The organism is Gulosibacter molinativorax, from assembly GCF_003010915.2.
GTDB classification, from domain to species: domain Bacteria; phylum Actinomycetota; class Actinomycetes; order Actinomycetales; family Microbacteriaceae; genus Gulosibacter; species Gulosibacter molinativorax.
Genome location: NZ_CP028426.1, coordinates 3,031,706 through 3,262,391 on the forward strand (window position 1 = coordinate 3,031,706; position 230,686 = coordinate 3,262,391).

Genomic DNA, 230,686 nt, shown 5'->3' on the forward strand with positions numbered 1-230,686 from the left:
TGTACTGCTCGATGATCTCAAACCAGCGGTCGAGCGTCGGGAAGTCGTGGGCACCCTCGTACATGACCTGCGTGGCGCCGTTCGCGAGCGGGCCGTACGCGATGTAGCTGTGGCCAGTAACCCAGCCGACGTCGGCGGAGCACCAGAAGACGTCGTCGTCGCGCAGATCAAACGACGTGCGGAACGTGAAGGCCGTCTGCGTGAGGTAGCCACCCGAGGAGTGCCATAGGCCCTTCGGCGCGCCGGTGGTGCCCGAGGTGTGCAGGATGAACAGGGGATGCTCGGCGTCGAAGGCCTGGGGCTCGTGGGTCTCGGCTGCGGTCGCGATCGTGTCGTGCCACCAGAGATCCCGGCCCTCGATCATCTCGATGTCCTTCTCGGCACGCTTGATCACGATGACCTTTTCGATCGTGTGCCCCGGCTCTGCGAGCGCCTCGTCGACGGTCTCCTTGAGCGGGAACTGACGACCCTTGCGGAGCGAGCCGTCCGCGGTGATGATGAGGCGCGCATTTGCGTTGTCGACGCGCGAGCGAATCGCGCTCGCCGAGAACCCGCCGAAGATCACCGAGTGCGTCGCGCCGATGCGCGCACACGCGAGCATCGCGAAAATCGTCTCGGGCAGCATCGGCAGGTAGAGCGTGACGACGTCGCCAGCCTTGATGCCGAGATCCTCAAGCATGTTGGCGGCACGCTGCACCTCGGCGTAGAGGTCGTTGTACGTGATCGTGCGGGTATCGCCTGGCTCTCCGATCCAGTGGATCGCGACCTTGTCGCCGCGGCCGGCGTGCACGTGGCGGTCGACGCAGTTCACTGCGACGTTGAGCTTGCCATCCGCGAACCACTTCGCGAACGGCGGGTTTGACCAGTCCAGGACCTCCGTGAAGGGCGTCTCCCACTCGAGTTCGCGAGCCTGGTCAGCCCAAAACGCCAGCCGGTCTGCGGCCGCGCGCTCGCGAATATCTGCCGGAATCTTCGTCCCGTCGATGAACTCAGGGCTCGGCGGGTACGTCTCGATCGGGTTGATCAGTTTTTCGATCTTGTCGCCCTCGGGTGCTGACATCCTCGTCCTCACTTATCGTTGTAAATGCATCGTTGCGTCAGTCAGTGTATGCCTCTTGGCATGGACTGCAATCCACCCGAAAGTTGGTAGTGAGGGGTCCCGGTTCCTGTGCAGGATGAAAAACCCGCCGCTTCAATGGCGAAACGAGGTGCGGGGCGTCCGCGGCAAGCGGTTCTGAACCGCGCGCGCATCACCGACGCCGCGATCGCCTTACTCAAAGCGGGCGGTCTGCGGGCTCTGACGATGAGCGCGCTCGCCGCACGGCTCGGTGTTTCACCAAGTGCGCTCTATAACCACACCGACTCGCGCGCGACGGTGCTCGTGTGGGTGCAGGAGGCGATCGCGAACCAGCTAGATGCATCCGGTTTCGGCTCCGAGCCATGGCGCGCCGCGACCGAGAAGTGGGCCTGGAGCTACTACCGGCTGCTGCGTGAGAATCCCTGGTTCGTGGAAATCACAGCGACGGTGCCGCTGCGGAAAGCGGAGGCCTCGGCGCGGATGTATGAGCGCGTCGCATATGGATTGCGCGCTGAAGGCTGGCTGGTGCGGGATGTGCTGCACACCATCTCCGCGCTCGAGTCGTTCATCTTCGGGGCGGCGTTTGACGCGGCCGCGCCCAACGACATCTATTTCACGGGGGAGCACTCGAAGGCGGCACCCATCCTTACCGCGATCGTCGAGGCACACAACGAGGTGATTGCCGACCCCGAGTGGGACACCGGCGAGTACACGTTCAACCTCGGCCTACAGGCGATGCTGGACGGACTACACGCCCGCCACTCGAATCCGCGGATTGCGAACGAGTGACGGGCGTCTAGCGAGTGAGACGTCGCCCTACTCGGCGACCTTGCCTTCCTCAGCCATCTCGTTGCCGACCTCCTCGGCCTTGAAGGGCACCATCTCGGTCTCCTGCAGCACTGAGCCGCGCTCGATCTCCTCGCCGCGGAAGAACGCGCGGTTCTTGATCGACTGCAGCAGCATGAGGATCACGCCAACCCCCAGGATGAGCATCCCGGCGAAGAACACGACGCCGACGCCGCCTTCCTGCGTGCCATCCGGCAGCGTGGTGGCGAACACCGCGTTCCCTGAGCCATAGTCCGGATCCATCGAGTCGTAGAGCGTCTGGAAGAACATCAGCAGCAGTGCGACGCCACCAAGTAGCGGCAGCAAGAACCTGCGGAAGAAGTTCGCGGTGCTATCGAACCACGTGCCGCGGAAGTACCAGAACGCCGCGAGCCCGGTGATGCCGTAGTAGAAGCACACCATGATGCCCATTGCCGTGATGGTGTCCCACAGCGCATCCTCCGACACGATTCGCATGATCACGTAGAACACGACCGAGGCGGTGGCGGCCCAGAAGGTTGCGTGACCGGGCGTCTTGAACTTCGAAAGCTTCCCAAAGTCCTTCGGAGCGGCGCCGTAGTGCGACATGGCCTGCAGAGTGCGCGCGGGGGAGATGAGCGTGGACTGCAGCGACGCCGAGGAGCTCGCGAAGATCGCGATCGACATGATCAACGCGAACGGACCCATGATCTCCGGCGCGAGTGTCGCGAAGATCGACTCCTGGTTATCGGGGTTGCCCGCGCCGGGGCCGCTCTCGTTCAGACCGGCGTACGAGAGCACCGCGATGGTGGTGAGCAGGTACGTCACGACGATGATGCCGATCGTGAGGAGTGCCGCGCGACCAGGGGTGCGGCGCGGGTCCTTCGTCTCCTCATTCATGGTGAGGATGACGTCCCAGCCCCAGTACATGAAGATCGACAGCGACAACGCGGCGGCGAGCGTCGACAGACTGAAACCGCTGCTGTCGCCGAGGAGCGCCGGATTGAACCAGTCCCACGAGACGGGCGTGTAGTCGTACGCGTCGCCCTGGACGATCTTGACGGTCGCGGCAATCAGGAACCAGACGACCGCGATCGCCTGGAGCCCGACGAGCGTGTACTGCACGCGCTTCGTGTCTTCGGCACCGCGATACGCGATGTAGGCGGCCAGCGCGGTAAGGACGGCGACGATCGGGATGTTGATCAACAGGTTTCGCGTGAGGTCGGCGATCTCGGGGTTGTTGAAGATCTGCGAGAGCCCGATAAAGAGGAAGTCGACCGCCACGGCGGCGAGGTTCGAGAGCACGAGTGCCGTCGCGGCCACGAGGCCCCAGCCCGCCATCCAGCCGATCCACGGGCCGAACGCACGGGTGGACCATGTGAAGGTCGTGCCCGAGTCCGGCATTGAGGTGTTCAGCTCGCGGTAACCCATTAGCACGAACAGCATCGGGATGAACCCGATGAGGAGGACGACAGGCGCCTGGAAGCCAGCCTCGGCGATGGTCGGGCCGAGGCCCGAGGTCATCGTGTAGGCGGGTGCGATACAGGAGATGCCGATGATCGCGCCCGCGAAGGCACCGATCTTGCCCTTGGACAGGCCCTTGAGCGAGAGGCTCTTCGTCGCCGTCGACGGGCCCTTGGCAGTGTGCTGGGTCACGCTTCTACCGCCTCCGATGCAGGTGCCTGCTCGGGTGCCGATTCGGCCTCGAGGATGCGCTGGGCGGTGTCGCCGCCGATGCGCACCGCGCCGTCGACGTGCTGATACCCGATGCCCTGGATGTCCGAGCTCGCGAAGAAGATCGGGCCCACGGGCAGGTTCTGGGTCGCGCCCCAGCGGCTGAGGCCTCCGAGGTCGTAGCTGCACGCGTACGCACCGCGAGTCCACTCCTCGGCACCCCAGTCGGAAAGGTAGAACGCGACCGGATGCATGGCTTCCTCACCGAGGTAGTCCGCGAGCCCGCGCAGGATGGTCTGCTTGCGCTCTTCCTCGGGCAGCGCCCACATCGCCTCGGCGGTGACGTCGACGACGAACCCGACGAGCGTACCGCGCTCCTCGCCGTGGTTCGAGTTGTCGTACACCTCTTGCACGGTGTGACCCGGGCCAAAACCGGTGCCGGACAGGCCCTTGTCGCGCCAGAACGGGCGGTCGTAGGCGGCGTGGACCTTGATCACGAGGCCCATCGAGTGGTGCTGGTGCGCGATCTGCTGGGTGCGAGGCAGCGCGGGCACATACTGGATGCGCGAGTACAGGTTCGGGGGAATCGCGAGGATCGCGTGGCGCGCGTGGACCGCGACCGAGTCAGTCACCGCGGTGACCTGCGACGGGTTGCCGGGGCCCGCATCCGACCAGTGCAGGGTGCGGACGGGATTGTTGAGGAGCACGTCGTCGCCGAGTTCTTCGGCCATGCGGATCGACACGGACTGCATGCCGCCGATGACGCGCTTGTCGAGGATGAAGTCGTCGTCGAGCAGGTTGTCGAACGAGCCCGCGGAGGACGCCATGAGGAGGGCCTGGAGGAGCGAGAAGGTGTGCGCGGGCTTGGTGAGCATGCCGCCGGCGATGAACGTGGCGGTGGTGATGCGGCCGATGTCGGTGCCGGTGACCTCGCGCAGCCAGTCCTCGAACGAGATCTTGTCGAACTCGGCGGCGCGCGGGTGGTCCCACGGGGCAGCGGGGTCGACCTCGGCGGCGAGGCGGTTGAGTTCGGCGCGAGCGGCTTCCATCCCGGCCTGGGCCGAGTCTTCTACGGGGAGCTCGACGCCGGAGTATTCGGTGCGGGTGCCGTCCGGGGCGATGTAGACGGCGTCGCCCTCGCGGTAGCGGTCGAACAGCTCGAGGCCGAGTTCCTTCGCCATGCCGCTGATCGCGGTCTGGTCGGGGGAGATCCACTGGCCGCCGATTTCGAAGAAGGCACCGTCGATGGTGTCCGACCAGGTGCGGCCGCCAACGCGGTCGCGCGCCTCGAGAACGGCGACGGTCTTGCCGGCCTGGGTGAGTCGGCGTGCGGCGGTAAGGCCTGCGGGGCCGGCCCCGATAATGACGACGTCACGGGTGATTTCTTGCATGATTGCCTTCCTTGCCAAATGATGCGATGCGCTGAATTTAGGCCCGGATGGTCGCGGCGAGCTTCAAGAAACTGAGGGTTTTTCGGGTTCGTGATCGGGAACATTCATTTATTCCTCGGGAAGCCAACAGCGAAGCCGAAGGTTGCCGGATGCGGCGCTCATTTATTCGTCGAGGAAACCTGCTTTCTGGCGCAGGTTCTCGCTGTGAAAGGCGGCTTTTCCACAGCGGTATTGGTGCGCCGAGCGGTGAGTCTTGTGAGCGCATACGGTTGCCCGCATGTACACCGAAGAAGCATCGAGGACCGGGACCGGCACGCGTGAACGATTCGTCGTGCGGCCGACCAGCGAGCGTCCGGCGGCGGTCGACCTCGTGCCCATCCCGGGGCGGGATGACTCGCGTCGGCAGCGGCGCGAACTCACGCGGGGTGAGGCGGAGGCCTTCGGCCCGCTCGCGGGGTTCATCGCCGATGGCGAGGTGACCGATATTTTTGTGAATGGGATGGCGGGACTGTGGGTGGATCGCGGCAACGGGCTTGAGCAGGATCGGTCGTGGCGGGCGCCGGGGGAGCGCGCGCTGCGGGAACTCGCGGTGCGGATTATCGCGGCTGGCGGAAGACACATCGATGAGGCTTCGCCGGCGGTGGATGTGCGCATCGGTGACGGGATTCGGGCCCACGCCGTGCTGCCTCCGATCTCGACGAGTGGGACGCTGCTGTCGATTCGGGCGCCGCGAACGATGCGGATCACGTTCGAGGAACTCCGCACCGCGGGGTTCTTCTATCCCGGGGCCGACGAGGTCGTGCGCCGCGCACTTACGGATCGCGCCAACCTGCTCATCACCGGCGCGGGTGGATCGGGCAAGACCACGCTCCTCGGCGCGCTGCTCGGGGAGGCCGCGAGGGATGAGCGGCTCGTCGTCATCGAGGATGTCGCTGAGTTGCGGATCGCGCATCCGCACGTCGTCTCGCTCGAGGCGAGGCAGGCCAATGTCGAGGGCGCGGGCGAGGTGCCGCTGGCCCGGCTCGTGCGCGAGTCGCTGCGCATGCGGCCCGACCGGCTCGTGCTCGGGGAATGCCGTGGCGCCGAGCTGCGTGAGCTCCTCGCGGCGCTCAACACGGGACACGACGGCGGGGCGGGCACGCTCCACGCCAATTCATTGAACGACGTGCCTGCCCGGCTCGAAGCGCTCGGCGCGCTGGCCGATATGTCGGCGGGGGCCATCGCAAGGCAGACGGTCTCGGCGATCGACCTCGTGATGCACGTCGAGCGGCATAAAGGCGTGCGCCAACTCGTCGATATGGGAGAGTTTTGGCTCGATGACGCCGGGCGGCTGCGGATCACGAGCGTGCGCAGCGGAACGAAACTGGAACGCGCGTGAGCGCCCGCGACACCTATCCCGCCGAAGACGCCGCCGCGGTAGTGGAGCGGCTCGCCGCACTGCTCGCTGGCGGCGGGGCGCCGGGGAACGCATGGAATCAGCTCGCGGAATTTTCAACGGCCGATGGCGATGGCGATGGCAACCGGCCCAGTCGGGGCCCACGATCTTGGTTCCGGCGTCGACGACAATCGGCGCCCCCGGAGTCGGTGGAAACCCAGATCGCGCGCGAGGTCCGCGCAGGTGCCGATGCCGCCGAGCTGCTGCGCGTGCATCCGAACGCCGCATGGCGCGCGCTCGGGGCCACCTGGCGGCTCGCCGAGGCCACCGGTGCGCCGCTCGGGCCAGCCTTGCGCGAGCTCGCCGCGGGATTTCGCGATATCGGGCAGTCAGAGCGTGAGGTCGCCATCGCGCTCGCTGCTCCGCAGGCGACGAGTCGGGTCGTGCTTGCGCTGCCGCTCGTCGGCCTCATCCTCGGCGCGGTGCTGGGCTTCGATCCGCTCGGCGTCCTTTTCGGCGGACCAATCGGCTGGGCGCTGCTGGCGATCGGCGGCACGTTGCTCGCCGCGGGCTGGTGGTGGAACCGTCGCCTTGTGAAGTCGGCGACGTCGAGGCCTGCGACGCCAGGATTCGGGCTCGACCTCGTCGCGATGGGGATGCTTGGCGGGAGCCCAGCCAAGGGCGTGCGCGCGATGGTCGGCGATACGCTGCGCGGCTGGCGTCTCGAACCATCGGGCGTCGAACGCGCGGGTCCCGTCCTCGACCTCGCGATGCGGGCGGGGGTTCCTGCGGCCGACCTCCTTCGTTCCGAAGCAACCCTGGAGCGGCGTCGCGCGCGGACTCAGGCGGCCAAAGCCGCTGCCCAGCTTGAGGTAGGGCTCATGCTTCCGCTTGGGGTGTGCATCCTCCCCGCTTTTCTCGCGCTCGGGGTGGCCCCGATCGTAATTGCCGTGCTCGGACGAGTGCTCTTCTAGCTTCCGAGCCCACACAGCGTGCCGTGCGACCAACCCACGAAAGGACCAACTCATGGACCGAAACCCAGGAACCGTACTTGCCGGCATCCAATCCCGTGCACGCCGAATGATTAGCCGAATCACTCACGATGACGAGGGCGCCGAGACCGCCGAGTATGCGATCGTCATCATGGCGGCGGTGGCGCTTGCGGGCGTGCTCGTTGTGGTCGTGCAGTCGGGCGCGGTCAGCTCGATCATCGAAGACCTCGTCGTCGGCGCGTTCACCGTATGATCCCGCGGTGGGTATGGCGGGCGCGCTCTGAGCGCGGTGGAGCCGCCGCCGAGTTTGCGGTCGCCATCCCCGCCGTCGTGCTCGTGCTCACGCTGTGCGTCGGCGCGGTCGTGAGCGCGAGCGCGTACGTCCGGGTGCAGGATGCGGCCGGTGAGGCGGCGCGTCTGTCCGCCCGTGGGGATGCGCCGGACTCGGCGTTGTCGATCGCGGGCAGCGGTGCGAGTGTCGACACCTGGGACTCAGGGGAGTTTCGTTGCGCGCGGGTGAGCGCGCCGATCACGATCGCGGGGATCACCGTCTCGGTCAGCGCCGAGGGAACATCCTGCGCGCTGCGCGACACCCGCTAGCTCGGTGAGTAGCCGCGCAGCGGCGTATCGAAGCGGGCCCACGATACGGCCTTCGGCATACTCGGGAGCCGAAACTACTCGCAAGGAGACAAACATGGGCATCGCAAAAGCCCTCGCGAGGTTCAACAACGACGCCGGCAGCGGCTCGGTGCTCGCCCTCGCGATCATCGGCGCAACGGTGTCGATCGCGGTCGCCCTGCTCGCCGTCCTCGGCGCGTTCGCGGCGCACACTCAGGCCTCGGTGGCGGCGGATGCGGCGGCGCTCGCGGCCGCAGACACTGCGTCGTACCGAATTCCGGGTGACCCGTGCGCGCGGGCCGCGGAGGCGGCCGCACTCCATGGCGCAGCGCTCGGCAGCTGCGAGACAACCCGAACCGAGAGCCTCGTGACCGTCAGTACCGACCTTGGCTGGTTCGCGATCAGCGCATCCGCACTGGCAGGGTTGCCGCGATAGTGCGTGCGTCGCCGGGTGCGCGCCGGTTCGTAACCGAGGCGGGAAATGGCGGGAGAACAAACGTTAAACCAAGCCCCACAATTGGCCACTTCCCAGCAGCAGATCTGCGCATCGACCGACGAAAATCGTCCCGCCTCTCTGGAATCGTGTTGTATGGTGCCCAGGTACGCGCTGTCGCAATTCGTTCAGTGCTGAATCTCTGCCTCGTATCTTCCCCCGATATATAAAAGAGGTACCGCCACACCCACTTGAGGAACGCAATTTGTCGAACTCACTCGTAATCGTTGAGTCTCCCACCAAGGTCAAGAGCATCTCGAAATACCTTGGTGATGGCTACACCGTGATGGCTTCGGTCGGTCACGTCCGAGACCTCATCGAGCCGAAGAATCTTCCCGCCGAACAGAAGCACGGCTCGCTCGGGAAGTTCTCCGTCGACGTCGAAAACGGCTTCCAGCCGTATTACGCGGTCTCGGATGCGAAGAAAAAGACGGTCACCGATCTCAAGCGGGCGCTCAAAGACGCGGACGAACTCATCCTCGCAACCGATGAAGACCGCGAGGGAGAGGCCATTGCGTGGCACCTCATGGAGGTGCTGAAGCCCAAGGTGCCAGTCAAGCGCATGGTCTTCCACGAGATCACCCAGGAGGCGATCGAAGAGGCCAAGGGCAAGACCCGCGACCTCGACGAGCACCTCGTCGACGCCCAGGAGACCCGCCGCATCCTCGACCGCCTTTACGGCTACGAGATTTCGCCGGTGCTCTGGCGCAAGGTTGGCCCGGGCCTGTCTGCCGGCCGCGTGCAGTCTGCCGCGACCCGACTCATCGTCGACCGCGAGCGCGAGCGCCTCTCGTTCGTCGCCGCGACCTATTGGGGCGTGGATGCGGACCTCAGCGCCGCGGGTCAGGGCTTCGGGGTGCGCCTCACGAAGCTTGGCGGGCAGCGGATCGCGACCGGCCGGGACTTCGACGACAACGGCAAGCTGAAGAATGACGCGCTCGTGCTCCTCGAGCCTGCAGCGACGACGCTCGAGGATGCGCTCAAGACTGGCGAGGTCAAGGTCACCGTCGCTTCGGTCGAGTCGAAGCCGTATACGCGCCGCCCGGCGGCACCGTTCACGACCTCGACGCTGCAGCAGGAGGCCTCGCGCAAGCTGCACTTCTCGGCCCGTCAGACGATGTCGGTCGCGCAGTCCCTGTACGAGAACGGCCACATCACCTATATGCGTACCGACTCGTCGAACCTCTCGACGCAGGCGATTAGCGCCGCGCGCAAGCAGGCGAGCGAGCTGTACGGCGCCGACTCGATTCCCGACAAGCCGCGCTACTACGGCAAGAACGCGAAGAACGCGCAGGAGGCGCACGAGGCGATCCGCCCGGCGGGTAGCGAATTCACGCGTCCGCGTGACCTCGTCGGCGTTGGCGATCAGGAGCGCAAGCTTTACGACCTCATCTGGAAGCGCACGGTCGCATCCCAGATGGCGGACGCTAAGGGGCAGACCGCGACCGTGACCCTGAACGGCTCGGCCGTCGACCTGCCGGACAGTGCGGGCACGGTCAGCCCGACGACGAGCGAATACCAGGTCTCGGGTACCGTCATCACGTTCCGCGGGTTCCTCGCCGCCTACGAAGAGGGCCGCGACGAGACCCGCGAGGGCAACGCGGATGGCAAGGAAGCAAAGCTGCCTCCGCTCAAGGAAGGCGAGCTGGTCGCCGTCGAGGGAGCCGAGGCGAAGTCGCACGAGACGAGCCCGCCGCCGCGCTACACCGAGGCGAGCCTCGTGAAGGTGCTCGACGAACTCGGCATCGGCCGCCCGTCGACGTACGCATCCATCATCGCGACGATCATGGACCGCGGGTACGCGAAGAAGCGCGGCAACGCGCTCGTGCCGGGCTGGACGGCGTTCAGCGTCGTGCGGCTGCTCGAGGAGCACTTCCAGGAGCTCGTGGAGTATGACTTCACCGCACAGATGGAGTCGGACCTCGACCACATTGCGTCCGGCGAGCAGGACCGCACCGAGTGGCTCGGCGAGTTCTACTTCGGCAGCGACGATCACCCGGGCCTGCGGAAGGTCATCGACAACCTCGGCGAGATTGATGCGCGTGCGATCAACTCGACGAAGCTCACCGACACCGCGACCCTGCGCATTGGCCGCTACGGTCCGTACATCGAGGTCGTCGACCCGAATGCGGCGGAGGACGCAACCCCGCGCCGGATCAACATCCCGGAGGAACTCGCGCCGGACGAGCTCACGCCCGAGAAGGTGCAGGAGCTCATTGACGCGCCGGTCGTGACAGACCGCGTGTTGGGGCAGGACCCGGAGACCGGTCACGACATCGTCGTGAAGGACGGCCGGTTCGGACCGTACGTGTCCGAGGTGCTGCCGGAACCCGAACCGACGGGCGACGCGAAGCCGAAGCGCAAGGCCGCGGCACCCAAGCCGCGCACCGCATCCCTGTTCAAGTCGATGCTGCCTGAGACCGTCACGTTCGATGACGCGATGAAGCTTCTCTCGCTGCCCCGCGTCGTGGGCGTCGAGGAGGAGACGGGCAAGGAAGTCACCGCGCAGAACGGCCGCTACGGTCCCTACCTGAAGAAGGGTACTGAGACGCGCACTCTGCCGGACGAAGACTCGATCTTCACGATCGATATGCCGGGCGCGATTGAGTTGTTCTCCCAGCCGAAGTACCGCGGCCAGCAGTCGAAGAGCGTGTTGCTCGACTTCGGTGAGGCCGATCCGGTGTCGGAGAAGCCCGTCAAGCTTAAGGACGGCCGCTTCGGTCCGTACGTCACGGACGGCGAGACGAACGTCACCGTGCCGCGCGGGACCGACCCGATGACCATCACGTTCGCGCGTGCGGTGGAAATGATCGCGGAGAAGCGCGCGAAGGGCCCGGCGAAGAAGCGCACGACCACCGCCAAGAAGCCCGCAGCCAAGAAGCCCGCAGCGAAGAAGACAAGCACGGCGAAGACGACCACGGCGAAGAAGACCACCACGGCGGCCAAGAAACCGGCCGCGCGCACGACGGCGGCGAAGACCACGGCCGCGCGCACTACAGCCGCAAAGACCACCGCGGCCAACGCCGCAGAGACTGAGGAAAGCTAATCGGCACGGTGACCACACGCGGGCTATTCATCACGTTCGAGGGCGGTGACGGGGCGGGAAAATCCACCCAGGTCGCCCTCCTCACCGAATACCTGCGGGGTCGCGGCCTCGAGGTGCTGCACACGCGCGAGCCTGGCGGCACGGAGCTCGGCCTCGCGCTGCGGGAGGCCGTGCTGCACAGCAAGAACGAGATCGTTCCGCGCGCCGAGGCGCTTATCTACGCCGCCGATCGCGCCAACAACATCGCCACGCGGGTGCGCCCCGCGCTCGAGCGCGGTGAAATTGTGTTGCAGGACCGCTACCTTGACTCTTCGGTCGCGTATCAGGGTTCGGGTCGCGATCTCGGCGCCGACGAGATCCGCGACCTCTCGCTCTGGGCAACTGACGGGGTCCTCCCGGACATCACGGTGCTCCTCGACATCGATCCGGTGGAGGGCCGTGCGCGCGTGACGGCGCAGCGCGGCGGCCTCGATCGACTCGAGGCGGAGGGGCGCGAGTTCCACGAACGCGTGCGCGCGACATTCCTCGCGCTCGCCGAGGCTGAGCCGCAGCGCTTTCTCGTGGTGGATGCGACGCTCGCGCCCGAGGTCATCGCCGCGCAGGTGCGTGCCCGGGTCGATGCGGCGCTCGCGGCCGCGCATCCCGGACAGGCCAGCGCGTGAGCGTGTGGAATGAGGTCGTCGGCCAGCCGCAAGCGGTCGAAACGCTTCAGCGCGCCGTGCGCGGCTCCGTTCGGGGGAGTGAAGATCAGCAGGCTTTCACCAACTCTTGGCTAATCACAGGGCCTCCGGGTTCGGGCCGCTCGACGGCCGCCTACGCGTTTGCGGCCGCGTTGCTGTGCCCGAACGGGGGCTGTGGGACGTGCGATTCTTGCATCCAGGTGCGGCAGCGCTCGCACCCCGACCTCACGGCCGTGGTCACCGAGACGCTGATCATCACGATCGACACCGCGCGCGAACTCGTGGCCCGCGCATCGCGATCCCCGATGAACTCGAACTACCGAGTCATCGTGGTCGAAGACGCCGACCGCATGATGGAACGCACCTCCAACACCCTGCTTAAGGCAATCGAGGAGCCCGAACCGACCACGGTGTGGGTGCTGTGCGCCCCGAGCGTGACCGACCTCTTGCCAACGATTCGCTCGCGCGTGCGCACCATCGGCCTCCATAGTCCGGCGGTCGAGGACGTCGCGGCGCTGCTCGTGCGCCGACACGCTGTCACGGAAGAGGTCGCGCTGCGGGCCGCCGCCGAGTCGCAGAGCCACGTCGGGATGGCCGCTCGGCTTGTCACGACGCCGGCCGCGTGGGAGCGCCGCGACCGCGCGCTGAACGGCGTGCTCGGGCTCCGCACGGTGGGGGATGCGGTGCGCAAGGCCGCCGAGTGGGTCGCGATCGCGGACGAGGACGGGAAAGCAGCTGCCGAGGACCGCGACGAGAAGGAGCGGCAGGAGACCTTCCGCTCGCTCGGGCTGGATCCGAACCAGACCATCCCCCGACAGCTGCGCGGGGTGTTTCGCGAGCTCGAGGAGAACCAGAAGCGGCGCGCCAAGCGAGCCACGCTCGATGGCGTGGACCGCATCCTGACCGACGTGCAGTCGCTGTGGCGTGACACGCTCATGCTGCAGTTGGATGCCGGGGTACGCCTTGTGAACGAGACGCGGCGGCCTGAAATTGAATCTGCCGCCCGCTCAGGTCAGCCGTCGTCGACGATGGCTAGCATTGAGAGCATCAGCCTCGTGCGCGAACGGCTCGCCGCGAATGTCCCGCCAACCCTCGCGTTGGAGGGCCTGCTGGTTGGCTACGTCGCGAGACAAACACAGGCCTGAGGGCCGGATGGAGGACCCCGATGACCGTTCGTACCCGGCGAGGGCGTGCCCGAGTGCTGGCCGCAGGGGCGATGGCCACGGCGGCGATGATGGCACTCAGCGGCTGCGTCATGATCCAGGAGCTCAGCGCACCGACGAGCCCCGGGCAGAGTGATGCACCTCTCGGCGAGAACGAACGCGGGGAAGCACAGGGCGAGGGCAATCTGTATGACGGTGGCCTCGACCCGGCGCTTGTCGAGCTCTATGAACAATCCGTAGAGTGGGGGCCCTGCCCTGAGGATTACGGTGCGGGCGCCGACGTCGAATGCGCCACTGTTTTGGCACCAATGAACTGGGGTACGCCAGAAGCGCACGAGCCGATTGAACTCGCACTCGTTCGCCTCCCCGCGGAGGGCGAATCGAAGGGTTCGCTCTTCACGAACCCCGGCGGCCCGGGGGCGAGCGGCGTCGACTTCGTCGCGCTGTCCGGCAGCTACTTCTTCTCGGATGCGCTTCGCGAGAACTACGACATCGTCGGCTGGGATCCGCGCGGCGTTGGGCACTCGAGCGCGGTCGAATGCCGCGACGACGCGGGGATGGACGAGTACATCTACGGTGTGCCCGAGAACGCCGCGTCCATGAGCGAATCGGAATCCTTCGAGTGGTCGCGTCAGCAGGCCATCCAGTTCGGCGCCGACTGCCTCGAGAAGACCGGACCCCTGCTCGAGTACGTTGACACACAGTCGACGGTCAACGACCTCGACATGCTGCGCGCCATCGTAGGCGATTCGGCGCTGAACTACTTTGGGTTGTCCTACGGCACCGACATCGGGGCGCAATACATTGATCGCTTCCCCGACCGGGTCGGCCGAATCGTGCTGGACGGCGCGACCGACCCGACCGTGCCAGTGTTCGACGTGATCATCGACCAGCAAGAGAAGTTTGCGGATGCGACGCTCGCGTACCTCGAGGACTGCTTTACTTCGGAGGCGTGCCCGTTCGACCCGAACGCGGGTACTGAAGGCGCGATCGCGGACATCCAGGCGATGATGGATAACGTCGACGAGACGCTGCCGGTCGCCGCGGACGGACGGGTGCTGACGTCGGGCGTGATCAACTCCGCGATTACGGCGACGATGTACTCGGAGGACAGCTGGCCCTACCTCACCCAGGCGTTCTCCGCCTGGATGCAGGAACAAAATTCCGCGGTGTTCTTCGCACTCTCGGATTCTTACTACGGGCGCATGCCGGACGGCAGCTACGACTCGAACATGTTTGAGGCGTTCCCCGCGATCAACTGCCTCGACTACCCGCTCGTGACCGACGAGGCCACGATCCGCGACTTCAACCAGCGGCTCTCGGAGGTCACGCTCTTCGGGAGCGAATACAGTGAGCAAGAGATGCTGATCGGCGACCTGCAGTGCGAGAACTGGCCGTTCAAGTCCCGCGTCCAGGCCCAACAGCCTGTCCAGGGCGTGGGGGCGCCCCCGGTCCTCGTGGTCGCCACGACGAATGACCCGGCGACGCCGTTCAAGTGGGCCGTCGCCGTGGCCGACCAACTCGAATCGGCGGTGCTGATCGAGTTCGAGGGCGAGGGGCACATCGCCTATAGCCAGGGTGACTCGTGCGTCGTGACCGCGGTTGACCGCTACTTCATCGAAGGTGACGTGCCGCCGGGCGGCCTCAAGTGCTAGCCTCGCGGCCGGCGCTCGCCTTCGGGTAACCGATTTGGCACGAGCCCCCGGAAATGCGTTATAGTTGCGTGTCGCATGCTTCGCACGCGCAGGCCGCCTTAGCTCAGTCGGTAGAGCGATTCACTCGTAATGAATAGGTCACCAGTTCGATTCTGGTAGGCGGCTCCGACAAAAATGATCCGGCCCGGATGCTTTCAGAGCATCCGGGCCGGATCATTTGCATTGCTGCTTAGCCGCGGCCGCTAGCCGTACTCGGGCTCGGTCTTGGCATCCTGTTGCGGGATGACCACCTCGTTGATGATCAGCAGGATGGATGCGGTGACGGGGATCGCGACGAGCGCCCCGAGGAAGCCGAGGAGCGTGCCGCCGACGAGTGCGCCGATGACCACGAGCGAGCCGGGGACGGAGATCGCGCGGTTCATGACCCGCGGGGTTAGCACGTAGGCCTCGATCTGCATGTAGATCAGGTAGACGATCGCGAAGATGAGCGCTCCGGTGGGATCCGCGAACAGCGCGAGACCGGTGCCGATCACCCAGAAGGCGACGGTACCGATGAGGGGAATGATCGTGATGAAGAATGCGGCGACCGCCATGAGCGGCGGGAATGGCAGCCCAAGGACGGTGTACAGAATTGCGGTGATGACCGCGTTGAAGAACGCGAGGATCACCATGCCCTTGATGTAGGCGCCGACCGAGTCGGTAATGCGCTCGGTGAGGTCGGCCACGCGCTCGCGGCTATACGCGGGGGTGAGGCGCACGAAGCCGCGCTTCATCGCATCCAACGAGGCGGTGAAGTAGAGCGTCAGGACGAACACGATGATTGCGGTTGAGGCGCCGCCGATCACTCCTGCGCCAACCTGTAAGACGCCGCCACCGATCGTCGCGAGCGTGCCTGGATTGAGCACGAAATCCTGCACCTGCTGCACGAGCGACGTGATGCCGTCGCCGAGGTTCTCGGTGAGCCACGCGTAGGTTGGGGAGTTCATGAAGTCCGCGATGATTTTCGGCAGATCCCGGATGAACGACACGATCTGACCCGCGATCACCGGGGCGAGAAGACCGACGATGAGCAGGAAGACGAGCACTACGGTCGCCGACACGATGACAATGGCCCACTGTCGGGAGGCTCCCCAGCGCTGAATCATCTTCACGACGGGATCGAGGCCGAGCGCGATGAAGAGCGCGAGGGCCGTCGAGATCAGGATTGATGAGAGATCAGAAATGGCGAGAGCGAGCAGAATTGCGAGCAGGCCGCCAATGGTGAGGGCGAACCCGGCGGAGAGTGGCCGGGCTACGACCGTTGCGATGAAATTGGTGGGCTTGCGGCGTGGCAATGGCTCGCGCGACGCCTCGGACGCGGTACGCGTGCCTGCCTCGGCACCTCGTTCGTTGCCGTTGCGCGAATCGGCGGCTGCAGCGCCATTCAGATCGGTCATGGTCGCGATCCTACTGTGCGCGGCAGCCGCCGAGCCGGGGTTGGGTTAGCGGACGATTGCCGTCGGGAGCGAGATCTCCTGAAGCAGCTCGTGGCTCACCGAGCCGAGGAGGAGTCGGCGGAACGCGCCGCGACCGTGCGAACCGACGACGAGAAGCCGGCCCTTCTTCGCCTGGTCGGCCAGCGCATCCGCCGGACGACCCTCGACGATGACCTTCTGGATCTCCAGGTCGGGGTACTTCTTCTCGACGTCCTTGAGCGCCTCGGTCAGCTCATCCGCGCAGCTTTCCTGCATCGCCTTCTGGAAGTCGTCGACGTAGGCAAACGCGTAGCCGTAGCCGTATCCGTATGCGACGTCGCTCTGCCACGAGATCACCGCGATGAGCGGCTCGCCCGACGCGTGTGCCTCGGCCGCGGCGAAGTCGAGCGCCTTCGCCGAGATGTCGGAGCCGTCGGTGCCGACGACTACGCCACGGCGGTCGGTCACGTCCACGGCGGGAACCGCGACGACGGGCGCCTTGCTGACTGCGGCGATGCGAACACTGCCGGGGTTGCGCGAGCCCTTGCCCGAGCCGTCGGTGTCGCTACCGATGACGAGGAGGTCGGCGCTCTCCGAGATGAACTCGAAGCTCTCGGGGAGGCTGTGGCTGCGCTGGATCTCGGTTCGGAGCTCGAGGTCGGGCGCGATTTCGCGGGCGGCCTTGGCGTGGGTCGCGAGGAGGTCGTTTGCCCACGTCTCGACTTCTTCGACGTTGACACCACGGGGTGAGGGATCGATCACGCTGAAGATCAGGAGTGATCCACCTTCTCGTGCCGCGTACTTAGCGGCCCAGGCAACCGCACTTTCGTCCGCTTGGGAGCCATTGATTCCAACGATGATTCGACCGGCCATGAGGTCCTCCTCCGTGAGGTTCAGTGTGTGTCGCTACGCCGACGATATTGCCTGGTAGCGGCTTGTTATTTCAGCCTAATAACTCGAACTTGAAAGGTAATGTGCGTGAGCGCGCGCTGACGCTTGAACCGTCATCCGGCCAGCCGCGCGACCGATATGGTTAGCGACGTGACGGAATCGCAAGGACGCGGGAATGGTGTCGACCGCGGCGGCAGACTGACCTCATTGCAGGGAGCGGTGGCGCTCGCCGCTGCCATGGGCGTCGGCCGCTTTGTCTACACCCCGGCGCTCGGGGCCATGACGGCTCAGGGCGCAATCGAGGCGGAGACGGGAGCGCTGCTCGCCTCGGCCAACTATCTCGGTTACCTTCTCGGGGCCCTGATCATGCTCGTCGGGCGGCGCCTGCAGCAGCCCTGGCCGTTTCGCACGTCGTTCTTGCTGCTCGCGATCACGTTGGCGCTCATGACACTGCCGTCGACCGCCGTCTGGTTCGTGGCGCGCATCCTGGCCGGACTCGCGAGCGCGTTCATCTTCGTATCGGTGGCCCAGGCCGTCGCGTCGCGGCGCGACGAGGGCGTGGACCCGGGGGTTGTGTACGCGGGGCTCGGCGCGGGCGTGATGTTTACCGGGGTGGTCGGCGGCATCGCGGGCGAGCAGCCCTGGCAGACCCAGTGGTGGGTCGCGTTCGGCTTCCTCATCCTTGCGCTGGCTGCCACGTGGCGCTTCAATCCGGCGCCGAAGCCCGTCCTGCGCGTTGCCGAGCCCTCGACCGAAAGTGGCGGGCACGAGCTGGACACGTCGAGGCTCGAGCCGAAGCGCCCGCGGCTGCGCGCATCCTGGCTGCTCTTGCTCTGGAGCTACGGCCTGCTGGGAGCCGGGTACATCATCCTCGGCACCTTCCTCGTCGTGCAGGTGGATGAGGAGATCGGCGGGGGACTCGGGCCATGGTTCTGGGCGGTGACCGGGCTCGTCGCGGCTCCCTCAACGGTGATCTGGCGGAAGATCGCGGACCGCGTGACGCCCTCGCTCGCGTTCGGGCTCACCCTCGTGCTGCAGGTGCTCGCGGGCCTACTGCCGGTGCTCGTCGGCGGAATCGTTGCCACAGTGATCGCCGCGGCGCTGTTCGGCTTCACGTTTATCGCGGCGGTCATGCTCGCGACCGGGATGATCAACCTCGGCGTCAAGGGCGAGCCGGCCAAGCTCACGGCGCTCTACAGCGCACTGCAGCTCGCGGGCCCGCTTGCGGTGATGCCGATCATCGGCTCAGGATACTCGGGGGCGTTCCTCGTCTCGGCGGCCATCAACGGCGTCGCGATGCTGCTCGCATTCGGCCTCGCGTGGCTGCAGCGTGGCACCGGGCGCGCCGCCGCGAAGTGAGCTTGTCGGTGGCGAGACGTAAGCTTGGCGCCGTAAGAATTCTCGATTCGTGGGCGCTGCCCGGGGGAGTGTTGTGGGACGACGCGGGCGTGAGCGTGGCGGTGTCGACGGGCGGCAAGCGTCGCGAGACGCTGCGCCGACCTCGCGTCGCGCTGCGCGCCAGGCCGCTCGCGCGGGCCGCGGCGGCGTGGCCACCACGCTCCTCAGCATCCTGCTGACCCTCGTGCTGGCGGTCGCCGCTGGTGCCGGTGGCGCCGCGTTGGCAACCCACTGGTTCCCGCTTGCGTCGGCCGATGCGGCTCAGCCCCATTCGGCCCAGCTGCTGTCGGCGGCGACGCAGCCGCAGCAGGCGCTCAGCGCACCCGTGCGCACCTGCTCGATCCGCCCGGAGACCGAGGCCCCGGCGGCGCTCGACTTCCACGGCCTCATCGTGGATGCGCAGACCGGCGAAGTCCTGTTCGAAGAGAATCCGGAGGGCACGCATCCGACGGCCTCGGTCATGAAGCTCGTCACGAGTACGAGCGCGCTGGTTACGCTCGGGCCCGACTATCGCATCCCCACCCGCGTCTACCCGGGCAACGTGCCCGGGAGCGTCGTGATCGTGGGCGGCGGGGACGTCACGCTGAAGTCTTCCGCGACGAGCTATTACGAGGGCGCGACCGCGTCGCTGGCCGAGCTTGCCGCCGCGGTCGAGGCCGCGGGCGGGGCGACCTCGGTGGGCTACGACACCTCGGTGTTCGGCGGCGACCCGTGGCACCCAACATGGGAGCAGAAGGAACGCACGGACGGGTATATCTCGCCGATCACCGCGCTCATGACCGACGCCGGCCGCACCGACCCAAACAATATGTATTCGCCCCGCACGACCAGCCCGGCACAAGATGCTGCGGCCGATTTCGCGAGTGCGGTCGGCGCGCCGCTCGACGACGCGGTCTTCGTCGAGCCCGGCTCAGAACCGATCGCTGAGGTCTGGTCGCAGCCGGTTTCGGAGCTCGTCGAGTACGTGCTCGTCGATAGCGACAACGTCGTGGCCGAGGCACTCGCGCGCCTCGTGGCGATCGAACGCGGCACCGGCAACACGTTCGAGGCGGTGGATGCGGCGGCCGACGCCTCGCTCGAGGAACTCGGTTTGGACGCCTCGACCTTCGTGGGCGCCGACGGCTCGGGGATGTCGCGCGACAATCGCGCGAGCGCATCCCTCATCGTCTCGCTGGTGGAGGCGATACACACCGACACGGACGGGCTCGGCTTCCTCATCGACTTCCTGCCCGAGAACTCCCTTACCGGCACGCTCAAGGACCGTCTCGGGACGGTTCCCGCAGGCGCGATCAAGGCGAAGACAGGCTGGATCGACCAGGTCTTTGCCCTCGCCGGAACGATGACCGCCGAGGACGGTACCGAGTTGATCTTTGCCATCTTCGTGCCGGTCGAGAATCCGGATGGTTCGCAGATCACCGGGCTCGGCAACCGCAACGCGCTTGATGCGATTGCCGCGGCCACGTGGTCGTGCGGGGCGACGCTGTCGAATTACTGAGCCTCGTCATAGACAATGGGGAGATGGCACGAGCACTCCTGATTGTTGACGTACAGAATGATTTCACCGAAGGCGGCGCGCTCGGGACCGAGGGCGGTGCCCAGGTCGCGCGCGATATCACCACGCACCTTCGCGAGCACGCTGGCGAATACTCGGTTGTGCTCGCGTCCCGCGACTGGCACGACGCCGATAACGACAACGGCGGCCACTTCGCCGCTGAGCCCGACTACGTCGACACGTGGCCGCGGCACTGTATCGCTGGGACTCCTGGAGCCGACTTCCACCCCGACCTCGACACCTCGTTCATCGACGTCGAGGTGCGCAAGGGCCAAGGTGCGCCGCACTACTCGGCGTTCCAGGGCGTGACGGATGCGGGCCAGAACCTGATCGACGTGCTCGCGTCGCGCGATGTCGAGGACCTCGACATCGTCGGAATCGCGACCGACCACTGCGTGCGTGCGTCGGCGCTCGACGCGCTCGAGGCGGGCGTGCAGGTGCGCGTCCTCGACGGCCTCACCTCGGCGGTGGGCAAGGAATCACGTGCCGCGGCGCTCGCGGAAATTCGCGCCGCCGGTGGGGAAGTGGTCGACCGATGACCGTCCGCATCGCGGCGCTTTCCGAGCAGCCGCTCGACTTCGCGAGCCATGCCGCGGCCGTGAGCGGTGAGATGAACGGCGCCGTCGCATCCTTCACAGGGCTCGTGCGCAACCACGACCCCGGTGCGAGCGGCGAGGTAAACCAGCTCGACTACTCCGCGCATCCCGACGCCGAGGCGAAGCTGCGCGAGATCGCCGCGTCGCTGGATGCGCCGGGTCTCGAGATTGCGGTCAGCCACCGCACCGGGACGCTCGCGGTCGGAGATATCGCGATCGTCGCGTGCGTCGGCTCGGCCCACCGCGCGGAGGCGTTCGACGTGTGCCGCGAGCTCGTCGAGACGGTCAAGCGGGAGCTGCCCGTCTGGAAGCGGCAGCACACCGTCGACGGCGCGACGAACTGGGTCGGGATCGTCTAGCGCGCGGTTGGGCTGGTGGGTCGTGGCGCGCGGCTCGTACGTCGAGACTGTCTCGCTGCCGACTCGCCGTTGGCCAGCCAATCGCGCGTGCGCGGTCTAGACGCTCGGGCGCACGCCGCCGGCTAGCCGCCGATATATGACATCTCGATGTGCTTGCGCGTCGGCTTACCGCCATCGAGGAGCCCTGAGCGCAGCTCGGAGTAGCGGTCGTCTCGACGCTGCCAAACCCCGCAGAGCGCATCCTTCAGCTGTTCGTCGCTGGCGCCGTCACGGAGCAGCGCGCGGAGGTCGTAACCGGATTCCGCGAAGAGGCACGTGTAGAGCTTGCCCTCGGCGGAGATGCGCGCACGCGTGCACGTGCCGCAGAACGCGCGGGTGACGCTCGAGATGACGCCGATCTCGCCCTCGCCGTCCTCGTACGCCCAGCGCTGCGCGGTCTCGCCCATGCTGTTCGGTTCGAGCGGGCGAAGCGGATGCTCACGGCCGATGATGTCGACAACCTCGGCGGAGGGCACGACCTCGTCGAGCACCCAGCCGTTCGAGGCGCCGACGTCCATGTACTCGATGAAGCGGAGGATGTTGCCCGTGCCACGGAAGTGGCGGGCCAGCGGCAGGATCTCATCGACCGTGTCGCGCTTGACGACCGTGTTGATCTTGATCGGGCCGAGCCCCGCATCCTGTGCCGCGGCGATGCCGTCGAGGACGCGCGCCACGGGGAAGCGGACGTCGTTCATTGCCTGGAACTTTGCGTCGTCGAGCGAATCGAGGGAGACGGTGACGCGGTCGAGCCCGGCCTCCTTGAGCGCCTGGGCCTTGACAGGGAGGGCCGAGCCGTTCGTCGTGAGCGCGATGTCGGGCTTTCTGCCATCGAGCGCGCGGAGCTCGGCGAGCTGGGCGATGAGGTCCTCGATGCCGCGGCGCAACAGTGGCTCGCCGCCGGTGAGGCGCAGTTTCGTGACGCCGAAGCTGAGCGCGGTGCGTGCGACCTTCGTGATTTCCTCGAAAGTGAGCAGTTCGCTGCGCTCCATGAACTGATAGTCGCGGCCGAAGATTTCCTTCGGCATGCAGTACACGCAGCGGAAATTGCAGCGATCGGTGACCGAGATGCGGAGGTCTCGCAGCGCTCGACCGCGGCGGTCTTCGAGGCCGGTCGAGGGGAGTCGCTGCGCTGCGGTGGTGTTCGAGGCCGCTCCCCGTGTGGTGCTTGGGGTATTCATGGGAACCTTCCCTAGACCGCCCACCCTAGCAGTCGGGCGGCGATTCGCGGAGTTCTCCGACACCCGGTCCCGCTAAATTCCAATGAGTCGATTTGCAGCAAGTCGATTCAGCGATACGCGCTGTTCAGCTGCATCGATTGCCAGCTGTCGGTGCGCTTCCGGCGTGATTCTGACCATGAACTTGCCGGAATACGAACGATCAGCGATTGCCGCGGGCGGGGTCTCTCCGCTGGCAGTCATATCTGCCAAAACTTCGGCGGTGAGCTTGCGAATTCCTGCAAACGCATCTTCTTGGTTTTCGGCAAGCCACGAGAGCGAGGGAAGCTCAGCGACGGTGCCAACGAATTCTTGATCTTCGGCCGACCAGCGAACGCGGTACGTGTAGTGGTCGGCGGAGGGCGAGGTCATGACTGGTCTCCTTCCAGTTTCTCGAGCGCTGCCAGGACTTGGCGAACTTGGTAGGGCTTGGCCTTCCCGCGACTATCTTGAATGTTTACTCGAGGGTCACCGCTCCATGGCATCTTGTAGACACGGTGTGATGTTCCTCGTTGGCGGGGTTCACCAAAGTAGTAGTCGCAGACTTGGGCGAGGTCGTTGAAACGTACGCCATTCGAATTTTCGCGGATTCGTTTGAATAGTTTCTCGATACTCGCCAAAAGGAAGTAGTATCATTATTGATACTAAATTTAACAGTGCTTCGGTTGGAACGAAGGGATCAAACGGCTAGCCTCCCGCGAAGGGCGGGAGGATGTCGACGCGGCCCGCGGTGAGGGGGCCGGAGCTGATCTTCTTGCCGTCGGCGAGGAGCGAGCATTGGGCGAGGATGCGCTCGAACTCCGGGCCGAAGCGCATTGCGAGGTGCTCCCGGAGGCCCTCGACTGAGTCTGCCTCGACCTCGATCGACTCGACGCCAGCGGCGTCCGCGGCGGCGGCGAATAGCCTGACCTCACGCATCCAGGCCTCCTTCCGCATCCGCGCCACCGTCTGCATCCGCGCTGCCAGCCGCAATCGACTCACGCTCCGACGCCCACTCGCGTACGAGTTCGCGCAACCGCGCGTCACCTTCCTCGTTCGTCAGGAGTCCGCGACCGACCGCGAGCCCGAGCAGATAGGACGACACCGGCGCCGCCGGGCGGACGACGCCGTGGGCGACGATGCCGGTCATGCCGAGCAGGTCATTCAGCGGCACTTCGGCCGGGTCGAGGCCGAGCCGGGGCGCGGCGAACTCGACCCACTCGGACAGGCCCTCTGGCAGGCCGCGATCCTGTGCGGTCACAGTTAGTCCTCGACCGGGTCGTGCTGAATCACGGGGATGGCGCCGGTGAAGGGCGCGGTGTTGTCGCCGGGACGACGCCACATGCCGGACTTCCCTCCGGTCTTCTCGACGAGCTCGATGCGCTCGATCGACACACCCTTGTCGATGCCCTTGACCATGTCAACGATCGACAGCGCCGCGACCGAAACCGCGGTGAGCGCCTCCATCTCGACGCCGGTGCGGTCCGCGGTGCGGATGGTCGCGCGCAGTGAGACACCGTCATCGAGCAGCATGACATCGACCTGGGCGCCGTGCACGCCGATCACGTGCGCGAGGGGGAGCAGCTCGGGTGTCTTCTTGGCCGCCGCGATCCCCGCGATGCGCGCGGTCGCGAACACGTCGCCCTTGGGCACGCTCTGGTCTGCGAGCGCGCGGACGATCTCGGGGGAGCAGCGCACGAACCCGCGGGCGGTGGCGCTGCGAACGGTCGGGACCTTGTCGGTGACATCGACCATCCGGACTCGGCCGGCGCGATCGAGGTGCGTGAAATCGTTCATGGCAGGATCTCCCAGATGGTGAGGCGGTCGCCGGGTCGAACCTCTTCGGACTCGGCGGGGACTAGGGCGAGCGCTTCGGCTGCGGCCAGGCGGCTCACGAGGTGCGAGCCGGAGCCGCCAGCGGTGGCCCGAACTACCTCGCCCGATGTTAGAGATCGTACCGGCATGAACTGGGCGCGGCCCGGCGGGGTCCGCCATCCTTCGGCAGCGGTCGCGGTGGATGTGCGGCGCGCGAACTCTTCCCCCGCGAGGATGCGCAGGGTCGGCTTCACGAACGCCTCGAACGAGGTGAAGACGCTCACCGGGTTGCCGGGGAGCGCGAACACGAGCTGGCCGGATGCGAGTCGCCCGAAGCCCTGAGGCTTGCCGGGTTGCATCGCGACCTTATCGAAGGCGACGCCGGAGGGCTCGTCGTTGTCACCCGCGCCGCTCAGCACGAGCCGGACCACGTCGAATGCGCCGACGCTGACGCCGCCCGTCGTGACGATCACGTCGGCCTCGGCCTCGGCGGCGCGAGCCACCGCATCCGCGAACTCGGTGCCGCCGTCACCGACGTGCGTCTGCAGCGCGACCTCGGCGCCGCACTCGCGCACGAGCCCGGCCACGAGCGTCGTGTTCGAATCAAAAATCTGGCCGTGCGCGACCGTGCCGCCCGGGGCAACGACCTCGTCGCCGGTCGTGATGATAGCGACGCGCGGGGCGCGCACGACGGCGACCTCGGCGACGCCCGCCGCCGCGATCCCTGAGAGGATGCGCGCCCCGAGCCGTTCGCAAGCCTCGGCGATGAGCGCACCCGCCGGTGCGTCCTCGCCCGCGCGGCGGATGTTGGCCGCGGGTTTGGGCTCGATCGTCACCTCGACGGTCGGCGCCGCTTGTTCGGTGATCGCGACGCCCTGCACGGTGTGCTCGAACGGCACGACCGCGTCGGCGTCGGCGGGTACGGGGGAGCCGGTCATGATTCGGGCGCACTCACCGGGCTGCAGGCGCGGGTCGAGGCCCGAGCCTGCGGGGATGTCGGCGACGACCCGGAGGGTGACTGGCGCATCCGCCGAGGCCCCGAGGACGTCGTCGCGGCGGACCGCGAAACCATCCATCGCCGAGTTGTCGAAGCCCGGCAGCGGCACCGGGGTGTGGACGTCCTCGGCGAGCACGAGGCCGAGGGCGTCGTGCAACGGGACTCGCTGCGGCTGTGCGTCGGCCTCGGCGCGGACGGCGTAGGCGGCCTCGAGCACGCGGGCGAGCTGATCGGGGAAGGAAATCACGGCGGCTCCTGGCTAATTGCGGGTTTCGAGATCGACGAGGGCGGACAGGGCGGGGATACCGCCGGGGAGCGTGCGGACCGCGCGGGCGCCCGCCTCGGTGAGGAGCTCGGAGGCATAGCGCGCCCGGGGGCCCTGGGCGCACGCGACGACGAGCGGCTCGTCGAGTGGGAGGTCGTCGATCTCGCCCTGCGCGACTCGCTGTGCGATCGTCTCGAGCGGCAGGTGGAGGTAGCGGTGCGCGAGCTCGAGGTCGGGATGCGCGGCCGGGCGGACATCGACGATCAGCTCGTCGGGGCGGATGCTCGGGGCGGGGTTGGTGGACCGAGGTTCGGCGGTGGTGGTGCTGGACGTATCGGTCGGGTCGGCCGCGGCCAGCGGTATCTCGCGGACCCGACCGGTGCGGCCATTCGTCACCCGGACGGTTCCGGCGAGCGGAGACCCGGCTCCGGTCACGATGCGCAGCGCCTCGCCCGCCATCGCGGAGCCGAGCTCGGCGACGAGCGGGGCGAACACGCCCGCGGTGGCGCAGTTGGGGCCCTCGACGGTCAACTGCTGCTCGCGATCCACGAGGTCATCGAGCGTCGGATTTTCGGGGCCGGGGAGGAACACGGTGAGGAGCGCATCCCAGCCGAGCACGCTGCCCCACACGAGGGGGATGCGCGCGGCACGGCACGCATCCGCGACGGCGAAGCGGGTCGGCCAGTGGTCGGTCGTGTCGACGACGAGGTCGGCGCCGGCGAAGAGCTCGGCAGCGTTCTCGCGCTCGAGACGAACCTGGCACGGCTGAAAGGTGGTCTCCGGCCCGAGGCCCTTGAGCGCATCCACCGCCGCCACGACCTTGGGGCGGCCGATATCGCCCTCGCGGTACAGCGTCTGCCGCGCGAGATTCGAGCGCTCCACCTCGTCGTCGTCGATGAGCGTAAGGATGCCGATTCCGGAGGCCGCGAGGACCTGCAGCGCAGGGCAGCCGAGACCGCCCGCGCCGACCACCACGACGTGCGCCGCATTCGCGCGATGCACGCCGGGCTGGCCGTAACCGAGCAGGCGCACGTGGCGCGCCTGGCGCTCGAGGTGCTCGGCCCAGGGCCGGTAGGTGTGGAACGACATAGGTCCAAACTTATCGGACTCGGTCAGCCTTATCGGGCTCGGTCAGCGGCGCGCGAATCCGCGCTCGCAGATTGGCTATTGTGGGGAGGGCGCTCCGGCCGCGGTGGGCCGTTGATACGGAGGGGTTTCAATGATGAAGCGATTACGAACCGGACTGGTGTTGCTGGCTGGCGCTGCACTGCTCTTTGGCACCAGCGGCTGCGCCGCGAATGGCGGCGCGACGCCCGACGAGAGCGCGGGGGACGCCACCACCGCGAATGCCGAGCCACTGAACATCCTGGCCGCAGCATCCCTGACCCAAGCCTTCGAGACGATCATCGAGGATTTCTCGGCCGCGCATCCCGATATCGAAATCGCCCCGCTCGTGACGGGTGGCTCGCAGGACCTCGTGCAGCAGGTGATCGAGGGGGCGCCGGCGGATGTGCTCGCCCTCGCGAGCGAGCCGAGTGCGGAACCGCTCGCCGAGGCTGGCGTCGAAACCGACTTCAGCGTGTTTGCCGAGAACACGCTGGTTATCGCGGTGCAGCCGGGCAACCCGAAGGACATTCAGGGGCTCGACGACCTCGCGAACAACCCCGACCTGAAGATTGCGATCTGCGCGGTGGAGGTGCCGTGCGGTGCCGCGACCCAGAAGCTGCTCGAGCTCAACGGGCTCGAGATCACCGGTGCCACCGAGGAGACGAACGTCTCGGCCGTGCTCGCGAAGGCCGAGCTCGACGAGGTTGACGCGGCGATCGTCTACCAGTCGGACCTCGTGACCTCGAGCGCCGACCTCGAGGGCATCGAGCCCGAGCAGGCTGCCGAGGTCGTGAACCGCTACCCGATTACGACCCTTGGGGAGAACCCGAACGCTGCCGTGTTTGTTGAGTATGTGCGATCGGATGCCGGAAGCGCGGTGCTCGAAGAAGCGGGCCTCGTCATTCCGTGACCGTGACCGTAACCGCTGAGCCGACACGGGCGCGGATGCTGGGCCGGGGACACACTCCCTGGCCCATTACCGTGCTCGCAGCGCTCGGGCTGCTCGCGATCGTCGCGCCGCTCGTCGCGCTGCTGCTGCGCGTGGACTGGGTCGAGTTCCCGAGCGTGCTCCTGTCGTCGGATGTGCTCGCAGCGCTCGGGCTGTCGTTCGGCACGGCGCTGGTCGCGACCGCGGTGTGCATCGTGTTGGGCGTGCCGCTCGGGATCGCGATCGCGCGGGCCCGGCCGCGAGCCGCCAACGTCACGCGGGCGCTCGTGCTGGTGCCGCTGCTCATGCCGCCGTTGGTGGGTGGTCTCGCGCTGTTGTCGCTCTTGGGGCGGAACGGTCTGCTCGGTTCGTTGCTCGGGGCACTCGGCATTACGCTGCCCTTCACGACCCCGGCGGTGGTGATCGCGCAGGTGTTTGTCGCGCTGCCGTTCCTCGTGGTGTCGGTGGAGCAGGCCGTTCGCGCCGTCGACCCGCGGCTCGAGCCGGTCGCGCGCACGCTCGGCGCATCCAGGCAGGGCGTGCTCTGGCGCGTGACCCTGCCGATTATCCGGCCCGCGATCGTGGCCGGGGCGACGATGAGCTTCTCGAGGTCGCTGGCCGAGTTCGGCGCGACCGCTCTCTTCGCGGGCAACGTCGAGGGCGTCACGCGCACGATGCCGCTCGCGATCTACTCGGTCTTCAACGGTGCGACGGGCGGGCCTGAGCAGGCGTATGCGCTCGCGGTGATCCTCGTCGCCTCGGCGGTTGCGGTGTTGATCGCGGTGCGTGGTTGGCGGGTGAACGGGCTGTGAGCAGTGTTGCGGCGGGTGCTGCCGGGAGCGGTGCCGCGGGAGCTGACTCTGCGTCCGGTGGAGCCGGTCCCGACGAGCGCGCCGACTTGCCGCGCGCGGGCGACGGGGCTGGCGAGCGTGGCATAGCGTCCGGAGGTCCTCGGGATTCCGGTATTTCGGGACGGGTCGTGGTCCCGCGCGATCGCTTCACGCTCGACGCGTCGCTCGAGCTTCGGCCGGGCGAACGAGTCGCGATAATCGGCGCAAACGGCTCCGGCAAATCCACGCTGCTCGCCGGACTCGCGGGTTTGACGGAACTAGCCCGAGCTTCGACCGTCACGCTCGGCGGGCATCCCTGGCGGAGCATCCCCGTCGAAGCGCGCGGGATTGGTTTCATCGCCCAGGATGGCCTGCTCTTTCCGCACCTGAGCGTGCTCGACAACGTCGCGTTCGGCCCGCGCTCCGCCGGTCGCTCCCGGCGCGAGTCTCGCGAGATTGCGGCTCGGATGCTCGAGGAGGTTCGCGTGGACCACCTCGCTGGAGCAGCCGCATCCTCCGTATCGGGCGGAGAGCGGCAGCGGATTGCGCTCGCCCGGGCGCTCGCGACGGAGCCCTCGACGCTCTTGCTGGACGAGCCGTTCGCGGCACTCGACGTGGATGCGTCAGTCGAGGTGCGCGAGATCACCGCCGAGCAGGTGCGGGCCCGCGGGCTTTCGTTGTTGCTGGTCACGCACGACCTGGTCGATGCCGTCCGGCTCACCGACTGCGTGATCGTGCTCGAGAGCGGGAAAGTCGTCGAGCGACTGGAGACTCGAGATCTGCAGCGCGCCCCGGCGAGCGCATTTGCAGCGTCGTTCGCTGGGCTCGCCCGGGTGCCGGGCACGCTTGCGACGGATGCGCTGGTCACCGCGTCGGGGGCGCGCATCCCGCTGCGAGGGGTCGAGGTTGACCGGTCGCTTCGAGTCGGTGCCTCGGCGCTGTTACTCGCGGCGCCGGATCACGTGGAGCTTGTCGACTCTGGACGTGGTGCGGTCGGCGGCGATGGCGAGGCTGCTCGGACCGATGCGGGCGGCAACGTCGCGATGTCGGCGAGTTCATTTGCGGATGCAGTCGAGTCACTCGTCGGCGACGGCTCGGCGGTGCGTGCGCGCCTACGCAGCGGCCTGCTGGCGCGAGTCGACTCGGAGCGCCTGCCGCAGGCTGGCGCGATAGTGCGAGTGCGCATCCACCACGCCCGCCTGCGCCCCGCGCCCTGAGCGGGGAACCGCTGGGGGAGTGCATCCGGTGACGGGTTCACCGACCAGTCGCGGTAGCCTTCCCGCGCAGTGGCAACGCCAATGATGCCGCCGCCGATCACGGCGATGGATGCGGGAGCTGTCATCTCCGGTACGTGCTACGACATCTGCGGGGCGTCGACCCGCTCGAAGCGCACCGTGATCGCCTTGAAGCCAGGGGTATTCGACTCGCGCGCCACTAGCTCGCGGTGCACGAGCGCGTTGGCCTCGGGGAAGTAGGCGGCCGCGCATCCACGAGCCGTCGGGTACGCCACCAAACGGAACGCATTCGCACGACGCTCCTCGCCGCGGAAAACGCTCACGACGTCGACCATGTCGCGATCCTTGAAGCCGAGCGCGGCGAGGTCGTCGGGGTGCACGAGCACGACGCGACGGCCGTTCTTGATGCCGCGGTAGCGGTCATCGAGGCCGTAGAACGTCGTGTTGTACTGGTCGTGCGAGCGCATGGTCTGCAGGATCAGGTAACCCTCCGGCGCCTCGAGATACTCGAGCGGGCTCACCGTGAACTGCGCGCGCTCGGTCGGCGTCGCGAAGGTCCGGGTGTCGCGCGGGGGCGAGGGCAGCTGGAAGCCGTTGCGCTGGCGCACGCGGCGGTTGAAGTCCTCGAAGCCGGGCAGGGTGCGCGAGATGCGGTCGCGGATGACGTCGTAGTCGTCGCCCATCGCGCGCCAGTCGATGACGTGGTCGGGGCCGAAGGTTGCCTCGGCCATGCGTGCGATGATGACCGGCTCCGCGAGTAGGTGCTCCGATACCGGCTTCAGGCGGCCCTGGGTCGTGTGGACCATCGACATCGAGTCCTCGACGGAGAGCACCTGCACGCCGCCCGGGTGCTTGTCGTCGATGTCGGTACGGCCAAGCGTCGGCAAAATCAGCGAGGTCTTGCCGTGCACCACGTGCGAGCGGTTCGGCTTGGTCGACACGTGCACCGTCAGGCCGGCCCGCTGCATCCCGGCCTCGAGCCGTTCGGTCTCGGCGTTCGCGAGGGCGAAGTTGCCGCCCATCGAGACGAACACATCGATATCGTCGTTTTCGAAGGCCTCGATCGACTCGGTCGAGTCGTAACCGTGCTCGCGAGGCGACTCGATCCCGAACTCGCGATCAATCGCATCCAGCAGCCACGGGGCGGGCTTCTCCCAGATCCCCATCGTGCGGTCGCCCTGCACATTCGAGTGACCGCGCACCGGGCACGCGCCCGCGCCGGGCTTGCCGAAGTTGCCCTGCAGCAGCAGGATGTTCACGAACTCGCGCAGCGTGTCGACCGAGTGCGGTTGCTGCGTGACGCCGAGCGCCCAGCAGATGATCGTCGCATCCGAGTCGGCGAGCATCCGCGCGACCTTCGCGATCTCGTCGCGCGACAGGCCCGTGGCGCGCTCGGTCTCGTCCCAATCGATGTGCTTTCGGGCCTCGCGGTACGCCTCGAAATGCTCGGTGCGCGTCTCGACAAACTCCTGGTCGACGATCGTGCCGGGCGCCGCATCCTCGAACGAGAGGAGCAGGTGACCGAGCGCCTGGAACAGCGCGAGGTCGCCGCCGACCTTGATCTGCAGGAACTCGTCCGAGATCCGTACGCCCTTGCCGATCAGGCCCTGCGGGGTCTGCGGGTCCTTGAAGTTGAGGAGACCGGTCTCCGGCAGCGGGTTCACGGCGACGACCTTGCCGCCGTTCTTGCGGCACTCGTCGAGCGCCGACAGCATGCGGGGGTGGTTCGTACCCGGGTTCTGGCCGACGACGAACACGAGCTTCGCGTTGTGGATGTCCTCGAGCGAGACGGTGCCCTTACCGATACCGATCGTGGGATTGAGTGCGCTGCCGGAGGATTCGTGGCACATGTTCGAGCAGTCCGGCAGGTTGTTCGTGCCGAGCGAGCGCGCGAACAGCTGGTACATGAACGCGGTCTCGTTCGCGGTGCGGCCCGAGGTGTAGAAGACGGTGCGGTCCGGGGTCGTCGCGCGGATGCGCTCCCCAATGAGGTCAAACGCTTCCTGCCACGGAATGGGGGAGTAGTGGGTCTCGCCGGGGCGGATGATCATCGGCTCGGTGATACGGCCCTGCTGGCCGAGCCAGTATTCGGTCTTGCCGCTGAGCTCCTCGATGGAGTTCGCGGCCCAGAAGTCACGGTCGGCGCGACGGGTCGTGTTCTCCTCGGCGAAGGCCTTCGCGCCGTTCTCGCAGAACTCAGCGGGCTTGCGTTTGCCGAGGGGCTCCGGCCACGCGCATCCGGGGCAGTCGAAGCCCTTGTCCTGGTTCACCCGCAGCATCGAGCGCAGCGTGCGGGTGACGCCGCCCTGCTCGAGCCCGCGCTGGAAGGCGACCGAGACGCCCGTGAGGCCCGCGGCGGCGAGCTTCGGCTTCGAGACGACGAGGTCATCCTCGTTGATGTCTTCGACCGGCGACTTGTAGCTGTGCTTCGTCATGACGTGGATGCTCCTTCGGTCACGAAGTCTTCCACGACTTCGACGCGGTCTGGGTGGGTGTACAGCGTGATTCGGTCGCCGCGGCTGAACCCGGCGAGGGTGATGCCGACTTCGTCGGCGAGGTCGGCGGCAAGTGAGGACGGCGCGCTCACGGCGCTCATGATCGGGATGCCCGCGAGGTGGCATTTTTGCACGAGCTCGAAGGATGCGCGGCCCGAGACCTGCATGACGGTGCCGCGCAGCGGCAGTTTGCCTTCGCGCAGTGCCCAGCCGATGACCTTGTCGACCGCGTTGTGGCGGCCGACGTCTTCGCGCGCGCAAAGCAATTCGCCGTCGGTGGTGAAGAGGCCTGCGGCGTGGAGGCCGCCCGTGGTGTCGAAGAGTTTCTGCGCCTCGCGGAGCCGGTCGGGCAGGTCGAGCAGAATGTCGGCCTGGATGCGCGTGTCGGTAGGATGCGCGCCGAAGCGTGACTGCCTGGTCACTTCGTCGATCGACGTGGTGCCGCATACTCCGCACGCGCTCGTGGTGACGACGCGGCGTTCAGAGATGCTCGCCGGGTTGAGGCCGATCACGGCAGCGTCGATGACATTGAAGGTCTGCTCGCCTTCCTCGTTCTTACCGGCGCAGTAGCGCATCGTGGCGAGGTCCTGCTGGCCGCCGAGGAAGCCCTCGGATACGAGGTTGCCGGCGACGAGATCGAAGTCGTGGCCGGGAGTGCGCATCGTTACCGCGAGCGGCTTGCCGTTGACGCGAATCTCGAGCGGCTCCTCGCCTGCGAGGGTCTCGCGCTTGGGTTTCGAGCCCTCGCCCGCGCGCACGAGAACGGCCTTGCGGCGCGTCGTAACTCGCGACATAACCCAGCCTCCTTACTGCAGCACTCGATCTTCCAACTCTAGCCGCCGGATGCTCGCGATGCATGCCGCGCGCCACCCCCGCCATCAACCACTTCGCCCCTCCTCAGGCAGCTGCCGAGCCAGCACATCCGCGAGCTGCCGAGCGCTCTCGAGCGATAGCTCCAGGTACTCGCGCGGGCCTGCGCCGATGTAGACCCACGTGGTGTCAGATCCGTCGCGCCGGCTTAGCCCGACCTCGTATTCCTCCCCGGAGACGCGTTGGGCGAGGTTTGCGTCGGTCCGTCGGCTGAGCACCGCGAGGGCCTCGCCGACCGAGCGGTGCACTCGGTCTTCCGGATGGTCGCCCTCAGAGTGCCCGCGAGCGCACCACTCCGGGCACGGGTCCTGCTGCCAAGAAGGAATCATGCCTCAAGCCTTCGGTCGAAAAACTCGGTTCGCACGGCACGGAGACATTCGACCACGAGCCTCCGACATAGACCGACTGGGCGATGCCGTCCCGCTCGGCGTCGGGTCAAGTGAGTTGGCTACGCAATCTGGTACGCGGCATGGGCTAACGCCGCTCAGCGGCCGTTCGTAATGCCTGGCAGCGCTGGCGGCAGGAGTTCCGTGACCGGTACCTCGAGCACCTCGGCGAGCGCGACTAGTGTACGGAGCCGCGGATTCGCCGCCGTTCCGGGATTCGACTCGCCTTTTTCGAGTTTGCGGTACGTGAACACCGAGATCTCGGCCGCCGAGGCGACGCGTTCTTGGCTCATCGCCTTCTCGCTTCGTGCCCGCTGCAAATTCAGGCCGAGCGTACGGACGTACTCGTCCCACTTCTCGGCTCGCTGAGGCATAAGTCCACTGTGCCCCCATTGCTCCACTCACATGAGCATGTTTACATGCTCAATTTGAGGAGATGCGCACGGTGCGGGCCCGAGCCATCGCCCAAGCATTGCCGCTAGTGCTTGCCCAGGCCCGTGCACGAGCAAGGGTGAGCGCTACCTGCAATAGCTGTCGGTGCGATGCGGCGTCACCATTGCCGTTAGCGCTTGCTCGGGCCCGTGCACGAGCAAGGGTGAGTGCTACGGGCAATAGCTCTGTGGATGCGCGGTGGGGTCATCATTGCCGTTAGCGCTTGCCCGGGCCCGTGCACGAGCAAGGTTGAGTGCTACGGGCAATACCTGTGGATGCGCGGTGGGGTCATCATTGCCGTTAGCGCTTGCTCGGGCCCGTGCACAAGCAAGGTTGAGCGCTACCTGCAATAGCTGTCGGCGCGATGCGGTGTCATCATTGTCGCTAGCGCTCAGCCCTGCCCGTGCACAAGCAGGGGTGAGCGCTACTTGCAATGGTGACCGGCACGCGCGGCACCGGCACCGGCACCCCGGCAGCGCAACCAGCCCCACCCGCAGCGACAACAGCACCTACGCGAGCAGCTGGTGCTGCGCGAGGCGGCGGTAGAGCGGCGTCGTCTCGATGAGCTCCTCGTGCGTGCCGCGACCGACGACCCGGCCGTGGTCCAGCACGACGAGCTCATCCGCATCCACGACCGTCGAGAGCCGGTGCGCGATCATCACCATCGAGCGGCCTTCGGCGGCGCGGTCGAGCGCATCGCGGATGAGCGCCTCGTTTCGGCCATCCAACGCCGAGGTTGACTCATCCATCAGCAGGATGGGCGGGGCGGCCAGGAGCGTCCGGGCAATCGCCAGCCGCTGCTGCTCGCCTCCGGAAAGACGCACGCCCGCCTCGCCGACCTGCGCATCCAACCCATCGGGGGAGCGATCGAGGACGTCGCCGAGGTTGACGTCGCGGAGCACCTCGACGCACTCCTCGTCGGATGCGTCGGGCCGCCCGAGCAGGAGGTTGTCGCGGATCGTGCCCGCGAGGGTGGGGGAATTCTGCTGCACGTAGCCGAGCTGCGCGCGCATTTCCGAGCGGTCGATCGCGCGGAGGTCGACGCCGCCCATGCGGATGACGCCGCTCGACGGGTCATAGAAGCGCTCGATCAGAGCGAGGGTCGTGGACTTGCCTGCGCCAGACGGTCCAACCAAAGCGACCTTGTGGCCGCGGGGCACCGTGAACGAGACGTCATCGAGCACGAGGGGCGACTCGACCGCATCCGACTCATCGATCGTGAGCAGCTCCTCAGCCGCCTTTCGAGCCGCCCGACCCGTCTGCGTGACGAAGCGATCGAAGCGGCCCGATGCATCCGCCTTCGCGCGAGCCGCGCGCACGACGTTGTCGGGATACCGGAACGAGACCGCATCGAACTCGAGCGCTGGTGCGGAAGGCTGCGCACCCACGTTCGCCGGACCCTGCAGGGTCACGAGCGGCGCATCCGAACGATCGTCCGCATCCTCGTCGGGGAGCGCGCGAATCTCCTCGATGCGTCCGAGGGCGCCGAGCGCGGAGGCCACGGCCGAGACCGCGCCGAACATGAGGCCGAGCGGCGCGATCATCATAAAGAGGAACATGATGAACGAAATGAGCGAGGCGATCGAAGTCTCGCCCGCGGCGACGCGCACGCCGCCGACGCCGAGGACGGCGACGAGCGACAGCTGCAGCGCGAGCATCGAGACCGGCACCATCACGGCCGAGATCGCGGCGATGTCGAGGCCGCGGCGATAGGCGCCCTCGGCGTCCTCCATCACGCGAGCCTCTTCGCGCTCGGTCGCAACCGAAGCGCGCAGCGTGCGCATCGCCGAGATGGCGCGCTCGACCGACGCGGTCAGCTCGCCCACCTTCTCTTGCGCGGCGGCGGATGCGGTGGCCACCTTGCGTGCGAGGAAGACGACGATCACGAGCGAGACCACGATGCACGAGATAGTAATGAGGAACAGCACCCAGTCGAGCAGCAGCATCGCGATGACCGCGCCGACGAACGTGAGCGTGCCGCCGATTGCCTCGATCAGGCCCTGCGTGAGCACCGCGCGCAGCAAGGTGGTGTCGCTACCGACGCGCGAGACGAGGTCGCCGGTGCGGCGCGCATCGAACTCGGCGATCGGCAGGCGAAGAATCTTGCGCACGAGGTGGCGGCGTGCGTTCAGCACGATGCGCTCGCCGGTGCGCTGCAGGAGGAAGTGTTGCAACCCCGATAGCAGCGCAGCGACGAGCACGACCGCGATGAGCACCCACACGATCCACGACGTGAACTCGCCCGCCTCGACCCGCTGAATCAGCAGGCCCATCAGGATGGGCTGGGCGAGGTCGAACGCGCTCCCCACGATCGAGATCACGATGATGACCGCCATCATCTTCTTGTCCTCGAAGAGGTACGGCCACAGCTGCTTGAGCGACGCGCGTGGGGTGCCAGAGTGCGGCTGCTCGCGGTCTGGCTTACGGCGCGGTTTCGTGGGTGTGCTGGTGTCGCTCACGTGATCTTTCCGGGGGGTTGGGGGAGGGGGTTACTTCCAGAGAACGGCGATGACGATGTTGGCGAGCGTGAGCCCGCCGATCGCCCACATTACTCCCGAGTTCACGGACTCCTTCTTGCGGTTCATGAACACGAGGACCATCACGACGATCGCGATGATGAGCTTGACCAGGATTTTGATGCGGATGTCCATCGTGACCCCGCCGATGGCCTCGTTCACGCCGAACATTAGGATGCCCGAAATCAGCATGAGCCAACCGGAGTGCACCATGCCGGCCGGAATCACGGCCGTGCCCTTCGAGATCTTCGAGACTTGCATGAACCAGCCGCCGAAAAGTCCGGCGATACCGATGATGTGGAGAATGAGCAGAATATCCTTGAGAATTTCCATGCTCACGAGCCTATCGAGTCCCGGTGGCCCGGGATGCTGGGAGCGGCTAGGCGCTCGGCGGCACGAGGGGGTCGGGATGCCCGTTGTCGCTCGAGCCGCTATCGCTCAGCAGGTGCCCCATGCGCAGCGCCTTGGTGCGCATGTACGCGTCATTCACCGCGTTGCGTCCAACCTCGAGTGGCACGCGCTCGATTACCTCGACGCCGTGGGCGGTGAGCGCATTCGACTTCGCGGGGTTGTTCGTGAGCAGCCGCACGCTCGTGAGCCCCATGTCGATGAGGGCGGATGCGGCGGCCGCGTACTCGCGGGCGTCGGCGGGGAGTCCCAAGGCGAGGTTCGCATCCACGGTGTCGAGCCCGTCCTCCTGCAGCCGGTAAGCGCGCAGTTTGTTGAGCAGGCCGATGCCGCGCCCTTCGTGGCCGCGCAGGTACAAGACCACGCCGCCCTGCTCGTGGATCGCGGCGAGCGCCGCATCCAGCTGCGGGCCGCACTCGCACTTGAGTGAGCCGAACGCCTCACCGGTCAGGCATTCCGAGTGCAGGCGCACGAGTGCGCCGGGTTTCGGGTCGCCGCTAATGATCGCGAGGTGGAGGTCGCCCGTCACCGTGTCGGTGTAGGCGCGCACCCGGAACTCACCGTGCTCGGTGGGGAGGTGCGTTTCAACTTCAAAACGCGCACGAGATTCATCAGACATAGGACAGCTTTCGGCTCTTATTTACCGGTCAACCGGTACTCCAGACCGCGCGCGCGATAGCCGAGTCCCCAGGACCCGACGCGCCAGAAGGCCTCGATGATGATGCCGCGGGACATCTTGGACGTGCCGAACTCTCGCTCGGCAAACGTGATTGGTACTTCGACGACGCGCTTTCCGACGCGTTCGAACATCCAAGCCATCTCGATCTGGAAGCAGTAACCCGCCGATCTTACCGGCGCGAGATCAAACTTGCGAAGCTCGCTCGCGCGGAAGCCCCGGTACCCAGCCGTGATATCGCGGATGTCCGACTTCAGCGCGAAGCGACAGTACAGGCTTGCGGCGCGCGAGAGGAGCTTGCGGTTGAGCGGCCAATTCTCGGTCGCGCCGCCGGGCACCCAGCGCGAACCAATCACGAGATCGGCCCCGCCATCGAGCTCATCGATCAGTGCTGGCAGGCGGTCAGCAGGATGCGACCCATCGGCATCGAACTCGAAGAGGTAGCGATAGCCGCGCTCGTGACCGACGTCGAAGCCCTCGAGGTAGGCGCTCGCGAGGCCCTGCTTGCCGCTGCGGTGCAGCACGGTCACGCGCGAGGTCTGCGCTGCGATCGACTCGGCGATCTGGCCGGTGCCGTCGGGGGAGCCGTCGTCCACGATCAAGACATCGACGCGGGTGGATGCATCCAGCACCTGGCCGACGACCGTCTCGATATTCTCCCGCTCGTTATACGTCGGGACGATGACGAGGATGTCGCGCACTTGCGTTTCGGCGTCGTCGCGTGTGGGGATGGCGTGCTTCCCTGAATTCGGCATCGGCGCAGACTACCTAGAAACCCTTCGGGAAACCGATTCGCTCGTGCACGAGCGCGAGCGTCTTCTCGGCCCGCTCGTTGGCACGCTCGGCGCCCTTGCGCAGCAGGTTTTCGAGCTCGCCACGGTCGTTCAGCAGTTCATTCGTGCGCTCGCGGATGGGCGAGAACGTCGCCTCGACGGCCTCGGCAAGACCCTTCTTGAGGTCGCCGTAACCGTGGCCCGCGTACTCGTTCGCCACATCCTCGATCTCGCGTCCGGTCAGCACCGAGTAGATCGTGAGCAGGTTCGAAACGCCAGGCTTCTCGGCGGGGTCGTAGCGAATCTCGCCATCCGCATCCGTCACCGCGCGCATGATCTTCTTCTTCGTTACGTTCGCGGGGTCCAGGATGCGCAGGAGACCCGCATCCGAGTCTGCCGACTTCGACATCTTCGCGGTCGGGTCCTGCAGGTCATAGACCTTGGCGCTCGCCTTCGGGATGAAGCCCTCGGGGACGACGAACGTCTCACCGAAGCGCGAGTTGAAGCGGTTCGCGAGGTCGCGCGTGAGCTCGATGTGCTGGCGCTGGTCCTCGCCGACGGGCACAGAATTTGCCTGGTAGAGGAGGATATCGGCGGCCATGAGCACCGGGTAGGTGAACAGGCCCACGGTCGTGCCCTCGGTGCCGAAGCGCTGCGACTTGTCCTTGAACTGCGTCATGCGGCTGGCCTCGCCGAAGCCGGTGATCGTGCCGAGGATCCACCCGAGCTGCGCGTGCGCGGGCACGTGCGACTGCACGTACAGCGTCGACCGGTCGGGGTCGATGCCAGCGGCGATGTACTGCGCCGCGGTTGAGAGGGTGCGCTTGCGGAGATCCTCGGGGTCGGTCGCGACGGTGATCGCGTGCTCGTTCACGACGCAGAAGATCGCGTCGAAGTCATCCTGCATCTTCACCCAGTTCGTGAGGGCCCCGACGTAGTTCCCGAGGTGAAGGGAGTCGGACGAGGGCTGCATGCCCGAGAAGATGACCGGTTTCGACATAAAGATTTCCTGATTAGACGTGAGGTGTACGAAGTAATGCTAGACCCCGGCATAAAACCGGGGTCATTTGCGGCCGCGCGGACTAGATTTCGTAGTCGACGACGACCGGGGAGTGGTCGCTCCAGCGCTGGTCGTAGGCGGCCGCGCGGTCGACCGTGTAGTTGGATGCGCGAGCAGCCAGCTCCGGGGTCGCGACCTGGTAGTCGATGCGCCAGCCCGCATCCGTGTCGAAGGCCTTGCCGCGGTAGGACCACCACGTGTACGGGCCGGGGACATCGCCCGAGAGCTCGCGCCCCACATCCACCCAGCCGAGGCCGACGCCACCAGAGCCATCGACCGGCACGGCCGACTCGCCAAGCGGGGTGAACATCCGCGTGAAATAGCCGCGCTCGCGCGGCAGGAAGCCCGCCTTCTTGACGTTGCCCTTCCAATTCTTGATGTCGCGCTCGTCGTGGCCCACGTTGAGGTCACCGACGACCACCGCGAGCTCGCGCTCGGCGCGAAGCTCAGCCATGCGCTCGGCCATCGCGTCGAGGAACTTCCACTTCTCTTCCTGCTTCGGGGTGTCCGCCTCGCCCGAGTGGACGTAGCAGCTCACCACGGTGAGCGGCGTGCCGTTGACATCGAAGTCGACCTCGAGCCAGCGGCCCGCGGAGTCGAACTCATCGGGCCCCACGCGGCGGCGGACGTCGCCCAGCGGGGTGCGGCTCGCGATCGCGACGCCAGCGCGGCCGGGGCTGCTAGCTTCCTCGAGCTCGAGGTGCCAGCCGTCGTTGATGAGGTCGTCGACCTGCTTCCGGTTCGCGCGGACCTCCTGCATCGCGAGGATGTCGATCCCGCGGCCCTCAAGCCACTCGTGCATGCCCTTGCGGTAGGCGGCACGGATGCCGTTGACATTGACGGAGGCCAGGCGAATCGTTTGAGACATGAGCCCCAGTGTATCGGCGGCTTCCTTCGGTCGTTGGGTAGCGCGCAGCGACGGTCGCTCGTTGAGTAGCGCGCAGCGCGTATCGAAACGCGCCCCTAGATATGGCCTGCGGCCTACTCGGGGATCGAAACGAGCGTCCCCACCTACCGCCGAATCCTGACTTCCTCCGGTTCGATTCCCTCACGCTCAGCGACCGCCTCGCGCGGGTCGTAGCCCAATCGCCGGGCGAGTGCGTCATCCTCGAGCTGCCGCTGCTCGCGAACGATCCCCTCGTACTCACGCCGCAGCTTGCGCCGTTTCCCGCGAGGCGCCGTGTTGAGTTCCTCCGCGACCCTGATGCGGTCGGCCGCGAGCCGCTCCCGACGCGCCTTCAGCTCCGATTCCTTTGCGATCGCATCCGCCTCTTCGGCCGTGAGGAGCCTCGGGGCCTGGCCCACATCATCCATCGTGACCTTGACCCACGCCGCGGAGATCAGCAGCACCATGCAGAGGAAATTCATAAAGATGAGCACACCAAGCAGGGCCGCGAACGTCGCGAGCAGCGGGTTTGAGGATGCGCCGCCGAGCAGCATCGAACCGAGCTGCTTGAGGATCATGATTGCGACGCCGCCGAGGAGTGCGCCCTGCCAGAGCGTGTTGAGCGGGATGCGCACCTCGGACAGTACCCGCAGCATCGCGGCGACGACGAGGGCATCAAACAGGAGCGTGATCAGGACGGTCACGATCCGGATGACGACCGACGTGAACCCCGAAATTCCGAGCCCCAACACGTCGTTGAGGAGCCAGGTCGTGATGCCGGAGCTCGCGGCGGTGAGCACTGCGGAGATCGCGAGACCGAGCCCGAACATCACGAGCAGGCCGAGGTCGACGAGCTTCATCACGATGAAATTGCGGTTGATCTGTGTCGGCAGATCGAACATCGCCCGGATCGAGAGGCGCGCGCCGTTCAAGAAGTTGAGGGCGGTCCACAGCGCCGAGACGAGCGCGATGATACCGGCGACGGTGAAGGATGCGGTGCCGTTCAGGCCCAGGAGCGCTTCTTCGCTGACGACCCCGCCTTCCCCGATCAAGCCGGGTACCGCTTGCCCGATCGAGTCGATAATGCTCTGCAGGAGCTCCTTGTTATTCGCGAGCACAAGCCCCGCTACGGAGAAGAACACAAGCAACGCCGCGAACCCGGAGAAGAGTCCCGAGTAGGCCATGCCACCTGCGAGTGTGCCGCCGCGTCGCGCCGACCAGTGTTGGATGGCGCGCATCGGACGCGTTGCTTGGATCCATTTGGTGAACGCCTGCAGCTTGCCCGCTGCCCCCTTGTCCTCGTCGACGCTCGGGAAAGGCGGGATGATCGTGGCTTTTGTGGATGACAGTTCGTGTTCGCGATTCTCAGTCACCCAGCCAGCGTACGAGGTGAATCCATAGACTTCGTTTAGGTGCAATACCGTTCAGTTAGCAGCGACTGACGCTGATCGTCGTCTGCTTAGCAGGCTGGGGCCAGTCGGCGTGCTCGGCACGTTTGACGTGCCACTTCACGTACTTCCGTTTCACCACCCGGGGAGCAGAACGGCGTCGACGCACGGGATTGAGCCGCGCAAGGAGCCGGCGAAGGAACCCGAGCCAGCCGGGACCGTCGCGGTCATGCTGGTCAGGGGAAAAAAGCGCCCGGATGGGCGAGGGTTTGACGAGTGATCCGCAACGCAGCAACAAAACTCACCCGGTCCGGATCATGCCCTTGATGGGCGGCAGCCTCGCCCATCAAGGACCGGATCGCGAAGTGGCAGCACAAGTGTCCCCAGATCTCCTGCAACACCAGATCCGGAGACTTGGAACGCAGCACCGTACGCGGCCCTCGTTGGTGGGTCTTGAGCTCGTCGAAGGCCAGCTCGATCTCCCACCGCTGGGAATAACCGGCGGCCAGCTGCGTGGCAGACACCTCATCCGGATCAAGCAGGGTTGTGAACAGACGGTATCGCTCGGGATGTTCGCGGCCGTCATCGATCGTGTAGTCGATCACGCGCACGCGCATCGGCTCGGCCCGCCGGGCTGCGGCCGAGTGCGTCTGGCGCAGGTCAGCCAGCCACGACCCGTCGGGTAGATCCGCGACGTGGACCGGCTTCGGTGCGCTCTTGTCGGTGCGGATCCGCCACAACAAGTCCGCGCCGGTCGCGGTAGCCTTCCGCCACAGGGCGTAGGAGAAGAACCCGCGGTCGGCGGTGAGCACCATCCCCCGTTGCAGCTTCGGCACAAGCCGCGCAGCGAGGGTCGCTTCGGATTCGCGGTAGGGGCCGATCTCAGCAGCGAAGATGGCGTGGGTGCCACACTCCGCCAACGCCACGACCCGGGCTTGGGGGAACGCGGACTGCTCGCCCTTGCTGGTCGCAGGTCGACCGAAGTGCGCGTGGTTCACCGCAGTGTCGGCAACATCGAGGCACATTCCATCGATCGCGACCAGCCGACGGCCCGCCAACCAGACACCCGGCGTGCTCGCGTCACCGATCGGGTTCGCGACTCGCTCGAACAGCGCAGCCAACGGTTCGAACCCCAACCGGGCCCGAGCTTGGAAGATCGCAGACTTGCTCGGTGGTGTGTAGGTTTCGGTCCAGCCAGAGGCCCAGGACAGGCCATCGGTCAATTGCGACCAGATGTCCTCGTACGACCCCTCCGAGTACAGCGCCATTCCGATGGAGAAATACGCCATCACCCGCGCCGGTAGCGAGCGATGACGTTGCTCGGTACGACCTGTCTCGGCGATCACGTCATCGACCACGCCGGGCGGGAACACCCGCGTCAGCACACCGACCGACACCAAATCCGACAACCGACGTTCGGACTCCGACTTCTTCCACCCAGCTCTTGGCATACCACCAAACTACACCGCTGTAACCCTAACTGAACGGTATTGCGTTTAGGTGTTGTTAATCTGTGAGATCGCGAGGCAAAGATGAACCTCTCTGGTTTTGGTGTTGGAACCCGAGTCGCAATTGGTGAGGCGGTCCGGATGCCGGCGCCGTTACCGGAACCGAGAGACACACCGTTCACGGGTGACGTCGATGCCGAGCAGGCTCGAGCTGGTGCTTCGATCTCGACGGTTCAGGCTGATCTCGCGGCTCGCGCATCGACTGCCGAGGGGTCCGTGAAAGAGGTGCTGGATGCGCAGTCGATGATGGCTGCGGACCCGTCGATCGCGCAGATGGTGAACGACGCGATTGTCAATCGCAAGACCGCCGAGCGCGCCGTGTTTGAGTCGTTTGCGTCCTATGCCGAGACGCTCAAGTCCCTTGGCGGCTACATGGCGGAACGCGCGACCGACCTCAACGACATTTCCCAGCGCATCCGCGCCGATCTCTCGGGCGTGCCGGTGCCGGAAGTCCCGGTGCGAGACGAGCCGTTCATCCTCGTGGCCGTTGACCTTGCCCCCGCCGACACATCGAAACTCGACCTTGACAAGGTACTCGCGTTCGTGACGCGAGACGGCTCGCCCAAGGCTCACACCGGCATCATCGCGGCCGAGAAGGGCCTGCCCGCGGTTGTCGCGGTGGCCGGTGCCGATGACATCGCCGAGGGGCAGACGCTGATCGTGGATGCGGGGCAGGGGCTCGTGGTCGTCGACCCCACCGAGGCCGATATTGCCGTGGCGCGCGCCGAGCAGCAGCGTCAGGCTGAGATCGAGTCGGCCCCGCTTGAGCCGGGCGCGCTCGCGGACGGCACGCCCGTGGCGCTGCTTGCGAACGTCGGCAAGCCGGCGGATGCGCAGGTCGCCTTGGATCACGGCGCCGAGGGTGTCGGACTCTTCCGCACCGAGTTTCTGTTCCTGGACCGTGACGAGGCGCCTTCCGCCGAGCAGCAGGTTGCGGACTACACGGCGCTGCTCGCCCCGTTCGCGGGCAAGAAGGTGGTGGCGCGCGTGCTCGACGCGGGCGCCGACAAGCCGCTCTCGTTCCTGAACGACGCCGAAGAGGCGAACCCTGCCCTCGGGATGCGAGGCATCCGCATCCTGCGCGAAAAGGAGCCGCTGCTGCGTACCCAGCTCGAGGCGCTGCGGGATGCGCAGGCCGCCACGGGCGCGGAGCTCTGGGTCATGGCGCCGATGGTCGCCGATGCGGCGGACTCCGAGTACTTCACTGGGATCGCTCGTTCGGTCGGGCTGCCGGTTGTTGGCTCGATGGTGGAGCTGCCGAGCGCTGCGGTTGTGGCGGAGCAGGTGCTTCGGTCGAGCGATTTCGTGTCGATCGGTACGAATGACCTCACGCAGTATGCGCTCGGCGCTGACCGCGTGCTGGGGACCGTCGCGAACTACCAAGACCCGTGGCACCCCGCGGTGCTGCGCTTGATCTCGATGGTCGGTGCCGCCGGGCAGCAAACCGGCAAGCCCGTGGGCGTGTGCGGCGAGGCTGCAGCCGACCCGCGTCTGGCCGTGGTGCTGATCGGGTTGGGCGTAACTTCGCTGTCGATGGCGCCGCCCGCATTGGCTGGGGTGCGCGCATCCTTGAAGCAATACACGCTCGAGCAGGCCCGCGAGATCGCGCAGCGCGTGCTGCAGACCGCGTCGGCCGAGGAAGCCCGCGCCGCCTTCGCCGCGTAGGTTGTAGCGGCGGGCCGCGCGTCGTCGCTCGCGTCGTGGTACGGCTGCTCCGCCACGCCACCTTCCGCAAATCCGTCACTCGATGTATTCGCGGCGGCAGAGTGTGCATCCAGTGACGGGCCTGCGCCGGCCGCTGTGCAAGTTCGTCATTCGATGTATTCGCGGCGGCAGAGTGTGCATCCAGTGACGGGCCTACGCTGTCTCCTGCGTAGATCGGTCAGCCGATGCTTTCCTAGCAGCGTGATGTGCATCCGTTGACGGGCCTGCGCCAGCCTCCCTGCATCCCCGTCACTCGTCGCACTGACGAGGACGCGGCACGAGCTGGCGAGCCTAGGATCGACGCGAACGGATCCTGACGTGAACTCGGAATTACTCACAATCCGAGCCACGCCACCGCTTGCCCACAGAAAGTTCGTTGGTCCAGGTCGTTGGACGAGCTTCCGCGTACGGTGCCGTCCATGGGCGCACGACTTCAATTGCCAGAGCACCTTGAAACGGTCCCTTTTGCATATGCAGATGGTCTAGCCGCCGGGCTGACGCGCGGGCACTTACGATCGAAAACTCTTCACGCCCCGTTCGTGGGCGTAAGGTCGCTGGCCAAACCCGAGACCAGGCTGGAGCGTGCCCTTGCATTGGGGCAGAGGCTCAAAGAAGGCCAAGCCATTTCTGGACTGGCCGCCGCTGCGATGTGGGGAATGCGCGTTCCGAAAAGCACCGAGAAGAAGTCGCCTGACGCAGAAGTGCTCACTCGCGTATCGGATTCGCGGGTGCGTATAGATGGTGTAGCGAGTAGGTGCATTCGGGATGACCTATTCAAACGGGATTTCATTGACGGAGTGCCGGTTGTTTCCCCGGTCTTGGCGGTATTGACCTCCGCTTGGCACCTCGAGCAGGCCGACATTACTGTGATGCTCGATGCACTACTCTCGAGCTCGGATTCATACCCGGGTCTGCGGTTCAATAGGGATCCGCACCTCAAGCCGAACCAGTTCCCTGCGATGTTCGAGAAATTCAAACGCATGCGGGGCATCGGGAAAATGCGCGATGCTGCTGTTCTAGCTCGACCCGGGGTGGAATCGCCAATGGAATCAATACTTCGCCTGAAACTGATTGAAGAGGGACTCCCCGAACCGTCGATCCAGCCTGTCGTTGTATTGCCAAATGGTGAGACTTATCGGCCGGATCTCGGGTACGAAGATCTCGGCGTGTACTTCAACTACGACGGAGAAGTTCACTTCACCGATCAGGCGACGATCGATCGCGATGTACTGCGCGACAGGCACTTCCAAGACCAAAAGATGCAGCTCATCCACGTCGTTAAAACTGATCTGAACGGATCGCGGTGGCGAGACCTCGTCCTCTTAGTCAGACGGAAACTCCTCGGTGCTTGAGGCCTGTCTTGCCCCGCATCGAGTGACGGATTCACATGGAGGCCGGCGCAGGTTGGTCACTGGATGCACTGCATGGCTAAGGGAATGCATCGAGTGACGGGTCTGCACAGCCGCCTCGCTAGGCCCGTCGATGGATGCACTTTGCTCCACCGTAAATACATTGAGTGACGGATCCGCGGGGCGGCATGTTAGCGGCCATGGAAAACTGCCCATAGGCGGCCAGGGAATTGCCCGCTGACGGCCAACCGGACTGCCCACTGGTGGCCACAAGATCTGCCCACTTCGAATAGTGAATCCCCGCGGTGACGTAATCGCGGGGAGCCCCTTCCCGGGTTGGATGGCGATGTTGAAGTCGCATCACTGTTACCCGGGAAGAGGCTCGTATGAAGTCTGACGGAGAAATTATGGAAATGCTTGCTGCATATGATCTGACGGGATCGTTGCGTGCTGCCGCCGAGTTGGCGGGCTGTTCGCATCACACCGTCGCGCACCACGTCGCCGCGAGGGACGCTGGTCGTCCCGTGGGCGCGGTCGAACCGCGAGAACGCGTGACTGATCCATTCCTGCCGAAGATCGAGGAATGGGTCGAGGCGTCCCAGGGCAAGATCCGCGCCGATAAGGCCCACGCGAAACTGGTCGCGCTTGGCTATGCGGGATCGGAACGCTCGACCCGGCGCGCGGTCGCTGAGGTTCGTGCCGCGTATCGCGCGGGCCGCGTACGGGTGCATCGGCCGTGGATCACGGAACCCGGCATGTGGTTGCAGTACGACTTCGGCGATGGGCCGGTGATCGACAAGGTGAAGACGGTCTTGTTCGTGGCGTGGCTGGCGTGGAGCCGGTTCCGGATCGTGATCGCGTTGCGGGATCGTACCGCGTCGTCGGTGTTCGCGGCGTTGGATCGGACGTTTCGGATTCTGGGTGGCGCGCCGACGTATGTGCTGACGGATAACGAGAAAACAGTGACGGTGTCGCATATCGCGGGCGTGCCGGTCCGGAACGTGCAGACGGTGGAGTTCGCGCGGCATTACGGGGTCACGGTGTTGACGTGTCAGCCCGCGGATCCCGCGTCCAAGGGCGGGGTGGAAGCATCGGTGAAACTCGCGAAGGCCGATATCGTGCCGAAGGACACGAACCTGCTGCCCGAGTACGCGTCGTTCGGTGAGGTCGAAGCGGCCTGTGACCGGTTCATGGCCGAGGTCAATCAGCGCGAGCATCGAGCCACGCGTAGGCGGCCGGTGGACATGCTTGGTGAGGAACAGGCGCGGTTGCATCGGGTTCCGGATCGGGCGCACACGGTCGCGTTCGGGGTATCGCGCCGGGTGCCAGCGAACACGCCGATGATCACGTTCGAGAATGGTCAATACTCGGTGCCCGCGGGGTTACTGGGTGCGGAGGTGTTCGTCCGCAGCCATGGTGCCGGCGAGGGCGAGCAGGTCATCGTGGTGCATGTCAGTGACCGGGGACCTGTGGAAGTCGCTCGGCATGAGCGGGCCACGCCGGGCAGCCCGCGGGTTGATGATGCGCATTTCCCTGACCAGCCACAGAAAACGCCGGGTGACTACACGGTTCGGCCGCGTACTGCGGCTGAGGTCGAGTTCCTCGGGATCGGCGCGGGCGCGGAGGCGTGGCTGTTGGAAGCCGCCGCGGTGGGCACCTCCCGGATGCGGCAAAAGATGGCCGAGGCTGTGGCCCTCGCGAAGATCAGTGGGGTGGCCAGGGTTGATGAGGCGCTTGGCGAGGCGGCCACGTATGGCCGGTTCGCGACCGGGGATTTGGTGTCGTTTCTGGAGGCGGGTGTTTCTGGTCCCGCGCGGCGGGCAGACGAGTCGACCTCGCTGGCGCAGGGCACCGCGGGGTGGGCCGCGATCGGGCAGGCCAGCGCTGCCTTGACGGGTAGTGGCGAGAACGGTTCGGAGGATCGCGCATGAGCCCGGTGCAGTCCCAGCAGGCGCCCGCGTTGTCTGCCGAGGTTGAAGCGTTGATGCGGCAGTTGAAGATGCCGCATGCGAGGGCGGTCGCGCCGGAGTTGATCGCGACCGCGAAAGCGCAACGTTGGGAACCGTCCGAGGTGATCAAAGCGTTGTTCACGGAAGAAGTCGCTGGCCGTGCCCGTTCGATGCTCGCGACCCGTCGCAAAGCTGCCGGGTTCCCGACTGGGAAAACGTTCGCGAGTTGGGACGAGGGATTGTCCTCGATCCCGTTACCCACGCAGCAGGCGTTACGGACGCTGGAATGGGTCGACCGGCGGGAGAACGTGGTGGTGTGTGGCCCGTCGGGCACGGGGAAAACGTTCTTCCTTGAAGCGCTGGGCCAGCACGCGGTCGAGGAAGGCTTGCGGGTGGCGTGGTTCCGGTTAGAAGACCTTGGCGCGCTGGTGCGCGCGCATCGTGCGGACGATTCCGTGGGCAAGGTCGTCGCGCGGGTACTGCGGGCGGACATGATCGTGGTCGATGATATCGGGCTCCTTGAAGTTGGTGCCGATGCCGCCGAGGGGTTGTACCGGTTGGTGGATGCCGCGTACGAGAAACGATCGATCGCGATTTCGTCGAATCTGCATCCGGCTGGGTTTGACGAGCTGATGCCGAAAACGCTCGCGACCGCGACGGTAGATCGGTTGTTGCATCACGCGCATGTGTGTCAGACCACGGGCGACTCGATCCGGTTGACGCAGGCGCTGGCGGGGAAGGGAGTCATGTCAATGAGCTGACCTGTGTTCGGGTCATGGCCGGCGCCACCATCCCCTTTTGGTGGGCAGATCTGCTGGCCATGACTGGGCAGTTTTCGTGGCCACCAGTGGGTAGTTCTACTGGCCGCCCGCGGGCAGAAACAAATGACCATTGACAGCGGCAGGGACAGGCCGGTCACTGGATGCATTTCATGGCTCCGGGAATGCATCGAGTGACGGATCCAGATGGAGGTGGGCGCAAGCCCGTCGATGGATGCACACCACGCGACCGCGAATGCATCGAGTGACGGATTAGCGGGGTGAGGTGGACGGAGACGCCGCCGAAAATGCAGAAGGTTCCGGCAGCGTCAGGGGGCACGGCAACGCAGGGGGCCCGGCAACGCAGGGGGCCCGGCAACGCAGGCGGCACGGAGACGCAGAGCGCTCCGAAACGCAAAGGCCCCGGAAACGCAGAGGGTCCCGACACACAATGTGTCGGGACCCAAGGCTCGCGGCGCAAGGCCACAGCTCACAACCAATGCCCAAAGCCGAACAGCTCAGGGCAAGCGGCCGGACTACGCCTTGCCGCGGAGGATCGCCTGCTTCACCTCGGCGATGGCCTTCGTGACCTCGATGCCGCGGGGGCAGGCCTCGGTGCAGTTGAAGGTGGTGCGGCAGCGCCACACGCCTTCCTTGTCATTGAGGATGTCGAGGCGGGTCGACGCGTCTTCGTCACGCGAGTCGAAGATGAAGCGGTGCGCGTTCACGATCGCTGCGGGGCCGAAGTACTGGCCGTCCGTCCAGAACACGGGGCACGAGGTGGTGCAAGCTGCGCAGAGGATGCACTTGGTCGTGTCGTCGAAGATCGCACGGTCGGCGGCCGACTGGATGCGCTCCTTCTCGGGCTTGTCCGAAGCCACGAGGAAGGGGTGGATCTCCTTGTAGGAGTCGAAGAACGGCTCCATGTCGACGATGAGGTCGCGCTCCAGGGGGAGACCCTTGATCGCTTCGACGGTCACGGGCTTCGTGATGTCGAGGTCCTTCACCAGCGTCTTGCAGGCCAGGCGGTTGCGGCCGTTGATGCGCATCGCATCCGAGCCACACACGCCGTGCGCGCACGAGCGGCGGAAGGCGAGCGACGAGTCCTGGTCCCACTTGATCGAGTGCAGTGCGTCGAGGATGCGGTCGGTCGAGTACATGTCGACCTCGAAGGTCTCCCAGTACGGGTCCGCGCGGTTCTCGGGGTCGTAGCGGCGCACCTGAATCTGTACCTTGAAGGGCTTCTCCGGCTCTTCGGTCTTCCGCTCGGCGACAGCTGAGTCAGTAGTCATTGTGCAGTTTCTCCCTTCTTAGTACTTGCGTTCCTGTGGCACGTAGTGCGTCATGCGCACCGGCTTCTTGCCGAGGGTGATGTGGTCGGCGGGGTTCGCCGAGCGACGGTCACCGGTCAGGTACGCCATGGTGTGGTGCATCCAGTTCTCGTCGTCGCGCTTCGGGAAGTCGTCGCGCATGTGGCCGCCGCGCGATTCCTCGCGGTTCAGGGCGGTGAAGGTGACGACCTCGGCGAGGTCGAGCAGGAAGCCCAGCTCGATCGCCTCGAGCAGCTCCGTGTTGTACCGCAGGCCCTTGTCGCTGACGTGGATGTTCTGGTAGCGCTCGCGCAGCTCGTGGATGACCTTGGTCGCGACGTTGAGCGTGTCGGCGGTGCGGAACACCTGGACGTTCGTGTCCATGGTCTCCTGCAGCTCGCGGCGCAGGTCGGCGACCGACTCGGTGCCGGCCGAGTCGCGGAGGTTGCGCACGAGCGTGCGAACGAACTCGTCGGCGTCGTCGGGGAGCGGCGCGTACTCCGCAGTCTTGGCGTACTCGACCGCGTTGCGGCCGGCACGCTTGCCGAAGACGTTGATGTCCAGCAGCGAGTTGGTGCCGAGGCGGTTGGAGCCGTGCACCGAAACGCACGCGCACTCACCCGCGGCGAACAGGCCGGGAACGACGGTGTCGTTGTCGTCCGAGATGACCTGCGCGTCGTTGTTCGTCGGGATGCCGCCCATCGCGTAGTGCGCGGTGGGGTAGACCGGCACCGGCTCGGTGACGGGGTCGACTCCGAGGTAGGTGCGGGCGAACTCGGTGATGTCCGGGAGCTTCGTCTCGAGCACCTCGGCACCGAGGTGGGTGCAGTCGAGGTAGACGTAGTCCTTGTTCGGGCCGGCGCCGCGACCTTCGAGCACTTCCTGCACCATCGAGCGGGCGACGATGTCACGCGGCGCGAGGTCCTTAATGGTCGGTGCGTAGCGCTCCATGAAGCGCTCACCCGAGTCGTTACGCAGGATCGCACCCTCACCACGCGCACCCTCGGTGAGGAGGATGCCGAGGCCGGCGAGGCCGGTCGGGTGGAACTGGAAGAACTCCATGTCCTCGAGCGGCAGGTTGTTGCGCCAGATGATGCCGACGCCGTCACCGGTCAGGGTGTGAGCGTTCGATGTGGTCTTGAAGACCTTGCCGAAGCCACCGGTCGCGAAGACGATCGACTTGCCCTGGAAGACGTGCAGGTCGCCGGTCTTCAGCTCGTACGCGATGACCGCCGAAGGGGTCTTCACGCCGTCGACCATCGTGAAGGCGACGTCGAGCGCGTAGTACTCGTTGAAGAAGCGGATGTTGTGTTTGACGCAGTTCTGGTACAGCGTCTGCAGAATCATGTGGCCGGTACGGTCGGCTGCGTAGCACGCACGACGAACGGGAGCCTTACCGTGGTCGCGGGTGTGACCACCGAAGCGACGCTGGTCGATCTTGCCCTCGGGCGTACGGTTGAACGGCAGACCCATGTTCTCGAGGTCGAGGACCGCGTCGATCGCTTCCTTCGCGAGGATCTCAGCCGAGTCCTGGTCGACGAGGTAGTCGCCACCCTTGACGGTGTCGTAGGTGTGCCACTCCCAGTTGTCTTCCTCGACGTTGGCCAGCGCGGCGGCCATACCACCCTGCGCCGCACCGGTGTGCGAGCGGGTCGGGTAGAGCTTCGTGACAACGTCAACGACGGCACCGGTGCCCGCAGCCTCTGCGGCCTCAATCGCGGCACGCATGCCCGCGCCACCCGCACCAACGATGACAACCTCGTTGCGGTGGTAGTGAATCTTTACGCCGTCAACTTCCTTGACGGTGTCCTTGAGCTGTTCTGCAGCCATATGTCTGAATTCTCTTCCTTAGGGCGAATAAACCGGGACTACGAGCAGATGGATGCGGAACCCGGGCCCTGGACGCAGGGCTCAACGGCGAACACGATCAGCACGATCAGGCCGAGAACGATCTCGACGATGCAGGCAATCCAGAGGGTCGTGATGAGCGCCTTGCGGGGGCCAGGCTTGTACACGTAGTCGTTGACGATGGTGCGCATACCGTTCGTACCGTGGATGAGCGCGAGCACGAGCAGCAGCGCATCCCAGATCAGCCAGAACGGCACCGAGAACTTCTCGGCAACCACGAACTCGAACCCGATTTGGCTCACGCCGTCGCCGGCGACGAGGTTCGAGTAGAGGTGCACAAACACGAGGAAGATCAGCAGCACACCCGAGATGCGCATGAAGGACCAGCCGATGCGCTCCCAGTTCTTGCCACTCTGCTTGCGCTCAGAAAGCGGGGTACGCGGATATTCGACAGCTTCGATAGTCATTGTTCGTCTCCCTACTTTCTAGTGGCTGAATACGTTGGTTAGGTGCACGATGGCGAAGGGCACCATTACGACGACCCAGACGCCAACGACGATCCAGAACATGAGCTTCTGGTGGCGGGTTCCGCCAGGCATGAAGTCGACGAGGATGATGCGCAGACCGTTGAACGCGTGGTACACGATCGCGCCAACCAGGCCGAGCTCACCAATACCCATGAGCGGGGTCTTGTACGCGCCGATCACGGCGTCGTAGACCTCGGGGCTCACGAGCAGCAACGCGCTGTCGAGCACGTGCACGAGGAGGAAGAAGAAAATTGCGACACCGGTAATGCGGTGAAGTACCCACGACCACATGCCCTCGTTGCCGCGGTAAAGGCTCCCACCGAGAGCCTTTTTCTTACCGGACTGAGGGGCGGTCGGGGTGCCCGTCTGAACAGCTGACACGGAACTACCCTTCTGTGTTGATGAGGCCCGGCGGCAGTGGCGTCGCTCGGGGCGGAGGCCTACGCATACACGAATACGCACGCAACTGTATGCCCAACTGTACCGTTATTTCAGCGGGTCCGCGGCCAACGGTGGTAGGGCAGCAGGTCCTAGCGGATTTGGGTGGATGCGCTGATCGCGGGCGCGAGATCGCCGCGCTTTTGCGCGATTACAAACTTGTAATGACCGAGCAGTTCGTCGCAGATTCGTTCCCACGAGCGGCCGATCACGCGTCGGCGCCCCGCCTCACCCATCCGGGCTCGTAGTGCCGGATCGGATGCGAGGCGAGCGACGTAGCGGCGCATCGAGTCGGAGCCGCGCGAGACATCGGGATCGAAGAGGTATCCGTCGCCACCGTGGGTGACGAGATCGATCGGCCCACCCGCGAGCGGAGCGACGACTGGCGTGCCAGACGCGTGCGCTTCCTGCAAAGTTTGCCCGAACGTCTCCTCCGTACCCGTGTGCACGAATACGTCAAACGTGGCGTACGCCATCGCGAGCTCGCGCCCGCCCTTGCGGCCGAGGAAATGCACGGGGATGTGGCGCAGCTTCTCCTGAAGCACGTCAGACGAGGGCCCGTCGCCGACAACGGCGACCTGGATGTTCGGGATGCCGCGCAGTTGCGCGAGCCGCTCGACCTGCTTCTCCGGCGCAAGGCGACCGACGTAGCCAATGACCACCTCGTCGGGGCGAGCGATGGCTGCGCGCAGAGCCCGCGCATCCTCTTCGAGCCGGTTGTCGGGGTGGTAGGTGACGAGGTCGACGCCACGGCCCCAGCGCTCGACGCGTTCGATGCGCTGCCGGGCCAAGTCTCGAATGGATGCGGTGGAGGGTGCGAGCGTGAGGTCGGCCTGGTTGTGCACCATTCGGAACAGCGACCACGTCGCGTCGCGCATGAAGCCGAGCCCGTTGCGCTCGGAGTAGCCGGCGACGTCGGTCTGGAAGATCGCTACCGAGGGGATGCCGCGGCGGCGGGCCGCGGAGATCGCGTGGCCACCGAGGAAGGCGGGCGAGGCGGCGTGGAGCACGTCGGGCTTGAAATCGTCGAGGATGCGCTGCACCTGCGGGGTGGGTAGGCCTACGGGGAACTCGCGGTAGTTGAACGTGGCGACCTCATGCACCGGGAATCCCGCGTATTCGGTGGGGGCACCCGCGGCGGGACAGATCACGATCGCGTCGTGGCCACGCAGGGCGAGGTGATCGAGCACCTTCTTCACCGAATTCGTGACACCGTTGACTGTTGGCAGAAAACTTTCGGTAACAACGGCAACACGCATAACACCAGAGGGTAAAGCGAAATAGTTACTGAGGAGTAAACGCATGGAAACGAAGCCGCATTCTTTGCTGTGACCCGATACGCTCGAGCGCATGCTCGCTTCCAACCCCGATCATTTTTATGCCGTGATTCCTGCGGGAGGCGCAGGGTCTCGGTTATGGCCACTCAGTCGGGCCGGGCGTCCCAAGTTCCTGCGCGACATTGCGGGGACAGGCGCGACGCTGCTGCGCTCGACCTGGGATCGCCTCGTGCCGCTTACCGGCGAGGATCACATCATGGTGGTGACGGGCGACGCGCACGCGAACGAGGTGCGTGCGCAGCTGCCCGAGTTGGGCGAGCACAACATCGTGCTTGAGTCCGAGGGTCGTGACTCAACCGTCGCGATCGGGCTGGCCGCGGCCATCCTCGAGCGGCGTCACCCGGGCGCGGTTGTCGGTTCGTTTGCGGCCGACCACCTGATCAGCGCCGGCGGGCGCTTCCGCCGCGCCGTTCGCGAGGCCGTCAGGGCCGCTGACGAGGGCCATATCGTGACCATCGGCATCCAGCCGATCGCCCCGTCCACCGCGTTTGGCTATATCCGAGCGGGTGAGCCGCTCGAGATCCACGGAGCGCCGTCGGCGCGACTCGTGGACGAGTTCGTAGAGAAGCCGAACGAGGGAACCGCGCGGCGCTATGTCGCTTCGGGTGAGTACCTCTGGAACGCGGGCATGTTCATCGCGAAGACGCAGCGCTTACTTGATGAGCTCGCCGAGAACGCCCCCGAACTCGCGGCGGGAATTAACGAGATCGCGGATGCTTGGGATACGCCCGAGCGCGCCGACGTCGTTTCCCGCGTGTGGCCGGGCCTCGAGAAGATCGCAATCGACTACACGGTCGCGGAGCCCGCGGCGAAGAAGGGTGCGCTCGCGGTTATTCCCGGATTCTTCGGTTGGGATGACGTCGGCGACTTCGCGTCGGTCTCCCGTGTACACCAGGCGGCGAACGTCTGCGACCACGAGGTGCAGGTGATCGGCGAGCGCGAGCGCGTGGTGTCGACCGGGGCGACCGGCATCGTGATCTCGGAGACGGAGCGCGTCGTCGCGGTCGCCGGTGTGAATAACATCATCGTGGTCGATACGGAGGATGCGTTGTTGGTCACCGACCGCGCAAATGCCCAGCGGGTCAAAGAGATTGTCAACCTCCTCAAGGAATCGGCGCATCCCGAAGTGTTATAACGCGTCGACTTCAAAAAGGAATCGAAAAAGGCTGATCGCGAGCTAGAATCTGGGGCAATACCGTTTTTCGCTATGGAGCGGAAATAAACAGGAGGTTGTACCGTGCCCAAACGAAACAGATTGATTCCGTTCATCGGCATTGCTGCGGTCGGCGCACTCGCGCTTAGCGCGTGTGGCCAGGCCCCGGACTCGCCCGAATCGACCGGCGGCGCTGCCGGCGATGGCGCGACAGACGCCAGCGACTTCACGGCCTGCATGGTCTCGGATGAGGGTGGCTTCGACGACAAGTCGTTCAACCAGTTGGCACACAAGGGCCTCACCGACGCCGAAGAGAAGCTCGGGATCAACACGCTCGAAGCAGAGTCGACGAGCCCCGACGACTTCAACCCGAACCTCCAGACGATGGTGGACTCGGGCTGCAACATCATCATCCCCGTCGGCTTCATGCTCGCCGACGCAACCCAGGCCGCGGCGGACGCCAACCCGGACACGAACTTCGCGATCGTCGACGTTGACTACCTCCAGGGCGACAACCTCCTGCAGATCAACTACGACACCGCTCAGGCCGCGTTCCTCGCGGGCTACGCCGCAGCGGGCTACTCGGAGGCAGGCACCGTCGCGACATACGGTGGCGCGCAGATTCCTTCGGTGACGATCTTCATGGATGGCTTCGCGGACGGCGTCGCCTACCACAACGAGCAGAAGGGTACCGACGTCAAGGTCCTCGGCTGGAACGTCGAGTCGCAGACCGGTGAGTTCGTCGGAAACTTCACCGACAACACGAAGGCAAAGCAGATCACCGAGGGCTTCCTTGCCCAGGGTGCTGACGTAATCCTGCCGGTTGGTGGCCCGCTGTACCAGGGTGGTGCAGAGGCGATCCGTGCGGATGGCAACTCGGCTGTTCTGCTCGGTGTTGACAGCGACCTCACCGTGGGGGAGCCGGGCTACTCAGACATCATCTTCGTGTCGATCCTGAAGGGTCTCGACGTCACCGTCCTTGACGCCATCGAGACGGCAGTGAACGGTGAATTCGCCGGCGGTACGGTCTACACCGGCACGCTCGAGAACAACGGCGTTGGCCTCTCCGGATTCGGTGAGTTCGAGTCGAAGCTGCCCGACGGGATGCTCGAGGAACTCGACACCATCAAGGAAGGCATCATCTCCGGCGACATCGTCGTAGAGTCGCCGTCTTCGCCGAAGGCTGCTGAGTAACCATCCGACTACGACCCCGGCATCCTGGCAGCATGTTCCGCATCCTGCCGGGATGCCGGGGTCGGATCGCCCTAACAACTCAATCCTCGGCCGCTGACGGCCGAGACCCGGAGAAGAAGCGAGACGATGAAACTCGAGCTACGTGGGATTACGAAGCGCTTCGGTAGCTTCACCGCCAACGACAACATTGACCTCACCGTGGAATCTGGCGAGATCCACAGCCTGCTCGGCGAGAACGGTGCGGGTAAGTCCACCCTGATGAATGTGCTTTACGGCCTCTATGAGCCGGAAGAGGGGCAGATTCTGCTGGATGGGGTGGAACAGAAATTCTCCGGGCCCGGCGACGCGATTGACGCGGGAATCGGCATGGTGCACCAGCACTTCATGCTCGTCCCCGTGTTCACGGTCGCCGAGAACCTCATGCTCGGCCGCGAACCGACTCGCGGGCCGGGCATCCTGGATCTCAAGCAGTCGCGCGAGCGCGTGCGCGAGATCTCGGACCGATTCGGGTTCCACATCAACCCGGACGACAAGATCGAAGACCTGTCCGTCGGACAGCAGCAGCGAGTCGAGATCATTAAGGCGCTCTCGCAAGAGGCCAGTATTCTCGTGCTCGATGAGCCCACCGCCGTGCTCACGCCGCAGGAGACTGACGAGCTGATGTCGATCATGGACCAGCTACGCAAGCAAGGCACCTCGATTGTCTTTATCTCGCACAAGCTCCGCGAGGTCCGCCAGGTGAGCGACAAGATCTCGGTCATTCGCCGAGGGAAGATCGTCGGCGATGCCGATCCCAGCGCATCCAACGAGGAACTCGCGTCCCTCATGGTCGGCCGTGCGGTGGATCTCTCGGTAGACAAGGCGCCCGCGAAACCCGGCAACGCAGACTTCCAGGTCCGCGACCTCACCGTCTTTAACACGGCCGGTGCCGTGCAGATCGACAAGCTTTCATTCGACATCCACGGCGGCGAGATCCTTGTTGTCGCGGGTGTCCAGGGCAACGGTCAGACGGAGCTAGCGGAGGCGATCCTCGGCCTGAGCCCGAATACGCAGGGCTCGATCACGCTGCTTGGCAAGGAAATGCTCACGCAGTCGGTGCGCAAGAACCTCGACTCGGGCCTCGGGTTCGTACCGGAGGACCGCAACGAGGACGGCCTCGTGGGCGAGTTCACGATCGCCGAGAACGTCATCCTCGACCGTGTCGACCACCAACCGTTCTCGAAGTTCGGTGCGCTCCAGCTCGTCACGATCCGCGACTATGCCGCGAAAGCCGTCGAGGATTTCGACATTCGCACGCCCTCGATCGAGACGCATGCCGGTCGGCTCTCGGGCGGAAACCAGCAGAAGGTCGTGCTGGCGCGCGAACTCGGCCGCGAACTCAAGATGTTCGTCGCGTCGCAGCCGACGCGTGGTCTCGACGTCGGTTCGATCGAGTTCGTGCACAAGCAGATCGTCGCGGCGCGCGATTCGGGCATCCCCGTGCTGATCGTGTCGACCGAACTCGATGAGGTCGTGCAGCTCGCCGACCGAATCATGGTGATGTACGGCGGTCGGAGCATGGGCATCGTCCCGCCTACGACGACCCGCGAAGAGCTCGGCAAGATGATGGCAGGAGTCCCGCATGACAACCAGTAACGCGTCCCTCACTCCGCCGGAGCCGAACCCGCCCGTGGACAAGGGCTCGAGCGGGTCGACCAACGCGCTCGCCGACCAGCCTTGGCGTGGCGTCTGGCGCGACATCCTCGGCGGCAACGTCGTCCGCTCGATCGTCGCGATCATCCTCGCGCTGATTATCGGGATGCTCATTGCAGTGTTCACGAATAAGGATGTACAGGACACGCTCGGGTACTTCTTCTCGCGACCGGGCGACTTCTTCAACGCGGCGGGTTCGCTCATTGGTGATGCCGTTCGCGCAATGATCACCGGTGCGGTGTACAGCCCGACCCGCGGGTTCCAGCCGTTCCTGTCATCGTTGCAGTGGGCCACGCCGCTCGTCGCGGCCGGTCTCGGCCTCGGCGTCGCGTTCCGCGCGGGCCTGTTCAACATCGGTGGTCAAGGCCAGATGCTCGTCGGCGCGCTCTTTGCGAGCTACGTTGGGGCCAGCTGGAATCTGCCGCCCGTGCTGCACCTCATCGTTGCGATCCTCGCGGCGGTCCTCGGCGGCGCGATGTGGGCCGCGATCGTCGGCTTCCTCAAAGCACAGACCGGGGCTCACGAGGTCATCCTCACGATCATGTTCAACTGGATCGCGCACTGGGGAATCACCTACCTCCTGAAGCAGCCGCTGTTCCAGTCCGAGAACGCCCCGGGCTTCGCGAAGGGCAAGGCCGTGCAAGCCACGGCGGTGATGCCAGAGCTCTTCAATGGCTTCGGGCTCGGCTTCGTGCTCGTGTTGCTCGCGGCGGTGCTCTACTGGTGGATCATGGACCGATCCACCGTCGGCTTCAAGATTCGCGCCGTGGGTATCAACCCGAACGCCGCGAAGACCGCGGGTATCAACGTGAAGACCGTCACCGTCGTCACGATGGCGATTTCGGGCGCGTTCATTGGCCTCGCCGCCGCAACGCAGACGCTCGAAGTACACCCGACGGGCATCGAGCCGACGATCCACGCGGGCATCGGCTTCGACGCCATCACGGTCGCACTGCTGGGCGGCAACAGTCCCGTCGGCATCATCCTCGCCGCGCTCCTGTTCGGCCTGCTCAAGGCCGGCTCCGTCACGATGGAAATTCAGGCGGGAATTCCCCGAGACATCATCCCGGTGATCCAGGGCCTCATCGTGCTCTTCGTCGCCGCGCCGAGGTTCCTCGGCTTCCTCCCTCGGCCGACGGGCGTTAAAATCCGTGACCGCGTCGCTGCTGGAAAGGTGAAGAGCTAACATGACCACCACCGTCACGCCGAAGACTCCGGCGACTCCAGAATCGCCCGAGACCGCGCTCGCGCCACGAAAGTGGAAGACCCCGATCCTGCTGGGCGTGTTCGCCCTCGTTTCGCTCCTCATCTTCTCGCTGCGGCTCGACCCCTCGCTCACCACGAGGATCGACCTCAACAGCCGCACGGTGCCGATCGAGTTGCCGCCGCTCGTGCTGCCGTCGATGCTCACGAACCTGATCCTGAGCACCCTGATGATCGCGTTCGCGGCGTACACCGCGAAGCTCGCCTACGACCGCAAGAAGATCCCGATGTGGGGCATCGCGCTCTTCGCCGCCCTCTGGGTCATCGCGCTCATCGTGTGGGTTGGTGCGGGCGCGAACGTGCCGTTCGTCTGGCTCCTCACCGGTACCCTCGCGATATCGACCCCGCTCGTGTTCGGTTCGATGGCCGGTCTCGTCTCGGAACGGGCCGGCGTCGTGAACATTGCGATCGAGGGTCAGCTGCTCGCGGGTGCGTTCGCATCCGCCCTTGTGTCTTCGATGACGGGCAGCTGGGTCGCCGGCATTCTGGCCGCCCTCGTCGCGGGTGTGCTCGTCTCGGTCGTGCTCGCGCTGTTCTCGATCACGTACTGGGTAGAGCAAGTGGTCGTCGGTGTGGTCATCAACATGATCGTGATCGGCCTCACGAGCTATCTCTACTCGGGGCTTATGGCGTCGAACCGGGAGCTCTACAACAGCCCCGACACGTATGACGCGTGGCCGATCCCACTGCTGTCGAGCATCCCGATCATCGGCCCGGTGTTCTTCTCGCACTCGATCATCACGTACCTCATGTTCATCCTCGTGCCGCTTCTGACCTGGGCGCTGTTCAACACCCGGTGGGGCCTGCGCACCCGCTCGGTCGGCGAGCACCCGAAGGCCGCGGACACGGTCGGCATCAACGTGAATCGCAACCGCTGGTTCAACGTGCTGCTCTCCGGCGCGATCGCGGGCGTTGGTGGCTCTTTCTATACGCTCGGATCCGTGGGCGCGTTCAACCAGGAGGTCACGAGCGGCCAGGGTTATATCGCCCTCGCGGCGCTGATCTTCGGCCGCTGGCACCCCGTCTACGCGACGCTTGCCGCGCTGCTGTTTGGGTTCGCATCCAACTTCCGTACGCTCGCGACACAGGTCGGCGCCAACGTGCCTTCTGAGTTGCTGTCGATGGTGCCGTATATCGTGACGGTGCTCGCCGTGATCGGTTTCGTGGGGCAGTCCCGCGGGCCTGCCGCGAGCGGCGTGCCATATATCAAGTAGGGGAGCGCAATGGAAAACATTGAATGGGAGTCCCTGCGCGGGGCGGCCCGATCCGTGATGCAGCAGGCCTACGTGCCGTACTCGAACTACCCGGTCGGTGCCGCGGCGCTCACGGACGACGGCCGCATCGTGACCGGCTGCAATGTCGAAAACGCGAGCTACGGCGTGGGCCTGTGCGCCGAATGCGGGCTCGTCTCAGAACTCGCGCGCGGCGGTGGCGGCCGACTCGTCGCGTTCACGTGCTGCGACGGGCTCGGCGAGATTCTTATGCCGTGCGGGCGCTGTCGCCAGCTGCTCAACGAGTTCAAGACCGAAGACATGCTGGTCGACACGCCGAAGGGCATCCTGCCGTTCGACGCCATCCTGCCGCAGTCCTTCGGGCCAGCCCACCTCGGCCGCTAGACCAAGCCCGTGAGGAGCGAAGCGTCCCGAAGCTCGTTGCGTAGCGAAGCGTATCGAAGCGTCGCCACTCGCTTCGATACGGTGCTTCGCACCTACTCACCGACCGTTACTGAACCAAGGAGCCTAACTTGAACGAACCGTTTGCGGCCGTTGACCTCATCCGCACCAAGCGAGACCGCGGGACGCTGAGCACCGCCGAGATCGACTGGCTGATCGATCGGTACACCACGGGGTTCGTTGGCGATGAACAGATGGCCGCGATGACGATGGCGATCTTCCTCAACGGGATGGGCCGCCAGGAGATTCTGGACCTTACGAACGCGATGATCGCCTCGGGCGAGCGGCTCGACTTCTCGGAGCTCGGCCGCCCCACCGCGGACAAGCACTCCACCGGCGGCGTCGGCGACAAGATCACGCTCCCGCTGATGCCGCTCGTCGCATCCTTCGGTGTGGCAGTTCCGCAGCTGTCGGGCCGCGGCCTCGGCCACACCGGCGGCACGCTCGACAAGCTCGAGTCGATTCCGGGCTGGCGAGCGGAGCTCTCGAACGAGGAAATGTACGCGCAATTGCGCGAGCTCGGTGGCGTGATCTGCGCCGCGGGCGCGGAGCTCGCGCCGGCGGACAAAAAGCTGTATGCGCTACGCGATATCACGGCGACGGTCGAGGCGATCCCGCTCATCGCATCCTCGATCATGTCGAAGAAAATTGCGGAGGGAACCGGCGCACTCGTGCTCGACGTGAAATTCGGCTCCGGCGCGTTCATGAAGGACATCGATCGTGCCCGCGAGCTCGCGCGCACGATGGTCGAGCTCGGCACGGATGCGGGGCTCAACGTCTCAGCGCTGCTTACCAACATGAATGTGCCGCTCGGGCGCACGATCGGAAACGCGAACGAGGTGCGCGAATCGGTCGAGGTCCTCGCCGGTGGTGGGCCCGCCGATGTCGTGGAGCTCACGTGCGAACTCGCGCGCGAGATGCTCGCGCTCGCGGGCAAGCCCGACGTCGATGTCGAGGAGCACCTCCGCGGCGGGCAGGCAATGGATGTGTGGCGCCGGACGGTCGCGGCCCAGGGCGGTGACCCGGATGCGCCGCTGCCGACTCCCTCGGAGTCTCTCGAGGTGCGCGCCGATCGGGACGGCGTGCTCGTGCAGCAGGATGCGTACCAGTTCGGTGTGGCTGCGTGGCGGCTCGGCGCGGGCCGGGCGCGCAAGGAAGACCCGGTCGTGCACTCGGCTGGCATCGACCTGTCTGTGAAGCCGGGCGACGCGGTGAAGTCGGGCGACCTCCTCTGGACGTTGCACGCCGAGGATGCGGACCGCTTCTCCGCGGCACTCGCGGACCTGGAGGGCGCCTGGGAGATTGCAGAATCTGGGGCATCCAACACCGTTGCCCCGTTGATTGCGGAGCGAATCGCTACACAATAGAGTCCGGCCGCGCGCTGAATCATAAAGTTCAGAGCGGGATAGTTTTCCTGTCGCCTGCACGCGCTACGCTGACAACGTTATCCGACCGTAATTCAACGAGGAAGTGAAACCGCACGCCATGAACGAGGAAGACTTCATCCTGCCCGATGGGGTGGATGCACGTGCCCTCCCGAAGGTGTTGCTGCACGATCACCTCGACGGCGGCCTCCGGCCGAGCACGATCGTCGAGCTCGCGGCGGACGTCGATTTCGAATTGCCCGAGACCGATCCCGAGCTGCTCGCGAAGTGGTTTCGCGAGTCGGCCGACTCCGGCTCGTTGACGAGCTACCTCTCGACCTTCAGTGTGACCGTTGGCGTGATGCAGACGGTACAGGCGCTGCGACGCATCGCGCGCGAGGCCGTCGTGGACCTCGCCGCGGACGGCGTCGTGTATGCCGAGCTCCGGTGGGCGCCCGAGCAACACCTGAGCCGTGGGCTCACGCTCGACGAGGCCGTGGATGCGGTGGAACAGGGCATCGCGCAGGGCATCGACGACATTGAGTCGCGTGGCGGGTGGATTCGGGTGCAGCAGTTGCTGTGCGCGATGCGCCAGGGCCACAGGTCAGACGAGATCGCCGAGCTGACCGTGACGCGCTACGACTCGCACCTCGTGCCAGGCGGAGTGTGCGGGTTCGACCTCGCGGGCCCCGAAGCCGGATTCCCACCTTCCGCGCACGCCGAGGCCTTCGACTACTGCGCCGAGGAATTCGTTCCGGTGACCGTGCACGCTGGCGAAGCGGCCGGACTGGATTCGATCGAATCCGCGCTGCTCGATGCCGGCGCGCTGCGACTCGGCCACGGCATCCGTATCGCCGACGACATCGAGCTGCACGACGAGGACGATGAAGGCACGTTCGCCCAGCTCGGTGAGCTCGCCGAGTGGGTGAAGAACCGTCGCGTCGCACTCGAGATCGCCCCGACCTCGAACCTGCAGACGGGCGCCGCGCCGAGCCTGGCCGCGCATCCGTTCAACCTGCTTTACGAGCTAGGCTTCACGGTTACCGTCAATACCGATAACCGGCTCATGAGCTCAACGACCGCATCCCTCGAACTTGCGCGACTCGCGAACGAATTCGACTACGACCTCGACGATCTGGAACAGTTTCAGTTTGCGGCGTGCGAGGCGGCGTTCCTGCCGGTCGAGGATCGGGAGCGGCTGGCCGACCGGATTGCCGATGGATTTGACGCGGTGAGACAACCAGATGAAGCGAGACGATGAACACGGTGGAACACAAGCTGCACTTTGACGAGTCGATGGTGCGTCGCGGTGCGAAGGCTGCCAACTGGCGATCGGCTGTTGAGATCGCGGGCGAGCTGCTCGTCCGCGCCCGTTGCGTTCGTCCCGGCTACACGAAGAAGCTCATCGACGTGATTGACAAGTTCGGGCCGTACATCGTGATCGCCCCGGGCCTCGCGCTCGTGCACGCGCAGCCGAGCGCCGACTCGCTGCAGCGGGGGCTCGTCGCGGTGACGTTCCCCGACGGCGTCAACTTCGGCCACGCCCACTATGATCCGGTTGGCCTCGTCGTCGCAATCAGCACGATGAACCCGGCGCAGCACCTCGGCGTCGTCGCGGGCATCGCGAACGGGCTTGACGGCGACGCGACGCTCGTCTCGAAGGCGGTTCGCTCGGGCTCGGACGCGGAACTCGTCGAGCTGATTAAGAGCCATCTTCCCGACCTCAACTTCGACCTCGAGGCGGACTAGGGTCGGAGCCCACCGGCGCCGCTCCCGCTGGGTGAGTAGCCCGTAGGGCGTATCGAAGCCGGCCCTTTCGATACAGCGGGCTTCGCGCGCTTACTCAAGGACCTTGCCCGCTGGGCGAGTAGCCGCGAAGCGGCGTATCGAAGCCGGCAGACCCGCTTTATTGCGTGAGCATCGCGCGCATGGCCGAAGCCGCCGCATCCGCTCGGCTCGCCGCCGATGCCTTGCGCTCCGCAACGGTGCCCGAGATCGAGTTCGCGTCGATATACACCTTGATCTTCGGCTCGGTGCCGGAGGGGCGGATCATGATGCGGGTGTCGTCCGCGAGCTCGAGGCGGATGATATTCGCGGGTTGCGGGTCGGTCTCGAGATCGTGCGCCGTCGCCACGGCGACGTCGCCCACCTGCTCCGGAAACTTCGCGCGCAGGCCCGCCATGACCTTCGGCAGCACATCCACCGACTCGTAGCGCAGCGCGACCTGACGGGACTCGTAGGCCCCGAACTCCTCGGTGAACGCATTGTCGAGATCATCCAACGTGCGTCCCTTGGCGGCCTCGAGCATCGCGAGCTCGAGGATGGCAAGCGCGGCCGAGACGCCGTCCTTGTCGCGCACCGTGTCGGTATTCACGAGGTAGCCGAGGGCTTCCTCGTAGCCGTAGATGATCCCGGGCGCGCGGGAGATCCACTTGAAGCCGGTCTGCGTCTCGGCGTACCCGAGCCCGTAGCGCTCCGCGATCTTCGAGAGTGCGGGGGATGAGACGAGCGAGGTCGCGAGCGTGCCGTCGAGCTGGCCAGAGGCGGCCGCGGCCTTCGCTGCTCGCCAGCCGAGCATCCTCCCGATTTCGTTGCCGCCGAACAGCCGCCAGCCCTCGGCGACGCGCACCGCGACCGCGAGCCGGTCGGCGTCGGGGTCATGGGCCAAGATGAGCGACGCTCCGGTGGCATCGCCAGTCGCGTACGCGAGGTCGAGGGCGCCGGGCTCTTCCGGGTTCGGGAAATCTACGGTCGGGAAGGTGCCGTCCGGGTCGGCCTGCTCCTTGACGATTTCAGGCAGGGGGACGCCCGCCTTCTCGAGGACGGCGCGGAAGGTGTCACGGCCGACGCCGTGCAGCGGCGTGTACGCCACCTTGAGCGGCACGACCGGCGCCTGAAAGACCTTCGCGGTCTCGGTGATGTACGCAGCCACGAGCGACTCGGGTGCGGTCTCGTAGTCCTGCGAGCGCGGCAGATCGGGCACCTTCATGGTGTTCGCGACATTCGCAATCGCCGTAGCGATCTCCTTGTCGGCGGGCGGAACGATCTGCGAGCCCTGATCCTCGTCGCCGAGGTAGACCTTGTAGCCGTTGTCCCACTTCGGGTTGTGCGAGGCCGTCACCATGATGCCGGCGGAGGTGCCGAGCCAGCGCACCGCGAATGCGAGCACCGGGGTCGGGAGCGGGCGCGGCAGGAGCGTGGCCTTCACTCCAGCGGCCATCATGAGCTCCGCAGTGTCGCGAGCGTAGACGTCCGAGTTGATGCGCGCGTCGTAACCGATCACGACGCTGGGGGAGCCGCCTCGAGACACGAGGTAGTCCGCGAGGCCGCGAGCCGCTTGCGCGACCGTGACCCGGTTCATCCGGTTCGAGCCCGCGGCCTGCCGACCGCGGAGCCCGGCCGTCCCGAAGGAAAGCCGCGTGCCGAAGCGGTCGCGCAGCTCGCGCCAGGCCCGCGCCCCGGGCGAGTCATCCGCATCCTGCAGCGTGACGCCAGGCTTGTTGATGTCACCTGCCTGGGCGAGGAGCGACTCCAGCTCGGCCCGGGTTTCGGGATCCGGATCTTGCGCGAGCCAGCTCTCGGCCGCGTGGCGGAAAGCGACCTGCGATTCGCGGTTTAGCGGCAGCGCGTTCATGCGATCTCCTTGACGATGCGGGCGAGGAGGTCCGCGAGCCGCGTCTCTGCGGCGCGGCCGGCCTCGATGACCTCTTCGTGGTTCAGGGGAGTGGCGGAGATCCCTGCGGCCGGGTTGGTGATGAGCGAGAGGCCGAGAATCTCCATGCCGGCTTCGCGTGCTGCGATCGCCTCGAGTGCCGTGGACATCCCGACGATGTCACCGCCGATAATCCCCGCCATCTTGACCTCGGCAGGGGTCTCGTAGTGCGGCCCGCGGAACTGCACGTAGACGCCCTCGTCGAGCGGCTCGAGTTCCTGGACCGCGGTGCGCAGCCGCTGCGAGTAGAGGTCGGTGAGGTCGACAAACGTCGCGCCCTCGAGCGGGGATGCGGCGGTCAGGTTGATGTGGTCGCGGATGAGCACCGGGGTGCCCGGCTGCCAGTCCGGGTTGAGCCCGCCGGCGCCGTTCGTGAGCACCATGATCTTCGCGCCGGTCGCGGCCGCTGTGCGCACCGAGTGGACGACGCGGCGGACGCCATGGCCCTCATAGAAGTGAGTGCGCGCGCCGATGATGAGCGCGTGGCCGCCCGAAGCAAGACGAATCGACTTGATCATCCCGGTGTGGCCAGCCAGCGCGGGCTTCGAGAATCCGGGCACCTCGTGGGCCGGGAACTCGGTGACGAGCTCGCCGATCGATTCCGCAGCCTGGCCCCATCCTGAGCCGAGCGTGAGCGCGATGTCGTGCCTCGCGACGCCGGTCTTCTCGGCAATAACCTTCGCTGCCTCTTGAGCGATGGCACGCGGGTCCGCGCCGGGCGCGTCGAGCGGATGCACGGTATCAGTCAGATGCGTTTGTGACATGGTGACAGCGTAGGTGAGCCTGCCTCACAACGCGGTTATTCACGCGCGATCGCCAATCTTTGAAAGCCAAGTGTTGTGCGGCGGATGCACAGGCCAGGGCGGCGAGAAGAAACCTCCGCGTGGCAAGATTGTTGCCATGGCTGCACAGAATACGGATAAGCACCGCATCGTTGTGATCGGTGGCGGACCAGGCGGATATGAATCCGCGATCGCAGGCGCCCAGCTCGGCGCCGATGTCACCCTCATCGAACGCACCGGAGTCGGGGGTTCCGCGGTGCTGACCGACGTCGTCCCTTCCAAGGCGCTCATCGCATCCGCCGAGGCGGCCGTGTCGATTCAGGATGCGGACGAGCTCGGCATCCAGTTCTTCGTGCGGGATGACCGCGAAACCCCGCGTCGCCCCGAGGTGGCCGTAAACCTCGGCAAGCTCAACCAGCGGTTGCTGCGTCTCGCGCAGAACCAGTCCGACGACATCCGCCGGCAGCTCAAGGACTCGGGCGTTCGAATTATCGAGGGCCATGGCCGGATCTCTGCCGATGGGGAGGTCTCGGTGACCGCCGGCACCGCAGGCGAAGAATTCGATCGCGTCGAATACGACTCGCTGGTGATTTCGGTGGGCGCGAGCCCCCGCGAACTCGACACCGCGAAGCCCGACGGGGAGCGCATCCTCACCTGGAAGCAGCTCTATGACCTCGAGACTCTGCCCGAGCACCTCATCGTGGTCGGTTCGGGTGTGACCGGTGCCGAGTTCGCTTCGGCGTACAACGCGTTGGGGGCGGAGGTGACGCTGATTTCTTCGCGTGATCGCGTGCTGCCGGGCGAGGACACCGACGCCGCGGACGTGATCGAGGAGGTGTTCACGCGCAACGGCATGAACGTGCTCTCGAAGACGCGCGCCGAGTCGGTCGTGCGCGATGGGGATGGTGTGGTCGCCACACTCTCGGACGGCACCGAGGTGCGCGGCACGCACTGCCTCATGGCGGTCGGCTCGATTCCCAACACGGCCGACATCGGCCTCGAGAAGATCGGCGTGAAGACGACCGATTCCGGGCACATCATGGTGAATCGCGTGGCACGCACGTCGCTGCCGAACGTCTATGCCGCGGGGGACTGCAGCGACTTCCTGCCGCTGGCGTCGGTCGCCTCGACGCAGGGTCGCACCGCCGTATTCCACGCGCTTGGCGATATGGTGCAGCCGATCAGCCGCCGGAACGTGGCCTCGAACGTCTTCACGTACCCTGAGATCGCAACCGTGGGTTGGCAGGAGAAGGATGTGCGCGAGCAGATCCGCAGCGGCCGCGTGCACAAGCTCGACCTCGCGGGCAACCCCCGCGCGAAGATGCAGGGCTTCCGGGACGGTTTCGTGAAGCTCATTGCGGGCAACAACCTTGGGACGATCATCGGCGGCGTGATTGTGGCGCCGCGCGCATCCGAGCTGGTGCTCGCGCTGTCGATCGCGATTGAGCAGCGGTTGACCGTGGACGAGATTGCCGAGTCGTGGGCGGTATACCCGTCGCTTTCGGGCTCCATCGTGGACGCGGCCCGCGCCATGCACCGCCGCATCGAGTAGCTGCGGCGCGGCCGGCGGGGTGCGCGGCTTGCGGGGTGGGTACGCGTTGCGGGCGGCCACCATTGCGGCTATTCGTCGCGGTTGGCCGCCGCACCTCGCGTCAATCATTGCCGTTAGCGCTTGCCCTTGCTGGCACTTGGGCGGGGGTGAGCGTTACTGGCAATGGTGGCGTGGGAGAGCGGTGCTGTTTTGCGTGGCTAGTTCTGCGCCCATTGCCGCTAGCGCTTGCCCTTGCTGGCACTTGGGCGGGGGTGAGCGTTACCGGCAATGGCGGCGTGGGAGAGCGGTGCTGTTTTGTGCGGCTAGTTCTGCGCCCATTGCCGCTAGCGCTTGCCCTTGCTGGCACTTGGGCGGGGGTGAGCGTTACTGGCAATGGGGACCTGCGTGAGCGGCAATGTCGCGCGCTAGCCGCAATGCTGGCGTGGCCGACGACCGGCAGCCGGTGACCGACGACCGTCGAAAGCGAACGCCGCACATCAAGATATGTCGGCGATTACCCGATTGCAGCGTGATTCCACTGGAAGATATCCGTCCAGTTTGTGACCACGGGTTTCTTCATCGGCCTCAACTCAAGAGTGGCCGTTGGCGGCGGCAGTAGCGCGGCACGTTGCTTTGCGCTGTCCCAGCGGTTCAGAAACGTCTGCTGTGATCGCAGCACATCCCAATCCCAGCGTGTCAGCTCATGGTTCGTGTCACGCAAAGAGTTTTCACGACTTTTCTCGGCCATTACTGCATCCGCGGCCGATTGGCCTGGCTTCAAGAACTTGCCGTATTTGACCTTCCCGTCAAACTCGCCGAGCAGACCGTCTCTCGTGCCGAAGTCTGTGCGACCAATAAACGTGCCATCACGAGCGATCACGGATGGTTGCTGTAATGGAAGCTCTATGCCAGCGCAGATGAAGTGGTATCTGCTCCAAGTCTCGGCATAACTCTCCGATCGATCACTCGCGTGTTCGACGGCCCACCGTAAATGGCGACCGAAACGGTTGACGCTCACGAGCGGCTGGAGATCCACCTCCCGAGCTCGAGCTGCATCCGCCATAGCCAGTAGCTCGGGGAGGCTCAGCGTTCCGGCGAGATCCTGAATCGTACGAGTAATGCTCGTGCAGCGGATCCCCGCAACCTCGACAACCTCATCGGCGGCCAACTTCGCCTGGTGGGTGTGAGCCCACTCGCTCTTCGTAGATTTTGAGGCTCGCGTCACGTGTACGAGGTTCGGGATGCGTGAGTACAGCATTGGTAGACCGTGAAAGATCGCGGCACTGAGCCCGCTGATTACTGCGATCGGCGTGGATGCGGCTAGCCCTATGATTTTCGCTGCATGCCAAGATTCCTGGGAGACGTCATCAGGTTCGGTGCCCTGCAAGTCCAGATATGCGCCACGATGAATGCGTGTCCATTCGTGACGCTTTGCGGTGCGGTGCAATGGCGGCACCGGCGTGACCGATTTCGAGATGTCCCTAGCAAGGATGATATTCACGCAGCCAGTTGAGTACATTCGGCGAACTACTGCTTCGTGACGCAGTCAAATTGTGGACAACGTTCGCAACGGTGGCATTTGTGGACAACTCGGGCTGCATTTGCCGGCCGAACGCGACTTCTGTTCGGGTGCATCTACGCAACTCGCCCTCCTCGTGCATCCTTCCCTCAGCCGGTATGCCCCTGCCACGTCGTGCAGCAGGCTCGCCGGCGGCGCATCCATTGCCGGTAGCGCTTTGCCGGGCCTGAGGACGGGCAATGGTTGGCGTTAGGGGTAGGGGGTGGCGGTGCGGGCGTGGGGTTGGCGGCGCGTCCATTGCCGGTAGCGCTTTGCCGGGCCTGAGGACGGGCAATGGTTGGCGTTAGGGGTAGGGGGTGGCGGTGCGGGCGTGGGGTTGGCGGCGCGTCCATTGCCGGTAGCGCTTTGCCGGGCCTGAGGACAGGCAAGGGTGGGCGTTAGCGGTAGGGGTGGCGGTGCGTGCGTGGGGTTGGCGGCGCATCCATTGCAGGTAGCGCTCGCCCTTGCGCGCATACGAGCAAGGGCGAGTGCTTGCGGCAATGCCAGCAAAGCAAAAAGCGGGGTGGATGCGCGACCCAATGCGCGCATCCACCCCGCCACGAATGCGGGCCGGCGCCAGAGCCGCCGCTGGGTCGGCGACAGCCCCGCCGCCAGCGCCGGCGACAGCCCCGCACCCAGCCCCGCCGCGAGCCCCAGCGCCCTACGCGTCGACGATCTCGAGCAGCTGCGTGCCCGAGGAAATCGTCTCGCCGGGGGCACCCGCGAGACCAGCCACGACGCCGTCGCGGTGCGCGGCGATCGGCTGCTCCATCTTCATGGCCTCGAGGACGCAGACGAGGTCGCCCTTGACGACCTTCTGGCCCTCTTCAACCGCGAACTTCACGATCGTGGCCTGCATCGGCGCCTTGACGGCGAAACCGGACTCGGTCGCGATGGCGCCGTGCGAGCGGCGACGGGGCGCGTGGCCCGCCATATTGCGGCCGACCCCACCGTGCTCGAGGCCAGCGGAGATCACGAGACGCTCCGGCAGCGACACCTCGATGCGCTTGTCGTTGACCTCGACGACGACCTCGCGGCGCGAACCGGGGCCTTCGGCCGAACCGGCCTCGCCATCCCAGGGCTCGAGGTTGTTCTCGTACTCGGTCTCGATCCAGCGCGTGAACACGCCAAACTCGCCATTCTCGGCGGTGAAGGCCGGCTGATTCACGACGTCGCGGTGGAACGGGATCACCGTGGGCATCCCGGCGACCTCGAACTCCTCGAGCGCGCGACGCGAGCGCTCGAGCGCCTCTTCGCGGGTCGCGCCCGTGACGATGAGCTTCGCGAGCATCGAGTCGAACGCACCCGAGACGGTGTCGCCCTGGCGCACGCCGGAGTCGATCCGGATGCCGGGGCCGGTCGGGGTCTCGAACGACGTGATCTTGCCCGGGGCGGGGAGGAAGCCGCGGCCCGGGTCTTCGCCGTTGATGCGGAACTCGAAGGAGTGGCCCTCGGCGGTCGGATCGTCGTAGCCGAGCGCCTCGCCCTCGGCGATGCGGAACTGCTCGCGCACGAGGTCGATGCCCGTAACTTCTTCCGAGACAGGGTGCTCGACCTGCAGGCGCGTGTTCACCTCGAGGAACGCGACCGTGCCATCGACTGCGATGAGGAACTCGCAGGTGCCGGCGCCGACATAGCCAACCTCGCGCAGAATCGCCTTGGATGCGCGGTACATTTCGTCGCGCTGGGCGTCAGTAATAAAGGGGGCCGGGGCCTCCTCGACGAGCTTCTGGTTGCGGCGCTGCAGCGAGCAGTCGCGCGTCGAGACGACGACGACGTTGCCGTGCGCATCCGCGAGGCACTGCGTCTCGACGTGACGCGGGCGGTCGAGGAACTTCTCCACGAAGCACTCCCCACGACCGAATGCGGCGACGGCCTCTCGGGTAGCCGACTCAAACGCATCCTCAACCTCGGACTCCTCGCGCACGACCTTGAGGCCGCGCCCGCCACCGCCATAGGCCGCCTTGATCGCGACCGGGTAGCCGTGCTCGGCCGTGAACTCCAAGACTTCCGAGGCACCAGAGACCGGCTCGAGCGTTCCGGGAGCGAGGGGAGCGCCGACCTTCTCAGCGACGTGGCGCGCGGTGACCTTGTCACCCAACGCGTCGATCGCCTCGGGTGACGGGCCGATCCAGATGAGACCCGCAGCGACCACGGCGCGGGCGAAGTCAGAGTTCTCTGCGAGGAAACCGTATCCGGGGTGCACCGCGTTCGCGCCCGATCGGCGGGCGACCGAGAGCAGTTTGTCGATGACGAGATAGGTCTCGGCACTCGTGGTGCCACGCAATGCGTATGCCTCATCGGCCAAACGTGCGTGCGGTGCGTCGCGATCCTGGTCGGCGTACACGGCGACGGATGAGATCCCCGCATCGCGTGCTGCTCGGATAATTCGGACCGCAATTTCGCCGCGGTTGGCGATCAGTAGCTTTTCAATGCGAGGCATAATTCCCTAGCCTAAGGCGAAATCGTTACCTAAGGTTGGCGACTCCCGACAATCTTCGGCCACCTCTTGCTGTGGAATCCTCCTGGCCACCGCGATTGTGACCTAGCCACAACCGCGCATCCCAACACCTGTCCGTTAACTTCCGCGGATGAAATATCAACGCCATTCTGCGAGGATGGGACGTTGCTCAAAAGGCGAGCTTCGTAGCAGGAAGACTCAGAAGGACTTCGCTCATGCTTTGGAAATTACTCGTGCAGTATTTGCGCCCGAGTTGGCGCTTTGTCGTTGGGGTGCTGGTATTCCAGTTCCTGCAGGCGTTAGGCGCACTGTATCTTCCCACGCTCAACGCCGACATCATTAACAAAGGTGTGGCCGTCGGGGACGTCGGCTACATCTGGCGCACGGGCTCGTTCATGTTACTCGTCGCTTTCTTGCAGGTCGTGGCGAACATTATCGCGATCTGGTGCGGCGCGCGCGCCGCGATGCGCGCCGGTCAGCTGATGCGTCGAGACGTATTCGACCACGTCGGCTCGTTCTCGGAGCGCGAGATCAGCCAGTTCGGTGCAGGCTCGCTCATCACCCGCAACACGAACGACGTGCAGCAGGTGCAGATGCTCATCTTCATGACCTGCACGATGATGGTCTCCGCCCCGATGCTCGCGATCGGCGGCGTGATCATGGCGCTGCGGCAGGATGTTGGGCTCAGCTGGATCATCGCGGCCGCGGCACCGATTCTGTTGCTTTTCGTCGGGTTCATTGTGTGGCGCATGGTGCCGCTGTTCAGCCGCTACCAGGAGCGTCTCGACAACATCAACCGCGTGCTGCGCGAGCAGCTCTCGGGCATCCGGGTCATCCGCGCGTTCGTGCGCGAGGACATCGAGCGTGACCGCTTCAAGGATGCGAACGAGAAGATCATGGAGACGGGTCGCCGAGTCGGTAACCTCTTCGTCGTCGTCTTCCCCGGCGCATCCATGGTGATGAACCTCGCGATCGTCGCCGTGATCTGGTTCGGCGGGATGCAGGTGGACCAGGGCGACGTGCAGATCGGTTCGCTGTTCGCCTACATCTCGTACGTGATGCAGATCCTCATGGGCGTGATCATGGTGAGCTTCCTCACGATGATGATCCCGCGCGCGGCCGTGTGTGCCGACCGAATCGGCGAGGTGCTCGCAACCGACAGCTCGCTCAAGCTCGACGGCGCAGGCATCGCGACGCAGCCGCAGCCCGGCCTCGTCGAATTCGAGAGGGTCTCGTTCGCCTACCCCGGCGCCGAGCATCCCGTGCTCGAAGACGTTAACTTCCGCGCCGAGCCCGGCGAAACCGTCGCGGTGATCGGCTCGACCGGTTCCGGCAAAACGACGCTCGTTAACCTCGTCCCGCGGCTCTTCGACGCAACCTCGGGCGAGGTGCGCGTCGGCGGCGTGCCGGTGAAGGATGCGGAACCCGCGACCCTCTGGGGCTCAATCGGCCTCGTCCCGCAGCGACCTTTCCTCTTCTCGGGGACCGTCGCATCCAACCTCGAGTTTGGGCGCGAGGGTGCGACCGAGGAAGAAATGTGGGCTGCACTCGAGATCGCACAGGCGGCCGACTTCGTGCGCGAGATGCCGGGCGCGCTCGACGCGAAGATCGCACAGGGCGGCACGAACGTCTCCGGCGGCCAGCGGCAGCGACTGTCGATTGCCCGGGCGATCATTCACCAACCGAAACTGCTCGTCTTCGACGACTCGTTCTCGGCGCTCGACCTCACGACGGATGCGAAGCTTCGCGCCGCGCTCTGGCGCGAGTTGCCGGAGGTGACGAAGCTCGTTGTCGCGCAGCGCGTGTCCACGATCATCGACGCCGACCGCATCATCGTGCTCGACGACGGCCGCATCGTCGGCACCGGCACCCACGACGAGCTGCTCGAGTCGAACACCACGTACCAAGAAATCGTCGAGTCGCAGCTTTCCGCGGAGGCACAGGCATGAGCGAGAACAAATCACCGAAGAAGTCGAACGCACCGGTTGAGGAAGAGTTTGACGAGGAAGCGGCTGCGGCGGCGGCTTCGGCCGGTGCTGGGATGGGGGACGGCTCCGGCGACACCCGTCCGGCCGAGCACTTCTGGCCGAGTTTCAAGCGACTGCTCGGATTGCTCAAGCCGTGGGCCTGGGTCTTCGGCATCGCGACGCTGCTCGGAATCATCTGGGTGATTCTCACCGTAACGGCACCAAAGCTGCTGGGTGAAGCGACCAACATCATCTTTGAGGGCGTCATTTCTTCGCAAATGCCCGAAGGCGCAACGCAACAACAAGTGGCCGACGGACTGCGCGCATCCGGCCAAGAAGATTTCGCGAACATGGTCGAGGCCATGAAGAACCTTGTGCCGGGGCAAGGCGTCGACTTTTACGCGCTCTCGCAGATGCTGCTGCTCACGCTCGGCGTCTACGCGCTCGCGAACATTTTCGACTGGGCTTCCGGGTACCTGCTGAACCAGGTTGTCGTGAAGGCGATGTTTGGCCTGCGCCGCAGCGTGGAGGAGAAGATTCACCGCCTACCGCTGAGCTACTTCGACCGCGTGAAGCGGGGCGAGCTGCTCAGCCGCGTCACGAACGACGTCGACAACATCACGAATGCGCTGCAGCAGTCGCTGATCTACGCGATCACGTCGCTGCTCACCGTAATCGGTGTGCTCGTGATGATGTTCTCGATCTCGTGGTCGCTCGCGCTCGTCGCGCTGGTCGTGCTGCCGATTACCGGCGGTATCTTCGCGGTGATCGGGCCGCGCTCGCAGAAGAACTTTGCGAAGCAGTGGAAGGCCACCGGAAAGCTGAACAGCCGCGTCGAGGAGTCGTTCTCGGGCCACGCGCTCGTGCGCGTCTACGGTCGCGAGGATGACATCCGCGAGCGGTTCGCGACGGAGAACAACGAGCTGTACGAGGCATCGTTCAAGGCGCAGTTCCTCTCGGGCATGATGATGCCGCTGATGATGTTCGCAGGCAACCTGGCCTACGTCGGCATCGCAGTGCTCGGTGGTCTGCAGGTCGCGAGCGGGCAGATTCGCCTCGGCGACGTGCAGGCGTTCATTCAGTACTCGCAACAGTTCACGCAGCCGCTCGCACAGCTCGGCGGCATGGCGACGACCGTGCAGTCCGCGACTGCTTCAGCGGAGCGTGTCTTCGAACTGCTTGATGCAGAGGAAGAGGAACCGGATGCGGACGACGCCCCGGAACTCGTCCCCGGCCCCGGCCGCATCGAGTTTAAGGACGTGCAGTTCTCCTACGACCCGGAGCGCGAGCTCATTCGCGACCTGAACTTCTCGGTTGAGCCTGGGCAAACGGTCGCGATCGTTGGCCCGACCGGTGCCGGCAAGACGACGCTCGTGAACCTCATCATGCGGTTCTACGAGCTCGACGGCGGCGCAATCGAGCTGGATGGGCAGGTCACCGGCGAACTTCGCCGTCACGACGTGCGCGCCCGCACCGGCATGGTGCTGCAGGATCCGTGGCTGTTCCAGGGTTCGATTCTTGAAAACATCCGCTACGGACGACAGGATGCATCGGACGATGAGGTGCGCGCGGCCGCGGAAGCGACGTTCGTGGATCGCTTCGTTCGGCAGCTGCCTGAGGGGTACGAGACCGTGCTCGACGAGGAGGCCTCGAATGTATCCGCGGGTGAGAAGCAGCTCATCACGATCGCTCGCGCGTTCGTGGCGGATCCCGCCGTGCTCATCCTCGATGAGGCGACGAGCTCGGTCGACACCCGCACCGAGTTGCTGCTGCAGCACGCGATGAACGCGCTGCGCGAGGGGCGCACGAGCTTCGTGATCGCGCACCGCCTGTCGACCATCCGCGACGCCGACCTCATCCTCGTGATGGAGAACGGCCGCATCGTGGAGAAGGGCAATCACGAGTCACTGCTCGCGGCCGAGGGTGCGTACTGGCGCCTGTACCAGTCGCAGTTCGCGGGCGCCGCGGTCGATCTCGACGCGGAAGAAGCCGCGTTGACGGGGGCCGTGCCCGTGGTGACTGGGGCTGTTGGGGCTGCTGTTGCTGTTGAGGGCGGGGCCGCTGGGGCTGGGTCGGCCAGCGGTGGGCCTGCTGGTGGTGGGCCTGCTGCAACCGGGGGCGTGCCGACGGTTCCGGGTGCACCCGGTGGGCCCACGACCGGGCCGATCCCGCTGCCGGGCGGCGGCTCGGAGTAGTCAGGGACGGCTGGGGCGCTGCGCGCTTTCGCCGATGCTGCGCGCCGACAGCGCTCACCGACAGCGCTCACCGACAGTGCTCATCGACAGTGCTCGCTGACAGTGCTCATCGACAGCATTCGTCGACAGTGCTCATCGACAGCACTGGCCGAGAGCACTCTCCGAAATTGGTCACGGAGCGGGGTTATCGCTCCCGTTAACCCCGCTCCGTGACCAGCCCTGGGAGGGAAACCCCAATGAGTGACCAATTTGCGTTTTCACCCTCCGCAAATTGGTCACTTCTTGTAGTTTCACCCGCCGCGGACTGCATCCGGTGCCGAGTTTGCGAGATGCGCCGCGCAGGCACGTCGCTCGATGTATTCGCGATGCCTCCGACTGCATCCGGTGACGGGTTTGCATGACGTCCTTCGTAGATTCGTCGTTGGATGCGCTTCTTGCGCTGCCGAGTGCATCGGGTGCCGGGTTTGCGAGACGTCCTTTGCAGGTCCGTCGTTGGATGCGTTTCTGGCGCGGCCGACTGCATCCGGTGACGGGTTTGCGGGACACTCTCGGCAGAGTCGTCGCCCGATGTACTCGCGATGCCGCGGCGTGCATCCGGTGCCGGGCTTGCGGGACGTCCTTCGTAGAGTCGTCGCTGGATGCGATGCTCCCGCCGCGGTGTGCATCCGGTGCCGGGTTTGCGGGACGCGTTCGGCAGAGTCGTCGTTAGATGTAGTTCCGCAACGCGCTCAGGATGCGGCGCCCGGGCGATTCCACAACGCCGGCCAATCGTAGCCCAGCTGGCGAGTCAAATTCCGCACCACCGGCAACGAGATGCCGATCACCGTCGAGGGGTCGCCCGAGATCCGCTCGATGAATGCGCCACCGAGCGAGTCGATCGTGAACGCGCCCGCGACCCAGAGCGGCTCACCCGACGAAATGTACTGCTCAATCTCGTAGTCGCTCAGGTCATCGACGAACGTAACCTCCGCCGACTTCACCGCACCCACGCCCTCGTCCGCGGCGACGTGACCCGACGCATCCACGGTGCGATCGACGAGCCAGTGCCCCGACCACAGCGTGCCAGTACGGCCGCGTTGCATTTCCCAACGCTCGCGGGCGACTTCGGGGGAGCCAGGCTTGCCGTAAATCTCGCCGTCGATCTCGAACATCGAATCGCCGCCGAGCACGAGGCCGTCGTGCGCATCCCGCTCTTCGCCATCGGCGACGGCGAGCGCCTTCGCTCGTGCGAGCGTCAGCACCGTCTCTGCCGGTGTCAACGGGCCGTTCGAGGCGAGGACCGCATCCTCGTCGACCGACGATGGGCGGACCACGGGCTCAATGCCGGCGTTGCGAAGCACGTCGAGGCGGGCGGGGGACGTCGAGGCGAGGATGAGACGCATGGTGACCAGAATATGCCTCCCCGCTTGCAAGCGAATACGATTGCCGACAAGACCATTCGAACTCGGAGCTTCAGGGAGCCACATGTCTGACGCGCCGCGTCGCTTACGCCTGGGAATGCTGGTCTTGACCCCATTTCTGATCTTCGCGCTGGTGCTTGGGATGGTTGCCGCGCGGCCAACGCTGAGCCCCGGCCAGCTTGTGCTCGTTACTTGGATCGGGGCGTTCCTGCTCGGCGGGTGGCTGTTCATTCTTCGGGAGTATCTCCCGGGCCGCGCCCGGGAGCAGTTTCGACGCATCAGCCTCGTGATCATTACCTTGGCCCTCGTCGGGGTTGGCATCGGGACGATATGGTTCGGCGTCGAGTCGCTCGTGAACGGTGAGGATGCGCTGAGGTCGTTGCTGATGATCGGCGCCGGAATCGTCGTGATCGGCTTGGGCGGCATGCTGGTGTTTCGGAAGGGCGTGGGAACTTTTCGCGACCGAGGTGACTAGATCCGGATCCGTGACGTTCAAGATTCCCCGCGCCGCCGACCGCGTGCAGCAACTCTGGCGGGCCGCCCAACCCGAAACGGAGCACTAATGCGTGAAGCAATACGAAAGCTCGGACCTCGCGGAATCCTCGCAGTTGTCCTGATCCCGCCCGCCTTCATTGCGCTCGTCATCGGCATCGTGGTTTCGGCGAGCGAGTTTTCACTCTGGCAGTGGCTGGCACTTCCCGGCGCGGTGCTCATCCTTGCCGGAGGCTTCGCTGCCATCATCTCGCTCATCGTCGCCCCGGCCCGGCAAGTACCGCTCGCGGTCGCCGGTGGCCTAACCATGCTCGTCGGCTTCGCTGCGGTCGGCGCGGGACTGCTCGTGTTCGGAGTGTCCCTCGCGAGCAGCTCAGGCAGCTTCTCCGGCGGCGCGGGCATCGCGACAGGTGCCGGCGCAGTCATCTTGGCGGTCGTCGTTTTCGTGGGCATCCGGGCAGCTATCACGCAGCGGCACCGGAATCGAGACGAGCATCCTGACCCGCGGAACCCCGCTGACAACTAGGCTTGACCGCGTGACTGAACCAACCGCATCCAGCCCCGAACTCACCGAGGGCGACATTGTCGAACTCACCGTCGGTGAAGTTGCCCACGGCGGCATTTTCGTCGCCCGCCACGACTCGGGCCGGGTGGTGTTCGTTTCGGACGCGTTGCCCGGCGAGCGCGTGCGCGCCGAGATCAGCGAGGTGAAGAAACGCTTCGCGCGCGCCGAGACGCTCGAGGTGCTCGACGCATCCAGCGAGCGGCTCGAACATGTCTGGCCCGAGGCCGACGTCTCGCGTGCTCCCGATGACCGCCCCGGCGGCGCCGAATTCGGCCACACTTCGGTGGCGTTTGGCCGCGAACTGAAACGTCGCGTCTTGGCGGATGCGCTCGCTCGCTTCGGCGGCGTCGAGCCGGAGTTTGAGGTTTCAAGTCTCGGGAACGACGACGAAACTCGCGGCACCGGCTGGCGCACTCGCGTCACGCTGCACGTTGACGACGACGGCCGCGTCGGGCCGTTCGCCGCGCGCTCGCACCGGGTCGTGGATGTCCGCAGCCTGCCACTCGCGTTCCCCGATATCGACGAGCTGGCGCAGCAGATCATCGCGAAGGGCCACCGCGGCCCCGGGCGCATCGATTTCGTCGCCCCGGCAGACTTCGAGGTGCGGATGCGCGCTCGAGTCAAGGGCGCATCCACGCGTAAGCCCGAGCTGCTTCGGGAGCGCGTGGGCGAGCGCGAGTTTGCCGTCTCGGAAGACGGCTTCTGGCAGGTGCACCGGCTCGCGGCCGTGACGCTGTACGACGCCGTGCAGGATGCGATCGATCGTTCGCGCTTCGACGTTTCGGCGCAGCACTTCGACCTGTTCGGTGGCGTCGGACTTCTCGGCGCCGCCGTCGCGGAGCTCGCGGGTAAGGATGCGCGGGTCGAGTCGGTCGAGGACGCGAAGGAAGCGACGGAACTCGCCCTGACGAACCTCGCCGAGTGGGGCGGGGCCACGGCGAAGACCGGCCGCGTCGATCGATACCTGCACGGCCTGCTCGACTCGGGCGCGGATGCCCTGGCGGCGGCTCGCGCGGGGACGGTCGTGTTAGACCCGCCGCGCTCAGGCGCGAAGGCGGACGTGACCGAGCCGTTGGCTGAGCTCGCTCCTGCGCAGATCGTGTACGTCGCGTGTGATCCGGTTGCGCTCGGGCGCGACACCGGGCTCTTGCGGGAGCGCGGCTACGAGCTCACGCGCTTGCGCTCGTACGATCTCTTCCCGAACACGCATCACGTCGAGGCCGTCGCGACGTTCGTACGCGCTTAGCCGGCCGCCGCTCTGCATCGAGCGACGGGCTTGCGGGGGTGGTTTGGTAGGCGGGTCGCTGGATGCACTTCACGGCGCCGAGAATGCATTGAGCGACGGATTTGCGCGTGGACGGCGCGGAGGAATGGTCACAAAGCGGGGCAGCGCTCGAGGAATGGTCACGCGTCGGGGTTTTGCGTACGCATATCCCCGGTATGCGACCAATCCTCGGAGGCTAACCCCGGTATGCGACCAATCCTCGGAGGGACTCCCAATTTGTGACCAATCCGGCAGGAATGGGTATCCACGACAGAGGCAACCAGCAATTAAGCTGTGCGCCGCTAGCCCGGTAAACCCGCTATCGGTAGCGGCCGAAGAGGGGATCGCCTGGCATCATCCCGCCCTGCATGTAGCGCTGGGAACGAGCCCAGGGTGAGAGCTTCGGCGCACGGTCGCGCGGACGGTCTGCCGAGACGCCACCCTCGAACAGGGCAGCGAGCGTCGCAGCGACCGCGCCGATTTCTTCGTCGGTCGGGTTCCCGCGAACAAGCGCGGCATCGCCCGGAGTGAGTGAGTCGGAGACGTCGAGGTCGGGGATGCTCACGCGCGGCTGACCGGTCCGCGGCGCGAGGAGGCCCGGAGCGCCATTGCCAGCAGCGTCCCCGCGCCCAGCAGCCTCGAAGCCGCCCGCAGCGTCGCCGCCAACCAAATCAGGATCAAATTCAGTAGCCATTAGAGCGGAATGTTCCCGTGCTTCTTGGGCGGAATGGTCGCGCGCTTCGACGCGAGCGAGCGCAGCGCCTTGGTGACGGTGAGTCGCGTCGCGGCCGGCTCGATGATCGAGTCGAGCTCGCCGCGTTCAGCGGCAAGATACGGCGAGGCAACGTTGTACGTGTACTCGTCGGCAAGCTTCTTCCCGAGCGCCACCGAGTCTTCGCCGTTTTCCTCGGCCGCGGCGATGTCGCGGCGGTAGAGGATGTTCACGGCGCCCGAGCCGCCCATCACGGCGATCTCGGCTGTCGGCCACGCGACGTTGTAGTCGGCGCCGAGCTGCTTCGAGCCCATCACGATGTACGCGCCGCCGTAGGCCTTACGCAGGATCACGGTGACCAGCGGCACGGTCGCCTCGGCGTAGGCGTACAGCAGCTTCGCGCCGCGACGGATCACGCCCGACCACTCCTGGTCGGTGCCGGGAAGGTAACCCGGCACATCCACCAGCGTGACAATCGGGATCGAGAACGAGTCGCACATCCGCAGGAACCGCGCGGCCTTCTCACCAGCGTCGATGTTGAGCGTGCCCGCCATCTGGTTGGGCTGGTTCGCGATGATGCCGATCGGCGAGCCGTCGATGCGCGCAAACCCGACCACGATGTTCGGCGCGAAGAGCGCCTGGATCTCGAGGAATTCGCCGTCGTCGACGATCGTCTCGATGACCTTGAGCACGTCGTACGGCTGCGAGGGCGAGTCGGGGATGATCTCGTTCAGCACGCGGTCGCGGTCGGTGATCTCGAGCTGCGTCGCCGCCTCGTAGCGCGGTAGCTCGGCAAGGTTGTTGTCGGGCAGGTAGCTGATGAGGTTCCGGGCGAAGTCGAGCGCATCCTCTTCGTCGGCCGCGAGGTAGTGCGAGACACCCGACTGGCGGTTGTGCGCGAGCGCGCCCCCGAGCTCCTCCATGCCGACGTCCTCGCCGGTCACGGTCTTGATGACATCGGGGCCGGTGACGAACATGTGGCTCGTCTTGTCGACCATGATCACCGCGTCGGTCAGTGCGGGGGAGTATACCGCGCCACCGGCGGCCGGACCCATAATGATCGAGATCTGCGGGATTACCCCCGAGGCCATCGTGTTGAGCTTGAAGATCTCGCCGTACTTGCCGAGCGCTATCACGCCCTCCTGGATGCGCGCCCCACCCGAGTCGAGGATGCCGAAGATCGGCACGCCCGCCTTGAGCGCGTACTCCATGATCTTGACGATCTTCTCGCCGGCAACCTCGCCGAGAGAGCCGCCGAAGACGGTGAAGTTCTGCGAGTACACGGCAACGTTGCGGCCGTGGATGGTGCCGGTGCCGATGACGACCGAGTCGCCGTAGGGCCGGTTCTTATCCATCCCGAATGCGGTCGTACGGTGGCGCACGTACTCGTCCATCTCCACGAACGACCCCGGGTCGAGGAGCCCGTGGATGCGCTCGCGGGCGGTGTTCTTGCCCTTCGCGTGTTGCTTTGTGGCGGCGCGTTCTTCGGCGTCGGTAACGGCCTCCGCGTAGCGGCGCTTGAGATCTTGGATGCGGCCAGCAGTCGTGAGATTGGGCTGGTCACTCGCAGCAGCGTTGTCGTTCATCCGTCCAAGCCTATACGCGAGCGAGCGTGCGAATGTGGATGAAACCGCGAATGATCGCCCTGCCGGATTGTGAGAACCTCTAAATGCCTCGGTCGGGACTTCCCCACAGCGCGTGCCGATACCGTAGTAAGCAGTATCGCCGCGAGTAGGATGCCTTCGTCGCTGTGCGACCGCGAGGAACCCCTGCGCGGAGAAATTGGGAGACCAGGTATGCCAGAACTCACCGATGTGCAGCTCAGCGCTGGCTCGAGCGCGCCGCTCGAGTGGCACGATGAAGTCGCGGGGACGAACGCGCTCATGCGCGAGCGCTTCGTCGATCAGGAAGAGCGCTTCGTGCCCTTCCACAGCATCGCCACGGGATCGCAGACCGCAGGCCGCGGCCGCCTCGATCGCGAGTGGGTCGCACCTGCGGGCGCATCGCTCGCGATTTCGACATACCTCGAGTTTTCGGCGGATGCGGCGAGAGAGTCGATCGGCTGGGTCCCGCTGGCAGCCGGGGTCGCGCTGCGGGATGCGCTGGTCGAGCTGGCGCCGACGCTCGCCGAGCAGCTCTCAATCAAGTGGCCGAACGACCTGCTGCTGAACGGCAAGAAGGTCTCGGGCATCCTCGGCGAGATGCTTGGAGTGGTCGACGGCGGCGAGCGTTTTGCGTGTGTCGTCGGCGTCGGGGTGAACCTCACGACGCCCGAGAGCGGGCTCCCCACCGAGCGCGCAATCGCCCTCGATTCGGTCAGCGTCGAAGTCACCGGCCGTGCGCTTGCGGCGACGTTCGTGCGGAAGCTAGCCACGCGCATCCTTGAACTCACGGCCACGAACGGCGACGCGGATGCCGCGGGACTGCGCGCCGATCTCTTGTTGCACTGCAGCACGATCGATTCCGACGTGCGGGTGACGTTGCCGGGGGATGCGGATCTCGTCGGTCGTGCAATCGGCATCACCGCGCAGGGCAATCTTGAAGTGCGCGACGCGCGCGGTGAGGTGCACGCCATCAACGTCGGCGATATCGAGCACGTGCGCCCCGCCGGTCGAATCGGGGAGGGCGAGTGACGCAGTTTCCGCCCGCCGGTTGGAGTGACCCGAATCAGCAACAGCGCCTGCAAAGCCAGCAGCACGTCGCAAACCACGGCGGCGGGCAACCGGCGCGCCCCGAGTTTCGTGTCGCCGCGATGCGGCAGCATGCCCGCCGAGTCATCCTGCCGTCCCTCATCCTTATCGCTGCGGCGGCGGTGATTGGCTACAGCTTTCGCGGACTTCGCGAACCGGGAGACTGGGTGACGTGGGCAGTTATCGCGGGGATCGTGGCCGTGTTGTTCGGAATCGCGCCCATAGTCGCATGGCTTCGTCACCGCTACGAGATCACGACCGTGCGAACGATGTCGCGCCGCGGGCTCATCCGCTCGGTCAAGCGCGAGATCGCGCATCACCAGGTCGTCAAGGTCGAGATGCAGCGCAATCCGTGGCAGGCAATCTTCGGGTCGGGCACGATTTACCTGACCGCGGTGAACGGTCGCGTGTTCGATCTCAAGGATGTGCCGAACGCGGTGACGGTGACGCAGGCGTTGCGGGAGCTCACCGGCAACGTGAATCGTCACACCGACGAGCCCGAGCAGGCTGAGTAATCAAGTTCAGTGAGTAGGTGGCGGAGCCGCTTTGCAAGCTCAGTGAGTAGGCGGCGGAGCCGCCGTATCGAACTGCGCGGGCCCCTTTCGATACGCCTCTTCGCGGCTACTCAAGGTGCGGTCGCCGCTTCGCGGCTACTCAAGGTATCGTCCGCCGCATCCTGAACCTCGAGCCAATGCTGCCGCTTCGGCGAGTACACCCACCAGCGGTAGAGCGCGAAGCGGAAGACCGAGCCGAGGCCGATGCCGATGAGGTTTGACACATTGTCGACGACGAGCGACTGCCAGCCGAGCAGGTAGTGCGTGATCCACAGGGGGACGAGCCCGATGACCATGCCGGCGAGGCTGACACCGAGGAACTCGAGGCCCTCGCGCGTGGCATGTTGGCCGGTCGCGCGATGCTTGCGGAACGTCCAGAATCGATTGCCGAGCCAGCTCCACGCAATCGCGACGAGCGTCGCGATCACCTTCGCGACCATCGGTCCGAGCGCATGAGCTTCCGGCGTCAGGATGGTCGTGCGCAGCAGAGTGTAGACACCGAGGTCGACGAAGACCCCAAGGCCACCGATCAGCCCAAACTTGAGCAACTGACCCACGAGGTGGCGAAACCAAGGCATTGAGAATCGCCGCGGGCTCGTACCCGGATGGGCGTGCGAGTCGGCGTGATCAGCCGCGATTACGGCAAGCGCGCCCGAGTGAGGGTGGGGCGAATCTTGCCATGATCGATCGTGGTGTTCGTCAGTCAAATGCGCTCTCTCAGAAGTCGGCACGTCACGAGGACGTCCTCCGATTGTCCCACGGTGACCCCATGAACGTAACCCAGGTGCGACAATAACGGGGTAGTTACGCCTGAAGGCGTACGCGAGGCGGATCATTCCGCCAGGCCGACTCAAGTCGGTGATCGAGAGAATTCGAGCAGGAAGGCAGTTGCGGATGGGTGTGCCGGTCGTAGGCGTAGTGGGCGGTGGGCAGCTGGCCCGGATGATGGTTCCCGCGGCGGTTGAGCTCGGGATCGAGATTCGGGTGCTCGCGGAGGTTGAGGGCTCATCGGCACGACTGGCCGCGACGCAGGTGGGCGACTACCGCGATGTTGACACTGTCATGGCCTTTGCGAAAGACGTTGACGTCGTGACGTTCGATCACGAGCATGTGCCGCAGAACGTGTTGCGCGCGATGGTCGATGCCGGTATCTCGGTGCAGCCGGGCCCGGATGCACTGGAATTTGCGCAGGACAAGCTGCGGATGCGCGAGCGGCTGACTGAGCTCGGTGCCCCGGTTCCAGCCTGGGCGGCCGTGTCCAATGCCGAGGAGCTGCAGCGATTCATCGATGAGCACCGCGGTGTCGCAATCCTCAAGACCCCGCGAGGCGGTTACGACGGTCGCGGCGTGCGCGTGGTGCGCTCGGGCGAGGAGGGCGCCGACTGGTTCCAGGACTTCGACCGGCTGCTCGTGGAGGAGCTCGTCGAGTTCCGTCGCGAGCTCGCGCAGCTGATCGCGCGGCGCCCGAGCGGCGAGATCCGCGTGTGGCCGGTTGCCGAGACCGTTCAGCGTGGCGGGGTCTGCCACGAGGTCATCGCGCCCGCCCCGGGTGCTGGCAGCGGTGCGAACCGGTTCGCCGAGGTTGCCACCGGTATCGCGGAGTCGATCGCGGAAGGGCTGGACGTGACCGGCGTGCTGGCGGTCGAGATGTTCGAGACGACCGACTCGCGGCTCCTCGTCAACGAGCTCGCGATGCGCCCACACAATTCGGGGCACTGGACGATCGACGGTTCCCGCACGAGCCAGTTCGAGCAGCACCTGCGTGCGGTGCTCGACCTCCCGCTCGGCGACCCGGCGGCGCTCGACGCGCACTCGGTGATGGTCAACATCCTGGGCGGGCCGCAGGAGGAAGCGATCACCGATCGATTCGCCGTCGCGATGGAACACGTCCCGGACGCGAAGCTGCACACCTATGGCAAGTCCGCGCGTCCGGGACGCAAGGTCGGCCACGTCACCGTGACCGGCGATGACCTCGACGAGGTCATGTACCGCGCGCGCACCGCGGCGGGATTCTTCGACGACCCTGACACCGAAACCGACACTGGCACCGACACCGACACCGACACCGCAACCGAGACCAGCACCAGCACCAACACCGAGGAGACACGTTGACCGAAGCGACCGCCCGCGTGGGCATCATCATGGGCTCGGACTCGGACTGGCCGGTCATGAGCGAGGCCGCCGCCGCGCTGCGCGAGTTCGGCGTCGAATTCGAAGTTGAAGTGGTCTCGGCACACCGCACTCCCGACAAGATGGTGGACTATGCCCGTGGTGCTCGCGACCGCGGCATCCAGGTCATCATTGCCGGCGCGGGCGGGGCCGCGCACCTGCCCGGCATGGTCGCATCCATGACCACGCTGCCGGTGATTGGCGTGCCTGTGCCGCTCAAGTACCTCGATGGGATGGATTCGCTGCTTTCGATCGTGCAGATGCCGGGCGGCATCCCGGTCGCCACAGTGTCGATCGGCGGCGCGAAGAACGCCGGGATCCTCGCGGCGCGCATCCTCGGCTCGACCGAACAGGCCGTGGCCGACAAGCTGCAGGACTACGCCGACGGGCTCACCGCGATGGTCGCGGAGAAGAACGCCGCGCTGCAGGCGAAGGTGGGCGGCTAGCGCGCGAGATACGGTGCTTCGCCCTACTCAACGAGCGGCGCTGAGTAGGGCGAAGCACCGTCGCGAACAGTGCCGCTGGCTATGCGGGCTGTGCCGCCGCGCCCACGTTCACGCTCCACTCGATATTGAACTTGTCGGTGAGCTGCCCGTAGGTATCGCCCCAGATTTGCGTCTCGAAGGGCATCCCGACGGTGCCGCCCTCGCTGAGTGCATTGAAGTAGGTCGTGCCCTCGTCGATGTCGTCGCCCCACAGCGAGATCGATAGGTGGTTACCGACGACATAGGCCGCGTTGTCCTCAGTCATGCGCGGGTCGTAGTCGGAGGCGGCGAGCGTAATCGCGCCACCCGTGATAGCGGCGTGCATCACCCAGCCGTGCGCCGGGTCGTCTTCGGGGGTGCCGAATTCGCCGTATGTGGCGACGTTGAGCTCGCCGCCGAAGATGCCGTGGTAGAACTCCATGGCCTCGCGCGCCTTGCCATCGAAGGTGAGGTAGGGAACTGCATTTACGGTCATGATCAGGTCCTTTTTCTATCGAGACGACTGGTCTTTCGAAGCGGAGTGGAGTGCCCGACGCTGCTTCGGCGCAGTGAGCGCAGACACAGGGTAGGTCCCGCACCATGGGGTTCCCCGAATCGCCGATGATTGCCACCAAGCGGATACGCCGGAAGCTAAGTCGCCAGGAACGCGGCCGCCAAAACGCCGAAGGCCGTGCCGATCAACAAGATCGGCACGGCCTTCGGTCGGTTAATCGCGGGATGCGGTCAGCGAGTGACTAGACGTTCTCGCGGCGCTGGCGCAGCACCAGCAGCAGACCGCCACCGAGCAGCAGCGCGATCAGCGCGAGTAGCGGCCACGCGATGTCGGCACCGGTCTGTGCCAGGCCGTCCTCGCCTGCGTCGGTCGAGCCGCCGGTTTCGTCGACGGATGCGCTGGGCGCGGTGGTTGCGCCAGCGTCAGTCGAGGTCGGGGCTGTCGAGGTCGGCGCAGCGGTCTCGGTCGGCGCAACCGTCTCGGTCGGCTGAGCAGTTTCGGTCGGCTGAGCCGTCTCGGTCGGCGCAACCGTCTCGGTCGGTTCGGTCGCGGCGTCGGCACGCGAGGTCAGCCACTGGTCGGCACCGAGGGGAGCTGCAACCATGCGGACTTCACCGAGGCAGCCAAGGTAACCCGACTGGCGGTCGCCGGCGTACGAGCCAGCACCAAGAACCCACTGCGCGGCGGCGTCGTGGGCGATGCCGGTCGTGCCGGGGGCGTTACGGAGCACGGGGACACCGTCGACGTAGAGCGTGGTCATGCCGGTCGCCGGGTCGTTGACCGCGGCGAGGTGCAGCCACTCGCCGAGGTTGACGATCTCGCCCGACCAGTTCGAGGATTCAACGGGCGGGTTCTGCGAGTCGACGAACGAGAACTGCACCTCGTTGAGGGTCGAGAACGCCCACGCGAACGGCGGCTCCTCACCTTCGGTGTTGGCGTAGCCATCGATGTTGCCGCGCTGGCCGTCACGGGTGAGCCACTGCATCCACGCGTTGTCGGTGGTCGAGTACTCGGGATCGATCTTGACGAAGGCTTCGAGCGTGAAGCCGTTCGAGAAGGTCTCCGAGTTCACCGGAGCGTCGGCGTCGGTGAGGAAGTAGCTCGCGACGTTGTCGACGCGGCTGGCGTTGTCGAAGCAGACCGAACCGGCGTTGGCCGAGAGCGGGTGGTGGTCAGTCGACCAGGTGACGTCAGACTCCTGTGCGTGCGTCACGGGGGCCTCGTTGAGCGGCGCGCGCGTGAAGTCGTTGCCAGCTGCGATGTCGGTGATGACCGAGCCAACCGGGGCAATCTCGCCGTCGGCCTTGTCGGTCGGCATCGTCCAGTGCGCCACGGTGTTGTCTACCTGCGGGTAGTCGGATGCGTCGGCCGGCAGCTGCTGCTGCGGCGCCTCGGGCGCGTTGTAGTTCGTGGTGAGGTAGTCGCGCAGGGCTGCAGTCGCCGATGCGTCGTCAGCGGCGCCGACGGTGAGGTCGGGGAATCGGGATGCGAAGTCGAAGTCAATCGTGAACGACTGGCCCCCGCCGGTGAGCAGCGCCTGGTCATCGGCAACGAGCGTGTCGGTCGGCTTCTCGAGGACCCACGGCGAGAACGAGGTCTGGTGGATCTTGTTGTTCGTGAGGTCGAGCTCGACGAGGCCCATGTAGCCGTTACCGCCCATGTACGCCATCTGGTAGTCCATGAGGACCTGGTGCACGGGGTTGCCGAAGTTGTTCGTGCGCTCCCACTTGGTCGCACCGTGGTGGTGGCCGTTGAAGGTCAGGAAGACCTGGTCGTGGTTTGCGATGACCTGCTCCCACACGCGCTCGCCGAATTCGGTCGAGATCGGGGTCGAGCCGTCACCAGCGACGTTGATGAGCTGGTGCGAGTTGACGATCGTCGGGAGGTCAGGATGCGCATCCAGCACATCCGAGGCCCACTGAAGGGATGCGTCGGTCGCCTGCCAAGAGAGGTTCATGACCAGGAACTGCTGGCCGTCGACCTCGAAGATGTGGTACTCGTGGGCACCGGTCTCGTCGCGGCCACCGAAGGTCGAGTTGAGCGCGGCGCGTTCCGGAGTGAAGTTCTCGAGGTAGGTGTCGTAGGCGACAGGGTCGGTGTCGGATGCGCCAGCACCAACATCGTGGTTGCCCGCGAGAATCGAGTACGGGTGCCCCGCATCCTCGAGGGTCTGCATCGCGGCGTCGGCAACCGCCCACTGCTCGGGGTGGTTCTGCTGGTCGACGATGTCACCGAGGTGCATTGACATCGCAATGCCGTACTGGTCCTGGTTGTCGGCGAGCCACTGCGTCTGCGCGGCGTATGGCTCCGAGCCGTACGTCGCCATGTACTGGTTGCCGGTCTCTTCCGTCGAGTAGCGCGAGTAGAACTGGGTGTCGGGGATCACACCGAGCGTGAATCGAGCGCCGAGTTCGTTCATCGAGGCGTCGGCAGGGATCGTCGTGTCTTCGGCGTGCGCGGCGGAGGCGGGCGTCAGCAGCCCCGCCGTGGCGCCAATCGCGAGGGAGAGGCCGAGCGCCCCGAGTCCCCGCGCGCGGCGCGTTGCGAATGTTCTAAACAAGTGAGTGCAGCCCTTCAGGAAGCATTGCTGGGAAAGGAAAGGCCGCAGATGAAACCGTAGTCATCATGCGGACCGCGAATAGGCTCACACGGTGGATGAACGACTTGCGCGGCAGAAGTTGTCGTGGAGGCATCTCGCAGGTAAACAATTGTGTTTGTCTGCGGCGGTCGCGCGCGACTTGCGAAAGCCCGCGCGAGCCCGACAACTCGGCGACGTTCCCCGAGTTGTGTGCGCGCATCCCAACTAGGGTCGCTACCCTTGTCCGAGTTATGAGCAAATCCTTGCCGCTTCGGCACCCCGACACCTCCGACCCCGAGTTCATGACTCGCCGGGCTTGGTGGCTCGTCATCGCGAATGTTTTGGTGCCCGGCGCCGGGCCGCTGCTGTCGGGCAATCGGCGGTTCGGCCGCTTGGGCCTGCGCCTCTGGCTCTACGCGCTGCTCGCGATCGTCGTGATCGTGCTGTTGATGCTGGTCTTGCGCGGCCCGCTGCTCTTCTTCCTCACGACGTGGTGGGGGCTCGGGATCGTCGCGGCCGTCGTCCTCGCATACGGCATTTGGATGGGCATCACGATGCTCGAGACGCTCCGGCAGGTGAAGCTGTTTCGGGTGGATGCGTTTGCTCGCGGCCTCGTGACCGTGGTCGCGGTGATCCTCGGTGTCATCCCGATCTTCGTCGGCGGCTTCGGCGCGGCGAACATCCTGCAGGCGCAGAGCGCCGTGCAGTCGATCTTCGGCGGGCCGAGCGCCGGGCTCAAGCTTCCGGCGGACGGTCGCCTCAACGTGCTGCTACTGGGCGGGGACGCGGGGAAGACTCGCGAGGGGATGCGCCCGGACTCGATCTCGGTGATGAGCTTCAACGCGTTCACCGGGCAGGCCACGACGATCGGTATCCCGCGAACGACCGTGAATTTCGGGTTCGCCGAGGGCCCGATGCATGACTTATATCCCGAGGGCTACTACAACTGCAATGTCTCGGTGTGCTACCTCAACTCGGTCTACACCGAGGTGACGTATCACGACTACGACATGTACCAGGACGCCGAGAGCAAGGGCTCGGACAAGGGCATCGAGGCGACCAAGGACGCCGTCGAGTGGATCACCGGGCTCGATATTCAGTACTACGTCTTCATTAACATGGACGGCTTCTCCGACCTCATCGACGCGATGGGTGGGGTGACGATCGATGTTAAGGAACCGGTCGTCATGGGGGCGAATGACGAGGGCCAGGAGGGCTGGAAACCGCCGGTCGGGACGATCGAGCCCGGCGTGCAGACCTTGGATGGGTACACGGCCCTCTGGTACGCGCGCTCGCGGTACGAGGCCACCGACTACGACCGCATGCAGCGCCAGCGCGAGTTGCAGGATGCGATCATCGCCCAGCTGCCGAAGGCCATGATCGGCAAGAGTGGCCCGATCCTCGGCGTGCTCGACGAGGTCGTGAAGACGGATATGCCGAAGGGTGAGGCGGGCATCATCGCCGACCTCGTGCTGAAGTCGCGGGGGCGCGATGACAGCGTGAAGCTGCAGCTTTCGCCGCCGAACATGGACCCGGACAATCCAGACTTCGACGCCGCCCGGGTCCTCATCGACGAGGCGATCAAGAACCCCCAGCCGGAGGAGACCGCGGCGTCGACTGAGGCACCCGCCCCGTAGCCCCGCCGCTCGGTGAGTAGCCGCGCAGCGGCGTATCGAAGCGCCCCTCGATACGGCCTTCGGCCTACTCGGGGAGCGGTGGGCCTACAGGTCCGCGTGGAGGTGCCAGACGAGGTCGCCGGAGTAGCCCCAGGAGTAGACCGGCGCGCGGTCGTACCCGGCGGTCGTGAGCGTCTGCTGCAGCTCGACGTCGTGCAGGACGTTTGACAGCGCGATCGCGAGGCGTTGCTCGAAGGTTTCGGGGTTCTCGAGCGACACGTGCAGCGACGCGCCCTGCGAAACTTCGTTGAGCGCGGGCAGATCGCTATGCACGACCGGCGTGCCGGAACGGAATGCCTCGAGCACCGAGAGCCCGATGCCCTCGTAGGTCGCGGGGAGGCAGAAGACCGACGCGTGGTGGAAGACCACCGCGAGTTCCGCATCCGTCAACACTCCGAGCGTGCGCACGCGGTGGCGGGCCACGCCGGCCTCCTCGCACAGCGAGTCGATCGATGTCTCGCCAAAGGTGTCGCTGCCCGCGTGAACGAGCACCGCATCCGCGAGCTGCGGGAGGGCCAGCGCCCGAATCAGCCGGTCGATGCCGCGGTGAGGCTCGAGCGAGCCGAGCGACAGAATGTAGTCGCCCGGCAGATTGAGGCGCATCTCGATCTCGCTCGAGAGCTTCGGGTCGTCGGGCATCCGCACGTTGATCGGTGCCGCGCCGGGAACCACGCGCAGCCGGTCACGGAACTCGAAGAGCTCGCCGACCTGCTCCGCGAGGGCGTGGGTTGGGGTGACCACCGCATCCGCGAACTGCCAGGCGCGCTTGAGCTGCGCCTTCTGCCAGCGCACCTCCGCGGTCGGCAGGCCCTCGGGATGCGTCCAGGCGCGGGTGTCGGAGACGGTCACGATCGTCTGCTGCGGGCCGCCGGTCTCGGCCGCGCGAATCGGCGCGAACAGGCTGGGCGCGTGATAAAGGCCCTCGCCAAACACCGAGGTGAACAGCCCGTGCTGCCACGACTTCGCGAGCGTCTTGTGGTTGAGCTTTGCGACCTGGATGTCGCTGATGCCGTTCAGCCGGTTGAGGAGCTGGTTTTCTTGCTCGGGCGTGATCTGCGAGACGACGCCGACGACCTCGCAGTTGGCGGGCGCGCGGCGAATCACCTCGCGCGCGAGGTTTTCTGCGTAGCGGTCGACGGCGCCGGGCACGGGCACGAGGAGCTCGTCGACGAAGTACTTGAGCGTCACCATGTTGTGGCGCGCACCTCCAGATCGGCAGTAATGCCGCGGTGGATGTGTTGGTACATGGAGCTCCTTGGTCCTGGCGTAGACGCGTGGTGTCGGCGGATGCGCGCATCGAGAACGGCGCTAAGCCTATCCAAGAGCAAGTCTGAAATCGGTGAGCGCGCGCCGCATCCGGACGCAGTAGCCGGTGCAGTACCCCGCGCGGGTGACATCCGCGGCGGCGCGTGGCTGGTCGGCAATCGGATGCGCGCTCGCAAGATGAAGTTTGGCTCGCGTTCAAATTGCTCGGGTTGCCTGAGTGGACACATTCGCTTATCGGCGGATGCAGCTCCACACGAAAGCGACAACATGAAGCTGATCTCAGTCATTGGCTGCGGCTACCTCGGTGCGGTACACGCCGCGTGTATGGCAGAACTCGGTCACACGGTCATCGGGCTTGACACCGACACCGAAAAGATCGCGGAACTGGCCGCGGGGCGCGCGCCCTTCTACGAGCCCGGTCTGAACGAATTGCTCGAGCGAAACGTCGCGGCGGGGCGGCTTAAGTTCACCTCGAAGTATCGCGATATTGCGGATGCGGATGTGCACTTCATTGCGGTCGGCACGCCGCAGCTGGCCACTGGGGAAGGCGCCGACCTGCGCTTCGTCGACGCCGCGAGCGACGCGCTGGCCGCGGTGCTGCCGAGGCATCGGAAGGTCGCGCCGCTCATCGCGGGGAAATCGACCGTGCCAGTGGGGACGGCGAGCCGACTCGCCAAGCTGTTCGGCAAGCGCGGCGCGGTGCTCGCCTGGAACCCCGAGTTCCTCCGCGAGGGCTTCGCAGTCAAGGACACGCTGAGCCCCGACCGCATCGTCTACGGGCTGCCCGAGAAAAAATCGGAGGCGAAGCTCGCCGAGAAGCTGCTCGATGAGGTGTACGCGCGGCTCCTGGACGAGGACATCCCGAAGATCACCGCCGACTACGCCACGGCAGAGCTCGTGAAGACATCGGCGAACGCATTCCTCGCGACGAAGATCTCGTTCATCAACGCGATGGCCGAGTTGTGCGATGCGACGGGCGCAGACGTGACGACACTCGCGAAGGCGATTGGCCACGACGACCGCATCGGCAAGAAGTTCCTGCGCGCGGGCGTGGGGTTTGGCGGCGGCTGCCTGCCGAAGGACATTCGCGCGTTCATCGCTCGCGCGGAAGAGCTCGGTGCGGGTCGGTCGCTCGAGTTTCTCCGCAACGTGGATGCGGTCAATAGCCGCCAGCGGATGCGTGCGGTTGAGCTGCTGCAGGAGAGCCTCGATCGCCCGCTCGAGGGCGCGACGATCGCGGTGCTGGGCGCCGCGTTCAAGCCGGACAGCGACGACATTCGTGACTCGCCCGCACTCGACATCGCAGCGAAGGTCGCGGAGCTCGGGGCAACGGTGCGCGTCACCGACCCGCAGGCCGTGGACAACGTGCGGCGTCGGCAGCCCGAGCGGCTCGTCGTCGACACGGTCGACGAGGCGATCGAAGGCGCGGATGCGGTCATGGTGCTGACCGAGTGGAAGGAATACCGCAAGCTCAACCCCAAGCGGGTCGGCAAACAGGTCGCGAACAAGCTCGTGATCGATGGGCGTAACTGTCTCGAGCAGGGCGAGTGGCGCGACGCTGGCTGGCAGTACGTGGGGATGGGTCGCCGCTAGTTAGGGCAGTTACAGCGTCTCAGCAGGCAAGGGGGCTCAGCTAGCTAGGGAGCTCAGCTAGCTAGGGAGCTCAGCTAGCTACGGGGTCTCCGAGGTGGCGGCATCGGTTCCGCTCGGGGCCTTAGGGCTGCCGGTGCCTTCAGCGGGCGTGCCGCCGTCGGCTGGCTCGGAAGTGTCTGTAGCCCCTTCGCCATCGGTGGGCTCGGCCTCGGGCGGATCGGGCGTGTCTGCGGGCGTGGTCGCCGGCGAGGAGGGCGTTGTCGATTGGTCTGGCGTTCCCGACTCGGGCGGCGCGATGGTGCCGTCTGAAGGGTTCGATTCCGTAGGCGTCGTCGACGGGTCCGTCATCGGCGACTCCGACGGTCCCGAGGTGGCTCCGCTTCCCGATGGCGGCGTCGTGGCCTGCGCCGAAGGCACGGATGCATCCGGTAGTTCTTTCGGATCGACCTCGAGCGTGTCTTCGTCGGGCAGCCAGCCCTCGCCCTCGGCGTCGGGATCCTCGTTCGCATGCCAGTCAACGCACGGCCGATCGATTACCTCGACGTCCTCGTCATCCGCGTACTTCTTGAGGAACGTGTACGGGTCAACGTGGGTCCCCTCGATGACGATCTCGAGGTGCAGGTGGGGGCCGGTAGACGCCCCCGTGTTGCCGAGTTCACCGAGCTTCTCACCCGCCACGACGACATCTCCGGCGCTGACGGTCAGCGAACCCGTGAGCATGTGCGCGTAGACGGACCGCGTCATCTTGCCGTCGACGCGGTGCTCGACGACGACGTGCACGCCGAGACCGCTCTGATCGGTCGGTGAGACGTCGATCACTATGCCGGCGGCGATCGACCCGATCGGGGAGCCTGCGGCGCCAGAGAAGTCGAGCCCGCGGTGATTCGACGAGCAGCCGCTGCAAGGCGAGTTACGCGGCCCGAACCCCGAGGTGATGTAGCGGTCGCGGGTTTCGAGCGGCCAGCGGACGGCATGCTGAGCGACGGCCGCACCGCCCTCGCCGAGCGCCGGATCCCGCTGCGCCGCAGGCTGCCCGGTGGGGCTTGACTGCGCAGAGGATGCGTCGAACGCGGGCCCGGGCGCCGCGGCACCCGCCGTCGCGGATTCTGGGGACGCCGCCCCACCTTGGCCGGTGCCAACACCGTCGCCCGGGCCATCACCGTTGCCAGACACGCCGCCCCGGATGCCTTGGCTCGCGTCGGTCGTTTCGGCATCCTCGGCCGGATGCGCGGGCTGGGTAGGGGAGGGGGTCGCGGTCGGGATGAGCTCGATTGTGGCTGGAGCGCTGGTGGGGTTGAACAGGTACACGACCGCGCCGGTCGCGAGCCCGGCCACGACGAGGGAGGACGTCGCGATGCGGAAGATCTGCCGCCGTTTTTGCGCCGCGAAGGCCGACTTGACCACCAATCGTGTCGACACAGCGGGAGCTCCTCGATGAGTTCACATCGCCACGCCGGATGACGATTGCTGCCTGCATCTTAGGCAGCTGAAACTGGGCAAAACCTCACCCTCTAAGGCGAATTTCTCAATTTGAAGATCGAACGCGCGCAGATTCGACGCAATTCGGTATTCGCTTCCTCTTAATTAAGCGAGGTCTCGCTACGGGATGATTAGAGGTCGCGTTTCGGGTCGAGGATGACCGTAATTGGCCCGGTGCGGTCGCCGACCGTCTGTCGGGGCAGGATGGACACATCCTGGACGCGGAGCTTCGAATAGATCGCGAAGTAGGTGAGCATGAACCAGCCGCCCTCCACGATCAGGCGCGACTCGGTCATCCCCTGGACAACGAGCGCGACCATGATGAGGAACGGGATTGTCGTGATGCCGGAGAGGTGCCCGTGAGCCGGGTCGCGTCGCGACGCGACCATGGGGGTATCGGGCCGGTTGATCGCGATCCACCACGTGCGGATGAACGTCGTGAACACTAGCCCGATGAACAGCGCGACGCCGATGAAGCCGACCTGCATCCACACGTCGAAGAACGCGTTGTGGGCCTGGTGATATGCCATACCCTGGACGATTGCGAGGTCATCAAACTCCGGGAGCCAGGGTGCCCAATAGCTGATCCAGCCGATGCCCACGACGGGGGACTCCGAACCGAGTTTGAAGACAGCGCGCCAGATGTCGCCGCGTCCCGTCATGTCGGAGGAGCGATTCATGAGCGCGAAGAGCTGCTCGTTGAAGGCGACCGCGAGATAGCTGCCGCCCAGCAGCCCGATTCCGACGACCGCGTACATCACCCAGCGCCACGCTCGCCGTAGCTTTCTACCGAGGTACACCAGCACCGTGCCGAACAGGATGAATGCGAGTGCGACGTAGGCCGTCGCGGAGTCGGTGAGTGCGAGCGCGACGCTCGCAAGCACGATCGACACGATGCCGTGAATCTTGCCGATGACGCCGTCGAAGAGCTGCGCGGCCGTGACGATCAGGGCGAGGAGCGCGACCATCGCCAGGAGGTTGCGATTGCCCATGATGCCCTGGATCGGGCCGCCGTCGAAGAGATCGCTGCGCGACCAGTAGAACCCGACTGGCAGGGGAGAGGGGATGTCGTCGGTCGCGAGCAGGTTCTCCAGCACGCCGGGGCGCAGGTACGTGGGCGGAATGACGCCCTCGCGGAAGAAGAGAGCGGCAATCAGCTCGAAGAGGAGCGAGGATGCGACGAGCAACCGCATCCCGACGCCCAGGGCGCGGATGAACTGGAAACGAGTGAGGGTCACGGCCATCGTCAGGGCGACGAACGCGGTGACGATTTGGACCAGGCTCCCGGCGACGGTCTCGAGGGGATATCGCGACCAGAACACCGAGACGAGGCACCAGCCGACAAACGCGAGGAGGCTCGTGGGTAGGTGCTGGATGCGCAAGGGCGGCCGCGCCTTCGCGTACGCCACGACGGCGAGCGCGACGATGGCGACCACGACGATTGCGTACCCCACCCAGCCGATCGTGTATCGGAAGAGGTCACCCGCGAACACGAGGATGAGGGTGGCCACGAGCAGTAGCATTTGCGGCGTGAACTTCCCGTGGAACTCGGATGCGATCTCCCGCTCTGAAAACACGCCGCGCGAGGGCGCGGCTGATTCAGGTCCTGTCGATGGCATGAGCTTCATTCTTACCGATTGCTGTTCTGGATCACGAAACGAAAACGGTATTGCAACTCGAATGTAACTTCTAGTGCGCACGCCGCTGAAGGATGGCCCGGTCAAGGCGACACGCCGGGTCCTCAGTGCTTTTCGGGGACGATTTTGGTGCTCGGCGTGACATTTGTGACGATTGTTATTAGTGTGGCCAGTGTTGTTTGAAGTGACGACACGCCGTGGAATGAGGAAATTGATGACCACCCTCGAAGTAATCAAAAGGCGCGTAAAGCCCGTTTTGGCGGGTGTTGCTGTTTCGGCAACTATTGCGCTTGCGCTCGCAGGCTGCGCGACCGGTTCAGGCCCGGGCACCCAGGCCGACGGGGCGACCTCGACGGATGCCGCGACTCCGGAGACCGCGGCGGTCGAGCCGACTGCAGCTCCGGATGACGACCGCTTGCAGGCCAACGTGATTGTGCTGGACGCGCGGTATGACGCCGCGGCCGGAACGATCGAGGTGAGCTCGATCGTGAACAACCACATCGGCGAGGGCACGTGCACGACCGCCGCGACCTCCGCAGAGGGTGAATCGCTCGAGGTCGAGACCGAGGCGCTCCCGGATGCGCAGAGCACCGTGTGCCCGACCGTGACGATTGACAACGTCCCGGAAGGTGACTGGAGCGTCACCGTGACCTTCGACAGCGCCGATGCCTTCGGCACCTCGGAGTCGACCCTCGTGGAGGCCCCGTAATGAAGCGGCTGATCAAACGAGTTTTGGCGACGGCGGGCGTTCTCGCGCTTGCCGCCGGTATCGGGGCGACCGGAGTTGCCACCGCGCCAGCCGCCCAGGCGGCGAATGCCTCGGACTTCAATGCCGGGATGCTCATCACCGACTCGTTATTCTTTGACTCTGATTCGATGACGGCGACCGAGGTGCAGAACTTCCTCGACGAGAAGGGTAAATACTGCGACTCGAACTGTCTGAAGGACCACACGCTCAGCACGTCGTCGCAGCCCGCGTCGTCACGCTGCGACGGCTACACGGGCCGCAGTAGCGAGACCGCGGCGCAGGTCATCACGAACGTGGCGGAGTCCTGCGGCATCTCGCCGATGGTTCTCCTCGTCATGCTCGAGAAGGAGACCTCGCTTGTCACGATGACCGACCCGTCCAACTGGCGCTACGAACGCGCAATGGGGTACTACTGCCCGGACGACCCGAACCGCCCCGGTTGGTGCGACCCCGAATATGCGGGCCTGTTTAACCAGCTCTACAACGCGTCCGCGCAGTTCCAGCGCTACACGCAGAACCCCACGTCGTATGGGTACAAGGCTGGCCAGACCAACAACATCCTCCTGAACCCCGATGCCTCGTGTGGCACGAAGTCGGTTTACATCGAGAACCAGGCCACCGCGAACCTCTACATCTACACGCCGTACACACCGAATCAGGCTGCGCTCGACAACCTCTACGGCGAGGGCAACTACTGCTCGGCGTATGGAAACCGGAACTTCTGGCGGCTGTACACCGACTGGTTCGGCCCGACGACGGCTACGGCGCCCAAGCAGAAGCCCGCGTCGAACCCGGAGCCGGCGGTGACGCCTACGCCGAAGCCGACGCCGACCCCGACGCCCACACCTACACCGACGCCGACTCCCAAGCCGACTACGACGGCAACGCCGACCCCGAAGCCGACTACGGCAACAACGCCGAAGCCGACTACGACGGCAACGCCGACTCAGAAGCCGACCACGACGGCGACCCCGAAGCCGACCGAGACCACGGCCCCGAAGCCGACGGAAACCGCGGCGCCGAAACCGGCCGCGACGCCAAAGCAGACCGAGGCCCCGACGAAGACCGAGGCCCCGACGAAGACTGAGGCGCCGAGCGAGACGGTGAAGCCGAAGGGATCCGCGATGTCGGTGGTCCCGAAGGTTGACACCAAGGACAAGGAGCCTGCGAAGGAGATGCCAGCCGCGGAAGAACCGAAGCAGCCGGCACCGACGACGCAGGAGCCAACGACTCAGGCGCCGAAGGAATCGACCTCGTCCACGAACAACACGGTGACCGACGCGTCGGGAGCGGACAAGCCTACGACCGGTAGCTCCGCCACGTCGCCGCAGAACTCCGTCAGCGACAACGCCAACTCGACGCGCCACCCCGACGTGAAGACCGACGGTGCAGACGGCTCGGCGGTAGCCGAGGCGGGACCTGCTGCGGGCGCGGTTGACACCGTTGCGCAGGCGGATAAGTCCGAAGAGTCGTCGCTCTCCATCATCCCGCCGAGCGACAAGGGCGATGAGGCGAGCGGCGCACCCAGCGCGGGTGACGCATCCGAGCAGCCGAACGATGCGGGGCTGACGGTCCTGCCGTCGACGAGCGTCGAGGCCGTTGCGCAAGACGATGCGCTCGCACAAACCGGTGCCGCGCAGCTGCTCGTCACGCTCGGAATCGTGCTCTCGCTCGGCGTGATTGGGGCCACACTGGTCATCGCTCGCCGACAGCCGAGCTAGCGAGTTCGCGCGGCAAAACTGACCGCTGAAAATGGGCCTGAGGATGTATCCTCGGGCCCATTTTCGGTTGACCGCGCGCAGTCACTTTCAAGTGTCAAGGAGTTGGTTAAACGTGGGGGATACTGTCTGAGGAATGTTTGTGGAAATCGAGAACACGCCGATTCGCTATGCGTGGGGTGCACGAGGTGCGCTCAGTGAGTATCTGGGCAATGCAGGCGTGCTCGTCGAACCTGAAACCGGCACGGGTGACTCCGCGCCGATCCAGGCAGAGGTGTGGCTGGGCAGCCACTACGGCTCACCCTCGCGGATTTCGCGACCGGAAACTGCTAGCGGCGCGAAGGACCTCGCCGAGTGGATCGAGCGCGACCCCGAAGCTGCGCTGGGCCGCTACGCGCAGGGACTGCGCGTGGGCGATCCTGTCCGACTCCCATTCCTCTTGAAGGTCCTCGCGGCAGGGAAGCCCCTGTCGCTCCAGGTGCATCCTTCCTTGCAGAAAGCGCGCGAAGGCTTCGCCGCCGAGGAAGCCGAGGGAATTCCCCGGCTCGCGCACAATCGCAACTACCGCGACCCGTTCCACAAGCCCGAACTGCTCGTTGCGCTGAGTCCGGAAATGTCGGCGCTCGCGGGGTTCCGCGATTTCGTCGAGGTGAAGGAACTTGTCCAGCATGTCTCGACCTTCGCAGGCGGGGCCTTCGGGGCCTTCGCGACGCGCGTCGACGCGCTCGAGGATAGCGAATCGCTCGGGGAACTCGTTGCCTGGGTCCTCGAGGGCTCGCCCGAGGCGCTCGCGGCCGCGAAAGCAGTGGATGCGTGGCTCGACTCCGCGGACGATCGCTACGGCCGGGAGCGCGAAAACGTGCGGCGCATCCGCACTGAACACCCGAATGACTCGGGTGTGTTGACGACGTTGCTGATGAACCACATCCAATTGCGCCGTGGCGAATCGGTCTACGTCCGCAGCGGCACAATTCACGCGTACCTCGAGGGCGTCGGGATCGAGATCATGGCGGCCAGCGACAACGTGCTGCGCGGTGGGCTCACGAACAAGCACGTCGATGTTCCCGAACTCCTGCGGGTGCTGGATTGCTCGCCGACCCCGCCGCCACTGCTTGAACCGGTGGAGCAAGCACCGGGGCACATGATTTTGTCAGGTGCCGAACCAGACTTCCGTTTGCACCGATTCACGGGCGAATTGATTGGGGTCGACGTGAACGGTCCGGGTATCGCGCTGTGTCTCGGGGATCGAGCCGAACTCGTCGGTGGGGATGGGGCGACTCACGCCCTCTCGCGCGGCGAAGCGGTCTACATCACGCAGGATGAGCGGCACGTCACGGTCTCGGCGGACGACCTCGTTATCGCGTCGGCGGCCGTGCCAGCCGACGTTGCTTTGCCGCTTTAATAGGCAATTTCCTTCGGCGTGCCGCGCCTGGCAATCCGCCGAAACTTTAAAGGCCGGGTTTAAACTTATGGACTCCCCGGCTTGACGTGAGGCGAACTACACCGGTGTAATTGGTACCGGTAGTTGGGCAAGTCATTCGAAGAAAAAGTGGGGGTTGTGCTAATGGCTAAGTTGATACGCGATGTTCCGAGCAACTGGTACGTCGACCCGCTCGAACTGGGCGTACCGGGTGCTGAAGGGTACATCGGCGACGACAACCCGCTTTCGTGGCAGGCTGATGCGCTTTGCGCGCAGACTGACCCGGAGGCATTTTTCCCTGAAAAGGGTGGTTCCACGCGCGACGCAAAGCAGATCTGCCAGTCGTGCGAGGTTCGTAGCGAGTGCCTCGAGTACGCGCTCGAGAACGACGAACGCTTCGGTATCTGGGGCGGTCTGTCTGAGCGCGAACGCCGGAAACTGCGGAAGCAGGCGTAGCGAAACGCTTCGCAGGAATGTTGCAAGACCGTCGCCCACCCCACTGGGCGGCGGTCTTGATCAGTTTCCGGCTTGCCGATGTCAATGCTTTCACGCGCAGACACGAAAACTAGCATTCGACTGATGCGACCAAGAGTGACTGCGATCGTTGTCGCGCACAATGCGGCGAAACCCCTCGGGCGAACGCTTGAGGCCCTGGGGGCGCAGACTTGGCGACCCCACCGGACTGTCGTCGTCGACATCAAGTCCCGGGACGAGTCAGCCGAGGTGATCGCCGAGTTCGCGCCCGATCTCACGGTGACCGTCGACGAGCGCGCGTCCTTCGGCGAGGCGATCGCTGCCGGGGTCGACGCGCTGAGCGAGGTTGACGAGGGCGACCGGGCGCGCATCGAAGAGTTTGGCAGCGCTGGCGACGCCCCGAACGATTGGTTCTGGTTCCTCGGCGCCGACAACGTGCCCGATCCGGATGCACTCGAGGAACTGCTGGACACGACGGAGCGAAATCCCTCGCTCGAAGTGACCGGGCCGAAGGTCGTCCGCGCCGATGACCCCGCGGTGCTCGTGGAATACGGCGAGTCGATCGCGCCGAACGACGAAACCATTCGCCTGCACGAGGATGCGCTCGACCAGGGCCAATTCGAGCACCTCTCGGATGTTCTTGGCGTTGCGAGTGCCGGGATGCTCGTGCTTCGCGACACGTGGGAACGACTCGGCGGCTTTGATCCGGGGCTACCCGCGGTCGACTACGCGCTCGACTTCTGCGTGCGCACATGGCTCAGCGACGGCCGCGTGATTTTGAGCCCCGGCGCCCGCGTCGAGTCAAAGGCGGAAAATGCCGTCGGCACGTCCAGGTTCGGCCGACACACCCGCCCGCTGCAGCGCTATCGGCTCGAGCGCACCGCGGTGCTGCACCGGCAGCTCGCGTGGAGCGGCGGATTCGAATTCTTCCTCCGCTGGCTCCTGCTCATCCCGGGCGCCTTCGGCCGCGCGATCCTGCACCTGCTCCGGAAACAGCCCGGGCGCATCCTGCCCGATTTCCGCGCCGCATTCGCCCTCCTCTTCGGCCGTACCCGCGCGGGTGCGGCGCGCCGCAGATTCCAGGCGACCTCGAACCATCCCTTCGCGAGCCTCGACCAGCTGCTGATCTCGCCCTCAGAGTGGCGGAAGATGAAGGCCAACCGGCGCGACGAGTATCGCGCGCTCGTGCAGCAGGATGGCGATCGGTACAACTTCATCACCGGTGGCGGTGGCTGGGTGCTCATCCTCGCGGTGATCGCGACACTCGTGCTCATGTTCCCGCTCCTGCGCAGCGCGACGATCGCGGGCGGGGCGCTCCTGCCACTCTCGAACGGCATTGGGGAACTCTGGGCGAACACGGGCTATGGCCTTCGGGATGCGGGCGGTGGCGTCGGCGTCGCGGATCCCTTTGCCTATATCCTCGCGATGCTGGGCACGCTGACGTTCTGGCACCCGAGCCTGTCGATTGTGGTGGTGTGGCTCCTCGCGATCCCGCTCTCTGCGGTCGGCGCTTGGTACCTCATGGCCCGGTTTACCGTTCGACCGTGGCTGCGCGCGCTCGGCGCGGTTGCCTGGATGCTCGCGCCGATGCTCTTTGTGGCGCTCGCCGAGGGGCGCCTCGGCGCGGTGCTCGTCCACGTCGCGCTGCCCTGGCTCTTCTTCGCCGGCTTCGCGGCATCCCGCAGCTGGGCAGCGGCCGCAACGGCCTCGCTGCTGGCCGTCGTCGTCGCGGCGTCCTCGCCGATGCTGATCCCCGCACTCGTCGTCGTCTGGATTATCTCGGTGATCATCGCCGGCCGCGGCTGGGTGCGTCAGGTCTTCATCCCGATTCCTGCCGCCGCAATGTTCCTGCCGCTGTTCGTGTCGCAATTCAACCGTGGCCGGCCGCTCGCGGTCTTTGCGGATCCCGGAATGCCGACGCCCTACGACCCGACGCGTTCCTGGCAGTCGGCGCTGATGTTCCCGACGCAGTCCTTCGGAGGTTGGGGGGATTTGCTCGGCCGTTTCGGCCTGCAGCTGAACATCCCTCTGCTGATCGGCATCCTGCTCGCGCCGCTCGTGCTGCTCGCGATCTACGGACTCTTTACTCGCGGCTGGCGAGTCGCTACCGCCGGTATCGCGATTGCCGCGGCCGGCATCTTGACCGCGGCGCTGGCGGCGAATACGTCGCTGACGAGCATCGCGGGGGTCTCGGTGCCGCTGTGGATCGGTTCCGCGCAGTCGTTGGCCTATCTTTCGCTTGTTACCGCGGCGGTCGCCGGTGCGGCGTTCCTCGGCCCCGTGCGCATCCCCGCCGTCGTCGTGAGCTTCCTCGCGGCCGTGCTGCTCATCGTGCCGATCGCACCGGCGTTCCTCACCGGTACGGCGTCGGTCGAGGCCTCCGATGGTCGCACGCTCCCGGCGCTCGTGGATGCGCAGGGCAAGTCAGCGAGCCAGCTCGGTACCTTGGTGATCACGCCGCTCGAGCAGAACGAAATGCACGTGCACCTCGAGCGTGGCTCCGGCCTCAAGTTGAACGAGTTTTCTACGCTGGAGTCGACCGGTCTGCAGCCGGTCGACACGGACCTGCGCCTCGCGGAGATCTCCGTCGGATTCCTGTCCGAAGGCGCGACCAACCCCACCGCGAGCCTGCACGAGTTCGGCATCGCCTACATTCTCGTGAAGCCGTCGCCGACCAGCGGTGCGGCGCTCGAAGAGCGACTGCTCACCGCGCTGTCGACCAACGAGGCGCTCGTCGCCGCGGGCGATACGGGCGACTTCGGCGTCCTCTTCCAGGTCGTGAACGCGGCCGAGCAGCCGACCGACCCCGACCTCGCGCAGCGGTTGGACGTCACCAACCTGCAGAACGAGCTTGGTCGAGGGATGCTGTTCGTCCAGGCCGCCATCATCGTGTTCTGCCTGCTCCTCGCACTGCCGACCGGTGGCCTCGCGGCGCGTGTTCGCAGCCGCGCGGCGCACGGTTCGCGGCACTGGGAGAAGCTGGATGAGGGGCAGGCGCTCCCGAAGCGCGATTACGAAGACGACGGGGTACGGATCTATACGGAGGCGACCGGCGACCACATCGACGCGGCACCCGAAGGAGGACGACGTGGCTGACATGCACGATGCAGATCGAGGCGACGTGGAGCCGAAGGAGCCCTTCGCCGGATCGGTGGACCGCGAACTGCTTGCGCCGCCCGAGGCGGATCCTTACGCGGTACCGCGAGCCTCGGCGGATGCGCAGCCGGCGGACGACGCCAGCCCCGTGCATCCTGACGACACCGTGCCCGTGCTCCCCGAGGGCGAGGTGCCGATCGACGAGAACGCGCCCTCGACCACTGCAGCCGCGGCGAAGACCACGAGCGCGGGCGGGTCAACGATGGCCCGGCGAGTGAGAAAGGCCCGGCGGAAGCGGCGGGGTCAGAAGGCCGTCGCGCGACGTCGGAGCGTCGTCGGCGCGGTGACGCACACGATTGGGGCGATCAGCGCTCTCGCAATCATTGGCGCGAGCACGTGGGCGCTTGGCTGGTACCAGTTGCCCTCCTTCTCGGCGCAGGCGGAGCCGATCGAGATCGCGCCGGCACCGGGCGACCAACAGCGCGTCTGCCCCGGTTCATTGCAACAGCTTGGGCTCGCCGACGACGCGGATGCGGCCTCACCGGTGGGTACGGCCGAGGTGACGATCGCATCCTCGTACGCCGACTACTCGACTCAGGAGCTCGGCGGCGAGCCCACCGACCCGGTGAGCATCGAGGCGCCCGGGCAAGTAGGCGACGCAATCACGATGCTGAGCGCATCCCAGTCGGTGTTCCTGTCGACGAACGCGACCACGGGGCTGTCCGTGACCAATTGCACGCAACCGATCGCAACGCAGTGGCTCCTGGGCGGTGCCACGACGCTCGGTCACACACTCGTGCTCGACGTGATCAACCCGGGTACGGCCGAGGCGCGCGTCAACTTTGAGGTCTACGGAACCGACGGCGCGATTGTGCCGGGGCTGCAGGAGGTCGTGGTGCAGCCGGGGGAGCGTGAGACGATGAGCCTCGCGGGTGTTGCGCCCAGCGCGACGGCTTTCGCGGTGAAGGTCACCTCGACCGGTTCGGCCGTGTCAGCCTTCCTGCACGAGACCATCATCGATACGCTCACCCCGAAGGGCTCCGACATCGTCGGTTCGACCGCGCTGCCATCGACGACGCAAACGCTCCCCGGCCTCCACGTCTACGCGCGACCGGACGCCGACGCGACTTCGTTCACGGAGATCGGCACGACCCTGCGCATCCTGAACCCGAACGAGGAAGACACGACCGCGACGCTGACGGCCTACGCCGCTGACGGCTCGGTCGCCTACTCGGGGGAACTCGAGCTCACCTCGATGCGGATTGTCGAGCTGCCGTTCGCGGATGTCGCCGAGGGCGACTACACGATTCGACTCGATGCCGATCGGCCGGTGCTGCTGAGCGGGCGAGTGTCGCCGCTCGACCGCAACGAGTTCGCGTGGGTGCCGTCGTCTTCGACACTCGTGGGCGACGAGATCGTGCCCGTCGCGGAGGGTCCGAACCCGCGACTCGCGGTGTACAACCCGACGGAAGAGGCCCGCGAGGTCGAGGTTGACGGGAGCACGGTCACGATCGAACCGCTCGCGACCTATGAGACGGACGTGTCGGCGGCCAGCACCGTGGAGCTGCACGGCGTGGCCGGCCTCACCGCGGCGGTGCACTATTCGGCCGGTGGGCAGCTCGCGAGCGCGCCGGTGCGGCCGGGCAACGCGGACGCCGAGGCGATTCGCGTCGTGAAGTGACCGGCGTCGTGGCGTGACCTCGCGCATCCCTGGCGGCCGGCCGTCAGGGAGGCCTAGTGGCCGTTGTGCAGGATGTCCTCGAGGCCGCCGTCGAGGAGATCGTTGACGGCCAGCATGACCGTGTGCTCGACGTACTCGCGATACCGAATCTGATCGCGAGGCTCGGACAGCGAGATGCCCACGAGGCGCTCGATCGGGACGCGGAAGATGACGACGCTGTGCTCATCCTGCACATGCCATCGGCTGGAATTGTCCACGCCCTGCTCGGCAGCTGGCATCGGCGCGATGCCGACCCGGACATCCTTCATCTGCTCGGGCGCGACGGTTCGCAGGAACCCCAGCGTCTCGCCAACGACCTGGTGGAAGCGGGGAATGCGCCCGGTCAGCTGTGGCAGATGGGGACCGGCGACGCTCGAGCGGAGCGCGCGTCCGTGCCGGGAACGAGACCCGCGCGAACGGCGCGTCCCGGTGCTGCGCCTGCGACTTGCCATACCCACCAGCTTAGCCGTGCCGCCGCGTGCACGCACGGGGGCGAAGCGCATCCGCTATCGTTGCGATATGCGTTCCCGCACCTGCTGTCGGGTGGCGTGTTCGCGTCGTGCGGAATACACGCTCACCTTTGACTACGATGACAAAATGGCCGCGATCGGCCCCCTTGCCTACCAGGCTGAACCGCACAGCTATGACCTGTGCGCGTTGCACGCCGCGCGCACGAGCGTGCCGGAGGGATGGACGCTCATCAAACCGACTCCGATCGGCCAGGACTTCCGTTAGTCGGTGTCGGATGCGGTCTCGGGCGCCCTCTCGAGGTAAGTTGGCGACTATGCAGATTGCGTTTGAACCGGTTGCGGGCGCCGATCGCGGCGACCTCCAGCAGGTGGTCAAGAACTATGACGTCCGCGGACTGGTCGGCGACACGCTCACCGAACCGCTGATTACCGCGCTCGGTGCGGCCACCGCGGATGAGCTGAAGCTCGCGGGGGAAGAGCTCGTGATCGGCCACGACATGCGCGACTCTAGCCCGACCTACGCTCGCGCATTCGCCGCCGGGGCTCGCGCGCGCGCCGCAAACATCGTCCACATCGGCCTGTGCTCAACCGACATGAACTATTACGCCTCCGGGGCGCGCGGGGCCGCAGCCGCGATGTTCACCGCATCCCACAACCCGTCGACGTACAACGGCATCAAGATCTCGCGCGCCGGGGCACGCGGGATCTCGTTCGACACCGGGTTGGCCGCGATCCGCGATCGGGCCGCCGAGTACCTGGACGGCGGCATCCCCGCCGCCACTACCGCGGGCACCGAGACGGAGATCGACGTCCTGGCCGCCTATGCGGCATACCTGCGCGAGCTTGTTGATCTTTCGGCTATCCGCCCACTCAAGATCGTGGTGGATGCGGGGAACGGCATGGGCGGACTGACCGTACCCGCTGTGCTGGGCGACGCATCCGACCTACCGAAGCTGCCGCTCGAGATCGTGCCGATGTACTTTGAGCTCGACGGAACGTTCCCGAACCACGAGGCGAACCCGCTCGACCCGAAGAACCTCGTCGACCTGCAGCGCCGCGTGGTTGAGGAAGGTGCGGACCTCGGGCTTGCGTTCGATGGGGATGCGGATCGCTGCTTTGTCGTGGATGAGCAGGGCGAGCCCGTCTCGCCCTCGGCGGTCTCGGCGATTGTCGCGACGCGTGAGATTGCGCGGGCTTCGGCCGAAGGCGAGGACGACATCCACGTCATCCACAACCTGCTGACGAGTCGTTACGTCGAGGAGACGATCGAGGCGGCCGGGGCGACCCCGGTACGCACACGCGTCGGCCACTCACTCATCAAGGCCGAGATGGCCCGCACCGGTGCGGTGTTCGGTGGCGAACACTCGGCGCACTATTACTTCCGCGACTTCTGGGGTGCTGACAACGGGATGCTCGCGGCGATGCACGTGCTCGCGACGGTGGGCTCCAACGGCGAGCCGGTCTCGGCCATTGCCGCGCGCAACACCCCGTATTTTTCCTCGGGCGAGATCAACTCGACGGTCGAGGATGTGCCGGCCGCGTACGAGCGGCTGGTCACCGCGCTGGGCCCGGGCGGCGTGGGCGCGGACATGGACGAGCTCGACGGCATCACGTTTTCTTCCGGTGGTCGCGACTGGTGGTGGGCGAACATCCGCCCCTCGAACACCGAGCCACTCCTGCGCCTGAACGTCGAGGCCGTGAGCGAGGAGCTCATGGTGAGGGTGCGCGATCGCGCGCTGGAGCTCATTCGCGCGTAGGGCGCCAGGCGGGGTTGCCGGCATTGCCAGTAGGGCTTGCCCTTGCCTGTGTACGGGGCGGGCCTGGCGTTACCTGCAATGGCGGGATGCGCTAACGGCAAGGGTGAGTGCGTTGTACAATCCCGTGCTGCGCCGGGCGCGAACGCGCAGCCTTCATGGGGCACAATAGGCCGTATGGACCTGCGCACACCGGACCCCGAATCATCCGGCTGGATGAGCGAGAGCGACCTCGAACTCATCCGCCGCCGCATGCCGATTCTCTACGTCGAGGCCATCCCCGTTCGAGTGGATGACGCGGGTATCGTCGAGCACATCGGCATGCTGCTGCGAGCCAATAGCGACGGCATGATCACCCGTACCTTCGTGTCGGGTCGCGTGCACTACGGCGAGACGGTGCGTGGAGCGCTCATGCGCCACCTCGAGAAAGACCTCGGCGCGATGGCGTTCCCGCAGGTGCCACTCAACCTCTCGCCGTTCACGGTGGCCGAGTTCTCGCCGCTGCCGATGACTGAGCTCTACGACGCGCGGCAGCACGCCGTCGCGCTCGAGTACATCGTGCCGGTGTCGGGCGAGTGCGCGCCGCGGCACGATGCGCTGGAGGTCACCTGGGTCACGCCCGACGAAGCGAAGGACCCAGACCTCCTCGAGGAACTCGAGGGCGGCCGCGGCAAGATCCTCCGCACGGCGCTCGGCTTCCTCGGCGCCTGGTAGGTCCCGCGGTCATTGAGTAGCCGAGTAGCGGCGTATCAATGTCGCAGTCGGCGGGTTTCAATACGGGCTGCGCCCTACTCAACCAGCGGCACCCTACCGAATAAGCCGCGGGCGGTCGCCGTCGAAGCCGTCCGGGCCGGGGTCGCGACCCTCTTGCAACGCACGCAACATGTAGCCGCTCGGCTCGGGCGCGGGGCGGCGCACCGCATCCTCAAAAATCTCGAAATCCCGACGGGAAATCTCGACCCAGCCGGGCCGTAACTGCTCGCCCCAAAACTTGGAATCGCGGGTGAGCTCGAGCATGTCCCGCAGCGGACGGATGTACGCGAACCGCGCATCCGGTAGCCACTCGACGTCGACGCGCCAGGGCGACCGGCCAGCGGTGCCCGGCTGATACGGCTGCTCCGAGACGACGCGACCGGCCTGCACCGCCGCGCGCAGCGGCTCCCCGTCCGGGTTCTGGTAGCGGGGGCTGTAGAGCACGACGCCGTCGGCCACACCCATGCGGTCGAGCGGCTCGAGCGAGCCCCACGACACCTGCGCGAAGCCACCGTCGATGAGATCGCGGGCACGATCAAGCGGCTGCACAATCAGCCAGTACCGGATTCCCACCCGCGATCCCTCGAAACGCAGCGCTTAGCGCAGTGCCGTTGCGGGCACGCGCTCGTAGATCTCGCCAGCGACTACGAGGTCCTGCCACGACATGCCCACGGTCTTCAGCACCGTCGGCTTCGACGGGTCAAGCTTGCGCTCGCCACGCACGAGGTCGCGCAGGGGGATGAGCTGCTCGGCCGTGATCGCGCCCTCTTCGGCGGCGAGGACGATGTCGCCAGCCTCGCGCATCGCGGTCGCGACGTCTTCGACGACCACGTTCGAGCGCGCGATGAGTTTCGAGTCGAGCTCGCGGTGGTCGTGGTTGTGGGAGCCGACCGCGATCACGAGCGTGCCGGGGCGGATGCCTTCCGAATCAAAGAGCGGCTCGGCGGCACCGGTCGCGGTCACGATCACATCGGATTCGCAGGTCGCGTCGTGCGGGTCAATCGCGGTTCCGGTGCGGGCGAACCAGCCGTGCTCGGAGGCGTTCGCGGCGAACATCTCGGCGCGCTCGGGGCGGCGGCCGTGCACAACCAGGCGCTCCATCGTGGGGCGCAGCTCCTTGAGCGCGAGCGTGTGCGAACGGGCCTGCGCGCCGTAACCGAACATCAGCAGTCGCTTCGGGTCGCGGGCGAGCACCAGGTCGGCGACGAGCATCGATACGGCCGCCGCGCGCACGCTGGTGAGCTCGTTCCCATCCACGATCACCTGCGGAGTCGTCGTGTCCGCATCCATCAGCAGGTACAGACCCTGCACACGCGACTTATTGCGCGCCGTGTTGTTCGGGTTCACCGAGATCAGCTTCGAACCCACCCAGCGCGAAGACTGCGACGGCATGAACAGCAGCTGCTTGCCGTCGTGGAGCGGCAGGATCTCGCGCTCGAAATCCGTGGCGGGATCGACGTCGGTCAGCAGCGCTTGCTTGAGCGACTCAGTCGCGTGGCGATACGTGACGTGCTTGCGGATGTGCTGGCTGGTGATGTGAGGAATGGTCACTGGGGGCCCTTCAGTGCGGAGTACTCGAACCGTGCTCGTACTTTGCGCGACGCCACCAAAGCAGCAGTGCTGGCGACGTCACGCAGGAAAATGCGCGCATTGCGCAAATCGTATCGGGTTTACTCGACTCGCGATGACGTCAGGATGCGCTGGCACGTTCGATCTCGGAAATGAGCCGGTCGAGCGCGTGGTCCGGCGTGTCCCACGCGGTCATGAGGCGCACTACGCCAGGGAGCGCGGGCCAGTCGTAGAACTTGATGCCGGTCGCGCGGACAGCGTCAGCGACACCCGGTGCGAGCCGCGCGAAGACCGCGTTCGCCTCGACCTCAAGCGGCACCTCGCACCCCAGCGTCGCGCGGAGCCGTTCCGCGAGCTTTTGAGCCTGTGCATTCGCGTGGCGGGCGTTCTCGAGCCAGAGGTTCCCGTCGTACAGGGCGAGCAGCTGCGCCGAAATGAAGCGCTGCTTCGAGGCCAGCTGCATCGAAAACTTGCGGATGATCTCGATGCCGGACACCGCATCCGGCTCGCGGACCACGATCGCCTCGGCGACCATCGCGCCGATCTTCGTGCCGCCGAGCGAGATGACGTCGACCCCGTCGCTCAGTTCTGCGAGGGATGCGTTGGTGGCGGCGGCCGCGTTCGCGAGTCGGGAGCCGTCGAGGTGGATGCGCATCCCGTGTTCGCGGGCGGCAGCGACAAGGGCGCGTGTCTGGTCGACGGAATACACCGTGCCGAACTCGGTCGAGTTCGAGAACGAAAGGACGTGCGGGTACGCGCGGTGCGGGTCGTCGGGGGAGGTGGCGGTGGCGGCGCGGGAGACGTCCTCGGGGGTGAGCCGTCCATCCTGAGTTGCGGTCGAGAGCACCTTGAGCCCGGCGAGGCGCTCTGGGGCTGCCTGCTCGTCGGTGTTGATGTGGGCGCTCGCGGCGGTGAACACGCCGCCCCAGCGCGGGGTGAGGGCCTGCAGGGCGACGACGTTCGCACCCGTGCCGTTGAACACCGGGTAGACCTCGGCGCGCTCGCCGAAGAGCTCGCGCATCGAGTCGCGCAGGAGCTCGGTGTATGGGTCGTCGCCGTAGCCTTGGACGTGGCCGCCGTTGGCCGTCGCGATTGCCTCGAGCACGAGCGGATGTGCGCCCGCGTAGTTGTCGGAGCCGAAATGGTACGAATCTTGGTCGTGGAGCGAAGAGATCACCGGCCCATTATCCGCTGAAGCCCGGTGAGTAGTCGCCGCTGAAGCCCGGTGAGTAGACGCGAAGCGTCGTATCGAAGCGTGGCGGCCATTGATACGCGGCTTCGCCGCTACTCAATAGTCCGTCCGCGCACTACACCGTCTGGCGCTCGCGCCAGGTCACGAGGAAGCGCCGATCGAAGCGCTTCGAGCACTTCGCGCACGACACCGCACGGTTGCCGGGGCGACGGAAACGGTAGATCTCGTGCCCGTTCGGACACGTCCCAACCCATTTCGCGAACTCATCTGCCACCTCGGCCGTGTGCGTGCGCCCGCCCACGTACCCGATCTGCGCCGCGCACGCCTGCCACACCGGGCCGTGCCCGGCCCGCGCGCCAACCATCCCGTGCGCGATCTCGTGCAGGAGCGTCTGCTTGACCTGCTCATCCGAGTGCTTCTGCGCGAGATAGCGTGAGACCGAGATCTCGCGACGCTCGAAATTGCATTTACCGGCGCGAGTCTTGGCGTTGTCGAACGCGAACGACCAGGAGTCGTCGAGATGCGTGGCGATGAGCTCCGCGGCCCAGCCGCGCACGTCAGTAAGGTCGGCCACGCTAGTTGTCGATCGAGGTGATCGGCTCGTCGAACTCTTCCGTCGAGGTGCCCTCGAGCTTCGCGCGCACGGCGCGAATCGCGAACTTGGTCGAGTTCGTCTGGTCCGCGGGGATGCCCTCGTTCTCGCGGTACTTCAGCGCGCGTTCGAAATCGGCGAGGGCCTCCTCGAGCCGACCGAGGTCGAACAGGACCTTGCCGCGGTGCTGCAGCGAGAAGCCGGCCAGCTCATCCCACTCGTGGGCAACCGCTTCGTCGACGCATCCCGTCAGCTCGTTAAGCGCGGTGTCGAGCTTGCCCTGATATTGCTCGACCTGCGCGCGGCGAACGCGCGCCGCGAGCGAGTCCTCACGCGAACCCGTGAAGCGCGACTGCCGCAGCGCGGTTTGTGCCTTGTCGAACGCTTCGTCGAGTCGGCCGAGCATGCGCAGCAGCGCGACCTGCTCGTTCAGCGCCGACAGCGAGCGGAATCGTTCGATCTCCTCGAGACGCGTGGCGGCGGCATCCGGGTCGATGCGTTCGCGCAGGGTCTCGGGGTCATAGCCAAGGATAATCGGGGAGTCAGACACGCCCTCGAGGTTATCGGGATGAACTTGGGAAGTGAAACAACACCGCCGGGATGTTGCCATTCGGCGCCGCGCTCGGCCTATTTATGGAGGCCAGTCTCGCCGGGCTTCAGCGGGCGGATGCGGATCGACGAGTAGACGTCGTTGACCGAAATGTTCGACACAGGGCGCCAGCCGCGCTCGACCAACATGGTCCACAACGAGTCGCGGTTGATGTCGGCGCGATTCCCTTTCGCGTAGATGAGCCACACCGCCTGCACGTCGGCGAGTTCTTCCAGGTGATTGTCGAGTAACTCGGCTGCGGCGTCGCGGTCGGCCACGTGCGCGGCCACGAAGCCCGCAGCTACGAGCGATTCAGCGACCTCGTGGTCCTCGGCGAAGGCCTGAATTTCTGTCGGGAGCGCATCCTGCCGTGGCCAAAACGCGAGTGTCGCATCCGCCTTCAGATTGAGGCGTCGGTCGAGGGGCTTGGGTTCAGTCGCATTCACGGGGCCACCGTACGAAACGTTGCTGAGCGAAATACCTGGTACGAGTTCTATTCTTGCCTGCATCACCGAAGCGAGAACCACGAACGAACGAGGCAGGCGATGCGCGCTCAATTAGGCCGACCCAGCGGCGGCTGGAGGCGGGCATCGCGGAGGCTCACCCTCGGCCTCGTGTCGCTCTCGATCGGCACGCTCCTCGCCGGATGCGGAATGAGCATCCCGACGGACCCAAACGGCACGCTCGATCGCGTTACGGGAGGGGAGCTGCGGGTCGGCGTCTCGAGTAATCCGCCGCGTACCGACGTGGCGGACCAACCCTCCGGTATCGAGGTCGACGCCGTCGAAGAGTTCGCGAGCACACTGGATGCTGATATCGAGTGGATCGAGGGTTCCGAGGCGGAACTTGTCGAGGGGCTCAAAAATGGCAGCCTCGACCTTGCGATCGCCGGGTTTCACGACGATTCACCCTGGGCGCCGGAGGTGGCGGTAACGAGATCGTGCATACGGGGAACCGATGCTGCGGGGAAGCCGACGAATTTCGTGATGTTCGTACCGGCGGGAGAAAACGACTTTCTCACGAGCCTCGAGGCGTCCCTGTGTGACGAGGAGCCGAAGCGATGAAACGACTTCCGCTCCCCGACGGCCTCCTGCGCGAACGTGCGCGGGCAATTCGGCTGCAGTGGATCTCGTTGACCATCACGGCATTGAGCGCGGCGCTCGTGTTTAGCGTGGCCGGCAACTCGCAGGCGATGAAAGCGGCGTGGGTTGAGGACGCCCTGTCGCTCATCCCACCGATCGCGTTCCTCATTTCAAGCCGCGTGAGTACGCAGGCGCCGACGCAACGACATCCGTATGGCTTTCACCGTTCGGTCGGCGTGGGGCACCTCATCGCGAGCGTGGCGCTGACGGCAATGGCGCTGATCCTCATCTACGAGTCGGCGAGCGCATTGCTCGCGGCGGAGCACCCGACTATCGGTTCGGTCGAATTATTCGGAGTGACGCTGTGGCAAGGCTGGCTCATGATCGGCGCGATGATCCTCACCGGATGGCCGCCGGTGGTGCTCGGCCATATCAAACTGAAATACGCGCGAAAACTCCACGACAAGATTTTGTACGCGGATGCGGAGATGAATAAAGCCGATTGGCAGACCGCAACGGGGTCGATATTCGGCATTCTCGGGATCGGCCTTGGCCTGTGGTGGCTTGACGCGACGGTCGCACTGCTGATCGCGGGCAGCATCCTCAAGGATGGCGTGAGCAATTTGCGGGCATCGCTACTCGACCTCATGGACAAGCAGGCAAGAACGCACGACGATGCCAAGACGCATCCACTCGTTGGTGATTCGAATCGCGCGATTGCCGACCTGCCGTGGGTAAAAGCGGTCGGTTCCCGAGTCCGGGATGAGGGCCACGAGCTGCACCTCGAGGCATTCGTCGTGCCGAAGCATCCAAAACGAGTCTCGATCGAACGGCTCGAGGAGGCTCGCGAGGCGTGCCAGGTGCTCGATTGGAAACTCCGGGATGTCGTGATCGTGCCGGTGCGGGAGCTTCCGGAATGGGTCTACTCCCGGCAAGACTGACGTGCCGCGTACTCGAGATGACTAGAGTGACCCCATGAGCTACAGCGCCCACGATCTGCCCGATTTGATCGCAGACCAAGTCGAAGGAAGCGGGACGCGAGTGGCGCTCGCGGAATCGCTGACGTGCGGCACCGTCGCGGGGATGCTCGGGCGGGGACACGGCACTTCGGCGTGGCTGCGCGGGGGTATCGTTGCCTACTCCACGGAAATAAAACAGCGAGTACTCGGGGTCAGCCCGGGGCCCGTGGTGACCGCCCGATGCGCGGAGGAGATGGCGGCTGGTGCGGCCAAGCTCTTTGACGCCGAAATCACCGTCTCGACTACCGGAGTCGGCGGGCCGGGCTCGCAAGAGGGCCGCCCCGCTGGCACGGTATTTGTCGGCTGGTATCGCGACGGTCAGGTCGGTAGCACGGAGTATCTGTTCGCGGGTGATCCCGAACGGGTGCTCGATCAGACGGTCTCGGTGGCGCTGCAACGGCTGTACGAAATCACCAGCGACACCAAGCGCACCGCGACTGCGGGAGACTCGAACCTGCACGGTTAGGGAGACGGGGTCCCGCCATTCACGTTGAGCGTTTCGCCGAGCACATAGCTCGACTCGGGCGACGTGAGGAACACAAACGCTGGCGCGACCTCAGTCGGCTGACCGGCTCGACCCAGCGGAGTGTTCTTGCCGAAGTCCGGCAGCTTCTCCTTCGGCTGTCCATCCGACACCTGCAGCGGCGTCCAGATCGGCCCGGGTGCAACCGCATTCACGCGGATGCCCTTGGGCGCCAGCTGCTGCGCGAGCCCCTTCGAAAAGTTGTTAATTGCTGCCTTCGTTGACGCATAGTCGAGCAGCGGTGTAGACGGTTTGTAGGCCTGAATCGATGTCGTATTCACGATCGTCGAGCCCGGTGGCATGTGGGGGATGGCGGCCCTGCTGATTCGATAAATCGCGTGGATGTTCGTTTCGAACGTGTTCGTCCACTGCGCATCGCTGAGGTCAGCGATGTCCTCAACGGCGATCTGGCGACCGGCGTTGTTCACGAGCGCGTCAAGCCCGCCGAGTGCATCCACCGCCTGCGTGACGAGCGCCTCGCAAAAATCGCGATCGGCAAGATCGCCGGGGATGAGGAACGCGCGCCTCCCGGAAGCCTCGATCACCCGCTTGATTTCTTGTGCATCCGGCTCCTCGACCGGCAAATACGAGAGCGCGACGTCGGCACCTTCCCTGGCGAACGCGATTGCTACGGCCGCACCGATGCCCGAATCAGCACCCGTGATGAGGGCCTTGCGGCCTTCGAGCCTGCCGGTTCCGCGGTAGGAATCCTGTCCTCGGTCGGTGTGGGGGATGAGGTACTGGTCGATGCCGGGCTCGGGCTGGTCCTGGATGGGTGGGGTGATTTCGGGGTATCGGGTGACGGGATTCTGGAAGGTCAGCTGATCGGTGGTCGTTTCGCTCACGATGGTGCCTCCTCGGCGATCGGTCCAGCTGGTCGGAGTCTTGTCTCGTTCGGTTGAAGTTGGGCGCGTTCTGTTGACGCACACTCTGGACGCTAGGGCGGTCACCGTAACGCGAACTGGCCGCGAGGTGCGAGTCGCATGGCAATACGCGGAAAGAGCGGCGGAATACTCAGGCGGCTCTGACTCCCGGGGCACAGACTGCAGAGACGAACTGCACGAACCGGAGGAGGCGGCAATGCCACGATCGAGCATCAAAGACGAAGAACTCTACAAGCGCCTTCGCGAGGAAGGGAACTCGGAAGAGAAGGCAGCACGCATCGCGAATGCGGCGGCGAAGGAAGGGCGTGACAAGGTGGGCTCGCGCGGCGGTTCCGCGGAGGACTACGAGGACCGAACCGTCGAAGAACTCCGCGACCGCGCGCGCGAGCTTGGGCTAAGCGGGTATTCCAAGTTGCGCAAGCAGGACCTGATCGACCTCCTGCGGAACCATTGACCGCTTGCCGCGAGACTACGGTGCGGCCGGGCCCGGTTGCTCGTTCCGGCGCCGCTGCGCCTGTGCCTCCAGCGTCTCGTCGAGCTTCGCGTGAAGCCCATCGTTCACCGCCAACTCGTGCCGCTCGCGATAGTCGGGCGGGGCATCCTGTTGGGGCTGGCGAGAAAGCTCACCGCCCTCACGGCCGCCGTACGGGCGACCGTGGTCCGCATACTCGCTGCGCTGGAACGAGAAGCCATAGCCGTGGATGCGGAACTCCGCGCCGTGCCGAAGCAACACACCGGTCGGTGCGTCGTCGGTTGGGGACTCTTCGCCCGCGGTAGACGTCTCAGTGTCGCCAAGCGTGTCGAGCACGTAGTCGTCCATCTCGGTGTGGCTGATGGTCGCGTGATGCGGGAGGATGCCTTCGAGCACGATGTCGTTGTCCGGATCAGAACCGATCGTGGTCACCTCGTGGGTGAGATGAAACTCCGGTGACCCTAGCGGGTCTTCAATCCCGGTCATGACGATCCTGGGGTCGCCGGCACCGTAGGTGCTGTGGGTGGTCTGGCCCTCGCCGTAGTGCGGCGGATCCTGGTGCGGCGACCGCGTCGGACCCGCGTGTCGTTCTCGGTTGATCCCATCGTGTAGTTCGGTCATCGTCGATACCTCACTTCCTTGGGTGCCTGCCCAAGCGCTGGACAAGTTCACCTCGTCTACGGCGCTGGCTCCGGTCGAGCGCTGGCCGTAGCTTCACCCTAACGAGACGTCATAAAGAAACCTCATAGCGCGAGCGGTGCCGGGAGGCGCTCACGAACGATCTCGAAAAATATTGCTGGCAGGGGCGGGAGAGGGCTTGGCTTGAGCGTCGCGTACGGGTGTCGCGCCCCGCAGCCACTGGAAGGTCTGCGCGTCGCTGTGCACGGTCGCTGGCGGGAAGCCGGATGCGGCGAGTCGCGCAAGGCCCGGATACTCGCGTCTGTCGCGGCTTGCTGCGGCGACGATGTTGCCGAAGCGGCGTCCCTTAAATACCGCCGGATCCGAGATGAGCTGCGTAGGCCCAATCGCCTCCCGGATCGTGGCCACCTCGCCGCGAGCGAACGTCAGATCGTGGCCGTCAGAGATATTCACGAGTACAACGCCATCTGGCGCGAGGAAGGCCCCGAGTTCCTGAAAGAACTCGAGCGAGGTGACGTGTGCCGGAGTCTGAGAGCCGGCGAACACATCCACAATCAGCGCATCCACCTTGCCTGCGAGCCCGCGAGGTAGCTTCGCGAGCTGCTCACGTGCGTCGCCATATCGGATGCGAATGGATGCGTGAGCGGGCAACGGCGCGACCTCGCGCACGAACTCGACCAGGTCGCGCTCGAGCTCGATCACTTGCTGGCGCGAGCCGGGACGGCTGTGCTCGAGATAGCGGGGGATGGTGAGGGCGCCTGCGCCGAGGTGCACCGCGGTGATGGGCCCACCGAGTGGGAACGCGAGATCGAGCACGTGGCTCATGTGGCGGATATACCCGAAGCTGAGGTCGCCCGGGTCCTCGATGTTGATTTCGGACTGCGGGGTGCCGTCGACGAACAGGGTGATTCGTGGTCCGTCTTTCTTTGCCATTGCCTGTCGGCCGGAGGCGAGTGTCGCGGTGAAATCGGTGTCCTGTCGCTTCCGTGCCATGCGGCAATCCTCGCACGGATGCGCCGCTTGGGGACGCCGGTGGCCGCCTCAACGGCGCCTTCATGGTCCCCTGAACGCGCACCTCCGCGCCGCGTACGCCCGCACCTCGCTGCGTACCCCCGCACCTCGCCGCGTACTCCCGCACCTCGCCGCGTACTCCCGAGAATGCAATTTACTGTGCCCCTGGACGTGGTCCGTTGTATTTTCGGGGGTACCGGGTACCGGATCCGGCAGCCGGGTTCGGGATACCGGGCGTTGCCTCAGCGCTGCCTTAACGGAACCTGTCAATTTTTGATTAATTCAAAACAATCTTTTGATTGAGTCAAGAAAGCGATACGATGGCGAGCGTGACCGAACGCGATATGATCTCTTGGACCGACCGCCTCCGTGCGGCCGGTTTGCGAGTGACCTCGCGCCGACTCGCACTGCTGGAGGCGCTTGACGCGCATCCGCATGCTTCGGTCGACGAAGTCTTCCAGCACACCGCGGCCCTGGTGCCTAGCCTCACCAAGCAGGCCGTGTACGTGAGCCTCGATGACTTCGTCGCGAGTGGACTCATCCGGAGGCTCGATGGCTCGCCGGCGCGCTACGAAACGCGCACCGCAGACAACCATCACCACCTCATCTGCGATGACTGCGGCAAGATCATCGACGTCGACTGCGCGGTTGGCGAGGCACCGTGTCTCATTCCGGGGCACGCAGAGGGCTTCAACATTCGCGTCGCTGAAGTGGTCTATCGGGGCCAGTGCCCCGAATGCGCCGCGCTAGCCATCGCATCCTGAGTTTTCGATTGCGCAGAGAAACCCCCCGACAGTCCCACGAATCACTAGGAGTGAATGTGACTCAGTTCGAATCCAACATCGACCCGACACTGCCGTCAACGCGCCAGAACGGCGCCCCCGCAGAAAGCGACCGCAACTCACTCACGGTTGGCTCGAACGGCCCGATCGTTCTGCACGACGTGCAGCTCGTCGAGACCCTTTCGGCATTCAACCGCGAGCGTGTGCCCGAGCGTAACCCGCACGCCAAGGGCGCCGGTGCATTCGGTGAGTTCGAGGCGACCGAGGACGTGTCGCAGTGGACCCACGCGCACATCTTCCAGAAGGGCAACAAGACCCGTTCGCTTGCGCGCTTTTCGACGGTTGCCGGTGAGCAGGGCTCGCCCGACACGTGGCGTGACGTTCGCGGCTTCTCGCTGAAGTTCTACACGCAGGAGGGCAACCTCGACATCGTGGGCAACAACACCCCGGTGTTCTTCCTCCGTGACCCGATGAAGTTCCCGCACTTCATCCGCTCGCAGAAGCGCCTGCCCGACTCGGGCCTGCGCAGTGCGACGATGCAGTGGGACTTCTGGACCCAGAACCCCGAGTCGGCGCACCAAGTGACCTACCTCATGGGTGAGCGTGGCCTGCCCCGAAGCTGGCGCGAGATGAACGGCTACTCGTCGCACACCTACTCGTGGATCAACAAGGACGGCGAGATTTCGTGGGTGAAGTACCACTGGATCTCGGACCAGGGCGTGCACACCCTCAGCAACCAGGAGGCCGAGGAGCTCGCCGGTAAGGACGCCGAGTACCACCGCCGCGACCTGTTCGACTCGATCGCCGCGGGCAACTTCCCGTCGTGGACCCTCAAGGTGCAGATCATGCCGTACGAGGACGCGAAGAAGTACCGCTTCAACCCGTTCGACCTCACCAAGATCTGGTCGCACAAGGACTACCCGCTGCACGAGGTTGGCAAGCTCACGCTCAACGAGAACCCGGCGAACTTCTTCGCCGAGATCGAGCAGGCGGCGTTCGCTCCGTCGAACTACGTCCCCGGCACCGGCATCTCGCCGGACAAGATGCTCATGGGCCGCATGTACGGCTACGCAGACGCACAGCGCGCCCGCATCGGCACCAACTTCGCGCAGCTGCCGGTGAACCGTCCGATCGTCAAGACGAACAGCTACACCTTCGACGGCAACATGCGCTTCGACCACTCGGGCAACGCCCCGGTCTACGCCCCGAACTCGTTCGGTCGCCCGCACGCTGACGAGACCGGTCCGGTCGAGAACAACTGGACTTCCGATGGCGAGCTCGTGCGCATCGCTTCGGCGCTCTTCCCCGAGGACGACGACTTCGGCCAGCCCGGCACCCTCGTGCGCGAGGTCTTCAACGACGCGCAGCGCGACCAGTTCGTCGAGACCGTCGCCGGTGCGCTTGACGGCGTCATCGAGCCGGTTCTGTCGAACGCGTTCCAGTACTGGAAGAACGTCGACCAGACCATCGGCGAGCGCATCGAGAAGCGCTGGCACGAGAACGCCGGTGCGGTGTCGGTTGTCGGCATGGGCCAGGACAAGGACAACTAGTCCCGCTCCTAGAGCACACTAGAAATTGGGCCTCGCGGATTGCCGCGGGGCCCGATTTCGTTTCCGCGGCTGGATGTACATCGAGTGACGGGCTTGCGGCAAAGGGCGAGTGCAACCGGGAAAATTCCGCAATATTACGGGGCGACATTCGTCTCTTAACCCGGGGCCCTTAGGGTGGAGCGGTTCCACCGCGAAGAGATTGTGAGCTGCCATGTCGATGAAAACTGTGCTTGATCCCACCGCATCCAGCACGACCGCGGGCACCGTCGAACTCCGCGACGTGACGAAGTCGTTCGCGACCAACGACGGCAACCACCTCGTCCTGCGGGACATAACCCTGTCCATCCCGCCGCGGCACATCGTCGCGATAATCGGAGCGAGCGGCTCCGGCAAATCGACGCTGCTGCGCCTCGTTGCGGGCCTCGGCGATGGGCCGACCACGGGCGAGGCCACCATCGATGGCACGACGATTGCGGAATACGACAGCCGCTGCGGGGTCGCGTTCCAGGAAGCACGGCTGCTGCCGTGGCGCTCGGTCTTCGAGAATGTCTCGCTCGGTCTGCCGAAAGGCACGGCGAAGGATGCGGGGGAGGCCCGGGTGCGCCACTTGCTTGAGCTGGTTGGCCTCGACGGCTTCGCCGACCACCGACCGCGCGAGATTTCAGGCGGAATGGCGCAGCGCGCATCCCTCGCTCGAGCACTCGCACGCAACCCCGAAGTTCTGCTGCTCGACGAGCCGTTTGGCGCGCTCGATGCGCTGACACGTTTGAGGATGCACGACCTGCTGCTCGAAGTCCACGCCGCGTCCCCGACGACGGTGCTGTTCGTGACTCACGACGTCGACGAGGCGTTGAAGCTCGCCGACACCGTACTCGTGCTCGGCACGCAGAAGCGACCGGCCACCGCGACCCGCGACGCGGAACGTGTTCCCGGCGCCACCGTCATCGACGTGGTGCAGCCGCGCGAACTGCGACCCAGAAGCACAACATCCCGCGAGTTTGCCGAACTGCGGCACCGCTTGCTCGACAATCTCGGGGTGCAGTTGTCCTCAGAGGCGTAGGCAATTTTGAGGGAAGCGACCTGTGCATCCGGGAGCGCCGGGTTCCCCGTTGGAAAGCACCTTTTCGCAGCCTGCGGCGACGTGCCCGGGACCACGCCCGCGCAGCCATTGACTAGGGCGTGTCTCCCATATGGTTCGTGATTGATCCGCAATTGTGGACTCGTGGCATCTGTTGTGGGTTCTCGTTCTCGTCGACTAACTGATAGGCAATGGGCGCTGATCGCGCCGTTACTCCCATCGAATGAGGGACGGCGTGGTCATCCGTTTGGTGATGATCGTCGTGTCGTGGACGGAATGATTTACCGGTTCCGAACCTCGACTCCGTGGCGAGATATCCCTCGGGAGGAGTTCGGCCCGTGGCAGACGATCTGGAAGCGACACCGCCGCTATGCCAGCGACGGCACCTGGGATCGCGTGCTGCAAGCCCTCCTCGCGCAGGCTGACGCTGCAGGCCTGATCGATTGGGACGTGTCCGTGGACGCGACGATCGCGCGGGCGCGGGGGTGTCAGATGGTTTGTGTACGGGGTCACTCGTGAAAGGACATGATGGTGACTGTGACCGATGCACATTCGAACCCGAAACAAGCTGCTGAGCTCGTCGCTGAGCTCAAGGCGTCTGGTGCTCTTGACGAGCTGTTCTCCCGGATCGATTCCGGCGAGGTCGAGCTGACCGGTGATGGCGGGCTCGTGCCGGCGCTGATCAAAGAGACCCTCGAGCGCGGCCTGCAGGCGGAGATGACTTCGCACTTGGGGTATGCGAAGGACGATCGCGAAGCGAAGGCGACGGCGAACTCGAGGAACGGCTCGTCAGCCAAGACTGTGGCGTCCGAGGTGGGCGATATCGAGATCGCCGTGCCCCGGGACCGTGACGGGTCGTTCACCCCGCGCTTGGTGCCGAAGGGCTCCAGGCGGCTCGGTGGGCTTGATGACATGATCATCAGCCTCTACGCCGGTGGGATGACGATCCGGGATATCCAGCATCACCTCGTATCGACGATCGGCACCGAGCTCTCGCACGAGACGATCTCCACAATCACTGACGCGGTGTTGGAGGCGGTGATGGACTGGCAGAACCGGCCGCTCGAGGAGTTCTACCCCGTGATCTACCTCGACGCGATCCGGGTGAAGGTCCGCGACAACGGCCACGTTCGATCCAAGGCCGCGCATATCGCCGTCGGCGTGGACATGGACGGGATCAAGCACGTGCTCGGCATCTGGGTGCAGAACACCGAAGGCGCGTCGTTCTGGGCCCACGTCTGCGCCGAGCTGGCCAACCGGGGAGTCCGGGACGTGCTCATCGTGTGCTGCGACGGGCTCACCGGTCTGCCTGAGGCGATTGAGGCGACTTGGCCGGACTCGTTGGTCCAGACGTGCGTCGTGCACCTCATCCGGGCCGCGAACCGGTTCGTGGCCTACGGGGATCGGAAGGCCGTGTCCAAGGGGCTCAAAGCGATCTACGCCGCGGCGAACGAGGACACCGCCTTGCAGGCGCTCACGGAGTTCGCCGAATCCCCGCTGGGGCAGAAGTACCCGTCAGCGGTCGCGGTATGGGAGAACGCGTGGGACCGGTTCACACCGTTCCTGCAGTTCCCGCCCGAAGTGCGGCGGGTGATCTATACGACGAACAGCATCGAGTCGCTGAACTACCAGCTGCGCAAGGTCACGAAGAACCGCTCCCAGTTCCCCACCGATGACTCCGTCGTGAAGTTGCTCTGGCTGGCGATCTGCAACATCGAGGACAAACGCGCCCGGGAACGCGAAAAGGAACGCGGCAAACCCGGCCCCAGGAAGGCCTCCGGGCGGCTCGTCGAGGGACAGATCACGACGAACTGGAAACAAGCCCTTGCCCAGCTAGCAGTGGCCTACCCCGACCGAATCAACCGAAACTTCTGAAAGTCCCATACACAAACCAGTTGACAAGCCCGCGGGCGCATCAGCACGCCACGAACACCACGCGCCCCGACCAGGACACAGGGGGCATTGTCGAATTACAAGAATCTGCCGTTTGATGAGATCGAGCCCGCCGGTCACGGCATCGGCCGTTCCCGCGGCGGGCTGACGACCAAGATCCACCACGCGGTCGACGGTCACGGACTGCCTCTGGCGATCGTTGTCACTGGCGGGCAGCGTAACGATGGCGCGATGCTCGAACAAGTCCTGGACGATATCCGCGTCCCCAGGGTCGGTGGCGGCAGACCGCGCACCCGACCGGACGCGGTGCTGGCTGACAAGGCCTACGGCAGCGGCGTGAACCGGCGCATGCTCCGCGCCCGCGGGATTCGTGCGGTGATCCCGGAGAAGAGCAACGAGATCGCGGCCCGCAAACGCAAAGGACACAAGGGTGGACGTCCACCGAGCTTCGACGCAGGCGCGTACAAGGATCGCAACGTCGTCGAGCGCTCCTTCGCCCTTGTCAAGCAATGGCGCGGCATCGCCACCCGCTACGACAAACTCGCCATCACTTACCGAGCCGGTGCCGTCCTCCACGCCGTCCTCACCTGGGCAACACTATTGGGAGACATGCCATAGAACCCAGCAACAATTACCAGAGTCGAGAGAAACATGAGCATTGACGCCGAGACGACGACCGCGCAAGATCCCGTGATTGCTGTCGTGGCGACCGAACCGCCGGCGGAAGCGCCCGTCGCGCCGCCGATTTCGAAGCGGCGACGCCGTGGTCTTGGCTGGGCTGTCGGGGCGATCGTGCCGCTTGTGTTGTTCGTGTTTTGGCAGTGGAGCACGAGTGCTGGGCTCTTCACGCCCGTGCAGTTGCCGGCCCCGCGCGCGGTATACGACGCGGCCGTCGATCTAGTCGACCGCGGGCAGCTCTTCGGCCACATCGGAATTTCCCTGCAGCGCGTGCTGCTCGGCTTTTTCATTGGCGCCGTGCTCGGCGTCGTGATCGGCTCGATCATTGGGCTCTCGCGGCTGTCGCACATGCTGTTCGCGCCGACGATCGGCGCATTCCGCGCGGTCACCGGCCTCGCGTGGGTGCCGCTGCTCGCGCTGTGGATCGGTATCGGTGAGGATGCGAAAGTCACCCTGGTTGCGATCGGCGCGTTCTTCCCCGTGTACACGACCGTCGCATCCGCGCTGCGCCACGTGGATCCGCACCTGATTGAGGCGGGCAAGGCTTTTGGATTGCACGGAGTGTCGTTGCTCGTATCGGTGCGCATCCCGGCGGCGCTGCCAGCGATCTTGTCGGGCCTGCGCTTGGCGCTGGCGCAGGCGTGGCTATTCGTGGTCGCGGCGGAGCTGCTCGCGTCCTCGGAGGGCCTCGGGTTCCTGCTGGTCGATTCGCAGAATAACGGCCGTGTCGACCGCATGATTCTCGCGATCATCCTGCTCGCCGTGATCGGCAAGATCTGCGACAGCCTCTTTGCCGTGGCCGAGAAGGCCGCGTTGAAGAAGTGGAGCTAGCCGCGGGGACGGGCTGCGAAGACTTGATTGGCGGAGAAGTGCGGCCTTCGAAAAGCGTGCGCTGAAGAATTGGGGCACCCGGCAGAGCTCGGCTGCGCGGAGATTGGTCACGGTGCGGGGTTTTCCCGACTGATGGCGCCCGAGTAGCGGTGCTCGCATCCAAAGATTGGTCACGTTTCGGGGTTTGTGTGGGAGGGCTGGTCACGTTTCGGGGTTTGTGCGGGAAGGCTGGTCACGTTTTGGGGTTTGGGTGGGAGGGCTGGTCACGTTTCGGGGTTTGTGTGGGAGGGCTGGTCACATTTCGGGGTTATATGCCCTCATAACCCCGACATTCGACCAATCCTCTGAGGGTGCGCGGTTTCAGTCTGACGGAGCGCATCCAATGACGGATTTGAGGGGTGCCCGCCATAAATCGGTCATTCGATGCCCCCGCCACAGACGGATTGCATTGAGCGACGGGTTTATGGGGAGGAGGCCGGAGGCTGGTCACTGGATGCACACCGCCGCGGGTGGATTGCATTGAGCGACGGGTTCGCGGAGGTGTGGCCGGAGGCTGGTCACTCGATGCACTCTGCTGAGCGGAGACTGCATCGAGTGACGGGTTTGGGGGAGGGCGCGTGCAGGCTGGTCACTGGATGCACTCCTGGTGCCCAGGATTGCATCGCGCGACGGATTTGCGAAGTGGGGGAGCTCGCCGCAGCGCCGCCGACCCGCAACGCGCAACCGCGACGCCGAAGCGCGACGCGCCGCCGACCCGCAACGCGCAACCGCGCCGCCGAAGCGCGATGCGCAGCCGCGACGCCGATCCGCAACGCTGAACCGCGACGCGCAGCCGCGACGCGCACCCGCGACGCCAGCCGGCCCACTAACCCTCGGGCGAGTACGCATCCAGCGCCGGATTCGCCGCCTCGAGCCCGCCGAGCAGCCGCCAGCGGTTGAGGAAGCCGCGTTCTTTTCCCAACGTCGATGGCAACCCGTGCCCCGGGTAGAACACTGTCGAATCGGGAAAACGCCGAAACACGCGCTCGACCACGTCGGTCAGCAGTTGCTCGTATCGCGCCGGGTCATCCCACGTGTTCCCAATGCCACCGGGAAACAGCGAGTCGCCGGTGATCAGCCGAGGAGCCGCATCCGAAGACACAACAGACAACGCGACGGAGCCGTCCGTGTGCCCGCGCAGTCCAATCACCCCGAGCCGTAGGTCTCCCACGTGCACCTCGTCGCCATGAACAAGCGGGCGATCCGTAGGCACGGGAATCTCCGCAGCATCCGCCGCACCAGCCAGAGTCGGCACGCCGAGATCGTCGCGCACTTCGCCGAGCGCCTGCCAGTGGTCGGGATGCTTGTGGGTCGTGAGGATGCCCACCGGCTGAATCTCGGGTCGGTCAGCGGCGAGCGCGGCGTCGTTCGCGACGTCGAGCAGACGCAACACATAGGGCGCGGCGTCGGCCGCGTCGACGATCAGGGCCGACCCAGTGACCGTGTCGACGATGACGTAGCAGTTGTTCTCATAGTCGTTCAGCTCGGCGTAGTGAATCTCGACGGTGCCGAAAGAATCCAGCTTTGGCGTGAATGGATGCGTCATGCCAAGAGAATACGCGGCCAACGGCATGCGCGATGCGCCAACCGCAACGCGCGAAGAACCCCGTCAGCAACGAACATGAGACCAAACGCTGCCAAGGCTTGAGCGGACGCAAGAATTGCGGTATAGACATGCCCAAAAAATGTGCCTATAGTAGTTGTTTGCGCTTCGTCGCACCATGCCTTCATATTGCGGTCGGCTTGGTGGTCGCTTCAGCTGAGAGTTTACACACAATGTGTGATCAGGCGAGTTATTGACCACCTGGCGGCGAGCCATTCCCCACGACCATATGCATCGAGCGTCCCGTTAGCCGCGGGATGTGTGGAGGTAATTCTTTTGGCTGCTGCGAGCAACGCAACTCCTACGCCGAAGTCGGGTCGAAACGCGCACCGGCTGTCGTTTGCGCAGATCAAGGACACCCTCGAGGTTCCTGACCTGCTCTCACTTCAGACCGACTCGTTTGACTGGCTAGTTGGCAACGAACAGTGGAAGGCGGCTCTCGCCTACCAGGAAGCCACATCCGGTGGTTCCAACATCGCCCGGATCTCGGGCCTCGAAGAGGTCTTCGAGGAGATCTCGCCGATTGAAGACAACGCGGGCGCGATGCAGCTCACGTTCCGCAACCCGTACCTCGAGCCGGAGAAGTACTCGATCGACGAGTGCAAGGAACGCGGCAAGACCTACTCCGCACCGCTCTACGTTGAAGCCGAGTTCATGCGCTTCGAGACCGGTGAAATCAAGACCCAGACGGTCTTCATGGGCGACTTCCCGCTCATGACCGACAAGGGTACGTTCATCATCAACGGCACCGAGCGTGTCGTCGTGTCGCAGCTCGTCCGCAGCCCGGGCGTCTACTTCGACCAGACCCCCGAGAAGAACTCCGATCAGGATGTGTTCTCGGCTCGCGTGATTCCGTCGCGTGGTGCGTGGCTCGAGTTCGAGGTCGACAAGAAGGGCCTCGTCGGCGTTCGTATCGACCGCAAGCGTAAGCAGTCGGTCACCGTGTTCCTTCGTGCCATTGGCCTCAGTGAAGAAGAGATCCGCGCCGAGTTCGCGGGCTTCGAGACCATCATGGACACGCTCGCGAAGGACGACGCGAAGATCCAGACGCAGGAGGAAGCCCTCCGCGACATCTACCGTAAGCTCCGCCCGGGTGAGCAGGTTGCGTCGGAGGCCGCCCGCGCACTCCTCGACAACTACTACTTCAACCGCAAGCGCTACGACCTCGCGAAGGTCGGCCGCTACAAGCTCAACCGCAAGCTTGGTCTCGAGGCGCCGGTATCCGACTCCGTCCTCTCGGTCGAGGACATCGTCGCGATCATCCGCTACCTCGTCGCTCTCCAGCGCGGCGACCAGACGATCGAAGGCACCCGCAACGGTGGCGAGATCACGGACATCCCGCTCGAGGTTGACGACATCGACCACTTCGGTAACCGCCGCATCCGCGCGGTTGGCGAGCTCATCCAGAACCAGGTGCGCACCGGCCTCAGCCGCATGGAGCGCGTCGTGCGCGAGCGCATGACGACGCAGGAGATCGACTCGATCACCCCGCAGTCGCTCATCAACGTGCGCCCCGTCGTTGCTGCAATCAAGGAGTTCTTCGGAACCTCGCAGCTGTCGCAGTTCATGGACCAGAACAACCCGCTCGCGGGTATCACCCACAAGCGTCGCCTCTCGGCACTTGGCCCCGGTGGCCTCAGCCGTGAGCGCGCGGGTGTTGAGGTTCGTGACGTTCACCCGTCGCACTACGGCCGTATGTGCCCGATCGAGACGCCTGAAGGCCCGAACATTGGTCTGATCGGTTCGCTCGCGACCTTCGCGCGCATCAACGCGTTCGGATTCATCGAGACCCCGTACCGCCGCGTCGAAAACGGCGTCGTCTCTACGAAGATCGACTACCTCAGCGCTGCTGAGGAGGACGAGTTCGTCGTGGCCCAGGCCAACGCCCCGATCGACTCGGAGGGCAAGTTCCTCGAGGAGAACGTCCTCGTTCGTCTGAAGGGCGGCGAGGTTGAGCTCGTTCCCGCAGGCGACGTGAACTACATGGACGTCTCGCCGCGCCAGATGGTGTCGGTGGGTACCTCGCTCATCCCGTTCCTCGAGCACGACGACGCGAACCGCGCCCTGATGGGTGCGAACATGCAGCGCCAGGCTGTGCCGCTGCTGCGCTCGTCCTCGCCGATCGTCGGTACCGGTATGGAGAGCTACACCGCAATCGACGCGGGTGACGTCGTCACCACCGTCAACGCCGGTGTCGTGACCTCGGTGTCGGCCGACCAGATCATCGTGCAGACGGACCAGGGCGGCTCGGAGTCGTACTTCCTGCGCAAGTTCGAGCGCTCGAACGCGGGTACCTGCTACAACCACCGCGCGATCGTCAAGGCTGGCGACCGCGTTGAGGTTGGCGAAGTCCTCGCGGACGGCCCCTCGACCGAAAACGGTGAGCTCGCACTCGGTAAGAACCTCCTCGTGGCGTTCATGCCGTGGGAGGGCCACAACTTCGAGGACGCGATCATCATCAGCCAGAACCTGGTGCGTGACGACGTCCTGTCCTCGATCCACATCGAGGAATACGAGGTGGATGCGCGTGACACGAAGCTCGGTAAGGAAGAGATCACTTCTGACCTGCCGAACGTCGGTCAGGAAATGCTGAAGGACCTCGACGAGCGCGGCATCATCCGCATCGGCGCCGAGGTTCAGCCCGGCGACATCCTCGTGGGTAAGGTCACCCCGAAGGGTGAGACCGAGCTCAGCGCGGAAGAGCGCCTGCTGCGCGCGATCTTCAACGAGAAGAGCCGCGAAGTTCGCGACACCTCACTGAAGGTTCCCCACGGCCAGGCCGGTACCGTCATCTCGGTGAAGGTGTTCGACGTCGAGAACGGTGACGACGAGCTCGGCTCGGGCGTCAACCAGCGCGTCGTCGTCTACATCGCGCAGAAGCGCAAGATCACCGAGGGTGACAAGATGGCCGGCCGCCACGGCAACAAGGGTGTCATCGCGAAGATCCTCCCTGAGGAAGACATGCCGTTCCTCGCGGACGGTACCCCGGTCGACATCATCCTGAACCCGCTCGGTATTCCGAAGCGAATGAACCTCGGTCAGGTGCTCGAGACGCACCTCGGCTGGGTGGCAATGCAGGGTTGGGATATTGAGGGTAACCCCGACTGGGCACACGAGCTTCCCGAGGATGCTTACCACGTCGAGCCCGGCACCAAGGTTGCGACCCCGGTGTTCGATGGCGCGACGCAGGAAGAACTCCACGGCCTGCTCGCCTCGACCCGTCCGAACCGCGATGGCGAGCGCCTCGTGAAGGAAGACGGCAAGACCCAGCTGTTCGACGGCCGCTCCGGCGAGCCGTACCCGGACCCGATCTCGGTCGGCTACATGTACATGCTGAAGCTCCACCACCTCGTCGACGACAAGATTCACGCTCGTTCGACCGGTCCGTACTCGATGATCACCCAGCAGCCGCTCGGTGGTAAGGCACAGTTCGGCGGTCAGCGCTTCGGTGAGATGGAAGTGTGGGCCCTCGAGGCCTACGGCGCCGCGTACACGCTGCAGGAGCTGCTCACGATCAAGTCCGACGACATCGTCGGTCGTGTGAAGGCGTACGAGTCCATCGTCAAGGGCGAGAACATCCAGAAGGCCGGTATCCCCGAGTCGTTCCGAGTCCTCGTTCGCGAAATGCGTTCGCTCTGCCTGAACGTCGAGGTCCTCTCGGCAGACGGCGGCGTGCTCAGCCTTGAAGAGAACGACGACGACGCATACCGCGCCGCCGAAGAACTCGGTATCAACATCTCCAGTCGCTTCGAATCGTCCTCGGTTGACGAGATCTAACCGACAACCCGACAACGAAGCACAAGCGAACTAGCTCTGTATCTAGGGAGAAATCAGAATTGATCGACGCAACCAAGTTTGACAGCCTCAGCATTGGGCTGGCGACGACCGAGGACATCCTCGGCTGGTCACGTGGCGAGGTAAAGAAGCCCGAGACCATTAACTACCGAACCCTCAAGCCCGAGAAGGACGGTCTGTTCGGTGAGCAGATCTTCGGCCCTTCGCGCGACTGGGAGTGTGCCTGCGGTAAGTACAAGCGCGTGCGCTTCAAGGGCATCATCTGTGAGCGCTGTGGCGTTGAGGTCACCAAGTCGGCGGTTCGCCGTGAGCGCATGGGCCACATCAAGCTCGCCGCTCCGGTAACCCACATTTGGTACTTCAAGGGCGTTCCCTCGCGCCTCGGCTACCTGCTCGACATGGCGCCGAAGGACCTCGAGAAGGTCATCTACTTCGCGGCCTACATGGTCGTCTCGATCGACGAGGAGGGTCGCCACGACGACCTCTCGGACCTCGAGAAGGAGAAGAACCTTGAGGTGCAGACTCGCGTGAACCAGCGCGACTCGGCCATCAACGAGCGCCTCTCGACCCTCGAAAAGGAGATCGCGGCTCTTGAAGAGGAAGGCGCCACCGCCGACCAGCTCAAGAAGGCGAAGGATGCAGGCGAGAAGGACATGGCCCGCATCCGCAAGGAACTCGACCGCGACATTGAGCAGGTCGAGCGCGTCTGGGAATCGTTCAAGAACCTCAAGGTTGGCGAACTGAAGCCGGACGACGCCGACTACGCCGAGCTCGAGGACCGCTACGGCGACTACTTCGAGGCCCACATGGGTGCCGAGGCGATCCAGAACCGTCTGCGTGACTTTGACCTCGAGACCGAGGCCGAGTCGCTGCGCGAGCAGATCCAGAATGGCAAGGGTCAGAAGAAGATCCGCGCCATCAAGCGCCTCCGTGTCGTGAACGCGTTCCTGCAGACCGACAACAAGCCCGAGGCCATGGTGCTCGACGTGATCCCCGTGATCCCGCCGGAACTGCGCCCGATGGTGCAGCTTGATGGTGGCCGCTTCGCGACCTCCGACCTCAACGACCTCTACCGTCGTGTGATCAACCGCAACAACCGTCTACAGCGACTGCTTGACCTCGGTGCCCCCGAGATCATCGTGAACAACGAGAAGCGCATGCTGCAGGAGGCCGTCGACGCGCTGTTCGACAACGGCCGCCGCGGTCGTGCCGTCACCGGTACCGGTAACCGAGCCCTCAAGTCCCTCAGCGACATGCTGAAGGGTAAGCAGGGTCGATTCCGTCAGAACCTGCTCGGTAAGCGCGTTGACTACTCGGGCCGTTCGGTGATCATCGTTGGTCCGCAGCTGCAGATGCACCAGTGTGGTCTGCCGAAGCAGATGGCGCTCGAGCTGTTCAAGCCGTATGTCATCAAGCGACTCATCGACCTGGGCCACGCATCCAACATCAAGGCCGCGAAGCGCTCGGTTGAGCGTGCGAAGCCCGAGGTGTGGGACGTCCTCGAAGAGGTCATCCGTGAGCGCCCCGTGCTGCTGAACCGCGCACCGACCCTGCACCGCCTGGGTATTCAGGCGTTCGAGCCGCTGCTCGTTGAGGGTAAGGCCATTCAGCTGCACCCGCTCGCGTGCTCGGCGTTCAACGCTGACTTCGACGGTGACCAGATGGCAGTCCACCTGCCGCTGTCGGTCGAGGCACAGGCTGAAGCCCGCGTCCTCATGCTCGCATCGAACAACATCCTGAAGCCCTCGGACGGTCGCCCCGTGACCCTGCCGTCGCAGGACATGGTCGCTGGCCTCTACCACCTGACGTTCGATCGTGAGGATGCGCAGGGTGCCGGTCGTTCGTTCGGCTCGGTTGCCGAGGCGATCATGGCGCAGGATGAGGGCTCGCTGCACCTCAACGCACCGGTCACCATCCGCCTCGAGGGCCTCGCGTTCCTCCCGGGCGAGGAGCCCGAGGGCTTCGTCGAGGGCAAGCCGTACGCGCTCAAGACCACCCTCGGCCGCGCGCTGTTCAACGAGCTGCTGCCTGACACCTACCCGTACCTCGAGGACCGGATGACCAAGGGTCGCCTGTCCGACGTCGTAAACTTCCTCGCGGAGCGTTTCGACAAGGACGTGGTGGCTGCCACCCTCGACAAGATCAAGGACGCCGGCTTCTACTGGGCCACGCGTTCGGGTATCTCGCTGTCGGTTGCCGACGTCGTCGTGCCCGACACGAAGGATGCGATCATCGCCGAGACTGAGGCGAAGGTTGCGGAGCTTCGTGAGGACTACTCGATGGGTCTGACCACCCAGGGCGAGTACCGCGAGAAGACGATTGCCCTGTGGGAGGCCGCGACTGAGCGTGTGGCTGAAGACACCCGCGAGCAGTTCCCGGACACCAACTCGATCCACCGAATGGTGACCGCTGGTGCTAACGGTAACTGGCTGCAGGTTCGTCAGATCGCCGGTATGCGCGGCATCGTGGCCAACCCGAAGGGTGAGAAGATCGCTCGTCCGATCATCCACTCGTACCGTGAGGGCCTCACCGTTCTCGAGTACTTCTCGTCGACGCACGGTGCGCGTAAGGGTCTTGCCGACACCGCGCTGAAGACCGCGGACTCGGGTTACCTGACGCGTCGTCTCGTCGACGTCTCGCAGGATGTCATCATCCGCGAGGTCGACTGTGGCACTCGCAAGGGCCTCAAGCTGCCGATCTCGCAGGTCAACGCCGCCGGTGAGCGCGAGCTCGCCGAGAACGTCGAGAACTCCGTCTACGCCCGTACGCTCGCGACTGACGTCGTGGATGCGGATGGTCAGGTGCTTGCGCAGGCCGGCGAGTCGGTCGGTGACGTGCTCATCGAGCGCCTCTTCAACGCGAACGTCGAGGAAGTTTCGGTTCGTTCGGTGCTGACCTGTGAGTCGCAGGTCGGTGTTTGCTCGAAGTGCTATGGCCGTTCGATGGCGTCGAGCCACCTCGCGGACATGGGTGAGGCTGTCGGTATTATCGCCGCGCAGTCCATCGGTGAGCCCGGTACTCAGCTGACGATGCGTACCTTCCACACCGGTGGTGTGGCCTCGGGTACTGACATCACGCAGGGTCTGCCGCGTGTTCAGGAGCTCTTCGAGGCACGTACCCCGAAGGGTGCTGCGAACCTCGCGAAGTTTGCCGGAACCATCTCGATCCAGGACACCGAGCGCTCGCGCAAGATCATCCTGACCCCGGATGCCGAGGACGAAGAGGTCATGACCTACCCCGTCTCGAAGCGTTCGGAACTGTTCGTCGAGGACGGCGAGCGCGTCGAGCCCGGCAAACAGCTCGTTGAGGGCCCGCTTGACCCCAAGGAGGTGCTCGAGGTTCTCGGTACCACCGCGGTCCAGAAGTACCTCGTCAAGGGCGTGCAGGAGGTCTACAACAGCCAGGGTGTGCCGATCCACGACAAGCACATCGAGGTCATCGTTCGCCAGATGCTCCGCAAGGTCACGATCAACGACTCGGGTGAGACAGAAATGCTCCCGGGTGAGCTCGTTGACCGCCAGCGCTTCCAGGCCCAGAACCGCCAGGCGGTTCAGGACGGTCAGCGCCCGGCCTCGGGTCGTCCCGAGGTGATGGGTATCACGAAGGCGTCGCTCGCGACCGAATCGTGGCTGTCGGCCGCTTCGTTCCAGGAGACCACCCGCGTGCTTACGCAGGCGGCCATGGAGCAGAAGACCGACCCGCTGCTCGGCCTCAAGGAGAACGTCATCATCGGTCGTCTCATCACCGCTGGTACCGGTCTGCCGGTCTACCAGAACCAGGTTGTTGAGCCCACCGAAGAGGCGATCGCGGAGCGTTACCCCTACGTTGAGTCGACGGAGGAGTTCGGCGACACCCTGTCGTACGCCGACTTCGACGCGTTCAGCGAGGGTGACAACTTCGACTTCGGCCTCGACCCGAGCACGAACAGCTAGTTGCCTTTCGATACGCGGCTGTGCCGCTACTCAAGGATCCAGATCGTTGAGTAGCGCGGAGCGCGCATCGAAATCCACACGATCATTGAGTAGCGCGGAGCGCGTATCGAGATGACCTGACGGAAGTTTCGATACGCCGCTTCGCGGCTACTCAGCGACCGGAAACGCTGGCCGGGGGACTGCAAAACGCAGTCTCCCGGCCAGCTTTCTGTTTCCCGGAAAATGCCCCCGCACCGCGTGGATGCGCAGAAATGAGCGGCATTCCTCTTACAGTGGCCCCATGAACGATCAGCAGCGCTCGACTCCGCAGCCTTTCGACGACGGCCCGCGTTCGGCCATTGACCCGCACTTGTTGCCGGCAAACGGTCGTCCGCCGCGGGTCTACCAGGCTGCGTCGGACGACACGATTGACGCCGACGAGTTCATCGAGCAGGACCAGGACCTCGCCACCTCGTCCGAGGATGCGGCGGCCGAAAGCCAGGCCGCTGACGGACCCGATCGGGCCGACGCGCACGAAGAGAGCGACGCATCCGTGAACCAGAAGACTTCCGAACTGAACGACGTAACGGCAGCCGCCTCTTCGGAGACGGGCGCCGAGCGCAGCCGACTCGACGAGGCCGTCGAGCGCTCGCGGACCATTCCCTACGCGGCGGCTGCGGGTCAGAAGGCGGCCACGAGCGACTCGGACACCGATTCGACGAGCTACGACGCGAACCGCACCGACGCAGCGGGCGCCGACACGGCCCGCGCTGACACCGCCGACGCCGACACCGTCCAGGCCGACACCGTCCAGTGGGACACCAAGGCCCAGGATGCGCACGCCACCGATGGCGAGCCCCGCACGAACGCCTATAGCGGCGAGGAGACCGAGGTGCTCGACGCATCCGACGCCGAGACGCAAGCCGACTCATCCGACCGCTGGAAGTCGCAGGAGGAAGCGCAACTCGAGGAGGAGCGTCGCCGCGACGACGAAGCCTTCGAGTCAGCGATGCTTGGCACGACCTCGACCGAGGGCCTCATCATGCCGCCGCAGAAGCGCGGCAACCGTGTGTTTGCGCTTGTCATGGCCGTCGTGACGACGATCGTGTTCGCGATCGTCTACGCGCTCGTGTTCGCCGCGGCGCGCTTCATCTTCACACCAGAGGCGAACATCCTGGGCGACGCGTATGCGTTCGCCGCCACCCCGGCGTTCTACGTGCCGGTCGCGTTCTTCGGCGTCATCATGATCATCTGGTCGGTGCTCTCGAATCGCGCCGGCTGGTGGTCCTACGTGCTCGTCAGCTTCCTGCTCGCAATCGTCGCGTTCATAGGCCACTACGTCGGTATCGCCAGCCAGGACGTCATCAGCGCTGGCGCGGCTTGGTCGACCGACGCATTGCTCCAGGTGATCCGGATGCCGGAACACCTCCCAGGCGCACTCATCGCGTTCATCACCGCGCGCGAGACGGCGAACTGGATCGGCGGCCTGATCGCTGCCCGCGGCCGCCGCCTCACGCGCCTGAACAAGGGCGAGCAGGTTGAATACGACGCTCGCGTCGCCGAGGAACGCGAGCTGAGCGCCGTGACCAATTCCGAGCCGATCGTCGTGAAGTAGCCATGACCACCGGACCGCAACTGCGCGCATCCTTCGACCTCCCGAGCACCTGGGAGACCTTCGACTGGGAAGGGACAATCGGCGGAGCGAGGCATAAGGTGTCGACGCAGGGCTTCACACCGAACATCCTGGTCACGCTCGACAAATGGCCCGACCGTGTCACCGGCGACATGGCGATCGAGATCGTGTCGAAGCAGCTCAAGTCAGCAGGCGCGCGGGTGCTCACCACGAGCGACCTCGGGGGAGAGCCGCAGCAGGTTGAGCTGCAGAGCGAGGCGCAAGACCAAAGCGGCGCGCTCGTGCGCACCCGCTATCGACTACAATTGCTCGAGGTTGCGTCCGACACACTCGTCGTCACGTCGATTGCCACCTACCTTAAGGTGCAGGAACATGCGATCGCGGAAGATCTGGATCGCATCCTCGATTCGCTCACCCTGAGTACACACGCGACCTAAGGCCTCCGCCACACCGCACAACGGCTACTCCAGCATCCTGGAGCTTGACCGTATTTTGCTCTATGGGTAAGCTGGATCGGTACATCATTTATCGGCGTGCCTGAAACGCGCGCGGTCATCGCTTTCGTGCGAGTCTGCGTGAGCCGGAGCTACGGGGAGAATTCCGAAGCCGCGGGCGTTACCGAATCTAGGATCCGCATCAGAATGTGGATCCTGAGTTCTGAGTGAAGGTACCTGCCGTAGCTGCGAAAGCAGCACTGCGAAACGCAACAACTACTCAAGGAGATCAAACAAGTGCCAACGATTCAGCAGTTGGTCCGCAAGGGCCGCAAGCCCAAGGTGTCGGGCTCCAAGTCGCCCGCCCTTAAGGCAAACCCGCAGCAGCGCGGTGTCTGCACCCGTGTCTACACCACCACCCCTAAGAAGCCGAACTCGGCTCTGCGCAAGGTTGCTCGCGTGAAGCTGTCGAACGGCACCGAGGTCACCGCATACATCCCGGGTGAGGGCCACAACCTCCAGGAGCACTCGATGGTGCTCGTTCGCGGCGGTCGTGTGAAGGACCTCCCGGGTGTTCGCTACCACATCGTGCGTGGCGCACTCGACACCCAGGCTGTCAAGGACCGTAAGCAGGCCCGTAGCCACTACGGCGCGAAGAAGGAGAAGTAATGCCTCGTAAGGGCCCAGCACCCAAGCGCCCGATCGTGACCGACCCGGTCTACGGTTCGCCGGTCGTTACCCAGCTCATCAACAAGGTTCTTGTCGACGGCAAGAAGTCGCAGGCTGAGCGCATCGTTTACGGTGCACTCGAGGCTGTCGCCGCGAAGAACGGCGAAGACGCAGTCGCTACCCTCAAGAAGGCGCTCGACAACGTTCGCCCGACGCTCGAGGTTCGCTCGCGTCGTGTTGGTGGTTCGACCTACCAGGTTCCCGTTGAGGTGAAGCCGGTTCGCGCGAACACTCTCGCTCTTCGCTGGCTGACCTCGTACGCGCAGGCTCGCCGCGAGAAGACGATGACCGAGCGTCTCACCAACGAGATCCTCGACGCATCGAACGGTCTCGGCGCAGCTGTTAAGCGTCGCGAAGACATGCACAAGATGGCCGAGTCCAACAAGGCCTTCGCACACTACCGCTGGTAGTAAACGAACCGGTCAACACGATGTTGTATTAATGCGTGTTGGCCGGTCGGTTCGTTACATCGATCGCATCCCTCAATCAGATCTACGTACGGGAGATAATCCGTGGCACAGGACGTGCAAACTAACCTTAATAAGGTTCGCAACATCGGCATCATGGCCCACATCGATGCCGGTAAGACCACTACTACCGAGCGCATCCTGTTCTACACGGGCGTCAACCACAAGATTGGTGAGAGCCACGACGGTGCAGCCACCATGGACTGGATGGAGCAGGAGCAGGAGCGTGGTATCACCATCACGTCCGCTGCGACCACTTGCTTCTGGAACGACACCCAGATCAACATCATCGACACCCCGGGTCACGTTGACTTCACGGTTGAGGTAGAGCGTTCGCTCCGCGTGCTCGACGGTGCTGTTGCTGTCTTCGACGGTAAGGAAGGTGTCGAGCCGCAGTCTGAGACCGTTTGGCGTCAGGCTGACAAGTACAACGTTCCCCGCATGTGCTTCATCAACAAGATGGACAAGCTGGGCGCGGACTTCTACTACTCGGTGAGCACCATCAAGGACCGCCTCGGCATCAAGCCACTCGTCCTGCAGCTCCCGATCGGTATCGAGAACGAATTCATCGGCGTAGTCGACCTCATCAAGATGCAGGCGCTCACGTGGCGCGGTGACGCCAAGGGCGTCGTCGCACCGGGTGCTGAGGCTGAGATCGAAGAGATCCCGGCTGACCTCCAGGAGCGCGCAGAGGAATACCGCGCCGAACTCATCGAGGCAGTTGCCGAGTCGAGCGAAGAGCTCCTCGAGAAGTACCTCGGTGGCGAAGAGCTGACCGAGGACGAGATCTACGCCGGCATCCGCCAGCTCACGATCAACACCGAGGCGTTCCCCGTCATGTGCGGTACCGCGTTCAAGAACCGTGGTATCCAGCCGATGCTCGACAACGTGGTTCGTTACCTCCCGTCGCCGCTCGACGTTCCCCCGATGGTCGGTCACGACGTCAAGGACGAAGAGATCGAGATCATCCGCGAGCCTTCCAAGGATGCGCCGTTCTCGGCTCTCGCGTTCAAGGTTGCCGTTCACCCGTTCTACGGTCGTCTCACCTACATCCGCGTGTACTCGGGTCACGTCGAGGCCGGCACCCAGGTGCTCAACTCGACCAAGGGTAAGAAGGAGCGCATCGGAAAGCTCTTCCAGATGCACTCGAACAAGGAAAACCCGGTCGACTCGGTTACCGCTGGTCACATCTACGCGGCGATCGGTCTGAAGGACACCACCACTGGTGACACCCTCTCGGACATCAACGAGCCCGTCGTGCTTGAGTCGATGACCTTCCCGGAGCCCGTGATCTCGGTTGCGATCGAGCCGAACTCGAAGGCTGACCAGGAGAAGCTCGGTACCGCGATCCAGAAGCTCGCGGAAGAAGACCCGACATTCCGCGTCGAGCTCAACCAGGAGACTGGCCAGACCACGATCTCCGGTATGGGTGAGCTCCACCTCGACGTCCTTGTTGACCGCATGAAGCGCGAGTTCAAGGTTGAGGCGACCATCGGTAAGCCGCAGGTTGCCTACCGTGAGACCATCCGTCGCACGGTCGAAAAGTTCGACTACACGCACAAGAAGCAGACCGGTGGTTCTGGTCAGTTCGCGAAGGTCCAGATCAAGCTCGAGCCGATGGCGGTTGAGGGCGACAAGGTCTACGAGTTCGAGAACGCCGTGACCGGTGGTCGCGTTCCGCGTGAATACATTCCTTCCGTTGACGCTGGTATCCAGGATGCTATGCGCGTCGGTGTGCTGGCCGGCTACCCGCTGGTTGGCGTGAAGGCTACCCTCCTTGATGGTCAGTACCACGATGTTGACTCGTCTGAAATGGCGTTCAAGATCGCGGGTTCGATGGCCTTCCGGGAAGCTGCTCCTAAGGCGAGCCCCGCACTGCTCGAACCTCTGATGAAGGTTGAGGTGCGTACGCCCGAGGAGTACATGGGTGATGTCATCGGTGACCTGAACTCGCGTCGTGGTCAGATCCAGGCAATGGAAGACGCCTCCGGCGTCAAGCTGGTTCGCGCGCTCGTTCCGCTGTCCGAGATGTTCGGCTACATCGGTGACCTTCGCAGCAAGACTTCGGGTCGCGCTGTGTACTCGATGGAGTTCGACTCCTACGCGGAGGTCCCGAAGGCGGTTGCCGACGAGATCATCCAGAAGAGCAAGGGCGAGTAAGCTCAAGCTCAATCACCCGGAGATTCACCATTGAATCGCCAGGTAACATATTCATCTGCCCAAATTTCCAAGACTTGCTTCACGCTCGCGCGTGGGGTGAATCCAAGAAACTGTCCTGAGGAGGACCATAGTGGCCAAGGCCAAGTTCGAGCGGACCAAGCCGCACGTAAACATCGGAACGATCGGTCACGTTGACCACGGTAAGACGACGCTGTCCGCAGCGATCTCGAAGGTACTTGCTGACAAGTACCCTTCGGACACCAACGTCCAGCGTGACTTCGCGACCATCGACTCGGCTCCGGAAGAGCGCCAGCGTGGTATCACGATCAACATCTCGCACATCGAGTACGAGACCCCGAAGCGTCACTACGCACACGTTGACGCTCCTGGTCACGCCGACTACGTGAAGAACATGATCACCGGTGCTGCTCAGATGGACGGCGCGATCCTCGTGGTTGCTGCTACCGACGGCCCGATGGCGCAGACCCGTGAGCACGTTCTGCTCGCGAAGCAGGTTGGTGTTCCTTACCTCCTTGCAGCGCTCAACAAGTCGGACATGGTTGACGACGAAGAGATCCTTGAGCTCGTTGAGCTCGAGGTCCAGGAGCTCCTCGCTTCGCAGGGCTTCGACGAGGATGCACCGATCATCCGCGTCTCGGCACTCAAGGCTCTCGAGGGCGAAGAGAAGTGGGTTAACTCCATTCTCGAGCTCATGCAGGCTGTTGACGACAACATCCCCGACCCGGTTCGTGACCGTGACCAGCCGTTCCTCATGCCGATTGAGGACGTCTTCACCATCACCGGTCGTGGCACCGTTGTGACGGGTCGCGCCGAGCGCGGTACCCTCGCGATCAACTCGGACGTCGAGATCGTCGGTATCCGCCCGACCCAGAAGACGACCGTTACCGGTATTGAGATGTTCCACAAGCAGCTCGACGAGGCATGGGCCGGCGAGAACTGTGGTCTCCTCCTCCGTGGTCTCAAGCGTGAAGACGTTGAGCGTGGCCAGGTTGTTGTTGCGCCGGGTACCACCACCCCGCACACCAACTTCGAGGGCACCGCGTACATCCTCTCGAAGGAAGAGGGTGGCCGCCACAACCCGTTCTACACGAACTACCGCCCGCAGTTCTACTTCCGTACCACGGACGTGACCGGCGTTATCACCCTGCCTGAGGGCAAGGAAATGGTTATGCCTGGTGACACCGTTGACATGTCGGTCGAGCTCATCCAGCCGATCGCTATGGAAGAGGGCCTCGGCTTCGCTATCCGTGAGGGTGGCCGCACCGTTGGTGCTGGTACCGTCACCAAGATCGTCAAGTAGTTCTTGAAGATTTAGGGCCCGTCGGGACTTTGGTCGCAGCGGGCCCTTCTTCATGTCTAGATCCGTGAGTAGCGGCGAAGCCGCGTATCGAAAGGATCGAAGCGCCCCGCTCGTCCCAGATTCGTCGTCGCAACGCCTAGCCGGTTATTTGATTACCGGGCATGAGTTCATAAATTATCCATATCGAGTCAAACCTGCATATAGCCTGGCAATTGGGTAACAGGGGGACAACAGGTTCCTCGCTTCGTCCGACCCGAAACTAGTAGAAGGATCTCTCGAAGATGACTCGATTTTCTCGACTGAGGCGTAGGGCTCTCTCGGTCCTCGGCCTCGGCGCGCTTGCCTCAACAACGCTCATCGGTACGGCGGCTGCCGCGAATGCGACACCGGCCCCTGCAATTCAGTTGGCAGACGACGACACCTGCATCTCCACGGCACTCGACGTGGTGTTTCTCGTGGATGCGACAGGTTCTATGGGTGGCTATATCAACGCGATGAAGAACATCGCAATCGACGCTTCAGGCACGATCACCACGGCCGGCGGGAACGTCGCCCTTGTTGATTACCTCGATGAAGGCGATCCCTACATCGCACAGACGCTCACCGACTTCACGGATGACCCCGCTGCTTTTCAGACGGCAGCGGAATCCCTGAGCCTCGGATACGGTGGCGACACCCCGGAGGCCGTGCTCTACGGTCTCAACCACTCGCTCAATGAGCTCAGCTGGACACCCGGATCTGCACGCGCGATCATCCTGATGACTGACGCTGGCTACCATGACCCGGACGTGGGGGATCCGTCGCTTACTACCAGTGGCCTGGTATCGTCAATGCAGGCCGCGAACGTCCAGCTCTTCCCGATCTTGGCGGACTCATGGATCGAGGCGGACTATGCTGACCTCGTCGCGGGAGCCGGTGGGTCGATCACGACCGTCGATGGGTCCGACGCCACGATCGAGGAAGTCATTAGCTCGGTAGTCGACGAGGTTGTGTCGCGCCCGTGGGTTGAGTTCGACGAACCGGCCTACTCGACGCCCGCAGGTGCAGACCTTACTCTCCAGACCCTGTCCGGCGCCGCTTGTTTGCCGCTCAATGTTGCTGAATGGCAATGGGATTTCCTAGATGGTGAGCCCACCATTACCGGCGAACTCGGCGACGCAGCTGTTGTGCGCTATGCCGAGCCGGGGACGTATACGGCCAGTGTTACTTTGACCACTGTCGATGGTCAGACCGCGACGAAGACAGTTGAAATCGAGGTTACGGAAGCAACAGTCGTGCCGCCAACGACGACACCGCCGACCACCACGGAACCTACGACTACCACCGAACCTACGACCACGACGCCGCCCACTTCGACAGAACCGACGACTCCGCCAACTACGGAGGAACCGACGGCAACCGCGGAGCCGACTGAGACCGTCGTTCCTACGTCCAGCTCCGAGCCGACGGACACCGCCAAGCCAGTGATGAAGCCTTCGGCTGACGGCAAGGATGATGGTGGCGGACTTGCCTCGACCGGTGCGGACAACCTCTTGCCGATGCTGTTGGTCGGGCTGGCGGGAACCCTGGCCGGCGCACTGCTGCTGATCTTCCGCAAGGTCCGCGCGAACAGCTAACGACTCAGGGAGCAGGCACCTAAGCTTGTTGCGATTGGGCCGGGCAGATTAACTGCCTGGCCCAATTGTCGTTCCCACGCATTGGGCGCGTGTATCAGTTCACAACTCGAGTATTCGGAAACGCCACCGCGAACACGTTCCCGATGATCGCATCCTCAGGAACCGTCCTCACGCATCCATCGACAGCCTCACCCCAGCAGTGACTCAGCGAATCACTCGAGTTAGGCCGGTTGTCGCCAGCGACGACGTACTCGCCCTCGGGCACGACGAACTCGAAGCAGGGCTCGGCCTTATCGCTCGAGCAGTTTGCTGGCGCGGTACCGGGTTCAAAATTGATTCCGGTGGATGAGTTAGGGGCTCGCTCTCCGTCGACGAGGAGGGAACCGTCCTGTGCGATCTGCACAACCTGTCCGGGCGTCGCGACGATGCGCTTCAGGTTCGTCACCGAGAGCGGCGGCCCGATGCCCGTCACTTCGCCGAATAGTCGCACGGCGTACTCGAACGGCGAATCGATCTCAAACGGTTTCGGTTCGTTCCAGTCTTCGGGCACCGTGTAGGTCACGACGTCACCTGGTTGCGGCGACGCGAACAGGTAGCTGAGACGGTTCACCAGGATGCGCTCGGTCGGATGCAGCGTGTCGAGCATCGAGGTCGAGTGCACCTCGTTGAGCTTGACGACGAAGCCCTGGATGAGCGAGACGAGGATGAGCGCGGTTAATAAGGGCGTCAAGGGGTTGCGAAACAATCGACGGATGAATGATGGTCGACGCGGCGTGGACGAGCCACCTGGTTCGGGCGGGGCGGAGGCTTCTTCCTGCGACGCTTGTTCTGAGTGGGTCGCCACGCGGGTCACTCGTCCTTACGAACCAGTAGGTTTGCTTCGAGTAGTGCATCGACCGCTGCCGCAACTGTCTCCACCAGATTCACGCCCGGCGGGGGCACTCCTAGACTCTCAAGTAGACGTTCGGTAATCTCGACCAGGCTCGTGTCATTCGCCTCCATCCAGAGGTTTGGCCCGATCCCGTCGAGAACGTGTAGCTTACCCTCGGTAAGGATCACGAGTCGTTCGTCTATAAGCAAGGCATCGATGAACGGCCTGCGACCAAAGTTTCCAACTTGCGTCGGCGCGTGAGATTCCATGGCGACCTCAGTGATCACAGGGTGTCGAACGGGCGGCGCCTCCAGCAGCACTGTGACGAGGCCCATCAGATCATCCGCATCGCTGTACACGAAGCGCTTTACCCCGCCGGTGGCAGCAACGACGTCTGTGAGGGCGAGAAGCGGGTGAGGGAGCTGAGCGAGGGAACTCGTTTGTTCCGCGAGCTCACCGAGAGCTTCGAGCAAATCAACAGTGTCGACGCGGGGTTCAATTGGTTCGATTCGCCGGTCGAGGAGGACGAGCGAAGCTAATCGCAGCGGCTCCGTCGCGACTCGCATTCCCAAGTCCATTGGTGACGATAGCTTCTTAATACCCGGACGCCGACCGATCGAGAGCGGCTTCGCGAACGGAATGACGCTTAGGTCGGTTCGGAAAGACACGGTCTCGTCGGTGACGTAACCCATGGACTGCCCCAATGCCAGAGCGGCAGTTGTCTTTCCTCGGCCGGATGGGCCGACAAGGGCGACGACGCGCCCATCAGTCGTCGCAAGTCCGGATGCGTGGAACATGAAGGCTGCCCCGACAAGTTCACGGATGCCAGCAAGCGTCAGTCGTGAGGCGAGTAGATCTGGAGCATGTTCTGCGTCACGCGCGACGATAAGTGTTGAGCCGGGTGCGTCTGTATTCGAGAGTTGGGCAATAGTGAGGTGAAACGTTTCAACTGCCGCGTCGGAAGCGGGGGATTGCAGATGACGCCATTGATCGACGATGGTTGCTTGCAGCCCTGCGTCGAGTGAATTATCGAGGCTGACGATGAAGGGCTGCCCGAGCACGCAAACTCTAAACTTCACGTCGAATCCTCCGAAGTTTCCGCTTGGAACAGCAGGGTTGGGGAGTACGGCGAACACAATTCCCGCTTTTCGACAGCTTAGTCGCATCCATCCGTTCGTTTTGATGCACCGAACTGGACTTCCGGTTGTCCACTCCGATAGTCTTTTGTCTGCACGCGTCATGAGGCGCGCTCACAAATACCCGACGATCTTGTGAAAAGAGGCTGGGAGACCACATGACGACCAACGATGACTTTAACACGCCTGAGTCCAAGGGCGTCAGTCGCCGTACCTTGATGAAGGGTGCAGCATGGGCCGTTCCCGTAATCGCGGTAGCATCAGCTTCGCCGGCGTTCGCAGCTTCGCCCGATAGCCCGGTGGATCCGTCAGCTGTACCTGGGACTTTCTGTCAGCACTCGAACGCGAAGCAATATCACGGCGTGTTTCGTTTCAACAACACCGTCGGTGTGCCCGTCACAGTAACACTCGGCACTTGGGTCGTCCCTGGCGATAATACTCAGACCCTCAACGCCCGCTTTAGTGTCAATGGATCGTTGGAAGCTGAGCGTGACATTCCTGCGGGCACGCACGATTTCTATATCGACGGCACCGGTGCCAGTGACAATGCAAACGGAGTTTCCACCGTTTATTACGATTGGAGCTACGTAAAGGACGGCGTCACCTATTCGGGATCCAGCACCATTTCCGCTCCTGCAAGTGGAGTGAACTGCAACTCGACGCCGCCGCAGCCAACTGGTCCTGCTCCGCACTAACGTTGGGTCGTAAGTAGGAACCGCGTTATCTGCGACATGACGCCTCCTCAGGCCGGGCGCGGTAGGGACACCCTGCTGAACCCGGCCTGAGGATTTAGTCAGTGGTTTCGATTTTTCTTTACTCACTGCAGCATCTCAACCGCACTGGGAGCACCAGGTTATGGCCACGATTCTATTGACGTTTCCGCTGATTCTTGCGGTTGCTTTCATTTGGAGTGGCGTTGGGAAACTTCGGTGCCCAGATCAATTGCAAACCTGGCGCGACCTGGGCGTACCGGACAGACTGCGCCGTGCCTGGCTACTCCGGCTACATCCGTGGGCTGAGATCGCAATCGCGTTAGGCCTCACTCTGCTCGGGGGAGTCCCTGGCGCAATCGCCGCAATGGCAGCAGTGGCGCTTATGGGATTCTATACGCTGCTAATCATCCGTGTACTACGATCAAGCGGCCCTACAGCCTGTTCGTGTTTCGGGGAACCTGCTGTTGTAACCAGACGCACGCTCATCCGGAATATATGGCTGTCCGGGCTGTCCATTGTTAGTGTTTTTGCGATTGGGGCGACCCCCGTGCTCGGCGGCCCACTCGTCGCCATCGTCTCATCAGGTCAGGGCGGCTGGCTGATCCCTCTCATGGTCGTTGCGATCAGCACATACCTAATCGTCCGCCCCGAAGAAGTAGAGCCCGCCGACGATGTCGTTATGGGTTTGTCTTCAACATCGTCAGGGAGTTCGTTGATGGATGCTCAAGAACCGGAATTAGAGTATGTCCGAACACGCACTCCGGCAGTCCCACTGACTAAAGCCGATGGGACAGTGATTAACTTACGCAGCCTTGCAGCTGAAAAACCGGTGCTTCTCCTGGCGGTCTCGGAAGGATGTGGAGCGTGTTTGTCCATCATCCGAAGCGTAAAAGATTACCGGGCACTTCTTCCGGAAGTCGACATACGTCTACTAATACGAGCGCTGCCAGAACATTCTACGCTCACGGATGTCGTTGCGCCGCAGACATTGCATGACCCACATGGGTATGTCAGTGGTTCAATTTCGGACTGGCCGACACCGGCTGCCGTGCTGTTGGGGATGGACGGACTTCTCGCAGGCGGTCCAGAAATTGGCAACATCGCGATCCCTGCGTTCATTAGTGACATCTATGAAAACCTTCACGGTGTCCGCCCACCGACAGCCACACCAACTCGTTGAACGACTCATGTCCGGTCCGGAGTCCAAAGCGCTTAGTATCACCAATGAGGAATCGGTTCCGTTGGCGACGGCACTCGCGCAATGGGTCGCCGAAAATGCTCACATTCGGCTCTTGATTCTTAAGGGTCCCCTGGCGCACGAGTCGGGACTTCGCGCTAGAAAAACCTCGACTGATGTTGACGTATTGGTCCTGCCGAGTGACGTTGACAGACTTATCTCTGCGCTCGCCGAACATGGATGGTCGCCTCGACCATGGCCTCAATTCCCGACCCTCCTCCCGCCACATTCGCGGGCGCTGCTTCACCCTCAGTGGGGGATCGACATCGATGTGCACTTCAATTGGCCGGGATTTCTCGCTCCGGCATCCAATGTGTTCGACAGGCTTTGGGAACGACGACGGGAGATGACTCTCGCGGGGACTCCGGTTCAGACGACCGGGCGTGCTGATACCGCACTCATCCTCGCACTCCATTTGCTGCGTGAAGCACCCCAGAAGTGGAACAGAGGCCGAACGATCCCCGCCTACGATGACCTGATTAAGCGAGTGGTGGCGGACGATGGCTTGTCGGCGGATATCCGTGCGGCGGCGGCCGACACTGGCTCGGAACAGACGGCCCGGCCATTCCTAGAAGCAGTGGGATTCGAGATCCCGGAGACCGAGCCAGACGACGCGCTTCGCGCCTGGCGGTTGCACGGTGCATCCGCACATCCAGTTTCGGGATGGTTGAACGCGTTTGCAGACGCTTCGATCCGTGAACGTCCAAGTCTTGTTTGGCGTGCCGTGTTCCCATCCGCCGCCGATCTTCGGGCTATAGACCCGGCCGGCGGGGACGGTGCTCGCGGTACGTTTTATCGCTGGTGGCGCCGACTAAAGCGGGGGATTCGCACGGCCCCGGCCGCGATTCGTACGCTACGCAAAGAGAAGTGACCGTTTGACTCTCGGCTATCCTATTGCAGTGGACAACAGGGTGGATTACGGCACACGTTGGTCCAGAGCGGATCACGTCGCGTTCGTGGATCGTGAAACCTATGTCGCACTCCTGCCTCTTGCCATTACGCCAGCAGGTGCGCCACGAATGCTAGAGGGCTCCGCAGCAGTGATCTGGCGAACGCTCGGAGCGACTCCTCGGACTGAAGAAGACATCATCGCGGAGGTAGCAAAAGCGTTCGCACAATCTCCTTTGGCACTCGGCAGCGACGTGCGAGCATTCTTGCGGGATCTTGACGCGCAGGGTCTTGCGAAAAGGACAAACTGAAATGTCAATTAGCTCCAAGATTACTATCGCAGCTAACAACGGCAGCATCGGCGGCGGCGAGGTCATGCTCTTGAACATCGCCGAATCTCTGCGAGACCTCGACGTTCCGGTTTCCGTTGTTGCCCCTGGCGGGAACGGTGAAGTTCAGGAACTCGGGGACGAAGCTGGTCGACGCGGCTTCGATGTTGTTACTCTACCCGCAGAATCGCGATTTGAGTGGATGCGTCAGTTGCGATCGTGGGACGCTCGCGAGCGTCGTGGATTGCTCTGGTGCAATGGTCTGGTTCCGGCAGTCGCAACGATTGGACATGCCGACCGAATCGTGCATTTTCATCAACGGCCTGCCGGGACAGCTCAGAACCTACTCGCCAAGCTGGCACGATTCCGTGCGCGACGCGTACTTGTGTCATCAAAGAACATGCTTGAAGCGCTCCCGGGCGCCACGGTGCTCGAAAACTGGTGCGACGACGTGACCGTGCAGCCTCGTCAGATGTCCACCCCCGTTATCGTCGGCTTCCTCGGACGGCCCTCGACCGACAAGGGTGTTGAAGTGCTTGTTAAGGCGATGCTGGAGCTCGATGTCCGTCACCCGGGGCGATACCTATTAGCGCTCGGGGGCACACCGAAGTTTGTAGACAATCGTGCGGTCGACTCGGTCGAACGAGCCCTGCAAAAGGCCGATCACGTGGTCGATAGGCTCGGTTGGGTCAGCCGTGACGAGTTCTTTAGCGGTGTTGACGTGCTCGCAGTACCTTCTCTCGCGGCAGAGTCATTTGGACTAGTCGCCGCCGAGGCGATGGCTGCGAAGGTTCCCCTCGTCGTGAGCGACGCTGGCGCACTTCCCGAAGTGGTCGGGGGCCACGGAACCGTCGTTCCGAAGGGTCGGCCGGGGGCACTTGCGGATGCAATAGAGCGGTTGGCGGAGGACCAGCCTGTGAGGGACTCCGCAGCGACGTCGTTGCGCCAAAGGTGGGAATCGTATTACTCGCCTGATGCCGGACGAATACGTGTCGCGAGACTTCTCGAGGAACTTGTGCCCTAGTCGTCACATAGGAACTATCGCGGTCGGATGGAGGCGTTGATTCGGCCGAAACAGATCTTGCTCAATGATGAGCGCGAGTCCGATGCCTAACAGGATGAGTCCAATCGGGGCAAAGAAGACTTCACCGAGTCTGGTCGCGGCCAATAAGAGGAACAGAGTCGCGCCACCGACGACTGCAGTGGCGAAAGACGGTGGGTTCCGGTTCGCAAGGCCGAAACCGACAACCACATAGAGCCCAACCACAGCGGCCAAGGCGACGATCCCTCCCTCAGCGAGAAGTGCCTCATAGGAATTATGAAAGAACCAGTCACGATCTTCGACCTCGACAACTGCCTGACCAAGACCGCCGCCATACCATGGTGTCTCGGCGACCTTCGCGGCTGACGCTGCGTCGATTCGGTCTCGCAGTGCATCCGAACCAGCGCGAGACTCCTCGTACTGACCAACATCCGATAGGTTCGCATCCGCCCAGAAGAAGGCGGCCGTGAGGCCACCGCCGATCAGAAGTTTGTAGATCACTCCTGACCAGCGGGAAAACGAAATCCAAACGATGGCCATGGCATATGCGGCCATCGAGGTTCTCGAGTCAGTCAAGACCAAGGCTCCCGCCCCCGCGCCGAGAATCAGCACACGGATCCATATCCGTTTGGTCGTGAGCGCACATAGGAGCCCAGCCATACCGTAAATGAGTCCAGCGGCATTCTTGTCGGCGAGGTACCCGGTTAGGACTCCGCCATATGTATCAGGCGCGATCCCGGTATAAAAGAGGGCCAAATTTATCACCAGGGCCACGCAGATGCCCTTGATGGCCGACGCGATGTCGATGCGACCGCTGGCCAAGAAACCTGCGACCGTAAACAGAACGGCTATGTTGCCGAGGCGTCGGATGAAATCGACATCATTCACGAGAGACACGATTGTGAGGTAAGCAATCAGCACCACCACAATGCCTGGAAACCACCGTGCTCGCTCAAACGACCTGATTGGTCGGCGGAACGTTGCGATGAACAGCAGAACAATTAGCGCCACCTGCGCGAAAGGCACTCCCGCAGGGATGAACGGCACCTCAACGCGCACGACGATGCACCCCATCAGGACGGCGTCGATGATCCGCGCAGAATGCCCGCGGGGGAAAATCAGCGAGCCTGAAACCGGCCTGGTCTCGGAGGTGTGCAAAGCTGTAGTTCCACTCACCTATCCATTGTTGCAGCACATCGAAGCGTTGCGACAGTTCAGCAGAGCGGTAGTCGCTGGTTATACTCGAAGTTGGTCTATCTAAGTGGTCGCGTCCGGCCCCATGCATCGAGGGAGTGGCCGAATTGACAGTCGCCGATTTCGTTCTGCTATTGCGCAGGCACTGGAAATTTCTGTTGACCATTGTGCTTCTCGGGGGCATCGCCGGGGTCGGATACTCGGCGCTGCAAACACCCGTGTACACAGCGACATCGTCAGGGTTCATTGAGACCTCCAGCGAAACAGGCATCGTCGCGCAGGACGAACCTGAACGCATCGAGGCCTACCTCACGCTAATCACAAGTAATGCTGTGGCAGAGAAAATCGCGTCGAATCCCGACCTCAATGTCCCTGCGGAAGATGTACGGGGAAGCATCAGCGCGAGCCTGGTTGGAACGAGCGCGCTGATATCTGTGACCGCGAATTCCGATTCTCCGCAGGGAGCAGAAGCGCTCGCCAACGGTGCTCTGGTAGCACTTGGTGAAGTCATTGATGAGATTGAAAAGGGATCTGCGAGCGGAACCTCGAGTGTCCTCAGCGTGACCCCATTCGAAAACGCCGTCGCGCCCAGCACCCCTTCGTCACCCAACTGGGGGCAGAACATCCTAATCGGTCTTGGCGCCGGACTCGTGCTCGGTCTGGCCCTGATGATGCTGCGACAGCTGCTTGACATCAAGGTGCGTAGCGCGGAGGACGTTACGGAGGCCATGGATGGGGCCGGGCTGCTTGCGCGAATCCCGAAGATGGCGAAGGCCAAGAACTCGAAGGGTCTCCCGAAACTCGACACCCTCGGCGCCGAGTCGTTCCGGCACCTTCGCACAAGTCTGCGTTTCTCAAGTGTCGACGAAGAATTACGTAGCGTCGTTGTCACCAGCTCGAACCAGGGCGAGGGGAAAACCACAGTTGCAGTGTCTCTCGCGCGAATGATGGCCGAGTCAGGCGTTCGGACACTCATCATCGACGCCGATCTGCGTCGACCAGCCGTTGCCCGATCGCTTGGTATCGATGGGTCGGTCGGGTTGAGCAGCGTACTGAGCGGTCAGGTCGCCTTGAACGATGCACTTCGTGCGACAAAACAAGACAACCTATTCGTTTTGCCGGCGGGCCCTATTCCACCGAATCCGTCGGAGATCATTGGGTCCGCGAGCATGCGAGACCTGGTTGATTCACTCAGCAAAGAGGTGTTCGTGATTGTTGATGCGCCACCCGTCCTCCCCGTTACGGACGCTGCAATCGTGAGTGGCATCGTCGACGGCGTCGTATTCGTGGTGAAGGCAGGCAGCACGGCGAAACCAGAGCTGCGCCAAGCCCGTCTGCTGCTGAACCGCGCGCAGGCTCGTCTGCTCGGGGTCGTGCTCAACGGCGTCACCAAGACCGACGGAGATGGCGGCTACTACTACAGCAAGAAAAACCGCGGTTACTACATGAACGCGGAACAAGCATCCGTTGGCGAGCCAGAAGTAAAGAGGACGCGCACGAGTGAGACCGCGAGCCGGCCGAAGCAGGCCGCCGAGACGCGCAGCGGCCGTCGGGGTAAGTGAGCACGGAAGTGCCTCGCCGCGTTCTATTCGTGTGTCACGCGAACATTGTGCGCTCCGCTGCGGCGGAGCTACTTTCGAAGGCGCGAAATGACCTTTCGGGTGAATGGTCATTTGAGAGCGCGGGAGTGCAAGCGCTCGTCGGGCACCATGTGGACACGGACATGGCTGCCGCCCTCGCGGCGTATGGCATCGACGCCAGCGCGAAGCCGGGTGCTCGGCAACTGTCGGGGCAGATGATCGAATCCGCTGACCTCATCCTGACGTTCGAGCGGTGGCACCGAAAGTGGGTTATCCAGCAAGACCCGTCGGCGGCTCGCCGTACCCTCACGATTCGACGCGCGGAACGGCTCTTGGCAGGGAGACCACGACGCGTTGAGGTGTTGAGCCTTTTTGCGAACGACGATGCTGCGTATACATCAGCTGATGACTTCGCTGACCCCGTGGGGATGGGCCGTGCTGCCGCGGCCGACGCCGCGGCAGAGATCGCGCGGCTCCTCAACGGGATTCTTCCCGCAATTGGGGCAACGAGATGAGCGTGCCTTCGGCGGGAGACGTGTCGGTCGTCATCCCGCACTACGGTGATCCGGCCCACGCGCAGAGACTTGTGTCCCAGCTCCGTTCTCAGCGAGACGGCGTAGAACTCGAGATCATTGTTTTGGACGATTGCTCTCCGGTGCCGTTCCCGCCGTCCGACGATGCGATCGTGCACCGCCGGGACACCAACGGAGGGTTCGGCGCCGCAGTAAACTCTGCGGCGCAGCTCGCAACGCGAACGCAGCTGCTGATTTTGAACAGCGATCTGGACGTCCCGGAGGACTTCGTTCAGGATCTCTTGACGGCGGCAGCACCCTGGCAACCTGCGGTGTCGGCACCGGCGCTCGTCGGTGACGACGGCGAACTGCAGTGGTCCGGCCGACACTTCCCCCGCACGCACCACTATGTGACGGAGTGGCTGCGGCCCCTCGCGCGGTGGCGCCACCGACGTTCGCTGCACGAGGCGGTCGGGCACGATAGTCGCTGCGTTTCGGGAGCGACGGTAGCCACGGACTGGCTGGTCGGCGCGGTGTTGTTGTTGCCGACCGAGCTATTCCGTGACGAAGGAGGCTTCGACGAACGCTTCCACATGTATTGCGAAGAGACCGACCTGCAGCGTCGCCTGCGAGATAGGGGCATACCGTCCATCTATCTGGGCGAACTGCAGGTGAAACACGCGGGTGGTGCATCCACCGATTCGAGCCGCCGACTTGGGTGGCTGTTTAGCTCACGGTTCTTCTATGCCCGAAAGTGGGGGACTGGCGCAGGCCGGCTACACGCGGGTCTCGTCGCAGCCACGGTCGTCAACGCGATCTTTGCGGCGTTACGCGGACCCGGCGGCGGCAGCGCGCGCGAGGTGTGGCGCCGCGAGATTGAAATCGTGAATTCGGCGGCGAAGGAAGGCAAGCGAAAAGCCGCGCAGATGGATACCACGGCGATGGAATCGGTGCATCGATGACTGCCAAACGGGTCCTGCTCGTGAGCCCTGCCTTCCACGGGTACTGGGCAGCCATCCAAGCCGCCCTCGAACGCCTGGGCCATGACGTCGTGACGCACCGCTACGACGACGCGCCCTCACCGATCGCGCGGTACCGGAACGCCCTTGCGCAACGTGGGCTCGGCACCCGGCAACGCAACCGCGTTGACGTAACCGAGCGCACCATCGGCCTGCTCCGCGAGACGAATCCCCAGGCCGTGCTCGTGATTAAAGGTGACGACCTCGAGCCGTCGTGGTGGGATGCGGTGGCTGAGCGCAAGATTCCCGTCGTGCTGTGGCTCTATGACGAGCTCGAGCGGATGGACTATTCCGTCGAGCGCTTGCGCGCGATTGGTGCGGTATCGAGCTATAGCCCGAATGACGTGAGCCGGATGCGAGCTGCCGGAATCGACGCCGAGCTCCTCCCAGACGCGTATGACGCGCTCACGAAATTCGTGCCGAAGCATTCGCACGCCGTCAACTTCGTCGGCGCGAGGTATCCCGAGCGAGAACGGATCGTCCGCTTGCTCGAAGCGAACGGTGTCCGCGTCGACACATATGGCCGCGAATGGTCGAGGCATCCGTGGGACGTGTTGCGGACCGGCCAGTTCAAGCCGGGTGGTGGCACCGCTTACCGTGACATTCCAAGGGCGGAGTACTACGGCGTCATGGCCGGATCGCTTGCGACACTGAACGTGCATGGCGACGGCCACGACGGTCTCTCGATGCGCACCTTCGAAGCCCCGGGTGTCGGCGGGTTGCAGTTGATCGATCGCCCGTCGGTCGCGGACTACTACGAGCCGGGGGCCGAATCCCTCGTCTACACGAGCGATGAGGAACTCGTTGAACTTGTCCAGCGGGCGCAGCGCGACGCGAAGTGGGCCGAGGGCATCCGCGCCGCTGGGCAGCGACGCACACTGATCGAGCACACGTTCGTGCACCGGATGCAGGAGGTCGAGCGACGATGGGGCTGAACCATCCCGAAGACCTCGACGCTTGGCGTCGCTGGCAGCGCAGCCAGAACCGGTTGCGAGCGCTGCGGGCTGCGTTTCGCAAGCCGGCACCGGCCGACCTCGTGCTGCTGCGCGAGAGCGATAAACCGACCGCCCTGTTCGCCCTTGACGCGACGACGCCGAGCGCGCTCGCGGCAGTGCTTGAGCCGGCGTCCCATCTCCCCGCCAGCTCGTACGCCATTCTCGTGCCAAGGTCTGTCGCGATCGAGATATTGCAGCGACAGCACCTGCCAGTCACTGACCGTGCGACGGACGGTGAGGAATGGACCATGCAGGCCGTTGAAGAAACCGCTGGGGCGCCCGATGCCCTCGCAGAGGTGCGAGTCGTTGTCTCGGCGGGGCATTTCCTAGCGGCCGGCGCCGTGGCCCAGCGCTGGGCAACCACGCTCGGCGCGCCATACTGCGTCGTGCAGCACGGACTCCTCACACCCTTCGCGCCACCGCTTCCGCGTGAGGCGTGGCTGTTCGCATTCAGCGAGGCCGACGGCGAATTTTGGCGCTCCGGCCGGACCGACATCCACGTCGAGTCGGTCGGTAGCCAGATGCTCTGGAACGCCGCGTCCGCACCGACTCCGACCGAGGTGGTGGCGGATGCGCGCCCCGTGTTTCTTGGCCAGCTTCACGGCGCCGAGCTACCGAGGCGCGTCTCCGCTCGGACTGCAGCCACGTTCTGTCGCGAAACAGGAGCAACCTACCGCCCGCATCCGGCTGAGGTGGATCGCCTCTCCCGTTGGCAGCACCAACGCTGGCGGCGGCAAGGCATCGACGTGGAAGATACCGGCAAACCTCTCGTCTCGGGCCGACCGATTGTTGCTATTTTTTCGACGGGAATTCTCGAAGCTGCAGCCGCCGGAATGCCTGCCTGGGTCACCTGCGCGAACCCGCCCGAGTGGGTCGAGGAGTTCTGGCACCGCTATGGCCTCTCACAGTGGGGGAATGACCCGACACCGCCGCCCGTGCAGCCGGAAGTCTCACCGAGCCAGCAGATCGCCAATCGCCTGCAAGAAATGGGAGTGAAATGACCCCGCGCATCCTCTGTGTCATCCCCGTCCGTGGCGGGTCGAAAGGCGTGCCGCGGAAGAACGAGCGACTGGTCGCGGGGAAGCCCCTCGTCGTGTGGACGATCGAGCAGGCGCTCGCGGCAGACTACGACCTCGATGTCCTGGTCTCGACCGACGACGAACAGCTTGCCGCGATCGCGCGCGAGGCCGGGGCAGATGTGCCGTTCCTGCGCCCCGCGGAACTCGCGCAGGATGCGACGCAGACCGAGCCCGTCATTCAGCACGCCATCGAGTACCGCACGACTACCGGTTTGCGCCCAGACGCAGTGATGCTGTTGCAGGCAACCTCTCCCGTGCGCTTTGAGCGCACAATTGACCGAGCTGTGGAACAATTCATTAGTGCAGACATTGATAGTCTGGTCGGTGTGGTGCCGCAGACTCCGTTCTTCTGGCATCCGCCCGCTTCGGCGGGATTGAGCGCGACTGCCGAGTACAACCCGGCGGCGCGCCCACTGCGCCAAGACCTTCAGCCCCAGGACTATTTCTATAAGGAGACCGGTTCGCTGTACCTCACACGAACCGAGATTTACGAGCGTGAGCGAAACCGCATTGGCGGGAAAGTCGGCCTTTTCGTGATGGACGAAGCCGAAGGCATTGATATCGACACGTTCGTGGATTTGAGAATCGCGGAGCAAGTCCTCGCTGACCTGCAAGGCACACCGAATGGATAATGCATGATCATCGACCGTCAGCTCGCGCCGTATATCGTGTTCGCGGAGGACCCAGTCCTCTCTGCGCTGAGCAAGATCAACGCGAACCGGCAGCGCATCGTCTTCTGTGTGGATGCGCACGGCATTCTGCGGGGCTCGTTCTCTGACGGCGACTTCCGACGCTGGATCGTCGAAAACCCGACCGGGTCGCTCGACACGTCCGTCGGCGAGATCAGCAACACCCAGACGCAGACCGCGCCCGCTACGGCTCGACCCGCCGAGATTCTGCCGCTCTTTCGCGAGGGCGTGAGCCACATCCCGCTCGTGGATGAACGTGGTCACCTCATGGCCGTCGCGATCGACGCGAGTGACACGCTTCGCATCGGTTCGCACGAAATTGGGCCCGGGCATCCTACGTTCGTGATCGCCGAGGTTGGCAACAACCACAACGGCTCGATTGACCTCGCGAAGCGGCTCGTCGACCTCGCGGTCGACGCAGGCGCGGATGCGGTCAAGTTTCAGTTGCGGGACATGGACTCGCTCTACCGGCAGTCAGGCGGTGCGACTGCCGGGGAGGACCTCGGGGCGCAGTACACGCTCGATCTGCTGCGGAAGTTCTCGCTGCCCGCGGAGTCGCTCTTCGAGGTGTTCGACCATGCGAAGGACGCGGGTATCGACGTCATGTGCACGCCGTGGGATTCCGCGAGCGTGCAGGCGCTGGTCGACTACGGCATCCCGGGCCTGAAGATTGCCTCCGCCGACCTCACGAATCACGAGCTGCTCGACGACGCGGCCTCGCGCGGATTGCCGATGCTGTTGAGCACCGGTATGTCTCGCGAGTCGGAGATCATCGAGACCGTGGAACTGCTGCGTCGCCGCGGTGCGGGCTACGCGTTGCTGCACTGCCAGTCGACCTATCCGGCGCCGTACAAGGACCTCAACCTCGCCTACATGGATCGGCTCGCCGAGCTTGGCGAATGCGTCGTCGGATACTCGGGCCACGAGCGCGGCTGGCACGTGCCGGTCGCGGCCGTCGCCCGCGGCGCATCCATCATCGAAAAGCACTTCACCGTCGACCGCGGGATGGAAGGCAACGACCACACGGTGTCGCTGCTGCCCGAGGAGTTCAAGGCGATGGTTTCGGAGATCCGCGACATCGAGTCGTCGATCGGCACGAACCAGGAACGCGTGGTCTCCACCGGTGAGGCGATGAACCGCATCAACCTCGCGAAGTCACTCGTGGCCGCGCGGCCGGTCGCGGCTGGTGACGAGCTCGTGGCCGAGGACGTACAGGTGCGAAGCCCGGGGCGCGGACTGCAGCCCAACAAGCTGCCGCTCCTGCTCGGTCGCACGATCCGGCGCGACATGGTCGAGGGTGACTTCTTCTTCGAAGGCGACCTTCGGAATGCATCGCCGACGGGCCGCGACTTCACGTTCCGCCGGCCGTGGGGCCTCCCGGTTCGCTACCACGATCACGCGGAGCTACTTGCGCAGTCGAACCCTGACTTTCTTGAGTTCCACTTCTCGTACAAAGACCTCGACGTCGACATGGACGAGTTCTTCGCCGAGCCGCTCGATATCGGTTTCACGACGCACCTGCCCGACCTCTTCGCGGGTGACTTTCTCGTCGACCTCGCCTCGGCAGACGACGAGATCTGGGTGCGCTCGATTCGGGAAGTGCAGCGGACGATTCAGGTGACGCGCGACCTGCGCCGCTGGTTCCCAAATGAGACCGAGCCGATCATGGTTGTGACGATGGGCGGGTTTACGAACGACCGGCACATCCCCGCATCCGAGCGAAGAGCAAAGTATGACCGAATTGCCGAAGCACTAAAGCGTCTCGACACGGACGGCGTGCGGATCGCGGCGCAGACACTGCCGCCGTTCCCTTGGCTCATGGGCGGGCAGCAGTTCCACAACCTCTTCCTTGACCCGCGCGACACCGCGGAGTTCGCGGAACGGACCGGCACCGCGCTGTGCTTCGACGTCTCGCACACGAAGCTCGCGTCGACGTTCCTCGGCGTGCCGTTTTCGGAGGCCCTCGAGCTGCTCGCGCCCCACACGATTCACTGGCACATCGTGGATGCGACTGGCGTCGACGGCGAGGGCGTGCAGGTTGGCGAGGGCGACATTGACTGGCCGCCATTCGGCGCGGCGATCGATCGGCTTTCACCAGGAACGCCGTTTATCCCGGAAATTTGGCAGGGTCACATCAACCACGGCGAGGGCTTCTGGACGGCGCTTGACCGGCTGGAGCAGTGGCTTTGAATGTAACTCCAACCGCGCTGTGGCTCGTGCCTGTCCCAGACATCGGGGGAGTGGCGCGGCATGTGCTTGACGCGACCCGGCTCGGGATCCCTGGCTGGCGCATCGTCGTGATGTGCCCGGAAGGGGCGCTCGCAGAGGCATTGCGCGCCCAGGGCTCGGCCGTGCAAGCTGCGGCGTTCGGCCCGGATGCGGGCGTTGTTGCGTCAGTCCGGTCGCTCATCGCGGCAGTGAATGCACTCCGGCCAAAAATTGTGCACTCTCACCTTGCATACGCCGATATCATCGCGGCATTCACGTGGCTCCCGGACGGCGTCCGGCGCGTCTCGACGGAACACGGCATCGCTGGGAACGACTCGGTTTACCACGAGTCGGAGGCCAAGGCCCGGGTGATGGCTGCAGCGCACACGCTGCGACAGCGTCGCTTCGCAGCGCGAATCGCGGTGTCGGAAGCAACGGCGCAGGCAATGCGCGAGAAATGGGCCGTGCAGCGGCAGATCATTGTGATTCCGAATGGTGTGGATGCTCCTGAGCTCGAGCGTGTCGCGGGCGATCCGAGTGCACCGCGCATCCTCTCGTTGTCCCGACTCGCGCCCGAGAAACGACTCGACAAGTTGATCGAGGCCTTTGCTTTGTTGCGGCAAGGTCTGCCGGGCGCGACGCTGACAATCGCCGGCAGCGGTCCGCTCGAGGGCGAGCTGCGCGAGCAGATTTCCCAGCTCGGCTTGGCGGATGCGGTGAGCCTGCCCGGATTCGTTGACGCCGAGTCGGCGATGGCTGAAGCGGATGCCATCGTGCAACTTTCCGTGTGGGAGAACGCCTCCTACACACTCCTGGATGCCGTCGCACGCGGGATCCCGGTGGTCGCCGCGCGGGTCGGTGGGAATCCGGAGATCGTGTCTGAGGCTTCGCTTGTTGATGCCGACAACGTGGTCGAGGTTGCAGGGCGGATTCGCGCGGCGCTTGGCCGCAAAGAACTCACGAGTCGACCGATTTCAGTCGCGCAGATGACTCGCCGGATCGGCAATGTTTACGATCGGGTTGCAGCATGACCGATTCGCCAAAGGCAAGTATTGTCGTACCCTCGCGCGGTGGCGCGGAACGATTGCCGCACCTGTTCGAGGCGCTTCGCTCGCAGACCGAGTCGAGTTGGGAAGCCATCGTCGTCATTGATGGAGACATCGACAACTCGGCATTGGTGGTCGAGGAAGCTGCCGCGGATCTACCGGTGCGGTCTATCGTATTTCCGGAAAACCGTGGCCGTTCGGCTGCGCTAAATGCAGGGTTTGCATCAGCTCGCGGTGACATCTTGATTCGGTGCGATGACGACCTTCGACCCTCGCCCGACTATGTTGCGGCACATGTGGAGCGTCACATCGGAGGCGAGTTCGGGGTGGTCGGGCTTTACCGAAATACATATCCGCCAACGCCGTACGCGCGCGCGTACGGGTTCGATCGCGACGAGCGGTTTCGCAAAGATGCGTATGCCGCTTCGGAAGAGCAATGGTGGCGGTTCTGGGCGGGAAATGTTTCGGTCACCCGAACAGGTTGGCAACGCGTTGGCGAATACGACAGATCCTTTCGCGCATATGGTTGGGAGGATGTCGATTGGGGTTATCGCGCCAAACAGGCAGGCCTGGATGTCGTACTCGCACCCGAACTTGAAACACCGCACCACATTGCAGCAACCACGACCGCGATAAGGGTGATTCGGGCGTTTCATTCGGGGGCAGCTCGTCGAAAATTCGAAGCTAAGCACGGCGTCGGTGCGCTCCCACCAGCGGACGGAGGCACAGGTATTTGGGGTGCACTGGTGAGGAATACGGCGCGATTGCGCAACTTGACCGGCCTTACTAGGTCAGCGCGAACTATTGACCGATTCGCCGATAAGCTTCCTCAATATATCGCCGAGAAAGCAATTTCTCTGCTCGTTGAATCGGCTTCATTATCGGGATATCGACGCCCAGATAACGTGCGAAATGATGTCTGAACATAAATTATCGACGGGGATATCGCCCGGCCTCGCAGAGCCTTCAACGCGTGATCTTGGCACACTCGCGGTCGTCATGTTGGGTGGTATCGCGACCGATGGCTTCGATGTTGAGCTTACGGAGAAATCCCGTCTTGGTCTCGCGGCATACGCGTCTTACTGGCCGGGAAAGGTCGTGGCGATAGGTGCGCTTCGCCGACCTGACCCCTCTGGAAACATCGGCTCGAAGACATTTCGTGCAGCTGACCTCGAGTTTGAAGTGATTGGTTCCGGTGATGTTCAAAGGGACCTGCAAAATATTCGGCCTGCAGTTGTACTTGCACCTCATCACCTGAGTTCGATATCGCTCATGGATCTAGGCGCACCGGTCGTGTTGGTGAGCGAAGTCAGCGCGGTTGATGGGGCTCAACCTGCTCTTCAGAGCTCCAGGTCAGCAGCGAAACGGGCCCGCATCATCCTCGGTGCGCAGAAACGAGAACTTGTGTTGCGGCGTCTTGCGAAACAGGCCGATGGGCTGCAATGCAACGGCTGGACGGCGTGGCACGCTTATTCGGCGTTGAACCATAGGTCTATACGGTTTTATGACACACGTGTATCTGGGCAGGAGCTTATTACGGGCAAGCAGCTCGGTGAGAAATTCGATAATGACAGGCCCCTGAGGTTGGCCTTTTCGGGGCGATTCATTCCAATCAAAGGCCCCGAGTTCGCCACGCGGTTGCACCGTGAGCTTAATCGCCGTGGAGTGGGTCATTCATTCACCTTGGTCGGTCAGGGGCCGATGCTTGATGAACTTCAACACACGGAGAATGGCCGTATCCGTTTCCTTTCTCCGATGGACTTCCGTTCTGAGTGGCAGCCATGGGCACGAAACGATGTTGACATCATGGTCCTGCCGCACGTGCAAGGCGATCCCTCAGGTACTTATCTGGAATCCGCAGCTATGGGCGCCCCGATTCTTGGTTTCGAAAACAAGGCATTGGTGCCGCTAATCGAGGAATCGGGGCTTGGTTGGGCGGTACCGCAACGGGATGTGTCTGCGATGGCGGACGTCATCGAGCGGCTCGCCGTAGACAGGGGCGAAATCCACCGTGCAGCCGAGGCCGGTCGGGAATTCATGGCACAGCACACGTTTGAGGCTGAATTTCGTCGGCGAGTGCAGCATCTAGTGAGCATCGCCGAATCAGCGAAATCTGTGACCACTAAGTGCGACAGTTCTACCCCCGGGAAGGGGCAGCCTGAGATGGTCATCATTTCCCCGATACTACCGAGCACCAACCCGGACAACGCCGGCGAATGGTATCTGAAGGATTTGCTCACGGCACTGGACGGCCAGAATCTGGCGTTCATTGTCCCTGATACGCCAGGGAATAGACGCGCGGCGGCAGCGCCGGATGTGCCGAATCATCACCTCGTGAACCTTCGTCCGGGATTGGAGCCACGGGGTGTCTTCCGCGCAATTCGGGACCAGCGCGATCGCACGTTTGTGGTTCATACTTATCGCGGATTTGAACGTGGAATCGTTCAGGACTTGGAAGCAAGGGAATTGATCGAGCGCGCCAACAGAGTGGATCTGCAGTGGGAGCAGCAAGCACCGCTCGTTCGGATGGTCCGACGCCTCAATCCTCGCGCAGATGTCATCGTCACATTGCATGATGTGATGAGCCAGGGGCTAAAACGGCGCGTGAGCACGGCCACGGGATGGAAAGATCGCATTCGAGGCGCGCTCGCTTTCGCGAACGCGGCCATTGTGGAGCACCGATTAGCCTCAGACGACTCGACGACAGTCGTGTTCAGCGAAAAGGACCGGAAGTTGCTTCCCGATGGCGCAAATGCGGTTGTAATCCATCCAGCAATTGCACGGCGGTCTAAGTTGACGAAGCGCGTCGACGCCGCGACTACCGCACCTAATGCGTTGTTCATTGGTCCGCTCCATCGTCCAGAGAACCTTGAGGGCGTCCTCTGGCTCACTCGCGACGTCTGGCCTCTCGTCCGAAACGCGATTCCCAACGCCACGCTGACAGTGGCGGGAAGTGTCCCGGAAGAATATCGACCGATGCTGCCAGCACTGGGCGGTGTAACCTATGCAGGTTTCGTCGAAGACCTCGATGCCCTTTATGCCGCAACCGACATCGCGGTGGCGCCGCTCTTACAAGGGGCAGGGGTGAAATTCAAAGTCGTCGAGGCAATCGCTCGCGGAGTTCCCGTCGCGCTGACTTCAATCGCGGCAGAGGGGATCGGTGACAACACCTATCAACCGCAGATATACGACGACGCTCCGGGATTTGCTTCGCGGATCATTCAGGTGCTGAGCGATCCAGCTTCCGCCCGCGACGACGCAGTTAGTGGGGCTCATTGGGCGAGCAGCCGCTACGGTACGATTCAGTTCGCGAACAGCCTTCGGTCTGTGTACGGCGCAAACAGTCTGCGCGACGTCAGTCGCGAACGCTCAGCGGCAGATCGCCGAATACCAAGAATCGCCATGGTTACACCTTGGCGCTTCGACGATCCACGTGCTTGGTCAGGAATGATTGCCCACATGCAGCGCGTCATGGGTGAGCGCGTCGAGCTCGTACCTATTTCGACCGAACCCGTGTCGACCGCGATCATTGATCGAGTAGCTACGCGCGTAATTGGCGCAATTTCGAACCGCAAGTACCTTTGGGACTTCGGTCTGGCCACCGCTCTCCGAAGGGGTCGCTCATTGAAGCGGCGACTCCGGAACGAAGAAATCGACGCTGTTCTCGCAGTTGTTGCGTCGACGGACATCGCCTTCCTAGGCAAAATCGGAGCCCCCATCATTCAAGTCACGGATGCGACGTTAATCGCCATGCGCGACTTCTATGCGATGTTCAGCAATGTGCATCCCGTGTCTTCGATCCAGGCTGACGCTGTTTCGGCGCGAGCCACCAGAACGACAGAAGGGTTCGTGGCGTCGTCGGCATGGGCTAAGAACTCGCTGGTACTGGACTACGGCGTTAGATCTGAGCACGTGGTTGTCGCACCGACGGGGCCCGCCATCTTGCCTCCTGAACCTCTAGAACGACCTGCTCCTGTAAGCGGACCCCTACGACTACTACTGGTTTCGACCGAATGGGAACGGAAGGGCGGCACCATCGCATTAAAAGCCGTCGAGGAGGCTCGGAGCAGAGGGCTCGAGGCGGGGCTCGTGATTGTTGGCGACGCTCCGGCCTCTCTACCGGCTTGGGCGGAACCGATGGGGCGTCTCTCGCGCGAGGCGCTCAGCGCGGAGTATGTTAAGGCCGATATCTTGATCGAGCTGGCAACTGCTAATGCGGCTGGCGTGACTCTCACGGATGCAGCTGCCCACGGACTCCCCGCCATCGCGGCGGACGTAGGGGGCGTTGCCAGCATTGTCAAACACGACCTCACGGGTCTCCTCGTCAAATCCGGCGAATCGATCGTTGCGGATGCGGCGACTGCGATCTTCCGGATGAGTGACCCGGGCCTCCGCGCTAAGTACAGCTCCAGCGCTATTGAGTGGTCTCGAACTGAGCTCAATTGGGAAGTCTGGGCGGACCGGACCCTTGATCTTTGTCTGCGCGCGGGAGGCTTGAAATAGTGAACTTGCGTGACATGCTTCATGACCTCAACACCGTAATGCGGTTGCAGTCAGGGAAACAATGGCCCTGGATGACTGCGGCCGTTGTCGGATCAATTGGGTTGGCAGCATTAGACACACTTGGTGTCGCCATGATGCTGCCCCTCATGCAATTACTAACTATGGGAGCGCAATCACCGTGGTTCCCAACAATCGCCTCGGTATTTCGCAGTGAAGAGCTGCCAACCCTCATCGTGTTAGTCGCGCTGCTTGTGGCGGGTACGTTCGTCCTCAAGAGCCTGGCAACTATTCTGTTTCGCTGGTGGCTGGTCGGGCGACAGAACCGCATGACAGCCGTTGGCGCAGCCGAACTTCTTCGAAAGTATGTGTTGTCTCCGTACGCAGCACATCGTCAGCGTGAAATAGCCGATATGTATCGGCACCTTGGTGCGTCGACGAACGCCGCGTTTGGTTCGGTGCTCGGTGGCTTGATCTCGCTGCTCACTAACTTCGCCACAATCATGGCGATCATCGTGGTTCTGTTCGTCACCGCTCCCTTAGCCACGCTCGCAGCAGTGGTGGTATTTGCAAGTGTGACTCTTGGACTGCAACTCATATTGAAGAAGAAGCACCTCTCGCTGGGGCACGCACAGAGCGAAGCCGAGGTTTCGGGATGGCGTTCCGTGACACCGGTCCTGGCTGGGTTCAGGGACGTTCGGCTCACCGGCAGCGGTCACCGATTTGTTGAAAGTTACCGAGAGTCAAAGCTGGTCCAGGCCGGGGTGGTTTGGGCTGCTGCGTAGATTTCGGACAGCGTTTTGATGGATTTTCTTACGCTGCTAGTGCCAGCTGTCGGTAACTGTAATGGACATCGTTGGGGTACTGGTAACCCAACGCGGAGTGGCGACGGCGACTGTTGTAGAACCCCTCGATGTAGTTGATCACATCACGTCGCGCCTGCTGTTTCGTCGCGTACACGGTGCGGTACACGCGCTCGTTCTTCAACGCCGAAAAGAACGATTCCGCCATGGCGTTGTCCCAACACACGCCAGTTCGTCCCATCGAAGACCGCATCCCCAGCCGGGCCACCAGCGCCCGATAGTCCGCGGAGGTATAAACACTTCCGCGGTCCGAATGAAAAATCGCGCCTGGCTCAATCTGGGTGGTCGCTACCGCATTCCGGAGCGCGTCCTCGACCAACTCGGTACGCATGTGATCAGCGATCGACCAGCCCACAACTTTCTTCGAATAGCAGTCAATCACGGTCGCCAAATAGATGAACCCCTGCCACGAGGGAATGTAAGTAATATCGCCCACGAATTTGCGGCCAGGCCGGTCAGCGGTGAACGCCCGCTGCACGAGGTCTGGCATGCCCTCGGCGGCCTCTCGATCCGCCAGCGTCGTCGTTCGGAACGGGCGCGGTTGACAGGCCACCAGGCCCTCGTCACGCATGATCTGTCGCACCAGCTCTGGCGAGCACTCCGTCCCCTCCGCGGTCAGATCAGCGTGAATCCGCCGGTACCCGTAGGTCTGGTCCGATGCGTCGAAGAAGTACCGGATCCGGGAGGTCAGCGCCGCCCTGCGGGTCGCGGTCGCCGATAACGGGCGGCCGCGCCAGTGATAGAACCCGGAACGAGAAACTGCCAGCCACACGCACATCCGCGCGATCGATGGCGCGCCTGGCTCGCGGGCATAGGAGTCAATAAACTCATACTTCGCCACTATCGTGGCTCCCTCGCGAAGTACGCTGCTGCTTTTTTTAGGAACGCGGCCTCGGTGCGCAGTTCCCGGTTCTCGCGTTCGAGTTCTCGTAACCGGGCTCGTTCATCGAGAGTCAAATCGCCCTCCGGTTCTCCGGTGGCGTGCTCGGCCCGGTACTTCTTGAGCCAGCCGCGGAGGGTTTCGGCGCCGACACCGTATTCCTCGGCTACCGTCTTGACGGCCTTCGAGGTGGTGATCACCTCGCGGCATAACTCGTCCTTGAATTCCTGACTGAATCGTCGTCGTGTTGCAGACATTCTGCGGATTCCTCATTTCAGTGTTCCCCCGAAATGCTACGGGGCTCACTGTCCGAAATCTCCACAGCACTCCAGTTCGATCGTCGACTTTTTACTCGGAGTTGCCCCGCCACCTGTTGGAAATCGTCTTCATCTTGACCATCGCCGCGCTCACTTTCGTCTTGTTCGCCACCTCGTCGGCAGAAGCCGCATTATCTACTTTGGGCGTGTTTGCAGCCGCTTCGGTTCGGTTACTACCAATGCTCAACGGGCTGTCTGGGACGATGACCATGATTCGTATCGGGCAGCCGGGATTGCATTTATTGGCAGAGGAGGTCGAGCGATTGGACAGCGTCGAGGAATACCAAGAGACTCCTCGAACGAGTGAGCGCTACCGTGGCGATATTGAAATTGACAACGTGGTCTTCCAATTCGAAGACGCGAGCGAGCCAGTCGTCAACGGCGTCTCGATGGATATCCGCGACGGTGAAATGGTCGCGCTCGTTGGGTCGAGCGGAGCGGGGAAGAGTACCGTTCTTGACCTTTTGATCGGACTCTTCGAACCCACGCGAGGGGAAATTAGATGTGGTGGTCGGAGGATCGACGACGACCCGGCGGCGTGGAACTTGTCTCTCGCGATCGTTCCACAAGACGTATTTCTGATCGATGATTCGATTCGACGAAACATTGCGTTCGGGGACCGTGAAAGCGAAATAAACGACGAACGAATGCAGGTTGCTATCGAGGCTGCACAGTTGGGCCAATTAATTAGTGAGCTTGAAGACGGGCTTGACACTCGCGTCGGCGAACGAGGTGTGCGACTTTCGGGTGGCCAACGCCAGCGACTCGGAATCGCCCGAGCGCTTTACCGAGAACCATCTGTGCTCATCCTCGACGAAGCTACCTCGGCCCTCGACAACGCTACGGAGGCTCTCATCGCTGAGACGATTGAGACGCTGAAGGGCAAGCTCACCATCATTGTCGTCGCGCATCGCCTATCCACGGTGAAGAACGCTGATCGCATTTACTTCATGAAAGATGGGAAGGTTGAATCCGAAGGGACGTTTGGCGATTTGACCACGACCAATTCGGACTTCGCTAAGCTCGTCGAATTGGGAAAGTTACCTGAATGAACAACGTCGAATCGGGGTCAAGCCCGCGACCCGAGGTCGTCATCATTGCGCCTGTAATACCCGATGAGAACACGCAGGGATTAGCGGGACGATACCTGCTCGACCTCGTGGCGGCACTGGACAGTTTCAATCCGTTGATCTTTTCTCCGGACACCATGAGGAATCGAAGGACTGCGGCACGCGGTGCGCCAAGGCACCGGCTCGTCGAGCTGAACGCGAAACCTGGAACGAGGCGACAAGTTCGACCGTTAACATCGCCCCTTCCTGCGCACCGAGGATTCGCCCGAGCGTTGCTTGAAGACCCTGAAATCGTGGCGATTATGGATAACGCGCGAGTCATCGAACTATATGGGTTGGAATCCACACCTTTGGCGATGTCACTTCGTAAGCGCTTCCCCTCCGCACGGATTACTGTGACTCTTCCCGACGTGGCGACCGATCGCTCCACGACACCGCCCGGGGTAGCGTCACGGAAATTCGCCCGCGCGGAACGCCGCGCCAGCGGTGTCGCAGACACTGTCATTACATTCAGCCCGGAAGCTCGTTCGCGATTGGCCGAGGTGAACAACGCGACCGTAATATTTCCACCGTTTATGGCGCGCAGTGCAGCTTCGTTCGATCCGAGTGCAGCTCACCAGCGGGCTGAGAATCACTACCCGGTACCCGCCGACGAGCGCTTCGACGATGTGGATTCGTGGATCCGTCATCGGTTTGGGTGGAAGCAGTTCAAGCGGAGGGTCCACGCCGTCTATGGTCCTGACGTTAGCTGTGATGCTGGCGAAAGTCCTACGCATCGCGAACCAACGTTTGCGTTGAGCGTTGTAATTCCGGTGTACAACGGAGAACACGGCCTGAGCGATCAGCTCGATTCATTGGCAATGCAGCCAGAAGCCGACGAGCTGGATGTCGTGATTGCGGACAATGGATCGACGGATCGATCAGCAACTGTCGCGCAGGCATATGCAAACGCGTTCGGTGCATTCCGGGTCGTTGACGCATCCGCTGCCCGGGGCCCCTCGCACGCACGCAACATCGGTGCGTTAATGGCTAGAGGCCGCGACATTTTGTTCGTCGACGCCGATGACGAGTTGCGGATGGGGTATGTAAGTGCCATGAGGAGTGCGCTTGAGCGGCACGTTCTCGTGGGTTCCGTACCGCTGTTGAGCATGCCGGGTGAGGCTCCACCTCCGATCCCAAAGGAGCCCAAATCACTCCGTCCTGGCCCCTTCTGGTTTCCCGAATACGCATTGGGAGGCGCGCTCGGCGTGCGACGCGAAACTATGCTGGAGGCTGGTGGCTTTGACGAATCATTTCGAGGTCATGAAGAGGTCGATTTTTGTGGACGCATACAGCAGCTTGGATACGAAATGGTGGGCGTCCCAACTGCGGTGTATGACTATCGGCAACGTTCAACGTTGCGAGACGCTTTTCGGCAATATCAGCATTATGGTCATACGTCGATTCAACTTTGGGTAAAGCACCACGAAGAGATCGAGCTCCAAAGCATTAGCTTGCGCTCGACGGTGCGACCGATGGTTCGGGCGGCACTTCGAACAATATCTTCTACGGACCGTATTTCGCTCGAGCAGAATATTCGAGGTGTAGGCTGGATGCTCGGCACGGTTGGGGGGCACTTGCGTTATCGTGTGTTTGGGAGCATTCCTAATTCCAAACTGATCAATAATTTCAAATCTGTAGACGAGTAAGTGCGCTTCTCTGCCAGAGTGAACGAAAGGTCAATGTTGTGAAAATGCCAACAGTTCAGGGTCTTTACAATATTACCAGTGGAGTCGGGTTTACCAGTTCGGAACTGAATTCATTACCTGGGCCGTATCGAGTGGATAAGTTAGCGAAGTCTGGGGTCCGACTTCAGCCGGTGCCCCCATTGCAGTTGAAGTCCCTCAAGAAGATCCGTGATGTCGTCGAGCATCGATCGGGGATGTCCATCGACGTTCCGCTCCGCGCGCTCGTGCGCTCTCCTGCCGCCGACGCGCTTTTATGTGTCCTTGAACAACACGCCGTCCTCCCGGCGAAGCTCCGCAAGAGGCGACTGCCTCCATACAGGAGGATGAGGCTTGCCACGATTTCTTGTTGGTGGGCCGAGGAAATTCAAGCAGGATCCACCGCGCGGATCCAAGAAATTCGGTCAATCGCGAAGGAGTTAGATCGAATCTATGTATTCAGTCAAAACCAAGTTGACATTTTTGCGGAAATCGGGATTCAGAGCGACCGGGTCTTACCGGTCGATTTCGGCGTCGATCACGACTTCTTCACCCCCGCGCCCACTTCCACGAGGCGTTTCCAAGTGCTCTCAGTTGGTATCGACAGGGGGCGTGATTATCAATCACTAGTTGATGCAGCAAGGTTGTTACCAGCGGTTGAATTCCAAATCTTCACCCAGGCGGGGCGTTTTTCGCCAGATGATCTTCCCCGCAACGTGACCGTAAATTCACCTGTCTCACTCGAGGAACATCGGGAGAATCTTCGATCTGCGAAACTTGTCGTGATTCCCACGCACGATCTTGCCTATCCAACGGGGCAAAGCGTTTTACTCGAAGCCTCCGCCTGTGCCAGGCCAGTGCTTATTACAGATACTGAGCCGATGCGTGAATACGTAATTGATGGTGAAACCGGTCTATTTATGCCACTTCATGACGCAGAAGGGGTGGCGTCATCGATTTCATCCGCATTGGCGGACGAAGTGCGTCTCAATCGGATCGGAAAGGCTGCGCGAAGAAGTGTTGAGTCGAAGTTTAATTTCGATAGCATGTGGGAAACTATCGCCGATGACTTGCGTGGCCTGACCACATCAAAGTTGTAATAGTTCTACGATTCTGTCATTGAAGTCGAATCGTAGAACGCGCACATTTGGTTATTTGCCGTTGGTCTTTAGTTTAGTCAAAATTGTGAAGAAACCAGCTGAGGGGTTTGGTTGCTCTCGGGCTCTTGAGAATATGAAACTAGCGCGTGACTGCGACAGATGCCGCATCGTGTCGGCATCCTCTTTAGCTTCGCGCGTCAGAAGTAGGCGGGCTGAGCGTCGTGTCGGAGGTTGATTTCCAGTCTCTCTTTCGCCGACTCGCACTCCGTATAGACGGGAGTTCAAACAACAGCTTGAAACGGTCATAGAAGATCGCCACAACGATAGGGACGCCGAACCCGGCAATGAGGACTAACGCGTAGAACAATGCCGCCGAGGTTTCCGCAAGGCCACCCGCGAAGAGTGTGAGAACGATCATGACCGGCGCATGGACGCAGTAGAGAACGATTGACCGGCGGCCCGCGAACTCCAGCCACGGCATCCGTGGGAGTCGAGGCATGATCCACAACGCGACGATCAGGCCGGGCAGGCTTACGAGAAGGGTCCACGGCGCGTCATGGTTGACGGCCACATGTCCCAACATGCTGCCTACTCCTAGGACTATTGCAGCCAGCCCAGATGCGGCCGGGAGCCAAGGTCCTCGGGACTGAATCCATGGCAAGTAGCGATAAACGGTGGCGCCGATGAAAAAGAAGGCGCCGAAGAAGAGGATGCGTCGATAGAAATTGGTCGACGGATCGACGATCACGAGGACGGCCATCATAGCGATCGGGATGATCCAAGGTGGAACCCAACGCACCGCCGGGCCAATCAAATAGCAGGCCATGAGTACGGTGAGGAACCAGAGGTGGCTCGGCCCGCCCCGCCAGAATTCGATGGTCAAGAGGCTCTCTGGCGAGAGCGTTACTAACGCGATGATTACACCCCACACAAGGTAGGGCCATACGACCTTGCGGACCTAGCCCCCGTAATAGGTGGGTAGGGGCTTACGAACGGACGGGATTAGTAGCAGCCCCGACAGGAGCAGTAGCATCGGCATGCGGTAGGGCGCCAGGAACCCCGTGGAATAGTCGAGGAACTCCGCCACGTTGATGTCGGCGTAGGTGCGCGGGATGCCGTTGGAGTGCTGCAGTATGACGAGGAGTACGGCGATGCCGCGCAGAGCGTCCATGCCGTGTGAACGCGATGTGTTGGTTTGAGTGGTAGTCACCGCTACACCCTTTCCGTCTCTAATGCAGGACTTGATGGCTGAGATTTTCTGGAAGAGATCAGGGCTCACGAACCTTTCGTCTTCCGCGGGCTCGCGCCAGAGCGACAACCGCCGCTCCTAAGACCGCCCCCAACGTGTTCGCAACCACATCCCGGAGTGAGAACTCCCGCGGCAAGAACACGAGCTGCACGACTTCAATGCCTCCAGAAACAACGAGCGCCAGCAGCGGCCAAACCCACCAGGGCACGCGGCGCCAGAGCAGCGACGCTAACGCGACCGGCACAGCAAACAGCAGGACGTTCAGCCCGAACTCGTACCACCCGAGCGTCACGACACCGGGCATGCCGAGGCTCTTCCCCGCGTAGTACAGCCAGACGATTAGTCGGTTGAGCATCCAGCCGATCGGGAGAAACACGATGGCGAGGACGCCCGCGACGCAGAGCCCGAACGCGACCCACAGGATCGTTCGCGACGCCCCGCGACGACGCGGCTCACGGCCGGAGCCGTCGTCTACACCTTGATCGACGGTTCCACCCATGCGCGCACCTTCGCCGCGAAGTGCTCGTTGTCGAACTCGAGCGCGCGAGCCTTCGTCGCATCCCGGCGCACTTGCGCCGCGATCTCGACCGCTGCGGTCCAACTCAGCGCATCCTGTGGGTCGATCAGCGCGCCGGTCTCGCCGTCAACGACCGACTCGGCGGCGCCGCCCACGCGGTTCGCGATCACGGCGCATCCTGCGGCCATCGCCTCGACCGGCATGATGCCGAAGTCCTCGACGGGCGGGAACACGAAGGCCAGCGCACGCTGGTACAGCGCCCGAAGCATCTCGTTCGTGACGCGACCGAGGAAGAAGACCTTGGTACGCGCATCCGCCGCCTGCGCGCGAAGCCGCTGCTCCTCGGGGCCGCTGCCTGTGAGCACCACTGGCAGGCCGAGCGTCTCGCCCATCTCGATTACCTTCGCGTGGCCCTTGTACGGCACCATGCGCGAGCCCGCGAGCAGGAACTCGTCGCGGGGAAGCGACTCGAGCACCGCGTGCTCTTGTTCGGTGAGCTGCTCGGCCCAGTCCTCGACTTCGGCGATCTGTGCCGAGTCAACCGGGGGATGGATCACCACGGCATCCTGATCCCAGGCGCGGCGGATGCGGTCGCGAATGAACATACTATTCGCGGCGAAGGAGCCGGTGCGGCCGGCGGCCATCCGGTCGAGCGCACGCAGCGGGGGCGCCGCCGACTTCACGAGCGCGCTATCGCCGCGCTGGTCGTGCTCAGGCGCCCAGAGGTACCGCGCGGGGGAGTGCACGTAGTTGAACCGGGGAACGTCGGGGAAGGCTGCGCTCAGGTGGTGCGCGAACACGTACGAACTCGTGACGACCCAATCGGGCTGCAGGTGTCGCAGCTCGAATCGCCAGGTGGGGGACATCAGCGGCAGCGCAATCGCCTTGTGCCCGCGCAGGGGGCTGCGGCTCAGCCACGACTCGCGAACCGGAAGCACAGAGTGCCAGCGAGGATCGTCGTTCCACAGGCACGCGAGCTCGGCGGGTGGGAGCACGTCGATGAGGGCCGAAAGCACCTTCTCGGCACCGCCGTAGGGCTCAACCCAGTCCTGGGCGATTAGTCCCGCCATTGAGTCTCCTTCGGTGTCGGCATCAGTACGCGCCCTTCGGCGAAATCATGGTCCGCACCGTGCGCAGCACGATCAGCAGGTCTTCGATCAGCGACCAGTTCTCGACGTAATAGAGGTCGAGGCGGATGCTGTCCTCCCACGAGAGATCGCTACGGCCACTGACCTGCCACAGGCCGGTGATGCCCGGCTTCACGAGTAGCCGGCGATGCACCCAGGCCTCGTAGTTCTCGACCTCGCTCTGCAGCGGCGGCCGCGGGCCAACGATCGACATGTCGCCACGCAGGACGTTGTAGAACTGCGGCAGCTCGTCGAGGCTGAACTTGCGCAGCACCTTCCCGACGCGGGTGATGCGGGGGTCTGACTTGTGTTTGAAGAGGTGCCCGTTGCGCGTCTCGTCGTTCATGAGCTCGTCGCGCCGCAACTCCGCATCCGCCGTCATCGAGCGGAACTTGTACATCGTGAAGGGCTTGCCGCCGATGCCCACTCGCTCTTGCTTGAAGATGACGGGGCCGGGGCTATCGAGGCGGATGAGCGTCGTGATGACGAGTGCGAGCGGGCTAATCAGGATGAGGGCCAGGGCCGAGCCGACGATGTCAAAGACGCGCTTCGTGTAGTACTTGCCGCCCTCGAACTCGGGCACCTCGAGGTGCACGAGCGGCATTCCCGAGACCGGGCGGGAGTGGATGCGCGCCCCGGCGATTCCCGTCAGGCCGATCGACGCGATGATGTCGACATCGCGGTTCTCGAGCTGCCAACCGATTTCGCGGAGATGTTCGGGAGTCAGCGCATCCGCGCTCGTGAGGATGAGCGTGTCGATGTGGTAGGCATCCACCACGTGCATCAGGCCCTCGTAGCCCGAGAGCACGGGGACGCCCGGCGCCAGCTCCTGGTTCGTGCCGTGCTCGGTGACGGCGCCGACGACGTCGAAGCCTGCGTACGAGGTGCGGGCGATTTCTTCGGCCACAGTAGCGCTCTTCGCTCGATCGCCAACGATCAGCGTCCGGTAAATGTGGTGGTGACGCTCGCGCTGGTGGTGCAGGTACTTCCTCCAGAGCCATCGGCCCAAGAGTAGGAGGAACAGACCGAGGGGGAGCGCGATGAGGACGTAGCCGCGGCCGACCTGCGAGCGCAGCGCGAACGCGATGATCGCCAAGAGCCCGAACACCCCGAACGTCGCCGAGATGACGTTGCGATACTCGGTTGCGCCGATGCCGACTACCTTCGGCGAGCGGCTCCCCGACATCGCAAGCGTGATGAGCCAAGCGGCGATGAGCGCCACGGAGATCGCGGTGTAGCTGACTTCGAAGCCTTTGTTATCAGCGACCGCCGGGTTGACCTCGAGCGAAGACCGGTCAACGCCGAAACGAAGCAATTGCGCGACAATTACGGCGAATACAACGATAATGGTGTCCGTGATTGCAAGCCGGCGTTCGTAGCGCTTTTCCCACAGCTTGGCCGATTCCGTGATTGCTTTCGGCGCCATTACTACCATGATGGAAGGGGATTGGCGGTTCTGGGGTGGCCGTTTTTGGGGCCCAAGAATGAAGGACTGACCCTGCGCGACTGATTCAACCGAAAACGCATGCTTCCCTCAACTATCGAGCGTTGACGTGTGTCAAAGCTTGATTTTGCAATCGAACTGACTCAGTATCCCACAATATCGGCGGAAATACAGGGTTGGAGCATGGTCAACTATTAATCTGTCGGCTATTTGCGACGATTCGAGTGAGTTGTGACTGGGCGCAGAACTGGTTCAAGCCAACGGTCAGGCTTGCGCTGCAAACTGTGCAGGTCGGCCTGGGTCGACGTTCCTAACCAACCGCAGAATGAATCGAAACGAGAAGGAATACCGATGGTAGATTTCGGCAAGATCGGCGAGCAGCTCGGTGACGCAGCGAAGAACGTCGACCCGCAGCAGGCGGAACAGGCAATCAACCAGGTCGCCGAAGGTGCGAAGAACGCGACCGGCGGCAAATATGACGAGCAGATCGACGGTGCAGCCGACAAGCTCGGCGAGATGTTCAACCAGGGTGACCAGGACGCGAACGCGAAGTAGCGCGAATCTCTAGTTGAGAACCCCGAAGCGGGCGGGGCGACGCAGTGGCGTCGCCCCGCCCGCTTCCTTTTGTTGCTCGAGTTGTCCCACCACGGCGTGATCTCTGCGCGGAACCGTACAACCGGGGTATGGGGAGTTGGCCGTTTGGTGTTCTCGGATTGCTAGCCTCTGGCCATTGCGCGCCGGAACCTGAGTGAGATGAGAAGCCATGACCTACGACCCGAACAACCCACAGCATCCTGAACAGCAGGGCGGTTCGGCGTACGGGGGTGGGTCCTACGGGAGCTACTCGGGCGACGGGTCGGGAGAGCAAGGGCAGGCGGGGCGGCCGGGTCAACCCGGCCAGCAGCAGGGTTATGGCCAGCAGCCCGGTTATGGCCAGCAACAGGGTTTCGGCCAGCAGCAGGGCGGACAGGCGCCGAACGCGGCCCAGGGAAACTACGGGCAGCCGGGTCAGGCGAATCAGTCAGGTCAGTACGGTCGGCCGGGTTATGGCCAAACCACGAACTACGGCCAGGGCGGTACCTACAATCATGGCGGTACCTACGCTCAGGGTGGCACGTACGGCCAAGCCGGCGCCTACGGGCAGGCCAACCAGCCAAGACAACCTCGTCCGCCGCGCGCCACGAAGAATCGCAACAAGTGGTGGATCATCGGCATCGCGGGCGTCGTCGTCATCGCGCTCGGGATCTGGGGCGGAATCTCGTTCCTCGGCAACCTCGGCGGCGCGCGCAACCCCGAGGCCGCGGTAGACAACTATGTCGGCTCGATCGCATCCTTCAATATCGTCGATACGGCGATCGGCACGGCACCGAGCGAGCGCGAGATCTTCCAGGATGCGCTGCTCAAGCTGCAGGATGCGGGCCTCGGCGAGGCGGGCAGCGACAGCGACACGGGCATCCCGCCGATCTCGGATTCGCTCAAGGGCGTCTCATCCGCGGTCAACGTTGACCAGGGCGACTTTGTCTACGAGACCGAGGCCATCACCGAAGGCGTCGAAGTCGTCACGATCACCGAGGGCACACTGACTTTCGACGGCGATGAGGAAGCGTTCAAGACCTCGCTCGTGGACCTCGCGCGGGGCCTGCAGTACGAGGCGCAGATCGCGGGCGGCGCCTCGGAAAGCGAGGCGCTCGACGCTGCGATGCTAATCACGGACGACCAGCTCGACATCGAATTCCCGTACGAGTACGACCTCGCGCAGGGGAGCGAGGATCTCCAGCAGCTGCCCGACGGCCTGGGCATCGTCACCGTGCACGAGAGTGGAAGCTGGTACGTCAGCCAGGTCATGACGGCCGTCAACCTCGCTGCGACCGGCATGACGTCGAGCATGCTCGGTGCTAGCGGCTGGGCCGTCGGCGACACGGTGTTGGATGCGCAACCCGCCGCGAGTCCCGAGGAAGCGGGGATGCAGTTCGCGACCGGTATCGCGGATGCGTTCTCGCTGTCGGGTGGCGGGAGCAGCTCGGGTGTTGAACCGGGAATCGGTGTGCTCAGCGAGGCGGAGCGCACGCTCGTATCGCTCTATGTGCTGCCTGCGCTGCAGGAACTCTCGCAGGATACCGACGACGACTTCTCGGCGGGCTTCAGCCTCGGCGGGCAGTTTGAACAGATCGAGAGCGGCGGCGTCACGATGGTGCTGCCCTCGGCCCTTACGGTGACCTACCAGGGTGAGACGCTGGAGATCGACGGGTACTGCGCATCCGCACCCGGAATGAGCCCGGCGTGCCTCACCGACTGGGCGCCCTTCTCGGAGCTTGGCTGGGACCAGCTTGGCCTCGTCGTGGTGCGGGAGGAAGGCGGCTGGCTCGTGAGCCCGTACCAGACGGTCAAGGTCTTCCTCGACTCGGCAACCGATCGCTACCTCGAACTGCGCGAAGAGGGCAACCTCGACGTGCTCTTTGGCGACGATATCTAGCTGCTAGAGCGGGCCGTAGGCCGCTTCGATGTTTGAGTAGCGCCGCAGGCGCGTATCGAAAACCACCGGGACTTCGATACGGCCTGCGGCCTACTCGGCCAACGGAGGGTACGGCCTCCGGCGCTACTCGAACATCGAAACGTGCCTCCGGCGCTACTCGAACATCGTGGTGAAGGCGCTAGTTCAGCGCAGGGGTGTCCTCGGGGATGACGCCACTGCCGTAGAGATCCGTCGCGAGGTCTCGGTAGGCGCGCAGCGCAACGCGTTGGGTGGTCGGGCCGTAAGAGATGCGGGCGACGCCGAGGGATTCGTACTCGGCGGCCGAGAGTGCGCCGGGCAGGCCGATCACGCTGAGCTTGCCCGGGCCGAGCCCGGCGACGAGCGTCTCAGTGGCGGCTCGGTCGAGGACTCCGGGGACAAACACGAGCGAGGCACCCGCATCCAGGAATGCCTTGCCGCGCTCGATCGCATCCTTGAGGCTCTCATCCAGCGGCCGATCGCCGCCGCGCACGATCGCATCGGTGCGGGCGTTGAGCTGGAAGTCGACGCCCTCGGCCTCGCCCGCCGCGACGATGGCGCGCACGTTTGCGACCGCCTCGTCGAAGGGCACGAGGCGGTCCTCAACATTGGCGCCGACGACGCCGACGCCAATCGCGCGACGGACCGTCTCGCCGGGGTCGCCGAAGCCGGCATCGAGGTCGGCGGTCACCGGGAGCTCGGTCGCGTTCACGATGCGCTCGACCGCGGCGAGCGCGAGGTCGAGAGGAATCTCACCGTCGGCGTAGCCGTGGGATGCGGCGATCGAGTGCCCGGCGGTCGCGATCGCCTTGGTCTCGGGGAGGTCTGCGACGACCTTGGTGGTGATCGCATCCCACACGTTCACCACGCGCAGGATCGTGTCGGCTTCGTGAAGTTGCTTGAGGACGAGGGCCTTGTCTTGAATGCTCATGGTGCCGACCGTAGATACCGCGCATTCAAATTGGCTCCGAAGGGTGTGGCAGTTTTCGATACGCGCCATAAGGCGCTACTCAAACATCGTGGGGATTAACTGCCGTAGCGGGGGAGCATCCAGCCCGCCGTGCCGTGAATCCACCACATTCCTATCGCGAGTGGCAGCGGCAACATCACCGCGAAAAACGAGAGTGGGCCGAGGGCAAGCGCGGCGAGATAACACAGCGCGATGAGCCCGGCGCCCACGATCAAGACCCAGCTGACGAATGACTTCCGGGCGAATGTCCAAAGCGCGTGGCGCACGGTTATTTCGCGGGCTGGCCGCAACTGCCAATACAAAATGAGTGCCATGCCGGCGAGGCCGGCCAGTCCACCAAATCGGATTGACCAGTGCAAAAGCGGCGGCACCTCGGTATCCCAGGAAGAAGAGCCACTGGTGCCTGACTCCAGCAGTACTGAAGGGATCGCGATCGCGATTATGCCCACCAGGAACGACAACACCAGCAGGAGCATCACGATGCGGAATCCGACGGTGTAGAGGGCGATGCTCGCAAACGTCGTCGGTTCGCGGTCAGTGGGGGATGCGCGCAGCACGGCGAGCGCGGTCGACAGCCCTTGCGCGTGGCGACCGGCGAGCGCCTGCACCTTGAGATATCCCTGCTGCAGGCTGATATTGGTGGGGTCGTGGGAGAGCGCTGCGGCCGCCGTCTCGAGACCTTGCTTGCGTTGGTGGAAGGCGGCTTGGTGGTAGGCGAGGATCATCATCGCCTGCGCCCAATCGTCGGCATTCGCCGCAAGCTGCACGGCGGCGTGCGCCTCGCCGAGTGCCTCCTGCTTGCGGTCGGCGTCGGACAGCGTGGCGGCCAACCCCGCCCGGTAGGTCCACTCGTTGGGGTTCAGCCGCACGGCCGTCGCCGCGGCCCCGATCGCATCCTGCTTACGGCCAGGGATGCTTCGCAATGCGGTGCCGATCGTGTGCCATGCTGTCGGGGCTACTTCGGGATCGGATGTGGCAATGCCCGCGTGCCGCTCGGCCTCGGGGAAGTGCTCGAGGCCGAGCTCAGCGAGGGCAACGGCGAGGTGGCGACGCGCCGAGGTGGGGTCGCGCGCGAGCCCCGCGCGGGCAATATCGAGGGCACGGTCGTGCCTACCCGCATTGAGATACCCCTGGATCTGCTGCAGCGCTTGGATGTTCACGCTAAATCCGGTGCTGTCGCAGGTACGCCCGCAGCTGCCCGAACGTGCCGTCATCGACGCCGTACTCGAGCACCGGCTTGATCTGCTCGAACCAGGCACGCGTGGACGGCGTGATGGCGCCCACGGCCCGCACCAGGTCGTGCGTGCCGATCATCCGCGGCTGGCCGTCGCGCATCGCCTGCGCGAACGCGTTCTGTACCGCGGTGTCGACGACATAGCTGAGGTCGGCGCCCGAGAACTCGCTGGTGCGGCGGACGAGTTCGGGAATGTCGATCTGGGCCGCGGGCTTGTCGCGCAGGCTGCCGGCAATGATGCTCCCGCGCGCGACCTCATCCGGCGGCAGCACGAGCACCGTGCGGTCGAAACGACCGGGGCGGCGCAGCGCCGGGTCGATATCCCACGGCCGGTTCGTCGCCGCGAGCACGTAGATGCCGTCGTTCGAGTCCTGCACGCCATCGAGCTCGACGAGTAGCTGACTCGCCATCATGCGCAGGGACTGAGAGGACGCGTTCCCCGAGGTGCGGCGCCCACCGATCGCGTCGAACTCGTCAAAAAAGACCACGCAGGGACGCTGCTCACGAGCCTGTTGGAACACCGCGTGGATCGCCTTCTCGGTCTCGCCCCAGTACGGGCCCATGATGTCGGCCAGAGTCACGTGCAAGAAATTCGCGCCCAGCTCGCCCGCGATTGCCCGCGCAATAAACGTCTTGCCGCATCCCGGCGGGCCGTACATGAGGAGGCTGCCGCGCGCGACCTGGCCGTACATCCGCGCGAGCTCGGGATTGCGCATCGGACCGAGGAACGCGGCCTCGAGGTGCTGCTTGACCTCGTGCATCCCCGCGACATCGGTGAGCCGCACCCGCGGGCGCTCCACCTCGAACATCGGCTGCGCATCCTGTTCGAAACCCGAGGCGGAGACGTTAATAGGGAACTGGTCGCCGCCTGTTGGCTGCTGGGGTGGATGCGCGGGCTGGCCTGGCTGGGCCGGATGCGCGGGCTGGGCTGGATGCGAGGGCTGGGTTGGATGCGAGGGCTGGCCTGGCTGCAGGGGCGGCTGGAAGTGTGCGGTCTGCTGCGACGCGGGGTCGGCATCCACGCCCTGCTGCCAGGCGCTGCCGCTCGTTCCACCCGTCTTCTCGGCGCGCAGCCGCGCGGCCGCCGCACGAGCACGAAGCACGGCAACGGTCTGGGGGTTCGCGCCGTGCTGCGCGAGCGCGTCGATCTCCGGCACCACTGCGTCGAGGTCGTGCTCGAGCAGAAGCTCCACGAGATCGGCACGCAAGCCGACGTTCGAGGGGTCGGCGGCGACCGCATCCCGTATTATCTGTACGAACTCGTTCTGCGAAGATTCACCCACAGTAGGGGAGTGTAGGCGTTCGAACGTTGAGTAGGCGCGAAGCGCCGTATCGAAACGTTCGGCACCATTTCGATACGCGCTTCGCGCTACTCAAGGTCCGTGAGGCCCTTCGATACGCGCTTCGCGCTACTCAGGGACCGAAACCCGAAGCGAAGTACTCAGGAAACTTCTGAAAAATCCGACACGCCCGGGTTGCATGAACTTGAAGTGTCCATCTACACTTGCATAGTTCAACATTTCGGGCGTGCCATAGGCAGGCGCCCGAATCACTGTCGCGATTGTGACATGCCCACCGCATCTGCGGGGTAGGCATTTCCTCCGGCAGCAGAGCACGGCTCCGGTATCACCGGGCAAGGCCCACGGGCCTCACCCACTGATGCCGTACATCTGCCCGAGCGTACGCGCTTACGGGCCGGTGAACTTGACAGAAAAACAGTGGTGCACGCGAACTGCAAGCGCAGTCCAGCAATGCATGTGAGGCCAATTAATAGCCCCAACTAATGAGGAGTAGGACATGGCGGGACAAAAAATCCGCATCCGACTGAAGTCGTATGACCACGAGGTCATCGACAACTCCGCGCGCAAGATTGTAGACACCGTAACGCGCGCTGGTGCATCCGTCATCGGGCCAGTCCCGCTGCCGACGGAGAAGAACGTGGTAACGGTTATCCGTTCGCCCCACAAGTACAAGGACAGCCGCGAGCAGTTTGAGAAGCGCACCCACAAGCGTCTGATCGACATCGTCGACCCCACGCCGAAGGCTGTCGACTCGCTTATGCGCCTCGACCTGCCGGCCGACGTCAACATCGAGATCAAGCTCTAGAGGAATTCATGCCTACCGCTACTAAGACCTACAAGGGGCTGCTCGGCACCAAGCTTGGTATGACCCAGCAGTGGGACTCCGAGAACCGGATGATCCCCGTCACCGTCATCCAGGTGAGCCCGAACGTAGTAACCCAGATTCTCAACACCGAGAAGAACGGCTACGAGGCCATCCAGATCGCCGCTGGCGCGATCGACCCGCGCAAGGTGAACAAGCCTGCCGCCGGTCACTTCGCCGCCGCAGGTGTGACCCCGCGTCGCCACCTCACCGAGATCCGTACCGCTGACGCAGCGGACTACGAGCTCGGCCAGGAACTCACCGTCGAAATCTTCGAAGCCGGCCAGAAGGTCGACGTCGTTGGTACCTCGAAGGGTAAGGGTTTCGCTGGAACCATGAAGCGCCACAACTTCAAGGGTGTTGGCGCATCGCACGGTGCCCACAAGAACCACCGCAAGCCCGGTTCGATCGGTGCTTCGGCAACCCCCAGCCGTGTCTTCAAGGGCACGCGCATGTCCGGCCGCATGGGAAGCGACCGCGTCACCGTCCAGAACCTTCTGGTTCACGGCGTCGACGTCGAGCGCAACCTGCTCCTGGTCAAGGGTGCCGTCCCCGGTGCCAAGGGCCGCCTCGTATTCGTCCGTAACGCAGTGAAGGGGGCCTAGCCACATGGCTGCCAACACCATTGACGTCCTCGACGCAACCGGCAAGAAGTCGGGCACCGTTGAGCTTCCCGAGTCGATCTTCGGCCTCGAAGCAAACGTAGCCCTCATCCACCAGGTTGTTGTCGCGCAGCAGGCCGCTGCTCGCCAGGGCACCCACAAGACCAAGAACCGCGGCGAGCGCTCGGGCGCCGGCCGCAAGCCGTTCAAGCAGAAGGGCACGGGTAACGCCCGTCAGGGTTCGATCCGTATGCCGCAGCACCGCGGCGGTGGTATCGTCCACGGCCCGACCCCGCGCAGCTACGCACAGCGCACCCCCAAGAAGATGATTGCCGCAGCTCTGCTGCAGTCGCTCTCGGACCGCGCTCGCAACGGCCAGATCCACGTCTTCACCGAGCTCGTCTCGGGCGACGTCCCCTCGACCCGCGCCGCAATCAACGCATTCCGCACCGCAGCACAGGGCACCAAGGTCCTCGTGGTTGTTGACCAGGATGACCAGATCACCCGCAAGTCGGTCCGCAACATCGAGTACGCCCACGTGCTCTCGGCAAGCCAGCTCAACGCGTACGACGTGTTGAACGCTGACGACGTCGTGTTCCTCAAGGATGCGTTCGACGGCTTCGTTGAATCCAAGACCAACAAGGAGCAGCAGGCATGAGCGACATCAACAAGGACCCGCGCGATGTCATCATCCGCCCGGTGATTTCCGAGAAGAGCTACGCCCTCATTGACCAGGGTCAGTACACCTTCGAGGTAGCCCCGGAAGCAAACAAGGTTGAGGTCAAGTTCGCTATCGAGCAGATCTTCAGCGTTGACGTTGACCGCGTAAACATCATGAACCGACAGGGCAAGACGCGTCGTACCCGCTTCGGTACTGGCAAGCGCAAGAACACCAAGCGCGCCATCGTCACCCTGAAGTCCGGCACTATCGACATCTTCTCGAACGTCGGCTAACCGGAGGACTGAGATAAATAATGGCGATTCGCAAATTTAAGCCCACGACCCCCGGTCGCCGTGCTGGTTCGGTTTCGGAGTTCACCGAGATCACCCGCACCACCCCGGAGAAGTCGCTGCTCAAGCCGCTTCCGAAGACCGGTGGCCGCAACAATCAGGGACGCATCACCACCCGCCACATCGGTGGTGGCCACAAGCGTCAGTACCGTGTAATCGACTTCCGCCGTAACGACAAGGACGGCGTGAACGCGAAGGTTGCACACATCGAGTACGACCCCAACCGCACCGCACGCATCGCACTGCTCCACTTCGTGGACGGCACCAAGCGTTACATCCTGGCGCCGAACAAGATCAAGCAGGGCGACATCATCGAGTCGGGTCCCGAGGCTGACATCAAGCCCGGTAACAACCTGCCGCTGCGCAACATCCCGACCGGTACCGTCGTGCACGCTGTCGAGCTCCGCCCCGGCGGTGGCGCAAAGATGGCACGTTCGGCTGGCGCCTCGGTTCGTCTCGTTGCTAAGGACGGCCCCTACGCGCAGCTCCGTCTGCCCTCGGGTGAAGTTCGCAACGTCGACGCACGCTGCCGCGCCACCATTGGTGAGGTCGGCAACGCCGAGCAGGCGAACATCGACCTCGGTAAGGCCGGCCGTAAGCGCTGGCTGGGCGTTCGCCCGACCGTCCGTGGTGTTGTCATGAACCCGATCGACCACCCGCACGGTGGTGGTGAAGGTCGCACTTCCGGTGGTCGTCACCCTGTCAGCCCTTGGGGCCAGAAGGAAGGCCGCACTCGCAAGCCGAACCTCGAGTCTGACAAGTACATCGTCCGCCGCCGCCCGACTGGCAAGAAGCGCAAGTAGTAGGAGTTCAAGAAGATGCCTCGCAGTCTTAAGAAGGGCCCCTTCGTTGACGAGCACCTGCTACAGAAGGTGCTCAAGCAGAACGAAGCCGGTTCGAACAACGTCATCAAGACCTGGTCACGCCGCTCGATGATCGTGCCCGACATGCTCGGTCACACCATCGCGGTCCACGACGGTCGCAAGCACATCCCGGTATTCGTTACCGAGTCGATGATTGGCCACAAGCTCGGCGAATTTGCGCCGACCCGCACCTTCCGCGGTCACGAGAAGGACGACAAGAAGGGTCGCCGCCGCTAACGCGGTGGCACGAAGGAGGAAATTATGGTGGAGTCGATCGCCCGCGCGCGACACATCCGCGTTACCCCTCAGAAGGCTCGCCGCGTCGTCGACCTGATTCGCGGTAAGCAGGCGCTTGAAGCGCTAGCCATTCTGAAGTTCGCACCCCAGGGTGCCTCGGAGCCTGTTTACAAGGCTGTTGCCTCGGCAATCGCAAACGCGCGTGTCAAGGCTGACAACAGCAACGAGTACCTCGACGAGCGCGACCTGTACGTCAGCACCGTGTTCGTTGACGAAGGAGCGACGCTGAAGCGTTTCCGTCCACGCGCCCAGGGCCGTGCAGGACGCATCAACAAGCGCACCAGCCACATCACCGTAGTCGTGTCGACCCCCGCGGTTGACACCGTTGAGCAGGAGGCGTAATGGGCCAGAAAATCAATCCGTACGGCTTCCGCCTCGGCATCACGACCGACCACCGGTCGCGCTGGTACGCAGACTCGACCAAGCCGGGTCAGCGCTACGCGGACTACGTGAAGGAAGACGTCCAGATCCGCAACTACCTGACCGAGTCGCTTGACCGCGCAGGTATCGCGTACATCGAAATCGAGCGCACTCGCGACCGCGTCCGCGTTGACATTCACACCGCCCGTCCGGGCATCGTGATCGGTCGCCGCGGTGCTGAAGCAGAACGCATCCGCGCCGAGCTCGAGAAGCTCACCGGCAAGCAGATCCAGCTGAACATCCTCGAGGTGAAGAACCCCGACCAGGAAGCACAGCTCGTCGCTCAGGGCATCGCTGAGCAGCTCGCCGCACGTGTGGCATTCCGCCGCGCGATGCGTAAGGGCCTCCAGGGTGCACAGCGCGCCGGCGCCAAGGGTATTCGTATCCAGGTGTCGGGCCGTCTCGGCGGTGCTGAAATGAGCCGTTCGGAGTTCTACCGCGAGGGCCGTGTGCCCCTGCACACCCTCCGCGCCAACATCGACTACGGCTTCTACGAGGCCAAGACCACGTACGGTCGTATCGGTGTCAAGGTGTGGATCTACAAGGGTGACCTGACCAACAAGGAGCTTGCTCGCGAGCAGGCCAATCAGAAGTCGTCGCGCGATCACCGCGGCGATCGTCCGCGCCGCAACCGTCGTAACGAGCAGGTTGCCGCGGGAGCGGAGGGCTAAGAATGCTGATTCCACGTCGAGTAAAGCACCGCAAGCAGCACCACCCGGGTCGCTCGGGTCAGGCTACCGGTGGCACCAAGGTTACGTTCGGTGAGTTCGGTATCCAGGCACTGACCCCGGCTTACCTGACCAACCGTCAGATCGAAGCCGCACGTATCGCGATGACCCGTCACATCAAGCGTGGCGGAAAGGTCTGGATCAACGTGTTCCCGGACCGTCCGATCACCAAGAAGCCTGCCGAAGTCCGAATGGGTTCCGGTAAGGGTTCGCCCGAGTGGTGGGTTGCCAACATCAAGCCGGGCCGCGTCCTCTTCGAGGTCGGTGGCGTTGACGAAGAACTGGCTCGTGAGGCACTTACCCGTGCAATTCACAAGCTGCCGCTCAAGGCACGCATCATTACCCGTGAGGAAGGCGAGTAAACATGGCGATTGGATCGAAAGAGCTCGCCATTAACGAGCTCGACACCATGGAGAACGGCCGTCTTGCAGACGAGCTGAAGAAGGCCAAGGAAGAGCTGTTCAACCTGCGCTTCCAGGCCGCAACCGGTCAGGCTGAAGAGCGCGGTCGCATCCGCGCCGTCAAGCGCGACATCGCTCGCATCTACACGGTGCTCCGTGAGCGCGAGCTCGGCATCCGTGCGACTCCGACGCCCGCTGAAAAGCCGGCGAAGAAGACCCGTGCGAAGAAGTCTGAGGCCGCCGCTACTACTGAGGAGACCAACTAATGGCTGAGACCAACACCAACTCGGCTGCAGCCGAGGTCAGCGGCGAGACGCTCCAGCGCAACTACCGCAAGACCCGCCGTGGCTACGTCACCAGCGACAAGATGGAAAAGACCATCACCGTCCTGGTTGAGGACCGCGTGAAGCACCCCCTTTATGGCAAGGTGATCCGCCGCTCCACCAAGATCAAGGTGCACGACGAGAACAACATCGCCGGCATCGGCGACCTCGTTCGCATCGCCGAGACCCGTCCCCTGAGCGCCACCAAGCGCTGGCGCCTGGTCGAGATCCTCGAAAAGGCGAAGTAGGCCTCGGCCTGCTCGCTGAATACAGCCAAGGAGACTGACACATGCTTCAGCAAGAATCCCGACTCCGGGTCGCCGATAACTCCGGCGCCAAGGAGCTCCTCACTATCCGTGTGCTCGGAGGATCAGGCCGTCGTTACGCCGGCCTCGGTGACACCATCGTCGCAACCGTCAAGGATGCAATCCCCGGCGGCAACGTGAAGAAGGGCGACGTCGTCAAGGCGGTCGTCGTTCGCACGAAGAAGCCGACGCGTCGCGTTGACGGTTCGTACATCAAGTTCGACGAGAACGCAGCCGTCATCCTCAAGGCAGACGGCGAACCCCGCGGTACCCGCATCTTCGGCCCAGTGGGCCGCGAGCTGCGCGACAAGCGGTTCATGAAGATCATTTCGCTCGCTCCGGAGGTGCTCTAACCATGGCGAAGATTCGCAAGGACGACCTCGTCGAGGTCATCTCCGGTGGCGACAAGGGCAAGCAGGGCAAGGTCCTCGAAGTCCTCGTTGCTCAGCAGCGCGTGATCGTTGAAGGCGTCAACTACGTGACCAAGCACGTACGCGAAGGCCAGACGCAGCGTGGGACGAAGACCGGCGGTCGCGAGACCGTTGAGGCTCCGATCCACGTGTCCAACGTCGCACTCGTCGACCCTGAGACCGGCCGCGGTACCCGCACCGGTGTCAAGGAAGAGGAAGTCGAGAAGGACGGCGTCACCAAGACCGTTCGTACCCGTGTCTTCAAGACCACTCGCCGCGCCGCAAAGCCGGCCGAGAAGAAGACCACCAAGAAGGCAGCCACGAAGAAGGCTGCAGCAAAGGACAGCGAGTAGCGCATGACTGAAAATGCCACGGGAGCTGGCAAAATCCAGCCCCGACTCAAGGTGAAGTACCGCGAGGAACTTAAGGCGAAGCTCCAGGAGGAGCTCGGCGTCAAGAACGTACACCAGGTTCCGACTCTCGAGAAGATCGTGGTCAACATGGGTGTCGGTCGTGCCGCTCAGGATGGCAAGTTGATCGATGGTGCGGTCTCGGACCTCACACTCATCACCGGCCAGAAGCCCAAGGTCACCCGCGCACGCAAGTCGATCGCGCAGTTCAAGCTCCGTGAGGGTCAGCCCATCGGTGCTCACGTCACGCTGCGTGGCGACCGCATGTGGGAGTTCCTCGACCGGCTCCTGTCGCTCGCTCTGCCCCGTATCCGCGACTTCCGCGGTCTCTCGGACAAGCAGTTCGACGGCAAGGGCAACTACACCTTCGGTCTCACCGAACAGGTGATGTTCCACGAAATCGATCCCGACAAGATCGACCGCCCGCGCGGTATGGACATCACGGTTGTCACGACTGCACAGGACGACGAATCCGGTCGCGCGCTTCTGACGGCGCTCGGATTCCCGTACCACGCAGGGCTATCGAAGTAGTAAGATAGCTCTTTGGCCCGCCCACATCCGTGGGCGGGCCTTACACCTAAGGTCGGCGCCCCGTGTACGGGACGTCGAAACCAGGCGAAAGGAAATATCGCGTCATGACTATGACCGACCCCGTCGCAGATATGCTTACGCGTCTGCGCAACGCGAGCAAAGCGCACCACGACTCCGTGTCGCTGCCTAGCTCGAAGCTCAAGAAGAGCATTGCCGACATCCTCAAGCGTGAGGGTTACATCTCGGACTGGAGCGCAGATGCCGCTCGCGTTGGAGAGACTCTGAACATCTCGCTCAAGTTTGGTGGAGACCGCCGCCCCGCACTCTCGGGCATCAAGCGTGTCTCGAAGCCGGGCCTGCGCGTCTACGCGAAGTCGACGGAGCTCCCCACCGTTCTTGGTGGCCTCGGCATCGCGATCCTGTCCACTTCCTCCGGCATCCTCACGGACCGCGAGGCAGACGCGAAGGGCGTAGGTGGGGAAGTCCTCGCCTACGTATGGTGATACAGAATGTCGCGTATTGGTCGACTCCCCATTCAGATTCCTAGCGGCGTCGAGGTAAAGATCGACGGCGCTGAGGTTGCAGTGAAGGGCCCGAAGGGTGAGCTCGCACTCACCGTCGCATCGCCCATCGAGGCTTCGGTTGAAGAGGGCCAGGTGCTCGTCACCCGCCCGAACGACGAGCGCGAATCGCGTGCACTGCACGGCCTGACCCGCACCCTCATCTTCAATAACATCGTCGGCGTCACCGAGGGCTACAAGAAGTCCCTCGAGGTCGTCGGTACCGGTTACCGTGTTCAGGCCAAGGGTTCGTCGCTCGAGTTCGCACTCGGCTTCTCGCACCCGGTCAGCTTCGACGCTCCTGACGGCATCACGTTTGCCGTTGAGGGCCAGAACAAGATCACGGTCAGCGGTATCAGCAAGCAGCAGGTTGGCGAAGTTGCTGCCAACATCCGCAAGATTAAGCCGCCGGAACCCTACAAGGGCAAGGGCATCCGTTACGAAGGCGAACAGGTACGCCGCAAGGCCGGAAAGGCTGGTAAGTAAGCATGTCTCACACGAGCAAGCAAGCAGCCCGTGGCCGTCGCCACGCACGGTTGCGCAAGAAGATCACCGGAAACGCGCAGCGCCCGCGTCTGGTTGTTACCCGTTCGGCGCGTCACGTATTCGTTCAGCTCATCGACGACGCACAGGGCCACACCGTGGCATCGGCTTCCACCATGGAAGCGGACCTGCGCCAGTTCGAGGGCGACAAGACCGCCAAGGCACGCCGCGTAGGCGAGCTGCTCGGCGAGCGCGCCAAGCAGGCCGGCGTTGAAGCAGCAGTCTTCGACCGCGGCGGAAACAAGTACGCCGGTCGCGTTGCGGCCATCGCTGATGGAGCACGAGAGGCAGGGCTGAGCCTGTGAGCGAGAACATCGAAAACAACGTCCCCGACAACATCGCCGACAAGCCGGTCGAGACCGCAGCGTCGAGCGAGTCGAACACCCGCGAGGGTGACGACCGTCGCCAGCGCCGCGGTGGTAACCGTGACCGCCAGCAGGGTGGCCGTGGTGGCCGCGGTGGCCGCGACAACGCAGCAGAGAAGAACGAGTTCCTCGAGCGCGTCGTCACGATCAACCGTGTCTCCAAGGTCGTCAAGGGTGGTCGTCGCTTCAGCTTCACCGCACTCGTCGTCGTCGGCGATGGCAAGGGCCTCGTCGGTGTTGGTTACGGCAAGGCGCGCGAGGTTCCACTCGCGATTGCTAAGGGTGTCGAGGAAGCAAAGAAGAACTTCTTCCGCGTTCCCCGCGTCCTGAACACCATCCCGCACCCCGTCCAGGGTGAGTCGGCAGCAGGCGTCGTTCTGCTTCGCCCGGCTGCACAGGGTACCGGTGTTATCGCCGGTGGTCCGGTCCGCGCCGTACTCGAGTGCGCCGGTATCCACGACGTGCTGAGCAAGTCGCTCGGTTCCTCGAACACCATCAACATCGTTCACGCGACTGTGACTGCACTCAAGATGCTCGAAGAGCCCGCTGCAGTTGCCGCTCGTCGTGGTCTCGACGTCGAGCACGTCGTTCCGGAGCGCATCCTGCGCGACCAGGCGCGTGCCCGCGAAGAGGCTGCCAAGGCTGCAAAGGTTGGTAACTAATGGCTACTTCGCTCAAGGTAACGCAGATTAAGTCGGTTATCAGCGAGAAGCAGAACCAGCGCAACACGCTCCGTTCGCTCGGTCTCAAGCGCATCGGCCAGTCGGTCGTTCGCGAGGACTCGCAGCAGGTCCGGGGTTACATCCGCGCGGTTGCTCACCTCGTCAAGGTTGAGGAGATCAACGAATAATGACTAACAACGAGAACGCCACCGAGCAGGAAGAGCGTGCGCTGAAGCTGCACGACCTCCGCCCCGCTCCCGGCGCAAAGAAGTCGCGTACCCGCAAGGGCCGCGGTGAAGCATCCAAGGGTAAGACCGCTGGTCGCGGTACCAAGGGCTCGAAGGCACGTACCACTGTGCCGATCGGGTTCGAGGGTGGCCAGATGCCGCAGCACATGCGTACCCCGAAGCTGCGCGGGTTTAAGAACCCGTTCCGCAAGGAGTACCAGGTCGTGAACCTGTACACGCTCGCTGAGCTTTACCCGGAGGGCGGCGACGTCACGGTTGAAGACTTGGTGAACAAGGGCGCCGTTCGCAAGAACGAACTCGTCAAGGTGCTCGGCACCGGCGAGATTGCGGTTAAGCTGAACATTGCGGTTGACAAGGTCTCGAGCTCGGCAGAGCAGAAGATTGTCGCTGCAGGCGGCTCCGTAAAGTAAATTCCCAAATGCGGGGTCGGCTGCGTCCGGCCCCGCATTTGTTACGTCACCAACACGAAAGCAGGCTGCAAGCGTGTTCAGCGCCATCTCCCGGGTGTTCAAGACCCCCGACCTCCGTCGGAAGATTTTGTTCACCCTCGCCATGATTGCCGTGTACCGCCTTGGTACCGCAATTCCAGCCCCCTTCGTGAACTACACGAATGTCCAGCAGTGTGTGGCCGGCGGCAACGCCGACGGCACCGCAAGCCTCTTCAACATGCTCAACATGTTCTCGGGCGGTGCGCTCACGCAGCTGTCAATTTTTGCGCTCGGCATCATGCCGTACATCACCGCGTCGATCATCATCCAGCTTCTGCGCGTCGTGATCCCACACTTCGAGTCCCTCCACAAGGAGGGCCAATCTGGCCAGGCGACGCTGACGCAGTACACGCGTTACCTCACCATCGGCCTCGCCGTTCTGCAGTCGACGACGCTGCTGACCGTGGCCCGCACCGGTGCCCTCTACGGCGCAACCGGTAGCCCCGCCTGCCAGAACGTCCTCAACTTCGTCACCGAGTCGAGTGGTGCCGACATCACCACCAACGTCGTGCGGATGCTCACCATGGTCGCCGCGCTGACCGCGGGAACCGCCGTCATCATGTGGTTCGGTGAGCTCATCACCGAGCGCGGCATTGGTAACGGAATGTCGCTGCTCATCTTCGTGTCGATCGCGGCGAGCTTTCCCGCTGGCATGTGGTCACTCGTCTCGGGCGCGGGTGGCGTCTTCACCTTCGTGATCATCCTGATCATCGCCTTTGCCGTGCTGGTAGCCGTGATCTTCGTCGAGCAGTCGCAGCGGCGCATCCCCGTGCAATACGCGCGGCGCATGATTGGCAAGCGCACCTACGGTGGCCAGTCGACGTACATCCCGATCAAGGTGAACCAGGCCGGCGTCATCCCCGTGATCTTCGCATCCTCGCTGCTGATGATCCCGTCGCTGATCGCCCAGTTCAACCAGCCAGCGCCGGGGGAGGCTCCCGCCGAGTGGGTCGTCTGGATTCAGAACAACTTCATGACCGGCGACAGCCCGCTCTACATGCTGGTCTACTTCCTGCTCACGATCGGGTTTGCGTACTTCTACGTGTACATCGCGTTCAACCCCGACGAGGTGGCCGAAAACATGCGCAAGCAGGGGGGCTTCATCCCCGGCATCCGCGCAGGCCAGCCCACCGCGGACTACCTCAGCTATGTGCTGAACCGAATCACGTTCCCGGGTTCGATCTACCTCGGCATCATTGCTCTGCTGCCGCTGATCGCGCTCGCGACGGTTGGCGCCAACCAGAACTTCCCGTTCGGTGGCGCGTCTATCCTCATCCTCGTTGGCGTCGGTCTCGAGACCGTCAAGCAGATCGACGCTCAGCTCCAGCAACGCAACTATGAAGGACTGCTTCGATGACGAACACTGCCCCCATCCGTCTGCTGATCGTCGGTGCCCCGGGCGCCGGTAAGGGTACGCAGGCCACCGGCCTCGCGGAGGCCTATGGCGTTCCGGCCATCTCGACCGGCGACATCTTCCGCGCCAACATCAAGAACGGCACCGAGCTCGGCAAGCGCGTGCAGGAAATCACTGCGCAGGGCCAGCTCGTTCCTGACTCGCTCACGAACGACCTCATCTCGGACCGCCTGTCGCAGGCCGACGTTGAGCCGGGCTTCCTGCTTGACGGCTACCCCCGGACCGTGGGCCAGGTTGAGTTCCTGACGTCGCTTCTTGGTGATGACGCTGCCATCGACGCTGTCGTGCAGCTCGTGACCGACACGGATGCCGTGGTCGAGCGACTGCTGAAGCGCGCGCAGGAGCAGGGTCGCGTCGACGACACCGAAGAGATCATCCGCCACCGCCAGGAGGTGTACCAGGCGGAGACCGCTCCGGTGATTGACGTGTACGCCGCGCGCGGCGTCGTTGTCGAGGTGGATGGAATGGGTTCCGTTGACGAGGTTGCCTCGCGCATCCTCGAGGCACTTGCCGTGAAGGGGCTTGAGCCGCGTCGTTAGTTTCTTCGTGTCGGTTATTGGACATTTGGCTGACGCCCTCCCGCTTGATTGCGTGAGGGCGTTTTGCTTGGTTGCGGGATGCCGTCTTGCTGAGTCGGCGTAGAACTTGCGCGCCGTGTGCGACTTGCTGAGTCGCGCCCGAGATTGGTCGAGATGCGGGATTATGGCGACGCATAAGCCCGGTACGTGACCAATCCTCGAGCGGCTGGCCCGATGCATGACCAGTCCTCGAGCGGTCGGCCCGGTGTGTGACCAGTCCTCGAGCGGCTTGCCCGGTGTGTGACCAGTCCTCGAGCGGCTTGCCCGGTGCCTTTCACGATTCTCGTCTTGCGTGCCGACCCTGGGTGAAGTTTCGCTGCGCCTTTACGTTTGTTCGCCGAGCCAGGGTCGGGCGGGTTCGGGTTACCGTGCTCGTCGAACGTCCTGCAAGAGCGTCAATTCTCAGGTCATTGATGTGGAGTCACGAAGCGGCGCACAAATAGGCCCTCAGGACTGAGCATTCACTTCCTGAGGGCCTATGCGTGTTCAATTTTGCGCGGACTCACGCGACTTAGCGACAACCACGTCGCAAGCTCGTCACTGGATGCTCGTGGCGCGGCCGGAACTACATCCAGCGACAGGTTTGCGGTGGGGTGCTCGCAAGTCCGTCACGGGATGCTCGTGGCGCGGCCGGAACTACATCCAGCGACAGGTTTGCGGTGGGGTGCTCGCAAGTCCGTCACGGGATGCTCGTGGCGCGGCCGGAACCGCATCGAGCGACGGGTTTGCGGTTGGGGTGTTCGCAAGCTCGTCACTGGATGCGCTCTGTGACGCGGGGTTTACGGTGAGTGACGGGTTTGCGGGAGGGGCAATGCCGAGCCCTACGCGAAGGCGTTCTCGCCGGTGAGGTGCTGGCCGAGGATGAGGGTGTGGACCTCGTCCGTGCCCTCGTACGTGCGCACCGACTCGAGGTTGTTCGCGTGGCGCATGATCGACTGGTCGAGCAGGATGCCGTTGCCGCCGAGGATCGTGCGTGCCTCGCGGCAGATGTCGATCGCGATGCGGCAGTTATTGAGCTTGCCGACCGAGATCATTTCGCGCGACAGCTTGCCCGCATCCTTCAACCGGCCAATGCGCAGCGCGAGCAGCTGGCCCTTGTTCAGCTCGAGGGCCATGTTCACGAGCTTCTGCTGCGTGAGCTGGAACGCTGCCAGCGGCTTGTTGAACTGCTTGCGCTCGCCGGCGTAGGCGGCGGCGACGTCGAACGCATCCCGAGCGGCGCCGAGCGCGCCGAAGGTGATGCCGAAGCGGGCCTCGTTGAGGCACTCGAACGGAGCGCGCAGCGAGGTCGCGCCGGGGAGGCGGTCGGCCTCGGTGAGGCGGATGTTCTCGAAGGTCAGCTCGGTCTGGATCGACGCGCGCATCGACATCTTCGGCTCGAGCGCCTCGGCCTTGAAGCCCTCGGCGTCGGTCGGGACGATGAAGCCGCGCACGCCCTCGTCGGTGCGTGCCCAAACGATGGCGATGTCGGCGATCGTGCCGAGGCCGATCCAGCGCTTCGAACCGTTGAGGATCCAGTCGTCGCCATCGCGCACCGCGACGGTCTCCATTCCGGCGGGGTCGCTACCCGCGTTCGGTTCGGTGAGGCCGAAGCAGCCAATCGTGCGGCCCGCGGCCATCTCGGGGAGGAACTTCTGCTTCTGTTCTTCCGAACCGTGCTTCGCGATCGCGCTCATCGCGAGCGAGCCCTGTACCGATACGAACGTGCGTAGGCCCGAGTCGCCGGCCTCGAGCTCCTGCATCGCGATGCCGTACTCGACCGAGCTGCGCCCCGCGCATCCGTAGCCCTTGATGTGCATCCCGAGCAGGCCGAGCTCGGCCATCTCGGGGATGATCTCGGTCGGGAAGACCGCGCGCTCGTACCAGTCGGCGATGTTCGGGCGGATGCGGCGGTCAACGAACTCGCGGACGCGGTCGCGGACTTCGAGTTCCTCGGCGGTGAACTCGGACTCAAGGTTCAACAGGTCATACAGATCCGACATTGCGGGGCCTTTCGGTGCGGGATGTGGTGAGGTTGTGCGTGGGTCTTGGGCGGTGGGGTGTCACACGCGGTCGCGGATGGCGTCGCCGTCGGCATCGAGGGCGGGCGGGCCAGCCGTGGGCATGTCGAACGCGGGCGTGTAGCGAACGGGATGACGGATGCCCTTCGAAGCGACGCCGTCGCGCTCAAGTTCGAGGACCGGGTCGATACCGAGTTCCTGCGCGAGCTCGATGCCTTCGCCGATCGTGTTGACCTTGCCGACCGCGAGGTTCGCCGCGACGCAGCGCTCCTGCCAGTTCTCGGCGGTGTCGGATGCGAGGGCCTCGGACAGAATTTCGCGCAGTTCGGGACGATGGGCGACTCGGTCGGGGTTCGTGGCGAAGCGCTCGTCGTCGGCAAGTTCTGGCCGACCAAGCAGCGTCACGAAGTCGCGGAACTGCTTGTTGTTGCCGATCGCGACGGCGATCTCGCCGTCGCTCGCGGGCAGCGACTCGTACGGCATGATCGATGGATGCACGTTCCCGAGCCTCGTGGGCTCGACGCCAGCGCCGACGGTCGCCTGAATCTGATTCGCCAAGGCAGCCTGGATGCTCGAGAGCAGGTTGACCTCGACCCGCATCCCCTCACCCGTGCGGTCGCGATGCTGGAGGGCCGCGAGGATGCCGATCGTCGAATCCTTCGACGCGAGAACGTCGACGAGGGCGACACCGACCTTCATGGCCTCGCCGTCGCGTTCGCCGGTGACGTGCATGAGGCCGCTCAGCGCCTGGGCCACGAAATCGTAGCCGGGGCGGGATGCGCCGCCCGCCGAGCCGAAGCCGGTGATGCTTGCGACGATGAGGCTCGGTTGCTCCTTGCGGATCGCTTCGAGGTCGATGCCAGCGCGTTCGAGGGCGCCGGGGAGGTAGTTCTCGACCACGACATCCGACTCCGCGATCAGATCGAGGATGAGTTGGAGGCCGGCCGGTTCGCGGAAGTCGATCGCGATGGAGCGCTTGTTGCGGTTCGCGGTCTGGAAATAGGTGGCGGTGCCGTCTTCGGCAAACGGGGGGCCCCACTGTCGGGTGTCATCGCCGGCGCCGGGGCGTTCGACCTTGATGACGTCGGCGCCGAGGTCGGCGAGGTTCATTGAGGTCAGCGGACCAGCCAGCACGCGGGAGAGGTCGAGCACTCGAATATTGCTGAGCGGCCCGGGCCGAGACTGGGTTTCCGACAAGCTGGTCTCCTCACTGAAACTGTGCGCAACGCATGGCACATTTGGCACGATCTTACCGCAAAGATAAATCGATTCTGCAACGGTGGAGCGAATCCGGACATGTTGGTTCGCAACTGGTGATTGCCGGCTCCATCCGGCGCGGTCTCCACGCGGCGCGGCGCCCGCCCCACCCGACGCAAAGTACCCCCGAGGTTGCGGGATACCACTCATAGGAGAAGGGTAACCCGCAACTTCGGGGGTACTCGGATCGTGGTTTGGGGGTACACCGCGTTCTCGGGGGTACCCTCGGCAACATCGGCGCGGTCCTCGGCCGGATCGGCGCGGTACTCACGGCCACATCTGCTCGGTATTCGCCCGTACCGGTGCGTTACTCGGGTTCAGGCCGAGCAGCCTCGCGCCGAGCGGTGGTGATGGCTAGTCGCGCGGGCCCTGGTTGTCCGGGTAGAGGTGCGGATTGCCGCCATCGAGGCGAACGGCCATATCGACGATCTCTTCGGTTGGGGCGATGGGGTATCGACTCGTGTCGATCGCGCCAGTGGCGATACCAGCCTCCGTGCCGCCCTTCGTCTCGGGCTTCGCCGTGAATAGGTAGATGCAGCCGACGCCGACGACTACGACACCCATGATCGCGACGAGCCACGCGTCGTACCACGGCGCATCCGCGACGGGCCAGGCCACAATGATCATCGCAAAGATCTGGTAGACGAACGCCGCGATTGTGATGGGCCAACCCCACTTACCCATCGTGAACTCACCCGATGGCTTCCAGCCGAGGAAGCGTGCGCGCAGCGACGCGAGCACCACGGAAGAGAAGGCGAGGTAGATGCCAAAGGACGCGAACGAGATGATCGCGATGAGCGCATCCTCGCTGAGCAGCGAGATGACGACGACGATCGCGGGGAGCACGCCGGCGACGATCAGTGCGTACGGGGGCACTGCGCGCTTCTTGTTGAAGCGCTTGAGGTACTTCGCGCCGGGCAGCTGGTTGTCGCGGCCCATCGAGAACATCAGGCGCGAGGCCGCAGCCTGCAGTGAGATGGTGCACGAGAGGAAAGAGACGAGCACGACCGCCATCACAATCCTGAAGCCGATGGGGCCGAAGGCTTCGAGGAAGATCGCGTTGATCGGGTCCGGAATCGTACCGTTGATGATGTCTTCGAAGCTGCCGACCGCGAGGATTAGGCCGAGGGCGATGAACATCGAAGCAACACCGCCGACGTAGATCGTCATGCGCATGGCCTTCGGGATCACGCGGCCTGGGTTCTGAACCTCTTCGGCGACGTCACCGTTCGCCTCGAAGCCGTAGTAGAGGTAAATACCCATAATGGCCGCGCCGAGGAAGGCCAGGAGGAACGGGGTGTTTTCCTGCATCTCGAGGGGGCGGAAGTCCTGGAACAGCACCGACAGGTCGTGCTTTCGCACTGAGATGAGCAACCAAATACCGATGACGGCGCTGGCTATGATCTCGAGGACGAAGCCGACGAATGCGACCTTCGCGAGGAACTTGGTGCCCCCGAGGTTCGCGAACGTCGCTAGCAAGATGATTAGCAGCGCGAGGAGCACGTTCGCGGATGCATTCATCTCGATCCCGAGGAGGGCACCCAAGAAGGGTCCGGCGCCGTACGCGACGGATGCGATGGTCGCGTTGATTGCGATCATGTAGATCCAGCCGCTGATCCAGCCCCACTTCGCGCCCCAAAGGCGTCGGTTCCACGGGTAGATGCCGCCAGCGACGGGGTACTGCGAGACGACCTCACCGAAGACGGTTGCGACGAGTAGCTGACCGAGGCCAGCGATCACGAGCATCCAAAACGCGGGTGGGCCCGCGAGTGCGATGGATGCCGAGAAGGTCGCGTAGACGCCGACTACGGGGGATAGGTAGGTGAACCCTAGAGCGAGGTTGCCCCAGAATCCCATGTCTCGTTTGAACTCCGTGGTGGAGTGTTCGTTGTTCGTTGAGGCCGCTTCAGCAGCTTTGCGTTGGCTGTCCATACGCTTCATTCCTTTGAGCAATGGCTGTCGGGATCGCTGTGCGAGCAATACGAGCTCGGATCACAGCGGGCCGAAGGTTCAAACCTTCAGGTCTTTATGTTTTATTTCAATGATTGACTTGTCAACGCCGTTGCGACAAATGCAATCTGTGGTGGAAATAATCGGTATGCGGGGCCGGTTGCCGCGTCATTAGCCGATTAGATGGATGCGCTTCCGCTCGGCTCGTCGTAGAGTCGCGCGATTTCGCTCGCGGGTAATACTAGCAAAAGTGAATGTTTTACCCAAGTAGAACTTGGGATTGAATGCGTATTATCCGGAAATCAATCATGGACATAGTTCACATTCGATGGGGTGTCGGCGGCTGTGCGCCACCAGCGATCGAGCCCAACTAGACCCGATAAATCAGGCTCAGGTCGAGGCCGGGCGAATCGATTCGGGTCCGTGCATACCCCTGCGGGATCTGCGCCACAAGGATGCCCGTCGAGAGCGCCCCGGTATTGCCGACAATGACCGAGTTATGGCGATTCAACAGCGCCGTGCCTGGCCCGAGTGGGGACAGCATCCGCAGCAGCTTTGTCTCAACCTCGCGCATGACCATGTCCTTGCCCGCGACGCCGATCTTCTTACCGTTGGCATATGCGGGAACGGTCATAGTGACGATGTAATCGTCAACGCCGAGGTGGTCGATATACGGGCCGGCGATGGCGCGCCGCTCTTCGTGGTACCCGCCTTGCCACCACTCGAGAATCTCGTAGTCGTAGAACTGCCCCGAGGTGGGGTCGAGGTTGAACTTCTGCCGTACGAACTCGCGTCCTGCCCGGATCCACCATTCGAGCCGCGCCTTGCCCGGCTTCTGCAACTCAATTGGGAAAATCAAACCGGCGCCGTCGAGGTCGGTGTGTTCCGCGAGATCCTCGATCACTCGCTTGCGGAGCTTCGCCGAGGTCGTCGCGGTCACTTCATATGGTGGGTCGTCGCGGAAATCGGTCTCCACCAGCTTCGTAAGATCGGCGCCAAGCGTCTCGAGATCGCTGAAGAGTTCGTTAAACCAGCTGGCAATTTCTAGGGCTACTGCGGCTACGTTGCTGCTCGTCACTAGTGGTCTTCCTGTCAAAACTAATTGCTGACGGCGTGCTCGATCGTGAGCTTCACGTCGATGAGTCGGTACACGATTCGGCGGATGTGTTCCTCGATGACCTGCTCGGCACGCGACGCATCGTGCGCGGCAACCGCCGCTGCGACCTCGCGGAGATCCTGCAACGTTTCGGGGACCGACGTTGCCGCGCCAGCGGGTGACCACTTCAGCGCACTGATCTCGGCCTGCAGCCGCATCTCGCTTGCGAGCAGTCGGGGCGACTGCGCGATAACCGCGAGCTGCACGTGAAAACGACCGTCCGCGCTCGCCGCCAGTTCGGGGGTGGATGCAGACTCGAGTCGGTCTGCGGCCTTCAATAGATCTCGGATCGCCTGCTCGTGTGCCCGCTGGCAAGCGAGCCGCGCGATACCCGTCGCGATCGCCATGTGCTCATCGCCCTAGTCACGAATCTGCACGATCGTCAGGTTCGCGAGGTACTCCCGCACTTGCTCATCGCTTGGGAATGGGACCCGCACAACGAACGTGCCGCCGCCTCGGCCCCGGCGCGTCTCGACGATGCCGTTTTCGCGTAGCACCGCGAGACTTTTGCGCAGGGTCGCCACCGCGACGCCGAACTCAGCGGCGAGCTCGATCTCGGTGGGCAGACGCTCCCCGACTGCGATCGAACCGAGCGCGATGCCCGAGACGATCTGGTCGGCGAGCGGATCTCCGAATGCGAACGGCGCTGCGTTGCCCCGGAACGTGGGAACAAATGCAAAGCGTGCGCTCACTTCAGGCCCCTCAGTCGTCTCGCCGCGTCGCGAAAATGCAACGTTTGGATCGATCCTAGTGGGGTGCGATACGACCCAGGGTTGCGGCGACGCCGTATTACTGAGTGCCACCGGCGGGGGTCAAGCTGGCAGCTTCCTCGACGATCGCGGGCAGCCACTCGAGGGCGACGTCGCTCGGCAGGTCCCATGAGGATGCGTCATGTCGGCCGTACTCGCCGATTCGAGTTGCACCGAGCTCGGTGAGGCGGCGGTCGATGTGCTCGCTGCCCTGGCTGTAGGTCTCCTCGTAGAAGGTGTCACCGAGGCCGAACATCGCATAGTTGACGCCGCTGAGGTCGGCCTCGAACGACTCGAATTTCTCGTAGAACGGGAGCGCGGTGTTGGGTAGCTCGCCCTCACCGTGGGTCGAGCAGATGATGATGTAGAACTGCTCGGCCGAGAATTGCTCGGGCTCGAAGTCCTGAAGGTCGGCGACCGTCGCCTCGTGCTCCTCCTGGAGTTTCTGGCCGAGGTCCTGCGCGATGAGTTCGGAGTTCCCGGATTCGGTGCCGTAGAGCACGGTGAATTTCATGTCGATTCTTCTTTCGTTTAGGAATGGGCGATGTCGAGCATCGCCTCGTGGTCGAGCAGTTTGGTGCGGATGCGGTCGGTCTCGGCGGCAGCGGTCTCCGCGGCATCGATCTTCTGCCACGCGGCAAAAGAGACCGACTGCGCGCGGAGCGACTCGGGCAACGACTCGAAACCACCGCGGTCGAGGGATGCGGTGAGCTCGCCGGACTCGGCGGCGGCGAGAATCTCCTTGGCCACGACGTTCGAATCGGCGCGGTTCGCGGGGATCGCCCCCACCGGGCCGCGCTTCAGCCAACCGACGCGGTAGAGCCCCTCGTCGACCTTGCCCGACTCTTCGGCGGGGGTGAAGTCGAACTCTTCGGCGTAGTTGAGGTGACCGGGCGCGTTCGCATCGAAACCGATTGCCGAGATCACGGTGTCGGCGGGAATCACGCTGGCCTCGCCGACCGGTGCGGCGCCGAGGTGCACCTGTTCAACCTTGCCTGCTCCGGTGACCTTGCTGGGCTCGGCACCGAAGACGAAGTGCACGTGCGCTCGCGGCTCGTCGACCTCAATCTCGGCGAGGGCGGCGAACGCATCCTCGCGCTTGCGGCCGAGTGCGTTGTCCTCCGTCGCCGGGCTCGAATTCGCGAAGGTGTAGCGAACCCCGGCGATCTTTCCGAGTTCCTTCACCATCGCGACGTCCGCCTTGGCGGTTGCGATCGGCGATCGGCTCAACACGGTGATTGCGGATGCGGGGGCAGCGAGATACTGTTCGAGCGCGCCGGGCGCGACGTCGCTTCCCGCGTAGTCTGCCGCGGTCTTGACGAGGAATCGGACCATGTCGATCGCCACGTTGCCCGCGCCGACGACCACCACGCGCTCGCCGATTTCCGGCAGCGGGATACTCGGGCGCGGCACCGCGTTGAGGGCGTTGATGATGTCGCCGGATGGGATCACACCCTTCAGGCTCGAGCCGGGCACGCTGAGGTGTCGATCGCGCCAGCGGCCGCTCGCGAGAATGACGAGGTCAAAGCGCTCCCGCAGCTGCGCGAGGGAAATATCCGTGCCGATCTCGACGTTGCCCGCGAACCGCACCGAACCGTCCGCGAACATCCGATCAAACTGGCGGGTGATCGCCTTCGTGTGTTGGTGATCGGCCGCGACGCCGTAGCGGATGAGCCCGTAGGGGACCGCGAACCGATCAAAAACGGTGATTTCCGAATCTTTCCACGCGCGCTGGAGCGACTGCGCCACGAAGCATCCGCTCGGTCCGCTGCCGATTATGGCGATGTGTTTTGGTGGAGTATTGCTCATGTATCGATTCCTTCCGGTCGCTTCCCGGGGCGCAACACTGCGCCGTGGAGCCTGATGGCTTTAAAATCTAGATCTCAATCATTCACCAAATCCACCCGGTGGGCAACCTCGTCGTTGAAATCGCGGGTGAGGGGCTGTAAGGGCCGATGGAGAGCGGCTGGGAATCTTTGCTCGCTGGGTTGCGGGAATCATTCACTCGTGATTTTATTCATTCACCAATGAAGGTTATGGGTCGGGTCATGCATGAGGCCAAGGTCCGGCGCCTGAACACTTTTCAACGCTGATGAGTCAGAGAGGACAAAATGAGCGCTACCGCAGCCACCGAGTTGCCGTACTTCGACATTGCGGATGAATCGTTCGCGATGCAGTCTGAGGAAGTGCGCGCAGCCCGCGACGCCTCGTGGATCGCCCGCACGAACTACGGCTACGCCGTGCTTCGCTATGAAGAGGTGTCGGAACTGCTCAAGAGCCCGAAGCTCTCGCAGGGAAGCGCCAAGTGGCCCGAGCATCACGGCGTCCACTCCGGCATCTTCTACGACTGGTGGTCGAAGAACCTCCTCGTCCTCGAGGGCGACGAGCACCACCGCATCCGCCGCCTGCTCAACCCGGCTTTCTCGCCGTCGATGGCGCGCAAGCTCGAGCCGCAGTTCAAGGAACTCGCCGAGGAGCTCATCGCGGGCGTCGTCGACAAGGGCGAGATGGAGTTCGTGCACGACTTTGCCGAGCCGTTCGCGACGCGTGCGCTGTGCATCATGATGGGCCTCGATCACAAGCACTGGCAGTTCATCGCCGACCGCGCGAACACCGTCGGCTACGCGCTGAGCGTCACGATCAAGGAAGACATTGACCGCGTCGACGTCGCGGTCAAGGAGCTCTACGACTTCGTTGAGGAGCTCATTCAGGAGCGTCAGGCCAATCCCGGCCAGGATGTGGTGTCTCGCCTCGTGCAGTTCAGCGAGGGGGGCGACAAGCTCACCGGCGAGGAGCTGCGCAACGCGCTCGTGCTCATGCTGTTCGGCGGCATGGACACCACGCGCAACCAGCTCGGCCTGATGGTCCAGACCTTCATCCACAACCCCGACCAGTGGGAGAAGCTCGCCGCCAATCCCGAGCTCACGAGCGCCGCGCTCGAGGAGGTGCTCCGCGTTAACCCGACGACCCGCTGGGTGACTCGCGAGGCGATCGAAGACTTCGAATACAAGGGAGTCGAGATCAAGGCTGGCACGACCGTGCACCTCTTTACCCACGCATCCGGCACTGACCCCGAGGCGTACCCGAACCCCGAAATCGACATCGAGGCGACTGACCGCAAGCCGCACTTCACGTTCGGTGGCGGCATGCACCACTGCCTCGGCCACTACATCGCGCGCGCCGACATGAGCCAGGCACTCCCGGTGCTCGCGGCAAACATCACGAATATCTCGAGCGCCGGTGGCGACGAGTGGCTGCCCGACTCGGGCAACACCGGGCCGGTCAAGTTCCCGATCACCTTCGACAAGCGCGCCTAAGCGCATCCGCAGAACACAAAAGGTAAATCAATGACGATTACAAGCGAACCCCAGACCACCACCGACCCGTACGTCGAGAACCTCAAGTCCCGCGAGATTGCGAACGGCGGCAACCTCGCCAACAACTACAAGCAGCTCATCGAGAAGGAACTCAACGACAACAACGCGCTTGCTCGTCACCGCGACAAGAACCTCGAGAACGACACGATCGAGGCACTCAAGGAAAAGATTGAGCGCTCGGGCGTCGAGTACCTCTACTACATGGTTCCGACCCTCCGTTCGCGCACCGTCGCGAAGATGGTGCCGGCGAAGCACTTCATCCGCAACCTCGAAAGCGGCGTGAAGTTCACCCGTAACGCGCTGATGGACTTCCAGCTCGACGTCTTCGGTAACCCGATCGGTGCCGACATCCACTCGAAGGAATTCGTGGCGATGCCCGAGCCCGAGACCTTCAACGCCCTGCCGTGGGACACCTCGGTCGGCCGCATCTTCTCGACTGCCTACGAGCCCGAGCACCTGCCGACCATCGGTGGCCGCCCGAACGCCGTTGACTCGCGCGCCAACATGAAGCGCACCCACCAGCTCCTCAAGGACGTCTTCGGTCTCACCATGAAGTCGGGCCTCGAGCCCGAGATGGTGTGGGTCGGCGACTCGATCACCCCGAAGACCATCCCCGGCTACAACCCCGCCTACCAGGTCGAGTACCTCGAGGGTATGCGCCCGATTTACAAGCGCATCCACGAGTACGCGAACCAGCTCGGCTTCGACATGATCGAGGGCGACTACGAAGACAAGGGCCAGATCGAGCTGAACTGGATGTTCGACGAGATCGAGTGGACCACCGACCGTATGGTCACCTACCGTCAGATCTGCTCGCAGGTTGCGCGCGAATTCGACGTTGAGGCATCGTTCATGCCGAAGCCCTTCCTCGGTGAAATGGGCGCCGGCTGCCACCACAACATCTCGCTGTGGGACGAAGAGGGCAACAACACCCTCGAGACCCCGGGCGTCACCGAACTGCACCTCTCGCAGGTTGGCCGCTGGGCCGTGGGCGGTATCCTCAAGCACGCTCCGGGCATGATGCTGATCATGGCCTCGACCGTGAACTCTTACAAGCGCTTCTGGGACCCGGGTCAGTTCGCTCCGGCCCGCGCCGACTGGGGTCTCGACGACCGTGCCTCGATGGTTCGCATCTCGGCAAATGGCCGTGCCGAGGTCCGCGTACCCGACGCATCCGTCAACCCCTACCTCTCGCACTCGCTGCTGCTGGCCGCCGTCGCTGACGGTATCGGCAACCAGATCGAGCCGATCGGTCCGGGCGAGCAGGGCGAAGACCTGCCGCGCACCCTCGGTGAGGCGGTCGAGGCGTTCCGCGCGAACCCGTTCGTGCAGGACCACCTGCCGAACGAGCTCGGCGAGACCTACGCGAAGATGAAGGAAAGCGAATGGGCGCAGTACTGCGCGACCGTTTCGCAGTGGGAGTTCGACCAGTACTGGCAGGCGATCCCCTAATGACTGACGTAACTACTGGTGCCGCGGCGAGCGACTCGACGGTCGCTCGCCCGGAGGCAGCCGAACTGACGACGATCCGCTTTGCGTGCATCGACTCGGAAGCGGCGCCCCTGTTTGACCTTTCACAGGACGGTGGCAAGACCCGCACCGGCTACGAGCCGGAGGCCGCGCAGCTGGTCGCGGATGAACTCGGCATCACGCTCGAGTGGGCCGTGATGGCCTGGGACGACATGATTCCGGCCGTGCAGCGCGGTGAAGCGGATGCGGTTTGGTGCGGCCAGGGGATCATCCCCTCGCGCCAGGAACAGGTGAACTTCACCCGTCCCTACGCCGTGTTCAGCGAGACTGTCCTCGTGCGTGCGGGTGACCCCGCGCGCAAGCCCGAAGACCTCGTCGGCTACAAGGTCGCCGCGATTGAAGGCAGTGCGAACATGCGCCTCGCCGAAACCTTCGAGGGCGCCGAGACCGTCGCCTTCACCGGCGACGACGTCTTCGGCGACATGATTCAGGCGGTGCGCGACGGCACGGTCGACGCGATGGTGGACGACGATGTCGTCACCATCCCGCTCGGCGACGAGCCCGAGTTCGACGTGGCCTTCACCGTGCAGACCCGCAACCCATGGGGTGTGGGTGTTGCGAAGGACCGCAGCGACCTGCTCGAGCTGCTCGATGGCGCGCTCGAACGCGTGATCGCCGATGGCCGCCTCGAACAAGTCTGGAATAAGTGGATGACGTCTCTGCCGTATCCGGAAGAGACGCTTCGGGATGGGAGACCCTCTTGAGCGGTAAGCCGCTGATCGCAGTCCCTGGTATGGCTTCGGCCAAGATCCAGGGACTTCGGTTCTCTGGGACCGTTGTTGCGAACGCAGTTTTGGAAAGTATTGTCCGCGCCGGCGGCGAACCGGTGATCGTCTCGCCGGTAGCCGAGTCGGCCGTGTGGGATCTCGTGGACGGCATCGTGCTGCCGGGTGGGTCGGACATCAACCCGGCCCGCTACGGCGCGGAGCCCGACGAGACGCACGCCGGCACCGATTTCGACATTCAGGATGACGCGGATGCGCGGGCCATCACGGCCGCGGAAGAGCGCGGCTTGCCGACACTACTGATTTGCCGCGGCATGCAGCTGTGGAACGTCGAGCGCGGCGGCTCGATGATTCAGCACTGGCCTTCGGACCAGCAGGAGCACGTCGGCACCATCCACGATGTTTCGGTGGATGCTGACTCGCGTCTTGCAACCGCGCTCGGCCGGGCAGCGTCGTACAGTCCCGAGGCCACTTCGGTCTCGAGCTACCACCACCAGGCGGTCGGCGAACTCGGGCGTGACCTGCGGGTCGTTTCCCGCGCATCCGACGGTTGCGTCGAGGCGTTGGAAGACCCGTCACTCAATATCGTCGCAGTACAGTGGCACCCGGAGGACCGCGCAGCCAACCTCGACATCGACCAGTCACTGTTTGACTGGGTCGTGGCTGAAGCGGCCGAGTTCCGTGCGAAGAAGAACGAAGGAAAGGCCACTGTTGCCACGGTATGAAAAGGAGCTGTCGGCGGAGGACGTGTTCACGACCTCCCCGCAGCAGGATGCAGACGTCACCATCGCGGCGGTCGTGCAGATGACGACGCCCGACCAGTCGCAGTTCAGTTTCGAGCTGAACCGTGACCTGATCCAGGTCGCGATCGCCTCGCTGCACGAGCACGGCGCTCGCGTCGAGCTGCACGATGTTGCGGTGGATGCGGAGCCCGACTTCGCTGCGATCGCCGCGGCTGACGGCATCCTCGTGTTGGGTGGCGGCGACGTCGACGCGACGCTATACGGCCACTTTGATGAGGTTCCGGGCGAGGGTGGCAAGGACCGTCGCGCGGATGATCGCGAGATCAAGGTGATTCAGGATGGCATCGCGGCTGACGCGATCATGCTGCACCTGTGCCGTGGTTCGCAGCTGCTCAACGTGGCGTGCGGTGGTTCGCTGTACCCCGACCTCGAGTCGGCCCAGCTCAGTCCCGCCGGTTTGCACAAGGGCTCGAAGGGGGAGCCGCTGTTCCTCGACGAGGAAGTCAAGCTCGTCGAAGGCAGCAAGGTGCGCGAGCTCTACGGCACCCCGACGTTGACGGTGCGCAACGGTCACCACCAGGCGGTTCGGCGTGTGGGCGAGGGCCTGCGCGCAACCGCCGTCGCGCACGACGGTGTCGTTGAAGGTACCGAACGCATCGACAACACGTGGGTCGTCGGCGTGCAGTGGCACCCGGAAGAAGCCGGTGCTTCGAAGGCCGATCGCGACGTCCTCTTCGCCGAGTTCCTCGCCCAGGTCCGTGCCCGCAAAGCCGTCCCCGCGCTCTAACCACCACCGCTCATTGAGTAGCGCGAAGCGCACCCCCACCGCTCATTGAGTAGCGCCGAAGGCGCGTATCGAAATGTGCCCACTGCACACCCTATCGATACGCGCTTTCGTGCTATTCACAGAACGAACACCACCCCAACCAAGACATCCAATTAACAAAGAGGTAAGCAATGGCTGGATATCAAGTACTTAACCCCGCGACCGGCAAGGTCGAGTCGGAGTTCCCTCGCGCAACGGACGCCGAGGTCCGCGAGGCAATCGACCTCGCACACAACACCTACAGCTCCTGGCGGAACACCGCACTCGACGAGCGCGTCGCGATCATCAAGCGGGTCGCTGAGCTCTACCGCGAACGTCGCGGGGAGCTTACCGAGATCATCGCTCGCGAAATGGGTAAGCCCATCCGCCAGGGTGCCGGTGAGATCGGCATCTCGGCTGACATTTTCGATTACTACGCCGACAACGCCGCCGAGTTCCTGAAGGAAGAGGAACTGACGGTTGCATCCGGTGGCCGCGCGGTTGTGCGCATGGCGCCGACCGGCGTGATCCTCGGCATCATGCCGTGGAACTACCCCTATTATCAGGTCGCGCGCTTTGCCGCCCCGAACCTGCTGCTCGGGAACACGATCGTGCTGAAGCACGCATCCAACTGCCCCGAGTCGGCGCAGGCCATCGCGAAGATCTTCGAGGACGCCGGTCTCCCCGAGGGCGCGTACGTGAACATTTTCGCGTCGAGCTCGCAGGTGCCGAGCATCATCGAGGACCCGCGCGTGCAGGGTGTTTCGCTGACCGGTTCGGAACCGGCTGGCCGCTCGGTCGCCGAGGTCGCGGGCCGCAACCTCAAGAAGTGTGTGCTCGAACTCGGCGGGTCGGACCCGTTCCTCGTGCTCAGTACTGAGGATGTCAAGGCAGCCGCGAAGGTCGCCGTCGGCGGCCGCATGGCGAACGGTGGCCAGGCGTGTAACGCGTCGAAGCGCGTGATCGAATATTACGAAGAGTTCGTGCAGGCGTACGTCGAGCGCATGCAGCTGTTCACCCCGGGCGACCCGCTCGATAGCGGCACCCGCTTCGGCCCGCTTTCGTCTGCCGGCGCGGTGGATGAACTGGTCGAACTCGTTGAGGATGCGGTCGGCAAGGGTGCGAACCTGCTGCTCGGCGGCCAGCGCATTGAGCCGGCTGAAGCTGGCCTGGGCGCAGAGTGGGCCGATGGCGCGTGGATGCAGCCGACGGTGCTCACCGACATCACGCCCGAGATGCGGATCTACCGCGAAGAGGCCTTCGGCCCGGTCGCGTCGATCTACCGCGTGGCCGACGAGGCCGCGGCAATTCGTCTCGCAAACGACTCACCGTTCGGCCTTGGTTCCTCGGTGATCACGAACGACGAAGCGCAGGCGAACCGTGTTGCCGACCAGATCGAGGCCGGCATGGTCTACATCAACTCGGCGGGGGAGTCAGAGCCCGACCTTCCCTTCGGTGGTGTGAAGTCCTCCGGCATCGGCCGCGAGCTCGGCCGCTTCGGCATGGAAGAGTTCGCGAACCGCAAGCTCGTCCGCTGGAGCAACTAGCTCGGCGTTTCGTCGACGCCGAGCCGGGTCCGCCCGGTGTCGAGCCGGGGTGTTCGCGGCGAGCCGAGTTGTTCTATCACCCCGGTTCGGCGCGACGGACCCGGCTCGGCGCAGTTCTGCCGCGTCTCAGCGAAGCTTCTACCCGTTTCGGGCAGTGGCTTCACGGCCGAGAATCCACAAAGTGCCCTGTCACCGTGAATGGTGACAGGGCACTTAGGCGTTGACCGTTCGATGCAATTTATGAGATCCGAAACCCTTATTGAGGGTCCGAGGTCGATTTTTTACATCGAACGGTGACGGCTCGCACGCGCACTGAGTCGACTACGGACGGCGGTGTGGCCACTTCGCGTAGACCTTCTCGAGCAGCTCTTCCTCAGCATTCGGCCCGGGCTTCACACCACCCGGAATCCCAGCAAAGAAGACTGCACCGACGAGCCACCAGACACCGAAGATGATCCACGGTTGCACGCCGAGGCCAGCGGGCATACCCGGCAGGTACAGGACAACGAGGAACGCGGTGATCGCAACCGAGGTCGCACCAACGACAACACCGAAGCCTCCCTTACCACCGACGCGCAGCGGGCGCGGCATGTCCGGTTCCCGCTTGCGGAGCACGACGAACGAAATCGAGACGAGGAGGTAGGCGATCACGATCATCGGGGAACCAGCATCAACGATCCAGCCGAGCGCCTTGTGCCCGAAGAACGGCGCCGCGGTGGCGATGGCACCGAGAACCAGCAGTGCGTTGACCGGAGTACCGAACTTCGGGTGCAGCTTGCCGAGCCAAGCGGGGAGCATGCCGCCCTGCGCGAGCGAGTACATGAGGCGCGAGGCGCCCATCTGCAGCGAGTTCCACGAGGTGACGATTCCGGAGATACCTGCGGCGACCATGAGGTTGCCGAAGAACGCGCCGCCAAACAGCGTGGACATCGCGTCGGCAGCTGGAAGCGTCGAGCTCGTGAGCTGGTCGGGGGTGAGCGCTGAGGACACCGTGAGGATAATCATGATGTACCAAGCAGCGGCGATCAGTACCGAAATGAAGGCAATGCGGCCGGTCTTCTTGGGGGACAGGTTCACTTCTTCCGCGGTCTGCGGAATAACGTCGAACCCAACGAACATGAACGGCACGATTACGAGCACCGCGAAGAAGCCGGTCCAGCCGTTATTGAAGAACGGCTCCATCTTGCTGACTTCACCTGCGGTTACGGATCCGAAAATCTGCAGGAAACCGATCGCGAAGAGGAAGATCACAACGAACATCTGGAAGGAACCGGCGATTTTCACGCCGAAGATGTTGATGATGGTGATGAGAACGGCGGTGACCGCACCGACGAGCGCCCAGGACAGATAGACGTCCGAACCACTGATGCTCCAGAGGTGGATTTGGTCGAGGGGTACGACATATTCCAGCGCGGTAGGGAGCGCAACCGCTTCGAACGCGACGACGGTCGCGTAGCCGCCGGTGATTCCCCACGAGCCAATAAACGACCAGCGGGGGCCGAGTGCGCGCAGGATGTAGTTGTGCTCGCCACCGGCCTTCGGCATTGCGGCGACCATTTCGGAGTACACGAGGGCGACAATCGCCATCATCACACCACCGGCGAGCATTGCCCCCGTAGCACCCATGGTCCCGGCTCCATCAATCCACCCGCCGACGAGGGTGACCCAACCGAAGCCAACCATGGCACCCACACCAAGGGTGAGGGTGGTCCAGGTGCCGAGCCCGCGTTTAAATCCTGGGGTTTGTCCAGGCGCTGGTGGTGATTTTTGAACCTTTTGAGGTTTCTGGATGCTCAAGTAGCTGTCCCATCATTGCGACGCAGCGACACCATCGTGCCGCTGAAATTTAAGGAAGAAGCTGCCGTAACAACGACTGCTAAATCGATTTTGCGCGGAAGCGTAAGAGCTGTCAAGTGGCGCGTCAAGGCAGGTGTCATTCAACCATGAGGAGAGTCGTGTTGCCGAGGACACTGTGCGCTTTGAGCAGCCCATCGATCACCGCGTAGAATCGAAGGATGGCCTCGATCTACAAAACCCCCGACGAACTTCGCCTCATGGTCCCCGCGGGGATCCTCACCGCACAGGCACTCGACGCAGTTGGCGAGGCCATTCGCCCCGGAATCTCGACCCTCGAACTTGACGCAATCGCCGAAAAGGTTATCCGCGACGGTGGGGGAGTCCCGAACTTCCAGCTCGTCGATGGATACCACCACACCGTGTGCGCGTCGGTGAACGACGCGATCGTGCACGGCATCCCGAACGACACCCCGCTCAAGGCGGGCGACGTCGTGTCGATCGACTGCGGCGCGATGCTGAACGGTTGGAACGGCGACTCGGCTCGTACCTGGATTGTTCCGGGCGAGGTTGAGAAACAGGATGCGCAGGGCTGGCTTGACGAGGCGAATCGTGTCTCGGATGCGACCCAAGCGTCGATGTGGGCAGGGGTCGCGGCGATGGCCTCGGCTCGCCACCTCAACGACATTGGTACCGCGATCGAGAACGCGACGAACGAGCAGCCGGGGACCCTCGGCATCCTCGAGAACTATACGGGCCACGGCATCGGACGGAACATGCACGAGGAACCGACGGTGTTCAACTACCGCGTTCGTCGTCGCGGGCCGGTCGTAAAGGCGGGCCTTGCGATCTGCATCGAGCCGATGCTGACCGGTGGTAGCGCGGACACGCTCGTTGACGATGATGACTGGACCGTGCGCAGCGCCGATGGCTCGCTCGCCGCGCACTGGGAGCACACCGTGATTCGTCACAAGGATGGCATCTGGGTGACGACTGCCGAAGATGGCGGCGCGGCAGGCCTCGCGGCGCACGGTGTCACACCCGTCGCTCCTTAATGCGTCTCAAAAGTCTCCACTATCACACCTTGCGTAAATACGTCGGAGCAACCTATACTCGATAGTCGGTGTGTTTAAGCAGCGCTTTTGCGTTCGCAAAAACACCTGACTTCCGCATGACTGGCATGCGGGCGATCGACAAGCTAGCGACAGTGAGGCTATGGCCAAGAAAGACGGCGTCATTGAGATCGAGGGGACAGTGGTCGAGGCATTGCCTAACGCAATGTTTCGCGTCGAACTCTCGAACGGACACAAGGTGCTCGCGCGCATCTCGGGCAAAATGCGGCAGCACTACATCCGCATTCTCCCGGAAGACCGAGTGATTGTAGAGCTCAGCCCCTACGACCTTACGCGCGGCCGAATCGTCTACCGCTACAAGTAAGCAAGTTGCTCGCCCGGCCAGATAAGGAACGGCCGACACATTCCCGTGTCGGCACGAGGCCAGCGATACAAAGGAATATGACTCATGAAGGTCAAGCCCTCCGTGAAGAAGATCTGTGACAACTGCCGTGTGATTCGTCGCCACGGTCGCGTCATGGTGATCTGCTCGAACCCGCGCCACAAGCAGCGCCAGGGTTAAGCACAACTCAATACTGAAGTCGCAGCGATAAGACGCCCGGGAAGCCGGGCAGACACCTCCGGGCGCGAGGCCGGGGCCCAGTCACTGCACCAAACCTCAACACTAAACAGGAGACCACTCCATGGCACGTCTAGCAGGCGTTGACCTCCCCCGCGAAAAGCGGACCGAGATCGCTCTTACTTACATCTACGGCATCGGCCGTACTCGTGCGCTCAAGACGCTCGAAGTTACCGGCATTGACGGCAACATCCGCGTGAAGGACCTCACCGACGAACAGCTCGTGGCGCTTCGCGACCACATCGAGGGTACGTATCAGGTCGAGGGTGACCTCCGCCGTGAGGTTGCCGCCGACATTCGCCGCAAGGTCGAAATCGGTAGCTACCAGGGCATCCGCCACCGCCGTGGCCTTCCGGTTCACGGCCAGCGCACCAAGACCAACGCGCGTTCGCGCAAGGGTCCGAAGCGTACCGTCGCCGGCAAGAAGAAGGCGAAGTAACCCATCCGTTTACCGGATGTGAGTGAACCGAATTTCGTAGGAGAGTAAGAATTGGCTACCCCAAAGACTGCGCGTAAGACGCGTCGTAAGCAGAGCAAGAACGTTGCCGTTGGTCAGGCGCACATCAAGTCGACCTTCAACAACACCATCATTTCGATCACCGACACCACGGGTGCTGTCATCAGCTGGGCATCCTCGGGTGGCGTTGGCTACAAGGGTTCGCGTAAGTCGACTCCGTTCGCCGCACAGCTCGCCGCAGAGGCAGCTGCTCGCCAGGCGCAGGAGCACGGCATGAAGAAGGTTGACGTCTTCGTGAAGGGCCCGGGTTCGGGTCGTGAAACCGCGATCCGTTCGCTCCAGGCTGCTGGCCTCGAGGTCGGACAGATCAACGACGTCACCCCGCAGGCGCACAACGGTTGCCGCCCGCCGAAGCGCCGCCGCGTCTAATTGTGTCTAGTCGCCCGTTCTCACTTCGTGAGCGCGGGCGACTGCACCGGTCTTGACACCGGATTCCGTTTGTCCTCCGCATTCTCCCTAACTCCCTTCGGGTCATTCCCGTTGGATACGCCAAGCGTCATATAGCGGACGCTTTGCCGAAAGGAACCACACAGTGCTCATTGCACAGCGCCCCACACTCACCGAGGAGAACGTATCCGAGTACCGCTCACGGTTCGTTATCGAGCCGCTTGAGCCGGGTTTCGGTTACACGCTCGGAAATTCGCTGCGTCGTACGCTGCTTAGCTCCATTCCTGGTGCCGCAGTCACGAGCATTCGCCTCGACAATGTTCAGCACGAATTCACCACCATCCCGGGTGTGAAGGAAGACGTGACGGAGATCATCCTGAACGTCAAGCGTCTTGTCGTCTCGAGTGAGCACGACGAGCCCATCACCGCGTACCTCCGTAAGACGGGTGCCGGTGAAGTTACCGCAGCGGACATCTCGGCTCCCGCCGGTGTTGAGATCCACAACCCCTCGCTGGTAATCGCAACGCTTAACGACGACGCAAAGTTCGAGCTCGAGCTCACCATTGAGCGCGGCCGCGGCTACGTGTCGGCACAGCAGAACCGTAACGAGTACTCGGACACCGGTCAGATTCCGGTTGACTCGATCTACTCGCCGGTTCTCAAGGTGACCTACCGCGTTGAGGCAACCCGTGCGGGTGAGCGCACCGACTTCGACCGTCTCATCGTTGACGTTGAGACCAAGCAGTCGATGGCTCCCCGTGACGCGATCGCCTCAGCAGGTACCACCCTCGTTGAGCTGTTCAGCCTCGCGCGTGAACTCAACGTCGAAGCAGAAGGTATCGAAATTGGCCCGGCCCCGGTCGAGCAGGTCATCAGCGATGAGCTCTCCATGAGCATCAACGACCTTGACCTTTCGGTGCGCTCCTACAACTGCCTCATGCGTGAGGGTGTAACGACTGTTTCGCAGCTCGTTGCGCTGAGCGAGAGCCAGCTTCTGAACATCCGCAACTTCGGCCAGAAGTCGGTTGACGAGGTCCGCGACAAGCTCGCATCCCTCGGTCTGACCCTCAAGGACAGCGTTCCGGGCTTCGAAGGCACCCACTTCTATGGTGCTGGCGAAGACAGCGGCGAATACATCTAAGCCGCACTAGCGGCCCGTATCTGAGAAAGAGAACTACGAATGCCTAAGCCCAACAAGGGACCGCGCCTCGGAAGCGGCCCGTCTCACGAGCGTCTCCTGCTTGGCAACCTCGCTGCGCAGCTGTTCACGCACAAGCGCATCCAGACCACCGAGACCAAGGCTAAGCGCCTGCAGCCGGTGGCCGAGCGCCTCGTGACCCACGCGAAGAAGGGTGACCTCGCTGCACGCCGTCGCGTGCTCCAGGTCATCACCGACCGTGGTGTCGTGCACGAGCTGTTCACCGAGATCGCTCCGCTGGTTGCAGAGCGTCCGGGTGGCTACACGCGCATCATCAAGACTGGTTACCGCAAGGGCGACAACGCTCCGATGGCCGTGATTGAGCTCGTGCTCGAGCCCGTTCAGTTCAAGAACAAGGCTGCTTCGGCTGAGGCCCCGGCCGCTTCGGAAGCTCCTGCTGATGAGGCTCCGGTTGTCGAGGAGTCGGCTGAGACCGCAGACGTCGAGGTCACCGAGGCTGACGAGGCCGCCGTCGAGGCTGCTGAGGCTTCGGCTGACGAGGCTGCTGCTGCTGAGGAGGCCGCTGAGGCTGACTCTGACGCTCCGGCTGAGGAAGCTGCTGCTGAGGAAGAGACCAAGTAGGTTTCGCCTTCCGGTAACGCTTTGGACCCCCGCACTTCGGTGCGGGGGTTCTTTGCGTTTCCGGGGCATTGCGTTCGCGCTTCCGTGCTTCGCGCTTCCGACATTCAAGTAAATTCGTCACTCGATGTAGCCCTGGGCATCGAGGACTGCATTTCGTGACGGGCTTATGGGGGATGCTGCGCAAGCCGGTCACTCGATGTAGTTGCGGGGCTGTGGAGTGCATTTCGTGACGGGTTTGCGGTGGGGCTGGGTGCAATCCGGTCACTCGATGCGATTTCGGGGCCGTGAAGTGCATTTGGTGACGGATTTGCGGGGAGGGAGGGCCGCCGCGAAGCCTCGAACGGATGCGCATAACGAGAAAACAAGCATCGTCGCGTTGACTTTGGGTCACTCTGACACTAACCTCGCTCTAACAGTTAGGGTGAAAATGACTCAAAGTAGTGTCGCGCTCGGCAACGACAACGGCAACGGCAACGTCATCCGCCTCGCGGTGTCGACAGTGATCTTCGCGCTGCGTCCGGCGAAACATCCCTCAAAGAAGTGGGACATTGTGATGCCTGTCGTTCTGCGAACCCGCGATCCACACGAGGGCAAGTGGGCGCTGCCGGGAGGCTGGCTCCGCGAGGATGAGGGGCTCGCCGCCGCAGCGAGCCGCACCCTCGCCGAAACCACGGGCCTGCATCCTGCGTATCTCGAGCAGCTCTACGCCTTCGGGGCGGTCGATCGCTCGCCGACGCGCGTCGTGTCGGTTTTGTATTGGGCACTCCTTCGGGCGGATGCTGTGCAGCAGCGCGCGACGCCCGAAAACGTCGAATGGTTCTCGGTGGATGGCCTTTGGGGCCTAGCCTTCGATCACGATGAGATCGTGCAGTACGCGCTCTGGCGGCTGCAGAACAAGCTCGACTACAGCGGAATCGCGCAGGGATTCCTGCCGGAATTGTTCACGCTGTCCGATCTGCGCGAAGTGCACGAGGCCGTGCTGAACAAGCCGCTCGACCCCGCGAACTTCCGCCGCCAGGTCGAGGGCTCGGGGGAGATCGTGCCGACGGACCAGTTCCGCAAAGGCAGCCATCGCCCCGCACGGCTGTATCGCACAAATTCCGAGGTTGCCCTTGCGAGCCACGGACCGCTGAAGCCGGACACGCAATGAGCGGGTAAGCACCGAGCGCACGCCGCATTGCCGGTAGCGCTCAGGATTGGCGAAGTGCGGGCAAGGGCAAGCGCTACCGGCAATGAGCGCAATCCGCTGCATTGCGGGTAGCCGCCAAGATTGCCGAAGTACGGGCAAGGGCAAGCGCTACCGGCAATGAGAACCGGCGACGCCCCCGCGCTGTCCACGACAGCACAAGTGCAGCGCACACCCCCACCGCACCTCAAACCAACCAACACGCAGCACCGACGCTGCGCACTCACGAAACCCAGCGCATCCACGCACCAAAGGAAACAACGATGTCTCACACCGCAACCACCGAAAACAAGGCGTCCGTCGCCCAGAACATCGGTCGCATCGCCCGCAAACAGAGCAACCAGTCGGCCTGCGGCACCGACCTCGCCGAGCCCACCTGGGACTTCGACCGCATCCCCGGATATGGGCCCGGCGCATCCGCCCGCGACATCATCCCGCTGAACGCGCCAACGCAGGGAACCCTGCCCGCCGAATACCGCGAGGCATCCGACGAGGAGCTGCACCAGCGCATCCAAGCCGCCAAAGACACGCTCCAAGACAAGCTCGTGATTCTCGGCCACTTCTACCAGCGCGACGAGGTCGTGCAGCTCGCCGATTACGTGGGCGACTCGTTCCAGCTTGCGAAGGCGGCCCTCGCGCATCCTGATGCCGAGGCGATCGTGTTCTGCGGTGTGCACTTCATGGCCGAGACGGCCGACATGCTCTCGAACCCGAACCAGCACGTCATCCTGCCGAACCTCGCGGCGGGCTGCTCGATGGCCGACATGGCGAACATCGATCAGGTCGAGGATGCGTGGGAGCAGCTCGTCGAGATCTACGGCGACGAGGCGGATGCGGAGGGTCGAGTGCCGCTCGTGCCGGTCACCTACATGAATTCCTCGGCGGCGATCAAGGCGTTCTGCGGGCGCAACGGCGGCATCGTGTGTACGTCGTCGAATGCGTCGACGGTGCTCGAGTGGGCGTTCGAGCGCGGGCAGCGGGTGATCTTCTTCCCGGACCAGCACCTCGGCCGCAATACCGCGAAGGCGATGGGCATCAGCCTCGAGGACATGCCGCTGTGGCGCCCAAACCTGCCGCTCGGTGGCAACACCGAGGATGCGCTCGAGAGGGCGAAAGTGATTCTCTGGAACGGCTTCTGCTCGGTGCACAAGCGCTTCACCGTGAAGCAGATCGAGCAGGCCCGCGAGCAGTACCCCGACGTGCGCGTGATCGTGCACCCCGAGTGTCCGATGGATGTGGTGGATGCGGCCGACGAGTCGGGCTCGACCGACTACATCCGCAAGGCGGTCGAGGCGGCGCCGGCTGGGTCGACGATCGCGATCGGCACCGAGATCAACCTCGTGCAACGGCTCGCGGCCGAATACCCGCAGCACACGATCTTCTGCCTCGACGACGTGGTTTGCCCCTGCTCGACGATGTACCGCATCCACCCGGGCTACCTCGCGTGGGTGCTCGAGGGGCTCGTCGCGGGCGAAGTGCGCAACCGGATTTCGGTGGATGCGGCGGTCGCAGAACCAGCGCGCGTCGCGCTCGAGCGGATGCTCGCGGCGCTTCCGGCGGTGCGGTCGTGAGGCGCTTCGCTCCTCTTGTATGGCGAAGCCCGTATCGAGAGGCGGCGACACGAAGGGCAAAACCATGACCCGAACAGTCCTCGTTGTAGGCAGCGGCATCGCCGGCCTCACCGCAGCGCGGCACGCGCGCGAGGCGGGCCACGACGTCCTCCTCGTCACCAAGCGCCGCCTCGAAGACGGCTGCACCGTGCGCGCGCAGGGCGGGATCGGGGGCACGGTGTTCCCGGATGATTCGGTCGCCTCCCATGTCCACGACACCTTGGTCGCCGGCGCCGGACACTGCGACCCCGAGGCCGTGCAGGTGCTGTGCGAGTCGGGCGCGGAGAGCATCCACGAGCTCGCTCGCGAGGGCGTCCAGTTCGACACCGACGAGTTTGGTCAGTGGTGCCGCGGGCTCGAGGGCGCGCACTCGATCGCGCGCATCGTGCACGCGGGCGGCGACGCGACGGGCGCACGAATCCACGAGGCGCTGGTCACCGCCGCTCGGCGCGCGGGCGTTCGCTTCCTCGAGCACAGGATGCTCCGGGAACTGATCGTGCGCGACGGTCGCGCCGTCGGCGCCCGCTTTTCGAAGCTCGTCCCGATCGCCGAGCCCGTCGAAGTGCAGGATGTGTTCGCCGAGCCCGTCGAGGTGCTCGCACTCGAAGCCGACGCCGTCATCCTCGCCACAGGAGGCTACGGCGGCCTGTACCCGTTCACGACCAACCCAGACTCTGCAACTGGCGACGGCATTGTCATCGCCGCTCGAGCTGGTGCGGAGCTTGCCGATCTCGAGTTCATGCAATTCCACCCGACGGTCCTCGCTGTCGGGGAGCCGTTCCTGATTTCGGAGGCGGTTCGCGGCGAGGGCGCGACTCTCGTCGACGAGACGGGCTACCGATTCATGCTCGACATCGATCCGCGCGCGGAACTCGCCCCGCGAGACATCGTCGCTCGAGCGATCGCGGCCCAGGGAATGCCCGGCTCGCCGGGTGCAGGCGAGTCACCCTCACGCTCACAGAGCAGCCGCGAAGCGGCGTATCGAGGTGTGCCTCTGGATACGGCCTGCGGCCTACTCGAGGAACGATCGCCGATTAGCCGCGAAGCGGCGTATCGAGGCGCCGAAGGCAGCGGTCGAGGCGCCTTCCTCGACGCCACCCAGCTCGGGCGTGACTTTCTCGCATCCCGTTTCCCGACGATTGATGCTGCACTCAAAGCGCGCGGACTCGATTGGTCCCGCGAACCGATCCCCGTGCAGCCAGCGGCACACTTCGCGATGGGCGGCATCAGCACCGATCTGTGGGGCAAAACCACGGTTCCGGGGCTGTACGCCGTCGGCGAGGTCGCCCGCACCGGCGTGCACGGCGCGAATCGACTCGCGTCGAATTCGCTGCTCGAAGGTGCGGTCTTCGGAGCGCGAGTCGCGCTGGCCATCGGCATGGATGCGAACCCCAGCTCGTCGAGTAGCCGCGCAGCGGCGTATCGAGATGTGCCCCTCGATACGGCCTGCGGCCTACTCGGGGATCGTCGCTCGCCTCTCGATACGGCCTGCGGCCTACTCGGGGATCGGGATGGCCGACTCGCGGAACGCGGTGCCGAGGAGCCAAACGAGCCATTCTCCCGCGCGGCGCTGCAGCAACTCATGTGGCGCAACGCCGGCCTGATCCGAACGGCCGAGGGGCTCGGCGAAGCCGAGCAGCGCATCCACCACTGGCAGACCACCGCAAACCCGCAAGACCCCGAAGACCAGAACCTCCTCGAACTCGCCGCCCTCGTTACGCAAGCGGCGCTCCAACGAACCGAATCCAAGGGCGCCCACTTCCGCGCCGACGCAACGACCGCCAACACGACGCTCGCACCAACGCACTAGGACCCACATGCTGACCCCACACGAAATCACCCGCGTCGTCGCGATCGCTCTCGAAGAGGATGCGCCCTGGGGCGACCTCACCGCGTTGAGCCTCATCCCCGAGGGCGCGCAAGCGAGCGCCGAGCTCGGCGCCCGCGAGCCCGGCGTCTTCAGCGGCGGCGCCGTCTTCGCCGAGGCCTTCCGCCAGGCCGACCCGCGCATCCAGGTCACGCTCGAAACCCAAGACGGCCACCACTTCAACCAAGGCGACCGCCTCGCAACTATCCACGGCCCTGCCCGAGGCGTGCTGACCGGCGAGCGCATCGCACTCAACTTCATCCAGCGCATGTCGGGCATCGCGACGCTCACCGCGCAGTACGTCGACCGCACCAAACACACCAAGGCCCGCATCGTCGACACCCGCAAGACCACCCCGGGCCTCCGGGCCCTCGAGCGCCACGCGGTTCGCTCCGGCGGTGGCCACAATCACCGGCGCAACCTGTCGGATGCTGCGATGGCGAAGGACAATCACCTCGCCATCCTGCTGAACAGCGGCATGAACCTCACCGAGGTGCTCCGACAGGCCCGCTGGCGCATCCCGCACACCACCCACCTCGAGGTCGAGGTCGATCGTCTCGACCAGCTTGACGCGGTGCTTGCGGCCCAACCCGACTCGATCATGCTCGATAACTTCAGCCTCGACGATCTCCGCGCGGGCGTCGCGAAGATCGCGGGCCGCGCCGTCGTCGAGGCGAGCGGCGGAGTCAACTTCGACACGGTGAAACAGATCGCCGAAACCGGCGTCGACGTCATCTCGGTCGGCGCGCTGACCCACTCCGCCCGCGCGCTCGACCTCGGCCTCGACATGCGCATCACGAGCTAGGCAACCAGCATGACGACGACCGGGCACGACACTTCCTCGCACGCGCCTCTAACCGAACACCCTCGCACCAGCCCGCGGAAATCGGCCGCACCCGAAACCCTCCGCTACCTCGACAACGCCGCGACGACCCAGGTCCGTCCCGAGGCCCTCGACGCGCTCACCCACTGCTACGCCACGGTCTTCGGCAATCCCTCGAGCCACCACGAGGTCGGAGAGCGGGCCAAGGCCGTGCTCGAGGATGCGCGGGAACGCGTGGCGCGCATCCTCGGTGCCCGGCCGGGCGACGTGATTTTCACCTCGGGCGGCACCGAAGCGAACAACCTCGCGATTAAGGGCATCGCGCTCGGCAACCCGAAGGCGCGGCACGTCGTCACGACGCGGATCGAGCACGATTCGGTGCTCGAGTCGGTCGCGTACCTCGAGCGGATGCACGGCTACGACGCGACGTACCTCGGGGTGGATGCGCAGGGTCGCGTCGATCCCGCAGAGGTCGCCGCGAGCATCCGGGACGACACGGCGTTCGTGTCGATCGGCCTGGCGAACAACGAGATCGGCACGGTGCAGCCGATCGCGGAAATCGCGGGAGCCATCAAGGGGTTGAATCGGCCGCGCACGCTCCCGGGTCGCGCGTGGCTACACACGGATGCGGTGCAGGCGACGGGTTGGCTGCCGCTCGAATTCAAGCAGCTCGGCGTCGACGCCCTCACGATCGCGGGCCACAAGGTGGGCGCGCCGCGCGGCATTGGCGTCGCGGTGATCCGTGGCCGCATCCCGCTCGAACCGATCCTGCACGGCGGGGGACAAGAGCGCGCTCGCCGCTCCGGCACCGAACACGTCGCGGGCGCGATCGCGCTCGCGGTCGCCCTCGAGCTGGCCGAGGCAGAACGGATGCAGGCGGCAGTCGAAGCCGAAGCCCAACTCGGCCGCTTGGTCACGGAGGTGCGGCAGCGCATCCCGACCGCAAGGCTCACCGGCCCGGAGCCGACGGCGCTCGCGGCGTCGACGGCCAGCGATCCGAAACCCGATGTCGAACGAGCCGAGACCCCAGCGTCAGCGAGGACAAGGCTCCCGAATCTCGCGAGCTTCGTGTTCCCGGGCACAAGCGGCGAGGCGGTGCTGCTCGAACTCGCGCGCCGCGGCGTGATCGCATCCTCGGGCTCGGCGTGCGCCGCGGGCAGCGACGAGCCCTCGCACGTGCTCACCGCCCTCGGCATTGACCGCGAGACCGCGCAGACCTCGGTGCGGTTCACGCTTCCGCATGACGGCACCGGATTCGAGGGCGTCGCAGGGGAACTCGAACTCGCGATTCGAGCACTGCAAGAAATAGGCACCTCGTCGACCTAACGCAGGAGCTGTCACCCGGGCTAACGGGCCCGCAACGACGCTCCGAAACGCTCCGCAGGTCCGTCGCTCGTTGTCCGAACACTGCCGCGGGACTGCATCGAGTGACGGATCCCCGCAGCGGACGTCGCGCCGCATGATTGCGTGTGCAGACAGCAACTCACCCCAACAACCAGGCAAGATAGACCCCATGGACCAAATCGCCACGGTGCGCATCCGCCTCGACATCGCGTATGACGGCACGGCCTTCAGCGGCTGGGCGACACAGCCCGAGCTGCGCACTGTGCAGGGCACCCTCGAGGATGCGCTGCGGATCATCTACCGCGATCTGCCGGAGTCCGGCCCGCTGCTCACGGTCGCGGGGCGAACGGACGCGGGGGTTCACGCCACCGGACAGGTCGCGCACCTCGATCTGCCGGAGTCCGCTTGGGAAGCGACGGCGCGCGGCAACCGCGACGACGGCCCGGCCGATGCACTGATGCGCAGGCTCGCGGGGGTGCTCGGTCCCGAGTCGGATGTTGTGGTCACCCGCGTGACCGAGGCGCCGGAGGGTTTCGACGCGCGGTTCTCCGCAATTTGGCGCTCGTACGAATACCGCATCGCCGACAGCACGATCGCGCCCAACCCGCTCGAGAGGCACCGCACGACGCTGGTGCGCCGCGAGCTCGACCTCGACGACATGAATCGCGCCGCCGAGGTACTCATCGGCCTCCACGACTTCGCGGGCTTCTGCAAGCCCCGCCCGCACGCCACGACGATCCGCACGCTGCAGGAGTTTCATTGGTCGCGCGACGAGGCTGGCGTGTTCATCGCGCAGGTGCGGGCGGATGCGTTTTGTCACTCGATGGTGCGCTCGCTCGTGGGGATGTGCGCGGCGGTGGGGCAGGGGAGACTCAAGCTCTCGCGGGTCCCGGCGCTGCTTGAGCTGCAGGACCGCTCGAACGAGTTCACGGTGCTCGCGGCGAAGGGCCTGACGCTCACCGCGGTGGGCTACCCGCAGGAGGCCGAGCTCGCGGCCCGTCAAACCCAAACCCGCGCGAAGCGCACGGCGCCACCCCACCTCAAGCTCGTTGAGTAGAACCTAGGATCGCCGAGTAGCCAGCGAAGCTGGCTACTCGAATCGTCGCTCGTCGAGTCGAGCCTCACGATCGTCGAGTAGCGCCGAAGGCGCGTATCGAGACGCGAGCAGCGCATCCCACCGACCAGCTCGCGCCTTGTGGAATCAGCCGAATCAGCGCATCCATCCCGAGCATTTCCCAAGTGCGCACGATGATTGCTTGACGTTGGTTCCCGAGTCGGCCTAAGCTATGTAAGTTGTCTGTGACTCTGTCATGGCATCGAAGTGGACCCTCTACCGCGACGTTACCAACGGCATCCGCCGTTGAAACTATCGCAACTGAGTGGGACTCACGACCAATCCCTTCGACCGAAAGATGCATAACTATGCGTACCTACACTCCGAAGGCGGGTGAAGTTACCCGTGAGTGGCACGTCATTGACGCCAACGACGTGATCCTCGGGCGACTCGCAACGCACGCCGCCGCGCTCCTGCGCGGCAAGCACAAGGCGATCTTTGCACCGCACGTTGACACTGGAGACTTCGTCATCATCGTGAACGCCGACAAGGTAGCGCTCACGGGTGCGAAGCTGCAGAAGAAGATGGCCTACCGTCACTCGGGTTACCCGGGTGGTCTCCGCGCCGAGAGCTACGAAGAGCTCCTTGAGAAGCGCCCCGAGCGCGCCGTTGAAAAGGCGATCCGTGGCATGCTTCCGAAGAACTCGCTCGGCCGTGACATGCTCAAGAAGCTTAAGGTGTACGCGGGTCCGGAGCACCCGCACGCGGCTCAGCAGCCGAAGCCATACACCTTTGACCAGGTTGCCCAGTAGCGGCAGGAATGACGAAGGACGAACAAGTGGCGACCATCGCAGACTCCATCGAGGAGCAGCCCACCAACTACAGCACCGAGACCCCTGCCGAGCAGGCTGAGGTTTCGGCTCCCCGCCCCGCACTCACCGTGCCGGGTGCTGCTGTCGGACGTCGCAAGCAGGCAGTAGCCCGCGTGCGCATCGTTCCCGGCACCGGCAAGTTCACGGTCAACGGCCGTGAGTTCGAGGAGTACTTCCCGAACAAGCTGCACCAGCAGCTCATCAACGACCCGTTCACGCTGCTCGAGCTCGGCGGCGCGTACGACGTTATCGCAACGATCCGCGGTGGCGGCCCCTCGGGCCAGGCCGGCGCGCTTCGCCTCGGTATCGCTCGCGCGCTCAACGAGGTTGACCGTGACAACAACCGCCCTGGCCTCAAGAAGGCTGGCTTCCTGACCCGCGACCCGCGCGTCAAGGAGCGTAAGAAGGCCGGTCTTAAGAAGGCCCGTAAGGCCTCGCAGTTCTCGAAGCGCTAGGCCGTTTCGAGAATATGGCTCGCCTATTTGGCACCGACGGTGTGCGAGGGCTCGCGAATCAGCTGCTGACAGTTGAACTCGCGACGTCCCTCGCCCAGGCCGCCGCGGTTGTGCTCGCGCGTGATGCGCGCGAGCACGGCCGGCGGCCCGTCGCGGTACTTGCCCGCGACCCCCGCATTTCTGGAGAGTTCCTCTCATCGGCGGTGGCTGCAGGCCTCGCATCCTCCGGGGTGGATGTGTTTGATGCCGGTGTCATCCCAACGCCCGCTGCGGCGTTCTTGACCGCCGACACTGACGCCGACTTCGGCGTCATGATCTCGGCGTCGCACAACCCCGCACCCGATAACGGGATTAAGTTTTTCGCCCGCGGTGGCTTGAAGCTCGCGGATGAACTCGAAGCTGAGATCGAAGCTCAGCTCGAGCAGGAACCGGCTCGCCCGGTGAACGGTGATGTCGGGCACATTTCCCGCTTCGCCGACGCGGAGGACCGCTACGCGCTCCACCTGCTCAGCTCGATGCCGGTGATTCACGAGGACGGCCGCGCGCCGCTTTCCGGCCTGCACGTCGTCATCGACGCGGCGAATGGTGCCGCAGCCGGTGTCTCGCCGCAGGTGTTCAAGGATGCTGGCGCGGAAGTTACCGTCATTGGTAACGAGCCCGACGGGCTCAACATCAACGACGGCGTCGGCTCGACGCACCTCGAGCGACTCCAGGAGATTGTCGTTGGCCTTGGCGCCGACATGGGCATCGCTCACGACGGAGACGCCGACCGCTGCCTCGCGGTCGACGAGAACGGTGAAGTCGTCGATGGTGACCAGATCATGGCGATCATCGCGCTTTCGCTGCGCCGTCGAGGCCTTCTCACCGAAGACACGCTCGTCGCGACCGTGATGTCGAACCTCGGTTTGCGCATCGCGATGAAAGAGCACGGCATCAAGATGCTCGAGACGAAGGTCGGCGACCGCTACGTGCTCGCCGAGCTGAACAAGCGCGGCCTCGCGCTCGGCGGCGAGCAGTCTGGCCACGTGATCATCACGCGCCACGCCACGACCGGTGACGGCGTGCTGACCGGGCTGACCCTCGCGACGGTGGTTGCCGCAACCGGTAAGCCGTTGTCCGAGCTGAAGCAGGTCATGAAGGTGTACCCGCAGGTGCTCATCAACGTTCGCGACGTGCGCAAGCACGACTGCGACACGGACGAGGGCGTGCAGGAAGCCGTCGGCGCGATGTCGGCCGAGCTCGGCGAGGGCGGCCGCGTGCTGCTTCGCCCGTCCGGCACCGAGCCTGTCGTTCGCGTCATGGTTGAGGCCGAAACGCACGAGCAGGCCGAAGACTGCGCGCAGCGACTCGCGGCAGTGGTCAGCGAGCGACTGGCGCTGTAGCGAGCCGCGAAGCTACATGAAAGGAGCTCGGTGCATCACGCGCCGAGCTCCTTTTTTTTGGTTGCCAGCGAACCTACGTGGTAACCAGCGAACCTACGTGCCGGTCGCGCGAACAGTCCGAAACCCATCCGGATTCTGATCCTGCCAGCGCCACGAATCGCGGCACGCATCCTCGAGCGTGCGCTTGGTGCGCCAGCCAAGCTCACGATTGGCTTTTCCAGGATCGGCGATGACGGTACCGAGGTCTCCGGCGCGCGGCGGATCGATCACGAATGGGATGCGCCGCCCGCTCACTTTGGAGTATGTCGCCACGACCTCAAGCACGCTATTGCCCGAGCCCGACCCGAGATTGAACACCTGGACCCCGGGAGAGGAGTGCCCCAGCGCGGCGACGTGCCCTTCCGCGACATCGACGACGTGGATGTAGTCCCGCACACCAGTACCATCCGGCGTCGGGTGCGTGTCGCCGAACACGTGGAGCTGCTCGCGCCTGCCGACCGCAACCTGCGCCACAAACGGCATGAGGTTATTCGGCTTCCCGAACGGGTCCTCGCCGATCGCCCCCGACTCGTGGGCGCCGACGGGATTGAAGTATCGAAGCAGGGTGACTTCAAGCTCGGGCCATGCCACCTGCGCATCGCGGAGCATCTGCTCGGACCAGGCCTTTGACCAGCCGTATGGGTTCGTCACGCCAACGCCCACGGGATGCGCTTCGTCGATGCTGGCGTTCTCCGACTGCGGTACGCCGTACACCGTCGCCGAAGAACTGAAAATGAGCTTCCGAACATCCTTTGCCCGCATGATGTCGAGCAGATTGAGCGTCGCGGTGAGGTTCACTCGGTAATAGCGCGTGGGGTGTTCGACTGATTCGCCGACCGCCTTGAGACCCGCGAGGTGGATGGCCGCATCAAAATCGACATCTTCGAGCGCAGCGCTGGTCGCTGCAAAATCGGCTAGATCGGCATTGATCAATGTGACCGGTTTGCCAGTGATTTGTTGCACCCGCTGAAGCGATTCGGGATGACTATTCGCGAAATTGTCCAGCACAATGACTGTGTGGCCTGCGTCGAGCAGAACCACAGCAATGTGCGAACCGATGTATCCAGCACCACCGGTTAGAAGGACTCTCACCTCATAACCGTAGCATCTTGGGATTCGCCTGATGGTGGGATCGCGTCTCAGCAATATGGGACAACTACGCGATAGTCTTGACAGTGCTACATCGCTACATGAAGGCTGAGGTGACGCAGTAATGATCGCGCCTGGTCAGGATTCCGTGCATGTTCGAGATACCGGACACGACAGCGTAGAAGTCACGGGCATGTCGGTTCAGGACGTCGAGTATGCGGTGAACGTGGTACGTCGGTTCGATGAGGAGCGCATCCGTGCCCGCAAAGTGCTGGAAACGCATCTCCTAGAGATGCAGCGAGACACACCGCTCGTGTCGGAAGCGACGCAACTTCAATTGCAACGGACCGCCGAGCTTCGCACGCAGCTCTTGCAATCCGAAGGGGCAGAGGACTATGAGTCCTTGGCTCAGCTGAGGGGCTCGCAGGAAAGCTCGGCTCGAACCTGGGTTTCGAGGATGAGGCAAAGGCATGAACTCTTCACCGTCGAGGTGCGAGGCCACACGCTCATCCCACGCGTACAGCTCACTGCAAAGGGAGGGAGTGACCCCCTCATCGCTGAGTTGATTCGTCCCCTGGCGCACGTGGGCCTAGACGGATGGGGGATTTGGGCGTAGCTCACGAGCCCGACCAACCTGCTCAGTGGCGGCATTCCCGCTGAAGTGGTCGTCACCTCGATAGCGCGGGCAAAGCGAGCAGCAGACCGTTACGCCTCAGGGCTCAGGGACGGACAGGGTAACGCGGCGTGAGTGGGGGATTCCCACCGCAGGACCTGCACTGTCCGGATCCCGGCGGCTGCACCGTCGCCGTTGATGAACTGGCAACGCTTTCGCGCGGTGGACGCCTGCCGACAGCTACGTTTCCGCCCAGTCGACATTGGTTTCGTGTGTATGACGCTCGTGACGGTTTCGCACAGTCAAATCCGGGTTACGGTGATTTGCGGTTTGCGCCCTTCGACGAGGTCGCTACCGGTGCTCGCGTCCCTACCCTCTACCTTGCGGAATCATTGGCCGCAGCCTTATTGGAAACGGCGTTGCACGGGGTGCACGAGCGCATGCCACGTGTTGTTTCGGAGCAGTCACTGTTGGGTAAGTTGCATGCCCACGTCATTCCCCCTACTTCTTTGACCCTGGCGGACCTTCGGGACGCGCAATTGGCACGTCTTGGCCTGGGGAGGGCGCAAATTGCCAGTGCGAGTGCGGAGCACTACCCCTGCACACGCCGAGTTGCGAGGACTATTCACGCGGAGGCTCCGGACTTGGCTGGAATAGTGTGGCACTCGCGGCAAGCAGAACTTGTCGGAGGCAAGCCAGTCGAAGTCGCCGTCATATTCGCTGGTCGCCTTCCTGCGGCACGCGACGCCTGGAAGTTGGGACCGTATCGGAACGCGTCGGGGTCGTTGTTGGAAGGTGCTGGACGACTCTTGTTGGACGAGCTTGCCGAAGAACTTGGTGTCATCATGTTGCCCGACCTCGACGACTAAAGACTTGCCAAGGCGCTGACGTCCATAAGGTTCAAGCTGCGGTCACTTTGCGGGGTAATTCACGGTTCCGCGGTCTTCCAGCGGTCGTAAAATTGATTCCACGAACAACGACGTTCGAGCCGAGGTGACTCATGAGCACCATTAACGCGGCGACCCCCGAGATGCCAATCGTCGACGGTGTCGGGCACGAATACATCCAACTTCCCGACGGGCGGATGCATGTCGCCACGATGGGTACAGGAGCGCCGGTCCTGCTCCTACCCGGTTTCGCGCAAACGTGGTGGGAGTGGCGCGACCTGATGCCGGCCCTCGCGGCTGCTGGCTACCTCGCCATTGCTCCTGACCTTCGAGGCGAAGGGTGGAGCAAGTTGCCTGTGCGGGGACTAACGCGAACCCGGCGTATGGAAGACCTCCTCTTACTGCTTGACGAGTTGGGACTCGACGAGGCGCGCATGGTGAGCCACGACATCGGTGCGATCTCGGCGTTTCAACTCGCGGTTCAGTATCCGGAACGGGTGACGTCTCAGGTGGCGCTCGCCGTGCCGCCGCTGCAAATGCGCGTCACCGCCGAAATGGTGCCGGGGATGGCGCACCTTTGGCACCAGGAGGTGCTCGCAATTCCTGGAGTGGGATCCTCGATGATGAAGTCGGGCCAGCTGCCTCGATGGTTCTTCTCGCACTTCACGGCCGAACCGCTCGACGCTGACATCGAAGCGACCTATGTGGAGATCATGGGCCATCCGCGGATCGTGAAATCCTGCGGCGTGCTCTGCCGAAACATGCTGTTTCCCGAGCTTGGGAGGCTCATGCGCGGAACGTATCGGGACGTGCGACTCGAGATGCCGTCACTTTGGGTGTTCGGGAGCGAAGACAAGCCATTTCCTGAGCGCATCGTGCGGAAGGCGTTCGCGCATCCTGAAATTTATGGACGCGATGCACGGCTCGAGATTGTTGTCGGCGCGGCGCACTTCCTTATCGACGAAGCACCGGAAGCGACGACGAAGGTGATCTTGGAGTTCTTTGCGGATTCTTGAGCACCCTCGATATGCGCTTCGGGCTACTCGGGGCCCTTCGATACGTCGCTTCGCTCCTACTCAGGGGGCTTGGGAACTTCGTTGCGAAGTCATGACAATGTGCCCGTCGTGGTCCCGTTTTGCCCGATCAAAGCGTATTCTTGGCGAACTAAGACGGTGCAATGAACCCCCTAACTAGGAGGCGGTTTTGACTGATTCAGCAGTGGCCACCGACGAGTCCGCCAAGGGCGGAGTTCGCGTCGCGGTCCAAAAGTTTGGCACGTTCCTCTCCGGCATGATCATGCCGAACATCCCCGCGCTCGTCGCGTGGGGCCTCATCACAGCTTTTTTCATCCCTGACGGCTGGACCCCGAACGAGGGCCTGGCATCCCTCGTCGGCCCAACCATCCACTACCTACTCCCATTGCTCATCGCGAATACCGGTGGGCGCATGGTCTACAAAGAGCGCGGCGGCGTGGTCGCGACCGTCGCGACCATGGGTGTCATCGCGGGTTCCGACTTCCTGATCGCGCAGTTCAACGCGACGCTCCCTGCAGGGGAAAACGAACTCGGCCAGGTCCACATGTTCATCGGTGCGATGATCATGGGTCCGCTCGCGGCCTGGGTCATGAAACAACTCGACAAGCTCTGGGACGGCAAGGTCAAGGCGGGCTTCGAAATGCTCGTCAACATGTTCTCCGCGGGTATCCTCGCGCTGATCATGGCGATCTTCGGGTTCTTCATCCTTGCCCGCATCGTCAACTGGATCATGGACATCCTCAGCCTCGGCGTGAGCTGGCTGATTGACACTGGCTGGCTACCGCTCGTGAGCGTCCTGATCGAACCCGCGAAGGTCTTCTTCCTCAATAACGCGATCAACCACGGCGTGCTCACACCGCTTGGCACCCAGATGGCCGCGACCGATGGCAAGTCGATCCTCTTCCTCCTGGAAGCGAACCCGGGGCCCGGCCTCGGCATCCTGCTCGCCTTCACCTTCTTCGGCGTCGGAATCGCAAAGGCGACCGCGCCCGGCGCGATCATCATCCA

211 protein-coding genes, 1 tRNA gene and 5 pseudogenes (2 of these 217 cut by a window edge) are annotated in these 230,686 nt (G+C 64.1%); 142 read left to right on the forward strand and 75 right to left on the reverse strand.

Translation table 11 applies throughout. From position 1 onward, the window contains the following. A protein-coding gene (gene acs, locus GMOLON4_RS14130; protein WP_035733438.1) for an acetate--CoA ligase crosses the window boundary here: on the reverse strand, positions 1-1,060 show its 5' portion. It extends 908 nt beyond the left edge of the window; only the first 1,060 of its 1,968 coding nucleotides appear in the window; it begins with the start codon at positions 1,058-1,060; its stop codon lies off the left edge, out of view. A 135-nt stretch (positions 1,061-1,195) separates the two neighbouring features. Between acs and GMOLON4_RS14135 the strand changes: the two genes are divergently transcribed. Beyond that, positions 1,196-1,867, forward strand: a complete 672-nt coding sequence (locus tag GMOLON4_RS14135) for a TetR/AcrR family transcriptional regulator (protein WP_051267194.1) — start codon at positions 1,196-1,198, stop codon at positions 1,865-1,867. Between the two features lie 27 nt (positions 1,868-1,894). Here the strand turns inward: GMOLON4_RS14135 and GMOLON4_RS14140 are convergent, their stop codons facing one another. Together GMOLON4_RS14140 and GMOLON4_RS14145 are read right to left on the reverse strand one after the other, a co-directional pair. After that, positions 1,895-3,538, reverse strand: coding sequence for an APC family permease (locus GMOLON4_RS14140; RefSeq protein ID WP_051267196.1), 1,644 nt, complete (start codon positions 3,536-3,538; stop codon positions 1,895-1,897). Beyond that, positions 3,535-4,947 (reverse strand): flavin monoamine oxidase family protein, encoded by a 1,413-nt coding sequence (locus tag GMOLON4_RS14145; protein ID WP_026937564.1) that lies wholly within the window; start codon positions 4,945-4,947, stop codon positions 3,535-3,537. Before GMOLON4_RS14145 ends, GMOLON4_RS14140 begins: the two co-directional genes overlap by 4 nt. 277 nt (positions 4,948-5,224) lie before the next feature. On the opposite strand from GMOLON4_RS14145, the gene GMOLON4_RS14150 reads away from it, so the two are divergent. The 10 genes from GMOLON4_RS14150 (at position 5,225) to GMOLON4_RS14195 (ending at position 15,134) form a co-directional block, all read left to right on the forward strand. Further along, a complete protein-coding gene (locus tag GMOLON4_RS14150) occupies positions 5,225-6,325 on the forward strand; it encodes a TadA family conjugal transfer-associated ATPase (RefSeq protein WP_084147620.1) in 1,101 nt (366 codons plus the stop codon). Next, positions 6,322-7,296 (forward strand): type II secretion system F family protein, encoded by a 975-nt coding sequence (locus GMOLON4_RS14155; protein ID WP_035733440.1) that lies wholly within the window; start codon positions 6,322-6,324, stop codon positions 7,294-7,296. The genes GMOLON4_RS14150 and GMOLON4_RS14155 overlap by 4 nt, the downstream gene beginning before the upstream one ends. A 52-nt stretch (positions 7,297-7,348) precedes the next feature. After that, complete coding sequence (locus GMOLON4_RS14160; protein ID WP_035733443.1) at positions 7,349-7,567, forward strand: DUF4244 domain-containing protein; 219 nt, start codon at positions 7,349-7,351, stop codon at positions 7,565-7,567. After that, positions 7,564-7,914: a TadE family protein gene (locus GMOLON4_RS16340; protein WP_026937566.1), complete on the forward strand. Its 351-nt coding sequence runs from the start codon at positions 7,564-7,566 to the stop codon at positions 7,912-7,914. Before GMOLON4_RS14160 ends, GMOLON4_RS16340 begins: the two co-directional genes overlap by 4 nt. Positions 7,915-8,008: 94 nt before the next feature. After that, positions 8,009-8,368, forward strand: a complete 360-nt coding sequence (locus GMOLON4_RS14170) for an Rv3654c family TadE-like protein (protein ID WP_051267198.1) — start codon at positions 8,009-8,011, stop codon at positions 8,366-8,368. A gap of 262 nt (positions 8,369-8,630) precedes the next feature. Next, entirely contained in the window at positions 8,631-11,471 is a 2,841-nt protein-coding gene (gene topA, locus GMOLON4_RS14175) for a type I DNA topoisomerase (RefSeq protein WP_026937567.1), read from the forward strand. Beyond that, positions 11,471-12,133, forward strand: a complete 663-nt coding sequence (tmk, locus tag GMOLON4_RS14180; RefSeq protein WP_106486682.1) for a dTMP kinase — start codon at positions 11,471-11,473, stop codon at positions 12,131-12,133. The genes topA and tmk overlap by 1 nt, the downstream gene beginning before the upstream one ends. Continuing rightward, entirely contained in the window at positions 12,130-13,296 is a 1,167-nt protein-coding gene (locus GMOLON4_RS14185) for a DNA polymerase III subunit delta' (protein WP_026937569.1), read from the forward strand. The genes tmk and GMOLON4_RS14185 overlap by 4 nt, the downstream gene beginning before the upstream one ends. Before the next feature lie 20 nt (positions 13,297-13,316). Further along, positions 13,317-14,969: an alpha/beta hydrolase gene (locus tag GMOLON4_RS14190; protein ID WP_026937570.1), complete on the forward strand. Its 1,653-nt coding sequence runs from the start codon at positions 13,317-13,319 to the stop codon at positions 14,967-14,969. A gap of 92 nt (positions 14,970-15,061) precedes the next feature. Then, positions 15,062-15,134 (forward strand) — tRNA-Thr (locus tag GMOLON4_RS14195). Positions 15,135-15,211: 77 nt separating this feature from the next. On the opposite strand, the gene GMOLON4_RS14200 is transcribed toward GMOLON4_RS14195, so the two are convergent. Both GMOLON4_RS14200 and GMOLON4_RS14205 read right to left on the reverse strand, forming a co-directional pair. Continuing rightward, entirely contained in the window at positions 15,212-16,405 is a 1,194-nt protein-coding gene (locus tag GMOLON4_RS14200; protein ID WP_084147621.1) for an AI-2E family transporter, read from the reverse strand. A gap of 45 nt (positions 16,406-16,450) precedes the next feature. Next, the gene (locus tag GMOLON4_RS14205; RefSeq protein WP_051267203.1) at positions 16,451-17,296 is read right to left on the reverse strand and encodes a universal stress protein; all 846 of its coding nucleotides are present in this window, start codon (positions 17,294-17,296) and stop codon (positions 16,451-16,453) included. A gap of 168 nt (positions 17,297-17,464) precedes the next feature. Between GMOLON4_RS14205 and GMOLON4_RS14210 the strand changes: the two genes are divergently transcribed. The 5 genes from GMOLON4_RS14210 to GMOLON4_RS14230 are packed head-to-tail and all read left to right on the forward strand — an operon-like array spanning position 17,465 to position 21,219. Then, positions 17,465-18,673: a YbfB/YjiJ family MFS transporter gene (locus tag GMOLON4_RS14210; RefSeq protein ID WP_169516531.1), complete on the forward strand. Its 1,209-nt coding sequence runs from the start codon at positions 17,465-17,467 to the stop codon at positions 18,671-18,673. An 8-nt stretch (positions 18,674-18,681) separates the two neighbouring features. Continuing rightward, complete coding sequence (locus tag GMOLON4_RS14215; RefSeq protein WP_169516532.1) at positions 18,682-18,891, forward strand: hypothetical protein; 210 nt, start codon at positions 18,682-18,684, stop codon at positions 18,889-18,891. After that, complete coding sequence (locus tag GMOLON4_RS14220) at positions 18,861-20,207, forward strand: D-alanyl-D-alanine carboxypeptidase/D-alanyl-D-alanine-endopeptidase (protein WP_169516533.1); 1,347 nt, start codon at positions 18,861-18,863, stop codon at positions 20,205-20,207. Before GMOLON4_RS14215 ends, GMOLON4_RS14220 begins: the two co-directional genes overlap by 31 nt. 23 nt (positions 20,208-20,230) lie before the next feature. After that, a complete protein-coding gene (locus GMOLON4_RS14225) occupies positions 20,231-20,803 on the forward strand; it encodes an isochorismatase family protein (RefSeq protein WP_026937571.1) in 573 nt (190 codons plus the stop codon). Then, positions 20,800-21,219: a molybdenum cofactor biosynthesis protein MoaE gene (locus GMOLON4_RS14230; RefSeq protein ID WP_026937572.1), complete on the forward strand. Its 420-nt coding sequence runs from the start codon at positions 20,800-20,802 to the stop codon at positions 21,217-21,219. The genes GMOLON4_RS14225 and GMOLON4_RS14230 overlap by 4 nt, the downstream gene beginning before the upstream one ends. 122 nt (positions 21,220-21,341) lie before the next feature. On the opposite strand, the gene moaA is transcribed toward GMOLON4_RS14230, so the two are convergent. From moaA to GMOLON4_RS14265, 7 genes are all read right to left on the reverse strand, one after another. Further along, complete coding sequence (gene moaA / locus GMOLON4_RS14235) at positions 21,342-22,436, reverse strand: GTP 3',8-cyclase MoaA (protein WP_026937573.1); 1,095 nt, start codon at positions 22,434-22,436, stop codon at positions 21,342-21,344. 72 nt (positions 22,437-22,508) lie between these two features. Beyond that, positions 22,509-22,844: a type II toxin-antitoxin system HicB family antitoxin gene (locus tag GMOLON4_RS14240; protein WP_026937574.1), complete on the reverse strand. Its 336-nt coding sequence runs from the start codon at positions 22,842-22,844 to the stop codon at positions 22,509-22,511. Positions 22,845-23,159: 315 nt separating this feature from the next. Next, positions 23,160-23,390 carry a MoaD/ThiS family protein gene (locus GMOLON4_RS14245; RefSeq protein WP_026937575.1) on the reverse strand — a complete coding sequence of 77 codons (231 nt, stop codon included), beginning with the start codon at positions 23,388-23,390 and terminating at the stop codon, positions 23,160-23,162. Next, on the reverse strand, positions 23,383-23,712 hold the full coding sequence (locus GMOLON4_RS14250; RefSeq protein ID WP_211222707.1) for a DUF6457 domain-containing protein: 330 nt from the start codon (positions 23,710-23,712) through the stop codon (positions 23,383-23,385). The genes GMOLON4_RS14245 and GMOLON4_RS14250 overlap by 8 nt, the downstream gene beginning before the upstream one ends. 2 nt (positions 23,713-23,714) lie before the next feature. After that, positions 23,715-24,248 carry a cyclic pyranopterin monophosphate synthase MoaC gene (moaC, locus tag GMOLON4_RS14255; RefSeq protein ID WP_051267207.1) on the reverse strand — a complete coding sequence of 178 codons (534 nt, stop codon included), beginning with the start codon at positions 24,246-24,248 and terminating at the stop codon, positions 23,715-23,717. After that, complete coding sequence (locus tag GMOLON4_RS14260; protein ID WP_026937576.1) at positions 24,245-25,510, reverse strand: molybdopterin molybdotransferase MoeA; 1,266 nt, start codon at positions 25,508-25,510, stop codon at positions 24,245-24,247. Before GMOLON4_RS14260 ends, moaC begins: the two co-directional genes overlap by 4 nt. Before the next feature lie 12 nt (positions 25,511-25,522). Then, positions 25,523-26,617, reverse strand: coding sequence for a HesA/MoeB/ThiF family protein (locus tag GMOLON4_RS14265; RefSeq protein ID WP_051267209.1), 1,095 nt, complete (start codon positions 26,615-26,617; stop codon positions 25,523-25,525). Positions 26,618-26,747: 130 nt separating this feature from the next. Here GMOLON4_RS14265 and modA point away from each other — a divergent pair, with 130 nt between their 5' ends. From modA to GMOLON4_RS14280, 3 genes are all read left to right on the forward strand, one after another. Continuing rightward, positions 26,748-27,545 carry a molybdate ABC transporter substrate-binding protein gene (gene modA, locus GMOLON4_RS14270; RefSeq protein WP_084147624.1) on the forward strand — a complete coding sequence of 266 codons (798 nt, stop codon included), beginning with the start codon at positions 26,748-26,750 and terminating at the stop codon, positions 27,543-27,545. Between the two features lie 2 nt (positions 27,546-27,547). After that, a complete protein-coding gene (gene modB, locus GMOLON4_RS14275) occupies positions 27,548-28,375 on the forward strand; it encodes a molybdate ABC transporter permease subunit (protein ID WP_322745121.1) in 828 nt (275 codons plus the stop codon). Between the two features lie 167 nt (positions 28,376-28,542). After that, entirely contained in the window at positions 28,543-29,610 is a 1,068-nt protein-coding gene (locus tag GMOLON4_RS14280; RefSeq protein ID WP_051267213.1) for an ATP-binding cassette domain-containing protein, read from the forward strand. 137 nt (positions 29,611-29,747) lie between these two features. Here the strand turns inward: GMOLON4_RS14280 and GMOLON4_RS14285 are convergent, their stop codons facing one another. From GMOLON4_RS14285 to GMOLON4_RS14340, 12 genes are all read right to left on the reverse strand, one after another. Continuing rightward, complete coding sequence (locus GMOLON4_RS14285) at positions 29,748-32,063, reverse strand: FdhF/YdeP family oxidoreductase (RefSeq protein WP_026937579.1); 2,316 nt, start codon at positions 32,061-32,063, stop codon at positions 29,748-29,750. Continuing rightward, a complete protein-coding gene (gene fdhD / locus GMOLON4_RS14290; protein WP_026937580.1) occupies positions 32,060-32,917 on the reverse strand; it encodes a formate dehydrogenase accessory sulfurtransferase FdhD in 858 nt (285 codons plus the stop codon). The genes GMOLON4_RS14285 and fdhD overlap by 4 nt, the downstream gene beginning before the upstream one ends. Before the next feature lie 84 nt (positions 32,918-33,001). After that, entirely contained in the window at positions 33,002-33,322 is a 321-nt protein-coding gene (locus GMOLON4_RS14295) for a DUF6907 domain-containing protein (protein WP_146137536.1), read from the reverse strand. A 155-nt stretch (positions 33,323-33,477) separates the two neighbouring features. Next, positions 33,478-33,753, reverse strand: coding sequence for a helix-turn-helix domain-containing protein (locus GMOLON4_RS14300; RefSeq protein ID WP_026937582.1), 276 nt, complete (start codon positions 33,751-33,753; stop codon positions 33,478-33,480). Between the two features lie 567 nt (positions 33,754-34,320). Next, on the reverse strand, positions 34,321-36,270 hold the full coding sequence (locus GMOLON4_RS14305; protein WP_026937583.1) for an ABC transporter ATP-binding protein: 1,950 nt from the start codon (positions 36,268-36,270) through the stop codon (positions 34,321-34,323). 30 nt (positions 36,271-36,300) lie between these two features. Next, complete coding sequence (locus tag GMOLON4_RS14310) at positions 36,301-36,660, reverse strand: hypothetical protein (protein ID WP_026937584.1); 360 nt, start codon at positions 36,658-36,660, stop codon at positions 36,301-36,303. Positions 36,661-36,706: 46 nt separating this feature from the next. Then, complete coding sequence (gene ribA / locus GMOLON4_RS14315) at positions 36,707-37,354, reverse strand: GTP cyclohydrolase II (protein WP_051267215.1); 648 nt, start codon at positions 37,352-37,354, stop codon at positions 36,707-36,709. 17 nt (positions 37,355-37,371) lie between these two features. Continuing rightward, positions 37,372-38,166 carry a polyprenol monophosphomannose synthase gene (locus GMOLON4_RS14320; protein ID WP_084147626.1) on the reverse strand — a complete coding sequence of 265 codons (795 nt, stop codon included), beginning with the start codon at positions 38,164-38,166 and terminating at the stop codon, positions 37,372-37,374. 13 nt (positions 38,167-38,179) lie between these two features. Further along, complete coding sequence (trpS, locus tag GMOLON4_RS14325) at positions 38,180-39,184, reverse strand: tryptophan--tRNA ligase (RefSeq protein WP_026937586.1); 1,005 nt, start codon at positions 39,182-39,184, stop codon at positions 38,180-38,182. 82 nt (positions 39,185-39,266) lie between these two features. Further along, positions 39,267-40,112, reverse strand: coding sequence for an exodeoxyribonuclease III (locus GMOLON4_RS14330; protein WP_026937587.1), 846 nt, complete (start codon positions 40,110-40,112; stop codon positions 39,267-39,269). Between the two features lie 143 nt (positions 40,113-40,255). Beyond that, the gene (locus tag GMOLON4_RS14335; RefSeq protein ID WP_051267218.1) at positions 40,256-41,503 is read right to left on the reverse strand and encodes a YihY/virulence factor BrkB family protein; all 1,248 of its coding nucleotides are present in this window, start codon (positions 41,501-41,503) and stop codon (positions 40,256-40,258) included. A 251-nt stretch (positions 41,504-41,754) separates the two neighbouring features. Then, positions 41,755-42,969, reverse strand: a complete 1,215-nt coding sequence (locus GMOLON4_RS14340; RefSeq protein ID WP_026937887.1) for an IS4 family transposase — start codon at positions 42,967-42,969, stop codon at positions 41,755-41,757. Positions 42,970-43,050: 81 nt separating this feature from the next. Here GMOLON4_RS14340 and ptsP point away from each other — a divergent pair, with 81 nt between their 5' ends. The 4 genes from ptsP to istB all read left to right on the forward strand — a co-directional run bounded on the left by ptsP (position 43,051) and on the right by istB (position 48,789). Further along, on the forward strand, positions 43,051-44,691 hold the full coding sequence (gene ptsP / locus GMOLON4_RS14345) for a phosphoenolpyruvate--protein phosphotransferase (RefSeq protein WP_026937865.1): 1,641 nt from the start codon (positions 43,051-43,053) through the stop codon (positions 44,689-44,691). 458 nt (positions 44,692-45,149) lie between these two features. Then, the gene (locus GMOLON4_RS14350) at positions 45,150-46,082 is read left to right on the forward strand and encodes a hypothetical protein (RefSeq protein WP_146137590.1); all 933 of its coding nucleotides are present in this window, start codon (positions 45,150-45,152) and stop codon (positions 46,080-46,082) included. Between the two features lie 383 nt (positions 46,083-46,465). Next, entirely contained in the window at positions 46,466-48,010 is a 1,545-nt protein-coding gene (gene istA, locus GMOLON4_RS14355; RefSeq protein ID WP_265415383.1) for an IS21 family transposase, read from the forward strand. Next, entirely contained in the window at positions 48,007-48,789 is a 783-nt protein-coding gene (istB, locus tag GMOLON4_RS14360) for an IS21-like element helper ATPase IstB (RefSeq protein WP_106486792.1), read from the forward strand. The genes istA and istB overlap by 4 nt, the downstream gene beginning before the upstream one ends. 533 nt (positions 48,790-49,322) lie before the next feature. On the opposite strand, the gene GMOLON4_RS14365 is transcribed toward istB, so the two are convergent. From GMOLON4_RS14365 to GMOLON4_RS14385, 5 genes are all read right to left on the reverse strand, one after another. Further along, positions 49,323-50,078 carry a succinate dehydrogenase iron-sulfur subunit gene (locus GMOLON4_RS14365; protein ID WP_026937467.1) on the reverse strand — a complete coding sequence of 252 codons (756 nt, stop codon included), beginning with the start codon at positions 50,076-50,078 and terminating at the stop codon, positions 49,323-49,325. A gap of 18 nt (positions 50,079-50,096) precedes the next feature. Further along, entirely contained in the window at positions 50,097-51,926 is a 1,830-nt protein-coding gene (gene sdhA, locus GMOLON4_RS14370) for a succinate dehydrogenase flavoprotein subunit (protein WP_026937466.1), read from the reverse strand. A 38-nt stretch (positions 51,927-51,964) separates the two neighbouring features. Further along, entirely contained in the window at positions 51,965-52,411 is a 447-nt protein-coding gene (locus tag GMOLON4_RS14375; protein WP_026937465.1) for a succinate dehydrogenase hydrophobic membrane anchor subunit, read from the reverse strand. Between the two features lie 18 nt (positions 52,412-52,429). Further along, positions 52,430-52,852 (reverse strand): succinate dehydrogenase, cytochrome b556 subunit, encoded by a 423-nt coding sequence (gene sdhC / locus GMOLON4_RS14380; protein WP_084147598.1) that lies wholly within the window; start codon positions 52,850-52,852, stop codon positions 52,430-52,432. A 149-nt stretch (positions 52,853-53,001) separates the two neighbouring features. After that, entirely contained in the window at positions 53,002-54,168 is a 1,167-nt protein-coding gene (locus GMOLON4_RS14385; protein WP_026937463.1) for a glycosyltransferase family 4 protein, read from the reverse strand. A 91-nt stretch (positions 54,169-54,259) separates the two neighbouring features. On the opposite strand from GMOLON4_RS14385, the gene GMOLON4_RS14390 reads away from it, so the two are divergent. The 9 genes from GMOLON4_RS14390 to GMOLON4_RS14430 all read left to right on the forward strand — a co-directional run bounded on the left by GMOLON4_RS14390 (position 54,260) and on the right by GMOLON4_RS14430 (position 64,334). Then, complete coding sequence (locus tag GMOLON4_RS14390) at positions 54,260-55,381, forward strand: mannose-1-phosphate guanylyltransferase (RefSeq protein WP_026937462.1); 1,122 nt, start codon at positions 54,260-54,262, stop codon at positions 55,379-55,381. A gap of 102 nt (positions 55,382-55,483) precedes the next feature. Continuing rightward, positions 55,484-56,593 (forward strand): BMP family lipoprotein, encoded by a 1,110-nt coding sequence (locus GMOLON4_RS14395; RefSeq protein WP_026937461.1) that lies wholly within the window; start codon positions 55,484-55,486, stop codon positions 56,591-56,593. 126 nt (positions 56,594-56,719) lie between these two features. Beyond that, the gene (locus tag GMOLON4_RS14400) at positions 56,720-58,228 is read left to right on the forward strand and encodes an ABC transporter ATP-binding protein (protein WP_026937460.1); all 1,509 of its coding nucleotides are present in this window, start codon (positions 56,720-56,722) and stop codon (positions 58,226-58,228) included. Beyond that, the gene (locus GMOLON4_RS14405) at positions 58,215-59,471 is read left to right on the forward strand and encodes an ABC transporter permease (protein ID WP_084147597.1); all 1,257 of its coding nucleotides are present in this window, start codon (positions 58,215-58,217) and stop codon (positions 59,469-59,471) included. The genes GMOLON4_RS14400 and GMOLON4_RS14405 overlap by 14 nt, the downstream gene beginning before the upstream one ends. Position 59,472: 1 nt before the next feature. Next, the gene (locus GMOLON4_RS14410; RefSeq protein WP_026937459.1) at positions 59,473-60,762 is read left to right on the forward strand and encodes an ABC transporter permease; all 1,290 of its coding nucleotides are present in this window, start codon (positions 59,473-59,475) and stop codon (positions 60,760-60,762) included. Between the two features lie 9 nt (positions 60,763-60,771). After that, complete coding sequence (locus tag GMOLON4_RS14415) at positions 60,772-61,164, forward strand: cytidine deaminase (RefSeq protein WP_026937458.1); 393 nt, start codon at positions 60,772-60,774, stop codon at positions 61,162-61,164. 128 nt (positions 61,165-61,292) lie between these two features. Beyond that, entirely contained in the window at positions 61,293-62,588 is a 1,296-nt protein-coding gene (locus tag GMOLON4_RS14420; protein ID WP_026937457.1) for a thymidine phosphorylase, read from the forward strand. A gap of 118 nt (positions 62,589-62,706) precedes the next feature. Continuing rightward, complete coding sequence (locus tag GMOLON4_RS14425) at positions 62,707-63,846, forward strand: adenosine deaminase (protein ID WP_026937456.1); 1,140 nt, start codon at positions 62,707-62,709, stop codon at positions 63,844-63,846. Next, positions 63,843-64,334: a PTS sugar transporter subunit IIA gene (locus GMOLON4_RS14430; RefSeq protein ID WP_051267120.1), complete on the forward strand. Its 492-nt coding sequence runs from the start codon at positions 63,843-63,845 to the stop codon at positions 64,332-64,334. Before GMOLON4_RS14425 ends, GMOLON4_RS14430 begins: the two co-directional genes overlap by 4 nt. Positions 64,335-64,491: 157 nt before the next feature. Here GMOLON4_RS14430 and GMOLON4_RS14435 read toward each other — a convergent pair whose 3' ends face one another. Further along, positions 64,492-66,219, reverse strand: coding sequence for a phospho-sugar mutase (locus GMOLON4_RS14435; RefSeq protein ID WP_026937454.1), 1,728 nt, complete (start codon positions 66,217-66,219; stop codon positions 64,492-64,494). Next, positions 66,216-67,061, reverse strand: a complete 846-nt coding sequence (locus tag GMOLON4_RS14440; protein ID WP_035733299.1) for a purine-nucleoside phosphorylase — start codon at positions 67,059-67,061, stop codon at positions 66,216-66,218. Before GMOLON4_RS14440 ends, GMOLON4_RS14435 begins: the two co-directional genes overlap by 4 nt. Before the next feature lie 136 nt (positions 67,062-67,197). On the opposite strand from GMOLON4_RS14440, the gene GMOLON4_RS14445 reads away from it, so the two are divergent. Next, positions 67,198-68,631: an NAD(P)H-quinone dehydrogenase gene (locus GMOLON4_RS14445; RefSeq protein ID WP_026937452.1), complete on the forward strand. Its 1,434-nt coding sequence runs from the start codon at positions 67,198-67,200 to the stop codon at positions 68,629-68,631. A 493-nt stretch (positions 68,632-69,124) separates the two neighbouring features. Here GMOLON4_RS14445 and GMOLON4_RS14450 read toward each other — a convergent pair whose 3' ends face one another. After that, a complete protein-coding gene (locus GMOLON4_RS14450) occupies positions 69,125-70,111 on the reverse strand; it encodes a hypothetical protein (protein WP_146137482.1) in 987 nt (328 codons plus the stop codon). Between the two features lie 718 nt (positions 70,112-70,829). Further along, positions 70,830-72,611 (reverse strand): acetyl/propionyl/methylcrotonyl-CoA carboxylase subunit alpha, encoded by a 1,782-nt coding sequence (locus GMOLON4_RS14455; protein ID WP_026937451.1) that lies wholly within the window; start codon positions 72,609-72,611, stop codon positions 70,830-70,832. A 233-nt stretch (positions 72,612-72,844) separates the two neighbouring features. Between GMOLON4_RS14455 and GMOLON4_RS14460 the strand changes: the two genes are divergently transcribed. Beyond that, positions 72,845-74,578 carry an ABC transporter ATP-binding protein gene (locus GMOLON4_RS14460; RefSeq protein ID WP_026937450.1) on the forward strand — a complete coding sequence of 578 codons (1,734 nt, stop codon included), beginning with the start codon at positions 72,845-72,847 and terminating at the stop codon, positions 74,576-74,578. Continuing rightward, positions 74,575-76,791, forward strand: a complete 2,217-nt coding sequence (locus tag GMOLON4_RS14465; RefSeq protein ID WP_084147596.1) for an ABC transporter ATP-binding protein — start codon at positions 74,575-74,577, stop codon at positions 76,789-76,791. The genes GMOLON4_RS14460 and GMOLON4_RS14465 overlap by 4 nt, the downstream gene beginning before the upstream one ends. 728 nt (positions 76,792-77,519) lie before the next feature. Here GMOLON4_RS14465 and GMOLON4_RS14470 read toward each other — a convergent pair. Further along, positions 77,520-78,173, reverse strand: coding sequence for a Maf family protein (locus tag GMOLON4_RS14470; protein WP_026937449.1), 654 nt, complete (start codon positions 78,171-78,173; stop codon positions 77,520-77,522). 82 nt (positions 78,174-78,255) lie between these two features. Here GMOLON4_RS14470 and GMOLON4_RS14475 point away from each other — a divergent pair, with 82 nt between their 5' ends. The 3 genes from GMOLON4_RS14475 (at position 78,256) to GMOLON4_RS14485 (ending at position 80,494) form a co-directional block, all read left to right on the forward strand. After that, positions 78,256-78,666, forward strand: coding sequence for a hypothetical protein (locus tag GMOLON4_RS14475; protein ID WP_026937448.1), 411 nt, complete (start codon positions 78,256-78,258; stop codon positions 78,664-78,666). Between the two features lie 87 nt (positions 78,667-78,753). Beyond that, positions 78,754-79,209 carry a hypothetical protein gene (locus GMOLON4_RS14480; protein WP_026937447.1) on the forward strand — a complete coding sequence of 152 codons (456 nt, stop codon included), beginning with the start codon at positions 78,754-78,756 and terminating at the stop codon, positions 79,207-79,209. A gap of 10 nt (positions 79,210-79,219) precedes the next feature. Then, the gene (locus tag GMOLON4_RS14485; protein WP_026937446.1) at positions 79,220-80,494 is read left to right on the forward strand and encodes a class I SAM-dependent RNA methyltransferase; all 1,275 of its coding nucleotides are present in this window, start codon (positions 79,220-79,222) and stop codon (positions 80,492-80,494) included. Positions 80,495-80,831: 337 nt separating this feature from the next. Here the strand turns inward: GMOLON4_RS14485 and GMOLON4_RS14490 are convergent, their stop codons facing one another. Then, positions 80,832-81,206, reverse strand: a complete 375-nt coding sequence (locus tag GMOLON4_RS14490; RefSeq protein WP_084147595.1) for an acyl-CoA carboxylase subunit epsilon — start codon at positions 81,204-81,206, stop codon at positions 80,832-80,834. Beyond that, positions 81,206-82,810 (reverse strand): acyl-CoA carboxylase subunit beta, encoded by a 1,605-nt coding sequence (locus GMOLON4_RS14495; RefSeq protein ID WP_026937444.1) that lies wholly within the window; start codon positions 82,808-82,810, stop codon positions 81,206-81,208. Before GMOLON4_RS14495 ends, GMOLON4_RS14490 begins: the two co-directional genes overlap by 1 nt. 210 nt (positions 82,811-83,020) lie before the next feature. Here GMOLON4_RS14495 and GMOLON4_RS14500 point away from each other — a divergent pair, with 210 nt between their 5' ends. Both GMOLON4_RS14500 and GMOLON4_RS14505 read left to right on the forward strand, forming a co-directional pair. After that, entirely contained in the window at positions 83,021-83,857 is an 837-nt protein-coding gene (locus tag GMOLON4_RS14500; RefSeq protein ID WP_051267116.1) for a biotin--[acetyl-CoA-carboxylase] ligase, read from the forward strand. Beyond that, positions 83,854-84,429: a PH domain-containing protein gene (locus tag GMOLON4_RS14505; RefSeq protein ID WP_026937443.1), complete on the forward strand. Its 576-nt coding sequence runs from the start codon at positions 83,854-83,856 to the stop codon at positions 84,427-84,429. The genes GMOLON4_RS14500 and GMOLON4_RS14505 overlap by 4 nt, the downstream gene beginning before the upstream one ends. Before the next feature lie 110 nt (positions 84,430-84,539). Here the strand turns inward: GMOLON4_RS14505 and GMOLON4_RS14510 are convergent, their stop codons facing one another. Then, positions 84,540-85,046 (reverse strand): GtrA family protein, encoded by a 507-nt coding sequence (locus GMOLON4_RS14510; protein WP_035733294.1) that lies wholly within the window; start codon positions 85,044-85,046, stop codon positions 84,540-84,542. A 316-nt stretch (positions 85,047-85,362) separates the two neighbouring features. Between GMOLON4_RS14510 and GMOLON4_RS14515 the strand changes: the two genes are divergently transcribed. Together GMOLON4_RS14515 and purE are read left to right on the forward strand one after the other, a co-directional pair. Beyond that, the gene (locus GMOLON4_RS14515; RefSeq protein WP_084147593.1) at positions 85,363-86,580 is read left to right on the forward strand and encodes a 5-(carboxyamino)imidazole ribonucleotide synthase; all 1,218 of its coding nucleotides are present in this window, start codon (positions 85,363-85,365) and stop codon (positions 86,578-86,580) included. A 29-nt stretch (positions 86,581-86,609) separates the two neighbouring features. Continuing rightward, the gene (gene purE, locus GMOLON4_RS14520) at positions 86,610-87,083 is read left to right on the forward strand and encodes a 5-(carboxyamino)imidazole ribonucleotide mutase (RefSeq protein ID WP_106486624.1); all 474 of its coding nucleotides are present in this window, start codon (positions 86,610-86,612) and stop codon (positions 87,081-87,083) included. 79 nt (positions 87,084-87,162) lie between these two features. On the opposite strand, the gene GMOLON4_RS14525 is transcribed toward purE, so the two are convergent. Continuing rightward, on the reverse strand, positions 87,163-87,597 hold the full coding sequence (locus GMOLON4_RS14525; RefSeq protein ID WP_026937441.1) for a VOC family protein: 435 nt from the start codon (positions 87,595-87,597) through the stop codon (positions 87,163-87,165). Between the two features lie 259 nt (positions 87,598-87,856). Then, positions 87,857-90,175: a LamG-like jellyroll fold domain-containing protein gene (locus GMOLON4_RS14530; protein WP_051267114.1), complete on the reverse strand. Its 2,319-nt coding sequence runs from the start codon at positions 90,173-90,175 to the stop codon at positions 87,857-87,859. Between the two features lie 269 nt (positions 90,176-90,444). On the opposite strand from GMOLON4_RS14530, the gene GMOLON4_RS14535 reads away from it, so the two are divergent. Then, complete coding sequence (locus GMOLON4_RS14535) at positions 90,445-91,830, forward strand: LCP family protein (RefSeq protein ID WP_169516529.1); 1,386 nt, start codon at positions 90,445-90,447, stop codon at positions 91,828-91,830. A gap of 84 nt (positions 91,831-91,914) precedes the next feature. Here GMOLON4_RS14535 and GMOLON4_RS14540 read toward each other — a convergent pair whose 3' ends face one another. Further along, positions 91,915-93,060 (reverse strand): glycosyltransferase family 4 protein, encoded by a 1,146-nt coding sequence (locus GMOLON4_RS14540; protein ID WP_026937440.1) that lies wholly within the window; start codon positions 93,058-93,060, stop codon positions 91,915-91,917. Between the two features lie 342 nt (positions 93,061-93,402). Between GMOLON4_RS14540 and GMOLON4_RS14545 the strand changes: the two genes are divergently transcribed. Then, entirely contained in the window at positions 93,403-94,728 is a 1,326-nt protein-coding gene (locus tag GMOLON4_RS14545) for a UDP-glucose dehydrogenase family protein (RefSeq protein WP_026937439.1), read from the forward strand. A 78-nt stretch (positions 94,729-94,806) separates the two neighbouring features. Here the strand turns inward: GMOLON4_RS14545 and GMOLON4_RS14550 are convergent, their stop codons facing one another. Both GMOLON4_RS14550 and GMOLON4_RS14555 read right to left on the reverse strand, forming a co-directional pair. Further along, positions 94,807-96,147 (reverse strand): M23 family metallopeptidase, encoded by a 1,341-nt coding sequence (locus GMOLON4_RS14550; RefSeq protein WP_084147591.1) that lies wholly within the window; start codon positions 96,145-96,147, stop codon positions 94,807-94,809. 191 nt (positions 96,148-96,338) lie between these two features. Next, the gene (locus tag GMOLON4_RS14555) at positions 96,339-97,826 is read right to left on the reverse strand and encodes an O-antigen ligase family protein (RefSeq protein WP_051267109.1); all 1,488 of its coding nucleotides are present in this window, start codon (positions 97,824-97,826) and stop codon (positions 96,339-96,341) included. 232 nt (positions 97,827-98,058) lie between these two features. Here GMOLON4_RS14555 and GMOLON4_RS14560 point away from each other — a divergent pair, with 232 nt between their 5' ends. From GMOLON4_RS14560 to GMOLON4_RS14585, 6 genes are all read left to right on the forward strand, one after another. Next, the gene (locus GMOLON4_RS14560; RefSeq protein WP_026937438.1) at positions 98,059-98,553 is read left to right on the forward strand and encodes a hypothetical protein; all 495 of its coding nucleotides are present in this window, start codon (positions 98,059-98,061) and stop codon (positions 98,551-98,553) included. Further along, the gene (locus GMOLON4_RS14565; RefSeq protein ID WP_051267107.1) at positions 98,553-100,313 is read left to right on the forward strand and encodes a hypothetical protein; all 1,761 of its coding nucleotides are present in this window, start codon (positions 98,553-98,555) and stop codon (positions 100,311-100,313) included. The genes GMOLON4_RS14560 and GMOLON4_RS14565 overlap by 1 nt, the downstream gene beginning before the upstream one ends. A gap of 133 nt (positions 100,314-100,446) precedes the next feature. Next, positions 100,447-101,712: a mannose-6-phosphate isomerase, class I gene (gene manA / locus GMOLON4_RS14570; protein WP_026937437.1), complete on the forward strand. Its 1,266-nt coding sequence runs from the start codon at positions 100,447-100,449 to the stop codon at positions 101,710-101,712. 162 nt (positions 101,713-101,874) lie between these two features. Further along, positions 101,875-102,186 (forward strand): WhiB family transcriptional regulator, encoded by a 312-nt coding sequence (locus GMOLON4_RS14575; RefSeq protein ID WP_026937436.1) that lies wholly within the window; start codon positions 101,875-101,877, stop codon positions 102,184-102,186. A 123-nt stretch (positions 102,187-102,309) separates the two neighbouring features. Then, complete coding sequence (locus tag GMOLON4_RS14580; RefSeq protein WP_169516528.1) at positions 102,310-105,300, forward strand: glycosyltransferase family 2 protein; 2,991 nt, start codon at positions 102,310-102,312, stop codon at positions 105,298-105,300. 1 nt (position 105,301) lies between these two features. Beyond that, the gene (locus GMOLON4_RS14585) at positions 105,302-106,981 is read left to right on the forward strand and encodes a DUF5719 family protein (RefSeq protein WP_245575505.1); all 1,680 of its coding nucleotides are present in this window, start codon (positions 105,302-105,304) and stop codon (positions 106,979-106,981) included. A gap of 53 nt (positions 106,982-107,034) precedes the next feature. Here GMOLON4_RS14585 and GMOLON4_RS14590 read toward each other — a convergent pair whose 3' ends face one another. Next, positions 107,035-107,472, reverse strand: a complete 438-nt coding sequence (locus GMOLON4_RS14590; RefSeq protein ID WP_146137480.1) for a hypothetical protein — start codon at positions 107,470-107,472, stop codon at positions 107,035-107,037. Between the two features lie 67 nt (positions 107,473-107,539). On the opposite strand from GMOLON4_RS14590, the gene GMOLON4_RS14595 reads away from it, so the two are divergent. The 3 genes from GMOLON4_RS14595 to GMOLON4_RS14605 all read left to right on the forward strand — a co-directional run bounded on the left by GMOLON4_RS14595 (position 107,540) and on the right by GMOLON4_RS14605 (position 109,958). Continuing rightward, positions 107,540-107,755 (forward strand): DUF3499 family protein, encoded by a 216-nt coding sequence (locus tag GMOLON4_RS14595; protein ID WP_026937434.1) that lies wholly within the window; start codon positions 107,540-107,542, stop codon positions 107,753-107,755. Positions 107,756-107,804: 49 nt separating this feature from the next. Next, positions 107,805-109,247: a phosphomannomutase/phosphoglucomutase gene (locus GMOLON4_RS14600; protein WP_035733292.1), complete on the forward strand. Its 1,443-nt coding sequence runs from the start codon at positions 107,805-107,807 to the stop codon at positions 109,245-109,247. A 174-nt stretch (positions 109,248-109,421) separates the two neighbouring features. Continuing rightward, entirely contained in the window at positions 109,422-109,958 is a 537-nt protein-coding gene (locus tag GMOLON4_RS14605; RefSeq protein WP_026937432.1) for a DUF4916 domain-containing protein, read from the forward strand. A gap of 93 nt (positions 109,959-110,051) precedes the next feature. Here the strand turns inward: GMOLON4_RS14605 and GMOLON4_RS14610 are convergent, their stop codons facing one another. From GMOLON4_RS14610 to GMOLON4_RS14635, 6 genes are all read right to left on the reverse strand, one after another. Next, a complete protein-coding gene (locus GMOLON4_RS14610) occupies positions 110,052-110,570 on the reverse strand; it encodes an EVE domain-containing protein (protein WP_051267100.1) in 519 nt (172 codons plus the stop codon). Between the two features lie 24 nt (positions 110,571-110,594). After that, positions 110,595-111,548, reverse strand: coding sequence for an ornithine cyclodeaminase family protein (locus GMOLON4_RS14615; RefSeq protein ID WP_035733290.1), 954 nt, complete (start codon positions 111,546-111,548; stop codon positions 110,595-110,597). Between the two features lie 139 nt (positions 111,549-111,687). After that, on the reverse strand, positions 111,688-112,743 hold the full coding sequence (locus GMOLON4_RS14620; RefSeq protein ID WP_051267098.1) for a threonine aldolase family protein: 1,056 nt from the start codon (positions 112,741-112,743) through the stop codon (positions 111,688-111,690). A gap of 130 nt (positions 112,744-112,873) precedes the next feature. Continuing rightward, positions 112,874-113,332, reverse strand: coding sequence for a SprT-like domain-containing protein (locus GMOLON4_RS14625; protein WP_026937430.1), 459 nt, complete (start codon positions 113,330-113,332; stop codon positions 112,874-112,876). Position 113,333: 1 nt separating this feature from the next. Then, complete coding sequence (locus GMOLON4_RS14630; protein WP_035733288.1) at positions 113,334-113,900, reverse strand: tetratricopeptide repeat protein; 567 nt, start codon at positions 113,898-113,900, stop codon at positions 113,334-113,336. Positions 113,901-113,977: 77 nt separating this feature from the next. After that, positions 113,978-114,385 (reverse strand): hypothetical protein, encoded by a 408-nt coding sequence (locus tag GMOLON4_RS14635; RefSeq protein ID WP_146137478.1) that lies wholly within the window; start codon positions 114,383-114,385, stop codon positions 113,978-113,980. A gap of 99 nt (positions 114,386-114,484) precedes the next feature. Here GMOLON4_RS14635 and GMOLON4_RS14640 point away from each other — a divergent pair, with 99 nt between their 5' ends. The 3 genes from GMOLON4_RS14640 to GMOLON4_RS14650 are packed head-to-tail and all read left to right on the forward strand — an operon-like array spanning position 114,485 to position 116,506. After that, entirely contained in the window at positions 114,485-115,003 is a 519-nt protein-coding gene (locus tag GMOLON4_RS14640; protein ID WP_084147586.1) for a transporter substrate-binding domain-containing protein, read from the forward strand. After that, positions 115,000-115,962: a cation diffusion facilitator family transporter gene (locus GMOLON4_RS14645; protein ID WP_035733281.1), complete on the forward strand. Its 963-nt coding sequence runs from the start codon at positions 115,000-115,002 to the stop codon at positions 115,960-115,962. Before GMOLON4_RS14640 ends, GMOLON4_RS14645 begins: the two co-directional genes overlap by 4 nt. 34 nt (positions 115,963-115,996) lie before the next feature. Next, complete coding sequence (locus GMOLON4_RS14650) at positions 115,997-116,506, forward strand: CinA family protein (protein ID WP_051267095.1); 510 nt, start codon at positions 115,997-115,999, stop codon at positions 116,504-116,506. Here GMOLON4_RS14650 and GMOLON4_RS14655 read toward each other — a convergent pair. Then, on the reverse strand, positions 116,503-117,408 hold the full coding sequence (locus tag GMOLON4_RS14655) for an SDR family oxidoreductase (protein WP_106486623.1): 906 nt from the start codon (positions 117,406-117,408) through the stop codon (positions 116,503-116,505). The genes GMOLON4_RS14650 and GMOLON4_RS14655 overlap by 4 nt on opposite strands. Before the next feature lie 235 nt (positions 117,409-117,643). On the opposite strand from GMOLON4_RS14655, the gene GMOLON4_RS14660 reads away from it, so the two are divergent. Further along, a complete protein-coding gene (locus GMOLON4_RS14660) occupies positions 117,644-117,901 on the forward strand; it encodes a DUF7218 family protein (RefSeq protein ID WP_026937428.1) in 258 nt (85 codons plus the stop codon). 15 nt (positions 117,902-117,916) lie between these two features. On the opposite strand, the gene GMOLON4_RS14665 is transcribed toward GMOLON4_RS14660, so the two are convergent. Further along, the gene (locus tag GMOLON4_RS14665; protein ID WP_051267093.1) at positions 117,917-118,540 is read right to left on the reverse strand and encodes an FHA domain-containing protein; all 624 of its coding nucleotides are present in this window, start codon (positions 118,538-118,540) and stop codon (positions 117,917-117,919) included. Positions 118,541-118,690: 150 nt separating this feature from the next. Continuing rightward, positions 118,691-119,551: a spermidine synthase gene (locus GMOLON4_RS14670; RefSeq protein WP_026937427.1), complete on the reverse strand. Its 861-nt coding sequence runs from the start codon at positions 119,549-119,551 to the stop codon at positions 118,691-118,693. A 347-nt stretch (positions 119,552-119,898) separates the two neighbouring features. Between GMOLON4_RS14670 and GMOLON4_RS14675 the strand changes: the two genes are divergently transcribed. From GMOLON4_RS14675 to GMOLON4_RS14705, 7 genes and pseudogenes are all read left to right on the forward strand, one after another. After that, positions 119,899-120,333, forward strand: a complete 435-nt coding sequence (locus tag GMOLON4_RS14675; protein ID WP_281170823.1) for a Fur family transcriptional regulator — start codon at positions 119,899-119,901, stop codon at positions 120,331-120,333. A 56-nt stretch (positions 120,334-120,389) separates the two neighbouring features. Then, positions 120,390-121,901: a catalase gene (locus tag GMOLON4_RS14680; protein ID WP_051267127.1), complete on the forward strand. Its 1,512-nt coding sequence runs from the start codon at positions 120,390-120,392 to the stop codon at positions 121,899-121,901. Between the two features lie 217 nt (positions 121,902-122,118). Then, positions 122,119-122,961 carry an ABC transporter ATP-binding protein gene (locus tag GMOLON4_RS14685; protein ID WP_084147599.1) on the forward strand — a complete coding sequence of 281 codons (843 nt, stop codon included), beginning with the start codon at positions 122,119-122,121 and terminating at the stop codon, positions 122,959-122,961. Positions 122,962-123,123: 162 nt separating this feature from the next. After that, positions 123,124-123,459: pseudogene (locus GMOLON4_RS14690) on the forward strand (transposase); the annotation flags it as partial. A 48-nt stretch (positions 123,460-123,507) separates the two neighbouring features. Then, positions 123,508-124,854 carry an IS256 family transposase gene (locus GMOLON4_RS14695; RefSeq protein ID WP_407648499.1) on the forward strand — a complete coding sequence of 449 codons (1,347 nt, stop codon included), beginning with the start codon at positions 123,508-123,510 and terminating at the stop codon, positions 124,852-124,854. Between the two features lie 23 nt (positions 124,855-124,877). Beyond that, positions 124,878-125,490: pseudogene (locus GMOLON4_RS14700) on the forward strand (IS5 family transposase); the annotation flags it as partial. 33 nt (positions 125,491-125,523) lie between these two features. Next, the gene (locus tag GMOLON4_RS14705) at positions 125,524-126,381 is read left to right on the forward strand and encodes an ABC transporter permease (RefSeq protein ID WP_051267259.1); all 858 of its coding nucleotides are present in this window, start codon (positions 125,524-125,526) and stop codon (positions 126,379-126,381) included. An 865-nt stretch (positions 126,382-127,246) separates the two neighbouring features. Here the strand turns inward: GMOLON4_RS14705 and GMOLON4_RS14710 are convergent. Beyond that, positions 127,247-127,966, reverse strand: a complete 720-nt coding sequence (locus GMOLON4_RS14710) for an MBL fold metallo-hydrolase (protein WP_051267257.1) — start codon at positions 127,964-127,966, stop codon at positions 127,247-127,249. Between the two features lie 333 nt (positions 127,967-128,299). On the opposite strand from GMOLON4_RS14710, the gene rpoB reads away from it, so the two are divergent. From rpoB to GMOLON4_RS14755, 9 genes are all read left to right on the forward strand, one after another. Beyond that, entirely contained in the window at positions 128,300-131,800 is a 3,501-nt protein-coding gene (rpoB, locus tag GMOLON4_RS14715; RefSeq protein ID WP_026937638.1) for a DNA-directed RNA polymerase subunit beta, read from the forward strand. Positions 131,801-131,859: 59 nt separating this feature from the next. Next, entirely contained in the window at positions 131,860-135,750 is a 3,891-nt protein-coding gene (rpoC, locus tag GMOLON4_RS14720; RefSeq protein WP_026937637.1) for a DNA-directed RNA polymerase subunit beta', read from the forward strand. 280 nt (positions 135,751-136,030) lie between these two features. Continuing rightward, positions 136,031-137,344 carry an MFS transporter gene (locus GMOLON4_RS14725; protein ID WP_026937636.1) on the forward strand — a complete coding sequence of 438 codons (1,314 nt, stop codon included), beginning with the start codon at positions 136,031-136,033 and terminating at the stop codon, positions 137,342-137,344. Between the two features lie 2 nt (positions 137,345-137,346). After that, positions 137,347-137,799, forward strand: a complete 453-nt coding sequence (locus tag GMOLON4_RS14730; protein ID WP_026937635.1) for a hypothetical protein — start codon at positions 137,347-137,349, stop codon at positions 137,797-137,799. Between the two features lie 294 nt (positions 137,800-138,093). Next, complete coding sequence (rpsL, locus tag GMOLON4_RS14735; protein ID WP_026937634.1) at positions 138,094-138,465, forward strand: 30S ribosomal protein S12; 372 nt, start codon at positions 138,094-138,096, stop codon at positions 138,463-138,465. Then, positions 138,465-138,935: a 30S ribosomal protein S7 gene (gene rpsG, locus GMOLON4_RS14740; RefSeq protein ID WP_026937633.1), complete on the forward strand. Its 471-nt coding sequence runs from the start codon at positions 138,465-138,467 to the stop codon at positions 138,933-138,935. Before rpsL ends, rpsG begins: the two co-directional genes overlap by 1 nt. A 102-nt stretch (positions 138,936-139,037) precedes the next feature. After that, positions 139,038-141,152, forward strand: coding sequence for an elongation factor G (gene fusA / locus GMOLON4_RS14745; RefSeq protein WP_026937632.1), 2,115 nt, complete (start codon positions 139,038-139,040; stop codon positions 141,150-141,152). Between the two features lie 130 nt (positions 141,153-141,282). Continuing rightward, entirely contained in the window at positions 141,283-142,473 is a 1,191-nt protein-coding gene (gene tuf, locus GMOLON4_RS14750) for an elongation factor Tu (protein WP_026937631.1), read from the forward strand. A gap of 281 nt (positions 142,474-142,754) precedes the next feature. Then, the gene (locus GMOLON4_RS14755; RefSeq protein ID WP_026937630.1) at positions 142,755-144,089 is read left to right on the forward strand and encodes a VWA domain-containing protein; all 1,335 of its coding nucleotides are present in this window, start codon (positions 142,755-142,757) and stop codon (positions 144,087-144,089) included. A 94-nt stretch (positions 144,090-144,183) separates the two neighbouring features. Here the strand turns inward: GMOLON4_RS14755 and lepB are convergent, their stop codons facing one another. Together lepB and GMOLON4_RS14765 are read right to left on the reverse strand one after the other, a co-directional pair. Next, on the reverse strand, positions 144,184-144,933 hold the full coding sequence (gene lepB, locus GMOLON4_RS14760; protein WP_169516539.1) for a signal peptidase I: 750 nt from the start codon (positions 144,931-144,933) through the stop codon (positions 144,184-144,186). Between the two features lie 5 nt (positions 144,934-144,938). Continuing rightward, positions 144,939-146,039, reverse strand: a complete 1,101-nt coding sequence (locus GMOLON4_RS14765) for a hypothetical protein (protein WP_146137526.1) — start codon at positions 146,037-146,039, stop codon at positions 144,939-144,941. Positions 146,040-146,254: 215 nt separating this feature from the next. Here GMOLON4_RS14765 and GMOLON4_RS14770 point away from each other — a divergent pair, with 215 nt between their 5' ends. The 6 genes and pseudogenes from GMOLON4_RS14770 to GMOLON4_RS14780 all read left to right on the forward strand — a co-directional run bounded on the left by GMOLON4_RS14770 (position 146,255) and on the right by GMOLON4_RS14780 (position 150,287). Beyond that, on the forward strand, positions 146,255-146,791 hold the full coding sequence (locus GMOLON4_RS14770) for a hypothetical protein (protein WP_146137525.1): 537 nt from the start codon (positions 146,255-146,257) through the stop codon (positions 146,789-146,791). A 160-nt stretch (positions 146,792-146,951) separates the two neighbouring features. After that, a pseudogene (locus GMOLON4_RS16460) lies at positions 146,952-147,278 on the forward strand (MauE/DoxX family redox-associated membrane protein); the annotation flags it as partial. A gap of 78 nt (positions 147,279-147,356) precedes the next feature. After that, positions 147,357-147,989: a hypothetical protein gene (locus tag GMOLON4_RS14775; RefSeq protein ID WP_245575532.1), complete on the forward strand. Its 633-nt coding sequence runs from the start codon at positions 147,357-147,359 to the stop codon at positions 147,987-147,989. Between the two features lie 7 nt (positions 147,990-147,996). Then, entirely contained in the window at positions 147,997-148,917 is a 921-nt protein-coding gene (locus GMOLON4_RS16465) for a nucleotidyltransferase family protein (RefSeq protein ID WP_026937629.1), read from the forward strand. A 148-nt stretch (positions 148,918-149,065) separates the two neighbouring features. After that, positions 149,066-149,245 carry a PqqD family protein gene (locus GMOLON4_RS16470; protein ID WP_084147642.1) on the forward strand — a complete coding sequence of 60 codons (180 nt, stop codon included), beginning with the start codon at positions 149,066-149,068 and terminating at the stop codon, positions 149,243-149,245. A 1-nt stretch (position 149,246) separates the two neighbouring features. Then, positions 149,247-150,287 (forward strand): glycosyltransferase family 4 protein, encoded by a 1,041-nt coding sequence (locus tag GMOLON4_RS14780; RefSeq protein ID WP_026937628.1) that lies wholly within the window; start codon positions 149,247-149,249, stop codon positions 150,285-150,287. A gap of 3 nt (positions 150,288-150,290) precedes the next feature. Here GMOLON4_RS14780 and GMOLON4_RS14785 read toward each other — a convergent pair whose 3' ends face one another. After that, the gene (locus GMOLON4_RS14785; RefSeq protein WP_146137522.1) at positions 150,291-151,481 is read right to left on the reverse strand and encodes an O-antigen ligase family protein; all 1,191 of its coding nucleotides are present in this window, start codon (positions 151,479-151,481) and stop codon (positions 150,291-150,293) included. 185 nt (positions 151,482-151,666) lie between these two features. On the opposite strand from GMOLON4_RS14785, the gene GMOLON4_RS14790 reads away from it, so the two are divergent. Genes GMOLON4_RS14790 through GMOLON4_RS14840 form a run of 11 tightly spaced genes read left to right on the forward strand, consistent with a single transcriptional unit; the run spans position 151,667 to position 165,912 of the window. Beyond that, on the forward strand, positions 151,667-153,061 hold the full coding sequence (locus GMOLON4_RS14790; RefSeq protein WP_245575535.1) for a polysaccharide biosynthesis tyrosine autokinase: 1,395 nt from the start codon (positions 151,667-151,669) through the stop codon (positions 153,059-153,061). Between the two features lie 47 nt (positions 153,062-153,108). After that, positions 153,109-153,594 carry an arsenate reductase/protein-tyrosine-phosphatase family protein gene (locus GMOLON4_RS14795; RefSeq protein ID WP_245575533.1) on the forward strand — a complete coding sequence of 162 codons (486 nt, stop codon included), beginning with the start codon at positions 153,109-153,111 and terminating at the stop codon, positions 153,592-153,594. A 2-nt stretch (positions 153,595-153,596) separates the two neighbouring features. Continuing rightward, positions 153,597-154,553: a glycosyltransferase family 2 protein gene (locus GMOLON4_RS14800; protein WP_051267242.1), complete on the forward strand. Its 957-nt coding sequence runs from the start codon at positions 153,597-153,599 to the stop codon at positions 154,551-154,553. Further along, positions 154,550-155,545 (forward strand): CgeB family protein, encoded by a 996-nt coding sequence (locus GMOLON4_RS14805; RefSeq protein WP_026937627.1) that lies wholly within the window; start codon positions 154,550-154,552, stop codon positions 155,543-155,545. The genes GMOLON4_RS14800 and GMOLON4_RS14805 overlap by 4 nt, the downstream gene beginning before the upstream one ends. Continuing rightward, a complete protein-coding gene (locus tag GMOLON4_RS14810; RefSeq protein ID WP_026937626.1) occupies positions 155,536-156,606 on the forward strand; it encodes a serine/threonine-protein kinase in 1,071 nt (356 codons plus the stop codon). Before GMOLON4_RS14805 ends, GMOLON4_RS14810 begins: the two co-directional genes overlap by 10 nt. Next, complete coding sequence (locus GMOLON4_RS14815) at positions 156,603-157,316, forward strand: acylneuraminate cytidylyltransferase family protein (RefSeq protein WP_026937625.1); 714 nt, start codon at positions 156,603-156,605, stop codon at positions 157,314-157,316. The genes GMOLON4_RS14810 and GMOLON4_RS14815 overlap by 4 nt, the downstream gene beginning before the upstream one ends. Positions 157,317-157,319: 3 nt before the next feature. Continuing rightward, entirely contained in the window at positions 157,320-159,563 is a 2,244-nt protein-coding gene (locus GMOLON4_RS14820) for an N-acetylneuraminate synthase family protein (RefSeq protein ID WP_026937624.1), read from the forward strand. Further along, the gene (locus GMOLON4_RS14825; RefSeq protein WP_084147639.1) at positions 159,554-160,612 is read left to right on the forward strand and encodes a glycosyltransferase family 4 protein; all 1,059 of its coding nucleotides are present in this window, start codon (positions 159,554-159,556) and stop codon (positions 160,610-160,612) included. The genes GMOLON4_RS14820 and GMOLON4_RS14825 overlap by 10 nt, the downstream gene beginning before the upstream one ends. Then, positions 160,609-161,550, forward strand: coding sequence for a glycosyltransferase family 2 protein (locus GMOLON4_RS14830; RefSeq protein ID WP_084147638.1), 942 nt, complete (start codon positions 160,609-160,611; stop codon positions 161,548-161,550). Before GMOLON4_RS14825 ends, GMOLON4_RS14830 begins: the two co-directional genes overlap by 4 nt. Then, complete coding sequence (locus GMOLON4_RS14835; protein WP_084147637.1) at positions 161,540-165,130, forward strand: glycosyltransferase; 3,591 nt, start codon at positions 161,540-161,542, stop codon at positions 165,128-165,130. The genes GMOLON4_RS14830 and GMOLON4_RS14835 overlap by 11 nt, the downstream gene beginning before the upstream one ends. After that, the gene (locus GMOLON4_RS14840; protein ID WP_026937621.1) at positions 165,130-165,912 is read left to right on the forward strand and encodes a 6TM ABC transporter family protein; all 783 of its coding nucleotides are present in this window, start codon (positions 165,130-165,132) and stop codon (positions 165,910-165,912) included. Before GMOLON4_RS14835 ends, GMOLON4_RS14840 begins: the two co-directional genes overlap by 1 nt. A gap of 28 nt (positions 165,913-165,940) precedes the next feature. Here the strand turns inward: GMOLON4_RS14840 and GMOLON4_RS14845 are convergent. Further along, positions 165,941-167,127 (reverse strand): IS3 family transposase gene (locus tag GMOLON4_RS14845; RefSeq protein ID WP_265415360.1). Its coding sequence is split into 2 segments (ribosomal slippage): positions 165,941-166,857 and positions 166,857-167,127, totalling 1,188 coding nucleotides; the frame shifts between segments, so codons are not numbered across the junction. Positions 167,128-167,261: 134 nt separating this feature from the next. On the opposite strand from GMOLON4_RS14845, the gene GMOLON4_RS14850 reads away from it, so the two are divergent. From GMOLON4_RS14850 to GMOLON4_RS14860, 3 genes are all read left to right on the forward strand, one after another. After that, positions 167,262-168,239, forward strand: a complete 978-nt coding sequence (locus GMOLON4_RS14850; RefSeq protein ID WP_146137510.1) for an ABC transporter ATP-binding protein — start codon at positions 167,262-167,264, stop codon at positions 168,237-168,239. Between the two features lie 290 nt (positions 168,240-168,529). After that, a complete protein-coding gene (locus GMOLON4_RS14855; protein WP_169516449.1) occupies positions 168,530-169,945 on the forward strand; it encodes a glycosyltransferase family 2 protein in 1,416 nt (471 codons plus the stop codon). A gap of 362 nt (positions 169,946-170,307) precedes the next feature. Further along, complete coding sequence (locus GMOLON4_RS14860; RefSeq protein ID WP_181244115.1) at positions 170,308-171,060, forward strand: glycosyltransferase family 4 protein; 753 nt, start codon at positions 170,308-170,310, stop codon at positions 171,058-171,060. A gap of 184 nt (positions 171,061-171,244) precedes the next feature. Here GMOLON4_RS14860 and GMOLON4_RS14865 read toward each other — a convergent pair. The 4 genes and pseudogenes from GMOLON4_RS14865 to GMOLON4_RS14880 form a co-directional block, all read right to left on the reverse strand. Next, a pseudogene (locus tag GMOLON4_RS14865) lies at positions 171,245-172,231 on the reverse strand (acyltransferase family protein). A 97-nt stretch (positions 172,232-172,328) separates the two neighbouring features. Next, entirely contained in the window at positions 172,329-172,808 is a 480-nt protein-coding gene (locus tag GMOLON4_RS14870) for a VanZ family protein (RefSeq protein ID WP_051266113.1), read from the reverse strand. Further along, positions 172,781-173,896 carry a glycosyltransferase gene (locus tag GMOLON4_RS14875; RefSeq protein WP_026935983.1) on the reverse strand — a complete coding sequence of 372 codons (1,116 nt, stop codon included), beginning with the start codon at positions 173,894-173,896 and terminating at the stop codon, positions 172,781-172,783. The genes GMOLON4_RS14870 and GMOLON4_RS14875 overlap by 28 nt, the downstream gene beginning before the upstream one ends. Before the next feature lie 22 nt (positions 173,897-173,918). After that, positions 173,919-175,379 (reverse strand): sugar transferase, encoded by a 1,461-nt coding sequence (locus tag GMOLON4_RS14880; protein ID WP_051266110.1) that lies wholly within the window; start codon positions 175,377-175,379, stop codon positions 173,919-173,921. A 369-nt stretch (positions 175,380-175,748) separates the two neighbouring features. Between GMOLON4_RS14880 and GMOLON4_RS14885 the strand changes: the two genes are divergently transcribed. After that, complete coding sequence (locus GMOLON4_RS14885) at positions 175,749-175,952, forward strand: Rv0909 family putative TA system antitoxin (RefSeq protein WP_026935981.1); 204 nt, start codon at positions 175,749-175,751, stop codon at positions 175,950-175,952. A 208-nt stretch (positions 175,953-176,160) separates the two neighbouring features. After that, positions 176,161-177,870 carry a hypothetical protein gene (locus GMOLON4_RS14890; protein WP_051266107.1) on the forward strand — a complete coding sequence of 570 codons (1,710 nt, stop codon included), beginning with the start codon at positions 176,161-176,163 and terminating at the stop codon, positions 177,868-177,870. Positions 177,871-178,048: 178 nt separating this feature from the next. Here the strand turns inward: GMOLON4_RS14890 and GMOLON4_RS14895 are convergent, their stop codons facing one another. From GMOLON4_RS14895 to GMOLON4_RS14905, 3 genes are all read right to left on the reverse strand, one after another. After that, entirely contained in the window at positions 178,049-178,819 is a 771-nt protein-coding gene (locus GMOLON4_RS14895; RefSeq protein ID WP_026935980.1) for an isocitrate lyase/PEP mutase family protein, read from the reverse strand. A gap of 95 nt (positions 178,820-178,914) precedes the next feature. After that, positions 178,915-180,018 carry a tetratricopeptide repeat protein gene (locus tag GMOLON4_RS14900; RefSeq protein ID WP_026935979.1) on the reverse strand — a complete coding sequence of 368 codons (1,104 nt, stop codon included), beginning with the start codon at positions 180,016-180,018 and terminating at the stop codon, positions 178,915-178,917. A gap of 1 nt (position 180,019) precedes the next feature. Next, a complete protein-coding gene (locus GMOLON4_RS14905) occupies positions 180,020-181,375 on the reverse strand; it encodes an ATP-binding protein (protein ID WP_026935978.1) in 1,356 nt (451 codons plus the stop codon). A 514-nt stretch (positions 181,376-181,889) separates the two neighbouring features. Between GMOLON4_RS14905 and rpsJ the strand changes: the two genes are divergently transcribed. The 22 genes and pseudogenes from rpsJ (at position 181,890) to GMOLON4_RS15015 (ending at position 193,375) form a co-directional block, all read left to right on the forward strand. Next, positions 181,890-182,198: a 30S ribosomal protein S10 gene (gene rpsJ, locus GMOLON4_RS14910; protein ID WP_026935977.1), complete on the forward strand. Its 309-nt coding sequence runs from the start codon at positions 181,890-181,892 to the stop codon at positions 182,196-182,198. Positions 182,199-182,206: 8 nt separating this feature from the next. Then, positions 182,207-182,860, forward strand: a complete 654-nt coding sequence (gene rplC / locus GMOLON4_RS14915) for a 50S ribosomal protein L3 (RefSeq protein ID WP_026935976.1) — start codon at positions 182,207-182,209, stop codon at positions 182,858-182,860. 4 nt (positions 182,861-182,864) lie between these two features. Next, positions 182,865-183,515 carry a 50S ribosomal protein L4 gene (gene rplD / locus GMOLON4_RS14920; RefSeq protein WP_026935975.1) on the forward strand — a complete coding sequence of 217 codons (651 nt, stop codon included), beginning with the start codon at positions 182,865-182,867 and terminating at the stop codon, positions 183,513-183,515. Beyond that, entirely contained in the window at positions 183,512-183,811 is a 300-nt protein-coding gene (gene rplW / locus GMOLON4_RS14925; protein WP_026935974.1) for a 50S ribosomal protein L23, read from the forward strand. The genes rplD and rplW overlap by 4 nt, the downstream gene beginning before the upstream one ends. A 20-nt stretch (positions 183,812-183,831) precedes the next feature. After that, positions 183,832-184,671, forward strand: coding sequence for a 50S ribosomal protein L2 (rplB, locus tag GMOLON4_RS14930; protein ID WP_026935973.1), 840 nt, complete (start codon positions 183,832-183,834; stop codon positions 184,669-184,671). Positions 184,672-184,686: 15 nt separating this feature from the next. Continuing rightward, a complete protein-coding gene (gene rpsS / locus GMOLON4_RS14935; RefSeq protein ID WP_026935972.1) occupies positions 184,687-184,968 on the forward strand; it encodes a 30S ribosomal protein S19 in 282 nt (93 codons plus the stop codon). 24 nt (positions 184,969-184,992) lie between these two features. After that, positions 184,993-185,370, forward strand: a complete 378-nt coding sequence (rplV, locus tag GMOLON4_RS14940; protein ID WP_035731660.1) for a 50S ribosomal protein L22 — start codon at positions 184,993-184,995, stop codon at positions 185,368-185,370. Beyond that, complete coding sequence (gene rpsC, locus GMOLON4_RS14945) at positions 185,370-186,119, forward strand: 30S ribosomal protein S3 (RefSeq protein WP_026935970.1); 750 nt, start codon at positions 185,370-185,372, stop codon at positions 186,117-186,119. The genes rplV and rpsC overlap by 1 nt, the downstream gene beginning before the upstream one ends. A gap of 2 nt (positions 186,120-186,121) precedes the next feature. Then, the gene (gene rplP / locus GMOLON4_RS14950) at positions 186,122-186,538 is read left to right on the forward strand and encodes a 50S ribosomal protein L16 (protein WP_026935969.1); all 417 of its coding nucleotides are present in this window, start codon (positions 186,122-186,124) and stop codon (positions 186,536-186,538) included. Positions 186,539-186,540: 2 nt separating this feature from the next. After that, positions 186,541-186,843, forward strand: coding sequence for a 50S ribosomal protein L29 (gene rpmC, locus GMOLON4_RS14955; RefSeq protein ID WP_026935968.1), 303 nt, complete (start codon positions 186,541-186,543; stop codon positions 186,841-186,843). Then, a complete protein-coding gene (rpsQ, locus tag GMOLON4_RS14960) occupies positions 186,843-187,148 on the forward strand; it encodes a 30S ribosomal protein S17 (protein WP_026935967.1) in 306 nt (101 codons plus the stop codon). The genes rpmC and rpsQ overlap by 1 nt, the downstream gene beginning before the upstream one ends. A gap of 41 nt (positions 187,149-187,189) precedes the next feature. Then, complete coding sequence (rplN, locus tag GMOLON4_RS14965) at positions 187,190-187,558, forward strand: 50S ribosomal protein L14 (protein WP_026935966.1); 369 nt, start codon at positions 187,190-187,192, stop codon at positions 187,556-187,558. A gap of 2 nt (positions 187,559-187,560) precedes the next feature. After that, positions 187,561-187,881, forward strand: a pseudogene (rplX, locus tag GMOLON4_RS14970) (50S ribosomal protein L24); the annotation flags it as partial. Between the two features lie 90 nt (positions 187,882-187,971). Beyond that, positions 187,972-188,556, forward strand: a complete 585-nt coding sequence (gene rplE / locus GMOLON4_RS14975) for a 50S ribosomal protein L5 (protein WP_026935964.1) — start codon at positions 187,972-187,974, stop codon at positions 188,554-188,556. Between the two features lie 104 nt (positions 188,557-188,660). Further along, positions 188,661-189,059, forward strand: coding sequence for a 30S ribosomal protein S8 (gene rpsH, locus GMOLON4_RS14980; protein WP_026935963.1), 399 nt, complete (start codon positions 188,661-188,663; stop codon positions 189,057-189,059). A 6-nt stretch (positions 189,060-189,065) separates the two neighbouring features. Next, the gene (gene rplF / locus GMOLON4_RS14985) at positions 189,066-189,602 is read left to right on the forward strand and encodes a 50S ribosomal protein L6 (RefSeq protein ID WP_026935962.1); all 537 of its coding nucleotides are present in this window, start codon (positions 189,066-189,068) and stop codon (positions 189,600-189,602) included. Positions 189,603-189,604: 2 nt separating this feature from the next. Then, the gene (rplR, locus tag GMOLON4_RS14990; RefSeq protein WP_026935961.1) at positions 189,605-189,964 is read left to right on the forward strand and encodes a 50S ribosomal protein L18; all 360 of its coding nucleotides are present in this window, start codon (positions 189,605-189,607) and stop codon (positions 189,962-189,964) included. Further along, positions 189,961-190,686, forward strand: coding sequence for a 30S ribosomal protein S5 (gene rpsE / locus GMOLON4_RS14995; RefSeq protein WP_035731657.1), 726 nt, complete (start codon positions 189,961-189,963; stop codon positions 190,684-190,686). The genes rplR and rpsE overlap by 4 nt, the downstream gene beginning before the upstream one ends. Next, positions 190,686-190,874 carry a 50S ribosomal protein L30 gene (rpmD, locus tag GMOLON4_RS15000; protein ID WP_026935959.1) on the forward strand — a complete coding sequence of 63 codons (189 nt, stop codon included), beginning with the start codon at positions 190,686-190,688 and terminating at the stop codon, positions 190,872-190,874. The genes rpsE and rpmD overlap by 1 nt, the downstream gene beginning before the upstream one ends. Further along, entirely contained in the window at positions 190,874-191,344 is a 471-nt protein-coding gene (gene rplO, locus GMOLON4_RS15005; RefSeq protein WP_035731654.1) for a 50S ribosomal protein L15, read from the forward strand. Before rpmD ends, rplO begins: the two co-directional genes overlap by 1 nt. Before the next feature lie 73 nt (positions 191,345-191,417). After that, positions 191,418-192,779: a preprotein translocase subunit SecY gene (gene secY, locus GMOLON4_RS15010; protein ID WP_026935957.1), complete on the forward strand. Its 1,362-nt coding sequence runs from the start codon at positions 191,418-191,420 to the stop codon at positions 192,777-192,779. Next, complete coding sequence (locus GMOLON4_RS15015) at positions 192,776-193,375, forward strand: adenylate kinase (protein WP_026935956.1); 600 nt, start codon at positions 192,776-192,778, stop codon at positions 193,373-193,375. Before secY ends, GMOLON4_RS15015 begins: the two co-directional genes overlap by 4 nt. Before the next feature lie 860 nt (positions 193,376-194,235). On the opposite strand, the gene GMOLON4_RS15020 is transcribed toward GMOLON4_RS15015, so the two are convergent. From GMOLON4_RS15020 to GMOLON4_RS15055, 8 genes are all read right to left on the reverse strand, one after another. Then, the gene (locus tag GMOLON4_RS15020) at positions 194,236-195,396 is read right to left on the reverse strand and encodes an acyl-CoA dehydrogenase family protein (RefSeq protein WP_026935955.1); all 1,161 of its coding nucleotides are present in this window, start codon (positions 195,394-195,396) and stop codon (positions 194,236-194,238) included. 60 nt (positions 195,397-195,456) lie between these two features. After that, positions 195,457-196,611 (reverse strand): CaiB/BaiF CoA transferase family protein, encoded by a 1,155-nt coding sequence (locus GMOLON4_RS15025; RefSeq protein ID WP_026935954.1) that lies wholly within the window; start codon positions 196,609-196,611, stop codon positions 195,457-195,459. Between the two features lie 414 nt (positions 196,612-197,025). Further along, positions 197,026-198,603, reverse strand: a complete 1,578-nt coding sequence (locus GMOLON4_RS15030) for an APC family permease (protein WP_051266104.1) — start codon at positions 198,601-198,603, stop codon at positions 197,026-197,028. Positions 198,604-198,991: 388 nt separating this feature from the next. After that, positions 198,992-199,699 carry a cache domain-containing protein gene (locus GMOLON4_RS15035; protein ID WP_026935952.1) on the reverse strand — a complete coding sequence of 236 codons (708 nt, stop codon included), beginning with the start codon at positions 199,697-199,699 and terminating at the stop codon, positions 198,992-198,994. 20 nt (positions 199,700-199,719) lie between these two features. Continuing rightward, the gene (locus GMOLON4_RS15040) at positions 199,720-200,124 is read right to left on the reverse strand and encodes an FCD domain-containing protein (protein ID WP_051266101.1); all 405 of its coding nucleotides are present in this window, start codon (positions 200,122-200,124) and stop codon (positions 199,720-199,722) included. A 12-nt stretch (positions 200,125-200,136) separates the two neighbouring features. Beyond that, entirely contained in the window at positions 200,137-200,469 is a 333-nt protein-coding gene (locus tag GMOLON4_RS15045) for a GntR family transcriptional regulator (RefSeq protein WP_051266098.1), read from the reverse strand. Between the two features lie 97 nt (positions 200,470-200,566). Then, positions 200,567-201,040, reverse strand: coding sequence for a flavodoxin domain-containing protein (locus GMOLON4_RS15050; RefSeq protein ID WP_026935951.1), 474 nt, complete (start codon positions 201,038-201,040; stop codon positions 200,567-200,569). A gap of 17 nt (positions 201,041-201,057) precedes the next feature. Next, positions 201,058-202,335, reverse strand: coding sequence for an FAD-dependent oxidoreductase (locus GMOLON4_RS15055; protein WP_026935950.1), 1,278 nt, complete (start codon positions 202,333-202,335; stop codon positions 201,058-201,060). Between the two features lie 302 nt (positions 202,336-202,637). On the opposite strand from GMOLON4_RS15055, the gene GMOLON4_RS15060 reads away from it, so the two are divergent. From GMOLON4_RS15060 to GMOLON4_RS15085, 6 genes are all read left to right on the forward strand, one after another. Further along, complete coding sequence (locus GMOLON4_RS15060) at positions 202,638-203,843, forward strand: cytochrome P450 (RefSeq protein ID WP_026935949.1); 1,206 nt, start codon at positions 202,638-202,640, stop codon at positions 203,841-203,843. 30 nt (positions 203,844-203,873) lie between these two features. Further along, positions 203,874-205,355 (forward strand): glutamine synthetase family protein, encoded by a 1,482-nt coding sequence (locus GMOLON4_RS15065; protein WP_084147314.1) that lies wholly within the window; start codon positions 203,874-203,876, stop codon positions 205,353-205,355. Continuing rightward, positions 205,355-206,137, forward strand: a complete 783-nt coding sequence (locus GMOLON4_RS15070) for an ABC transporter substrate-binding protein (protein WP_084147313.1) — start codon at positions 205,355-205,357, stop codon at positions 206,135-206,137. The genes GMOLON4_RS15065 and GMOLON4_RS15070 overlap by 1 nt, the downstream gene beginning before the upstream one ends. A gap of 29 nt (positions 206,138-206,166) precedes the next feature. Next, on the forward strand, positions 206,167-206,883 hold the full coding sequence (locus GMOLON4_RS15075) for a gamma-glutamyl-gamma-aminobutyrate hydrolase family protein (RefSeq protein ID WP_051266094.1): 717 nt from the start codon (positions 206,167-206,169) through the stop codon (positions 206,881-206,883). Then, positions 206,870-207,688 (forward strand): gamma-glutamyl-gamma-aminobutyrate hydrolase family protein, encoded by an 819-nt coding sequence (locus GMOLON4_RS15080; protein WP_245575343.1) that lies wholly within the window; start codon positions 206,870-206,872, stop codon positions 207,686-207,688. Before GMOLON4_RS15075 ends, GMOLON4_RS15080 begins: the two co-directional genes overlap by 14 nt. Positions 207,689-207,858: 170 nt before the next feature. Beyond that, positions 207,859-209,253: an NAD-dependent succinate-semialdehyde dehydrogenase gene (locus GMOLON4_RS15085; RefSeq protein WP_026935945.1), complete on the forward strand. Its 1,395-nt coding sequence runs from the start codon at positions 207,859-207,861 to the stop codon at positions 209,251-209,253. A gap of 321 nt (positions 209,254-209,574) precedes the next feature. Here the strand turns inward: GMOLON4_RS15085 and GMOLON4_RS15090 are convergent, their stop codons facing one another. After that, the gene (locus tag GMOLON4_RS15090) at positions 209,575-210,936 is read right to left on the reverse strand and encodes an APC family permease (protein ID WP_035731652.1); all 1,362 of its coding nucleotides are present in this window, start codon (positions 210,934-210,936) and stop codon (positions 209,575-209,577) included. 332 nt (positions 210,937-211,268) lie between these two features. Between GMOLON4_RS15090 and map the strand changes: the two genes are divergently transcribed. The 16 genes from map (at position 211,269) to glmM (ending at position 226,016) form a co-directional block, all read left to right on the forward strand. Continuing rightward, positions 211,269-212,102 (forward strand): type I methionyl aminopeptidase, encoded by an 834-nt coding sequence (map, locus tag GMOLON4_RS15095; RefSeq protein WP_026935943.1) that lies wholly within the window; start codon positions 211,269-211,271, stop codon positions 212,100-212,102. 160 nt (positions 212,103-212,262) lie between these two features. Beyond that, entirely contained in the window at positions 212,263-212,484 is a 222-nt protein-coding gene (gene infA / locus GMOLON4_RS15100; RefSeq protein ID WP_026935942.1) for a translation initiation factor IF-1, read from the forward strand. Positions 212,485-212,568: 84 nt separating this feature from the next. Continuing rightward, the gene (gene rpmJ / locus GMOLON4_RS15105) at positions 212,569-212,682 is read left to right on the forward strand and encodes a 50S ribosomal protein L36 (protein WP_026935941.1); all 114 of its coding nucleotides are present in this window, start codon (positions 212,569-212,571) and stop codon (positions 212,680-212,682) included. Between the two features lie 121 nt (positions 212,683-212,803). Further along, positions 212,804-213,178, forward strand: a complete 375-nt coding sequence (gene rpsM / locus GMOLON4_RS15110) for a 30S ribosomal protein S13 (RefSeq protein WP_026935940.1) — start codon at positions 212,804-212,806, stop codon at positions 213,176-213,178. Positions 213,179-213,229: 51 nt separating this feature from the next. Then, positions 213,230-213,625 (forward strand): 30S ribosomal protein S11, encoded by a 396-nt coding sequence (gene rpsK, locus GMOLON4_RS15115; RefSeq protein ID WP_026935939.1) that lies wholly within the window; start codon positions 213,230-213,232, stop codon positions 213,623-213,625. A gap of 163 nt (positions 213,626-213,788) precedes the next feature. After that, entirely contained in the window at positions 213,789-214,784 is a 996-nt protein-coding gene (locus tag GMOLON4_RS15120; RefSeq protein ID WP_026935938.1) for a DNA-directed RNA polymerase subunit alpha, read from the forward strand. A gap of 39 nt (positions 214,785-214,823) precedes the next feature. Then, positions 214,824-215,423 carry a 50S ribosomal protein L17 gene (rplQ, locus tag GMOLON4_RS15125; protein WP_026935937.1) on the forward strand — a complete coding sequence of 200 codons (600 nt, stop codon included), beginning with the start codon at positions 214,824-214,826 and terminating at the stop codon, positions 215,421-215,423. Between the two features lie 427 nt (positions 215,424-215,850). Continuing rightward, the gene (locus GMOLON4_RS15130; RefSeq protein ID WP_084147312.1) at positions 215,851-216,573 is read left to right on the forward strand and encodes an NUDIX hydrolase; all 723 of its coding nucleotides are present in this window, start codon (positions 215,851-215,853) and stop codon (positions 216,571-216,573) included. A 299-nt stretch (positions 216,574-216,872) separates the two neighbouring features. Then, entirely contained in the window at positions 216,873-218,180 is a 1,308-nt protein-coding gene (gene nadA, locus GMOLON4_RS15135) for a quinolinate synthase NadA (RefSeq protein WP_026935935.1), read from the forward strand. 64 nt (positions 218,181-218,244) lie between these two features. Then, complete coding sequence (locus GMOLON4_RS15140) at positions 218,245-220,029, forward strand: L-aspartate oxidase (protein ID WP_026935934.1); 1,785 nt, start codon at positions 218,245-218,247, stop codon at positions 220,027-220,029. A 7-nt stretch (positions 220,030-220,036) separates the two neighbouring features. Then, entirely contained in the window at positions 220,037-220,891 is an 855-nt protein-coding gene (nadC, locus tag GMOLON4_RS15145; RefSeq protein WP_026935933.1) for a carboxylating nicotinate-nucleotide diphosphorylase, read from the forward strand. 9 nt (positions 220,892-220,900) lie between these two features. Further along, positions 220,901-222,235, forward strand: coding sequence for a cysteine desulfurase family protein (locus GMOLON4_RS15150; protein ID WP_084147311.1), 1,335 nt, complete (start codon positions 220,901-220,903; stop codon positions 222,233-222,235). Between the two features lie 187 nt (positions 222,236-222,422). Continuing rightward, positions 222,423-223,310 carry a tRNA pseudouridine(38-40) synthase TruA gene (gene truA / locus GMOLON4_RS15155; protein ID WP_026935932.1) on the forward strand — a complete coding sequence of 296 codons (888 nt, stop codon included), beginning with the start codon at positions 222,423-222,425 and terminating at the stop codon, positions 223,308-223,310. A gap of 365 nt (positions 223,311-223,675) precedes the next feature. Then, entirely contained in the window at positions 223,676-224,119 is a 444-nt protein-coding gene (gene rplM, locus GMOLON4_RS15160) for a 50S ribosomal protein L13 (RefSeq protein WP_026935931.1), read from the forward strand. Between the two features lie 26 nt (positions 224,120-224,145). Further along, a complete protein-coding gene (gene rpsI / locus GMOLON4_RS15165; RefSeq protein ID WP_245575341.1) occupies positions 224,146-224,634 on the forward strand; it encodes a 30S ribosomal protein S9 in 489 nt (162 codons plus the stop codon). A 14-nt stretch (positions 224,635-224,648) separates the two neighbouring features. Beyond that, positions 224,649-226,016 carry a phosphoglucosamine mutase gene (gene glmM / locus GMOLON4_RS15170; RefSeq protein ID WP_026935929.1) on the forward strand — a complete coding sequence of 456 codons (1,368 nt, stop codon included), beginning with the start codon at positions 224,649-224,651 and terminating at the stop codon, positions 226,014-226,016. A 93-nt stretch (positions 226,017-226,109) separates the two neighbouring features. Here glmM and galE read toward each other — a convergent pair whose 3' ends face one another. Both galE and GMOLON4_RS15180 read right to left on the reverse strand, forming a co-directional pair. Next, positions 226,110-227,147: a UDP-glucose 4-epimerase GalE gene (gene galE, locus GMOLON4_RS15175; protein ID WP_026935928.1), complete on the reverse strand. Its 1,038-nt coding sequence runs from the start codon at positions 227,145-227,147 to the stop codon at positions 226,110-226,112. Between the two features lie 94 nt (positions 227,148-227,241). Beyond that, complete coding sequence (locus GMOLON4_RS15180; RefSeq protein ID WP_146137512.1) at positions 227,242-227,427, reverse strand: hypothetical protein; 186 nt, start codon at positions 227,425-227,427, stop codon at positions 227,242-227,244. A 602-nt stretch (positions 227,428-228,029) separates the two neighbouring features. On the opposite strand from GMOLON4_RS15180, the gene GMOLON4_RS16475 reads away from it, so the two are divergent. The 3 genes from GMOLON4_RS16475 to GMOLON4_RS15200 all read left to right on the forward strand — a co-directional run. Next, entirely contained in the window at positions 228,030-228,626 is a 597-nt protein-coding gene (locus tag GMOLON4_RS16475; RefSeq protein WP_281170796.1) for an RES domain-containing protein, read from the forward strand. 131 nt (positions 228,627-228,757) lie between these two features. Further along, the gene (locus tag GMOLON4_RS15195; protein WP_026935925.1) at positions 228,758-229,660 is read left to right on the forward strand and encodes an alpha/beta fold hydrolase; all 903 of its coding nucleotides are present in this window, start codon (positions 228,758-228,760) and stop codon (positions 229,658-229,660) included. A 187-nt stretch (positions 229,661-229,847) separates the two neighbouring features. Beyond that, positions 229,848-230,686, forward strand: partial view of a PTS mannitol transporter subunit IICB gene (locus GMOLON4_RS15200; protein WP_322745122.1) — the 5' portion only. The gene runs 838 nt beyond the window's last position; 839 of the gene's 1,677 nt are visible here — the first part of the coding sequence; it begins with the start codon at positions 229,848-229,850; its stop codon lies beyond the right edge, outside the window.

What these genes read in the sequence shown, in the direction of transcription:
- GMOLON4_RS14135 (WP_051267194.1), top strand. Translation starts at nt 1,196, where the DNA reads ATGGCGAAACGAGGTGCGGGGCGTCCGCGGCAAGCGGTTCTGAACCGC.
- GMOLON4_RS14145 (WP_026937564.1), bottom strand. Translation starts at nt 4,947, where the DNA reads ATGCAAGAAATCACCCGTGACGTCGTCATTATCGGGGCCGGCCCCGCA.
- GMOLON4_RS14150 (WP_084147620.1), top strand. Translation starts at nt 5,225, where the DNA reads ATGTACACCGAAGAAGCATCGAGGACCGGGACCGGCACGCGTGAACGA.
- GMOLON4_RS14160 (WP_035733443.1), top strand. Translation starts at nt 7,349, where the DNA reads ATGGACCGAAACCCAGGAACCGTACTTGCCGGCATCCAATCCCGTGCA.
- GMOLON4_RS16340 (WP_026937566.1), top strand. Translation starts at nt 7,564, where the DNA reads ATGATCCCGCGGTGGGTATGGCGGGCGCGCTCTGAGCGCGGTGGAGCC.
- GMOLON4_RS14170 (WP_051267198.1), top strand. Translation starts at nt 8,009, where the DNA reads ATGGGCATCGCAAAAGCCCTCGCGAGGTTCAACAACGACGCCGGCAGC.
- GMOLON4_RS14190 (WP_026937570.1), top strand. Translation starts at nt 13,317, where the DNA reads ATGACCGTTCGTACCCGGCGAGGGCGTGCCCGAGTGCTGGCCGCAGGG.
- GMOLON4_RS14200 (WP_084147621.1), bottom strand. Translation starts at nt 16,405, where the DNA reads ATGACCGATCTGAATGGCGCTGCAGCCGCCGATTCGCGCAACGGCAAC.
- GMOLON4_RS14205 (WP_051267203.1), bottom strand. Translation starts at nt 17,296, where the DNA reads ATGGCCGGTCGAATCATCGTTGGAATCAATGGCTCCCAAGCGGACGAA.
- GMOLON4_RS14225 (WP_026937571.1), top strand. Translation starts at nt 20,231, where the DNA reads ATGGCACGAGCACTCCTGATTGTTGACGTACAGAATGATTTCACCGAA.
- GMOLON4_RS14230 (WP_026937572.1), top strand. Translation starts at nt 20,800, where the DNA reads ATGACCGTCCGCATCGCGGCGCTTTCCGAGCAGCCGCTCGACTTCGCG.
- moaA (WP_026937573.1), bottom strand. Translation starts at nt 22,436, where the DNA reads ATGAATACCCCAAGCACCACACGGGGAGCGGCCTCGAACACCACCGCA.
- GMOLON4_RS14240 (WP_026937574.1), bottom strand. Translation starts at nt 22,844, where the DNA reads ATGACCTCGCCCTCCGCCGACCACTACACGTACCGCGTTCGCTGGTCG.
- GMOLON4_RS14245 (WP_026937575.1), bottom strand. Translation starts at nt 23,390, where the DNA reads ATGCGTGAGGTCAGGCTATTCGCCGCCGCCGCGGACGCCGCTGGCGTC.
- moaC (WP_051267207.1), bottom strand. Translation starts at nt 24,248, where the DNA reads ATGAACGATTTCACGCACCTCGATCGCGCCGGCCGAGTCCGGATGGTC.
- GMOLON4_RS14265 (WP_051267209.1), bottom strand. Translation starts at nt 26,617, where the DNA reads ATGTCGTTCCACACCTACCGGCCCTGGGCCGAGCACCTCGAGCGCCAG.
- modA (WP_084147624.1), top strand. Translation starts at nt 26,748, where the DNA reads ATGATGAAGCGATTACGAACCGGACTGGTGTTGCTGGCTGGCGCTGCA.
- GMOLON4_RS14285 (WP_026937579.1), bottom strand. Translation starts at nt 32,063, where the DNA reads ATGACGAAGCACAGCTACAAGTCGCCGGTCGAAGACATCAACGAGGAT.
- fdhD (WP_026937580.1), bottom strand. Translation starts at nt 32,917, where the DNA reads ATGTCGCGAGTTACGACGCGCCGCAAGGCCGTTCTCGTGCGCGCGGGC.
- GMOLON4_RS14295 (WP_146137536.1), bottom strand. Translation starts at nt 33,322, where the DNA reads ATGATTCCTTCTTGGCAGCAGGACCCGTGCCCGGAGTGGTGCGCTCGC.
- GMOLON4_RS14300 (WP_026937582.1), bottom strand. Translation starts at nt 33,753, where the DNA reads ATGCCTCAGCGAGCCGAGAAGTGGGACGAGTACGTCCGTACGCTCGGC.
- GMOLON4_RS14310 (WP_026937584.1), bottom strand. Translation starts at nt 36,660, where the DNA reads ATGGAAATTCTCAAGGATATTCTGCTCATTCTCCACATCATCGGTATC.
- ribA (WP_051267215.1), bottom strand. Translation starts at nt 37,354, where the DNA reads ATGTCTGATGAATCTCGTGCGCGTTTTGAAGTTGAAACGCACCTCCCC.
- GMOLON4_RS14320 (WP_084147626.1), bottom strand. Translation starts at nt 38,166, where the DNA reads ATGCCGAATTCAGGGAAGCACGCCATCCCCACACGCGACGACGCCGAA.
- trpS (WP_026937586.1), bottom strand. Translation starts at nt 39,184, where the DNA reads ATGTCGAAACCGGTCATCTTCTCGGGCATGCAGCCCTCGTCCGACTCC.
- GMOLON4_RS14330 (WP_026937587.1), bottom strand. Translation starts at nt 40,112, where the DNA reads ATGTCTCAAACGATTCGCCTGGCCTCCGTCAATGTCAACGGCATCCGT.
- GMOLON4_RS14340 (WP_026937887.1), bottom strand. Translation starts at nt 42,969, where the DNA reads ATGCCAAGAGCTGGGTGGAAGAAGTCGGAGTCCGAACGTCGGTTGTCG.
- ptsP (WP_026937865.1), top strand. Translation starts at nt 43,051, where the DNA reads ATGAACCTCTCTGGTTTTGGTGTTGGAACCCGAGTCGCAATTGGTGAG.
- GMOLON4_RS14350 (WP_146137590.1), top strand. Translation starts at nt 45,150, where the DNA reads ATGGGCGCACGACTTCAATTGCCAGAGCACCTTGAAACGGTCCCTTTT.
- istA (WP_265415383.1), top strand. Translation starts at nt 46,466, where the DNA reads ATGAAGTCTGACGGAGAAATTATGGAAATGCTTGCTGCATATGATCTG.
- istB (WP_106486792.1), top strand. Translation starts at nt 48,007, where the DNA reads ATGAGCCCGGTGCAGTCCCAGCAGGCGCCCGCGTTGTCTGCCGAGGTT.
- GMOLON4_RS14365 (WP_026937467.1), bottom strand. Translation starts at nt 50,078, where the DNA reads ATGACTACTGACTCAGCTGTCGCCGAGCGGAAGACCGAAGAGCCGGAG.
- sdhA (WP_026937466.1), bottom strand. Translation starts at nt 51,926, where the DNA reads ATGGCTGCAGAACAGCTCAAGGACACCGTCAAGGAAGTTGACGGCGTA.
- GMOLON4_RS14375 (WP_026937465.1), bottom strand. Translation starts at nt 52,411, where the DNA reads ATGACTATCGAAGCTGTCGAATATCCGCGTACCCCGCTTTCTGAGCGC.
- GMOLON4_RS14385 (WP_026937463.1), bottom strand. Translation starts at nt 54,168, where the DNA reads ATGCGTGTTGCCGTTGTTACCGAAAGTTTTCTGCCAACAGTCAACGGT.
- GMOLON4_RS14390 (WP_026937462.1), top strand. Translation starts at nt 54,260, where the DNA reads ATGCTCGCTTCCAACCCCGATCATTTTTATGCCGTGATTCCTGCGGGA.
- GMOLON4_RS14400 (WP_026937460.1), top strand. Translation starts at nt 56,720, where the DNA reads ATGAAACTCGAGCTACGTGGGATTACGAAGCGCTTCGGTAGCTTCACC.
- GMOLON4_RS14405 (WP_084147597.1), top strand. Translation starts at nt 58,215, where the DNA reads ATGACAACCAGTAACGCGTCCCTCACTCCGCCGGAGCCGAACCCGCCC.
- GMOLON4_RS14410 (WP_026937459.1), top strand. Translation starts at nt 59,473, where the DNA reads ATGACCACCACCGTCACGCCGAAGACTCCGGCGACTCCAGAATCGCCC.
- GMOLON4_RS14415 (WP_026937458.1), top strand. Translation starts at nt 60,772, where the DNA reads ATGGAAAACATTGAATGGGAGTCCCTGCGCGGGGCGGCCCGATCCGTG.
- GMOLON4_RS14425 (WP_026937456.1), top strand. Translation starts at nt 62,707, where the DNA reads ATGAACGAGGAAGACTTCATCCTGCCCGATGGGGTGGATGCACGTGCC.
- GMOLON4_RS14430 (WP_051267120.1), top strand. Translation starts at nt 63,843, where the DNA reads ATGAACACGGTGGAACACAAGCTGCACTTTGACGAGTCGATGGTGCGT.
- GMOLON4_RS14435 (WP_026937454.1), bottom strand. Translation starts at nt 66,219, where the DNA reads ATGAACGCGCTGCCGCTAAACCGCGAATCGCAGGTCGCTTTCCGCCAC.
- GMOLON4_RS14440 (WP_035733299.1), bottom strand. Translation starts at nt 67,061, where the DNA reads ATGTCACAAACGCATCTGACTGATACCGTGCATCCGCTCGACGCGCCC.
- GMOLON4_RS14445 (WP_026937452.1), top strand. Translation starts at nt 67,198, where the DNA reads ATGGCTGCACAGAATACGGATAAGCACCGCATCGTTGTGATCGGTGGC.
- GMOLON4_RS14455 (WP_026937451.1), bottom strand. Translation starts at nt 72,611, where the DNA reads ATGCCTCGCATTGAAAAGCTACTGATCGCCAACCGCGGCGAAATTGCG.
- GMOLON4_RS14460 (WP_026937450.1), top strand. Translation starts at nt 72,845, where the DNA reads ATGCTTTGGAAATTACTCGTGCAGTATTTGCGCCCGAGTTGGCGCTTT.
- GMOLON4_RS14465 (WP_084147596.1), top strand. Translation starts at nt 74,575, where the DNA reads ATGAGCGAGAACAAATCACCGAAGAAGTCGAACGCACCGGTTGAGGAA.
- GMOLON4_RS14470 (WP_026937449.1), bottom strand. Translation starts at nt 78,173, where the DNA reads ATGCGTCTCATCCTCGCCTCGACGTCCCCCGCCCGCCTCGACGTGCTT.
- GMOLON4_RS14475 (WP_026937448.1), top strand. Translation starts at nt 78,256, where the DNA reads ATGTCTGACGCGCCGCGTCGCTTACGCCTGGGAATGCTGGTCTTGACC.
- GMOLON4_RS14480 (WP_026937447.1), top strand. Translation starts at nt 78,754, where the DNA reads ATGCGTGAAGCAATACGAAAGCTCGGACCTCGCGGAATCCTCGCAGTT.
- GMOLON4_RS14490 (WP_084147595.1), bottom strand. Translation starts at nt 81,206, where the DNA reads ATGGCTACTGAATTTGATCCTGATTTGGTTGGCGGCGACGCTGCGGGC.
- GMOLON4_RS14495 (WP_026937444.1), bottom strand. Translation starts at nt 82,810, where the DNA reads ATGAACGACAACGCTGCTGCGAGTGACCAGCCCAATCTCACGACTGCT.
- GMOLON4_RS14500 (WP_051267116.1), top strand. Translation starts at nt 83,021, where the DNA reads ATGCCAGAACTCACCGATGTGCAGCTCAGCGCTGGCTCGAGCGCGCCG.
- GMOLON4_RS14510 (WP_035733294.1), bottom strand. Translation starts at nt 85,046, where the DNA reads ATGCCTTGGTTTCGCCACCTCGTGGGTCAGTTGCTCAAGTTTGGGCTG.
- GMOLON4_RS14515 (WP_084147593.1), top strand. Translation starts at nt 85,363, where the DNA reads ATGGGTGTGCCGGTCGTAGGCGTAGTGGGCGGTGGGCAGCTGGCCCGG.
- purE (WP_106486624.1), top strand. Translation starts at nt 86,610, where the DNA reads ATGGGCTCGGACTCGGACTGGCCGGTCATGAGCGAGGCCGCCGCCGCG.
- GMOLON4_RS14525 (WP_026937441.1), bottom strand. Translation starts at nt 87,597, where the DNA reads ATGACCGTAAATGCAGTTCCCTACCTCACCTTCGATGGCAAGGCGCGC.
- GMOLON4_RS14535 (WP_169516529.1), top strand. Translation starts at nt 90,445, where the DNA reads ATGAGCAAATCCTTGCCGCTTCGGCACCCCGACACCTCCGACCCCGAG.
- GMOLON4_RS14540 (WP_026937440.1), bottom strand. Translation starts at nt 93,060, where the DNA reads ATGGTGACGCTCAAGTACTTCGTCGACGAGCTCCTCGTGCCCGTGCCC.
- GMOLON4_RS14545 (WP_026937439.1), top strand. Translation starts at nt 93,403, where the DNA reads ATGAAGCTGATCTCAGTCATTGGCTGCGGCTACCTCGGTGCGGTACAC.
- GMOLON4_RS14555 (WP_051267109.1), bottom strand. Translation starts at nt 97,826, where the DNA reads ATGCCATCGACAGGACCTGAATCAGCCGCGCCCTCGCGCGGCGTGTTT.
- GMOLON4_RS14560 (WP_026937438.1), top strand. Translation starts at nt 98,059, where the DNA reads ATGACCACCCTCGAAGTAATCAAAAGGCGCGTAAAGCCCGTTTTGGCG.
- GMOLON4_RS14565 (WP_051267107.1), top strand. Translation starts at nt 98,553, where the DNA reads ATGAAGCGGCTGATCAAACGAGTTTTGGCGACGGCGGGCGTTCTCGCG.
- manA (WP_026937437.1), top strand. Translation starts at nt 100,447, where the DNA reads ATGTTTGTGGAAATCGAGAACACGCCGATTCGCTATGCGTGGGGTGCA.
- GMOLON4_RS14575 (WP_026937436.1), top strand. Translation starts at nt 101,875, where the DNA reads ATGGCTAAGTTGATACGCGATGTTCCGAGCAACTGGTACGTCGACCCG.
- GMOLON4_RS14580 (WP_169516528.1), top strand. Translation starts at nt 102,310, where the DNA reads ATGCGACCAAGAGTGACTGCGATCGTTGTCGCGCACAATGCGGCGAAA.
- GMOLON4_RS14585 (WP_245575505.1), top strand. Translation starts at nt 105,302, where the DNA reads ATGCACGATGCAGATCGAGGCGACGTGGAGCCGAAGGAGCCCTTCGCC.
- GMOLON4_RS14590 (WP_146137480.1), bottom strand. Translation starts at nt 107,472, where the DNA reads ATGGCAAGTCGCAGGCGCAGCACCGGGACGCGCCGTTCGCGCGGGTCT.
- GMOLON4_RS14595 (WP_026937434.1), top strand. Translation starts at nt 107,540, where the DNA reads ATGCGTTCCCGCACCTGCTGTCGGGTGGCGTGTTCGCGTCGTGCGGAA.
- GMOLON4_RS14600 (WP_035733292.1), top strand. Translation starts at nt 107,805, where the DNA reads ATGCAGATTGCGTTTGAACCGGTTGCGGGCGCCGATCGCGGCGACCTC.
- GMOLON4_RS14605 (WP_026937432.1), top strand. Translation starts at nt 109,422, where the DNA reads ATGGACCTGCGCACACCGGACCCCGAATCATCCGGCTGGATGAGCGAG.
- GMOLON4_RS14640 (WP_084147586.1), top strand. Translation starts at nt 114,485, where the DNA reads ATGCGCGCTCAATTAGGCCGACCCAGCGGCGGCTGGAGGCGGGCATCG.
- GMOLON4_RS14645 (WP_035733281.1), top strand. Translation starts at nt 115,000, where the DNA reads ATGAAACGACTTCCGCTCCCCGACGGCCTCCTGCGCGAACGTGCGCGG.
- GMOLON4_RS14650 (WP_051267095.1), top strand. Translation starts at nt 115,997, where the DNA reads ATGAGCTACAGCGCCCACGATCTGCCCGATTTGATCGCAGACCAAGTC.
- GMOLON4_RS14660 (WP_026937428.1), top strand. Translation starts at nt 117,644, where the DNA reads ATGCCACGATCGAGCATCAAAGACGAAGAACTCTACAAGCGCCTTCGC.
- GMOLON4_RS14665 (WP_051267093.1), bottom strand. Translation starts at nt 118,540, where the DNA reads ATGACCGAACTACACGATGGGATCAACCGAGAACGACACGCGGGTCCG.
- GMOLON4_RS14670 (WP_026937427.1), bottom strand. Translation starts at nt 119,551, where the DNA reads ATGGCACGGAAGCGACAGGACACCGATTTCACCGCGACACTCGCCTCC.
- GMOLON4_RS14685 (WP_084147599.1), top strand. Translation starts at nt 122,119, where the DNA reads ATGAAAACTGTGCTTGATCCCACCGCATCCAGCACGACCGCGGGCACC.
- GMOLON4_RS14695 (WP_407648499.1), top strand. Translation starts at nt 123,508, where the DNA reads ATGGTGACTGTGACCGATGCACATTCGAACCCGAAACAAGCTGCTGAG.
- GMOLON4_RS14705 (WP_051267259.1), top strand. Translation starts at nt 125,524, where the DNA reads ATGAGCATTGACGCCGAGACGACGACCGCGCAAGATCCCGTGATTGCT.
- GMOLON4_RS14710 (WP_051267257.1), bottom strand. Translation starts at nt 127,966, where the DNA reads ATGACGCATCCATTCACGCCAAAGCTGGATTCTTTCGGCACCGTCGAG.
- GMOLON4_RS14725 (WP_026937636.1), top strand. Translation starts at nt 136,031, where the DNA reads ATGAACGATCAGCAGCGCTCGACTCCGCAGCCTTTCGACGACGGCCCG.
- GMOLON4_RS14730 (WP_026937635.1), top strand. Translation starts at nt 137,347, where the DNA reads ATGACCACCGGACCGCAACTGCGCGCATCCTTCGACCTCCCGAGCACC.
- rpsG (WP_026937633.1), top strand. Translation starts at nt 138,465, where the DNA reads ATGCCTCGTAAGGGCCCAGCACCCAAGCGCCCGATCGTGACCGACCCG.
- GMOLON4_RS14755 (WP_026937630.1), top strand. Translation starts at nt 142,755, where the DNA reads ATGACTCGATTTTCTCGACTGAGGCGTAGGGCTCTCTCGGTCCTCGGC.
- GMOLON4_RS14770 (WP_146137525.1), top strand. Translation starts at nt 146,255, where the DNA reads ATGACGACCAACGATGACTTTAACACGCCTGAGTCCAAGGGCGTCAGT.
- GMOLON4_RS16465 (WP_026937629.1), top strand. Translation starts at nt 147,997, where the DNA reads ATGTCCGGTCCGGAGTCCAAAGCGCTTAGTATCACCAATGAGGAATCG.
- GMOLON4_RS16470 (WP_084147642.1), top strand. Translation starts at nt 149,066, where the DNA reads ATGCTAGAGGGCTCCGCAGCAGTGATCTGGCGAACGCTCGGAGCGACT.
- GMOLON4_RS14780 (WP_026937628.1), top strand. Translation starts at nt 149,247, where the DNA reads ATGTCAATTAGCTCCAAGATTACTATCGCAGCTAACAACGGCAGCATC.
- GMOLON4_RS14805 (WP_026937627.1), top strand. Translation starts at nt 154,550, where the DNA reads ATGACTGCCAAACGGGTCCTGCTCGTGAGCCCTGCCTTCCACGGGTAC.
- GMOLON4_RS14810 (WP_026937626.1), top strand. Translation starts at nt 155,536, where the DNA reads ATGGGGCTGAACCATCCCGAAGACCTCGACGCTTGGCGTCGCTGGCAG.
- GMOLON4_RS14815 (WP_026937625.1), top strand. Translation starts at nt 156,603, where the DNA reads ATGACCCCGCGCATCCTCTGTGTCATCCCCGTCCGTGGCGGGTCGAAA.
- GMOLON4_RS14820 (WP_026937624.1), top strand. Translation starts at nt 157,320, where the DNA reads ATGATCATCGACCGTCAGCTCGCGCCGTATATCGTGTTCGCGGAGGAC.
- GMOLON4_RS14830 (WP_084147638.1), top strand. Translation starts at nt 160,609, where the DNA reads ATGACCGATTCGCCAAAGGCAAGTATTGTCGTACCCTCGCGCGGTGGC.
- GMOLON4_RS14835 (WP_084147637.1), top strand. Translation starts at nt 161,540, where the DNA reads ATGATGTCTGAACATAAATTATCGACGGGGATATCGCCCGGCCTCGCA.
- GMOLON4_RS14860 (WP_181244115.1), top strand. Translation starts at nt 170,308, where the DNA reads ATGAGGCTTGCCACGATTTCTTGTTGGTGGGCCGAGGAAATTCAAGCA.
- GMOLON4_RS14870 (WP_051266113.1), bottom strand. Translation starts at nt 172,808, where the DNA reads ATGGGTGGAACCGTCGATCAAGGTGTAGACGACGGCTCCGGCCGTGAG.
- GMOLON4_RS14875 (WP_026935983.1), bottom strand. Translation starts at nt 173,896, where the DNA reads ATGGCGGGACTAATCGCCCAGGACTGGGTTGAGCCCTACGGCGGTGCC.
- GMOLON4_RS14880 (WP_051266110.1), bottom strand. Translation starts at nt 175,379, where the DNA reads ATGGCGCCGAAAGCAATCACGGAATCGGCCAAGCTGTGGGAAAAGCGC.
- GMOLON4_RS14885 (WP_026935981.1), top strand. Translation starts at nt 175,749, where the DNA reads ATGGTAGATTTCGGCAAGATCGGCGAGCAGCTCGGTGACGCAGCGAAG.
- GMOLON4_RS14890 (WP_051266107.1), top strand. Translation starts at nt 176,161, where the DNA reads ATGACCTACGACCCGAACAACCCACAGCATCCTGAACAGCAGGGCGGT.
- GMOLON4_RS14895 (WP_026935980.1), bottom strand. Translation starts at nt 178,819, where the DNA reads ATGAGCATTCAAGACAAGGCCCTCGTCCTCAAGCAACTTCACGAAGCC.
- rpsJ (WP_026935977.1), top strand. Translation starts at nt 181,890, where the DNA reads ATGGCGGGACAAAAAATCCGCATCCGACTGAAGTCGTATGACCACGAG.
- rplC (WP_026935976.1), top strand. Translation starts at nt 182,207, where the DNA reads ATGCCTACCGCTACTAAGACCTACAAGGGGCTGCTCGGCACCAAGCTT.
- rplD (WP_026935975.1), top strand. Translation starts at nt 182,865, where the DNA reads ATGGCTGCCAACACCATTGACGTCCTCGACGCAACCGGCAAGAAGTCG.
- rplW (WP_026935974.1), top strand. Translation starts at nt 183,512, where the DNA reads ATGAGCGACATCAACAAGGACCCGCGCGATGTCATCATCCGCCCGGTG.
- rplB (WP_026935973.1), top strand. Translation starts at nt 183,832, where the DNA reads ATGGCGATTCGCAAATTTAAGCCCACGACCCCCGGTCGCCGTGCTGGT.
- rpsS (WP_026935972.1), top strand. Translation starts at nt 184,687, where the DNA reads ATGCCTCGCAGTCTTAAGAAGGGCCCCTTCGTTGACGAGCACCTGCTA.
- rplV (WP_035731660.1), top strand. Translation starts at nt 184,993, where the DNA reads ATGGTGGAGTCGATCGCCCGCGCGCGACACATCCGCGTTACCCCTCAG.
- rpsC (WP_026935970.1), top strand. Translation starts at nt 185,370, where the DNA reads ATGGGCCAGAAAATCAATCCGTACGGCTTCCGCCTCGGCATCACGACC.
- rplP (WP_026935969.1), top strand. Translation starts at nt 186,122, where the DNA reads ATGCTGATTCCACGTCGAGTAAAGCACCGCAAGCAGCACCACCCGGGT.
- rpmC (WP_026935968.1), top strand. Translation starts at nt 186,541, where the DNA reads ATGGCGATTGGATCGAAAGAGCTCGCCATTAACGAGCTCGACACCATG.
- rpsQ (WP_026935967.1), top strand. Translation starts at nt 186,843, where the DNA reads ATGGCTGAGACCAACACCAACTCGGCTGCAGCCGAGGTCAGCGGCGAG.
- rplN (WP_026935966.1), top strand. Translation starts at nt 187,190, where the DNA reads ATGCTTCAGCAAGAATCCCGACTCCGGGTCGCCGATAACTCCGGCGCC.
- rplE (WP_026935964.1), top strand. Translation starts at nt 187,972, where the DNA reads ATGACTGAAAATGCCACGGGAGCTGGCAAAATCCAGCCCCGACTCAAG.
- rpsH (WP_026935963.1), top strand. Translation starts at nt 188,661, where the DNA reads ATGACTATGACCGACCCCGTCGCAGATATGCTTACGCGTCTGCGCAAC.
- rplF (WP_026935962.1), top strand. Translation starts at nt 189,066, where the DNA reads ATGTCGCGTATTGGTCGACTCCCCATTCAGATTCCTAGCGGCGTCGAG.
- rplR (WP_026935961.1), top strand. Translation starts at nt 189,605, where the DNA reads ATGTCTCACACGAGCAAGCAAGCAGCCCGTGGCCGTCGCCACGCACGG.
- rpmD (WP_026935959.1), top strand. Translation starts at nt 190,686, where the DNA reads ATGGCTACTTCGCTCAAGGTAACGCAGATTAAGTCGGTTATCAGCGAG.
- rplO (WP_035731654.1), top strand. Translation starts at nt 190,874, where the DNA reads ATGACTAACAACGAGAACGCCACCGAGCAGGAAGAGCGTGCGCTGAAG.
- GMOLON4_RS15015 (WP_026935956.1), top strand. Translation starts at nt 192,776, where the DNA reads ATGACGAACACTGCCCCCATCCGTCTGCTGATCGTCGGTGCCCCGGGC.
- GMOLON4_RS15020 (WP_026935955.1), bottom strand. Translation starts at nt 195,396, where the DNA reads ATGTCGGATCTGTATGACCTGTTGAACCTTGAGTCCGAGTTCACCGCC.
- GMOLON4_RS15030 (WP_051266104.1), bottom strand. Translation starts at nt 198,603, where the DNA reads ATGGACAGCCAACGCAAAGCTGCTGAAGCGGCCTCAACGAACAACGAA.
- GMOLON4_RS15040 (WP_051266101.1), bottom strand. Translation starts at nt 200,124, where the DNA reads ATGGCGATCGCGACGGGTATCGCGCGGCTCGCTTGCCAGCGGGCACAC.
- GMOLON4_RS15050 (WP_026935951.1), bottom strand. Translation starts at nt 201,040, where the DNA reads ATGAAATTCACCGTGCTCTACGGCACCGAATCCGGGAACTCCGAACTC.
- GMOLON4_RS15055 (WP_026935950.1), bottom strand. Translation starts at nt 202,335, where the DNA reads ATGAGCAATACTCCACCAAAACACATCGCCATAATCGGCAGCGGACCG.
- GMOLON4_RS15060 (WP_026935949.1), top strand. Translation starts at nt 202,638, where the DNA reads ATGAGCGCTACCGCAGCCACCGAGTTGCCGTACTTCGACATTGCGGAT.
- GMOLON4_RS15065 (WP_084147314.1), top strand. Translation starts at nt 203,874, where the DNA reads ATGACGATTACAAGCGAACCCCAGACCACCACCGACCCGTACGTCGAG.
- GMOLON4_RS15070 (WP_084147313.1), top strand. Translation starts at nt 205,355, where the DNA reads ATGACTGACGTAACTACTGGTGCCGCGGCGAGCGACTCGACGGTCGCT.
- GMOLON4_RS15075 (WP_051266094.1), top strand. Translation starts at nt 206,167, where the DNA reads ATGGCTTCGGCCAAGATCCAGGGACTTCGGTTCTCTGGGACCGTTGTT.
- GMOLON4_RS15085 (WP_026935945.1), top strand. Translation starts at nt 207,859, where the DNA reads ATGGCTGGATATCAAGTACTTAACCCCGCGACCGGCAAGGTCGAGTCG.
- GMOLON4_RS15090 (WP_035731652.1), bottom strand. Translation starts at nt 210,936, where the DNA reads ATGGTTGGCTTCGGTTGGGTCACCCTCGTCGGCGGGTGGATTGATGGA.
- map (WP_026935943.1), top strand. Translation starts at nt 211,269, where the DNA reads ATGGCCTCGATCTACAAAACCCCCGACGAACTTCGCCTCATGGTCCCC.
- infA (WP_026935942.1), top strand. Translation starts at nt 212,263, where the DNA reads ATGGCCAAGAAAGACGGCGTCATTGAGATCGAGGGGACAGTGGTCGAG.
- rpmJ (WP_026935941.1), top strand. Translation starts at nt 212,569, where the DNA reads ATGAAGGTCAAGCCCTCCGTGAAGAAGATCTGTGACAACTGCCGTGTG.
- rpsM (WP_026935940.1), top strand. Translation starts at nt 212,804, where the DNA reads ATGGCACGTCTAGCAGGCGTTGACCTCCCCCGCGAAAAGCGGACCGAG.
- rplQ (WP_026935937.1), top strand. Translation starts at nt 214,824, where the DNA reads ATGCCTAAGCCCAACAAGGGACCGCGCCTCGGAAGCGGCCCGTCTCAC.
- GMOLON4_RS15130 (WP_084147312.1), top strand. Translation starts at nt 215,851, where the DNA reads ATGACTCAAAGTAGTGTCGCGCTCGGCAACGACAACGGCAACGGCAAC.
- nadA (WP_026935935.1), top strand. Translation starts at nt 216,873, where the DNA reads ATGTCTCACACCGCAACCACCGAAAACAAGGCGTCCGTCGCCCAGAAC.
- GMOLON4_RS15140 (WP_026935934.1), top strand. Translation starts at nt 218,245, where the DNA reads ATGACCCGAACAGTCCTCGTTGTAGGCAGCGGCATCGCCGGCCTCACC.
- nadC (WP_026935933.1), top strand. Translation starts at nt 220,037, where the DNA reads ATGCTGACCCCACACGAAATCACCCGCGTCGTCGCGATCGCTCTCGAA.
- GMOLON4_RS15150 (WP_084147311.1), top strand. Translation starts at nt 220,901, where the DNA reads ATGACGACGACCGGGCACGACACTTCCTCGCACGCGCCTCTAACCGAA.
- truA (WP_026935932.1), top strand. Translation starts at nt 222,423, where the DNA reads ATGGACCAAATCGCCACGGTGCGCATCCGCCTCGACATCGCGTATGAC.
- rplM (WP_026935931.1), top strand. Translation starts at nt 223,676, where the DNA reads ATGCGTACCTACACTCCGAAGGCGGGTGAAGTTACCCGTGAGTGGCAC.
- glmM (WP_026935929.1), top strand. Translation starts at nt 224,649, where the DNA reads ATGGCTCGCCTATTTGGCACCGACGGTGTGCGAGGGCTCGCGAATCAG.
- GMOLON4_RS15180 (WP_146137512.1), bottom strand. Translation starts at nt 227,427, where the DNA reads ATGCGTTTCCAGCACTTTGCGGGCACGGATGCGCTCCTCATCGAACCG.
- GMOLON4_RS15195 (WP_026935925.1), top strand. Translation starts at nt 228,758, where the DNA reads ATGAGCACCATTAACGCGGCGACCCCCGAGATGCCAATCGTCGACGGT.